At 63.1% G+C, this 181701-nt stretch carries 177 protein-coding genes, 3 pseudogenes and 1 riboswitch; of the genes and pseudogenes, 95 read left to right on the top strand and 85 right to left on the bottom strand.

From position 1 onward, the window contains the following. Positions 1 to 432 precede the first annotated feature (432 nt). Entirely contained in the window at positions 433 to 2142 is a 1710-nt protein-coding gene (locus NKH29_RS21195) for a trimethylamine N-oxide permease (RefSeq protein ID WP_352482684.1), read from the top strand. 258 nt (positions 2143 to 2400) lie between these two features. Here NKH29_RS21195 and NKH29_RS21200 read toward each other — a convergent pair whose 3' ends face one another. The 5 genes from NKH29_RS21200 to NKH29_RS21220 form a co-directional block, all read right to left on the bottom strand. Then, positions 2401 to 3888 (bottom strand): aldehyde dehydrogenase family protein, encoded by a 1488-nt coding sequence (locus NKH29_RS21200; protein ID WP_023716755.1) that lies wholly within the window; start codon positions 3886 to 3888, stop codon positions 2401 to 2403. A gap of 70 nt (positions 3889 to 3958) precedes the next feature. After that, complete coding sequence (locus NKH29_RS21205; RefSeq protein WP_353000524.1) at positions 3959 to 7093, bottom strand: efflux RND transporter permease subunit; 3135 nt, start codon at positions 7091 to 7093, stop codon at positions 3959 to 3961. A gap of 208 nt (positions 7094 to 7301) precedes the next feature. Further along, entirely contained in the window at positions 7302 to 8453 is a 1152-nt protein-coding gene (locus tag NKH29_RS21210) for an efflux RND transporter periplasmic adaptor subunit (RefSeq protein WP_023716753.1), read from the bottom strand. A gap of 62 nt (positions 8454 to 8515) precedes the next feature. After that, positions 8516 to 9124 carry a TetR/AcrR family transcriptional regulator gene (locus NKH29_RS21215; protein WP_023716752.1) on the bottom strand — a complete coding sequence of 203 codons (609 nt, stop codon included), beginning with the start codon at positions 9122 to 9124 and terminating at the stop codon, positions 8516 to 8518. Positions 9125 to 9374: 250 nt separating this feature from the next. Then, positions 9375 to 11015, bottom strand: coding sequence for an acyl-CoA synthetase (locus NKH29_RS21220; RefSeq protein ID WP_352493974.1), 1641 nt, complete (start codon positions 11013 to 11015; stop codon positions 9375 to 9377). Positions 11016 to 11203: 188 nt separating this feature from the next. Here NKH29_RS21220 and NKH29_RS21225 point away from each other — a divergent pair, with 188 nt between their 5' ends. Together NKH29_RS21225 and NKH29_RS21230 are read left to right on the top strand one after the other, a co-directional pair. Then, entirely contained in the window at positions 11204 to 12169 is a 966-nt protein-coding gene (locus NKH29_RS21225; RefSeq protein WP_352482687.1) for a sugar-binding transcriptional regulator, read from the top strand. A gap of 85 nt (positions 12170 to 12254) precedes the next feature. Further along, entirely contained in the window at positions 12255 to 14309 is a 2055-nt protein-coding gene (locus NKH29_RS21230) for a bifunctional aldolase/short-chain dehydrogenase (RefSeq protein WP_353000526.1), read from the top strand. 73 nt (positions 14310 to 14382) lie between these two features. Here NKH29_RS21230 and NKH29_RS21235 read toward each other — a convergent pair whose 3' ends face one another. From NKH29_RS21235 to NKH29_RS21250, 4 genes are all read right to left on the bottom strand, one after another. Continuing rightward, entirely contained in the window at positions 14383 to 15228 is an 846-nt protein-coding gene (locus NKH29_RS21235) for an acyl-CoA thioester hydrolase/BAAT C-terminal domain-containing protein (RefSeq protein WP_352790987.1), read from the bottom strand. Between the two features lie 147 nt (positions 15229 to 15375). Next, entirely contained in the window at positions 15376 to 16431 is a 1056-nt protein-coding gene (locus tag NKH29_RS21240; RefSeq protein ID WP_352482691.1) for a substrate-binding domain-containing protein, read from the bottom strand. Positions 16432 to 16477: 46 nt separating this feature from the next. Continuing rightward, on the bottom strand, positions 16478 to 17473 hold the full coding sequence (locus NKH29_RS21245) for an ABC transporter permease (RefSeq protein WP_352790988.1): 996 nt from the start codon (positions 17471 to 17473) through the stop codon (positions 16478 to 16480). Positions 17474 to 17556: 83 nt separating this feature from the next. Then, positions 17557 to 19068 carry a sugar ABC transporter ATP-binding protein gene (locus NKH29_RS21250; protein ID WP_353000529.1) on the bottom strand — a complete coding sequence of 504 codons (1512 nt, stop codon included), beginning with the start codon at positions 19066 to 19068 and terminating at the stop codon, positions 17557 to 17559. 137 nt (positions 19069 to 19205) lie between these two features. Between NKH29_RS21250 and mtnK the strand changes: the two genes are divergently transcribed. From mtnK to dhaL, 10 genes and pseudogenes are all read left to right on the top strand, one after another. Beyond that, positions 19206 to 20477 carry an S-methyl-5-thioribose kinase gene (gene mtnK, locus NKH29_RS21255; protein WP_352790991.1) on the top strand — a complete coding sequence of 424 codons (1272 nt, stop codon included), beginning with the start codon at positions 19206 to 19208 and terminating at the stop codon, positions 20475 to 20477. Further along, positions 20474 to 21568, top strand: coding sequence for an S-methyl-5-thioribose-1-phosphate isomerase (gene mtnA / locus NKH29_RS21260; RefSeq protein WP_023716743.1), 1095 nt, complete (start codon positions 20474 to 20476; stop codon positions 21566 to 21568). Before mtnK ends, mtnA begins: the two co-directional genes overlap by 4 nt. Before the next feature lie 183 nt (positions 21569 to 21751). Further along, positions 21752 to 22636 carry a helix-turn-helix domain-containing protein gene (locus NKH29_RS21265; protein WP_352791017.1) on the top strand — a complete coding sequence of 295 codons (885 nt, stop codon included), beginning with the start codon at positions 21752 to 21754 and terminating at the stop codon, positions 22634 to 22636. Between the two features lie 131 nt (positions 22637 to 22767). Continuing rightward, entirely contained in the window at positions 22768 to 23427 is a 660-nt protein-coding gene (locus NKH29_RS21270; protein WP_352493972.1) for a 2Fe-2S iron-sulfur cluster-binding protein, read from the top strand. A 3-nt stretch (positions 23428 to 23430) separates the two neighbouring features. Beyond that, complete coding sequence (locus NKH29_RS21275) at positions 23431 to 24417, top strand: FAD binding domain-containing protein (RefSeq protein ID WP_352590262.1); 987 nt, start codon at positions 23431 to 23433, stop codon at positions 24415 to 24417. Positions 24418 to 24488: 71 nt separating this feature from the next. Then, the gene (locus NKH29_RS21280) at positions 24489 to 24959 is read left to right on the top strand and encodes a nuclear transport factor 2 family protein (RefSeq protein ID WP_353000531.1); all 471 of its coding nucleotides are present in this window, start codon (positions 24489 to 24491) and stop codon (positions 24957 to 24959) included. 98 nt (positions 24960 to 25057) lie between these two features. Next, entirely contained in the window at positions 25058 to 27367 is a 2310-nt protein-coding gene (locus NKH29_RS21285; RefSeq protein WP_352790993.1) for a xanthine dehydrogenase family protein molybdopterin-binding subunit, read from the top strand. A 126-nt stretch (positions 27368 to 27493) separates the two neighbouring features. Then, positions 27494 to 27640: riboswitch (FMN riboswitch) on the top strand. A 76-nt stretch (positions 27641 to 27716) separates the two neighbouring features. Beyond that, positions 27717 to 28189 (top strand): annotated as a pseudogene (locus NKH29_RS21290) (6,7-dimethyl-8-ribityllumazine synthase). A gap of 69 nt (positions 28190 to 28258) precedes the next feature. Then, positions 28259 to 29266: a dihydroxyacetone kinase subunit DhaK gene (locus NKH29_RS21295; protein ID WP_352790995.1), complete on the top strand. Its 1008-nt coding sequence runs from the start codon at positions 28259 to 28261 to the stop codon at positions 29264 to 29266. Between the two features lie 9 nt (positions 29267 to 29275). Further along, a complete protein-coding gene (gene dhaL / locus NKH29_RS21300; RefSeq protein ID WP_352790997.1) occupies positions 29276 to 29914 on the top strand; it encodes a dihydroxyacetone kinase subunit DhaL in 639 nt (212 codons plus the stop codon). Here dhaL and derI read toward each other — a convergent pair. Genes derI through NKH29_RS21315 form a run of 3 tightly spaced genes read right to left on the bottom strand, consistent with a single transcriptional unit; the run spans position 29911 to position 31915 of the window. Continuing rightward, the gene (gene derI / locus NKH29_RS21305) at positions 29911 to 30354 is read right to left on the bottom strand and encodes a D-erythrulose-4-phosphate isomerase (RefSeq protein WP_352790999.1); all 444 of its coding nucleotides are present in this window, start codon (positions 30352 to 30354) and stop codon (positions 29911 to 29913) included. The two genes, dhaL and derI, sit on opposite strands and share 4 nt — an antisense overlap. A gap of 26 nt (positions 30355 to 30380) precedes the next feature. After that, positions 30381 to 31139, bottom strand: coding sequence for a triose-phosphate isomerase (locus tag NKH29_RS21310; RefSeq protein WP_352791001.1), 759 nt, complete (start codon positions 31137 to 31139; stop codon positions 30381 to 30383). 11 nt (positions 31140 to 31150) lie between these two features. Further along, positions 31151 to 31915 carry a DeoR/GlpR family DNA-binding transcription regulator gene (locus NKH29_RS21315; protein WP_352482709.1) on the bottom strand — a complete coding sequence of 255 codons (765 nt, stop codon included), beginning with the start codon at positions 31913 to 31915 and terminating at the stop codon, positions 31151 to 31153. A 262-nt stretch (positions 31916 to 32177) separates the two neighbouring features. On the opposite strand from NKH29_RS21315, the gene fba reads away from it, so the two are divergent. Then, on the top strand, positions 32178 to 33242 hold the full coding sequence (gene fba / locus NKH29_RS21320; RefSeq protein WP_352547511.1) for a class II fructose-bisphosphate aldolase: 1065 nt from the start codon (positions 32178 to 32180) through the stop codon (positions 33240 to 33242). Positions 33243 to 33288: 46 nt separating this feature from the next. Here fba and NKH29_RS21325 read toward each other — a convergent pair whose 3' ends face one another. The 10 genes from NKH29_RS21325 to NKH29_RS21370 all read right to left on the bottom strand — a co-directional run bounded on the left by NKH29_RS21325 (position 33289) and on the right by NKH29_RS21370 (position 45026). Then, positions 33289 to 34227, bottom strand: coding sequence for a sugar phosphate isomerase/epimerase family protein (locus NKH29_RS21325; protein ID WP_023716731.1), 939 nt, complete (start codon positions 34225 to 34227; stop codon positions 33289 to 33291). Then, positions 34227 to 35744: a glycerol-3-phosphate dehydrogenase gene (locus tag NKH29_RS21330; protein ID WP_023716730.1), complete on the bottom strand. Its 1518-nt coding sequence runs from the start codon at positions 35742 to 35744 to the stop codon at positions 34227 to 34229. Before NKH29_RS21330 ends, NKH29_RS21325 begins: the two co-directional genes overlap by 1 nt. Before the next feature lie 19 nt (positions 35745 to 35763). Continuing rightward, entirely contained in the window at positions 35764 to 36804 is a 1041-nt protein-coding gene (locus tag NKH29_RS21335; protein ID WP_352791003.1) for a 2-hydroxyacid dehydrogenase, read from the bottom strand. A 7-nt stretch (positions 36805 to 36811) separates the two neighbouring features. Then, positions 36812 to 38374, bottom strand: coding sequence for an FGGY-family carbohydrate kinase (locus tag NKH29_RS21340; RefSeq protein ID WP_023716728.1), 1563 nt, complete (start codon positions 38372 to 38374; stop codon positions 36812 to 36814). Then, positions 38374 to 39498 (bottom strand): ABC transporter ATP-binding protein, encoded by a 1125-nt coding sequence (locus NKH29_RS21345; protein WP_023716727.1) that lies wholly within the window; start codon positions 39496 to 39498, stop codon positions 38374 to 38376. Before NKH29_RS21345 ends, NKH29_RS21340 begins: the two co-directional genes overlap by 1 nt. Continuing rightward, complete coding sequence (locus tag NKH29_RS21350) at positions 39495 to 40613, bottom strand: ABC transporter ATP-binding protein (protein WP_023716726.1); 1119 nt, start codon at positions 40611 to 40613, stop codon at positions 39495 to 39497. Before NKH29_RS21350 ends, NKH29_RS21345 begins: the two co-directional genes overlap by 4 nt. 4 nt (positions 40614 to 40617) lie before the next feature. Further along, on the bottom strand, positions 40618 to 41475 hold the full coding sequence (locus NKH29_RS21355; protein WP_023676025.1) for a carbohydrate ABC transporter permease: 858 nt from the start codon (positions 41473 to 41475) through the stop codon (positions 40618 to 40620). Between the two features lie 9 nt (positions 41476 to 41484). Then, on the bottom strand, positions 41485 to 42408 hold the full coding sequence (locus NKH29_RS21360; RefSeq protein WP_023716724.1) for a carbohydrate ABC transporter permease: 924 nt from the start codon (positions 42406 to 42408) through the stop codon (positions 41485 to 41487). 153 nt (positions 42409 to 42561) lie between these two features. Continuing rightward, positions 42562 to 44007 (bottom strand): ABC transporter substrate-binding protein, encoded by a 1446-nt coding sequence (locus tag NKH29_RS21365; RefSeq protein WP_023716723.1) that lies wholly within the window; start codon positions 44005 to 44007, stop codon positions 42562 to 42564. 44 nt (positions 44008 to 44051) lie between these two features. Then, on the bottom strand, positions 44052 to 45026 hold the full coding sequence (locus NKH29_RS21370; RefSeq protein WP_023716722.1) for a sugar-binding transcriptional regulator: 975 nt from the start codon (positions 45024 to 45026) through the stop codon (positions 44052 to 44054). Between the two features lie 227 nt (positions 45027 to 45253). On the opposite strand from NKH29_RS21370, the gene NKH29_RS21375 reads away from it, so the two are divergent. The 7 genes from NKH29_RS21375 (at position 45254) to NKH29_RS21405 (ending at position 53241) form a co-directional block, all read left to right on the top strand. Next, positions 45254 to 46297: a LacI family DNA-binding transcriptional regulator gene (locus NKH29_RS21375; protein ID WP_023716721.1), complete on the top strand. Its 1044-nt coding sequence runs from the start codon at positions 45254 to 45256 to the stop codon at positions 46295 to 46297. A 38-nt stretch (positions 46298 to 46335) separates the two neighbouring features. Continuing rightward, the gene (locus NKH29_RS21380) at positions 46336 to 47604 is read left to right on the top strand and encodes an ABC transporter substrate-binding protein (protein ID WP_031193325.1); all 1269 of its coding nucleotides are present in this window, start codon (positions 46336 to 46338) and stop codon (positions 47602 to 47604) included. A gap of 76 nt (positions 47605 to 47680) precedes the next feature. Then, positions 47681 to 48526 carry a carbohydrate ABC transporter permease gene (locus NKH29_RS21385; RefSeq protein ID WP_023716719.1) on the top strand — a complete coding sequence of 282 codons (846 nt, stop codon included), beginning with the start codon at positions 47681 to 47683 and terminating at the stop codon, positions 48524 to 48526. Then, positions 48523 to 49362, top strand: coding sequence for a carbohydrate ABC transporter permease (locus tag NKH29_RS21390; protein ID WP_352493961.1), 840 nt, complete (start codon positions 48523 to 48525; stop codon positions 49360 to 49362). The genes NKH29_RS21385 and NKH29_RS21390 overlap by 4 nt, the downstream gene beginning before the upstream one ends. A gap of 21 nt (positions 49363 to 49383) precedes the next feature. Continuing rightward, on the top strand, positions 49384 to 50424 hold the full coding sequence (locus NKH29_RS21395; protein ID WP_352482714.1) for an ABC transporter ATP-binding protein: 1041 nt from the start codon (positions 49384 to 49386) through the stop codon (positions 50422 to 50424). Positions 50425 to 50461: 37 nt separating this feature from the next. Then, positions 50462 to 51742, top strand: a complete 1281-nt coding sequence (locus tag NKH29_RS21400; RefSeq protein ID WP_023716716.1) for an amylo-alpha-1,6-glucosidase — start codon at positions 50462 to 50464, stop codon at positions 51740 to 51742. 83 nt (positions 51743 to 51825) lie between these two features. Next, positions 51826 to 53241: an FAD-binding oxidoreductase gene (locus NKH29_RS21405; RefSeq protein WP_352791006.1), complete on the top strand. Its 1416-nt coding sequence runs from the start codon at positions 51826 to 51828 to the stop codon at positions 53239 to 53241. Positions 53242 to 53276: 35 nt separating this feature from the next. Here NKH29_RS21405 and NKH29_RS21410 read toward each other — a convergent pair whose 3' ends face one another. From NKH29_RS21410 to NKH29_RS21470, 13 genes are all read right to left on the bottom strand, one after another. After that, positions 53277 to 54206: a pseudouridine-5'-phosphate glycosidase gene (locus tag NKH29_RS21410; RefSeq protein ID WP_352791018.1), complete on the bottom strand. Its 930-nt coding sequence runs from the start codon at positions 54204 to 54206 to the stop codon at positions 53277 to 53279. Positions 54207 to 54216: 10 nt separating this feature from the next. Further along, on the bottom strand, positions 54217 to 55326 hold the full coding sequence (locus NKH29_RS21415) for a carbohydrate kinase (protein ID WP_352515636.1): 1110 nt from the start codon (positions 55324 to 55326) through the stop codon (positions 54217 to 54219). Positions 55327 to 55409: 83 nt separating this feature from the next. Then, on the bottom strand, positions 55410 to 56927 hold the full coding sequence (locus tag NKH29_RS21420) for a zinc-binding dehydrogenase (protein WP_352791008.1): 1518 nt from the start codon (positions 56925 to 56927) through the stop codon (positions 55410 to 55412). A 10-nt stretch (positions 56928 to 56937) separates the two neighbouring features. After that, a complete protein-coding gene (locus NKH29_RS21425; RefSeq protein WP_352639001.1) occupies positions 56938 to 57375 on the bottom strand; it encodes an SRPBCC family protein in 438 nt (145 codons plus the stop codon). Between the two features lie 81 nt (positions 57376 to 57456). Continuing rightward, positions 57457 to 59643 carry a flotillin family protein gene (locus tag NKH29_RS21430; protein WP_352493957.1) on the bottom strand — a complete coding sequence of 729 codons (2187 nt, stop codon included), beginning with the start codon at positions 59641 to 59643 and terminating at the stop codon, positions 57457 to 57459. A gap of 79 nt (positions 59644 to 59722) precedes the next feature. After that, on the bottom strand, positions 59723 to 61978 hold the full coding sequence (locus tag NKH29_RS21435; RefSeq protein WP_353000535.1) for an ABC transporter permease: 2256 nt from the start codon (positions 61976 to 61978) through the stop codon (positions 59723 to 59725). Next, positions 61971 to 62756, bottom strand: a complete 786-nt coding sequence (locus tag NKH29_RS21440; protein WP_023716708.1) for an ABC transporter ATP-binding protein — start codon at positions 62754 to 62756, stop codon at positions 61971 to 61973. Before NKH29_RS21440 ends, NKH29_RS21435 begins: the two co-directional genes overlap by 8 nt. 27 nt (positions 62757 to 62783) lie before the next feature. Then, the gene (locus tag NKH29_RS21445) at positions 62784 to 64031 is read right to left on the bottom strand and encodes an ABC transporter substrate-binding protein (RefSeq protein WP_352791014.1); all 1248 of its coding nucleotides are present in this window, start codon (positions 64029 to 64031) and stop codon (positions 62784 to 62786) included. A gap of 46 nt (positions 64032 to 64077) precedes the next feature. Continuing rightward, on the bottom strand, positions 64078 to 65103 hold the full coding sequence (locus tag NKH29_RS21450) for a branched-chain amino acid ABC transporter permease (protein WP_352638996.1): 1026 nt from the start codon (positions 65101 to 65103) through the stop codon (positions 64078 to 64080). Further along, positions 65100 to 66101: a branched-chain amino acid ABC transporter permease gene (locus tag NKH29_RS21455; RefSeq protein WP_023716705.1), complete on the bottom strand. Its 1002-nt coding sequence runs from the start codon at positions 66099 to 66101 to the stop codon at positions 65100 to 65102. Before NKH29_RS21455 ends, NKH29_RS21450 begins: the two co-directional genes overlap by 4 nt. A gap of 74 nt (positions 66102 to 66175) precedes the next feature. Then, positions 66176 to 67516 (bottom strand): metal-dependent hydrolase family protein, encoded by a 1341-nt coding sequence (locus NKH29_RS21460; protein ID WP_023716704.1) that lies wholly within the window; start codon positions 67514 to 67516, stop codon positions 66176 to 66178. Between the two features lie 54 nt (positions 67517 to 67570). Continuing rightward, positions 67571 to 68350 (bottom strand): alpha/beta fold hydrolase, encoded by a 780-nt coding sequence (locus NKH29_RS21465; RefSeq protein ID WP_023716703.1) that lies wholly within the window; start codon positions 68348 to 68350, stop codon positions 67571 to 67573. Next, positions 68347 to 69225 (bottom strand): fumarylacetoacetate hydrolase family protein, encoded by an 879-nt coding sequence (locus tag NKH29_RS21470; RefSeq protein WP_023716702.1) that lies wholly within the window; start codon positions 69223 to 69225, stop codon positions 68347 to 68349. Before NKH29_RS21470 ends, NKH29_RS21465 begins: the two co-directional genes overlap by 4 nt. A gap of 21 nt (positions 69226 to 69246) precedes the next feature. On the opposite strand from NKH29_RS21470, the gene NKH29_RS21475 reads away from it, so the two are divergent. Continuing rightward, positions 69247 to 70092 (top strand): FadR/GntR family transcriptional regulator, encoded by an 846-nt coding sequence (locus tag NKH29_RS21475; protein ID WP_245278491.1) that lies wholly within the window; start codon positions 69247 to 69249, stop codon positions 70090 to 70092. Between the two features lie 43 nt (positions 70093 to 70135). Here the strand turns inward: NKH29_RS21475 and NKH29_RS21480 are convergent, their stop codons facing one another. After that, the gene (locus NKH29_RS21480; RefSeq protein WP_352791015.1) at positions 70136 to 70984 is read right to left on the bottom strand and encodes a MurR/RpiR family transcriptional regulator; all 849 of its coding nucleotides are present in this window, start codon (positions 70982 to 70984) and stop codon (positions 70136 to 70138) included. 216 nt (positions 70985 to 71200) lie between these two features. Here NKH29_RS21480 and murA point away from each other — a divergent pair, with 216 nt between their 5' ends. The 9 genes from murA (at position 71201) to NKH29_RS21525 (ending at position 81835) form a co-directional block, all read left to right on the top strand. After that, positions 71201 to 72457, top strand: coding sequence for a UDP-N-acetylglucosamine 1-carboxyvinyltransferase (murA, locus tag NKH29_RS21485; protein WP_353000538.1), 1257 nt, complete (start codon positions 71201 to 71203; stop codon positions 72455 to 72457). After that, positions 72454 to 73344 (top strand): glucosamine kinase nucleotide-binding domain-containing protein, encoded by an 891-nt coding sequence (locus NKH29_RS21490; RefSeq protein ID WP_353000539.1) that lies wholly within the window; start codon positions 72454 to 72456, stop codon positions 73342 to 73344. Before murA ends, NKH29_RS21490 begins: the two co-directional genes overlap by 4 nt. A gap of 186 nt (positions 73345 to 73530) precedes the next feature. Next, complete coding sequence (murQ, locus tag NKH29_RS21495) at positions 73531 to 74436, top strand: N-acetylmuramic acid 6-phosphate etherase (protein WP_502907172.1); 906 nt, start codon at positions 73531 to 73533, stop codon at positions 74434 to 74436. Positions 74437 to 74534: 98 nt separating this feature from the next. Continuing rightward, a complete protein-coding gene (locus tag NKH29_RS21500) occupies positions 74535 to 76055 on the top strand; it encodes an ABC transporter substrate-binding protein (protein ID WP_352789788.1) in 1521 nt (506 codons plus the stop codon). Between the two features lie 34 nt (positions 76056 to 76089). Further along, entirely contained in the window at positions 76090 to 77049 is a 960-nt protein-coding gene (locus NKH29_RS21505; protein WP_352789786.1) for an ABC transporter permease, read from the top strand. After that, entirely contained in the window at positions 77049 to 77888 is an 840-nt protein-coding gene (locus tag NKH29_RS21510; RefSeq protein ID WP_352789783.1) for an ABC transporter permease, read from the top strand. The genes NKH29_RS21505 and NKH29_RS21510 overlap by 1 nt, the downstream gene beginning before the upstream one ends. Then, the gene (locus NKH29_RS21515) at positions 77885 to 79633 is read left to right on the top strand and encodes an ABC transporter ATP-binding protein (RefSeq protein ID WP_352789780.1); all 1749 of its coding nucleotides are present in this window, start codon (positions 77885 to 77887) and stop codon (positions 79631 to 79633) included. Before NKH29_RS21510 ends, NKH29_RS21515 begins: the two co-directional genes overlap by 4 nt. A 70-nt stretch (positions 79634 to 79703) precedes the next feature. Next, positions 79704 to 80705 (top strand): serine hydrolase domain-containing protein, encoded by a 1002-nt coding sequence (locus tag NKH29_RS21520; protein ID WP_352482740.1) that lies wholly within the window; start codon positions 79704 to 79706, stop codon positions 80703 to 80705. A 5-nt stretch (positions 80706 to 80710) separates the two neighbouring features. After that, positions 80711 to 81835, top strand: coding sequence for an anhydro-N-acetylmuramic acid kinase (locus tag NKH29_RS21525; protein ID WP_352789777.1), 1125 nt, complete (start codon positions 80711 to 80713; stop codon positions 81833 to 81835). Here NKH29_RS21525 and NKH29_RS21530 read toward each other — a convergent pair whose 3' ends face one another. After that, positions 81836 to 82264 (bottom strand): GNAT family N-acetyltransferase, encoded by a 429-nt coding sequence (locus NKH29_RS21530; protein ID WP_352482743.1) that lies wholly within the window; start codon positions 82262 to 82264, stop codon positions 81836 to 81838. Between the two features lie 49 nt (positions 82265 to 82313). Further along, positions 82314 to 83495: an MFS transporter gene (locus tag NKH29_RS21535; RefSeq protein WP_023716690.1), complete on the bottom strand. Its 1182-nt coding sequence runs from the start codon at positions 83493 to 83495 to the stop codon at positions 82314 to 82316. Positions 83496 to 83543: 48 nt separating this feature from the next. On the opposite strand from NKH29_RS21535, the gene NKH29_RS21540 reads away from it, so the two are divergent. The 3 genes from NKH29_RS21540 to NKH29_RS21550 all read left to right on the top strand — a co-directional run bounded on the left by NKH29_RS21540 (position 83544) and on the right by NKH29_RS21550 (position 85698). After that, complete coding sequence (locus tag NKH29_RS21540) at positions 83544 to 84083, top strand: Lrp/AsnC family transcriptional regulator (protein WP_353000542.1); 540 nt, start codon at positions 83544 to 83546, stop codon at positions 84081 to 84083. Between the two features lie 138 nt (positions 84084 to 84221). Further along, a complete protein-coding gene (locus NKH29_RS21545) occupies positions 84222 to 84761 on the top strand; it encodes a dihydrofolate reductase family protein (protein WP_352547478.1) in 540 nt (179 codons plus the stop codon). Between the two features lie 22 nt (positions 84762 to 84783). Continuing rightward, positions 84784 to 85698, top strand: coding sequence for a sigma-70 family RNA polymerase sigma factor (locus tag NKH29_RS21550; RefSeq protein ID WP_353000544.1), 915 nt, complete (start codon positions 84784 to 84786; stop codon positions 85696 to 85698). Between the two features lie 74 nt (positions 85699 to 85772). Here NKH29_RS21550 and NKH29_RS21555 read toward each other — a convergent pair whose 3' ends face one another. Genes NKH29_RS21555 through NKH29_RS21580 form a run of 6 tightly spaced genes read right to left on the bottom strand, consistent with a single transcriptional unit; the run spans position 85773 to position 90146 of the window. Further along, on the bottom strand, positions 85773 to 87032 hold the full coding sequence (locus NKH29_RS21555; RefSeq protein ID WP_352482748.1) for an ABC transporter substrate-binding protein: 1260 nt from the start codon (positions 87030 to 87032) through the stop codon (positions 85773 to 85775). A gap of 48 nt (positions 87033 to 87080) precedes the next feature. After that, on the bottom strand, positions 87081 to 87509 hold the full coding sequence (locus NKH29_RS21560) for a DUF4440 domain-containing protein (protein ID WP_023716686.1): 429 nt from the start codon (positions 87507 to 87509) through the stop codon (positions 87081 to 87083). An 8-nt stretch (positions 87510 to 87517) separates the two neighbouring features. Further along, entirely contained in the window at positions 87518 to 88573 is a 1056-nt protein-coding gene (locus tag NKH29_RS21565) for an aldo/keto reductase (protein ID WP_352789773.1), read from the bottom strand. Next, entirely contained in the window at positions 88570 to 88923 is a 354-nt protein-coding gene (locus NKH29_RS21570; protein WP_352482752.1) for a TIGR04076 family protein, read from the bottom strand. The genes NKH29_RS21565 and NKH29_RS21570 overlap by 4 nt, the downstream gene beginning before the upstream one ends. Next, positions 88924 to 89412: a DUF3830 family protein gene (locus NKH29_RS21575; RefSeq protein WP_352482754.1), complete on the bottom strand. Its 489-nt coding sequence runs from the start codon at positions 89410 to 89412 to the stop codon at positions 88924 to 88926. Next, complete coding sequence (locus NKH29_RS21580; RefSeq protein WP_084642406.1) at positions 89409 to 90146, bottom strand: GntR family transcriptional regulator; 738 nt, start codon at positions 90144 to 90146, stop codon at positions 89409 to 89411. Before NKH29_RS21580 ends, NKH29_RS21575 begins: the two co-directional genes overlap by 4 nt. Before the next feature lie 125 nt (positions 90147 to 90271). Between NKH29_RS21580 and NKH29_RS21585 the strand changes: the two genes are divergently transcribed. From NKH29_RS21585 to NKH29_RS21610, 6 genes are all read left to right on the top strand, one after another. Next, the gene (locus NKH29_RS21585) at positions 90272 to 91069 is read left to right on the top strand and encodes an ABC transporter ATP-binding protein (RefSeq protein WP_353000545.1); all 798 of its coding nucleotides are present in this window, start codon (positions 90272 to 90274) and stop codon (positions 91067 to 91069) included. Next, entirely contained in the window at positions 91066 to 91815 is a 750-nt protein-coding gene (locus NKH29_RS21590; RefSeq protein ID WP_352547475.1) for an ABC transporter ATP-binding protein, read from the top strand. Before NKH29_RS21585 ends, NKH29_RS21590 begins: the two co-directional genes overlap by 4 nt. After that, positions 91812 to 92720 (top strand): branched-chain amino acid ABC transporter permease, encoded by a 909-nt coding sequence (locus NKH29_RS21595; protein ID WP_352547474.1) that lies wholly within the window; start codon positions 91812 to 91814, stop codon positions 92718 to 92720. The genes NKH29_RS21590 and NKH29_RS21595 overlap by 4 nt, the downstream gene beginning before the upstream one ends. Then, a complete protein-coding gene (locus tag NKH29_RS21600; protein ID WP_352482888.1) occupies positions 92717 to 93700 on the top strand; it encodes a branched-chain amino acid ABC transporter permease in 984 nt (327 codons plus the stop codon). Before NKH29_RS21595 ends, NKH29_RS21600 begins: the two co-directional genes overlap by 4 nt. Continuing rightward, positions 93697 to 94989 (top strand): NAD(P)/FAD-dependent oxidoreductase, encoded by a 1293-nt coding sequence (locus NKH29_RS21605; protein WP_352789769.1) that lies wholly within the window; start codon positions 93697 to 93699, stop codon positions 94987 to 94989. Before NKH29_RS21600 ends, NKH29_RS21605 begins: the two co-directional genes overlap by 4 nt. Positions 94990 to 95065: 76 nt before the next feature. Further along, a complete protein-coding gene (locus tag NKH29_RS21610) occupies positions 95066 to 95212 on the top strand; it encodes a hypothetical protein (RefSeq protein ID WP_023716676.1) in 147 nt (48 codons plus the stop codon). Between the two features lie 51 nt (positions 95213 to 95263). Here NKH29_RS21610 and NKH29_RS21615 read toward each other — a convergent pair whose 3' ends face one another. The 6 genes from NKH29_RS21615 to NKH29_RS21640 form a co-directional block, all read right to left on the bottom strand. Then, positions 95264 to 96100, bottom strand: a complete 837-nt coding sequence (locus tag NKH29_RS21615; RefSeq protein ID WP_352547470.1) for a GNAT family N-acetyltransferase — start codon at positions 96098 to 96100, stop codon at positions 95264 to 95266. A 5-nt stretch (positions 96101 to 96105) separates the two neighbouring features. After that, a complete protein-coding gene (locus NKH29_RS21620; RefSeq protein WP_023716674.1) occupies positions 96106 to 96846 on the bottom strand; it encodes an aspartate/glutamate racemase family protein in 741 nt (246 codons plus the stop codon). Between the two features lie 2 nt (positions 96847 to 96848). Then, on the bottom strand, positions 96849 to 97667 hold the full coding sequence (locus tag NKH29_RS21625; RefSeq protein WP_352789766.1) for an ABC transporter permease: 819 nt from the start codon (positions 97665 to 97667) through the stop codon (positions 96849 to 96851). Between the two features lie 4 nt (positions 97668 to 97671). Beyond that, positions 97672 to 98583 carry an ABC transporter permease gene (locus NKH29_RS21630; protein ID WP_353000547.1) on the bottom strand — a complete coding sequence of 304 codons (912 nt, stop codon included), beginning with the start codon at positions 98581 to 98583 and terminating at the stop codon, positions 97672 to 97674. A gap of 197 nt (positions 98584 to 98780) precedes the next feature. Then, on the bottom strand, positions 98781 to 100070 hold the full coding sequence (locus NKH29_RS21635) for an ABC transporter substrate-binding protein (protein WP_352547464.1): 1290 nt from the start codon (positions 100068 to 100070) through the stop codon (positions 98781 to 98783). A 36-nt stretch (positions 100071 to 100106) separates the two neighbouring features. After that, positions 100107 to 101195: an ABC transporter ATP-binding protein gene (locus NKH29_RS21640; protein WP_352547462.1), complete on the bottom strand. Its 1089-nt coding sequence runs from the start codon at positions 101193 to 101195 to the stop codon at positions 100107 to 100109. A gap of 258 nt (positions 101196 to 101453) precedes the next feature. On the opposite strand from NKH29_RS21640, the gene NKH29_RS21645 reads away from it, so the two are divergent. Next, a complete protein-coding gene (locus NKH29_RS21645; RefSeq protein WP_023676076.1) occupies positions 101454 to 102167 on the top strand; it encodes a GntR family transcriptional regulator in 714 nt (237 codons plus the stop codon). A gap of 7 nt (positions 102168 to 102174) precedes the next feature. On the opposite strand, the gene NKH29_RS21650 is transcribed toward NKH29_RS21645, so the two are convergent. Further along, the gene (locus NKH29_RS21650) at positions 102175 to 103272 is read right to left on the bottom strand and encodes a lactonase family protein (protein WP_352789762.1); all 1098 of its coding nucleotides are present in this window, start codon (positions 103270 to 103272) and stop codon (positions 102175 to 102177) included. A 189-nt stretch (positions 103273 to 103461) separates the two neighbouring features. Between NKH29_RS21650 and NKH29_RS21655 the strand changes: the two genes are divergently transcribed. Genes NKH29_RS21655 through NKH29_RS21690 form a run of 8 tightly spaced genes read left to right on the top strand, consistent with a single transcriptional unit; the run spans position 103462 to position 110997 of the window. Next, positions 103462 to 104013, top strand: a complete 552-nt coding sequence (locus NKH29_RS21655) for a MaoC family dehydratase (protein ID WP_352590334.1) — start codon at positions 103462 to 103464, stop codon at positions 104011 to 104013. 3 nt (positions 104014 to 104016) lie between these two features. Continuing rightward, positions 104017 to 105177 carry a CaiB/BaiF CoA transferase family protein gene (locus NKH29_RS21660; RefSeq protein WP_352789759.1) on the top strand — a complete coding sequence of 387 codons (1161 nt, stop codon included), beginning with the start codon at positions 104017 to 104019 and terminating at the stop codon, positions 105175 to 105177. A 20-nt stretch (positions 105178 to 105197) separates the two neighbouring features. Further along, the gene (locus tag NKH29_RS21665) at positions 105198 to 106340 is read left to right on the top strand and encodes an extracellular solute-binding protein (protein WP_352494030.1); all 1143 of its coding nucleotides are present in this window, start codon (positions 105198 to 105200) and stop codon (positions 106338 to 106340) included. A gap of 22 nt (positions 106341 to 106362) precedes the next feature. Continuing rightward, a complete protein-coding gene (locus tag NKH29_RS21670; RefSeq protein WP_352547455.1) occupies positions 106363 to 107550 on the top strand; it encodes an ABC transporter substrate-binding protein in 1188 nt (395 codons plus the stop codon). A 55-nt stretch (positions 107551 to 107605) separates the two neighbouring features. Further along, positions 107606 to 108343: an ATP-binding cassette domain-containing protein gene (locus NKH29_RS21675; RefSeq protein WP_352547454.1), complete on the top strand. Its 738-nt coding sequence runs from the start codon at positions 107606 to 107608 to the stop codon at positions 108341 to 108343. After that, the gene (locus tag NKH29_RS21680; protein WP_352455286.1) at positions 108336 to 109079 is read left to right on the top strand and encodes an ATP-binding cassette domain-containing protein; all 744 of its coding nucleotides are present in this window, start codon (positions 108336 to 108338) and stop codon (positions 109077 to 109079) included. The genes NKH29_RS21675 and NKH29_RS21680 overlap by 8 nt, the downstream gene beginning before the upstream one ends. Beyond that, on the top strand, positions 109076 to 110026 hold the full coding sequence (locus NKH29_RS21685) for an ABC transporter permease (RefSeq protein WP_353000551.1): 951 nt from the start codon (positions 109076 to 109078) through the stop codon (positions 110024 to 110026). Before NKH29_RS21680 ends, NKH29_RS21685 begins: the two co-directional genes overlap by 4 nt. 5 nt (positions 110027 to 110031) lie before the next feature. Continuing rightward, on the top strand, positions 110032 to 110997 hold the full coding sequence (locus NKH29_RS21690; protein ID WP_352789755.1) for an ABC transporter permease: 966 nt from the start codon (positions 110032 to 110034) through the stop codon (positions 110995 to 110997). A gap of 6 nt (positions 110998 to 111003) precedes the next feature. Here the strand turns inward: NKH29_RS21690 and NKH29_RS21695 are convergent, their stop codons facing one another. Then, entirely contained in the window at positions 111004 to 111840 is an 837-nt protein-coding gene (locus tag NKH29_RS21695; protein ID WP_352789753.1) for an amidohydrolase family protein, read from the bottom strand. Between the two features lie 67 nt (positions 111841 to 111907). Continuing rightward, positions 111908 to 112696, bottom strand: a complete 789-nt coding sequence (locus NKH29_RS21700) for an IclR family transcriptional regulator (RefSeq protein ID WP_352502210.1) — start codon at positions 112694 to 112696, stop codon at positions 111908 to 111910. Between the two features lie 158 nt (positions 112697 to 112854). Here NKH29_RS21700 and NKH29_RS21705 point away from each other — a divergent pair, with 158 nt between their 5' ends. The 8 genes from NKH29_RS21705 to NKH29_RS21740 all read left to right on the top strand — a co-directional run bounded on the left by NKH29_RS21705 (position 112855) and on the right by NKH29_RS21740 (position 120187). Further along, on the top strand, positions 112855 to 114174 hold the full coding sequence (locus tag NKH29_RS21705) for a type 2 periplasmic-binding domain-containing protein (RefSeq protein WP_352715849.1): 1320 nt from the start codon (positions 112855 to 112857) through the stop codon (positions 114172 to 114174). Positions 114175 to 114316: 142 nt separating this feature from the next. Continuing rightward, positions 114317 to 115213, top strand: coding sequence for a carbohydrate ABC transporter permease (locus NKH29_RS21710; protein ID WP_352715852.1), 897 nt, complete (start codon positions 114317 to 114319; stop codon positions 115211 to 115213). Positions 115214 to 115215: 2 nt separating this feature from the next. After that, positions 115216 to 116082, top strand: coding sequence for a carbohydrate ABC transporter permease (locus tag NKH29_RS21715; RefSeq protein ID WP_352482777.1), 867 nt, complete (start codon positions 115216 to 115218; stop codon positions 116080 to 116082). 1 nt (position 116083) lies between these two features. Beyond that, positions 116084 to 117181: an ABC transporter ATP-binding protein gene (locus tag NKH29_RS21720; protein WP_352789749.1), complete on the top strand. Its 1098-nt coding sequence runs from the start codon at positions 116084 to 116086 to the stop codon at positions 117179 to 117181. Positions 117182 to 117185: 4 nt separating this feature from the next. Continuing rightward, positions 117186 to 118298 (top strand): mandelate racemase/muconate lactonizing enzyme family protein, encoded by a 1113-nt coding sequence (locus tag NKH29_RS21725; RefSeq protein WP_352789747.1) that lies wholly within the window; start codon positions 117186 to 117188, stop codon positions 118296 to 118298. 9 nt (positions 118299 to 118307) lie between these two features. After that, positions 118308 to 118637: an L-rhamnose mutarotase gene (locus NKH29_RS21730; RefSeq protein ID WP_352482780.1), complete on the top strand. Its 330-nt coding sequence runs from the start codon at positions 118308 to 118310 to the stop codon at positions 118635 to 118637. Further along, positions 118630 to 119706 carry a Gfo/Idh/MocA family protein gene (locus NKH29_RS21735; protein WP_352482782.1) on the top strand — a complete coding sequence of 359 codons (1077 nt, stop codon included), beginning with the start codon at positions 118630 to 118632 and terminating at the stop codon, positions 119704 to 119706. Before NKH29_RS21730 ends, NKH29_RS21735 begins: the two co-directional genes overlap by 8 nt. A gap of 49 nt (positions 119707 to 119755) precedes the next feature. After that, positions 119756 to 120187 (top strand): MaoC/PaaZ C-terminal domain-containing protein, encoded by a 432-nt coding sequence (locus NKH29_RS21740; RefSeq protein WP_352482890.1) that lies wholly within the window; start codon positions 119756 to 119758, stop codon positions 120185 to 120187. 239 nt (positions 120188 to 120426) lie between these two features. On the opposite strand, the gene NKH29_RS21745 is transcribed toward NKH29_RS21740, so the two are convergent. The 9 genes from NKH29_RS21745 to NKH29_RS21785 form a co-directional block, all read right to left on the bottom strand. Further along, positions 120427 to 121383: a C-terminal binding protein gene (locus NKH29_RS21745; RefSeq protein WP_352547444.1), complete on the bottom strand. Its 957-nt coding sequence runs from the start codon at positions 121381 to 121383 to the stop codon at positions 120427 to 120429. 12 nt (positions 121384 to 121395) lie between these two features. After that, a complete protein-coding gene (locus tag NKH29_RS21750) occupies positions 121396 to 122154 on the bottom strand; it encodes an HpcH/HpaI aldolase family protein (RefSeq protein WP_023716650.1) in 759 nt (252 codons plus the stop codon). Between the two features lie 43 nt (positions 122155 to 122197). Then, a complete protein-coding gene (locus NKH29_RS21755) occupies positions 122198 to 122911 on the bottom strand; it encodes a hypothetical protein (RefSeq protein ID WP_352789742.1) in 714 nt (237 codons plus the stop codon). A gap of 26 nt (positions 122912 to 122937) precedes the next feature. Then, positions 122938 to 124248 carry a TRAP transporter large permease gene (locus NKH29_RS21760; RefSeq protein WP_352789739.1) on the bottom strand — a complete coding sequence of 437 codons (1311 nt, stop codon included), beginning with the start codon at positions 124246 to 124248 and terminating at the stop codon, positions 122938 to 122940. A gap of 3 nt (positions 124249 to 124251) precedes the next feature. After that, entirely contained in the window at positions 124252 to 124764 is a 513-nt protein-coding gene (locus NKH29_RS21765) for a TRAP transporter small permease (RefSeq protein WP_352789737.1), read from the bottom strand. Continuing rightward, the gene (locus tag NKH29_RS21770; RefSeq protein ID WP_353000554.1) at positions 124731 to 125819 is read right to left on the bottom strand and encodes a type 2 periplasmic-binding domain-containing protein; all 1089 of its coding nucleotides are present in this window, start codon (positions 125817 to 125819) and stop codon (positions 124731 to 124733) included. The genes NKH29_RS21765 and NKH29_RS21770 overlap by 34 nt, the downstream gene beginning before the upstream one ends. 80 nt (positions 125820 to 125899) lie before the next feature. Then, a complete protein-coding gene (locus NKH29_RS21775) occupies positions 125900 to 126445 on the bottom strand; it encodes a flavin reductase family protein (RefSeq protein ID WP_352493919.1) in 546 nt (181 codons plus the stop codon). After that, the gene (locus NKH29_RS21780) at positions 126445 to 127539 is read right to left on the bottom strand and encodes an LLM class flavin-dependent oxidoreductase (RefSeq protein ID WP_023716644.1); all 1095 of its coding nucleotides are present in this window, start codon (positions 127537 to 127539) and stop codon (positions 126445 to 126447) included. Before NKH29_RS21780 ends, NKH29_RS21775 begins: the two co-directional genes overlap by 1 nt. After that, the gene (locus tag NKH29_RS21785) at positions 127539 to 128255 is read right to left on the bottom strand and encodes a GntR family transcriptional regulator (RefSeq protein WP_352482791.1); all 717 of its coding nucleotides are present in this window, start codon (positions 128253 to 128255) and stop codon (positions 127539 to 127541) included. Before NKH29_RS21785 ends, NKH29_RS21780 begins: the two co-directional genes overlap by 1 nt. A 483-nt stretch (positions 128256 to 128738) precedes the next feature. On the opposite strand from NKH29_RS21785, the gene NKH29_RS21790 reads away from it, so the two are divergent. Next, positions 128739 to 128969, top strand: coding sequence for a hypothetical protein (locus NKH29_RS21790; protein WP_352547441.1), 231 nt, complete (start codon positions 128739 to 128741; stop codon positions 128967 to 128969). A 43-nt stretch (positions 128970 to 129012) separates the two neighbouring features. On the opposite strand, the gene NKH29_RS21795 is transcribed toward NKH29_RS21790, so the two are convergent. The 5 genes from NKH29_RS21795 to NKH29_RS21815 form a co-directional block, all read right to left on the bottom strand. After that, positions 129013 to 129231, bottom strand: coding sequence for a hypothetical protein (locus tag NKH29_RS21795; RefSeq protein ID WP_352482793.1), 219 nt, complete (start codon positions 129229 to 129231; stop codon positions 129013 to 129015). A gap of 3 nt (positions 129232 to 129234) precedes the next feature. Beyond that, positions 129235 to 129414, bottom strand: coding sequence for a hypothetical protein (locus tag NKH29_RS21800; protein ID WP_031193315.1), 180 nt, complete (start codon positions 129412 to 129414; stop codon positions 129235 to 129237). Positions 129415 to 129552: 138 nt separating this feature from the next. Then, positions 129553 to 129840 (bottom strand): hypothetical protein, encoded by a 288-nt coding sequence (locus tag NKH29_RS21805; RefSeq protein WP_352482795.1) that lies wholly within the window; start codon positions 129838 to 129840, stop codon positions 129553 to 129555. Between the two features lie 19 nt (positions 129841 to 129859). After that, complete coding sequence (locus tag NKH29_RS21810; protein ID WP_352482796.1) at positions 129860 to 130297, bottom strand: GFA family protein; 438 nt, start codon at positions 130295 to 130297, stop codon at positions 129860 to 129862. 27 nt (positions 130298 to 130324) lie between these two features. Next, on the bottom strand, positions 130325 to 130543 hold the full coding sequence (locus tag NKH29_RS21815; protein WP_352547439.1) for a hypothetical protein: 219 nt from the start codon (positions 130541 to 130543) through the stop codon (positions 130325 to 130327). Positions 130544 to 130688: 145 nt separating this feature from the next. On the opposite strand from NKH29_RS21815, the gene NKH29_RS21820 reads away from it, so the two are divergent. Further along, the gene (locus NKH29_RS21820; RefSeq protein ID WP_352547437.1) at positions 130689 to 132989 is read left to right on the top strand and encodes an FdhF/YdeP family oxidoreductase; all 2301 of its coding nucleotides are present in this window, start codon (positions 130689 to 130691) and stop codon (positions 132987 to 132989) included. Positions 132990 to 133049: 60 nt separating this feature from the next. Here the strand turns inward: NKH29_RS21820 and NKH29_RS21825 are convergent, their stop codons facing one another. Further along, complete coding sequence (locus tag NKH29_RS21825) at positions 133050 to 133409, bottom strand: response regulator (protein ID WP_352493917.1); 360 nt, start codon at positions 133407 to 133409, stop codon at positions 133050 to 133052. Further along, positions 133406 to 136510, bottom strand: coding sequence for a CheR family methyltransferase (locus tag NKH29_RS21830; protein WP_353000557.1), 3105 nt, complete (start codon positions 136508 to 136510; stop codon positions 133406 to 133408). The genes NKH29_RS21825 and NKH29_RS21830 overlap by 4 nt, the downstream gene beginning before the upstream one ends. Before the next feature lie 148 nt (positions 136511 to 136658). On the opposite strand from NKH29_RS21830, the gene NKH29_RS21835 reads away from it, so the two are divergent. Together NKH29_RS21835 and NKH29_RS21840 are read left to right on the top strand one after the other, a co-directional pair. Further along, positions 136659 to 136856, top strand: coding sequence for a hypothetical protein (locus NKH29_RS21835; RefSeq protein WP_352493915.1), 198 nt, complete (start codon positions 136659 to 136661; stop codon positions 136854 to 136856). 49 nt (positions 136857 to 136905) lie between these two features. Then, complete coding sequence (locus NKH29_RS21840) at positions 136906 to 137454, top strand: response regulator (protein ID WP_352547433.1); 549 nt, start codon at positions 136906 to 136908, stop codon at positions 137452 to 137454. Between the two features lie 29 nt (positions 137455 to 137483). On the opposite strand, the gene NKH29_RS21845 is transcribed toward NKH29_RS21840, so the two are convergent. After that, entirely contained in the window at positions 137484 to 137756 is a 273-nt protein-coding gene (locus NKH29_RS21845) for a hypothetical protein (protein WP_352789731.1), read from the bottom strand. 274 nt (positions 137757 to 138030) lie between these two features. On the opposite strand from NKH29_RS21845, the gene NKH29_RS21850 reads away from it, so the two are divergent. From NKH29_RS21850 to NKH29_RS21885, 8 genes are read left to right on the top strand one after another with little or no spacing between them, the layout of a single operon-like run. After that, positions 138031 to 139137: an NAD-dependent epimerase/dehydratase family protein gene (locus NKH29_RS21850; RefSeq protein ID WP_353000559.1), complete on the top strand. Its 1107-nt coding sequence runs from the start codon at positions 138031 to 138033 to the stop codon at positions 139135 to 139137. After that, positions 139134 to 140213 (top strand): NAD-dependent epimerase/dehydratase family protein, encoded by a 1080-nt coding sequence (locus NKH29_RS21855; protein WP_352789726.1) that lies wholly within the window; start codon positions 139134 to 139136, stop codon positions 140211 to 140213. The genes NKH29_RS21850 and NKH29_RS21855 overlap by 4 nt, the downstream gene beginning before the upstream one ends. Beyond that, positions 140210 to 141502 (top strand): TIGR04295 family B12-binding domain-containing radical SAM protein, encoded by a 1293-nt coding sequence (locus NKH29_RS21860; RefSeq protein ID WP_352789724.1) that lies wholly within the window; start codon positions 140210 to 140212, stop codon positions 141500 to 141502. The genes NKH29_RS21855 and NKH29_RS21860 overlap by 4 nt, the downstream gene beginning before the upstream one ends. Continuing rightward, positions 141487 to 142587, top strand: coding sequence for a glycosyltransferase family 4 protein (locus NKH29_RS21865; RefSeq protein WP_352789721.1), 1101 nt, complete (start codon positions 141487 to 141489; stop codon positions 142585 to 142587). The genes NKH29_RS21860 and NKH29_RS21865 overlap by 16 nt, the downstream gene beginning before the upstream one ends. 2 nt (positions 142588 to 142589) lie before the next feature. After that, positions 142590 to 143720 carry a CgeB family protein gene (locus NKH29_RS21870; protein ID WP_352482805.1) on the top strand — a complete coding sequence of 377 codons (1131 nt, stop codon included), beginning with the start codon at positions 142590 to 142592 and terminating at the stop codon, positions 143718 to 143720. Further along, complete coding sequence (locus tag NKH29_RS21875; RefSeq protein ID WP_352482806.1) at positions 143717 to 144811, top strand: CgeB family protein; 1095 nt, start codon at positions 143717 to 143719, stop codon at positions 144809 to 144811. Before NKH29_RS21870 ends, NKH29_RS21875 begins: the two co-directional genes overlap by 4 nt. After that, positions 144808 to 145917 (top strand): CgeB family protein, encoded by a 1110-nt coding sequence (locus tag NKH29_RS21880; protein WP_352482807.1) that lies wholly within the window; start codon positions 144808 to 144810, stop codon positions 145915 to 145917. Before NKH29_RS21875 ends, NKH29_RS21880 begins: the two co-directional genes overlap by 4 nt. 23 nt (positions 145918 to 145940) lie before the next feature. Then, positions 145941 to 146987, top strand: coding sequence for a UDP-glucuronic acid decarboxylase family protein (locus NKH29_RS21885; protein ID WP_352493912.1), 1047 nt, complete (start codon positions 145941 to 145943; stop codon positions 146985 to 146987). A 251-nt stretch (positions 146988 to 147238) separates the two neighbouring features. Here the strand turns inward: NKH29_RS21885 and NKH29_RS21890 are convergent, their stop codons facing one another. Then, the gene (locus NKH29_RS21890; RefSeq protein ID WP_352590372.1) at positions 147239 to 148984 is read right to left on the bottom strand and encodes a hypothetical protein; all 1746 of its coding nucleotides are present in this window, start codon (positions 148982 to 148984) and stop codon (positions 147239 to 147241) included. A 246-nt stretch (positions 148985 to 149230) separates the two neighbouring features. Here NKH29_RS21890 and NKH29_RS21895 point away from each other — a divergent pair, with 246 nt between their 5' ends. From NKH29_RS21895 to NKH29_RS21940, 10 genes and pseudogenes are all read left to right on the top strand, one after another. Next, entirely contained in the window at positions 149231 to 150334 is a 1104-nt protein-coding gene (locus NKH29_RS21895) for an inositol-3-phosphate synthase (protein ID WP_352482811.1), read from the top strand. Beyond that, the gene (locus NKH29_RS21900) at positions 150331 to 150927 is read left to right on the top strand and encodes a histidine phosphatase family protein (RefSeq protein ID WP_352482812.1); all 597 of its coding nucleotides are present in this window, start codon (positions 150331 to 150333) and stop codon (positions 150925 to 150927) included. Before NKH29_RS21895 ends, NKH29_RS21900 begins: the two co-directional genes overlap by 4 nt. 14 nt (positions 150928 to 150941) lie before the next feature. Further along, entirely contained in the window at positions 150942 to 152045 is a 1104-nt protein-coding gene (locus NKH29_RS21905) for a CgeB family protein (RefSeq protein WP_352482813.1), read from the top strand. Further along, complete coding sequence (locus tag NKH29_RS21910; RefSeq protein WP_352590375.1) at positions 152045 to 152845, top strand: nucleotidyltransferase family protein; 801 nt, start codon at positions 152045 to 152047, stop codon at positions 152843 to 152845. The genes NKH29_RS21905 and NKH29_RS21910 overlap by 1 nt, the downstream gene beginning before the upstream one ends. Positions 152846 to 152847: 2 nt before the next feature. Continuing rightward, positions 152848 to 153609: a TIGR04290 family methyltransferase gene (locus NKH29_RS21915; protein WP_023716617.1), complete on the top strand. Its 762-nt coding sequence runs from the start codon at positions 152848 to 152850 to the stop codon at positions 153607 to 153609. Then, complete coding sequence (locus tag NKH29_RS21920) at positions 153602 to 154534, top strand: glycoside hydrolase 5 family protein (protein WP_023716616.1); 933 nt, start codon at positions 153602 to 153604, stop codon at positions 154532 to 154534. The genes NKH29_RS21915 and NKH29_RS21920 overlap by 8 nt, the downstream gene beginning before the upstream one ends. 20 nt (positions 154535 to 154554) lie before the next feature. Further along, positions 154555 to 155619, top strand: a complete 1065-nt coding sequence (locus NKH29_RS21925; RefSeq protein ID WP_352493909.1) for a glycosyltransferase — start codon at positions 154555 to 154557, stop codon at positions 155617 to 155619. Positions 155620 to 155626: 7 nt separating this feature from the next. Then, entirely contained in the window at positions 155627 to 156616 is a 990-nt protein-coding gene (locus tag NKH29_RS21930) for a GNAT family N-acetyltransferase (protein WP_352789716.1), read from the top strand. A gap of 158 nt (positions 156617 to 156774) precedes the next feature. Then, a pseudogene (locus NKH29_RS21935) lies at positions 156775 to 157380 on the top strand (class I SAM-dependent methyltransferase); the annotation flags it as partial. A 222-nt stretch (positions 157381 to 157602) separates the two neighbouring features. Further along, the gene (locus tag NKH29_RS21940) at positions 157603 to 157821 is read left to right on the top strand and encodes a hypothetical protein (protein WP_352590497.1); all 219 of its coding nucleotides are present in this window, start codon (positions 157603 to 157605) and stop codon (positions 157819 to 157821) included. A 367-nt stretch (positions 157822 to 158188) separates the two neighbouring features. On the opposite strand, the gene NKH29_RS21945 is transcribed toward NKH29_RS21940, so the two are convergent. Next, a complete protein-coding gene (locus NKH29_RS21945) occupies positions 158189 to 158773 on the bottom strand; it encodes a sigma-70 family RNA polymerase sigma factor (protein ID WP_036244131.1) in 585 nt (194 codons plus the stop codon). A 290-nt stretch (positions 158774 to 159063) separates the two neighbouring features. Between NKH29_RS21945 and NKH29_RS21950 the strand changes: the two genes are divergently transcribed. From NKH29_RS21950 to NKH29_RS21960, 3 genes are all read left to right on the top strand, one after another. Next, on the top strand, positions 159064 to 159267 hold the full coding sequence (locus NKH29_RS21950; RefSeq protein ID WP_023676144.1) for a hypothetical protein: 204 nt from the start codon (positions 159064 to 159066) through the stop codon (positions 159265 to 159267). Between the two features lie 127 nt (positions 159268 to 159394). Next, on the top strand, positions 159395 to 159688 hold the full coding sequence (locus NKH29_RS21955; protein WP_353000563.1) for a DUF982 domain-containing protein: 294 nt from the start codon (positions 159395 to 159397) through the stop codon (positions 159686 to 159688). A 70-nt stretch (positions 159689 to 159758) separates the two neighbouring features. Next, a complete protein-coding gene (locus tag NKH29_RS21960) occupies positions 159759 to 160058 on the top strand; it encodes a DUF982 domain-containing protein (protein WP_352482820.1) in 300 nt (99 codons plus the stop codon). Between the two features lie 29 nt (positions 160059 to 160087). Here the strand turns inward: NKH29_RS21960 and NKH29_RS21965 are convergent, their stop codons facing one another. From NKH29_RS21965 to NKH29_RS32685, 4 genes and pseudogenes are all read right to left on the bottom strand, one after another. Further along, entirely contained in the window at positions 160088 to 160585 is a 498-nt protein-coding gene (locus tag NKH29_RS21965) for a hypothetical protein (RefSeq protein ID WP_352789714.1), read from the bottom strand. Between the two features lie 86 nt (positions 160586 to 160671). Continuing rightward, a complete protein-coding gene (locus tag NKH29_RS21970; RefSeq protein WP_352494026.1) occupies positions 160672 to 161262 on the bottom strand; it encodes a LysE family translocator in 591 nt (196 codons plus the stop codon). Between the two features lie 49 nt (positions 161263 to 161311). Then, positions 161312 to 161497 (bottom strand): hypothetical protein, encoded by a 186-nt coding sequence (locus NKH29_RS21975; RefSeq protein ID WP_352789711.1) that lies wholly within the window; start codon positions 161495 to 161497, stop codon positions 161312 to 161314. A gap of 84 nt (positions 161498 to 161581) precedes the next feature. Then, a pseudogene (locus NKH29_RS32685) lies at positions 161582 to 162412 on the bottom strand (SIR2 family NAD-dependent protein deacylase). 323 nt (positions 162413 to 162735) lie between these two features. Here NKH29_RS32685 and NKH29_RS21990 point away from each other — a divergent pair. The 10 genes from NKH29_RS21990 (at position 162736) to NKH29_RS22035 (ending at position 171846) form a co-directional block, all read left to right on the top strand. Further along, positions 162736 to 163401: a heme-binding protein gene (locus NKH29_RS21990; protein ID WP_502897684.1), complete on the top strand. Its 666-nt coding sequence runs from the start codon at positions 162736 to 162738 to the stop codon at positions 163399 to 163401. A gap of 62 nt (positions 163402 to 163463) precedes the next feature. Next, positions 163464 to 165266: a methanol/ethanol family PQQ-dependent dehydrogenase gene (locus tag NKH29_RS21995; RefSeq protein ID WP_353000570.1), complete on the top strand. Its 1803-nt coding sequence runs from the start codon at positions 163464 to 163466 to the stop codon at positions 165264 to 165266. After that, a complete protein-coding gene (locus NKH29_RS22000; RefSeq protein ID WP_352482827.1) occupies positions 165247 to 166116 on the top strand; it encodes a substrate-binding domain-containing protein in 870 nt (289 codons plus the stop codon). The genes NKH29_RS21995 and NKH29_RS22000 overlap by 20 nt, the downstream gene beginning before the upstream one ends. Next, entirely contained in the window at positions 166113 to 166646 is a 534-nt protein-coding gene (locus NKH29_RS22005) for a c-type cytochrome (RefSeq protein ID WP_352638931.1), read from the top strand. The genes NKH29_RS22000 and NKH29_RS22005 overlap by 4 nt, the downstream gene beginning before the upstream one ends. Before the next feature lie 38 nt (positions 166647 to 166684). Next, the gene (gene coxB / locus NKH29_RS22010; RefSeq protein ID WP_352482828.1) at positions 166685 to 167659 is read left to right on the top strand and encodes a cytochrome c oxidase subunit II; all 975 of its coding nucleotides are present in this window, start codon (positions 166685 to 166687) and stop codon (positions 167657 to 167659) included. Then, positions 167656 to 169632 carry a cytochrome c oxidase subunit I gene (gene ctaD, locus NKH29_RS22015; RefSeq protein WP_352789708.1) on the top strand — a complete coding sequence of 659 codons (1977 nt, stop codon included), beginning with the start codon at positions 167656 to 167658 and terminating at the stop codon, positions 169630 to 169632. Before coxB ends, ctaD begins: the two co-directional genes overlap by 4 nt. Then, positions 169629 to 170234, top strand: coding sequence for a cytochrome c oxidase subunit 3 (locus NKH29_RS22020; protein WP_352482830.1), 606 nt, complete (start codon positions 169629 to 169631; stop codon positions 170232 to 170234). The genes ctaD and NKH29_RS22020 overlap by 4 nt, the downstream gene beginning before the upstream one ends. Position 170235: 1 nt before the next feature. Then, complete coding sequence (locus NKH29_RS22025; protein WP_023716597.1) at positions 170236 to 170577, top strand: hypothetical protein; 342 nt, start codon at positions 170236 to 170238, stop codon at positions 170575 to 170577. After that, complete coding sequence (locus NKH29_RS22030; RefSeq protein WP_352482832.1) at positions 170574 to 171452, top strand: cytochrome c oxidase assembly protein; 879 nt, start codon at positions 170574 to 170576, stop codon at positions 171450 to 171452. Before NKH29_RS22025 ends, NKH29_RS22030 begins: the two co-directional genes overlap by 4 nt. Beyond that, on the top strand, positions 171433 to 171846 hold the full coding sequence (locus tag NKH29_RS22035) for a c-type cytochrome (protein ID WP_352482833.1): 414 nt from the start codon (positions 171433 to 171435) through the stop codon (positions 171844 to 171846). Before NKH29_RS22030 ends, NKH29_RS22035 begins: the two co-directional genes overlap by 20 nt. A gap of 3 nt (positions 171847 to 171849) precedes the next feature. Here the strand turns inward: NKH29_RS22035 and NKH29_RS22040 are convergent, their stop codons facing one another. From NKH29_RS22040 to NKH29_RS22080, 9 genes are all read right to left on the bottom strand, one after another. Beyond that, on the bottom strand, positions 171850 to 172653 hold the full coding sequence (locus tag NKH29_RS22040; protein ID WP_023716594.1) for a lanthanide ABC transporter permease protein PedC: 804 nt from the start codon (positions 172651 to 172653) through the stop codon (positions 171850 to 171852). Further along, a complete protein-coding gene (locus NKH29_RS22045; RefSeq protein ID WP_023716593.1) occupies positions 172650 to 173375 on the bottom strand; it encodes a lanthanide ABC transporter ATP-binding protein PedB/LutE in 726 nt (241 codons plus the stop codon). The genes NKH29_RS22040 and NKH29_RS22045 overlap by 4 nt, the downstream gene beginning before the upstream one ends. Further along, positions 173372 to 174340, bottom strand: a complete 969-nt coding sequence (locus tag NKH29_RS22050; RefSeq protein WP_023716592.1) for a PQQ-dependent catabolism-associated beta-propeller protein — start codon at positions 174338 to 174340, stop codon at positions 173372 to 173374. The genes NKH29_RS22045 and NKH29_RS22050 overlap by 4 nt, the downstream gene beginning before the upstream one ends. Beyond that, complete coding sequence (locus NKH29_RS22055) at positions 174328 to 175506, bottom strand: lanthanide ABC transporter ABC transporter substrate-binding protein PedA1 (RefSeq protein WP_352789705.1); 1179 nt, start codon at positions 175504 to 175506, stop codon at positions 174328 to 174330. Before NKH29_RS22055 ends, NKH29_RS22050 begins: the two co-directional genes overlap by 13 nt. A gap of 192 nt (positions 175507 to 175698) precedes the next feature. Then, the gene (gene pqqE, locus NKH29_RS22060; protein ID WP_051409553.1) at positions 175699 to 176844 is read right to left on the bottom strand and encodes a pyrroloquinoline quinone biosynthesis protein PqqE; all 1146 of its coding nucleotides are present in this window, start codon (positions 176842 to 176844) and stop codon (positions 175699 to 175701) included. Further along, complete coding sequence (gene pqqD, locus NKH29_RS22065; protein ID WP_023716589.1) at positions 176814 to 177110, bottom strand: pyrroloquinoline quinone biosynthesis peptide chaperone PqqD; 297 nt, start codon at positions 177108 to 177110, stop codon at positions 176814 to 176816. The genes pqqE and pqqD overlap by 31 nt, the downstream gene beginning before the upstream one ends. Next, positions 177107 to 177847 (bottom strand): pyrroloquinoline-quinone synthase PqqC, encoded by a 741-nt coding sequence (pqqC, locus tag NKH29_RS22070; protein ID WP_352493902.1) that lies wholly within the window; start codon positions 177845 to 177847, stop codon positions 177107 to 177109. Before pqqC ends, pqqD begins: the two co-directional genes overlap by 4 nt. Before the next feature lie 14 nt (positions 177848 to 177861). Then, the gene (pqqB, locus tag NKH29_RS22075) at positions 177862 to 178794 is read right to left on the bottom strand and encodes a pyrroloquinoline quinone biosynthesis protein PqqB (RefSeq protein WP_352482839.1); all 933 of its coding nucleotides are present in this window, start codon (positions 178792 to 178794) and stop codon (positions 177862 to 177864) included. An 87-nt stretch (positions 178795 to 178881) separates the two neighbouring features. Then, positions 178882 to 178980, bottom strand: a complete 99-nt coding sequence (locus NKH29_RS22080) for a pyrroloquinoline quinone precursor peptide PqqA (protein ID WP_352482840.1) — start codon at positions 178978 to 178980, stop codon at positions 178882 to 178884. Between the two features lie 452 nt (positions 178981 to 179432). Here NKH29_RS22080 and NKH29_RS22085 point away from each other — a divergent pair, with 452 nt between their 5' ends. The 3 genes from NKH29_RS22085 (at position 179433) to NKH29_RS22095 (ending at position 181562) form a co-directional block, all read left to right on the top strand. Next, positions 179433 to 180518: a M20/M25/M40 family metallo-hydrolase gene (locus NKH29_RS22085; protein WP_352482841.1), complete on the top strand. Its 1086-nt coding sequence runs from the start codon at positions 179433 to 179435 to the stop codon at positions 180516 to 180518. A gap of 9 nt (positions 180519 to 180527) precedes the next feature. Further along, positions 180528 to 180959, top strand: coding sequence for a zinc-binding metallopeptidase family protein (locus NKH29_RS22090; RefSeq protein ID WP_352789702.1), 432 nt, complete (start codon positions 180528 to 180530; stop codon positions 180957 to 180959). An 81-nt stretch (positions 180960 to 181040) separates the two neighbouring features. After that, positions 181041 to 181562 (top strand): ferritin-like domain-containing protein, encoded by a 522-nt coding sequence (locus tag NKH29_RS22095; RefSeq protein WP_352482843.1) that lies wholly within the window; start codon positions 181041 to 181043, stop codon positions 181560 to 181562. Positions 181563 to 181701: the final 139 nt, after the last annotated feature.

Here is a 181701-nt window from a genome sequence, read left to right on the forward strand (position 1 = left end):
GCCATCGCGATTCCCTCAGACCGTCCACCTCAGAGAATCACAATCAGCGAATTACGCAACAGGCCCCTTGTGGGAGAAGGTGGATTGGCGCGCAGCGCCAAGACGGTTGAGGGGCGCTGGACGAAGTGCGGTTTTGCCAAGCTGGAACACCCCTCATCCGACCGAGCTACGCTCGGCCACCTTCTCCCACAAGGGGAGAAGGAAAGACCGCACCCGTTGGCAGCGCCAACGAAGCTCGACTGTTTCACAAGCGCAATGTGCACAGCGTCACAAACCGCTTGACGTGAAAGCGCGTTGGGTCAATCTTCACTGCCAAGAATAAAATACTACTGAGCGGAAAACGCCTGGGCAGTTCAACGTGAGCGTCGATGACGCCTCGCGAGATTGCGGCTGTTGCCGATAGGGAACATCAAAAATGGGGAATCCACGTAAATGAGCACGATAGTCACCACCTTGGTGCCGCCTGCCGAAGGGCAGCTGCACCGGAACATCGATTGGCGCGGCGCCTTTTGGGTGGCAAGCGGCGTTCCGGCCCTTGTCCTGTTTTCGATCGGCGGCATTGCCGGCACCACCGGAACGCTGGCCTTCATGATCTGGACCGCATCCATGATCATGGGCTTCCTGCAATCCTTCACCTATGCGGAAATCGCCGGCCTGTTCCCGAACAAGTCCGGCGGCGCCTCGATCTATGGCGCCACCGCGTGGCTGCGCTATTCGAAATTCATCGCGCCGCTTTCGGTGTGGTGCAACTGGTTCGCCTGGTCGCCGGTGCTGTCGCTCGGCTGCTCGATCGCCGCCGCCTATATCCTCAATGCGCTGGCGCCGGTGCCGCTGTTCACCGACACTTCGCCGGAAGTTGCCGCCTATATCGCGGCCCATGCCGGAACCAGCGCCGCCGACGCCATCACCGCGGTCACCACTGCGGCGACGCCGGCGATCCGCAACTGGACGCTTTACGGTCATACGCTTGGCCCGGTTTCCTTCACCTTCAATGCCACCTTCTTCATCGGCGCGGTGCTGATGCTGATCATCTTCTCCATCCAGCATCGCGGCATCCTTGGCACCGCCAACGTGCAGAAATATATCGGCCTGCTCGTCATCATCCCGATGCTGATCGTCGGCGTGGTGCCGATCGTCACCGGCCAGATCGACTGGGCAAACTTTTCGCCGCTGGTCCCGCTCGCGGCAGCCTACGCGCCGGAGCCCGGCGCGTGGAACATCGCAGGCTGGACGCTCGTTCTCGGCGGCATGTTCATCGCGGCATGGTCGACCTACGGTTTCGAGACCGCCGTCTGCTACACCTCCGAGTTCAAGAACCCGGGCACCGATACCTTCAAGGCGATCTTCTATTCCGGCCTTCTGTGCATGCTGCTGTTCATCCTGGTGCCGTTCACCTTCCAGGGCGTGCTCGGCTTGAACGGCATGCTGGCGACGCCGATCGTCGACGGCTCCGGCGTTGCCGATGCGCTGGCTGGCATGGTCGGCGGCGGACAGCTGATCCACAGCCTGCTGGTCATGCTGATGATCCTGGCGCTGGTGCTCTGCATCATGACGGCGATGGCCGGCTCTTCGCGCACGCTCTACCAGGGTTCGGTCGACGGCTGGCTGCCGCGCTACCTCAGCCACGTCAACGAGCACGGTGCGCCGACGCGGGCGATGTGGACCGACTTGATCTTCAACCTGATTGTGCTGGCCATCGCTTCGGCCGACGCGACGAGCTTCTTCTTCATCCTCGCCGTGTCGAATTGCGGCTACATCATCTTCAACTTCCTCAACCTCAATGCCGGCTGGATCCACCGCATCGACAATGGCCACATTGCGCGGCCATGGAAGGCGCCGAGCTGGCTGCTCGGCCTCGGCGCTATCTTTGCCTATGTCAACGCGGTCTTCATGGGCGCCGGCGCCAAGGTCTGGAACCCGATGGCATTGTGGGCCGGGCTGATCACGGCCGCCTTGATCATCCCGGTGTTCTGCTTCCGGCACTACATCCAGGACAAAGGCAAGTTCCCCGACCACATGCTGGCCGATCTCGGCATGAACTCGTCCGACCTCGCAGTGCGAAAGGCGGGCATGCTGCCCTACCTGACGCTGATCGCCGGCGTCGCGGTGATGCTGCTCGCCAACTGGCTGTTCGTCATCTGAGGCTTGCCTTGAGAGCAATTCCAGGAAAAGGTGTGAACGGTTTTCCGGCCGGAATTGCCTCAAAACAAAAAATAGAGCGGTTCGGCGTTTCCGTGAAACGATGAACCGTTCTACGGATTGGGCGCGCGATGCGCGCTCGATCGCTTGCATTTTGTTCTTGCTTTGTGCCGGCAGCTATGCTACTAATCCCGCCATGGTGCTGATTCGCCCCGAGACCCGCCGCTGAGGCGGGTTTTTCGTTTCTGGGCCTATTCTGGCTCAATCGATCTTGATGAACACGCCCTTGGTGTTGAGATATTCGTCAAGGTGTTCGGCGCCGCCCTCGCGGCCGTAGCCGCTCATCTTGTAGCCGCCGAAGGGCACGGCCGGATCGATGGCGTGATAGGTGTTGACCCAGACCGAGCCGGCGCGGATCTTTTGCGACAGCCGGTGGGCGGTGGCGAGATTTTGGGTGAAGACCCCTGCAGCCAGGCCGTAAGGCGTGTTGTTGGCCCGCTCGACCGCCTCGTCCAGCGTATCGAACGGCAAGGCTGAAATCACCGGCCCGAAGATCTCCTCGCGCGCGATCTTCATATCGTCCGAGACGCCGGCAAAGACAGTCGGCGCGACGAAATTGCCGGCGGCAAGCGCGCCTTCCACAAGCCGGGTGCCTCCGGTGACGAGTTTCGCCCCTTCTGCAGTACCGGCCTCGAGGTAACCGGTGACCCGTTGCAACTGCTTTTCGGAGACGAGCGGGCCGATCTCGGTCGCCGGGTCGATGCCGTCGCCGACCCTGAGACCCTTGGCGTATGCCGCGAGACGCTCGATGAACTCGTCATGGACCGCGCGTTCGACGAAAAGGCGCGAACCGGCGATGCAGATCTGGCCGGAATTGGCGAACACCGACATCGCGGCCACCGGCACCGCTTTGTCGAGATCGGCATCGGCGCAGACGATGACCGGCGACTTGCCGCCAAGCTCCAGCGAGACGCGCTTGAGGTTGCCGGCCGAGGCGCGCACGATCGACTGGCCGGTCGCCGTCGAGCCGGTGAAGACGATTTTGTCGACGCCCATGTGCTCGGCGAGTGCGGCGCCCGCCTCGGTGCCGGTGCCGGTGACGATGTTGACGACGCCTTCCGGGACGCCGGCCTCGTTCATGATGTCGGCGATCAGCAGTGGCGTCAGCGGCGCCTCTTCCGATGGTTTCAGCACGATGGTACAGCCGGTCGCCAGCGCCGGGCCGATTTTCCAGATCGACGCGGCGGTCGGCGCGTTCCAGGGAATGATGGCGCCGACGACGCCGACCGCCTCCTTGCGGGTGAAGGAGACGATTTCGCCGGGCAGCGAGTTCTCGATCGTCTCGCCGTGCAGCGCCGTCGCCATGCCGGCATAATAGCGCAGCATGCCGATGACGCGGTTGCGATTGGCGCGGGTGCGCACGATCGGCATACCCATGTCGGTGGTGTCGGAGAGGCTGATCTCTTCCCAGTTCTTTTCGAAGAGATCGGCGATCCTCAGCAGCAGTACCTGCCGCTCGTAAGGTTTGAGCCGGCTCCACGGTCCCTCGAACGCCTTGCGGGCGGCAGTCACCGCCAAGTCGATGTCGAGGCGGTCTCCGCGCGGCACCGTGGCGATGACCGCGCCGGTGGCAGGATTGCGGGTCTCCATGGTCCGGCCGGAGCGGGCATCGACCCAGCCACCGCCGATGAACATCTGGCGATGGCGTCCGTCGATCGGCAGCCGCAGCGGTGCCTGAGCTATGGTCATGACGGTCCTCCTCCGGCACCTACGCCTGGTGGGCGGATTAAACCGCCGGAGGTCACATTTGCCAACAGCTCTATTCGGCCGCCAGGGCCAGTTGCGGCCTTTCGTTCTTTTCTTCCGTCTCGGCCGGCTGCTCCACCACCTTCTTGGGCTCCCGGCCGAAGAACAGCGCGTAGGCTGCCGGCAGGACAAGGATGGTCAGCACCGTGGCGACCAGGATGCCGCCCATCATGGCATAGGCGAGCGGCCCCCAGAAGACGCCGCGCGAGATCGGGATCAGCGCCAGCACCGCCGTCAGCGCCGTCAGCACGATCGGCCGGAACCGGCGAACGGCCGAGCCGATGATGGCCTCGGAGCGCTCCACGCCGGCGGCGATGTCCTGGTCGATCTGATCGACCAGGATGATCGAGTTTCGCATGATGATGCCGAGCAGGGCGATAACACCGAGGATGGCGACGAAGCCGAACGGCGCACCGCTGATCAAAAGTGCCGCCGCCGCACCGATGATGCCGAGCGGACCGGTCGCCAGCACCAGCATCGCCTTCCCGAAATGCTGCAGCTGGATCATCAGCAGCACGACGATGACCGCCAGCATGACTGGAGCTTTCGCCGCAATCGAGGCCTGGCTTTCGGCCGCATCCTCGGCGCCGCCCTGGATCTCGATCTTGTAGCCGGGTGCGAGGCCGGCGCGCAGGCCCGACATCTCGCCATACATTTTCATGGCGACATCGTTCGGCTGCACGCCATCCGGCAGCGTGGCGCGTACGCTGATGGTCGGCAAGCGGTCGCGCCGCCATTCGACGCCTTGCTCCAGCACCGGGACAATCTTGGCGACCTGCGACAGCGGCACGGAGCCACCGAAATCCGTCGGGATATAGACGGAATCGACCGCCGACAGCAGGTGACGGCTTGCCTCCGGTTCGCGGGCGACGATCGAAACCGTCTCCTCGCCGTCGCGGAAGTCATCGAGCGGCGCTCCCGACATGGTCGCCTGCAGCATCTGGCGGATGCGCTGCGAGGTGACGCCGAGCGCACGGGCGCGATCCTGGTCGATCACCAGCTTCATCGCCGGCACCGGCTCCAGCCAGTCGTCGTGGATGGCGCCGAGCAGCGGATTTGCCTGGAACTTCGCCTTCACCTCGTCGGCGATGCGGCGCACCTCCTGGCGATCCGGACCCATGACGCGCATCTGCACCGGCCAGCCGGTCGGCGGACCAAGGAACAGGCGGTCGACCTTGGCGCGGATCGACGGGAAATCCTCGGCCAGGATGGTGCGCAGCTTGACAATCAGCCGCTCGCGGGCCGGTTCGTCATTGGCCATCACCAGAAGCTGGGCGAAATTCGGATTGCGAAGCTGCTGGTCGAGCGGCAGGAAGAAACGCGGCGCGCCTTCGCCGATATAGGTGGCGATGAAGCGCTTGTCCTTGTCGTCCATCATCCTGGCTTCGAGCGCCTTGGCCTGTGTCTCGACTTCCTTGATGCTGGTGCCTTCCGGCAGCCAGAGGTCGACAAGGATTTCCGGGCGCGACGATTGCGGGAAGAAATTCTGCGGGATGAACTGGAACGCCCACAGGCTGGTGGCAAAGGTCATCATCGTCATCACCAGCACGATGATGCGATGGCGCACGGCCCAGGTCACGGTCGAGCGAAGGCGACGGTAGAAGCCCGTGTCGAAGACATCGTGATGGCTGCCGGCGTGCTTGCGCTGCTTCAGGATCATGTGGCCGAGCCATGGCGTGAAATAGACCGCCGCGAACCAGGACACGACCAGCGCGATACCGACGACGTAGAACAGGGTGCGCACATATTCGCCAGCCGTCGAGGCGGCGAAACCGACGGGGATGAAGCCGGCCGTGGTGATCAGCGTGCCGGTCAGCATCGGGAAGGCGGTCGAGGAATAGGCGAAGCTCGCCGCCTCGACCTTGACCAAGCCTTCCTCGAGCTTTCGCTCCATCATTTCGACGACGATCATCGCGTCGTCGACCAAGAGGCCAAGGGCGATGATCAGCGCGCCGAGCGAGATGCGCTGCAGGTCGATGCCGAGCTCGTACATGATGGCGAAGGTGGCGGCCAGGACCAGCGGAATGACGATCGCGATCACCAGACCCGAACGCCAGCCGATCGACAGGAACGAGACGACAAGCACGATCAGCAGCGCTTCACCGAGCGCTTCCATGAACTCGGCCACCGCATCCTTGACGACTTCCGGCTGGTCGGAGACCTGGTCCACCGACACGCCATAGGGCAGCGCCTCCTCGAAGCGCTTGTAGGCCGCTTCGACGTCCTTGCCGACGTCGGTGACGTTGAAGCCCTTGGCCATGACGACGCCGAGCTGGACGCTGTCATGGCCGTTGAAGCGGTATTTGCGCTGATAAGGGTCCTCGAGGCCGGAGGTCACGGTGGCGATGTCGCCGAGGCGCGTCACCTGGTTGCCGGCCCGCAGCCGAAGCTCGCGAATGTCGGCCGCCCTGGCCACGTCGCCTTCGACCGAGATGCGCACCGAACGCTGGCCGGTGTCGACCGAACCTGCCGGGTCGACATTGTTCTGGCCCCTGATCGCATTCTGCAGGTCGGTCAGCGTCAGGCCGCGTTCGGCAAGCACCTTGGATGAAACGTCGATGTAGAGCTTTTCCGGCTGGTCGCCGATGATCACGGCTTTCTCGACGCCGGGCGTCGTCAGCAGCATGTCGCGTGCCTGGATGGCGAATTTCTTCAGCTCGGGATAGCCGTAGCCATCGCCGCTGATCGAATGCAGGGTGATGAATGTGTCGCCGAATTCGTCGTTGAAGTAGGGCCCGAGCAAGCCCTGCGGCAGTTCATTCGAGATATCGCCGACCTTCTTGCGCACCTGATAGAACGCATCCGCGACCTGCGCGGGACTGGTGTCGCCCTTGACCTGCAAGGTGATGATGGCGCTGCCGGCGCGGGTGTAGGAGCGGACGAAATCGAGATGCGGCGTTTCCTGCAGCTTGCGCTCGATCTTGTTGACGACCTGGTCCTCCATCTCCTTGATCGAGGAGCCCGGCCAGATCGCCTGGACGACCATGACGCGGAAGGTGAAATCGGGATCTTCCTTCTGGCCCATGCGCATCAGGCCGAGCGCACCGGCGACGATGATAAGCCCGAACAGGAAGCGGGCAATGCTCGGATGGCCGATTGCCCAGCGCGAAAGATTGAAAGACCGCTTTTCAGTGGTGTCGGTGGTCATCGGCGTCAGTCCGTTTCAATTTGATCAACAGAGCACGCGCTTTCGCATGCCCAAGGAACTTCCGATGTGGGCTTCCGAGCGGCGAGGCTTTCCGAGTTGAGAGATCTACATCGCGGTGGGACACGAGGATCGATGTGGGGGTTACATCGACCTGAGATCTCGAAAATCGGGGGCGCCTGCCGCCCGGAAACCGTGAATTGCCTGGCCGTCAGCGCAAGCGCCTTGCGGCGTCATCATCGGCCGAGGCCGACTGTTGTGCTGCATCACCGGTAAGCTTGACTTTCAGATTCTCGGTCATGAACTGCGTGCCGGCAGCGACGACCACATCGCCCGGCTTCAGCCCGTCGGCGACACTGACGCCGTCAGGCGTGAAGGCGGCGACCTTGACCGGATGCGCATGAACGGTACCGCCACTGCGGTCGACGGTCCAGACGATCGATTGGCTGTCCTTTTGTGCCAATGCGCTCAGCGGGATCGACACCAGCTGCTGCCGGTTGCCCGCCGCGGCTTCGATGGAGGCCGTCATGCCAAGCAGCACGTTCGGATCGTTGGGCAGGCTGACGCGAACGGCAAAGGTGCGCGACTGCGGATCGGCGCTGCCGGCGACTTCGCGGACCTTGCCTTCGAGCGTCAGCGCCTCATCGGACCAGAAACCCGCCTTGACGGTCTTGCCCGGCTTGAACTCGGCGATATCGGTTTCGGGAACAGCGATCAGGACTTCCTTCTCGCCGTCGATGGCAACGGTCACCACCGGCGTGCCTGAGCCGACCACCTGGCCGACATCGGCGGCAACGGCGGTGACGATGCCATTCTTGTCCGCCTTGAGATCGGTATAGCGGACCTGGTTCTGTGCCTGGGCAAGCTGCGAGCGGGCGGAGTCGCGCGTGGCGACCGCCTGATTGTAACTGAGCGTCGCCTGCTCGAGCTGCGACTTCGGTGCGAAATTCTTGGCGTAGAGCTGTTCGGCGCGCTTGCGCGTAAGCTCGACTGTCTCGACCTGACGGTCGGCGGCATCGAGGCTGGCCTGGGCGCTTCTCACCGAAAGCTCGTAGTCGGTGGGATCGATGCGGGCGAGAACGTCGCCGGGCTTGACGCGGTCACCGATGTCGACAAGGCGCTCGGTGATCTTGCCGTTGATGCGAAAGCCGAGATTCATCTCGGTGCGGGCGCGCACCGATCCGGAATAGGAGAGCTGACGGGTATCGCTCGCCTTGGCGATCTCGACCACCTTGACCGGGCGGATGATCTCCTTGACCTCGGCTTTCTCCTGCGAGCAGCCGGCGAGGCCGAGAGCGGCAACGACAATCAGTGCCAGGCCGGCGGCCGGTAGCCTGTAGGTGATGGACTTGGACAAAGACACTTTTCGTACTCCCGAACTGTGGGGATGAATTGCCGACATCACCGCCCGACGGGCGGCAACGGTCATTTCTTCAAGGCTCTGATGGCAAACTCGGTAAGCTCGTCCGGCGTCGCCCGGTTCTTCTTGGCGAGGCATTGGGCCATCATCTGCGGATGACAGAGGCTGATAATAGCAGCGCCGAAACACCTGGACGCGATCACCGGATCCTGATCGACGAACTCGCCGGTGGCGATGCCCTCGCGGATCACTTCCGCGACCAATTCGTGGATGCTGTCGATGTGCTTTTCGATGACATGCCAATCGCGTTCGATGGCGACGATGACCATCTCGTGCACTTTCTCCTGGTCGATCATGGTCTCGAGCGTCCACTGATAGTGCGTATGCACATAGCGGCGGAGCTTCTCGCTGGCGGTGCCGGGACCATGGCAGGCTTCGTAGGTCAACCGGTAGCAGGTGGCGAGCATACGGCCGCAAACCGCCTGGTGAATTTCCACCTTGGAGGCGAAGAAGCGATAGATGTTGGCGGTCGACATGCCAAGTTCGCGCGCTATGTCGGCGACGTTGGTCTTGCCGTAGCCGTAGTGGCGGAACAATCGCTCCGCGCAATCCAGGATGCGCGTGACATTTTCCTGGCGGGCGGAATCGGCGGTGGTGTCTAAGGTTTCAAGCATCTCGTTGGCCAAAATTTACGACTGACGAATTTAGAATTTCGTCACTCGTAAATTGAAAACCATCACCTGTCAAGACATGATTTCGGCCAGCTGACGCCGCTGATGACAGATGGTGACATCTCTGGACGGAGTTGGCCCATGAAGCGCATGTGGTTCCCGCCGGGCGCGCCTGCAACACCGCGCGTCTTTTTGAACGCACAGGATTTTGAAATGATGCCTCCCGAAATCGGTTCCGTTTTCGGGTCAGGCGCTAAGGCTGCTTCGCCATCTCCCGCAGCCGGAACTTCTGGATCTTGCCCGTCGAAGTCTTAGGGATTTCTGCAAAGATCACCGCTTTCGGCACCTTGAAGCGGGCGAGCAGCGCGCGGCAGTGCTCAATGATTTCGGCCTCGGTCGCCGCCTTGCCCGGCTTCAACTCGACATAGGCGACCGGCACCTCGCCCCATTTGTCGTCGGATCGGGCGACAACGCCGCAAGAAGCGACGGCAGGATGCTTGTAGAGTGCCTCCTCGACCTCGATCGAGGAGATGTTTTCGCCGCCGGAGATGATGATGTCCTTGGAACGGTCCTTGAGCTGGACGTAGCCATCCGGGTGCATGACGCCGAGGTCGCCCGAATGGAACCAGCCGCCGGCAAAGGCCTCATCGCTCGCCTTGCGGTTCCTGAGATAGCCCTTCATGACGATATTGCCGCGGAACATCACCTCGCCGATCGTCTCGCCGTCGGCCGGCGTCTCTTGCATCGTCTGCGGGTCCATCACCGTCAGGCCTTCGAGCGCGGCATAGCGTACGCCTTGCCTGGCCTTCTTTGCCACCCTCGCCCCTTTCTCCAGCCGGTCCCAATCGCCATGCCATTCGTTGACGACGGCCGGGCCATAGGTTTCGGTCAGGCCGTAGAGATGGGTGACGGCAAAGCCCGCATCGGCCATGCCCGACAGCACCGCCTCGGGCGGCGGCGCCGCGGCGGTGTTGAAGGTGACGGTCTGCGGGAACTGCCGCTTGTCCTCGTCCCTGGCGTTGATCAGCACCGACATGACTATGGGTGCACCGCAGAGATGGGTGACCCCGTGATCAGCGATGGCGTCGTAGATCGGCTTCGGCCGCACCCAGCGCAGGCAGACATGGGTGCCAGCCTGCACGGCAAGCGTCCAGGGAAAGCACCAGCCGTTGCAGTGGAACATCGGCAACGTCCAGAGGTAGACCGGGTGCTTGCCCATGCCGGCATGGATGGTGTTGGCATAGGCCATCAGTGCCGCGCCGCGGTGGTGGCAGACGACGCCCTTCGGATTGCCTGTCGTGCCGGAGGTGTAGTTGAGCGATATGGCGTCCCATTCGTCGTCCGGCATCGACCAGGCGAAATCCTCGTCGCCGCCGGCGACAAACGCCTCGTAGTCGAGCGTGCCGATCCGCAGGCCCTTGGCATAGGGCGCGTCGGCGGCGTAATCGGGATCGTCGTAGTCGATCACCAGCGGCTTGACCTTGGCCAGCGTCAGCGCTTGTCGAACCACGCCGGCGAATTCGCGGTCGACGATCAGCACCTTGGTTTCGGCATGCTCGAGCTGGAAGGCAATGACCGCGGCGTCGAGGCGGGTGTTGAGCGAATGCAGCACCGCCTTGGTCATCGGCACGCCGAAATGCGCTTCCAGCATCGGCGGCGTGTTGGACAGCATGACGGTAACGGTGTCGCCCCTGCCGATGCCGCGCTTCGCCAGCGCCGAGGCAAGCCTCAGCGAGCGCTTCCAGAAATCGCGATAGGTCGTGCGCTGGCGGCCATGGATGATGGCGGTCTGGTCGGGAAAGGTTTTTGCCGCCCGTTCAAAATAGGTCAGCGGCGTCAGCGGCTGGTGGTTGGCCGGGTTCCGGTCGAGGTCCTGTTCATAGGGATTGCCCATCCCGTCCTCCGCAATGTGTTCGTCGAGAACTTTAGCTACCGGCTTCCGGCCCGTCACCACCAACGATGCCATCATAGACCCCGCTTGGCACAAGAATGGTCTAGATTCGGCGAGCGCAAGGGCATCTATGCCTTCCTCCCAATTTGACTTTTGTCGAGAGCCGTGACTAATGTCAGCGAGGAGATGGTATGGCGATCCGACCGGCAGAACAGCTTATCCACAAGGCCGCCTGGCTTTACTATGCACACGGCCTGCGCCAGGACCAGGTGGCCAGCCAACTCAAGATTTCCCGTGCCTCGGTGGCCATGTATCTGCGCAAGGCGCGCGAGACCGGCATCGTCAACATCTCCACCTCGACCCAGCTTTTCACCGACGACGTGCTGGCACGCAAGCTGGAAGACGCGCTTAAGCTCGACGCGGTCTGGATCGCGCCGGAAAACGGCTATGTCGCCGATCCGTCGACCGACATCGCGGTGCTGGCGGCAAGCGTCTTTCTTGAGTTGGTCAGGAAGGGCGACCGTATCGGCGTCGCCTGGGGGCGGACCATCTACACGATCGCCGACATCATGTCCTATGCCGACCTGCAGGACGTGACGGTGGTGCAGCTCTGCGGCAATCTGGGAGCACCCTATTCGTACCGGCCGGACCAATGCACCATGGAAATCGCGCGCCGGCTCAATGCCAAGGGGCTGAATTTTTACGCGCCGCTGGTGCTGACGACGGAAGAACTGGCACGCGGCCTGCGCGCCGAACCGGTGATCCGCGAGCAGTTGTCGGGTATCGGTGACTGCGACCTGGCGCTATACTCGGTTGGCTCGGTGGATACCGACAGCCATCTGGTCAAATGCGGCGCGCTGACGCCAAGCGAAATGGCTGCATTGCGCAAGGCGGGTGCAGCCGGCGTCATTGCCGGGCAGATCATCGATACCGAAGGCCAGGCGCTCGACTGCAGCTACAACCGCCGGCTGATTTCGGCAGAGCTGTCATCGCTGCGCCAGATCGAAAAGCGCCTTGTGGTGGTGCAGGAAGAGAGCAAGTTCGAACCGCTCGTCGCGGCGATCGCCGGCGGGCTCTGCACCCATCTCGTCGTCGGCGCGCGCATGGCGCGACGGCTGCTCGACCATGCCGGAGCAGTAGCAGAAAAGGTCGCCTGATACCTAGTTTCAGTCGCCGACGCATTGTCATCAGGGCGTCGCGGCATTCCTGTTCACAACAAAAGAGAAATCGGACGAAGCTGACATGAAGAACCTGTGGAATGACGGCGACGCGGAGAAGCTGGTCGCCGACTATGCAAAGAAGGGTGTGGCCCGCGACCTGGCGCTGCGCGTCTATACGACCAGGCTGCTGGGCGGCGAGCCGCGGCTCGTCCTGCATGGCGGCGGCAACACCTCGTGCAAGACCAAGGCCACCGATCTTGTCGGCGACGAATGGGACGTGCTCTGCGTCAAGGGCAGCGGCTGGGACATGGGCGTCATCGAGCCGCAGGGCCTGCCGGCGGTCAAGCTCGGCGCGCTGTTGAAGGCGCGGTCGCTCAAGAAGCTCTCCGACGAGGACATGGTCGCGCTGCAGCGGGCGAACCTGATCGATCCGTCCTCGCCCAACCCTTCGGTCGAGACGCTGCTGCACGCCTTCCTGCCGCACAAATTCGTTGACCACACGCATTCGACCGCAATCCTGGCCATCGTCGACCAGGAGGACAGCGAGGCGCTGAGCAGAAAAGTGTTCGGCGAGAAAATGGGGTTCGTGCCTTACATCATGCCGGGCTTCGATCTGGCGAAGGCTGCCGCCGATGTTTTCGACGCCGACCCGACGGTCGAAGGCCTGATCCTCGACAAGCACGGCATTTTCACCTTCGGCGACGATGCCAGGCAGGCCTATGACCGGATGATCCATTATGTGAACGTCGCCGAGGATTTCATCGCCAGCCACGGCAAGCCGCGCACCGAAAAAGCGGCCTTGCCGGCCAGATTGGCCAAGCCCGCGGACATTGCGCCGATGCTGCGCGGCGCGGTGGCGGTGGCACGCGGCGAAGGCCGCTTCGACCGCATGGTCAGCGATTTCCGCACCTCGGATGCGATCGTCGATTTCATCAATTCGGCTAGAATTGCCGACTATGCCGGACGCGGCGTGTCGACGCCCGACCTGTCGATCCGCATCAAGACCGGACCGATGGCACTGCCGGCGCCCGACGCGGACAATGTCGGCGACTACAAATCCGTCATCCGCCAGCATGTCGAAAAATTCGCCAAGGACTATCGCGCCTATTTCGAAACCAACGATGCGCTCGACGACGTGAAGCGCACCATGCTCGACACGATGCCACGGGTGACGCTGGTGCCCGGCCTCGGCATGTTCGGCCACGGCCGCACGCTCAAGGACGCGAAGATCGCCTCCGACGTCGGCGAAATGTGGATCGAGGCGGTACGCGGCGCCGAAGCCGTCGGCGATTTCCGCCCGCTCTCCAAAGCCGATCTGTTCCCGCTCGAATACTGGTCGCTGGAACAGGCCAAACTCGCCGCCAACAAGCCGAAGCCGCTGACCGGCCAGGTGGTACTGGTCACCGGCGGCGCCGGCGCGATCGGTGCTGCCACGGCAAAGCTATTCGCCGACAACGGTGCCCATGCGGTGGTCGTCGATGTCGACGGGTCAAGAGCTGCCGAGGCCGCCAAAAAAGCCGGTAACGGTTCGATCGGCATTGGCGCCGACATCACCGATCCGGAGCAGATGCGCGCTGCGTTCGACAAAGCCGTCGCCGTCTTCGGCGGCCTCGACATTCTCGTCTCCAATGCGGGCGCAGCCTGGGAGGGCCGGATCGGCGAGCTCGACGACGCCACTTTGCGCAAAAGTTTCGAACTCAATTTCTTCGCCCACCAGTCGGCGGCGCAGAATGCCGTGCGCATCATGCTCGAACAGGGCACCGGCGGCGTGCTGTTGTTCAATACCTCCAAGCAGGCGATCAATCCGGGACCGAAGTTCGGCGCTTACGGCATCCCGAAGGCGGCAACGCTGTTCATGTCCAGGCAATATGCGCTCGACTACGGCGCGCAAGGCATCCGCTCCAATGCCGTCAACGCCGACCGCATCCGTTCGGGGCTGTTGACCGACGCCATGATCGCCAGCCGCTCGGGCGCGCGCGGCGTATCGGAGAAGGAGTACATGTCCGGCAACCTGCTCGGGCAGGAAGTGACGGCCGACGACGTCGCCCAGGCCTTTCTGCATCAAGCGCTGGCCGATCGGACCACAGCCGATGTGACGACGGTCGACGGCGGCAACATCGCGGCGGCGCTGCGGTAGGCGGAACCGGCCGAGACAGGCACGCAACTCGGAATTTTGCGACACGGCCATGGAAGGCATTCTCGAACTGCTACTACAGCAGGCCTCGGATGCCTTCCCAAGCCTTTCTGCCCAGCTTTGAATCGGCCTCGTCATTGCCTCCATGTGCGTGCAATGTCGAGCGTGGTGTGCTCTCGCCTGGCAACAGAATGCGGTGTCCCGCATCCGGCGACGAAATGAGATGAGTGACCTTACCTGCTTCGCCGCGCCGCCTAATAATATCTCGGGCGAACGATAGGGAAGGCCACAGCGCATCGTTGCCACCGGCGACAAGCAGAAGCTCGGCCGATATGGTCTCAACGGGGATGGTCGCCGCATTCGATTCGCTCTTGAAGGTTTTCAAACAGCATTCGAAAAGCCCCCTGTAAGATACCAGGCCATCCACATACTCTCGTGTCCAATCTGGATCTGCCGGCACAAACGGCAGCGCGATACCGTTGAGCGACCATGAGGATCGTTCAGGCCAACTGGGACCATCCCGGCCCGCACCGATATTCCCCCAAACTACCGATGACGGGCTGATCGCGACCACCGCGTTGATTCGCTGGTCATGGACCGCGGCAAGCAATGAGGCCTCGGCACCTTTGGATGTGCCGACATAAACGATGCGACGGCACCCTGTTTCAATGAGATAGTCTGTTGCTGCAAAGAACGTTTCCAGGGGAATTTCACATATTCCCGGAATCTGGCCCTCGCCGCCAAACCACTGCAACGCCAAGGCCGACGTACCGGCATCTGTAAAAAGCCGCGCGCGCCCGACATCAACACGACCACTCGATCCACCCAACACCACAACGCCCGTGGTGGCCTGCGAGCGTCGAAAAAATGTTCCAGCGACGGCGCCGGCAAGACTTTCCTCTACTACCGCCCGCACCTCCATGTACCCGCTGAATCCTGATTTCAATCGGCATGCAAAACCGGAGACTGCGACAATTGAAATTCGGCAGCCCGGCGCCAGACATCTTCGACAAAAAAGCCACCTGCAGCAAGCTGCTGCAGGCGGCTATTGTTTTGCTCGTGTCGAAAGTTACTTCGCGTTCGGGTTCGGCATCCAGGCCGGCATGGCGACATCGGCATGGGCGAATTGCGGCAGCTTGGCCGAGAGGTCCTCCATGTTCTTGATCTCCTTGTCGAGCAGGTCCTTCTGGGTGATCAGCGTCGGTGGCACAATGACGTTATGGCCGGGGTCTTCGCCGGCCAAGAGCTGCGCCAGCGCACGCACCGAGACCTGACCGACGACGGCCGGGTTGGTGGCGGCGGTTGCCGCCCAGGCGCTGTCGGGCTCGCGCATCGCGGCGATGTCGGAGGTCGATATGTCGGCCGAATAGATTTTGATGTCCTTGTTCAGCCCGGCCTCGTCGACGGCGATCTTTACACCCTTGGCGAATTCGTCATAGGGCGCGAACATCACCTTGATGTCGGGATGAGCCGACAACACCGAGCGAGCCTGGTTGGCAACCGAATTGGCGATCGGATTGTCGAGCGTGCCGAACATGGCGGCTTCGTTGATGCCCGAATATTTCTTCTTGAATTCGACCCAGGTCTCGTTGCGGCGATCGAGCGGGGCGATGCCGGCGACATAGACATAGCCGGCCTTCCAGCTCTCGCCATTGTCTTTGACCGCCTGTTCGAGCGCCAGGCGCGCGAGGTCGCGGTCGGACTGTTCGATCTGCGGGATCTTGGGGTTTTCGACATTGACGTCGAAGGCGACGACCTTGATGCCGGCATCGACGGCACGCTGGGCGGCGTCCTTCATCGATTCCGTCAATCCGTGCTGGATGATGATGCCCTGGACGCCGAGCGCGATGGCCTGGTCGACCATGTCCGCCTGAAGCGCCGCGTCCTGACGGCTGTCGAGCACGCGCAGGTCGACGCCGAGCGCCTTGGCCTGCGCCTCAACGCCGGAGAGATAGGCCTGGAAGAAGTCGCCGGTCGAGAGATAGCGGACCAGCGCGATCTTGACGGCACCCGGCTTGTCGAACGGCGCCGGCCTGTCCTGCGCAATTGCCGGCAACTGCATCAGCAATGTTGCGCCGGCAAGCCCGAGCGCTGCTTTCCCCAAAAGTCTTCTTGTGATGTTCACGTCGTTTCCTCCACTTGTTGAACCCAAAATGTGACCCGGTCGAACCCTATCTCCTGCCCCTGCCGGACAGGGCGAAGGTGAAGACAAGGGCGACCACGAGAACCACGCCCTTGACGAAATCCTGCGTGTAGTAAGGCGCGTTCATCATCGTCAGGCCCTGCAGCAGCACGCCGACAAACACCGCGCCGACGGCCGTGCCGAAGGCGTTCGGTTTGGCGGCGCCGAGAACCGCGTAACCGATGAGTGCCGCAGCCACCGCGTCGAGCAACAGATTATTACCCGAGGCGATGTCGCCGCGTCCAAGCCGGGCGGCAAGCAAAATGCCGCCGATCGAGGCAAAAACCCCAGAAATAACGTAGGCCCAGATTTTGTATGCCTTGACAGGCGCGCCGGCGAGTTCGGCAGCGCGCTCGTTGCTGCCGACGGCGTACATCATGCGGCCGAAACGGGTGTATTCGAGAAAGAACCAGATCAGCACCGCCAGCACGAGCAGGACGACGACCGACACCGGAATGAGGTTCGGGCTGAAGAAATCGAAGCGATGGCGGCCAAGCGCCAGGAACGCGGCGCCGAAGCTGCCGTTGGCGACCGAGCCGTCGGGCATGGTCATGCCGGTGGCGATCGAACGGCCCTCGGTAGGGATGCGCTGCAGGCCGACGAGCAGGAACATCATGCCGAGCGTCGCCAAAAGGTCCGGCACCCGCATATAGACGATCAGCCAGCCATTGATGAGGCCGACAACGGCGCCGATCACAAGACAGGCGACGACCGCCACGACGGCATTCTGCTCCAGCACCACCATGACGTAGGCAGCCGCCATCATGGCGCTGGTGGCGACCGAGCCGATCGACAAGTCGAAGCCGCCGACGACCAGCGTGGCGGTGACGCCGAGCGCCAGAACGCCGGTGATGGCGACCGACTGGAAGATGAAGACGGCGCTTTGCGGCGACACGAAGCCATCGGCGGCAATGGCGAAATAGGCGATCAGACCGAACAACAGGACGATGAAGCCATACCGGATGGCACGGTCGCGCAGGATCATTCAGCGCTCCCGCACGCTGGCACTGTCTTTACCCAACCTGAACTCATGCCCTCTCCATTCCAATTCTCATCGTCTTCCTGCCGTCAGGCTGCGCTGTGCAACGGCCCGCCCGCCACTTCGGCCAGCAGCCGCTCGAGATCGACATCGGTGTTGCGGTGCTCGCCGACGATCGTCTGCTCCGACATCACCAGAATGCGATCGGCCGTCTCCAGGGCTTCGTCCAGTTCGGTGACGAACAGCAGCGTCGCGCGGCCGCTGGCGCTGGCCCGCAGCTTGGCAGCGATATCGCGCCTAGCCGAAATGTCGACGCCCTGAAACGGCTCGTCGAGGATGAAAAGCCTTGCGGTCTGCGACATCCAGCGGGCGACCATCACCTTCTGCTGATTGCCGCCCGAAAGCGACGACATCTCGTCCTTCTCCGAGCGGCAGACGATGCCGAGTTCCTGGATCTGCCGGCGGGCAATGGCGCGTTCGATGCGGCGCTTGAGGACGCCGAGACGCGACATGCCCGTGTGGAACGGCAGGCTGATATTTTCCTGGATGTTGAAGCCGCCGACGATGCCGTTCTCGCCCCGGTCCTTGGCGACGAGAAACACGCCGGCGGCAATCGCTTCGCCGGTCGACGCCGGAGCATAGGGTTTCCCGTTCAGCACCATGGTCCCGGACAGCGGCTGGCGCAAACCGAACAGCGTCTCGGCCAGCGCGGTCTTGCCGACGCCGACGAGGCCGGTGATGGCGACGACCTCGCCGTCGCCGAGCGTCAGCGAAATCGGCCTGGCGCCTTCGGCAATCCGCAAACCGTCGGCAGTAAAAATTGCTTTGGCCGAATTCCTGGCGACGATCCGCTCGAGTTGGATCTTGCGGCCGAGCATGGCGTTGACCGCACCTTCAAAATCCAGCGGCTTCCTGTCGAAGATGCCTGAGATGACCCCATCGCGCATCGAAATGATGCGGTCGGCAAGCCGTCTGATGTCAGACATACGGTGCGAAATGTAGAGAATGGCTACGCCTTGCTGGCGAAGCCGGTCGAGCAATGCGAACAGCCGGTCGGCTTCGGCACTGGACAGCGAGGAGGTCGGCTCGTCGAGGATCAGCACTTTCGGCCGGTGCGCCATGGCGCGGGCGATCGCCACCATCTGACGATCGGCCAGCGAGAGATGGCTGATGCGGGCCTTGAGGTCGATGGCCAGCCCCATGCGGTTGGCAACCGCCTTGGCCTCACGGCGCACCCGGCCCGGCTTGAATAGCGTCGGCACGCCGCTGCCGCTCAGCCTGTCGAGGGTGAGGTTGGTTGCGACGTCGAGGTCGGCGACGACGCCGTCATTGATGTTCTGGTGGACGGTGACGACGCCGGCGCGGATCGCCTCGGCCGGCGTTCTCGGCACAAAGTCCTGACCGGCAAGCGACATCGAGCCGCCGCCATGGTCGTAGACGCCGCTGATGATCTTGACGAGGGTGGATTTGCCGGCGCCGTTGGCACCCATCAGCACGGTCACTTCGCCGGCATGCAATTCGAGCGAGACGCCGCCAAGCACCTCGATATGGCCAAAGGATTTCCTCAGGCCGTCGACGCGGAACACGGCATCATTGCCCATTCGTTCCTCCCTGACCGTGACGCTATGGGCTATATATCGGCAATTGTCAACACGATTGACAATTGCCAGCAGGCTTCCTAGCTTGGCCCGACCGCCATGACTCCGCTATCATCGGAGCACATAAGCGGGAGGTGAGGATGACTGGAAAATCGCCGTTCGAAGCACTGTCGGTCGAGACACTGGCGGGCCGTCTCGGTGCCAACGAGGCCCTTTGTTCGCAGATCGGCAAGGATACGAGCCACTGGAAGGTTCGTGAAGTCGGCGACGGCAATCTGAACCTGGTGTTCATTGTCGAGGGTGCTGAGGGTGCGGCCGTGGTCAAGCAGGCCCTGCCCTACGTCCGGCTGGTCGGCGACAGCTGGCCGCTGCCGTTGAAACGCTCCTTTTTCGAATATCATGCGCTGACGCGGCAACAGGCGCGGGCGCCGGGTTCCGTGCCTGATATCTATCACTTCGACGAAGGCCAGGCGCTGATCATCATGGAATATCTGTCGCCGCACATTATCCTGCGGCGGGCGCTGATCGAGGGCCGGCAACTGCCCAACATCGCGAAAGACATCGGCCTGTTCATGGCCCGCACGCTGTTTCGCGGCTCCGACCTGCATATGGCGACCAAGGACCGCAAGGCCGATCTGGCGCTGTTCGCCGACAATGTCGAACTCTGCGACATCACCGAGAACCTGGTTTTCTCGGACCCGTATTTCGATGCCAAGATGAACCGGCACACCAGCCCGCAGCTCGATGGCATTGTCGCCGAACTGCGCGCCGACCGCGACCTCAAGGTCGAGGCGCAGCGGATGAAGCACCTCTTCGCCGCCAATGCCGAGACGCTGCTGCATGGCGACCTGCATTCCGGCTCGATCATGGTCACCGACACCGAAACGCGGATGATCGACCCCGAATTCGCCTTCTACGGGCCGATCGCCTTCGATGTCGGCATGCTGCTCGCCAATTTCTGGATGGCGTTCTTCTCGCAGCGCGGCCATGAGCAGAATAGCAAGCGCGACGCCATGCGCGCCTATCTGCTCGACGTCACGGTCGATACATGGTCGGCATTCCGCGCCGAGTTCTCGCATCTGTGGCGAACCGAGCGCACCGGCATACTCTACCAGAAGAGCCTGTTCGAGGATCAGGGCGACAGGCTTGGCGCCGAGCAGGCGCTCGACCACATGCTGCATTCGATCTGGACCGATCTGCTCGGCTTTGCCGGCGTCGAGGTTCACCGGCGAATTCTCGGCCTTGCCCACAATGCCGATTTCGAGACCATTGCCGATCAGTATCTGCGCGCCAGATGTGAGGCAAAGGCGCTGAAATTCGGCCGTCACCTCGCCGTCAACCGGCGCCAGATCCACAGCATCGACGAGGTCAACCAGTTGGCCGCGCTGATCGAACGGGAGAGCAGGATTTGAACGTCGGTGACCGCCACTACCGCACGATCTGGCCGAGTGACGACGGGCGTTCGGTGGAGATCATCGACCAGCGCTGGCTGCCGCATGATTTCCGCATCGAAAAGATCGATACCGTCGCCGGCATCGCCACGGCAATCCGCGACATGTGGGTGCGCGGGGCGCCGCTGATCGGCGTCACCGCCGCCTATGGCGTCGCCATGCAGATGGCCGACGATCCGTCGGATGCGGCGCTCGACGCCGTCTGGGCAACCCTGCACGAAACGCGCCCGACGGCGATCAATTTGCGGTGGGCGCTGAATGAAATGCAGCGCTTCCTGCTGGCGCTTCCCCTGGCAGAACGTGCCGCAGCCGCCTATCGGCGTGCCGGCGAGATCGCCGACGAGGATGTCGGCCTCAACCGCGCCATCGGCGCCCATGGGCTCGAAATCATCAAGACGATCGCGGCGCGCAAGCAGCCGGGCGAACCGGTCAATATCCTGACCCACTGCAACGCCGGCTGGCTGGCCACCGTCGACTACGGCACCGCCACCGCGCCGATCTATCTGGCGACGGAAGCCGGCATTCCAGTCCACGTCTATGTCGACGAAACGCGACCGCGCAACCAGGGCGCCCAATTGACCGCCTGGGAGATGGCCGGCCACGGCGTGCCGCACACGCTGATCGTCGACAATGCCGGCGGCCATCTGATGCAGCGCGGCCAGGTCGACATGGTCGTCGTCGGCACCGACAGGACCACCGCCGACGGCGATGTCTGCAACAAGATCGGTACCTATCTCAAGGCACTGGCCGCCGCCGACAACGACGTGCCGTTCTATGTCGCGCTGCCGTCGCCGACGATCGACTGGACGGTGGGGGACGGGTTGGCCGAAATCCCGATCGAGCAGCGTTCGCCCGACGAGGTCTCGCTGGTCTGGGGCAAGACCGCTTCCGGCGAGATTGCCCAGGTCCGCGTGTCGCCGGAAGCCACGCCGGCGGCCAACCCTGCCTTCGACGTGACGCCGGCGCGGCTGGTCACCGGCTTGATCACCGAACGCGGCGTCGCCACGGCCTCGCGCGAAGGCCTGAAGGCGATGTTTCCCGAGCGCGGATGATCCGCTTTGGAGTGCCAGGAGGAGCCCTGGATTTTGCCTGATCTCACGATTTCTTGAACACGGCGCGGTTAAAAACGTCCGTTGCCTGTCCCAGATGGACGGTCGTATGCGTAGCGGCGGGGCGGCGCAACGCTCAAGCCGGGGCTGACCACGGCTCGGCGAGTGAACCAGCGGGATGCCGCGATGTCATTCAGACCGCTGCTTGGTGACGGACGGGTTCGGAGCCAGGAGGAAAAGTCGGAGCCCCTGCAAACCGCGTCATGGGTCAGCTCCTCGATCGTTTTCGACAACCGGCGGTGGGCGTGCCGGGAGGCGGAGCTCCGCTGGACAGCCCCTCATCATCTGATCGTGCTGACCGAAGAAGGCGGCACGTCCCATACGTCTATCCGGCACGAGGCAAAATCCCTCTACGACGGAATGGATCGTCCCGGAGCCCTCACCTTCGTCCCGGCAGGCGCGGAGCGACAGGGCTTCTATCGCGATGTAAACCTCTCATATTCAGCCCTGTGGATCGATCCCGATATCGGGCTTCCCGGATGCGAACGCCTGAGGAACCTGCCGATACTGGTAAACAAGAAGGACGCGGTCGTCGCCACGCTGCTGAGTTCGCTTCGCGACGAGATGGCCCTCGGTCACAAGCCGGACACTGCCTATGTCGAGCATCTGGTGGCCCTCGTCAGCCTCCGCGTGGCCAACCTGAGCCGGGAGCAACAGCCGCTCGTACGTCACGGCTGTCTCAGCCGCCGAGCACTTGGTCGAGTTCGGGATTATATCGATGCACGTATGAATTCCGACATTTCGCTAAGCGAGCTTGCAGCTGTCGCCGACTTGGCCGTCGACAGTTTTGCGCGGCGCTTCAAGGCGACGACCGGTCTTGCCCCCTATGCCTATGTAATCGAGGAACGGGTGCGGCGAGCGGAGGCACTGTTGCGCGAAACGGGTTTGTCGATCAGTACCATTGCCTTTCGGCTCGGCTTTTCAAGCCAGAGCCACTTCACCACGACGTTCCGGCGTCTCAGGGGCATGACGCCTCGTGCCTATCGGGTGAATTCTTCTCCAGAATCCTGATAGTGCCGCCGGTTTCTTGAAAGAAAGCCGCTGCGTGCGCCCCCACCTCCAGTGTCGATGACCGAACCCGAGGGTCCGCTGTCGGGGTCAAATTGCCGTCTGCGTCCTTCATTGCGACTGGGAGATCTTACATGGCCAAAACAGACAACAGGAGGGGGCCAACGCGTCGAACCGTGTTGGAGGGCGGGGTGGCGACCGGGGTGCTCCTGGCTACCGGGATACCGGTCGGCGCCGAGCCGGCCGACACCGTCACGGCGACGGCATCTGGCACGCCGGTACCGACGATGCCGATATCGTTGCGGATCAACGCGAAGGACCTTGCCGTCGAACTCGACCCGCGGACGACGCTGCTCGATGCCCTGCGCAACCATCTCGGCCTCACCGGCTCGAAGAAGGGCTGCGATCACGGCCAGTGCGGCGCATGCACGGTGCTTGTCGATGGACGCCGGATCAATTCCTGCCTGACGCTTGCCGCAATGCATGATGGCGACGAGATCACCACGGTCGAGGGCCTTGCCGAGGGTGACCGGCTGCATCCGGTGCAGGCCGCCTTCATCGCCCGCGACGGTTTCCAGTGCGGCTACTGTACGCCAGGCCAGATCTGCTCGGCGGTCGGTATGCTGGGCGAAGCCAAGGCCGGCTGGCCGAGCCATGCGAGCGCCGACGTGGCAGCGGCTTCCGTCGCTCTCAGCGATGCCGAGATCCGCGAGCGGATGAGCGGCAACATCTGCCGTTGTGCCGCTTATCCGAACATCGTCGCTGCAATCCGCGACGCGGCAGAGGAGGCATGAGCAATGCAGTCCTTCACTTATGAACGTGCAACGAGTGCCCAGCAGGCGGCCGCCGCGGTCGCGGCCCGGCCGGACGCCAAGTTCATCAGCGGCGGCACCAACCTGCTCGACCTGATGAAGCTCGATATCGAGCGCCCAGCGCATCTCGTCGACATCAGCCGGCTGCCGCTTGATCGGATCGAGGAGACGGCAGAAGGCGGGCTTCGGGTCGGCGCCCAGGTCCGCAACAGCGATCTTGCCGCCGACCCGCGGGTGAGGTCCCGCTATCCGATGCTCACACAAGCGCTGCTGGCGGGAGCGTCCGGCCAGATACGCAACAAGGCCTCGACCAGCGGCAATCTCCTGCAACGCACGCGCTGCCCCTACTTCTACGACCGCAACATGCCCTGCAACAAGCGCCAGCCGGGTTCGGGCTGCGCGGCGCTTCAAGGCTTCAACCGCATGCACGCTGTACTGGGCGCGAGCGAAGCCTGCATCGCGGTCCATCCTTCGGACATGGCGGTCGCCATGTCCGGGCTCGACGCCAGGATCGAGACCGTTTCGCCCGGCGGCGAGACCCGCACGATCCCGATCGGCGATTTCCATCGATTGCCCGAGACAATGCCCCATGTGGAGACCGTGCTCGGCCACGGCGAAATGGTCGTCGCGGTTACCCTGCCGCCGCCACCACCCGGCCGACAGCTTTACCGCAAAGTGCGCGACCGAGCTTCCTACGCCTTCGCGCTGGTGTCGGTGGCAGCAATCGTCGAAAAAAGCGGCGATCGTATCCGAAGCGCTCGGATCGCCATGGGCGGCGTGGCAGCGAAACCCTGGCGCGCGACGGAGGCGGAGCGCGGGCTGGCAGGCGCAGCGGCGTCCGACGATACCTTTACCGACGCTGCCGAAGCCGCGCTCGCCGGAGCCGTTGGGCATGGCGCCAATGACTTCAAGATCCCGCTGGCGAAACGAACGGTGCGGCACACACTCGCTGCTGCCGTCGAGAGTGCGTGAGGCGACACGATGACAGAGACGACGACCCCGAACAGCGGTTCCCAGATGCAGGCGACGAGCAGGAGATCGATATGAAACTCACGCGACGCGCCGTTGCCGCCGCGGGTGGCGGCCTTTTTGTTTCTGCCGCCGCAGCTTGGGGCGCCACATCCGACCCGGGAGCTCGTCACGTGCTCGAGGCCGCCGTCGACGCCTTCTTTGCCGGCTGGGCCTCCGGCGACTGGACGGCATTCCTTGATTGTTGCGATGAGACGTTGACCTTCCAATTCCCTGCCGGCGAGCAACGAGGCCGACACGGACCGCCAGAAGGCAAGCCGGCACTCGCAGCCTGGACCGCCGCGCATCAAGCGCAAGGAAACAGGATCACGAAATCGACCGTCGATCTCAAGCTCTTCGCCGCCGACTGGGTCATCGTCTGCGATCGCGGGAGCGGGACAATCAGCGGCGCGCCCTACCCTGGCCTGCATGCGATCTTCATGCGCGCCGGCCCGACAGGGAAGCTGGTCGAGTTTCGCGAGTATTTCGGCGAGATCGCCGCGTGAGCTCCGGCCGCTGCGCGACGAACATGAAGGTGCGAGGAAAGAGGCGTCGTCGCGGCCTCGATGCTTCCGAACTCCAAATGAAAATCTTTAGGTGACTTATGAACGAGACCATACCCGGACTGCCCGGCTCCGCCACCCATTCAAGAGTGAAACCGCGTCCCGGTGCTGGCATCATCGGGAGGCCGATCGACCGCATCGACGGTCCGCTCAAAGTGACGGGCGGCGCCACATACGCTTACGAGAATGAGCTGGATGGTACAGCCTATGGCTACATTCTCGGCGCCGCCGTCGCCAAGGGCCGCATCGCCGAGATCGACACGACCGAAGCCGAACGGGCGCCGGCAGTGCTGCTCGTCATGACGCACCGCAATGCGCCGGCCCAGCCGGATTTCGGCCCGGCGGTCACGCCGACGGTGCCGGAGGTCTTCACCCGCGCCCGGCCTGCGCTCAACAGCGATCGGGTGCGGTATTACGACGAGCCGGTCGCGCTGGTCGTTGCGGAGACATTCGAGGCGGCACGCGCTGCTGCGGGCCTCATCAGAGTACGCTACGACGAGGAGCCGGGCCTCTACGATCTACCGGGACATATCGCCGACTCCTACGCGCCAAAGCGGACCAATGCCGGCTTCGAGACCGACAGCGTGGTCGGCGACTTCGAGCGCGCCTTTGCGACGGCGCCGATCAAGATCGATGCCACTTACGGGACCCCCTTCGAACATCACAATCCGATGGAGCCGCATGCGACGCTCGCCGCCTGGTCAGGCAACGAGCTGACGATCCGTACATCGGCGCAGACCCTCGCGAACTTCCGGGCCGGGGTCGCCAGCACGCTTCGCATCCCGCTCGAGCGAGTGCGCATCGTGAGCCCTTTCACCGGCGGGGGCTTCGGCTCCAAGCTGATTGCCCATGCCGATACGATCCTGGCCGCACTTGCAGCGCAGGTCCTGCAGCGCCCCGTGAAGATCGCGCTGACGCGGCAACAGATGTTCGCCAATGCCGGTCATCGCGCAGAGATGGTCCAACAGGTACGTCTCGGCGCGGACACTGACGGGCGGCTCACCGGGATCGCGCACGATGTCTGGTCCGCAACGTCCAGCTTCGAGGAGTACTGCGAACAAACGGCAGTTTTTGCACGCTCGCTCTATGCGGCGCCGAACCGTCTCACCCGCCATCGCCTGGTTTCGCTGGACATCAACCGCGGCGAATGGATGCGCTCGCCCGGCGAAGCGCCCGGCATGCTGGCTTTCGAATGCGCCATGGATGAGCTCGCCGAGCGGGTCGGTCTGGACCCGATCGAACTCAGGATCCGCAACGAACCGGCACAGGATCCCGAACGCGGAGTGCCGTTCTCCACCCGCAATCTCGTCGCCTGCATTGAGGAAGGCGTCCGCCGTTTCGGTTGGAAGCGGAGAAACCCGACACCGGGCCGAACCGGGGAGGGCCGCAAGCTTATCGGCTACGGCATGGCGGCGGCGATCCGTCCGAACTACATCGGCGCGGCGACGGCGCGAGTTGCGATCGACCGGGACGGTCGGGTTACGGCGCGGCTCGACATGACCGATATTGGGACCGGCACCTATACGATCCTGACCCAGATTGCCGCCGAGAGCCTTGGCCTGCCGATCTCGTCTGTCAAGGTGGAGCTCGGCGACAGCCGTTTCCCGCGTACCGCCGGCTCCGGCGGGTCCTGGGGCGCAGCAAGCGCGGGTTCGGCCTTGTATAATGCGTGCAACGCCCTCAAGGAACGGATCTTGGAGGCGGCGCAGTCGAGCGAGGCCTCGCCGTTGCGCGGCGCGAACACCACCGAGGCAAGATTTGCCGACAGCGAAGTCAGGATCGGCCAGCGGTCGGCGAGCCTGGCCGATCTCATCCGAGGGATCGCTCCCGACGGGTTCGAGGCCGAAGGCTCCGTAGCCGCAGGCGCTACCACCCAGTCATACAAAACTTATTCGCAGCATTCGTACGGAGCGCATTTCGCCGAGGTCGCTGTCGATTGCGATACCGGTGAAATCCGCATGCGCCGGATGCTGGCAGTGATCGGCGCGGGCCGTATCCTCAACGCCAAGACCGCGCGTTCGCAAATCATCGGCGGCATGACCTGGGGGATTGGTGCAGCGCTGATGGAGCAGACGGTGCTCGACCCGCGCTACGGCCACTTCGTCAATCACGATCTTGCCGAGTATCATGTGCCGGTCAATGGCGACGTCCCCGCGATGGACGTGGTCTTCCTCGAGGAAGACGACGACAAGGCCAATCCGCTTGGCGCGAAGGGCCTCGGCGAGCTCGGCGTCTGCGGTGCGGGGGCTGCTGTCGCCAACGCCGTCTACAACGCGACCGGAGTGCGTGTGCGTGAATTTCCCATCACCTTGGACAAGGTGCTGCCTGCCTTGCCCGTGATCGCCATTTGATGCTGCAACTTATCAGCGCCTCCCTCGCCCTCAAGGGTGACCAAGTCGGACCGGATGGCTATTTCTGCGCCATCCGCGACGACGTCGGTGGTTGACAGCGTTATCCGGCCTTCCATACAACGCCGTCAATGTTCTCAGGGCGGGGTGAAAGTCCCCACCGGCGGTAAGGGTCTCGGCCCAAGCCCGCGAGCGCTTTCCGGTTAGCCGGAGGGGTCAGCAGATCCGGTGAGATTCCGGAGCCGACGGTCACAGTCCGGATGGAAGAGAACGAATGGAAGACGGTCCGCTTTCGCGGTTCGGACTCCGTATCGTGCGTCCTGATTCTGGTTCGAAACGGAAGGATGGACCCATGAATCAGCATTCCCAGAACGACTATGAAACGATCCGCGTTGCCGTCATTGGGCGCGCTGGCACGCCGATATCGTCGACCAATGCGTTGAAGCATTCGAGGCGGAACTGGCGGTTGCCGGGGAGAAACGCTTTGCCGTCGATGTCTTCGATGTGCCGGGCGCCTATGAGATTCCCCTGCATGCAAAAACGCTTGCCGAGACCGGCCGCTATGCCGCTATCCTCGGCGCCGCGTTCGTCGTCAATGGCGGCATCTACCGGCATGAGTTCGTGGCGAGCGCGGTCATCGACGGCATGATGAACGTGCAATTGTCAACTGGCGTGCCGGTGCTGTCGGCGGTGCTGACGCCGCACAACTACCATGACAGCGCTGACCATCACCGCTTCTTTTTCGAGCATTTCAGGGTCAAGGGCAAAGAGGCGGCCAGCGCCTGCGTGCAACTGCTGGCGGCACGCGAACGCATCGCGGCGTGAAATCTCCGTCGCCGGGTGGAAATCCCGGTAAGGCGCTGTAGTATCTCACGAAAACCAGGGAGGATGCCGGTGCAGACCAAGAAGATCATCAATGACGGCAACCGCTCCGTCGACGAGATGCTGGAGGGCATTCTGGCCGCGCATCCGCGCCATCTCAGACGTGCGGACGGCAGCCCCCGCTCCATCATCGCCCGCGACGGGCCACGCCCCGGCAAGGTCGGCCTCGTCATCGGTGGTGGCTCGGGCCACGAGCCGACCTTCCTCGGCTTCGTCGGCAAGGGGCTTGCCGACGCGGCCGCGATCGGCAACGTTTTTGCCTCGCCGCCGCCGGACCCGATTCTTGAATGCGCCAAGGCGGCCAGCGGCGGTGCTGGCGTGCTATTCATGTACGGCAACTATGCCGGCGACGTGATGAATTTCGACATGGCCGCCGAAATGGCGGCAATGGACAACATCGAAGTGCGCACCGTTCTGACCACCGACGATGTCGCCTCGGCGCCGCGCGACCAGAGACAGAAGCGGCGCGGCGTCGCCGGCAATTTCTTCATCTTCAAGGCTGTCGGTGCCGCATGCGACCGGATGCTGTCATTCGATGAATGCGAGCGTATCGCCAGGAAGGCCAACGATCAGACGTTCACTATGGGCGTGGCGCTTTCGCCCTGTTCGCTGCCGCAGACCCGCTGGCCGAATTTCGAGATCGGACCGGACGAGATGGAGATCGGCATGGGCATCCATGGCGAGCCGGGCACCGCGCGTGGAAAACTAAAGACGGCCGACGAGATCACCGACGAGATGCTGGACAAGATCCTAGACGAGATGGCGCCGACGCGCGGCGACAAGGTCGCCGTGCTGGTCAATTCGCTCGGTTCGACGCCGCTGATGGAGCTCTACATCATGAACCGGCGGGTCAAGCAGAGGCTCGACGACATCGGCGTTTCCGTCCACGCGACCTGGGTCGGCAATTATTGCACGTCGCTCGAAATGGCCGGCGCCTCAGTGACGCTGATGCATCTCGACGGCGAATTGCAGGAGATGCTCGACCACCCTTGCGACTGCGCCATGTTCCGCGCCGGCTGAGAGGGCATCATGACCTCGATCGACTCAGCCGGCTTGAAAAGAATGTTCGATGCGATCGCCGTGGCGATCGATGCCGACAAGGACCGGCTCTGCCGGCTCGACGGCGTCATCGGCGATGCCGACCATGGCATTGCGATGGCGCTCGGCTTTGGCGCTGTGCGCGACGCGCTGGCGCAACTCGACCTCGCGGCGACCGGACCGACGGCGCTGCTCAACACCGCAGCAAAGTCGTTCCTCAACGCCGTCGGCGCCTCGTCAGGCCCGCTCTATGCGACCGCCTTCATGCGCGCTGCCGCCGCTGTCAAAGGCAGGGCAATTCTGGAGGATGCTGACGTCATCGCCATGCTCCGGGCGATGGCGCAAGGCATCCAGGATCGCGGCAAGGCCGAGCTCGGCGAAAAGACCATGGTCGACGCATGGCTGCCGGCAGCGCAGGCAGCGGGCGCCGCGCAGGAAGCCGGCAAGACCCTGTTGGAGAGCTTGGAAACTGCACTCGCCGCGGCCGAACGGGGCGCCGAGGCGACCAAGGATATGATCGCCGCGAAGGGCCGCTCCTCGCGGCTCGGCGAACGATCGCTCGGGCATATGGATCCCGGCGCCGCGTCGGCCGTGACGATCATCAATGCGATACGGGACAGTCTGGCTTAACGGACCTTCGCTGCATCGAGCCTGTCGATCGCCTGGACATTGCCGGCCGACGGTCCCATCTCATCGAATTCCGAGGCAAGCCATGCATCGACGATCGACTTGGCCAATTCCGGGCCGATGACGCGCGCGCCCATGGTGATGATCTGGGCGTTGTTGGATTTTGCAGCGCGCTCGGCCGAATAGGTGTCGTGGGTGAGTGCGGCGCGAATGCCCGGAACCTTGTTGGCGGAAATGGATACGCCGATGCCGGTGCCGCAAAACAGGATGCCGCGATCGTTCTCGCCGTCCAGGATGGTCTGGGCGAGCTTCTGCGACAGGTCGGCGTAGTAGCCCGTCTGGCTGAGATCGCTGACCGTGAGGCCGGGCTTGGTGGCGAGGTGAGCGGCGATGACATCGAGCAGCGGTTTGCCGGCGCTGTCGGCTCCAATGGCTATTTTCATGTTCGGTTTCCTTCCTGTTCGATGGTTCAGATCGCCGCTGAGGCGCGTTTGAGGATGTCTATATAGCCGTCCGCCTGCCAGGCGGAACGGCCGATGAACAAGCCGTCTATATGAGACTGTCCGATCAGTTCGGCGGCATTTTGCGGATTGACGCTGCCGCCATAAAGCACCGGCGGCACGGCCAGCAGCAGGTCGCGCGCGATTTCCTTGATCAGCGCCTGCTGTCTGCCGGCATAGTCCGAGCTTGCCGGCACGCCCTTGTCGCCGATCGCCCAGACCGGCTCATAGGCAAACAGGATCGTCGCCGCCCTGGCCGCGCCTTCGAGAAACTGCAGCGCGCCGTGCACCTGCAAGGCCAGCACCGTATCCGCCTGCCCGCTGTCGCGTTGAGCCAAAGTCTCGCCGACGCAGATCAGTGGCACGAGACCGTGCTTCACCGCCGCTGCGGTCTTCAGCCCGACAGCCTTGTCGGTCTCGCCGAAATGCTCGCGCCGTTCGCTGTGGCCCAACTCTACCATATCAAGTTCGCAGTCTTTCAGCATTACCGGCGAGATCTCGCCGGTCCAGGCGCCGGCGTCAGCCCAATGCATGTTCTGCGCGCCGACCTTGATGCGCGTCGGCGACAGCGCTTTCTTGACCTCGCGGACCGCCGTGAAGGGTGGGATGACGAAGGGCTGGATGCGCTCGTCGAAACCGGGGACGAACTCGGCCAATGCCCTCGTGAAAGCCATCGCCTCGGCGAGCGTCTTGTTCATTTTCCAGCTGGTGCCGACCCAGTAAACCATGCGTGCTCCTCCTACTCTGCGACCACTGTCAGCGACACGCCGTCACCATCCAGCGCCGCACGCATCTGCGGCTGCGGCTCGCGGCCGGTGAAGACGGTATCGAAAGCCTTGAGATCGGTCAGGAAATGCAAGGCTGTGCGGCCGAACTTGCCGTGATCGACCAGCAGATATTTGCGCGCCGCAGCGGCCATCATCAGCCGTTTGGTCTGGACCACTTCCTGATCCTGGTGAAAGGCGGAAGCGCCGTGGATAGCCGATGACGACAGGAAGGCGACATCGGCGCGCAATGATTTCAGTGTATCTTCGGCGAGCAGGCCGAAGAAGCCGTGAAACTTCTTGCTGTACTGGCCGCCGAGCGCAATCAGGTTGATGCCGGCAACGCCCGCCAAATCCTGGATGACAGCCAGATTGTTCGAGATCACCGTCAGCGGACGCAGATCGACGAGATGCCGAGCAACGCCGCCCGCGGTCGAGCCGTCGTCGATGATCACCGTCTGACCCGGTTCGATCATCGTCACGGCAGCGGCGGCGATGCGCTTTTTCTCGTCGCCGGCCAGTCTCTGGCGGTAGCGGAAATCGCTCTCGAAAAGGCTGCTCGGCTGAATCGAGGCGCCGCCGCGTACCTTGCGCAGGAAGCCGCCCTCCTCGAGCTCGTCGAGGTCGCGGTGGACGGTCATCTTGGAGACGCCGAAGCGCGAGGCAAGATCGTCGACACTGGCGGTGCCGGTGTCCATCAGAAAATCCATGATGCCTTGCCGACGGCCGTCGCTCTTCATTTCCGCGGCTTCCTCGTGCAATCCGAACCACGTTCCGAGATATAACAGGAAACGTCGCATAGCCACCAGTATTTTTGTGATAATGTTATATCTGCCTGGGATATCATGACGTTTCTGACGGCGTGCCGTAACAAGAATTGCTGTCGGCCGGGCGTCCAGCGGTTGCGGTGCAGCGGAAATCCGGCCAGAAGCTTTAGCGGGCTCGACAATAGCCGAACAGCCCGCAAACACTGGCTCGAAACCGGATACGGGAGACTACTGAGTGGCTCGCATCACACTGAGACAATTGCTCGATCATGCCGCCGAATACGGTTATGGCGTGCCTGCCTTCAACATGAACAATATGGAACAGGGCCTCGCCATCATGGAGGCAGCCGAGGAGACCAAATCGCCGGTCATCCTGCAGGCGAGCCGCGGCGCGCGGGCCTACGCCAACGATGTCGTGCTGGCCAAGCTGATCGACGCGCTGGTCGAAATCCATCCTGATATCCCGGTCTGCATGCATCTCGACCATGGCAACAACGAAGCGACCTGCGTTACCGCAATCCAGTACGGCTTCACCTCGGTGATGATGGACGGATCGCTGAAGGAAGACGGCAAGACGCCGGCCGACTACGCCTATAATTCCGGTATCACCCGCCGCGTCGTCGATATGGCGCATTGGGGCGGCGTGTCGGTGGAGGGCGAGATCGGCGTTCTCGGATCGCTAGAGATGGGCGGCGGCGAACAGGAGGACGGCCATGGCGTCGAGGGCGTCATCAGCCACGATCAGCTGCTGACCGACCCGGTTCAGGCCGAACAGTTCGTGCGCGACACCCGTGTCGATGCGCTGGCCGTCGCCATGGGCACCAGCCACGGCGCCTACAAGTTCAGCCGCAAGCCGGACGGCGCGGTGCTTGCCATGAACGTCATCGAGGAAATCCACCGCCGCTTGCCGAACATGCACCTCGTCATGCACGGCTCGTCCTCGGTGCCGGAGGAGCTGCAGGAGATCATCAACAAATATGGCGGCCAGATGAAGCCGACATGGGGGGTGCCGGTCGAGGAAATCCAGCGCGGCATCAAGCATGGCGTGCGCAAGATCAATATCGATACCGACAACCGCATGGCGCTGACCGGCGCGATCCGCAAGGTGCTGACCGAGAACCCGAGCGAATTCGATCCGCGCAAATATCTGACGCCGGCGATGGCCGCCATGCGGAAGCTGTGCAAGGAGCGTTTCGAGCAGTTCGGCACTGCCGGCAACGCACCGAGGATCAAGCCGCTGCCGGTCTCGGAAATGGCCAAGCGCTACAAGTCGGGCAGTCTCGATCCGAAATTCGGCTGACATATTCCGGTTCTGAGCAGGAGCCGCGTCGGCACCTGCTCATCCATCATGCTTTCGGCAAAAGACCGGCCCTGCCGGCCTCGATGAAGGGCGCCCAATAGTCGACCGATTCGCGGATCATGGCGACGACCTGGTGGTCGACGGGCTCGCGTTCGCGGAACGACAATTCGAGGCAGATCTCATTGTCGACGCCGCCGCCACGGCGAACAGTGTCCAGCAGCTTTTCCGGCGTGATGCGGCCGTCCTTGTTGTAGGCGGCAATGAACGGCCAATGGCCACCCTTGTTCATTGAGGATTGCTTGACGTGGATGATCGGCGATTCCTTTGGAAAGGCTTCGGCCCAGGCATAGGGGTCGATGTCGTCCGGATTGCTCGACGTCACGTCGCCATGGTCGATATCGACCATCATCTTGAGCGGGATCGCCATGCCGGCCGCATCGATCTCGCTCTGCAGCGTCCGGCAGCTTTCGATCGTATGGCCGAACTCGCGGCCGACCGACATCGGCTCCCAGAACAGGTAGGTCAAGCCGGCCGCTTTGGCGTGCTCGGCGACCGCGCGCCAGCATTCCAGCGCGATCTCGAAAAGCCGCGCGCGACGCTCGGGATCGTCATAGTCACGATGAGTGAAGATCGCGAATTGCGTGCCCATGCCGCGGGCGCCGAGCTCGGCCGAAATTTCGGCAAAGGTCTTGAACCAGTCGACATAATAGCGCCGCACGTCGGCATCGGGATGGCCGAAATGATTGAGCCGGCCGTAGGGGCCGGTCATCGCGGAGGTCACACGCACGCCGGTGCGGTTGAGAGCGGAGCGGAACAGGCGGATGAATTTGGCGATCGTCGCCGCCGGCCAACCGGGATTGACGAATTCATGCGTGAGCTGCACGTCGCGGATGCCGATGTCGTAGGCGATCGCATCGATCAGATCGTCCGGTTCGGCGAAACGATTGACCAGCGGGTTGGTGTTGAGGGACAGCGTAAAGGCCATCAGCCTGCCTTCGCCAGCCGGCTCGAGCACCAGTCTTCGAAGGCGGTTCTTTCTGCGGCGGACAGATGCAGTCCGTGTTTGGTGCGCCGTTCGAGAATATCGGCGGCCGTCTCGGCCCATTCATGCTCGAACAGGTAATTGGCTTCGCGCTCGAACAAATCCTTGCCGAAGCGCCGCCCCAGTTCAGCGAGCGAACCGGCCGCGCCGACCAGATCACGCGTCCTTGTGCCGTAGAGCCGGCCATAATGCTTGACCAGCGAGGCCGGCATCCAGGGATATTCGTGGCCGAGGTCACCGAGGAACTGCTCGAAATCGGCATTGGCGATATCGCCGCCTGGCAGATGTCCTTTCGAGGTCCACGGCTTGCCCATCTTCGGGAAGAACGGGGCGATGCGGTCGAGCGCGTGCTCGGCCAGCTTGCGGAAGGTGGTGATCTTGCCACCGAAGACGGAAAGCAGCGGCGCCTGTCCCGCCGCCACGTCGAGCTCGAAAATATAGTCGCGGGTGACCGCGCTCGGATTGTCGGCATTGTCGTCATAAAGCGGCCTGACGCCGGAAAACGAGTAGACGACGTCGCTGCGCGCAAGCTGGCGCTTGAAGTAGCGGTTGACCACCTTAATCAGGTAGTCGACCTCGCTGGCGTCGGCGGTCACGTCTTCCGGCCGCCCGTCATAAGGAATGTCGGTGGTGCCGATCAGCGCCAGATCGTTCTGGTAGGGATTGATGAAGATCACGCGCTTGTCGCTGTTCTGGACGAGATAGGCTTGCCGGCCTTCCCAGAATTTCGGCACGACGATGTGGCTGCCCTTGACCAGGCGCACGTTGCGCCTGGAATTCTGGCCAGCGACGCGATTGATGATGTCATTGACCCAGGGGCCGGCGGCGTTGACCAGCGCCCGTGCCCGAACCGTGGTCCTGACGCCGGTTCGACCGTCGCGCATCTCCACCGACCACAGGCCGTTTTCGCGGCGGGCGGCGGTGCAGGCAGTGCGGGTGAATATCCTGGTCCCACGCTCCGCGGCGTCGAGCGCGTTGATGACGACCAGGCGGGCGTCGTCGACCCAGCAGTCGGAATATTCGAAGCCGCGTTTGAAGCTGTCCTTGATCGGCGCGCCCTCGGGTGCGGTGCGCAGGTCAAGCGTGCGAGTGGCCGGCAGCCGCTTGCGGCCGCCAAGATGGTCGTAGAGGAACAGGCCGAGCCGGACCAGCCAGGCCGGCCGATCATCCGGGCTGTGCGGCAGCACGAAGCGCATCGGCCAGATGATGTGCGGTGCGGATTCCAGCAGTACCTCGCGCTCGATCAGCGCCTCGCGCACCAGGCGGAACTCGTAATATTCGAGATAGCGCAAACCGCCATGGACGAGCTTTCCTGATCTAGAACTGGTGCCTTCGGCGAGATCGTCTTTTTCGCAAAGAATGACCGACAGCCCCCGGCCTGCTGCATCGCGCGCAATGCCGGCGCCATTGACGCCGCCGCCAATGACGAAGAGATCGACGATTTCGCTGTCACCGCTCATCTCGCTCTATGCCCTGTCGTCAGCATGGATTGGCCGGCGGCAGGCCGGCGATGAAGCGGCGCACTTCCTCGGCCGCCTGCTCGGCAGCATAAGTCACCGTGCGTACCGACGCGCCGGCGATATGCGGCGTCAGCGTCACATTCGGCAGCTGCAGCAGCGGCCAGTCGGCCGGCACCGGCTCGACGGCGAACGTCTCCAGCATGGCACTGCCGATCTGCCCCGAGACGAGCCCCTCGTAGAGCGCATCGTAGTCGACCAGCGGTCCGCGCGCGGTATTGACGAAGATCACGCCGGGCTTCATCCGGGCAATGGCGTCCTTGCCGATCAGGCCGCGCGTCTCCTCGGTGACCCGGGAATGCAGCGTGACCACATCGGAGCGCGACAGGAGATCGTCCAGCGCAACCAGCTCGACGCCGGCATTGCGGTCCTCGACGCTCAATTGCACATAGGGATCGGAGACCAGGATGCGGCAGCCGAATGCGCGCAGCAGCCGAACCAGCCTGGTGCCGATATTGCCATAGCCGATGACGCCAACGGTCATTTCGTTGAGCTCGCGGCCGGTGCGGTCGGCGCGGTAGAGATCGCCGCGCCACTCGCCCTTGCGCAAGGCTTCGTGGCCGACGCGGATCAGCCGCGTCTCGGCGAGAATGGCGCCGATGGTGAACTCGGCCACCGCGCTGGCGTTGCGGCCGGGCACATTGACCACGGTGATGCCATGGGCGTTGGCGGCAGCCATGTCGATGTTGATCGGCCCGCCGCGCGACACCGCAACCAGCCTGAGCGCCGGCAAGCGCTGCATCATGGTTTCGGAAAGCGGCGCAAGCTGGGTGACGAAGATTTCGGCATCGCCGATAAAATCGACCACCTCGTCCGGATCACCGAAATATTCCTTGACCTTGTCGAGGCCGAGCGCCGCATTGCCGAATTCCATCGGCTCGTCGGGCCATGCGGTCTCAATGGTGCGGATGTCGAGATTATCGCCGCAGGCCGCTTCGATTTTCTCGCGAAACACTTCCGGAAGCATGAAGCGGTCGCCGATGATCGCAATTTTGTTGGGCATGCTCTTCTCAATTCACGTCAGTTTGTCTGGATGCGGCCAGCGAACGCCAGACCGGCCGCAGCGCCTCATGCGCCAATGTGTAGGACGGAACAATCGCCTCGTAGGCAGCGGCAAGTTTTCGGTCGCTAGGTTCGGCCGCACGGAGCAAAGGCGTGACCCATTCACTGACGCAATCGTCCATTGATGCGTACTGGCCGACGCAGACCGCAGCAATCATCGCAGCGCCCGCAGCACCGGCCTCCTCGCGCTCGCTGGTGCGAATGTCGGCGCCGACCGCAGCACCCAGGATCTTGCGCAGAGCCGGGCTCCTGGCCGCTCCACCAGTCAGGCGGATTTCCTCGGGCAGCGGCCCCATGGCGGCGTAGCAATCGCGTGCCGCGAAAGCCAGCCCTTCGAACACCGCACGAACCATGTCGGCATAGCCGTGCCTGGACGAAATGCCGACGAAACCGGCCCTGGCATTGGCATCGACGAACGGGCCGCGCTCGCCCGCCTCGGAGACATAGGGCTGGTAGAGCAGCGAGCCTGGCTCGGACGACGATATCCACTGGTCGACCAGCGCGATCATCTCGCCATTGGTCCGCGTGATACCTTGCGAGGCGAGAATGCCGGAGGCGAGGCCGAGGACCCAGTCGATGTTGAGCGTTGCCGCCATGTTCGACTGCATCTGCGCAAAGACGCCCGGTGCCGGCATGGTCATCGTGTAGCCGGTTGCAGCTTCGTTGAGCAGAACCTCGTCCGGCGTCTCGGCAAGCCGCATATGCATTCCGGTGGAGCCGATTATCGAGCATCCCGGCTTGCGCTCGCGATCGAACAGGCCGGCGCCGAGCGCCGTGCAGGCGACATCGACATAGGCCAGAACGACCGGCGTGCCGGCAAGCAGGCCGGTCGCATCGGCTGCTGTCGCCGACAGTGCGGTGCTTTGCCTGGTGCCATCGACGATGGGCGGCAGCAGATGCCTGAGATCGGTGACGCCGAGCACCTCAAGAACATCGTCGCAATAGCTGCGCGTGCGGAAGTCGCCGAAGGTGAAGGTGCCTTCGGACGGGTCGGTGGCGCGTTGGCCGGTCAACTTGAAATAAAGCCAGTCCTTGCAGTGGAACGCCGTCGCTGCATTGGCAAGCATCGCGGGCATGTGGCGCTTCATGAAGACGAATTGCGACCCCTGCTGGCAGGCAGCGAGCCCGCTGCCGGTCTTTTCGAAGCGCAGCCGGTCTTCGGGCCGCGCGCGGATCTCCTCGACGACGGCGGCAGCGCGCGCGTCGAGCCACAGCCAGCCCTTGGCCACCGGCTCGCCATCCTTGTCGATCAGCCAGGTGCCGTCGCCCTGCCCGGTCACGGCGATGGCAATGGTCCGGCTGGCGAGATCCGGCACCTTGTCGGCCAGTTGGCGCAAGGTCGTCGCGGTATCGGCCCAGGTGCGGACTAGGTCCTGCTCGGCGCCGCCACCCGGCAGTGTCTCGTATCTGTTCGGCAGCGCGGCTGCCGCGATCTGCCTGCCCGCCGTGTCGAAGGCGACGGATTTGATAACAGACGTGCCGGCGTCGATGCCGATCAGCACATCCCGCATCAGGCAAGCTCCGTGCCGTGCGAAATGGCGTCGCCGCTCGCCTGATCGAAGACGTGCAGGTTTTTTGGATCGATGCTGACCTTGATAGGCGCCCCGAGTTCCAGGCGAGTCCGGTCATGTTCGACCAGAACCAGCGAGCCGCCGGCGAAGTCGGCGGCGATATGGGTCTGGTCGCCGAGCCATTGATTGGCCGAAACCGTGGCCGGCACACCGTCCTTGGAGCGGCGGACGGCATAGGGCCTGACACCGATGACGACGCGTTGCCGGTTGAGCAATTCATCGCGAACTGGGCCGCTGAACGCGTCCTTGTCGTAGTCGAGCGAAAGCCCGTCGGGCAGCTTGAGACTGATCTTGTCGGCAGCCGTGCCGACATAGGCCTCGAAGACATTCATCGGCGGCTCGCCGACGAAGGTGCCGGTGAACAGGTTTGCCGGCCGTTCCTTGAGCCTGTCAGGCGTATCGAACTGCTGCAGCACGCCGCCCTCCATGACGGCGATGCGATCGGCCAGCGCATTGGCCTCGGTCTGGTCGTGCGTGACCAGGATCGCGGTCAGGCCACGCTCCTTGATGAAATGCTTGATGCGGCCGCGCAGCACGGCGCGAAGCTGCGGCTCGAGCTGGCCCATCGGCTCGTCCAGCAGATGCAGGTCGGCCTCGCGGATCAGCGCCCGGCCGAGGCTGGCGCGCTGCTGCTGGCCACCGGAGATCGAGCTCGGATAGCGCTCGAGAATGTCCTCGATCTCGAGCAGCTTGGCGATGTTGGCAACCTTTGCATCGACCGCACTCTTCGCCAGCCTGGCCGCCTTGAGGGCGAAGGCCATGTTCTCGCGCACGGTCAGGGGCGGATAGAGCGAATAGCCCTCGAAGGCCATTGCGACGTTGCGCCTGACCGGCGGCAACGTGTGCACCTTGCGGCCGGCAACCGCGATGGTGCCACGCGAGACCTCTTCGAAGCCTGCGATCATACGCAATGTCGAGGTCTTGCCGCAACCGGACGAGCCGAGCAGCGCCACGATCTCGCCCTTGGCGATTTCCATCGTCAGGTTCTTGACCGCATGCACACCGCGGTCGATCGGACCGTAGAACTTGTCGACGCCTGAGAGGGTGATTGCGCTTGGGCTCATGCCGCTTCTCCACTGCGCAAATTGACGACGTTTTTCGAGCCAATGCGCTCGCCGCTCGCGCGATCGAACAGCAGGGCGCTTTTGCTGTCGACGGCTATATGCGCCCTGCCCTCGGATTGGCCAGGTGTCCCGGACGGACGCGAGACCAAGATTTCACGGCCGCGCACGGTTCGCGCCAGGGTGACGATCTTCTCGTTGAGCGGCGTCTCAGCCTCGACCGTCACCGGGATGGCGCCGGGCGTGCCTTCATCAACAAACGCCAGAGCCTCCGGCCGCAGGCCGATCACGCAATCACGGCCGACCGCCGCCTCATGCGCGCCGGCGAGATGGACCTGGACGTTGGACAGGCCGACATAGATGCCCTTGGCGTCCCGCGACGGCTTGACGTCCAGAAGGTTGATGGTCGGGTCGCCGAACAGCCGGGCAATCTCGACATTGGCCGGCTCGCGATAGATCTGCTCGGGCGTGCCGAGCTGTTTGACGACGCCTTGCGACATCACCGCGATGCGGTCGCCGAGCGCCATCGCTTCCTTGTAGTCTTGGGTGACGTAGATGACGGTCGCGCCACGATCGGCGAGCAGCCTTGGCAGCTCGAGGCGCATTTCGAAGCGCAATTTGGCATCGACGTTGCGCAAGGGATCATCGAGCAGCAGCAGCGGCGGCGAGCCGACCAACGCGCGGGCAAGCGCGGTGCGTTGCTTCTGGCCGTTGGACAGCGCCCGCGGCTTGTGGCTGAGCACATGGCCGATTTTCAACAGCTTAGCGACGCTCTCGACGCCGGTCTTTATCGTGCCCTGCGATGAGTGCTTCGCCTGCAGAGGCGTGGCTATGTTGTCGAACGCCGTCATATGCGGGAACAGCGCGAAGTTCTGGAATGCCATGCCGACGCCGCGGAACTCGGCGTCGAGATCGGTCATGTCCTCGCCGCCGATGAGGATCTTTCCCTCGTCGGGGTCGATGACCCCGGCCACCAGCCGCAACAGCACCGTCTTGCCGGCGCCGGACGGTCCGAACAGGACCAGCGTTTCGCCGTCGGCGACGGTCAGCGACAGATTGTCGAGAACGGTCTGGCTTTTATAGCGCTTGACGATGTTTCGCAGTTCGAGGCTTGCCATCGGACTATCCTTTCACCGCGCCAAGCGACAGGCCTTCGACCAGATAGCGTTGCGCATAGAGAGCGAGCGCCAGGGTCGGCGTGATCGACAGCACGATCGCCGCCGAAATCTGGCCATACTGGATGCCGGAGGACGTGATGAAGGCGAGCGCGCCGACCGTCACCGGCTGCTTGTCGGCCGAGGCGAGCACCAGCGCAAAAACGAAATTGTTCCAGGCAAAGATAAAGGCGAGCAGGCCGGCAGCGGCAATGCCTGGGCCGGCGAGCGGCAGCGCGATCTTGCGGAAGGTAGCAAACCAGGAATGTCCGGCAATGCGGTAGGCGTATTCGATGTCGGCCGGTATATCCTCGAAATAGCCGCGCACGATCCACAGGATCAGCGGCAGGCAGATCAGCTGGTAGACCCAGATCAGCCCGATATAGGTATTGGCCAGCCCGAGCTTCTGGAAATAGAGGGTGAGCGGCAAAAGCACCAGCAGCGCCGGCGCGAAACGGAACGACAGCAGCGTGAAGGCAATGTCCTCCGAGCCGCGAAACTTATGCCGCGCAAACGCATAGGCGGCCGGCACGCCGAGCAGCAACGCGACGGCAACCGAGGTGACCGACAGGAAGACGGAATTCCAGAGATTACGCATGAAGGCGATGTCGAGCGTGCCGGCCGCCGTCATCAGCTTGCCGGTGATCAAGGCGGTGTAGTTGGCGAGCGTCGGCTCGAAGACAAGCTGTGGCGGAATCCGCAGGATTGTCTCGTTGGTCTGGAATGACATCATCAGGATCCAGACGATCGGGAACATGAAGAAGATCACGACCAGCGCCAGGGCTATGCCGCGCAGGATGCGTTCGAGAAGGGAGGTATGTTCCATGCCAGCCTCCTATGCCTGGCCGCGGGCGCGTTCGCGCAGCCGCAGCCAGTTCTTGATGAAGATGTTCGAGAGGAAATAGGTGATCGCCCACAGGATGATCATCAGCGCCGCCGAGCGGCCGACATTGGTCGACTGGAAGAAGTTGAGATAGGCCTCGACCTGGAACACGGTCAGCGTGTCGCCCGGACCACCCTGGGTCATGGCGTAGATGATGTCGAACTGCTGGATGGAATCGAGCAGGCGGAACAATGTCGCCGTCAGGATATAGGGGGTTAGCATCGGCAGGGTGATGCGGAAGAACACGAAGCTGCGCGGCACGCCGTCAAGTGCTGCCGCCTCGAAGGGCTGCGTCGGCAGGCTGCGCAGACCGGCAAGCAGCAGGATCATGATGAAGGGCGTGTAGACCCAGATGTCGACAAGCACGACGGTGAGCAGTGCCGTCGAGGGCGACGAGGCCCAGCGGAAATCCTGCAGCCCGATCAGGCTGGCGAGATAGCTGAGCACGCCAAAGCCGGGATTGGTCATCAGCTTCCACATCAGCGCGGCGAGCGCTGGCGCCGTCATCAGCGGCATCAACAGCATGATCGAGATGAAGTTGTTCAGCGTCGAGCGCTTTTGCAGCAGCATGGCGATGCCGAGACCGAGAAGCAACTCGAGCACGACGGTGATGCCGGCGTAGAGCAGCGACACCTGCAGCGTGTTCCAGAACTTCGGGTCGGTGAAGAACGAGATATAGTTGTCGCCCCAGTTGAATTGCCGCGCCCAAGGCTGGCTCAATCGGTAGCGCTGGAAAGAATAGACCACCGATGTGAAGAACGGGATCAGGATGCCGATGCAGACCAGCAAGGCCGGCAAGCTAAGGAGATAGGGCAGCACCCGCTTGCTGATCCTGAAGCCCGACGGCCTGTTTCTTTGTATTGTCGCCGCAGTCATCTGCTGCTCCGTCATTCTGTTGCTTCGCCGTCCCGGCCGCCCAAGGGAGCAAGGCGGCCGGTCGGGCGAGCAGGCGGTACCGCTCGGCACCGCGTCGCAAACGTATCACATCTCAAAGGCTGACCCGCGGACGGGCCAGCCTTGGCCGCGGCTTTAGCCGAGCCCGGCTTCCTTGAGCTGGCTGTTGATGCTCTCGGCCAACTTGTCGAGGCCTTCGTCGACCGGCACTTCCTTGGCCACCATCTTCTGCAGCGTCGCCGCCCATTCGGTGGTGAGATCGAAGAACAGCGGCTGCGGTGTGAACTTGATGCTGGCGCCCGGCGCCGAGACGTCGAACATCTCGACGTAGCCCGGATAGCTCTTGTTCAGCTTCTCGCGGAACATCTCGTCGTTCCAGACCGACTGACGAACCGGATTGACGAAGTCCATCTTGGTCGCACCGAACAATGCATGCTCGGGTCCGGATGCCCATTGCATGAAGTACCAAGTGGCGTCCTTGTCCTTCGAGAAGTTGGACATCGACAGCGACCAGATCCAGATATTGGGCGTCGGCGCCTTGGCGGCCGGGTTGGCCTTGAACGCCGAAAAGGCGAGCTTGCCGGCCATCTTGTTGTCGCCGCCATTCATGAAATAGCCGAGGATATCGGCGTCGAAAATCATCGCCGACGCACCTGCACCGAGATCGGTGCCGACCTGATACCAGGTGTAGGTCGACCAGTCCTTGGGGCCGCTCTCCTGGATCATCTGCACCCACTGCTTGTGGAAAGCCTTGGATTCGGCGGTGCTCATCGCGGCCGACAGCTTGCCGTCAGCCGAGACGTTCAGGTCCTTCTGGTCGAAATTAGCGTAAGCCGACAGGAAGCCCGGGTGGATCGTTGCCCAGGAGCGCGAGCCGCGCACGCCGATGCCGTAGACGCCGCCACCAACATCCTTGGTAAGCTTCGCCGCCGTAGCGACCATTTCATCCATATTGCCGGGAACGCTGACGCCGACCTTGTCGAACATGCCCTTGTTGTAGGTGATGTTGTTCTGCTCGAAGCCCCACGGAATGCACCATTGCTTGGCGTCTTCCGAACCGAGCGCGCCGCCCGGCTGGCCGTTCCAGGCGCAAGAATTCTTGACGCCGGGCAGGAAGTCGTCCCAGGCATATTTCGGGTTGGTCTTGGCCGGATCCTTGATCCATTCGTTGAGATCGGTGATCCAGCCGGCCGGGCCGTAGGTCCAGGTCATGTAGGCGCCGGTCATGAAGGCATCGTATTCGGGCGAGCTGGCCGACAGCGCGGCGGTAACCTTGTCGAAATAGACGTCTTCGGGGAACACGTCATAGACGACTTCCATGCCGGTCAGCTTCTTGAAGTTGTCGAGGTTGGCAATCATCGCATCGGCGTACGGATGCTTGTTGAGCAGCAGCTTGATGGTCTTGCCCTTATGCGCCTGCCAGTCGAAATCAGCTGCCAGGGCGCGGGTCTGCCCGAAATTGAGCAGTGTACCGGCGGTGCTGGCGGCAAGGCCCATTGCACCGAGGCCCTTGATCAGCCCACGGCGGCCGACTTGTCCACGCAGGAACGCGTCGATGAGGTCTTTCTCTTTCTCATGCATTTCTCTTCTCCTCCACAGGGTAGTTTCAACGAAATGGTTGCCGGCTACCCGACCGGCGTCTGTTCCACGAGCGATCGCGCCGTCCGCTCGTCGGTTATCAGGCCTTTGAGATAGCGGCCCTCCAGCACTGACTTGATGGCGCGAACCTTCACCTTGCCGCCGGCGACGGCGACAATCCTGCGGTTGCTGATGTCTTCGCGCGCCAGTGCCAGCGCCCGGTCGGAAAGCGTCGTCGCGACGGCCTTTCCGGCATCGTCGAAGAAATGGCCGAGCAGTTCGCCGACGCCGCCGTTGCGGCGGATCTCCTCCATCTCGCCCTTTTCGATCATGCCGGTGGCGACAAGCGAGGCCTCACGCTCGGCGGTGCCAATGCCGGCAATGAGCAAGTCGGCGGTCTTGGCGAGGTCGAAGACATCGCTGACGCCCTTCTGCCCGAGCAGCACCGTTCGATCCTCGACCGTGTTGGCGAACATCGGCACCGGCATCACATAGGCCTCCGCGCCGGTCCGTTCGGCGACGCGGTGGATGACGTCATGCGGATTGGCGGAGAACTTGCGCGTCAGGCCGCCAAGCAGCGAAACGAAACGGATCCTGCCGGCCGATATGCGCGGCAGATATTCGACGCAGGCGGCAAGCGTGCGGCCGTGGCCGACGCCTATCAGCGCCTCCTCGCCGCGTTCGATCTCGCGCTTGAGAAACTGCGCGCCGGCAATGCCGAGCGCCTTGAGCGGCAGGTCTTCGGCATCGAAGTCCGGGACCACCTCGCAATAGTCGAGGCCGTAACGGCCGGATAACTCGTCCTCGAGTTCCACGCATTCTGAGACTTCGCCATCGATATAGACTTTGACCAGGCCCTCCTGATTGGCCTTGGTGATGAGGCGGTGCGCCTTGAGGCTGGTCAGGCCGAGCCGCTTGGCGACTTCCGACTGGGTCAGGCCGCCGGCATAGTGAAGCCAGGCAGCGCGGGCTGCCATCCCGGTCTCATCGTCGCGCAGCAGGCCGTTGCCAAAACCAACCATTTCCGCCCTTTGATATTTTTATCAGTTGCTGTAAAATTTTTCACAAGGCGCCGTCCGAGTCAAGCAACCGCTGCGTTTAAATCTCCGTCCGGAAGCTTGCCGGCCCGGGGCCGAACAGGGCCGCGCGAACCAACGGGCAAGAAGCAACACCGATCGCGCGCATTTAAAACGTTTGCAATTTCGCTTGGACTGATTACAAACGTTTCAAACTTCGTTCGAGAGGAACGATGCCGGGCCGCGTTACCACCCTCAAGGAACTAGCCGCACAGCTCGGCCTGTCGATCACCACCGTTTCGCGCGCCCTTGCCGGCCACGAGCAGATCGCATTGAAAACGCGCCAACGTGTCACCGAGGCCGCGCGCCAGGCCGGCTATGTGCCGAACACGGCAGCCCGCACGCTAGTCTCCGGCCGCAGCGGTTTTGTCGGCATGGTGCTGCCGATCCGTGGCCCCAATCTGGTCGATTCCTTCCTCGGCGAATTCGTCACCGGGCTCGGCGAAGGGTTGGTTTCGCACGGCTCCGACCTGATCCTGGCCGCAGCGGCGCAGGGCCAGTCGGAACTTTCCGTGCTTCGCCATGTTGTCGAATCCGGACGCGCCGATGGGGTCGTCGTCACCCGCATCGCCGAGGTCGACGAGCGGCTTGCCTACCTGCGTCAACGCAATTTTCCGTTCGTCGCGCATGGCCGGCTGCTCGACGGTGACTTTGCCTATCATTGGCTCGATACCGATGGCGCGCACGCATTCGGCGAGGCCTTCGACATGCTCTACGATCTCGGACACCGCCATTTCGGCCTGGTGACGATTTCCGAGCCGATGACGTTTCGCCATCTCAGGCAGGATGGGCTCGCTGCCGCGATCGCCCGCCGAGGCGATCCGTCGGTCAGGCTCGATGTGGCGACGGCACCGCGGTTCGATCGCGGTGCCCGCATCCAGGCAATCAACCGGCTGCTGCACGCCACCGAGCGGCCGACGGCCATTGTCGCGCTGTTCGACGAGCTGGCGCTGACGGTGATGGAAGAGGCTGCCCGAGCCGGCCTTGCCATTCCTCGCGACCTTTCGGTGATCGGCTTCGACAACATAGCCGCCTCAGCCTATGCGCCGCCGGGGCTAACCACTTTCGACGCCTCGATCCGCCAGTGCGCGCGCGAGATCGGCGAGATGCTGCTGACCGTCATCGGCAACAGGCCGGACGCGCCACTGACGCGGCTGGTCCGGCCGACACTTGTCTCGCGGGCAAGCCATGGCCCGGCACCCACAAGACAGAACTGACGCCCGCTTCGCGGCGCAACCCAGGGAGGAAGATGACGATGAATGCTTTGCGGATATTGGCCGGCGCCGTGCTGGCGCTGTCGCTCGCTGCCGGTGCAGCGCAAGCCCAGCAGGTGTTGTTCTGGTCGACACAGGCGCGACCTGTGGAAGAGACGCAAAAAATGCGCGGCGAGGTGCTGAAGGGGTTTGATGGCCAGGTCGACTATCAGGTCGCCGAGGACGGGCCTTGGCTCACCCGCCTTCAGGCCGAACTGCAGGCCGGCTCCGGCACCATAGGCGTGCTCGGCGGCCTGCACGGAGACTTCTCCACCGTCGGCGCGGACCTTGTCGATCTCTCTGGCGTCGATCTCGGTGGCGTCAAGGTCAACGAGACCTACAAGAAGCTCGGCATGCTCGGCACCGGCGAGCAGAAGTACCTGCCATGGATGCAGGCCACCTTTCTGATGGCGGCCAGCAAGCAGGCGCTGCAATATCTGCCGGCCGGCACCGATCTCAACACCATCACTTATGACCAACTGATCGAGTGGGCGAAAAACATCGCTGAAAAGACCGGTTCGCCCAAATTCGGTTTTCCGGCCGGCCCGAAAGGGCTGAAGCACCGTTTCTTCGAGGGTTTTCTCCTTCCATCGTATACCGGCTCGATGGTGACCAAGTTCCGCTCGGCGGAGGCCGAGACGGCGTGGAACAAGTTCAAGGAATTGTGGCAATACACCAACCCGAATTCGACCAACTATGCCTTCATGCAGGAGCCGCTGTTGACCGGCGAAGTCTGGGTGGCATTCGATCACGTGGCGCGCCTCGCCGACGCCTTCAACCAGAAACCCGATGACTTCGTCGCCTTCCCGGCGCCGGCCGGCCCGGCAGGCCGCGGCTACATGCCGGTGGTCGCCGGCGTCGCTATCCCGAAGACCTCGCCCGACATGGACAAGGCCAAGGCACTGGTCGCCTATATGCTGAAACCGGAAACCCAGATCGCGACGCTCAAGGCGACAAACTTCTTCCCCATCGTCGACGTCAAGCTGCCCGACGACATGCCGGCCTCGGTGAAGGCCTTCAGCCCAGTGATCGCCACCATGACCGGAGCCCCGGATGCGCTGCCGGCGCTGCTGCCGATGGGACTTGGCGGCCTCGGCGGCAAGTTCAATCAGATCTACACCGACAGCTTCGAGCGCATCGTGCTCGGCGGCGAGGATGTGCACGGCGTGCTCGACGAACAGGCGACGGCGCTGAAGGCGATCATCGACCAGGCGAAAGCGCCGTGCTGGGCGCCCGACAAACCATCGCAAGGCGCCTGTCCCGTCGATTAAGAATCCTCCCCGGGCGTCCGGATTTCCAGCGCGCCGGGCGCCCACCCCTTTTGAAGCTTCGAATAGAGAGAGCTCCATGCACGGCAAGGCCCTGCCCTATCTGCTGCTGACGCCGGCGACGCTGTTCCTTTGCGTCTTCTTCCTCTATCCGTTTGCGCTGGTCGCCTTCGAGGCGTTCACCCGCGACGGCGGCTTTACGCTCGACAATTTCCGCACCATGACCAGCAGCTGGAAATTTCCGGTCACGGTTCGCAACACGCTGCTTCTCAGCGCCGTCGTCGTGCCCATCCAGCTGGTCATGGCGCTGCTGATGGCAACGATGGTGTCGCGACTTGCGGCCGGGCGCAGCGCCGCGCTTTATATCTTCGCTATTCCGCTCGGCATCTCCGATCTCGCCGCTGGGCTGATCTGGCTCGCCATCTTCGACCAGTCCGGCTTCCTCAACACCTTGCTCTCCAATCTCGGCGTCATCGACAGGCCGGTCATGTTCCTCGGCTACCAGAGCAAGCTGACGATCTTCATCGCCGTGGCGCTGGCCGAGATCTGGCGTGCGACCGCCATCATGATGGTCATTCTGGTCGCCGGCATGGGGCTCATCCCCCGGGAATATTACGAGGCGGCGGAGGTTTTTGGCGCTAGTCCGTGGAAGCGCTTCATCAAGATCACGCTGCCTCTGCTGCGCCCCAGCCTGCAGACGGCGATCATCCTGCGCGTCATCCTTGCCTTTGAGGTCTTTGCGGTGGTTGCAGCACTCGGCGGCACCAATCTGCCGGTGCTGATGGGCGAGACCTACAATTGGCAGTTCACGCTGCAGGACCGCAATGTCGCCGCCGCCATGGCGCTGTTCATCCTCGCCATATCGATCGGTTTCACGCTGTTCTTCCTGCGGGTGCTGCGTGTGCCGAAGGAGGCGCGGATATGAGCACGGTGGAGCTGTCGATCGCCGCGCCTGAGGCCCGCAAAGCCGGCAACTGGTTGCTGGTCGCCACCGTCATCCTGCTTTGCATCTGGGTGCTGCTGCCGATCTATCTGTTGATCGTCAACGCGCTGTCGTCGCCGGAAGAGGTGACCGCCTTTCCCAAGCGCTTCTTCCCGTCATTCGATTTCGGCAGCCTTTCTTTCTTCATCAATTTCGCCGGCGTCGCCAGGGCGCTGTGGAACTCCGTTCTCGTCGCCACGCTGACGATGCTCCTCTCGATCGGCTTCGGCGCACCCGCGGGCTACGCGCTGTCGCGCTTCGAATTCCCGGGCAAGGAAACGTTCCGTTTCCTCGTGCTGATGACCCGCGCCTTCCCACTGCCGCTGCTGGCGCTACCGCTGGCGGTGATGTTCATCCGCACCGGCCTCGACGACACCGCGATCGGGCTGGCGCTGGTCCACACCACGCTGGCGCTGCCATTCGCGGTGCTGATCACGTTCTCGCTCTTCTCCGGCATTCCAGTCGAGCTGGAGGAAGCGGCCTGGACGCTCGGCTGCACGAGATTGCAGGCATTCCGAAAAATCATTCTACCGCTGGCGCTGCCGGGCATCGCGGCGTCGGCGGTATTTGCCTTCACCATCTCCTGGAACGAAGTGTTTGCCGCCGCCGTGCTCACCATCGAGAACCGGACGCTGACCGCCTTCCTGCTGCAGAGCCTCGGCGAATCGCCGCTCTACCTCAAATTCGCCGGTGGCGCGGCACTGGTCATCCCGGCGCTGATCTTCATCTTCGCCGTTCGCAAATATCTGTTCGCCATGTGGGGGATCGCCAACCGATGACGCGCACAAAAGAGAACGCCGATGGCTGAGATCGCCATCAAGCAGGTCGCAAAACGTTTCGGTGGCTTCACCGCGCTGCATTCGATCGACCTGACCATCGCCGACCAGGAATTCATGGTGCTGCTTGGCGCCTCGGGTTGCGGCAAGACCACGCTGCTGAGGATGGTCGCCGGGCTGGAAACGCCAAGCCAGGGCGAGGTCTGGATCGGCGGCCGTCGCGTCGACCATCTGCCGCCGCGCGAACGCGGCATCGCCATGGTGTTCCAGAATTACGCCGTGTTTCCGCACCTGACCGTGTTCGAGAACATCGCCTTCGGCCTGCGCATGAAGAAGCTGCCGCAGCAGGAGGTCGAGGGGCGCGTCAACCGCACCGCGGAGCTCATGCACATCGAGCAGCTTTTGAAGCGCTATTCGGGCCAGCTTTCCGGCGGCCAGCGCCAGCGCGTGGCAGTCGCTCGGGCACTTGCGATGGAGCCGGACGTGATCCTGATGGACGAGCCGCTGTCGAACCTCGATGCGCTGCTGCGGCTCGAAATGCGCGCCGAGCTCAAGGGCGTGCTCGCCGCGTCCAAGACCACCACCATCTATGTCACTCACGATCAGGTCGAGGCGATGAGCCTCGCCGACCGCATCGCCGTCATGCATCAGGGCCATATCGTCCAGGCCGCCTCGCCGGTAGAGGTCTATCGCAATCCGGCCGCACGCTTCGTCGGCTCCTTCATCGGCAACCCGCCGATGAATTTCATCCTGGCGACGAAGGCGGCAGACGGCAGCTGGACCGTCGCCGGGCTGACGCTGCCCGGCCCCAAATCGGACAAGCAGACGATAGAATTCGCCATTCGCCCCGAGGATGTCGACACCGGCACCGAAGGGCTGCACGCCACCGTGCGCGTTGTCGAGCCGCTCGGACCGCACACGCTGGTCACCTGCGATGTCGAGGGCGGCCTGTTCCGCGCCATCCTCGAATCGAATGCCACGGTCGCCGTCGGCGATCACCTGCGGCTCTTGCCCAAACCCGACCGCATCCGCTGGTTCGACCCCGAAACCACCAACGCGCTTTGATCCAAACGCCCTTCGATCCTGAAAGTACGACCGCCCCATGATATCTCTTGCTGTCGACGAAACCATCGCCCGCGCCGTAGAGGTGCTCAGGGAAAACGACCAAGGCACCTACACCATACCGACCAAGGGCCTCTACCCGTTCCAGTGGAACTGGGATTCCTGCCTGACCGCGCTCGGTCTTGCCCACTACGATGAGGCTCGAGCCTGGACCGAGATCGACACGCTGTTCGCCCACCAGTGGCCGGACGGCATGGTACCGCACATCGTCTTCCATGTCTGGAGCGACGGCTATTTCCCGGGACCGGAGGTCTGGCGGACGGACCGCCCGACCGCCACCTCGGGCATCACCCAGCCGGCGGTCGCCGGCTTTGCCGTGCGCCGCTTGTTTGACCAGGCCAAGGACAAGACGCTGGCGGCCGAGCGTGCCCGGGTGTTGCTGCCGAAAATCGATGCCTGGCACCGCTGGTTCTACGAAAACCGCGACCCGAACGGCGAAGGGCTGGTCGCCATAATCCACCCATGGGAGTCCGGTCGCGACAACTCGATCGACTGGGACGAGGCGTTTGAGCACGTGCCGACCGAAGGCGTCGAGCCCTACACCCGCCGCGACATCCTGCACGCCGATCCGGCGCATCGTCCAACCAAGGCACAGTATGACCGCTATATCTGGCTGCTGCAGCATTTCCGCGGGCTTGGCTGGGATAATGCCAGGCTGCACGATGCCTCGCCGTTCCAGGTCGTCGATCCCGGCTTCAATGCCATTCTGATCCGTTCCGCCGCCGATCTTGCCGATCTCGCCGAGGCACTTGGCGAAACCGAAATCGCAAAAGCCAACCGCGCCCGTGCCGAAAACGGGCTTTCGACGATGGAACGGCTGTGGAGCGACACACATAGCCAGTACATTTGTTTCGACCGAGTGGCCGGAAAGCACGTTGACAGCGCGTCGGTCGGCGGCATTCTGCCGGTGTTTTCGGCTATTCCGGAAAGCCGGGCAGCGGCCATCGCCGCAACGATCGAGCGCATCGCCGGCAAAGCGCGTTACATCGTCCCCTCGCACGATCCTGGCGATGCGCGCTTCGACGCCAAGCGCTACTGGCGCGGCCCGGTCTGGCTGGTGGTCAACTACATGATCGCTAATGGCCTTGCCGCCGCCGGCCACAGCCAAATCGCACAACGGATCACCCAGTCCAGTCTCGACCTGATCGCCGAGAGCGGCTTTGCCGAATATTACGATCCCCTCAGCGGCGAGCCGCTCGGCGGTAACCGTTTCACCTGGACCGCGGCAATGGTGATCGAGTTTTTGAAGGGTCGAGGCTGAAGGCCGGCCACGACTGGCAGTCCCGCGTGGGTTTGACAAACAGCAGTCCGTGTCTATCGTCCTGCCTGTTACAGGAGCGGCGCATGACGACACCATCCGTGAGCGCTCTGTCCCCACTGACCGGCGAACTCCTGTCGCGGCTGAAGAAGCGGCTGGACCGGTCGGCGATCGTTTCGGCCGATGAGGCCGGGCCGCGTTACAGGGAAGACCCCGACGGCAAAGCCGGCGTATCGCCGGAGTTCGTGCTGCGTCCACGTACGGCCGGCGAGGTGTCGGACATACTTCGCCTGTGCAACGAGGCCGGACAGAGGCTTGTCATCCAGGGTGGCCGGACCGGGCTCGCCGGCGGCGCTCGCGTCCAACCCGGCGAAGCGGTGCTGTCGCTGGAGTGTATGACTTCCGTTGAAGCCCTCGACCGTGAAGCGGCAACCATCATCGCCGAGGCCGGCGCGCCGCTGCAAACGGTGCAGGAAGCCGCCGATGCGGCCGGCTTACTGTTCGGCGTCGACATCGGAGCGCGCGGCGCGGCGACCGTCGGCGGTAATGTCGCCACCAATGCCGGCGGCATCCGCGTGCTGCGCTACGGCATGTACCGGGCGCAGGTGCTTGGCCTGGAAGCGGTGCTTGCCGACGGCGGCATCCTGACCTCGCTCAAGGGTTTGGCGAAGGACAATTCCGGCTATGACCTCAGCCAATTGTTCATCGGCAGTGAGGGCACGCTCGGCGTGGTCACCCGCGCATGCCTGCGGCTGCACCCGAAGCCGGCCACCGAGATCAACGCCTTCTGCGCGCTTGCTTCGCTCGACGCTGCAATCGCGCTGCTGGCGCTGCTCAGGCAGAAACTCGGGCCCTCGCTCTCGGCCTATGAGGTGAATTTCGCCCCGCTCTATGGCGCCATGATCGCCGGCATGGACGCGCCGGCGCCGCTGCCCGCGGGCTCGCCCGTCTATGTGCTTGCCGAGATACAGGGCAGCGAGCCCGACCGCGACGGCGAACGCTTTGCCGCGACGCTGATGCAGGCGGTCGAGGAGGGCGTGATCGACGACGTGGTCGTCTCGCAATCGCCGCGCGAATTCCGGGCGCTCTGGGCGGTGCGGGAGGAGGCCAACCGTTTCCTGTTTTCGATGGCAGGCCTGATTGGCGTCGATATCAGCATCCCACTGGCGAGAATGGCGACTTTCCTGGACGAAACAGAAGCAGCCATCAAGGCCGTCGACCCCGGCGCCGACATCTACGTCTTCGGCCATCTCGGCGATGGCAATCTGCATTACCAGATCCGCACGGTGGATCCGGCAGCCGCATACGGCACCGTCTACCGCGGTGTGGCCGCCGCCGGCGGCGGCGTTTCGGCCGAACATGGCATTGGCCTTGACAAGAAGGAGTGGCTGCATCTGGTGCGCAGCGATGCAGAGATTGCGGCCATGCGGCGCCTGAAAGCAGCCTTCGACCCGAACAACATCCTCAATGCCGGGCGCATCTTCGACCTTGCGACGGGCTGAAATCGAAGGCCGGTAGCGCTGGCCGGGTGCTGCCTCTATCTGGTCACGCCCTTCAATTTCGCATGCACCACCGCGATGCGGGCGGCGAGCGCGGCGTTGTTGCGGACCAGCGCGATGTTGGCCTTCAGGCTGCGGCCTTGCGAAAGCTCGTTGATGCGGGCGAGCAGAAACGGCGTCAGTTCCTTGCGCCCGATGCCGCGCTGCTCCGCTTCGGCTACCGCCGCTGCGATCGTGCCGTCGATGAATGCCGGATCGAGCGCGTCCGCTTCGGGGATAGGGTTGGCGACGAGAATGCCGGTGCCGGATTCCATCTCGTCATGCAGCAGCATGGCTCGCGCGATCTCGTCGGGGGTATCGAGGCGATGATCGGCCTTGAGCCCGCTGGAGCGGGTGTAGAAAGCCGGAAAATCATCACTCCCATAGGCGATCACCGGCACACGCTGGGTTTCCAGATATTCCAGCGTCTTCGCAATATCGAGGATCGACTTGACTCCGGCGCAGACGACAGTCGTGCCGGTTTGGCCGAGTTCGGCCAGGTCGGCCGAGATGTCGAAAGTCGCTTCGGCGCCGCGATGCACGCCGCCGACGCCGCCGGTCGCAAAAATGCCGATGCCGGCGAGTGCCGCGATCCGCATCGTCGCCGAGACGGTGGTTCCGGCCGAGCCGCCGTGCACCATGATGGCGGCGAGATCGCGCCCGGAAGCCTTGACCACGCCCTTTGCCGCTGCCAACTCTTCCAGTTCACGGTCGTCGAGGCCAACCTTGATCTTGCCGGCGACCACTGCGATCGTGGCGGGCACGGCGCCGTTCTCGCGTACCACGGTTTCGACGTCGCGGGCCGTCTCCAGATTGGCCGGATAGGGCATGCCGTGGGTGATGATCGTCGATTCCAGTGCCACCACCGCGCGGCCTTCATCAAGCGCGGTAGCGACTTCATCGTTCAGGTGGACAAGGGAAGGTTTCATCATCTCGCTTTCAGGCAGGAATGCGGTACATGCCGGCGGCAAGGAAGCGCGGCGATAGATCGGGGTGGACGCTGGATTCGCTCTCCGTGGTCAGCGTGGCGAGCAGTGCGCCGGTGCGGACGGCATGAGCTACCGGATCATCCGAAAGCACCTTGTACAAAGTGCCAGCGATCATCGCGTCACCGGCGCCGGTGATGTCGACGGCCTGCGCCGGGACGGAGCGCATCGTCGTAACACCGCTCTCGGTCGCAACGGCAAATCCATGCGCGCCTGCGGTTACGATCACCGTGCTGGCGCCGGCCGCGCGCAGCGCTGCTGCTGCTTCCTTCGGCGTTAGCCGCTTGTCGGCATCCGTCATGCCGAGCATCGTATTGGCCTCGTCATGGTTGGTGAACAGAAGGTCGATGCCGGTCAGGTCCTTAGGCAGGCGCGCTGATTTCGGCGACGAGACTGTGTCGACGGCGAGCTTGAAGCGCGCGCCCTGCTTGCGCGAGATCAGTGCTGCGATGGTCGAAGCCGGCAGATTGCAGTCGATGAACACCCATGTCGCCGAAGCCAGATGCGGCCAGAAGCGGTCGAGATAGGACGACGAAAACAGATCGAAGATCTCCATGTCGGCAATGCCGAGCACCAGATCATTGTTGCGGTCGAGGATGGCGGCATATTCCGCCGTCGGCCGTTCCGTGGTGGTGATGACCTGGCTGACATCGGCGCCAAGATCGCGCAGGTGCCGCACCAGCGAGCGGCCGGTTTCATCGTCGCCGACGATCGAGACGAAGCTTATGTCGACGCCGAGGCGGGCAAGGTTTTCGGCGACGTTGCGGGCGACCCCTCCGAAGCTGCGATAACCGTCGACCGGGTTCGACGTCTCGAAAATCAGATCCTTCTTGGCGTGGTATTTGCGGTCGAGCACCGCGCCGCCGACGCAGACCATGCGCTTGGACGTCGGCAAGACGTAACCACGGCCGAGAATATAGCCCTTGTTGACGAGTTGCACGATGTGGGCCGCGACCGTCGAGCGGGCGATGCCGAGCGCCGTTGCTATGTCCTGCTGGCCGGCGAATGGGTTCGCCGCAATGAGGTCGAGAACCGCTTGTTCCTGTGCTCCAAGGTCGTCCATTGTCCCACCCGGCCGTCAAATTCGAGGCTGAACGCTTCGCAACAACAGATGACATTGTCAACATCTGTTTCGACGAGTGTCGGCTATGGCACCAGCACCAATGCGCCTATTGTCCGCCTGGCCTCAAGGTCGCGGTGAGCATCGCCGGCGTCGGATAGGTTATAGCGCTTGGGCGGTTCGATCCTGACGACGCGCTGTCGCAGCGCGGCAAAGAAACGCTCGACGTGCGGGGCTAGTTTTTCCGGCGTGTCGGTGTAATGCGCATAGTTGGGACGCGATACGGTGATCGACTTCGATGCAAAGCGGCCGATGTCCCAATTGCCGATCGGCCCTGACGCCTGACCGAAACTGACGAGGTGACCGCGAATGCGGAGCGCCGCCAGCGAGCCGCCGAACGTATCCTGGCCGACCGCATCGTAGACCACATCGGCGCCGACGCCTCCCGTCAGCCGCATGACGGCCTCAGTGAAATTCTCACGCGAGTAGACGATGACATGATGGGCACCGAGGCGTTCGACGATGCGCGCCTTGTCGTCGCTCGATACCGTTGCAATGACCGTTGCGCCGAGATGGCGTGCCCATTGCACCAGAAGCTGGCCGATGCCGCCGGCGCCGGCATGGACGAGAACGACGGAGCCCGGCTGCACCGCATGGATATCATGCAGCAAAAAACTCGCACTGATGCCCTTGAGCAGCCCCGCGGCCGCAATCTCGTCGGGAATATCGTCGGACAGGCGAACCAGCAGATCGGGCACCATGTTGCGCCGCTCGGTATAAGCGCCGACCGGCGGGCAGGCATAGGCGATGCGGTCGCCGACCGAGAAACCGGCAATCTCCGAACCGACCGCTTCGACGACGCCGGCCGCCTCCATGCCAGGCACGCCCGGTGGTTGCAAAAGGTCGAAATAGCCGGTGCGGCAATAGACGTCGATGAAGTTGACGCCGATCACAGTATGGCGGATCCGCACCTCGTTCGGCGCCGGCGGCGGCAAGCCGATCTCCTTCAGTTGCAGCACCTCCGGACCGCCATAGCGCTCGACCACAATAGCCCTGGTTGTTGCTGACTGGCCGAACGATGTTGTTGCGGAAGAGACCGGCGAAGGGATCAGCGGCGGGGCTGACGGAGGTGCCGGCGTTGGCGCTCTTGCCTGGGCAGGCTGAACCCTTCCTCGCAAAAGGCTGCGAATAGCCGCGAAGCCGGCCTGATAGATGCCTTCGGAGACGAGCTTGACCAGTTCCTCGCGGCGGTGCGTAGGTGGATGGAATTCGGAACGCCATTCCCAGAAGGTCGCGTTGCCGTCGGTCACCGGCTTCAGCTGGATCGATGCGACATAACCCATCAGCGGCAGCGGCGCTTCGAGCAGGCAATAGGCGAGCCGAAAGTCCTTGTCGGACAGCGCCAGCAGCTGTTCGCGCAACTCGCCGCCATCGGCCAGGCGGAAATGACGAACCGAACCGACCGCGTCGACCGGGTCGCCACCTTCGATTTCGCTGAACGAGATCGCCGGGTGCCAGCGTTCATGGCCGTTGAAATCGCGCAGAATCGACCAGACATCATCGATAGGCGCATCGATGATGGTGCTCTGGCGGACTTGAACCATCGCGGGAATGTCAGCGCCCGAAGCGCTGCTTGAGTGCGCTCAACGCCGCCTGGAAGACGCCGGTGCCGATCTGATGCATAAGTGCTGCTTCGCGCTCAGGCGCACAGTCGAACTCCGCCTGCCATTCGGCCAGAGTGAGATTGCCGTCGGTGATCGGCGTCAGCGACAGTGTGGCGATATAATTCTCCACCGCCATCGGGCTTTCCAGGATAGCGTAACTGCAGGACAGATCGTAGTCGGACAGTGCCAGCAATCTTTCGCGAATCCGCCCGCCATCCCTGAGCACAAAGTTGCGGATGCAGCCGATCTGGTCGGCCGGTGCGTTCTGTTCGACGCGGCTCTCCGCAACGAATGGCGCCCAGGCGGGAAGGCCGTTGAAGTTGCGCACGATCTTCCAGACTTCCGCAGCCGGCGCAGGGATGACCGAGGACACATAGACCTTGGTCATGCCCCACCGCCGGTATCCAACGAGCGGCCGGTGCCGAGGCATCGCCACTCATTCGCACAGCACACCGCCCACCGGACCTGGTCAGCGGTCGCGGTCGTCATCGTCGTCCTTGCTGACCTTGCCTTTGCCTTTCTTGTCGCGGGTCAGGCTCGATATGTCCTTGGCATCGCGCAGTACGTCGGTCATGCGGCCGAGCGAGCCGCCCTCAATGCCGATCTCCTTCATCAGATTATCGATCATCGGCGCCTGGACCCGGTAGCGCAGCGCCGAATCGATCACCTCGTCGGTGACGTTGCGGTTGCCGCCCTGCCCGCCATTGATGCCGTCGACGTGCAGGATCTTGATGCCGTCGATTTTCTCCATCGGCTTGACGCTTTCGCGGATGATGCCTTCCATGTGGTCGAGCAACTTGCCGCGCAGGCGACCGGCACGAGCCTCGTTGGAGAGCAGATTGTCGGCCTCGTTGAGCTGACGATGGCCGGCGGCATCAACCTCGTAGCGCTGGGCCGCGGCAAGGGCGTGGATCTTCTCCGCCTCGGCCGCGGCAACAGCGGCGATCTTCTGCGCTTCGGCCAGGCTCTTGGCCGCCTTCATCTCGGCATCTGCGGCCGCGGTTATGCGCAAGGCCTCGCGCTCGGCCTCACGAGCCGCACCGATCAAGTCGGTCAGCTTGCGGCGCTCGGCGATCTCGCGCTCGCGCGCTGTGAAGGCCTGCTCCTCAGCCTGGATGGCCTTGGCGCGCACCGCCTCGGATGCCGCGATAGCGGAGGAACGCTCCTGCGTCTTTTTGGCGATGTCGATGGCCTTCTGGATTTCGGCGATCTCGATCTTCTGGTCGCGCTCGACGCCGAGCTGGCGGATGTCGCGGTCCTTGATCAGCCGCGCCTCCTCGATGCCGCGCTCGGTGGTGATGCGGGCGCGCTCGACCTCTTCGCCGGCCGATATTTCGGCTTCCTCGAAAGCCTGGCGCTTGGCGACTTGCAGCGCCTCGAGGTGACGCTCGCGTGCAATCCTGACCTCGTCGATGGCACGCTCCTGCCCGATCCGCGCTGTTTCGGTCGCCTGGTTCTCGACAATTTCGGCGCGGCGCTTTTCTGCCTCGGCCCTGGTAACCTCCAATGCCTTTTCCGCCAGCGCGATCTGGCGTTCGAGCTCGGCGATTTCGAGGGCTTTCCTGCGCTCGATCTCGAGCTCGCTCTGCGTGCCTTCGCGTTCGATCCTGGCCTTTTCCAGGGCGAGCTCTAGCGCGATCTGCTCGCGCTCGGTCAGTTCGCGCATTTTCATTTCCGTCTCATCGAGGGCACGGCGGCGCGCAATCTCGCGGCGCTGCGTGTCTTCCTCGCTCTTGATGCGCTCCTCGGTAATGTTGCGCTCTTGGTTGAGGCGCGATTTCTCGACGGCCTCGCGCGCCGACAGTTGCGCCTGCTCGGCCTCCTGGTCGCGGATCGCCCGCTCCCTGGCGAGTTCGGAGCGCTGCGAGGCGCGACGTATCTCGACCTCGCGCTCCTGCTCGAGGCGGGCGTATTCGGTGTCGCGGTCGATCTCCAACACCTTGCGCTGGGTGTCGAGGTTCTGGTTGCGGATGTCGACCAGCGTGCGCTGCTCGATCTCGTTGCGCATCCTGCGGCGCGTCTCGATCGATTCCGTCAGTTGGGTGAGGCCTTCGGCGTCGAAGGCATTGGACGGATCGAAATATTCGAGGCTGGTCTGGTCGAGGTCGACGATGGCGACGCTTTCCAGCTCCAGCCCGTTGGCGGCGAGCGATTCCGAGGCAAGCTGCCGGACCCTGGCCGCATAGTCGCCGCGCAGCTCGTGCATCTCTTCCAGCGTCATCTGGGCGGCAACGGTGCGCATGGCACCGGCGAACTTGCCCTCCAGCAATTCGCGCAGGCTGTCGGGCTGCAGCGTGCGGCGCCCGAGCGTCTGGGCTGCGGCGGCGACCAGATCGCGGCCGGCGCCGACACGGACGAAGAACTCTGCGACCAGATCAACGCGCATGCGGTTCTTGGTGATCAGCGCAAAGGCATCCTCGCGGCGCACTTCGATGCGCAGGACGTTCATGTTGACCGGCGTGATCTCGTGCAGCACCGGAATGACGAAAGCGCCGCCGTTCACCACCACCTTCTCGCCCATGAAGCCGGTGCGCACGAATGCCGTCTCCTTGGTCGACCGGCGATAAAGCCATCGCAGTATGTAGACGGCGATCACCACGACGATCGCGGCAATGATTAGCCACAAAAGGAAAGCGCCCAAGGTCTGCGCGGCCATCTTTTCTACCCTCCCAAATAGAATGCGGTCAGCCACAGGCTACCGGCACCGATTTTACAATTGCGCGTGCTCGAAGCCATTATGCTCGCCTCTGCAGTTTCGGCGTGATCGCGCGGAACGCATTGACCGCCGCATCGACGAAGAGCGCGTCATTGATGTTCGCACCCACACGCTCGAGATGGCGCTGCGGCGTCTGGCGAACGGTCTTCTCGATCGCCTCGAACAGGGCGTGGTCGGCCTCCGGATCGTGAAACGGCTGGCCTGGTGCATCGAGCGTCGAGACACCGCCCTCCGGCAACAGGAACCGCACCGGGCCATTCATGGCATTGAGCCGCGCACCGATCCATTCGCCAAAGGCGCGGTTCTCGTCGCGGGTTGTCCGCATCAGCGTGACGTTCGGATTATGGATGACGAATTTGCGGCTTCGAAATTTCTCCGGCACGCTGTCGCGCGGGCCGAAATTGACCATGTCAAGCGCGCCGGTCGAGCCGACATAGGGCAAGCCGGTGCGGATTGCGGCGCCAAAGCGGTCTTCAGTCGCCGGAAAAACACCGCCGACGATCATGTCGGCCACTTCCGTCGTGGTCAGGTCGAGGAAGGCCGAGAGCAGCCGCGAATCGCCGAGCTTCTCCATTGCCCGCCCGCCGATGCCGGTGGCGTGGAAAACGAGACAGTCGTAGTCGGCCTCGAGCAGTCTGGTCACCGCCTGCACTGCTGGCGTTGTTACGCCGAACATGGTGATGCCGACTGCGGGGCGCGCCAGCTTGCGCCTGGCCTCCCAGGCTTCGGCATTGGGCAGCTGCGCGACCATGCCCGCCATCGCATGCGCGGCGTTCGACAGCACCTGTTCGGTGATCGAATTCAACCCCTGAACGTCGGCGACCGAATGGAACATCATGATATCGGCACCGCCGACATATTTGGCGACGTCGCCGGCTGCCACGGTCGACACCATCAGTTTAGGGATGCCGACGGGCAGCACGCGCATGCCTGCTGTTGCCAGCGTGGTGCCGCCGGAGCCGCCGGCCGAGATGACGCCGCCAGTGCGCGGCTCGCGCTCGATCCAGCGCGCGAAGGCTTCCGCCATAGCGCTCACCGAGCCGCCGCGATCATTGGTGAAAACGGCCGCCGATCCCCGCATATGCATTCCGGCTACCTGCATGGCAGGAACGTCGGCGCTCGACGGTTTTCCGGAGGTGGAGAGGTCGACGGTGCGAACCGGAATGCCGAGGGACTTCAGCCGGTCGGCGACGAACCGCAATTCCTTGCCCTTGGTATCGAAAGTGCCGGCGACGAGCACTGTTCTTCCAATGCGTTCGGCGAAAGGAATTGCAAAGACCTTCTTCAAATCGTCCTGTGGCGCGGCCCTCTCGATAGCCGCTTGCCGCATGGCCGTGACCGGCACGTTCCAGCGGTTGGGCAGTTCGGTGACCGGAAGGTAGGTTCCAGTCTGGGTCATCGGTTCGGAACCGGTAGCCGTCCGGTCGATGCGGTAGACTTCAGCCAACTGGTCCTTCGCCTGTGCCGCGGCTGCCGGCGTGACGGACGTCTCGTCGGCATGGCGTCCGACACCAAGCAGCCGTTGCTGCAATTCCCGGTCTGCCGCGAGCGCTGCCGCGTCCATCAGCCGATTGATGCGGCCGTTGACCATGATGGCGACCTGGTTGGAAACCGCGGTCGCCACGCCGATATTCTGCTCGATGACGAGGATCGCCATCTCACCTTCCTCGGCCAAGGTGACCAGCATCCGCTCAACCTGGTCGACAATGATCGGCGCAAGGCCTTCGGTCGGCTCGTCCATGACCAGCAGCTTCGGGTCGCTGAGCAGGGCACGCGAGATCGCCAGCATCTGCTGTTCGCCGCCGGAGAGCTGCGAGCCGCCATTGGTGCGGCGCTCGGCGAGGCGCGGAAATGTCTGGTAGATGCGTTCGACGGTCCAACTCGCATCGCGCCGATTGCCGGCAGCGAGACGGAGATGCTCATCAACGCTCAGGCTTGGCCAGACGCGCCGCCCTTGCGGCACATAACCGACGCCGAGGCGATGGATCTCGTGCGGTTCGAGCGCAGTGATCTCGCGGCCGTCGACGCGGATCGAGCCGGAGCGCGCGCGCTTCAGGCCGACGATGGTGTTGCAGAGCGTCGACTTGCCCATGCCGTTGCGGCCGACCACCGACAGCACGCCGCTTTCCAGCGCCAGCGAGACGCCCTGAAGGGCATGGCTTTCGCCGTAATAGACCTGCAGATCCTCTATTTTGAGGATCGCCTTGCCTATTTTGCCGGAAGAGGCTGGGCCAGAAGGGAGCGTTCGGCCGAGGGGAACGGGGCGCTCAGCCATGCTTGCCCCCGAGATAGATCTCCTGGACCTCCGGGTCGGCCTCGATCTCTTGCGGCGTGCCTTCCTTGAACAGACGGCCGTTGTGCATCATCGACACATATTCCGAAACGCGCAGCGCGACATCCAGATCGTGCTCGATGATAATATAGCCGATATGTTTGGGCAGCGCATTGAGGATCGCCACCAAGTCGCGGCGCTCGGTCGGCGACAGGCCGGCCGCCGGCTCGTCGAACAGGATGAAGCGTGGCGCGCCGGCCAGCGCCAGCGCGATCTCCAACTGCCGCTGCTGGCCATGGCTGAGTGTCGCCACCAGCAGGTCGCGATAGGCCTCGAGATGCACGGCATTGAGGATCGATTCCGCCTGCACCATGTTGACGTCGGTGGCCTTTGGGCGGAGCAGCGAGAACCGTCGGCGTGAGACGCCGCGGCAAGCGAGAAAGATCGAGTCGAGAACCGACAAGCCTTTGAACAGCTGCGAGATCTGGTAGGTCCGCCGCAAGCCCCGCCGGATGCGTTCATGCGGCGGCAAGTCGGTGATGTCCTCACCGAAGAAGCGGATGCGGCCAGCCGTCGGCAGGAAATCGCCGGTCACTGCATTGAACAGCGTGGTCTTGCCGGCGCCGTTAGAGCCGAGAACCGCGCGCCGCTCGCCAGCCGCGATCCTCATATCAATGCCGGAGAGCGCCACCAAAGCGCCGAAATGCCGCGCAACGCCATCGAGTTCCAGCGCAAAGGCGCCGGAGCCTTGGAGACGGTTCGCGGCAAGAGTTTCGGTCACGGGCGGATATACTCGCAAGCCACGCGGTTACGGGCAGCTCGGATTGTCGCGGCTGACAGCCCCAAGCTTGGTGAACTCGTCTTCGGGAATGCCCAGCGTCTGGTTGACCTGCGACACGACTTTGACGAGCTTGTTCAAAAGATTGCCGTCCGGCCCCTCGGTCACCTCGGTCAGGTAGATGTCGGCAATCGCGTTGCGGTTCTTGTCCAGTGACACCTTGCCGGTCGGCGTGTCGAAAGACAGTTTCGAGAGTGCGTCACGCAGTTTGGCGCCGCCATCGGAGACATCGCCGCCGACCTGTTCGAGACCGAGCAATGTCGCCTTCATGTTGACGTAATAGCCGTGGGCGAAGAGCGACGGCGAGGGAAAGGCACCTGGCTGCTTCTTGTAGGCTTCGACGAAAGTTTTCCAACTAGGCGCGTCGTTGGTGTCGGCGGTTGGTCCGGCGGAAGGCGTGCCGACCAGCACGTCGCGCAGCTTGCCCTTCGAGGTCAGCACCGTCTGGTCGACGGTGATCGAGCCACCAATCAAGGGGGCCGCGCCGCCGCCCTGCTGATACTGGGTCAGGAAGTTCACGGCGTCGGCGCCGCCAAGCGCGACGTAGATTGCATCGACGTCATCGGGAATGGCCGCGATAACCGACGAAAAATCCTTGTTGCCGATCGGCACCCAGGATTTGGACGGCACCTTGCCGCCTGCCTTGCAGAACTCGGCCATGAAGCCGAAGACCTGCGTATACGGGAAAGAATAGTCCTCGGCGACCGTAGCGACCCGCTTGTAGCCTTTGTCGTTGAAGGCATAAGTGCCGAGACCGGCCATCCACTGCGCGCCGTCGGTCGAGAAGCGGAAGAAATTTTCCGCCGGGTTGCGCAGCGTCGTGTCCTGCGCCGCCGAGGTGCCATTGATGAAGGTCACGGTCGGCTGGGTCTTGGCATAGTCCTTGACGGCGAGGCCCTCATCGCCCGAAAGCGGGCCGACCAACACCTTGACACCATCCTGCTCGACCAGCTTGCGCGCAGCGCGCACGGCGCTATCAGGTGAAGCGTCGGACGAGCCTTTGACGATTTCGATCTTCTTGCCGGCAACCATGCCGCTGACCTCGTCGAGCGCCGTCTTCGCGCCACGCTCGCCGTCTTCGCCGAGCACCGTGAACGGTCCCTCGAAAGTGGCGAGCAGGCCGATCTTGATCGTGTCGTCGGCGGCTAGCGCCAGAGACGGAGCTGTCAGCCCGGTGGCAAGCGCCAGCGCAAGCAGTGTGCGTCGATATATTCTCATTTTTTCCTCCCTTTGATTGATTGATGCAGTTCATTCCGCTCCGGCGTCACGGACCGGAACGCAAGGACTCCTGAGCTAGCTGCGGTCTGATCCTCCCCCACAACCCAAGAATTCCATCCGGCGAGATGAAGACGATCACCAGGAACACCAGCCCGATCAGCGTGTTGAAACGCTCGGCTCCGACAAGGTCGATGGCAAAGGTCTGCATCAGGACAACGACGAGCGCGCCGAGAAAAGGCCCGATCGGGTGGCGCAAACCGCCGATGACGGCGATGATCAGCACGTCGATGGCTGCATCGACGCCGATCGTGCCGGGTGAAACGCGCCCATTGAACCAGACCAAAAGCACGCCTGCGACACCGGCAATGATTCCAGCCAGGAACCATGCGAAGACCTTGTGTGCGGTGACGTGATAGCCGAGCGCGCGCATGCGACGCGGATTGTCGCGGATTGCCTGCACGGTCATGCCGAAGGTCGAGCGGGCGCCGTAGAGTATCCCCGCGTAGGACAGCACCGCCGAACCCAGGCAGAGATAATAGAAGGCCTTCGGGTCGCGCCAGTTGACGCCCCAGAACACCGGCGCGCGAATGCCGGCATAGCCGGAATGGCCGTTGAAGATCGCGTAGTTTTGCTGGGCGAAATAGAAGGTCGCGGTGGCGATCGCCAACGTGATCATGATGGTATAGATGCCTTCGGTGCGCACCGAGATCCAGCCGATCAGCGCCGATGCCACCGCAGCTGCCAGAATGGCGAAGGGTGCTGCGATCCACCACGGCCAGCCGAGGCCGAGCACGTTCGAATTGTTCTCGCCGAGGATGGCGATGGCATAGGCGGCGATGCCGGCGACAGTGATCTGGGCAAGGCTGACCATGCCGCCATAGCCGGCCAGCATCATCAGCGACAGTGCGAGCATGCCGAAGATCAGCGAATAACCGCCGATCTGCGTCAGGAAGAAATCGGATGCCACCAGCGGGTAGAGAACCAATGCTACGGCAAGGATGATGTGACCGGCGCCGAGCTTCTCCAGCCAGTTCTGTCGAGGCGCGGCGCCTACGGCGACGGTCAGGCTCATCGCGCTTTCCCCATGATGCCTTGCGGCCGCACCGACAGCACTACCACCATGATGACGAAGGTGAGCACGATGCCGTAGGTCGGGAAATAGACGAGGCCGATCTGTTCGGCGAGGCCGATCAGCAGCGCGCCGATTGCAGCACCGGTAATCGAACCCATGCCGCCGACGATGACGACGACGAGCGAGGCCAGGAGATAGCGGACGTCCTCGCCGGGCGCAACCGACAATGCCGAGCCGCCGACGACGCCGGCAAAGCCGGCAAGCCCGGCGCCGACGGCAAAGACGATAGCAAAGACCGCGTGTACGTTGACGCCCGAGGCCGACAGCATGGCGCGGTCGTCGACGCCGGCGCGGACCATCATGCCGACGCGCGTCTTGTGCAGCATCAGCCAAAGGCCGATGCCGATAACGATCGCAGCCGCCAGCACGACGACGCGATAAAGCGGGTAGGTGAGAAACACCGAGACGCCGTTAGACCGCACGGCCGTGACCACCGGTAAGGTCAGTGCACCGTCGAGCCATTCCGGCACCGGGATCTGATAGGTGCCGCCGGCCCAGACCGCCAGCATCAGGTCGGCGGCGACGATCGAGATACCGATGCTGACCAGGGTCTGGCGAAGGTCGTCGCCTTCCAGTCGCCGGAAGACGAAGATCTGCATGACGACGCCGACAAGGGCCAGAACGATGAAGCCCGCGGCGACACCCAGCAGCCAGTAGCCGGTGCGGTTCGCCACCTCATAGCCGATATAGGCGCCAAGCAGATAGAGCGAGCCATGCGCCAGGTTGACGTTGCGCATCAGGCCGAAGATCAGGGTAAAGCCGCTGGCGACCAGGAAATAAAGGCCAGCCAGGGTGATGCCGTTGAGGATGGCGCTGACGAATGCCTTCTTGGAAATCAGGATGGCGTTCAACCAGTCCGGCCAGACGGCAAAGACCAGCCATGCAATGACGGCAGCTGCGAGGAGCCAGAAAAGACCCCACGCCTGTCTGCGCGTCATGCCGCCGCCAGAAATCTCGAGCCCCGAAGTCTTAGGCCGCGAAATGTCGGGCGAAGATGGCCGGTCCAGAATGCTCATGCGGTCAGCCGGCGGCGCTGCTCATTCAAGCGCGGCGCCTTGTGGAACTTGCCGTCCTTCATGATGGCGAGGATGCGGTTCTTGTCCTGCAGGATGCGCACGTCCGATATCGGGTCGCCGTCGATCAACAGCAGATCGGCGAGATAACCTTCCTTGATCATGCCGAGCTCGTCGGCCATCCCCATGATCTGTCCGCCATATTTGGTCCCGGCCTGGATTGCCTCCATCGGCGAGAAGCCAAGCATCTCAACGAAGGTCTGGATGTCCTTGGCGTTGGTGCCTTGCGGCGTCCAGGCAAAGCCGTAGTCGCCGCCGATGCAGACGCGGATGCCGCGTCGATGCATCTTTTTCATCGTCTCGATGCACATTTCGAGCTCGCGCTCATATTCGAGCGAGAGCGGCGAGCCGGGCTTGATGCCCCATTGCTCGGCATGGCGCGCGGTGTTGATCAGCCAGGCGATGCCGGGGGCCACGAAATGCTTGTCCTTGGCCGCCTCGAGCATGTCGAGCGCTTCCTCGTCGGCAAACGAAGCGTGGTAGATGTTCTGGATGCCGTGGCGGACACATTGCTTGACCGAGCCGGATGAGCGCGCATGCGCCGACAGCACCTTGTTGCGGCAGCGCGCCTCGGAGGCGGCCATGGCGACCTCTTCCTCCGACATCGGCGTTTCTTCGGCGCCCATGCCGGTGATGCTTTCGCCGGACAGATTGAGCTTGATGGAATCGACACCGTATTTGATCAGCTGGCGCACCGTGCGGCGGATTTCCTCGGGACCGGAGACAACGATGCCGAGATTGAGGCCTTCATGCGGAATGTGCGAAGGCGCGGAATCGCCGAGGCCGCCGACCGTCGTGATCTCGGGACCGGCGGCGAGGTAACGCGGCCCGGGAAAACGCCCCTGATTGATGAATTTCTTGCACACCACGTCGAGCCGCGGCTTGGCGGCTGCGGCGCCGCGGCCGGCAGTGAAGCCGGCGTCGAGTACCAGCTTGGCCATCTCCATGGTGACCAGCATGTGCTCTTCCACCTCCATCATCTGGATCGGGTCGATGCCGGGCGCGTTGTTCCAGGAGAGATGCAGATGCGCGTCGATCATGCCCGGCATCAGCGTCGCGCCCATGCCGTCGATCGTTGTGACACCGCCTGACAAGCCGCTGTAGGAGGACGACACAGCCGGCGAGCCGAAACGCGACGAGCCCTTGGTGATCTGCTTGATACGGTTGCCCTGAACCAGCACTTCGCCGGTGTAGGGGTATTCGCCGGTCGCATCGAGCACGCGCACATTGGTAAAGAGCGTGCTGCCCGAACCGTTTCCGTTCCAGCCGTCGTCTGCCATCAGAAAACCTCCCAAACTGTCGGGCGCACTGTTTTTACGCCCGAATTCCGATCCTCACCTATCAACGCGTCTCAAAAAATCGGCGAGCCTTTGGCTGCTTTCGCGGGGGCACTCCACCGTGGCCCAATGTCCGCACCGATCGAGGGACAAGAATATCGCTCCCTTTATCCTGTCGGCAAGCGCCTGGCCGACGCTCATCGGATTGATCGTATCGGCGTCGCCGGTAACCAAAAGGGTCGGCGCTGAAATCCGGCGCGTATCCACAGCCGTGGCCTTGGCCAGGGCTTCGCAGGTGCGGGCATAGGCTTCCGGGTCCTGCCTGGTGATGGATTCGCGCACGAAGGCGACGGCGGCCGGCGAGGTCTCCCTGGTATGGGCCGACAGTGCATTGGCAACGATCTGGTCGGCGATGTCGGCGATACCGCCCGATCGCGCCAATCGCGCCCGGTTGGCAAGGCCTTGCCGCGTCGCCTCGGCTGGCTCGGCGAGAGCACCGAACAAAACCAGCGACCTGACCAGCGACGGCTGCATCGCTGCGACCAACTGACAGACGATCGTGCCCATGGAGTGGCCGACGAAATGCGCCCGGGTGACGCCCATGCCCGCCATGGCGCGGATGACGGCGTCGCTCATGACCTCGATCGTCAATGGATCGAGCGGCCGCGGCGAGCGGCCGGATCCAGGCAGGTCGAGGCGGATGACACGGTAGGCCGAGAGCGCCTCCAGCTGCGGCTGGAACATGTTCGAGGTTCCGCCGAGACCGTGGATCATCACCACCGGCTCGCCCTCGCCGGCGACTTCCGCGACAATCGGACCGACGGTGACAGTCGTCATTGCACCCGCTCCACGATCCGGTTCTCCAGCGTCCCGATGCCGTCGATCTCGACCCGCACAATGTCGCCGGCTTTGAGATATTTCGGCGGATCAAAGCCGATGCCGACACCGACCGGCGTGCCGGTGGCGATGATGTCGCCCGGCTTCAAGGTGATGCCTTGCGAAAGCGTCGATATGATCGTCGGAATATCGAAGATGAGCAGCGATATTTTGGAATTCTGGCGGAGGTCGTCATTGACGAAACAACGTACCGAAGCGTTTTCCAGGTCGAGCTCATCCTTGGTGATCGCCCATGGCCCCATCGGGCAAAACGTATCCTGCGACTTACCGATTAGCCATTGGCTATATTTTCCCTGCAGGTCGCGGGCAGTGACGTCGTTGACAATCGTATAACCCCAGACGTGATCGTAAGCCTCGGCTTTCGAAATGCCGCGTCCGCCCTTGCCGATAATGACCGCCAGTTCCGCCTCATAATCGATCGCAATCGATATGGAAGGGTCGATCAGCACGTTCGAATGTGTTGCAACGACCGATTCGGGGACCTTCGAGAAAATGATCGGATGTTGCGGAATGGCGCCGGCACCGGCGCTCGAATCGAAGCCGCTGCGGGCAAACTCGTGGGCGTGTTCATAATAATTCTTGCCGACGCAAAAGATGTTGCGGGCAGGCAAAGGTATCGGCGCCTCGAGCTCGACCTGCGCCAGCGGAACCGGCGACAGCGTGCGCGGCATCCCGGCGCCGTTGCGCCGCAACAGCGCCAGCACGCCAGACAGCGCCTGGTCAACAGGGATATCGAAGGGGGCGACCGACTGATTGTCGACATCGACAACGCCGACGCGACGTTCGCCTGCAATCGAAAACGTCGCGACCTTCATTCGTTCCTCCCTGAACCTTTTATGAGCCAATATAAGCTCTTTCGTTACACGCTATCGCCGATTGGTTTAGGCTGCAAGAGGGTTTTCGTCACTTGTCGCGGTAAATCGGGCCTTGACCTCATCAGGTACTGGACCGGCAGGGCGCCGGCTGATAGTATTGGTTCAACATTGGATCAGATTAAAAGCTCTCAACAAATGCCCAAGCTCGTCGCCAACGACATCGCCACTGTGCTGAAAAAACGGATTTCGGCCGGCGAGTGGCTTCAGGACGGGCGGATGCCGCCCGAGCGCGACCTTGCGGCCGAGTTCGGCGTGGCGCGCAATACGGTGCGTCGTGCCGTCGGCTTCCTGGAGGAGGACGGAACGGTTGTCCGGCATGTCGGGCGCGGCACTTTTCTGACTGCGACCAATCCCGATTCCATCGCGGCGACGGTCACGCGGATGGAAGGCACCAGCCCCGCCGACATGATGGAGATCAGGCAGTTGCTGGAGCCAGCGGCGGCGGCCTTCGCCGCCACAAATGCCAGCATGGCGGAACTAAACGCGGTTCGCGAAGCGCATCAGACCGCATGCGCTGCCGAGGACATGCCGGACTTCGAGCATTGGGACGCCGAGTTCCATCACTGCGTCTTCGCCTGCTGCCGCAATGACTTCCTGAAAGAGATTCACAATCTCATGCGCACGATTCGCAACCAATCGCCGTGGTTCGAAATGAAAAAGCGCTCATTCTCGGAGGAGCGCAGGCGCGTTTATTGCGACGAGCATCAGACAATATTGGACGCATTGCTGCGCCGCGACCCGGAAAGCGCCAACCAGGCGATGCTCGCCCATCTCAAGACAGTCGAGCGCAACCTTCTGGGCCGCTAATAGACGCGCGGCTCAAGGAGAGCGGGTGAGATGCGTCCAACGACTAAGCCTTCAGTACCGAGACGGCCAGTTCGCTGTTGTGGACGTATTCGTTGGCGTCAGGCTGCTTCTGCACGAGCAGGATGAACAGCAGGTCGGTGAGCGTCAGTTGTGCGTCGCGCGCGGTTATCGACGAAGAGCGCGCGCGCTCTTCATCGGCGATCGTGTGGAGGCGAATGTCGGCAACGCGGCTCAGCGGATTGTCGCGAAGTCCAGTGACGGCGATCACGGTGGTGCCACGTTTGCGAGCCAGTTCGGCTATCCGCAGGGTTTCGATGCTCGCCCCGGAATAGGAGAGCGCGAACAGCACGTCGCCTCGTCCAAGCGTCGAGACATTGGCCATTTGCACATGGCTGTCGCTGTCGTGCAGCACGTTGCGGCCGAGCTTCATCAGCTTGTAGGAGAAATCGCGCGCCACGAGCGAGGATGCGCCGACGCCGGCCAGATGAATGCGGCGCGCCCCGTTCAACGCTTCGAGGGCTTTGCCGATTTCCTGCTCGGTGTTGGCTGCGACGGTCTGTTGCATCGACAAGAGCTTGCTGCCGATCAGCTTGCGCAAGATGACCAGATAGCTGTCGCCGACCTCGATCGAACCGTGGATCATGCCGGCCGGCACGTGCCATTCCTGCGACTTGGCCTCGCTGACGGCGAGCTTGAGCTCCTGATAGCTTGCATAGCCGAGCTTCTGGCTGAACTTGACGACGCTCGACTGACTGCGGCGGATTTCGGCGGCGAGCGCCGCCGTCGACAGGCGCAGCATCTGGTCGGGATTGTCGACGATGTACCGCCCGATCTCGCGATCGCCGGGCGCCATGATCTCGAGCTTGGCCTCGATCTTCTTCAGGACGGACATGCGTTCCCCTGTTGCCAGTCATCGACAATGCCAAGCCAAGGAATAAATTATTCCGTTCCTGATTGACAGCCAAGAATGATCTATCAAATCTCGATCCGTGCGGTTTCGGCCTAGCCTTTCGCCCACACCAACGATTCGGACATGCACGGGAATTCGGACAGGAAAGATCGCCTGCAAGCGCGTAGACTCGCCGACACCTTGGATTAGGGCAGAGCCATGGATAGATTGCGGATCGTCGGCGGGCACAGGCTTGAGGGCGCGGTGACGATCTCCGGCGCCAAGAACGCGGCCTTGCCGCAAATAGCGGCAGCTTTGCTCAGCCCCCACCCGCTGCAGCTGACCAACCTGCCTGAGGTGACCGATGTCGACAACATGCTTGGCGTCGTCGGGCTTCATGGGGCTGAAGTCACCAGATCGGCGCATGCCGCCACAATCGATGCCAGTGCTGCCGTCTCTAGGGAGACAAGCTACGACACAGTCAGGCGCATGCGCGCGACGGTGCTGGTTCTCGGTCCGCTGCTTGCCCGCTTCGGCCATGCCCGGGTCTCGCTGCCTGGCGGATGCGCGATCGGCGCACGGCCGGTCGACATGCATGTCGCCGCGCTTGCGGCACTTGGCGCCGACATTGCCATCGAAAACGGGCTGATCGTCGCGTCTGCGCCGGGCGGACTGAAAGGCGCGCCCATCGTTTTGAGCTCGCCGTCGGTCGGCGCGACCGAAACTGCGATGATGGCGGCGACGACTGCACACGGCGAGACCGAGATCCTCAACGCGGCCCGCGAGCCGGAGGTGGCCGATCTTGCCGCCTGCCTGAACGCCATGGGCGCGCGGATCGAGGGCGCCGGCACGCACCGCATCCTGATCGCGGGCAGCACAGACTGGCGCGCCGCCACGCACGACATCATCCCGGACCGGATAGAGGCCGGCACCTATGCCGTCGCAGCGGCTATCACCGGCGGTCAGCTCGAGCTGACCCACGCGCGGCTCGAGCACATGGCATCCGTCGTCCAGCTGCTCGAAGCAGCCGGTGTGAAAATATGGCCGGGCGACCGCGGGCTGATCGTGTCGAGAGACGGGCCACTCGAGGCGGTCGACGTGACGACGGAGCCCTATCCGGGCTTTCCGACCGATCTTCAGGCGCAGTTCATGGCGTTAATGTGCTGTGCCGAGGGCGCTTCGCTGTTGCGCGAGACGATCTTCGAGAACCGTTTCATGCATGTGCCCGAACTGATGCGGCTCGGCGCCAATATCAAGCTGCAAGGCACCATGGCGCTGGTGCGCGGAGGCGAGAAGCTGAAGGGCGCGCAAGTGATGGCGACCGACCTGCGCGCCTCCGTCTCGCTGGTGCTGGCGGCCCTGGTGTCCGAAGGCGAGACAACGATCAACCGGGTGTACCACCTCGACCGTGGCTATGAGCAGCTGGACCGCAAGCTCCGCCTGTGTGGCGCCCAGATCGAGCGGATAAGTGGATGAGTGCCGGCGCGGTGTCTCCGGATTATTTCCTGGGCGTCGATGGCGGCGGAACCGGCTGCCGGGCGCGTATCGAAGACGAGGCAGGAACTGTGCTCGGGCAAGGCCTGTCGGGCCCGGCGACAACGCGGCTCGGTATAGAGGCGGCCTGGGCCTCGATTGCCAAAGCCTTTGGCGCGGCGATCGAAGAGGCAGGGTTCGCGGCGGTGGAAATCGCCAGGATCCGCGCCGGCATCGGTCTTGCCGGCATCGGCCGCAAGGGTGCGCTCGAGGCGTTTCGTGGCATCGAACATCGCTTTGCGAGCATCGACTTCGTCAGCGACGGAGTCGCGGCTTGCCTTGGCGCTCATTCGGGTCAAGACGGCGCCATCGTCATAGCCGGGACCGGTTCGATCGGGCTCGGCTTTGTCGAAGGGCGCGACCTGCGCGTCGGCGGCTACGGTTTTCCGATTTCCGACGAGGGCAGCGGCGCCGATCTCGGACTAAAGGCAGTGCAGCTTACCTTGCGTGCCCATGACGGCCGGCATGAGCGGACGGCGCTGCTGACCGAGGTGATGCAGCGCTTCAGGGACGATCCGTTCGAGGCGGTGGCCTGGATGGACCGCGCCAGCGCGACCGACTATGCCGCCTTGGCGCCGATGGTGATCCGCCACGCCGACCAGGGCGATCCGGCCGGACGGCGCATCGTGCAAGGTGCTGCCGAGCAGGTCGACACGTTCGTGCGGGTGCTGTTCGAAAAGGGCGCGCCGCGGGTTACGCTGCTCGGCGGTCTGTCCAGCCCGCTAGAGCCATGGCTCGCTCCCGACGTCCGCCGACGTCTGAAGCCGGCCGATGGCGATGCGGTTTCGGGAGCCATAATCCTGGCTAGGAAATCCCTGTGTCAGCGATAGTGCTCCTGCCTGAAGGAATATTATATTCCTAGAATCCGTTGACACGAGGAATATCGAATTCTAAAAAGTTAACCAAGCAGAAGCAAGTTGCCGGTCGCCGGCTGCGGGCACTGGACGTCGGCTGGCACCGCATCACATTCCTGCTCACAGCAGATTGAAAGCAAGCAAGTGGTCGAACACGGGTTGATGTCGGAGCTGGAGCGATTGGTTTCCGAGGACCGGAATCCGAAGACGATAGACATCGATCTGTTGCCGACCCTCGAGGTGCTGCGCAAGATCAATGACGAGGACAAAGGCGTTGCGGCAGCCGTCGAGAAGGTCATTCCCGACATTGCTGCGGCCGTGGACCGGATCGTGAGCGCGTTCCAGAAAGGTGCACGCCTTGTCTATATGGGCGCGGGCACGAGCGGCCGGCTTGGCGTCCTCGACGCCTCGGAATGTCCGCCGACCTTCGGCGTGCCCGAGGACATGGTGATGGGCCTGATCGCCGGCGGCGTCGACGCGCTGGTGCACTCCGCGGAAGGCGCGGAGGACGATCCGAAGCAGGGAATAAAGGCGCTGCAGGACATCAAGCTGACCGCCGGCGACGTGGTGGTCGGCATCGCTGTCAGCGGACGCACACCCTATGTCATCAGCGGCTTGACCTATGCCAAGCAGGTGGGAGCCACCACCGTGGCGCTGTCCTGCAATCCGCGATCGACCATTGCCGGAATTGCCGATATTGCCATCTCTCCGGTGGTTGGACCGGAGGTCCTCACCGGCTCGACCCGACTGAAATCGGGAACCGCGCAAAAGCTGGTGCTCAACATGCTGTCGACCGCCAGCATGATCCGCATCGGCAAGAGCTATCAGAACCTGATGGTTGACCTCAATCCAAGCAACAAGAAGCTGATCGCCAGGGCGGTCAGGATCGTGATGCAGACGACCGGCTGCGCGGCGCAGCAGGCACGACAGGCACTCGACCAGACCGGCAATGACGTAAAACTGGCAATCCTGGTGACGATCACCGGCATGGGCGTCGAAGAAGCACGTAAGGCGCTTGCCAATGCGGGAGGTTTCCTGCGCAAGGCGATAGGCGAAAAGACGGTGTAAGACCGCATGGATGCTGGGCCGATGTTCCGGGGCGTGTGTCCCTTTGAAGCGGTCCGGGGAACTGCAGGCATCAGGTTTAACAATAATGGGAGACGACAATGGTACGGCACATTGGCAAGAAACTGCTTTCCGGGATGACGCTTGCGGCAATGCTGGCCATTGCCGCGGCACCGGTGCAGGCGAGTGCGGCGACGCTGCACATGGCCTGGTCGCAGGACGCCACCGGTCTTGATCCGCACAAGCAGACGGCATTCTCCTCGCTGCGGTTGCTGGAGCTGATCTATGAACCGCTGGTACGGCTCGACGCCAATCTGCAGATCACGCCCGCGATTGCCGACTCCTGGCAGTTCTCGGCGGACGGCAAGGAGCTGAGCTTCAGGCTCAATCCGAAAGCAAAATTCCAGAACGGCGCCGCCGTGACCTCGGCCGACGTCAAGGCATCCTTCGAGCGCATACTCGACGAGAAGACCGGTGCGGCCGCCCGCGCCAACTTTCTTTCGATCGCCAGCATCGACACACCCGATCCAGCCACCGTTGTGTTCCATCTCTCGCAGCCGGATGTGCCGATCCTGACGGCGATGAGCGACGTCAATGCCGCGATCGTCCCGGCAAGCGAAATCAAGGCCGGCTCGATCGGCACGACGACGGTCGGCTCGGGTCCGTTCAAGCTCGAAAAGTGGGATCCGAATTCCAAGGAAGTGCTTGTCGCCAACAAGGATTGGGCGGGCGGCGCGACCGGTGTCGACGGCATCGAGATCAGCGTGCTGCCGGACGAGACGGCGATCCTGGCGGCGATGCGCACCAAGCAGATCGATTTTGCCCTGCTCAACGATCCGCTTGTCGCCACGCTGGTGCCCAAGGAGGCCAGCCTGCAGTTGAACCGCGTGCCGGTGCTTGCCTATCACGTGCTGCAGCTCAATCCGTCCCGCAAGCCGATGACCGAACTCAAGGTGCGTCAGGCGATCTCCTGCGCCATCGACCGGCAGGAAGTGCTGGACACCGCCTCGCTCGGCGAAGGCAAGGTCACCGGCCCGCTGACCATCCCGGCGCTGGCGACCGATCCGAACCAGTTGTTCTGCTATAAGCGCGACATTGACAAGGCCAAGCAGTTGATGGCCGAGGCCGGCTATGCCGACGGCTTTTCGGCGACCGTGATCGGCGCCACCGGCGAGCCGCCGACAGCAGCGGCGGAAGCCCAGGTGATCCAGTCGCAACTCGCCGAAATCGGCGTCAAGCTCGATATCAAGATGATGGAGCTCAACGTCTATGTCGATGCCTGGCTGAAGGGCGATTTCGACATGGCCGTCGCGCTGAACGGCGGCAGGGCCGATCCCTACACTATGTACAACCGCTACTGGACCAAGACCGGCAATCTGCAGAAGGTGGCGAACTATATCGACGATACGCTGGACAGCCTTATGCAGAAGGGCCGCACCGAGACCGACCCGGCGGCGCGCAAAGCGATCTTCGCCGACTTCGAGAAGCACATCACTGAGATGTCGCCCTGGATCTGGCTCTACACGTCCTACAGCTACACGGCCCAGCAGAAGAATATCGCAGGATTCGAACCGGTGCCGACAGGTTCGCTGTTCAGCCTCGCCAAGGTGACGATCCAGTAGCTGCTTCGATGCCGGACGAGAGGATATTATTCGCGTGAACTATCTGATGCGGCGACTGGCGACCTTCCCTCTCGTCCTGCTTGGCGTGTCCATCGTGGTGTTCCTGGCGATCCGGATGGTTCCGGGCGATTCGATCACGGCAATGCTGGGAACCGAAGCCGGCCTGCTGACGCCTCCTCAGCGCGACGCGCTTGCGGCCTATTTCGGCATCGACCAGCCCTGGTTCATCCAGTACTGGCGCTGGCTGCTTGGTCTTTTCCAAGGCAATCTCGGCATTTCGTCCACCTATGGCAGGCCGGTGCTCGGCGTCATCCTCGAACGCTTCCCGCTGACGCTGGAGCTTGCGCTGCTGTCGATGATCATCGCCCTTGTCGTCGGCATGCCGGCCGGGATCTTTGCCGCCACCCACAATGAGAAGCTTTCCGATCTCGGCGTGCGCGTTGTCGCAATGATCGGACAATCGACGCCGAACTTCGTCCTTGCACTGCTGATCATCTACACGCTGTCGGCGGGGTTTGGCGTTTTGCCGGCGATGGGCGAGTTTTCGCCGCTGTGGCGGGATCCGCTGCGCAATCTCAGCCAGCTGTTGCTGCCGGCCGTCACGCTCGGTTTCGCCTTCGCGGCGTCGGTCACCCGTATATCGCGTTCGGCGATGCTCGACGTGCTGAGCGACGATTACGTCAGGACCGCGCGCAGCAAGGGCGTCTCGGCGCGCGGCGTCATCTGGCGGCATGCTTTGCCCAATGCGCTCATCCCGGTCGTGACGCTGAGCGGCATAGAGTTCGGCTATCTCCTGGGCGGGGCAGTCATCGTCGAGCAGATCTATGCGCTGCCCGGTCTCGGCCGCATGGTGCTGGACGCCATCCTGCAGCGCGACTATGCGCTGGTGCAGGGAAGCGTGCTGTTCATCGCCTTCAACTTCATGATCGTCAATCTCCTCGTCGACCTCGCCTATGTCGCGCTCGACCCGCGTATTCGGCTAAGCGAGCACTGATGGCGACATGGCGGGCCATACTTGCGCACACCAGCGGCCGCATCGGCGGTGCCATCGTTGCGCTTTATCTGCTGCTTGCCGTACTTGGCATGCTGGGGCTGACGCCGGACAATCCGCTGACGCAGCACCGGGTCGAGCGGCTGCATGCGCCTGACAGCACTTACTGGATGGGCACGGACCTGTTCGGCCGCGATGTCGCAAGCCGGCTGATGACCGGGATCGGCCAGTCCTTCCTCGTGGCCTTCTTTTCGGTCGCCTTCGCGACACTGGCCGGCACCGTGCTCGGGCTGGCGGCAGCCTGGTTCGGGCGCCGCTGGGACGGCCTGGTGATGCGCATCATGGATGTGCTGCTGGCATTCCCGGCGATCCTGCTGGCGCTGCTGATCGTCGCGGTTGCGGGACCGGGAACCTGGACCAGTGTCGTCGCCATTGCCATCGTCTACACGCCGATCTTCACGCGCGTGGTGCGCGGCCCGGCTCTGTCGCTCAAGGCGCGTGAGTTCGTCGACGCGGCCCGCACGTTCGGCAGCAGCTCGAGCTACATCGTGACACGGCATCTGCTGCTCAATCTGGTCGCGCCGTTGACCGTTCAGGTGACGCTGGCGCTGGCCTGGGCACTGCTCACCGAAGCCGGCTTGAGCTTCCTCGGGCTCGGCACGCAGCCGCCCGCCGCGTCGCTCGGCCTGATGCTGAGCGACAGCCGCAACCTGATGGAGACAGCTCCCTGGTTGATGATCTTCCCGGGGGTGGCGATCATGATCAGCATCCTCGGTTTCAACCTGCTCGGCGATGCGTTGCGCGATGTGCTCGACCCGAAGACGCGGAGATCGATCGCATGATCCCGCTGCTGTCCGTCAGCGGTTTGCGCGTCGGCTTCGGCCGAAAGCCGTCAGCCAATGAGGTCGTGCGCGGCGTCAGCTTCGATCTCGCTGACGGCGAAACGCTGGCCATCGTCGGCGAAAGCGGCTCGGGCAAATCGGTGACGGCGCTCTCGATCAATCGCCTTGTCGATTATGGCGGCGGCCGCATCACCGCGGGCTCGATCAAGCTGAAGCGGGCCGACGGCAGCATGTTCGACCTGACCGCCGCGGCCGAGCCGCAGCTGACGAAGATCCGCGGCGGCGAAATCGGCATGATCTTCCAGGAGCCGATGACCTCGCTCAATCCGGTGCTGACCATCGGCAGGCAGATCGAGGAGTCGTTTCGCCTGCATCGCGGCCTGACCGGCCGGCAAGCGACGGCGGCGGCCAAGGACGCGCTCGACCGTGTGCGCATTCCCGACGCAGCACGGCGGCTGAAATACACGCCCAACCAGCTTTCGGGCGGCATGCTGCAGCGGGTGATGATCGCCATGGCGCTCGCCTGCAACCCGCGCCTGCTCATTGCCGACGAGCCAACGACGGCGCTGGATGTTACGGTGCAGGCGCAGATCATGGCGTTGCTCGCCGAGTTGAAGCAGGAAACCGGGATGTCGATGATCTTCATCACCCACGATATCGGCTTGGTTGCAGGTATCGCCGACAAGGTGATGGTGATGCAAAGCGGAGAAGCTGTCGAGCAAGGCGCGCTGAACCAGATATTGGACGATCCGCAGCATCCCTATACGCGGCATCTGCTTCATGCGGTGCCGCATTTCGCCGGCGGCAGTGCGACACGCAAAGACATGCAACGCGAAAAGCAAAAAGCTACCGAGCCGGCGCTGAAGGTCGATGGCCTCGTGGTGCGATTTCCCGTCAAGGGTGGCTTTTTCAGCCGCGCCAGCGGTGCCGTGCATGCGGTGGACGGTGTGGATTTCGACTTGATGCCGGGCGAAACATTGGCCGTCGTCGGCGAGAGCGGTTCCGGAAAATCCACCGCCGCCCGTGCGATTCTGGGGCTGGTGCGCTCGACGCGCGGCACAATCTTGGCCAGCACGCGCAAGGCCGCCGCCGGGCAGAGCGCCCTTCCCGTGCAGATGGTGTTCCAGAATCCCTATGGCTCGCTTAATCCCAGGCTCGCCATCGAAAGCATTCTTGCGGAACCGGTGATCGCCACGGGCGGGCGGATAACTGCTGAGACGCGAGCGAAAATGGCCGCGCTGCTGAACCGCGTCGGCCTGCCGGAAAACAGCCTGCAGCGTTATCCGCACGAATTCTCCGGCGGCCAACGCCAACGGCTGTGCATTGCCCGTGCGCTGATGCTCAATCCCTCCGTTGTCGTCCTCGACGAAGCGGTTTCGGCGCTCGACGTATCGGTGCAGGCCAGAGTGCTGGAGCTTTTGATCGAGCTGCAGAGTGAATTCGGGCTGGCCTATCTGTTCATCTCGCATGACATGGCTGTGGTCAAGCGGATCGCCCATCGCATCGCGGTCATCTATGCCGGCCAGATCGTCGAGATCGGCGATGCCAGATTGGTGCTCTCGGAGCCGAAGCACTCCTATACCAAACAGCTTATCGCGGCCGTTCCCACCATAGACCGGCGGCATGAACGTTTCGAGTTGGACACGCGCCAGGTTCCCTCGCTCGTGCGTCCGCTGGGATTTGAGCCGGGCCCGGCAAAATGGCAGCAGTTCGGGCCGGATCATAGAGTACGGGTGGAAGTGTGATGATTGTCGCCCGAAAGCATGCAGAGGCAGACGGACAGCTCCCTCGCTGCCTTTCAGACGGACGCCGCAATTGATCGATCCCGATCTCTTCTCCCGCGCATTCGCCCCTCTCGAAGCGGCAGTGGCTGCGGCGCGCATTCCGGGCGGCGTGCTCGGCATGGTCGACCGGGACGGCGAACGCATCGTCCGGGCAATCGGCTCAGCCCAAGTCGTGCCGAAGATAAGGCCGATGCATGTCGGGACATGGTTCGATCTGGCATCCCTGACAAAAATCATCTTCACCACACCGCGCATTTTGGCGCTGGCGGAAGAGGGGGTCATCGACCTCGACGCGCCGCTGATTTCGGTCCTGACCGATCTTCGCCAATATGACGAAAAGGCCTGGGAGCGGACGGTGACGTTTCGCCAGTGCCTCGGCCATCAGACACCGTTTCCCGCCGTCGCGCCGATCTACACCTATGGGCGTGACCCCGAGCTGTTGCGCGCCTTTGTCTTGCAGCGCGAGTGGCAGGTCGGGGAGCCGGTCTATTCCGATATCAACTTCATTCTGCTCGGCTTCGTCCTGGAGCGCCTGTCCGGCAAGACCATTCGCGACATGGATCCCGGTCCGGGCTTCGCGTTCTCCGCCGAACCGGGTCAAGCGGCGGCCACAGAAGATTGCACATGGCGCCATCGCGTGCTGTCAGGCGAGGTCCACGACGACAATTGCTCGGCATTGCAAGGGGCCGGTCACGCCGGGCTGTTCGGAACGGCAGCTTCGGTCCTCGACTTTGCGCGAGGGCTGCTGGACGGGACCGGCGCGTCGCAGCGCTCGATAGCGCTGATGCGCACGCCCTTGTCGGCAACCCGCACCCATGGCTGGGAGCGACCCTACGAAGGCTGGTCCGGCGGCCGGCTGTGCAGCCCCGAAACCATCGGGCATACCGGCTTCACCGGCACCGGGCTTTGGGTCGACTTCGACAAAAGCAGAGCGTGGACCTTGCTCACCAACCGGATCCATCCGACACGTCATTTCAACAGCGGGATCGCAGCGCTTCGCCAAGCGGTCGGCGATCTCGTCAACGGAGCCTGACAATCATGAAAAATGGCGAACCAATGTGGGCCGTCGGCTTGATGACCGGCACCGTGCTGGACGGCAATATCGACGTCGCGCTGATCAAGACCGACGGCGAGCGGATCGCGGATTTCGGCACCTACACGCTGGCCCCCTACCCGCAGTCGATCCGGACCTTGCTGGAAGAGACGCTTAGGCAGGCAAGGAACTGGAATTTCACCGGGCCGGAACCGGCAATCTTCCACGAGGCAGAGGAGGCGCTGACGCGCGCCCAGTCTGCGGCGGTCAAGGATCTTGTCGAAAGCCACGGCCTGACCATGGCCGACATCGGCGTCGTCGGCTTTCATGGCCAGACCGTGCTGCACCGTGCCCCGCAAGTAGGCCGACTGGGCCAGAGTCGCCAGCTCGGCGATGGCGAGCTGATGCATGCCATCCTGGGCACCAAGGTCGCCTATGACTTCCGCTCGGCCGACATGCGCGCCGGCGGCCAGGGCGCGCCGCTGTCGGCGGCCTATCACGCCGCGCTGCTGCGCGAAGCCGACGCCAGCGGCGACACGGCGGTGCTCAATCTCGGCGGCGTCGCCAACATCACCTGGTGGGACGGCAAGGACAATGTCATCGCTTTCGATACCGGACCCGCCAACGCGCCGCTGAACGACTTCATCAAGTCGAAGGGGCTTGGCGAAATGGACCGCGACGGCGCGCTGGCTCGCGTCGGGACGGTCGATGAGGCACGGTTGGCCAAGCTCCTGCAGCACCCGTACTTGACCATGCCATACCCGAAATCGCTGGACCGTTTCGATTTCGGCGCCTCGATGGCGGACGGGATGAATGCCGAGGATGGCGCTGCCCTGCTGACGGCCTTCACCGCGGCCGCGGTCGGCAAGGCGCTCGATCTTCTGCCGCGCCGGCCGAAGCGGCTGGTGGTCAGCGGTGGCGGTCGCCACAACCCAACGATCATGGCCATGCTTGCCAGCCGCGCCGGCGTCGAAGCCGTGCCGGCGGAGGCGCTTGGCTGGAAGGGCGACGCGGTGGAGGCGGAGTGTTTTGCCTTCCTGGCTGTGCGCGTGCTTAGGGGCTTGCCGATCAGCTTCCCCAGCACGACCGGCGTGCCACAGCCGATGTGCGGCGGACGCCTTGCCGGCTAGTTAAGCCACCAATTTCTTCTGCAGGAAGATACGGCTTCGGCCAATGGGAAAGTCGGCGAGCGCACCGAACGGTCGATAACCTTGGCGCTCATAGGCCTTGGCGGCCTTGGGATTGAACGTGTCGATCCAGGCGCCGTGACAGCCGCGCGCCATCGCCTCCCTCTCGGCTGCCTCGAGCATCCGGCCGGCCATGCGCTGGCCGCGCAGCTTTTCATCGACCCAGAGCCATTGCACATAGAGCCAGCCCCAGGCGGTGTATCCCGAGATGCCGGCGACAATCGCGCCGTGCTCATCGCGCACGAACACGGCCAATGTCTTCCTGCCGGAGGCGCCGACATCGCTGTCGTTGAACGCCGCAAGCCGCTCTCCAAGAAAAGCCAGCTCGTGCGGCAAGGGATTGGCGGTTGTCTCAAGCGTTGTATTGTCCATCCAACGAGCATCTATCGAAGGACCGGGCCGAGACGCAAGCCTTGCTGCGCTATAGCTTCGGCGAACGCCACGCCGCTGCCGCAGCAGCGATCAGCATGAGCAAGGCTGCAACCACCGCCGATGCCGCAAACCCGAACGTGGAATAAAGCGGCCCGAACGCCGTGGTGCCGACGAACACCGCGAGATAGGTCACCGCGCTGTTCAAACCCATGATCGTGCCGCGGCGCGCAGGGTCGAGCGCCGATAGGCGCATCACCAGGACGTTCAGCCCGAAATGATTGGCAAGGCCCCAGACGGCTATCATCGCTATGGTCAGGCCGAAGCTGCCACTTGCCGCAGCAATCGCGACATAGACGAGCGCGACGAGCAGATAGGCAAACGGCATGACCCGCCGCGCGCCCAGACGATCGATGACGCCGTCAAGAAGTGCCGCCGTGCCAAAGCCGGCGCCATAGGCGAGCGCGGCCAGCCCGTTGGCACTGACCGGCCGTCCCAGGCCGTTGTGAAGGTGATCGCCGAGATAGCCATAGACGCCATAAAACGCCGTCATGAAGGCGGCGCAGGCGACCAGAAGCGGCACTATGCCGGGAACACCCAAGGCGCCCAGCGGCGTCGGTGCCGGACCGCTCTTCCTGACGTCGCTGAGCAACGTCAACGTGAGGCTGGCCAATGCGAGTGTTGCGAGCACCGCGACCGCCGCGAACACGGCGCGCCAATGCACCAGGTCGGCAAGTACGGCCGACAGCGAAACGCCGGCGACCATGCTCAGCGTCCAGCCGGTCAGCACGACGCCGATGGTCCCGCTTTCACGACCGGGCGGCGCAATCGCGGCGGAGCTGGCATAGATTGCCGGCATGGCGACACCCGCAGCAATGCCGGCGAGAAGCTGGGCCGCGACCAGCGCCGTCACCGTCGGCGCCGCAGCGCTGGCGACGAGCGCTATTGCCAGCAGCAGCAACGCTCCCTGCAGCATGCGGCGGGCGCCGAGCCGGTCGATGTAGCGCGCTAGGAACAAGGCGCTTGCCGACGTACCGAGCCCGAACGCGGCGGACGCGATCATGACCGCCGGCACGCTTGTGCCGAACGACGCGGCCACCGCCGGTGCAATCGGACCGAGCACAAGCGAGTTCGAGCCGATCACGGCAATGCACCCGGTCAGCAGGTAAGCGAGTGCCGGGATTGGCGGCTTGGGGGCCGCTGCGAATGTGGCGACTTGATCACTGTTCGACATATGGCAATAATGGCCGTATTAAATTCTGCATCAATCGGGAATTTTAATATGGATGAAGAAACAGATGGCATTCCGCAGAACAGGCCTGCCGCCCGCGATATCGATGCAATCGACCGAAAAATATTAGGCGTCCTGGTCGACGACGCGACGATCAGATATGCCGAGCTCGGCGACCGCGTCGGCCTTTCGCCGCCGGCAGTCCATGAACGCGTCAAGCGCCTGCGGCGGAGTGGCGCCATCCGCAACACCGCGGCCATCATCGATCCCAAGGCGGTACACAAGCCGCTGCTCGCCTTCGTCCATATCGATACCAAGGGGTGGGGAAAGACGCCGGAGCTGATGGCGATTTCCGAACATCCCGAAGTCGAGGAGATCCATTCGGTGGCCGGCGACACATGCATGCTGATCAAGGTCCGCACCGAGGACACGCGGGCGCTCGAAGGCCTGCTGTCGCGCCTCTACGAAACACCCGGCGTCACCTCGACGCGAAGTTACGTGGTGCTATCGACCTATCTGGAGCGGCCAGTGCAGCCGGGGATTACGACGGAGTGGCCGACGCCCCGGCACATGGCCAAGCCGCTCTATTAACTCAAACGATCCTCACGCGTATCCAAAGTCGAACCGGGAACGTCCTAGAGACTGCATCCTGTGGTTATCCATCGGGCCGTTTCGTTTTCGCCGGTTCTTGGGTCTCACGGGACGCCTGTGCGCAACCGGAGATATGCGATGAGAAAATTGATCGTGGGCAGCTTCATTTCGCTGGACGGCGTCATCGAAGCGCCAATGGAATGGGCCTCGCCCTTCTTCGACGAGGAGATGAAGGAGCACTCCTATGAAAAGGCCGGCGAGGCCGATTTTTTCCTGCTCGGCCGCATCACCTATGAAATGTTTTCGGCGCGCTGGCCGCAGGTCAAAGGCAGCAAGTACATGGACCGCATGAACGGACTGAAGAAGCTCGTTGCGTCGCGCGGCCTCAAGGAGGTGAGCTGGAACGCATCGCTGATCGAAGGCGACGTCGCTGCCGAAATTGCCAGGATCAAGCAACAGGCCGGCGGCAACATACTGAAGTATGGAGTGAGCAATCTCGACCAGACGCTGCTCGCCAACAGGCTTGTCGACGAGTATCAACTCTCGATCGTGCCGACCCGCGTCGGGCATGGCAAACGCGCTTTCCAGGATGTCGACCCATCCCTGGTCAAGCTGGAGCTTATAGATACGCACCGTTTCAAGAACGGCGTCATTACGCTGACCTATGTCCCGCTGTGATCCGCCGCCGAATTGAATGCCCATGAAGATGCAGCCAAGACTTGACCCGACCGGGCTTTTCGACGTCCGCTACGCCGGCTTCCTGGAGACAGTCGCGCATTTGCGTGGGCGGCTGCACCGCTACTGTGCACGCATGACCGGTTCGACGCTCGACGCCGAAGACGTGATGCAAGAGGCGCTGTTCGAGGCCTATCGGAAGATCGAGAAGCTGGACGATGCGAGTGCTCTTCGCCCCTGGCTGTTTCGCATTGCACATAATCGCTGCATCGATTTCCTGCGAAGCCGGCAGGTGCGTCAGCATGCGGAGGCCAATTTCGTCGAAGACGAGATCATCCTGCCGGTCGAGCCGGTGGGCAACGGCGCGGATCGCGCGATCGAACGGCTGGTTATCCACCTGCCGCCCAAGGAACGCGCCTGCGTCCTGCTCAAGGATGTCTTCGACTATTCGCTGGAAGAGATCGCCGATCTCGTCGGCTCGACCGTGGGTGGCGTCAAGGCCGCGTTGAGCCGTGGCCGCTCCAAATTGGCCGCCTTGTCAGGCGAGCCAATCGTCCGTTCGGAGCCCCAGCGCGATCCGGAACTTCTGGAATTGCTCAGCCGCTATGTCGAACTGTTCAATCGCCGCGACTGGGACGGGGTACGGGCGCTGACCAGCGCGGATGCCCAATTGCAAGTCGCGGATTGCTTCAAGGGAAGGCTATCGGAATCACCTTACTTCGTTGAATACGAAAGAGCCTCGACGACCTGGAAAATGGCGATTGGCATAATCGATAGCGAGGCGGTGCTGCTCGTGCTTCACCATGGCGAAGACGGTTGGAAGCCGGCCCATCCGGTTCGGATCGAAGCCGCTGGGATCATAAATCGCGTCACCGATTACTATGCCTGCCCCTGGATCATGCCGGCCGCTGGTGCGGTGGTCGTTTCCGGGCCGGCCTAACCGGCAGCAGGACCTGCAAGTGTCCGGCATCGACCTCAATGAAATGGGATCGATGCCGGACGGGGCATAGGCGCTTACTGAAGTTTCGCCTGCAAGGCGTTGACGTCATCCGTCGTCATTTCGCCGTCGGTCGTCACCTTGCCGTCGATGATCTTCCAGAGCCGGAACGGGCCGGTGATGTCGCCATACTTATCGAAGGCGACCGGACCGATGACGCCTTCGTAGCGGATCGGCTTGCCCTCCTTGATCAGGCCGAGCGCCTTGGCGAACTCGTCCTTGCCGGCATAGATCGGCGTGCCGGCCGGGTCGACCGCCTTGTACATCGCGTCCTTGATCTTGGCCGGATCCTCAGAGCCGGCAATGGCGATGGCCAAGCCGACGATGGCGCCGGCATCATAGGATCGATCGGCCGCCGGGTTCGAGGGTTCGATGCCCGAAAATTCCTTGTAGTTTTTGGTGAAATACTCGGTCGATGCGGTCGGGCTGGTGCCGGAGGAAGTGCCGTACGCATCCTTCAGGTAATCCGCGCCAACGGATTCGATGAAGTCCGGGCTGTTCATGCCGTCATTGAGCAGGAACTTCTGGACACCGCCCTGCGAAATCCAGGTGCGGGCGATGGTCGCGCCGTCGACAGGCGTGCTGACGAGATAAAGCCCGTCCGGTTCGCCGGCCATCGCCGCGGTCACTTCCGAGGCATAGCTCGACTGCTTTTCATTGTAGGGCGTGTCGGAGACGATGGTGCCGCCGAGCGCCTTATAGGCGCGTGAGAATTCCGCCACCATGTTAACGCCGAAGTCGTTGTTGACGTGGATGACCGACAGCTTCTTGAAACCCTTGTCGATGGCGTATTTGGCGGCAGCGACACCCTGCAGCGCATCAGATGTGATGGTGCGGAAGAAGATGCCGTTGGTCTTGCCGTCGCGCCCAAGCGCCGTCAGCGTCGGCGACGAGGAAGCAGGCGACACCTGGACGATCTTGGCCGGAGCGGTGACCGAGGTCAGGATCGGGATCGACACCGAGGAAATGATGCCGCCGATGATCACCGGCACCTTCTTGACCTGCACGAGTTGTGTCGCGGCATCGACCGCGATGTTGCCTTGGCTCTGGCTGTCGCGGGTGTCGGTTGCTAGGTCGCAGCCGCGCACGCCGCCCGCCTCGTTGATATCGCGGAAGGCCATTTCGACCGATTTTGCGCCGGCCTGGCCGTATTCGCCGGCGGGACCGGTCAGTTCCATGACGAGGCCGACCGTGATCTTGCAATCCGCGGCCTGCGCTGCACCGGCCGCTGTCACCAGAGCCAGCGCAGTGGTGATCTGAAGTATGGTCTTTTTCATTGTTGTTCCCCTTTCGTTACACGACTCTCATTGACGCCTTGAGCCTGTTCAGTCTTCCGGCATCTGCAGCCAGGTTTCATGCAGATGTCGCCATTCGACGCCGTTGGGCGCCGATGAGCTGGTGGTGAAGACCGCACTCGAGCGGCGGCGGCTGTGCTTGCCCCCGCGCTGCTGTGCTTCGATGTAACAGACGACGATCGTGTCGTCTGACTGCCAGCCGGCCCGGATATCCTCGATCGAGATACTGAAATCGCCATCAGAGGTGGCGCGGCTTGCCCTGACATGGTCGAGCACCGCGTCACGATCGAGGACCTGACCGTCCGGCGCAACCATGCAGAAGCCTTCGCCCATGACGCGTTCGAAGCGGCTGAAATCTGCATTGTCCGCACTCGCCGCATTGAACCAGTCGACGAAGAAGCGGTGGAGATCGACCACTTCGGCACTGGCGCGGGAAAGCAAGGAGGGCTTCTCGTCCATGGCCGCGCTCATTTCCTGCCTGCATTCAAATTGTAATGCATGATCGAGCCGTGGCGGCCGTGACGGTCGCGTTCCAATGTGTAGACGTCGCCCAGCGGCCCACGGCTTTGCGCGATCACGGCAGCGATCCTCGCCCGGTCGTCGGCATCGAGCGCGACGTCCATGATTCTGGCATTGGCAAGGGCGTGCGCCTGGTTGCGGGCGCCGACGATGACGGCCGCCACTTGCGGCTGCTCCAGCACCCAGGCGCTGGCGATGGTGGCGATGTCGACGCCGTGGTGGTCGGCGACGGCCTTCAGTGTGCGAAGCAACTCCTGGAAAAGCTCCCAACCGCCAAAGTCGTCGATGATCAGCTTGTATTTGACCAGCGACCGGTTTTCGAGTGGCGTTTGAGGCTCGGCAACGCCTAGCCATTTTTCGCTGAGGAAGCCGCCCGCCACCGAACCGTAGCAGAGGAAACTGACGCCGTGCTGGCTGGCGAGCGCCGCAAGGCTGTTGGCCGGCCGCTGGTCGAGTACCGAGTATTGCAGCTGTTGGCTGACCAGCGGCACGCCGGCGGCCAGGATCTCGGCCAGCCGCGGCGTGTCGAAATTGGTGGTGCCGATGTTGCGCACCTTGCCTCGGAGACGCAGGTCGTTGAGCCAGCCCATCGCATCGACGTAGCCCGGCAGCGCATAGTCCCACCAATGGAACTGAACGAGATCGAGCCGCTCGGTCTTCAGCCGCCGCAGCGACTGGTCGACGATGCTGCTGATGTAGTCGCGGCTGATGCTGGAAAGCCTTTCGAGGTCAGGCACCAGCTTGGTGTGCACCTTCATCTTGGCGGCGGCGTCGAGGCCGCGCTCATTGGCAAGCCGCAGGCGCGCGGCACCGATCAGTTCCTCGACGCCGGTATAGATGTCGGCACAGTCATAGGTCCCGATGCCGGCGTCGAACGTGGCGATCAGGTCGGTTACCGCCTGTTGGCGGTCGATCGCGCCGTGCCCGCCGGCAAGCTGCCAGCCGCCACGAATGACGCGCGAGATCGTGTAGCCGGGGCTGAGCTCGAACGCCTTGGCGGTCATCTCTGGTCAGTCTCCTTGGGCAGCGGCACAGCCGTGGTTTCTGAATGACTGAACCACCGCTTGCCGGTCCTGACGATCCTGAGCCGGCTGGCGCAATTGGGATCTGGACAGGCGATCTCGGCATCCGAAGTCATCCAGTCGTTCCTGTGGGTCGGGCGTTGCTTTGCGGCCAGAAGCGGCAACACTGCCGCAATGGAATAGATCGAGAAGCCCTGCCCCGTCGGCATCGACAGCATCTCGCCCTTCAACTCGAAATAGTCGCCGGCCTTGGCACCGCAATAGATCGGCTTGCCCTCGGGGACGACCGCCTCGACGCGAAGGTCGAAGAGTTCGAAACTGTCGTCGGCCATTCAGATCTCCACCCGGGTGAAGGTGATGTCACAGGCGCCGTTGCGGCGGATCGCGCCACAGGCGGCAGCGAATTGATCGCGCTCTTCGGGACGCACCTGCGCGACGACGCTTCCGGCAAGCCAGCCGATCGGGAACAGCAAGCGCGCGCCCGGTCCATAAAACAAGCCGATGTCGAAGATGGCATTCGGGTTGCCGCCCCACATGCGCGGCGGCACGTAGGACAACACGATGTCACCCGGCTGCGGCGTTAGCGTTGCGTTCTCCGCCGGCAAGGGCCTGGCATAGGTTTGGCCCTCAAGTTCGGCTGATGGAACCGGGCAGGAGATTTCCGGCCCGGTCCACATCGCATGGATGCCGGCAACGACGCGCGGCTGCTCGAGATAGGCCAGCAGGAAGGCGGCGTTGTCGGGCGCCTTTTCAGGCAACAGCAGCGCGGTCACGGAAAGCTTCGAGCGTGGCTCGGTGATCCTGATGCCAGGCGTCGTCATGCCCTCAATCCTTCTTTGCTTGCGGATTGGAGCTTGTCGCGCAGGAAGGCGAAGGGCCGGCTGATGTCCGCCACCAGCGCCTCGCGCGCTGCCTGGGCATCCTGCCTGGAAAGCGCTGCGACGATACTACGATGGTAGTGGGCGGTATCGACTTCACCGGCATCGGAAAATGCGTAAATGGCCACGCGAATGCACGGCCCGGATTGCAGCCACAGGCTCTCGATCATCGGGATCAGCACGGCGGAGCCACAGCATCGGTAGATCTCGAAGTGGAAGCTCTGGTTGAGCGTCGCCTCGCGGTCGATATCCTTCTTGTGCTTCAGCGCCCGCATCTCGTCCCATTGGCCCAGCATGGCTTCGACCGTGGCTATCTGGCGCGAATTCATGCGTGTAGCGGCAAGTGCTATCGCTTCGCCCTCTATGAGGGAGCGGGCGCGCAAGAGGTCGTCGATACGCTCCAGCGTGATAGGCGGCACGCGCACCGAGCGGTTGGGAAGCGCCTCCAGCGCCTTCTCGGTGATCAACCGCCCGAGCGCCTCACGCACCGGCATGGTACTGGTGATCAGCGCGTCGGCGAGGCCACGGATGGTCAGCACCTGACTCGGCTCAAAAAGGCCGCCGATCAAGGCACGGCGCAGCTCCGAATAGACGCGATCCTGCACGGTTTCGCGGCCGACCGGCGTAAGCTGGGCTGCGATCGTTTCGTTATTCCGTTCGATGGCGGCCTTCTGCATGGCGTTCCCGGTGGCCATTCGGCCCGTTTTCGGCTTGCGGAAGAAATTAAAGCCGAATAGCGTGATCAAAGCAAGTGTGATCACAAATCATAGGCGGCGAAGATCGCTTTAGGCCAGAGGGATTGATGGGCGACACGACAGAACGGCAGGAGGAGATCCGCACGCCGGTTCTGACGGCCAGGAACGTCGTCAGACGCTTCGGCGGCCTTGTCGCGGTCAACAATGTCTCGTTCGACGTCCCGCCAGGCGAAATACTTGGCCTTATCGGTCCGAACGGCGCCGGCAAGACCACGATGTTCGACCTGCTGGCCGGCAGCATCCTGCCGACCAGCGGCGAAATCCTTCTCAACGGCGTATCGGTGTCGGGGGAAGCTGCCCATCGCCGCATCGGCCGCGGCCTTGGCCGCACGTTCCAGATCCCCCGGCCCTTGCCCAATCTGACACTGATCGAAAACGTCATGCTGGCCGCGCAGGGGCAGGCCGGAGAAAGACTGCTCGCCAATTTCCTGACGCCGCGGCGGGTCGCCACCGAAGAGCGGGCGGCCGAGACGAGAGCCATCGAATTGCTTGAGCTCGTCACGCTCGCCCGCCTGGCGCACGAGCCGGCGCGCGTGCTTTCGGGGGGCCAGCGCAAGCTGCTCGAGCTGGCCCGCGTCATGATGGCCGATCCGGCAATCATCCTGCTCGACGAACCTGCGGCCGGCGTCAATGCGACGCTTCTTGAAGTCATCATCGACCGCATCCGCGATATCAACAGAAGCGGCATCACCTTCCTGCTGATCGAGCACAATATCGACATGGTGACGCGGCTCTGCCACCGGGTGCTGGTCATGGCAAGCGGCCAGCTGCTGTGCGAGGGCACTCCGGACGAGGTTGCGCGCGACCCGCGCGTCATCGAGGCCTATCTCGGAGGCGCTGCATGAGCCAAACGGTACTCGACGTCCGCGGTCTCGAAGCCGGCTATGAGCCCGGCGTGCCGATCGTGCGCGGCGCTTCGATCACCGTCGACCAGGGCGAGATCGTCGTCGTCCTCGGTCCCAACGGCGCCGGCAAGTCGAGCCTTATCAAGGCCATCGCCGGCCTTGTCCCGATCACCGGCGGCACCGTGCTGCTGGACGGCAAGGACATCACGGCGGCGCCCGCCCACACCATGGTCCGCCTTGGCCTTGCGTTCGTGCCGCAGACCGAAAACATCTTCCCGCTGATGTCGGTCGAGGACAATTTGAAGGTCGCCTGCGGCATCCTGAGGCCGCGCGAGATCCCTGCCCGCATCGAGGAAATGTATGCGGCCTTTCCCGATCTCGCCCGTCAGCGCAGAACGGCCGCGGGCAATCTCTCGGGCGGACAGCGGCAGATGCTGGCCGTCGCCCGGGCGTTGATCGTCCATCCCACGGTGCTGGTGCTCGACGAACCGTCGGCCGGCCTGTCACCGAAATTCGTGGCGATGGTGTTCGAGATGCTGGCCGGTATCCGCAAATCCGGCGTCACCATTCTGCTGGTCGAACAGAACGCCAAGGCAGCGCTTGCGATCGGCGATCGCGCCTACGTGCTGGTCGAGGGCAAGGACCGGCACCAGGGCATCGCCTCCGAGCTCTGGAACGATCCTGTCGTCGCCGAGCTCTATCTTGGCCAGCGCCGCCCCCACCTTGGAAAAGGAGGCGCGGCATGAACCTGCAATTCGTCGCCGACGGGCTGCTGGCAGGCTCGATGATCGGCCTCGGCGCCATCGGCGTGACGCTCACCTATTCAATCCTGCGCTTCTCGAACTTCGCCCATGGCGACTTCATGGCCTGGGGCGCCTATGCGACGCTCGCCGTGGTTGGCGCTATCGGCGCGATGTTCGGCAAGATCGCGCCGATCGCACCCCTCTCCTTCGGCTGGTCGCTGATCGTCGCGCTCATCATCGGCATGGCGGCCACCGGCCTGCTGGCGCTGGCGCTCGACATGGTGCTGTTCGCGCGGCTGCGCGCCAAGGGCCAGGCGATCATCGTGGTGATGGCGAGCTTCGGCGCCTCGATGGCGCTGAGAAGCCTGCTCGAATTCATCTTCACCTCGCGTCCGACCTATTTCAGCCGGGCGATCCAGATCGCCATGCCGATAGGCTTCGGCATTCGCATCACCCCGGACCAAATCGCGCTGCTGCTGCTGACCGCCGTTCTGGTGCTCGGCGTACATCTTTTGATGACGCGTACCCAGACCGGCCGCTCGATGCAGGCGTTGAGCCAGAACGCGGCACTTGCCCGCATTGTCGGTATCGACGTCGCCAAAGTCGTGCGCGTCACCTGGATCATCGGCGGGGGGCTGGCCTGTGTCGCCGGCGTCATGATCGGCATTCTCATTCAGATCCGCCCGTTCATGGGTTTCGAGATGCTGCTGCCGATGTTCGCGGCCGCCATCCTCGGCGGCATCGGCAGTGTGCCCGGCGCCGTTCTCGGCGGCTTGATCATCGGTTTGGCCGAAGCCGGCGCGGTGCAATTGATCGGCGCCGAATGGCGGGCGGCCATCTCCTTCATCATCCTGATGGCGGTGCTGTTCGTGCGGCCCATCGGCCTTTTCGGAGTGGGGGAACGCTGATGGATCTGCTCGGCTACGGCGCTTTCTTCCTGACCACCGCGCTGATTTTTTCGCTCGTCACGCTCGGGCTCAATTTGCAATGGGGGCTGACCGGGCTTTTCAATGTCGGGGTCGCCGGCTTCGTTGCCATCGGCGCCTACACCTCGGCACTGCTGACCACGCCCGACGATGCCGCGCGACTCGGCGGCTTCGATCTGCCGATCCTTGTCGGCTGGCTCGGCGCCATGCTGGTGGGCGGTGTCGCCGCCGCCATCACCGGCATCGCCACGCTGCGCCTGAGATCGGACTATCTGGCGATCACCACCTTTGGCGTCGCCGTCGTCGTGCAATTGGTGGCTCTCAATGCCCAGACGCTGACCGGCGGCCCGTTCGGCATCGGCTTCATTCCGCGTCCGTTCGGCGGTCTTGCCGAAACCCCATTACTGTTCAACCTGTCGAATCTTGCCGTCGTCTCGGTGGTGACGCTGATCGTCTATCTCGCGCTGGAGCATCTGTCGCGCAGCCCGTGGGGGCGCGTGTTGAAGGCGCTGCGCGAGGATGAGCGGGCCGCGATATCGCTGGGAAAAAGCGCGCGGTTCTACCGGGTCCAGGCCTTTGCCGTCGGCGGCGCCATCATGGGGCTGGCCGGTGCGCTGCAGGCGCATTTCACCGGCTTCATCGCCCCGGACAATTATTTGCCGGCGCTGACTTTCCAGGTCTGGGTGATGCTGATCGTCGGCGGCTCGGGCAGCAATATCGGCGCCGTCATCGGCAGTATCCTGGTCTGGGCGATCTGGGCCGGATCAGGAGCCTTGACGAGTGTGTTGTTCTCGCCCGAACAGCAGGCCCGCGCCGCCTCACTGCAGATCGTCGCCATCGGCGTGATGCTGTGCGTCATCCTTCTGGTCAGGCCGAACGGCCTGTTCGGCGACAGGCCGCGACGCGCAAGGTTCGGCAAGGGCGCGAAAGCGGCTCCGGACGAGAGCGCTGCACGGTCATGAGCAACGTTGCCGTGCCACGCGGCCTTTCGCTATGGCACGCCGTCGGCCGCAACCGCCGCGACCGGCCGGCGCTCGAAGGTGCACTCGATGTCGATCTGGCGATAGTCGGCGGCGGATTTTCGGGCCTTTCAACCGCGCTGCACACCGCCGAAAGAGGCATCTCGGTGGCCGTCCTCGAGGCGGAAATCATCGCCTGGGGGGCAACCGGCAGGAACGCCGGCTTCGTCGTGCCGAATTTCGCGAAAAGAGACCCCGACGATATCATTGCCCAGCTTGGGCCCGAACGCGGCGAACGCCTTGTCGATTTCGCCGCCGGCAGCGCCGACCTCGTCTTTGCCCTGATCAAGCGGCATGCCATCGAATGCGATGCCGTCCAGAGCGGCTGGATACAACCAGCCCATTCACCGGCCGCTTTGCAAAAGACCAGATCGCGCGCCGAACAATGGGCACAACGCGGAAGACAGACTGTCGCGCTGGATAGACAGGCGGTCGAAGAGCTGACCGGGGTTCGCGGTTATCTCGGTGGCTGGATCGACAGATCGGGTGGCGTCCTCAATCCGGTCGAATATGCGCGCGGGCTCGCCGACGCGGCGGAAAAGGCCGGTGCGCGCATCTTCGAACATACGCGGGTTAAATCGATCGAGCGGACAGGGGGTGGCTGGACTCTGAAGACGGCCTCCGGTTCGGTCCGTGCCGAAAAAGTGCTGGTCGCCACCAACGCCTATGGCGGACAGCTCGAGCGTACGCTCCAGCGAACCTACTTCCCACTGAAGATCTTCCAGATCGCGACGGCGCCGCTGCCGCGCGAATACCGCACCCGGTTGCTTCCGGGCGGGCAAGGCGTCGGCGACACCAGGCGCAATCTTTTCACCTTCCGCTTCGATGGCGAAAACAGGCTGATAACCGGCGGCATGCATGTTTTTGGCCCCGGTGCCGACACGCGGGTGCCGCGGGCGATCTGGCGACGGCTTGCCAGGCATCTCGATCTCCCGGGAATGCCGCCGATCGACTACAGCTGGTCGGGGATGGCTGCGGTCGAGCCCGACTTCCTGCCGCACCTCGTCGATCTCGGCCCCGGCCTGGTTGCGGGCTTTGCCTGCAATGGGCGCGGCATCGCCATGACGACTGCCATGGGCGAGGTGCTTGCCGACTGGGCTGATGGAACAAAGCCTCAGGATTTGCCGCTGCCGTTTGCGCCGCCGTCGCCGATCCCGTTCCATAGCCTGGTGCGGCATGCACCAAACATGGTGCTCCCCTGGAGCATGCTGCGCGACCGGCTGGATGGCTGATCGACGTGCGTCTCCGGCCGCCGTCCTGATACCCGAACTGCTAGACTCGCCCACATCATGTTGTTAACGACAGCGGATGAAGCAGAACTATCTTTATCTCATCATCGGCGCTTTGGTCGTCGCCGTCATTGCCTTGGGCATTTACGTTTATCGCGAGGAGACTAAGCCGAAAGGCGTGGAACTTCGTATCGACGATTCCGGCATTTCGGTTCAGGAAAAATAGACCAGGTATTCGTGTTGCCCGACTTTACGCTAGACGTCGGCTTGCACCGTTTCAGCCAAGCTCCAACGTCGTTATTGCAAAAACCCCGGACTGCATGAGCTGCGGCGCCCTTCCCTTGTACATCCGAGCTGTCTCGAAGCCGGGTTGAAGGCCGGCGGACGACAGCAAATCTGCAAATTGCCCGCTGGTCTCGGGCACGTCGAGATGGACGTTTCCGGGACCGGACATGTGCGCGAGTGCGGCGAAGAGACGGCTCGCTGCATCCAGGCTGTCGGCAAAGAGCGGGCCGATCTTGCAGCCGTCCCGGCATTGGCGCGCGACGCCATATCCTGCAATGGCGCCGTGCTTGACGATCGCATGGGCCATATGCGGCGGGCGCAGCCATTGCTCCAGGAAGGATCGCCTCGGGCCGGGAAAGAAGCGGCGGTCATAGTCCAGTATGTCCGGCACGAGTTCCGGCCCTACGGCGCGAATGTCGCTGCCGGCGGCTGCCGGGGCATTCGACGACCCCATGAGCCGTATCGTCCGGTAGGCCGGCGCAAAACCCATGCTGCGGTAGTTGGCCTGTTGTTCGACGACGCCGTCGAGGCCGATCGTGCGGTTGTCGAGCCGCGCCATGCCGGCATCCCAAACGGCCTTACCATGGCCTTGGCCACGCCTGTCCGGCCGGCAGATATACAGGCCGATGAAGCCGAATTCCTCGCCATAGGCAACGGCTGAAATGCCGGCCGCCATCTCGCCGTCGACAAAGGCGCCGATGAAGCCCTGCGGGTCGGCTGCCTGGAACAGCGCGGCGTCGCTGAGGCCGGGGTTCCAGCCTTCCGCCGCCGCCCAATCGACAAGGGTTTGCACTTCTTCACGTGCGAGCGTTCGGATCGTTCGGGGCATTGCGATCACTCGGCGGCATCAGGCGCGAAGGACTTCAACGCACCATGATAGGGCTTTGCCAATGGGCTTGCATAGGCGCCGCGCTTAGATGTCGTCAGGCCAAGCGTTATCAAGGCCTCGGCCTGCTTGACTGCGGCGCCGACGCCGTCGATGACCGGAAGCCCGAATTCCCGCTGCAGCGCGGCCGCCAAGTCGGCCATGCCGGCACAGCCGAGCACGATCGCTTCGGCGCGATCCTCGTCGATGGCGCGCGCAATCTCGTTGCGCAGCTTCAGGAGCGCATCGGATGCCGGATCTTCGAGGGCAAGAACCGGGATATCGGCAGCGCGCACGCGCGCGCGCCCCGCCATGCCATAGCGCTGCACCAACCCTTCGACCGGCACGTGCGAGCGTCCGGTGGTGGTGACGACGGTGAAGCGCTGGGCGATGAACGAGGCCGTGCTGAGCGCTGCCTCGCAAATGCCGATGACCGGAATGTTGGCCATGGCGCGTGCGGCGTCGAGGCCGGTGTCGTCGAAACAGGCGATGATCGCAGCCTGCGCGCCTGAGCGCTCGCCGGCAGCGATCTCGACCAGCAGGCCGGGTACGGCAAGCGCTTCATCGTAATAGCCTTCGATCGAAACCGGGCCCATCGTCGAGGTGACGGCAACGATCTTCGTCGATTGACCAGCGACCGATCGGGCCGCCGCCGCAATAGTCTCGGTCATGCTGGCGGTGGTGTTTGGATTGACGACGAGGATCTGCACTGTCAGGCACGCTCCCGGCGGCGGCCGACATAGACGATTGCGCCGAGCGTCAGCAGGATCACCAGAAAGGAAAACACGGTCGTCACTGTACCGAGCGCATAGAGCACCGGCGTCGTCACATTCGTCGTCATGCCGTAGATTTCGAGCGGCAGCGTGTTGAAGGTCCCCGAGGTCATCAGCGTGCGGGCGAACTCGTCATATGACAGAGTGAAGCCGAACAGGCCGACACCGATCAGGCTGGGCGCGATCATCGGCAGAACGACATGGGCGAAGGTCTGCCACGACGATGCTCCGAGATCCCGCGCGGCTTCCTCATAGGCCGGCGAGAACCGGTTGAAGACCGCGAACATGATCAGCACGCCGAAAGGCAAAGTCCAGGTCAGATGGGCGCCGAAAGCAGACGTGTACCAGGCGGGGCGGAAGCCGGTCTGCTGGAAGACGACGCCGATGCCGAGACTGATAATGATCGACGGGACGACCAGGCTGGCGACGGCCAGATAGAACAGTGCGGTTGCGCCGCGAAATTTCTGCCGGAAGGCAAGGCCGGCAAGCAGCGACACGACGACCGTGACGATCATCACCATCAGGCCAAGGACGAGCGAGCGTTTGAAACTGCCGCCGAAATCGCCGACCGCCTGGCGCTCGAACAGATTGGCGAACCAGTGCAGCGAAACGCCGTTCAACGGAAACGTCAGACCGCCATTCTCGCCCTGGAAGGACAGGATAAGGATCGCCGAAAGCGGGCCGTATAGGAACAGCACGAAAAGCGCGAAGAAGGCCGCCAGCACGTAGAATTCGAAGGTGCGCTTGTCGGGGCTCATCGCCTCACAGCTCCTTGCGAATATCGACGATGCGCAGGATGCCCGCGACCATCAACAGCACCAGCACCAGCAGCACGACCGCGTTGGCGGCGGCTGCCGGATATTGCAGCAGCGACATCTGGTTTTTCATCATCAGCGCGACAGAGGCGCTCTGGCCGCCGGACATCACCTGCACCGTCGAAAAGTCGGCCATCACCAGGGTGACGACGAAGATGGTGCCGATCGCCATGCCGGGCTTGGCAAGCGGGATGACGACGTTCCACAGAACCTGCCAGCCGGAAGCGCCGGCGTCGCGCGCGGCCTCGACCAACGACTTGTCGATGCGCATCAGCGTGTTGAAGATCGGCGTCACCATGAACAGCGTATAGAGATGCACCATGGCCAGCACCACGGCGAATTCGGAATAGAGCAACCATTCGATCGGCTTCGGGATCAGCCCCATCTGCACCAGCGTCGAGTTGACCAGGCCATTGCGGCCAAGCACTGGAATCCACGAGATCATGCGGATGATGTTGGAGGTCAGGAACGGCACGGTGCAGACGAGGAACAGCGCCATCTGCATGGCTGTGGTTCTGATGTGGAAGGCGAGGAAATAGGCGACCCAGAAACCGATGAACAGCGTCAGCGCCCAAACGATGGCGGCGTATTTCAGCGTGTTCAGATAGGTTTTCCAGGTGACCCAGGAGCCGAGCGTGTCGGCATAGTTGGTGGTCAGGAAATCCGGATACATCGCCGCGAAATCGTAGTCCCAGAATGAGACCACGGCGATCATCAGGATCGGCAACAGGAGGAACGCGCCGAGGATCAGCGCCAGCGGTGCCGCCTGGAGATAGGGTGCGACGCCGGCAAAGGAGCGCCTAGTTCTGGCCGGCTTCGCAGACGTAACGTGCGTGGATTGTTCGAGCGCTACTGCCATCTATCTCTCGGTCCAAGTCGGCGATGCGACTGAGGGGTGTTCCCTTCTCCCCCTGTGGGAGAAGGTGGCTGAGCGAAGCTCGGTCGGATGAGGGGTGTTCCAGCTTGGCACCAACAGTGCTCCGTCCAGCACCCCTCAACCGTCTTGGCGCTGCGCGCCAATCCACCTTCTCCCACAAGGGGAGAAGGCAGAGGGCATCAAGCAGCGATGAACTCGTTCCAGCGCTTTACCATATAGCGGTCCTCGTCCATGACCGAGTTCCAGCAGGCGACCTTGCCCATGCGCTCTTCGAACGAGCCGCCGTCACGCACGGCGCCTGCCTTTTCCATGACCTTGCCGTCCGGTGACAGGATATCGCCCTTTGCCGGCTTACCTTCGATCCAGTAGCCCCATTCGTCCTCGGACATGAACTTCTTGGCCGACACCATGTTGGCCGAGTAGTAGCCCTGGCGATTGAGGTAGCCGCCCACCCAACCGGACGTGTACCAGTTGATGTATTCATAGGCGGCATCGAGTTCGGCACCGGAGAGATGGGCTGCCAGGCCAAGCCCGCCACCCCAGGACCGGTAGCCTTCCTTGAGCGGCTGGAACCGGCACGCGATGCCCTTGGAGCGGACCGCGGCCACGGCCGGCGACCACATCGACTGGATCACCACTTCGCCTGAAGCCATCAGGTTGACGCTTTCGTCGAAGGACTTCCAGAAGGCACGGAACTGGCCGTCCTGCTTGGCCTTGATGAGGAAATCGATCGTCTTGTCGATCTCCTCCTTGGTCATGTTGCCCTTGTCGGCATATTTGATATTGCCAGTGGCTTCCATGATCATCGCCGCATCCATGATGCCGATCGACGGGATGTTGAGGATGGCTGTCTTGCCCTTGAAGGCCGGATCCATGATGTCGGCCCAGGTGGTGATGTCACGGCCGACGAGGTCGGGGCGGATGCCGAGCGTATCGGCATTGTAGATCGTCGGCACCATGGTGAACCAATTGGTCGGCGCCTTGGCGAATACCTTGCTGTCCTGCGCCTCGACGTAGCCGACCGTGTGCGGCGCGGTGCCCTGGGCAATGACGCTGTCCGGCGTCAGCTTGCCGGTTTTGAACAGCGGCACGAGTTCGTCGTAGTATTTCAGCTTGGTGACATCCATCGGCTGCAGGACGCCTGTCGGAAACACCTTCTTGCAGATCCAGTATTCGATATCGGCGATGTCGTAGCTGTCGGGCTGCGTTACCGCGCGCTGGGCAGCGGCATCGGAATCGGTTGCCGTCATCTCCAGCGTGATGCCGAGATCCGCCTTGCACTTGTCGGCGATGGCATTGAGGTTGGACACGCCGGTGCCGAACTGGCGCAACGTGATGTTCGATTGCGCCCAGATGGTCGGAAAGCCTGATATGGCGCCGGAACCGGCGGCAAAACTGACGGCGGCGGCGCCTGTCTTGAGCAGCGAGCGACGCGATATTCCAGTCTTCTTGTCTGTGGTGTTGGTCATGTTCAGTTCCCCTGTTTTGGTTGGTTATGCTGGATTTCAGGAATCGAGACGGCCAAGGACGATCGCGTCCTCGGCGTCCCAGGCGATCGGCACTGCGTCGCCGACGGCAACCGGGCTGGCGAAGAAGCTGGTGTCGTCGACGATCACCGTGAAATCCTCGATGCCCGCGCCATTGACCGAGAGCTTCACGGTCGAACCGCGGTACTCGACGTTTGAAACGATGCCGGTGAAGCCGAGCCCCGCCGCCGGCGGCTCGCCGATCCGCACGTGGTCGGTGCGAATGGCGATGTCGATGGGCTCCCCGGTCGCCCTGCCCTGCCCGCTGGCGGCGAGCGTGACACCGCCGGGCACATCGAAAACAACCATGCCGTCACGACTACCGGTGACGCGGCCGGAGATGACATTGTGGTCGCCCATGAAACGAGCGACGAAGGCCGTGGCCGGCCGCTCGAACACCGTGCGAGGGTGCGCCGCCTGCTCGATACGGCCGTCGTTCATGACCACGATCAGGTCGGCCAGCGCCATCGCCTCTTCCTGGCTGTGGGTGACGTGGACGAACGTGATGCCGAGCGACGTCTGCAGCTTCTTCAGTTCGGCCCGCATGCGGATCTTCAGGAACGGATCGAGCGCCGAAAGCGGTTCGTCGAGCAACAGCGCCTCGGGATCGGTGATCAGTGCGCGCGCAAGAGCAACGCGCTGCTGCTGGCCGCCCGAAAGCTGCGCCGGACGGCGGCTGGCATATGCCTCCATCTGCATCAGCTTCAGCATGTCGAGTGCCTTGGCGCGGCGCTCCTCCTTGCCGACGCCTTTCATCTTCAGGCTGAACGCGACATTGTCGATCAGGTCGAGATGCGGAAACAGCGCGTAGGATTGGAACATCATGGCAGTGCCGCGCCTGGCCGGCGGCAGGTCGGTGACCACTGTGTTGCCGAGCCGCACATCGCCGCTCGATATGCTCTCGTGCCCGGCGATCATGCGCAGCGTCGAGGTCTTGCCACAGCCGGACGGACCGAGCAGGCAGCAATAGGTTCCCGCAGGGATTTTCAGGCTGATGCCTTCGACGGCAGTCGTCGCGCCATAGACTTTCGAAACGGACACAATGTCGATTTCGGCGGCTTTGGACATCCAGCTTCCCCTTTGGTCGGATTAGCCAAAGCATCATGCGTGCCAGTTGCGCGCCGCCGCACCAACCGACTGAATCCTCGAAGAAATCAGGGCTGCATCGACATGGCTGCCGATATGGCATCCTTGTGCAATGCACAAATTATAGGCGATTGCCGCCGATCCTCGCAAAAATCGCATGCAATCTTTTTCATCCCTGTATTCACTTTGTCTCTCGTCCAAGCGATGCGATTCAGGGTAGAAGTACGCAGGATCACCGCCATGAACATTGCCGACCAGACTTTCCCTGCTATCGAGGCCGCCAACGAGGATCGCGCGCAGGCGATCCGCGACCAGTTGCGCGACGCGATCGTCGATCGCCGGCTGGCGCCCGGAACCAAGCTTTCCGAAGGCGAAGTCGGCACGCTGTTCGATGTCAGCCGCACCGTGGCGCGCGCCGCACTGCAGATGCTTTCCTTCGAGGGATTGGTGCGCACCGAGCGCAATCGCGGCGCCTTCGTCGCCAATCCGTCGCCGGAGGAAGCGCGGCAGGTCTTTGCTTCGCGCCGGCTGATCGAACCCGGCATCGCGATTGCCGCCGCCGGGCGGATGACGCCGGCGCATGTCGCCGCGTTCAAGGCCCAGCTCGACGAAGAAGGCCGTTTCATCGCCGAACGCGGACCGAACGCAAGGCGATCGGAGATCAAGGCGTCGGGGGATTTTCACCTGCTGCTGGCGTCGGTCGCGGGAAACGTCATCCTGCAGCGCTTCATGGAGGAATTGGTCGCTCGTTCATCTCTGGTGATCGCGCTCTATGGCCGCTCGGGTATCTCGAGCTGCGGCCACAACGAGCACACGCAGATCCTCGAGGCGCTGGAAAATGGCAATGCCGAACGCGCCAGCGCGCTGATGCTGCACCACATCGACCATATCGAGGCCGACCTCGATTTGCGCGTCAGGAGCGGCCCGGCACTCAGGCAGGCGCTCGAGTTCTGAGATCGCGTCAACGCACGATCCTCACGCACATCGGCGTGCCAATGCCGATGGATCGGCCGGTGTCGGTCAGCCGGCCGGTTGCGGCATCACGGGCGAAAATCGAGATGCGGTCGGCATTCTGGTTGGCCGAGAACAGATGGCCGCCCGAGGGCGTCAGTGCCAGATTGCGCGGCGTGGCACCGCCGCAAGGCGTATAGTCGACAAGGGCAAGCCTGCCGGTTTGCTGGTCGATCGAAAACACGGCGATGCTGTCATGGCCGCGATTGGAGCCGTAGAGAAAGCGGCCGTCGGGCGAGATCTGGATGTCGGCACAGTGATTGCCGTCGCGTGCCTCGGCCGGCACGGCCGGCTTGCTGTCGACCACTGTAAGCTTGCCTGATGCTTCGTCCAGCGCCAGCGAGACGACCGTCGAATCCAGTTCGTTCATGACGAACACGAAGCGGCCGCCGGGATGCAGCGCGAGATGGCGCGGACCTGTGCCCGGCGCAAGCGCCGACTCGGCCAGTTTGGTCAGGCTGTCGTCTGAGCCGATGCGGTAGGACACCAGCCGGTCGATGCCGAGGTCGGCGACGATCGCAACACCGCCGGCAACCGTCTCGGTTACGCTATGGGCATGCGGCCGCTCCTGGCGTGCGAGGTCTGGTCCGGTCCCGCTATGGGCGACGCTCGACAATGGCGCGGTCAGGCCGCCATCGTCGCGCAGCCCGAAGACCACGACCGAGCGATCGGGGCCACCCTCGCCCATGCCGTAATTGGCGACCAATAGCTTCGTCCGGTCGCGCGTGATGGTGTTGTGCGCCGTTATGCTGCCCAGCGTCGGCTGCTTATTGATGTAGGACAGCGTGGCGGCCTGCCTGTCGAAACGGTAGGCCGAGACCACGCCTTCGCGCCAGGTGAACACTTCGGAATTGGCGTAGATGTAGGAGCCATCCGGCGTCACCGACAGGAAGGTCGGATTGTCGATGCCTCCCGTCTCGGCCAGTTTCTTCGTCTCCAGCGTCCCCTCGTCGAAATTATAGACGCCCAGCCCGACACCGCGCGCGCCCTGAAAATATGGGGCGTCGCGGTTGAGGCTGCCGACGAAAACCAGACAGGCATTCTGCATCATTTCCTCCTGTTCCGCCGGCGTTGGCCGCCGCGGATCGCAGCAAAATTTCGCCGAGACTCGCTTGCAACACAACCCCATATGTGAAAATACTATTCACAAAAGAAGATTGACGGGAGGATCGATCATGCATTTCGCTGGTCTGCGGCGCGCCCTGATGGACGATTCCCGCTCCCAGAGGAAGTCGTCATGAGCGGCTTCGCGCCAACCGTTGGCGTGGCATCGACACACCCCGCCAACATGCCGAAGGAACACGCCGACCTTCCCGTCTGGAACGCGGAGAACTGGTTCTACGAAGACTGGCCGGTCGGCCAGAAGATCCGTTCGCTGCGCCGGACCATTGCCGAGGGCGACAGCCATCTCTTCAATACGCTGGTGCTCGACATCCATCCATACGTGCAGGACCAGATGTTCGCTGAAACGGAAGGCATCTTCGGCAAGCGGCTGGTCGCCGGCGCCTTCGTGTTCTCGGCCGGGCTCGGGCTCGTCGCCACCAATTGCATCAACGCCTTTTCGTATGGCTACGACAAATTGCGCTTCATCAAGCCGGTGTTCATCGGCGACACGATTTATTCGATCCGCTCCAACCTCGACAAGAAGCCGAAATACAAGGAAATGGGGCTGATCCGCGCCAGCTATGAAGTCTTCAAGGGCGAAGGCGAGCTCGTGCTTTATTGCGAGCACCTGCAGACGGTGAAGTACCGCAATCCGGCCGATTTCGCCGGCAAGACGGAGAGATAGGCAATGGCTGCCATTGCCGAACTGCCGCTGACCGGGCTCATCGTCGTCGATATGAGCCAATTCCTGTCCGGGCCTTACTGTTCGCTCAGACTGCTCGACCTCGGCGCCCGCGTCATCAAGATAGAACGGCCGGATGGCGGCGACCTGTCGCGCCGGCTTTATCTCAGCGACACCGAGATCGGCGGCGATTCCACTATTTTCCACGCGATCAACCGCGCCAAGGAAAGCCTTGCCATCGACTTGAAGGACGAGGCCGATCTTGCGGCGCTGCGCGGCCTGCTGGCCAAGGCCGACGTGCTGATCCAGAATTTCAGGCCCGGCGTCATCGAACGACTGGGCTTCGATTATGAGGCGGTGCGCAAGATCAATCCGCGCCTGGTCTATGCCTCGATCAGCGGCTACGGCGAGGAAGGCCCATGGGTCAAGCGGCCCGGGCAGGATCTGCTGGCGCAGGCCCGCTCCGGCGTCATGTGGCTGAACGGCGACGAGGACCAGGGGCCGGTGCCCTTCGGGCTGGCGATCGCCGACATGCTGGCCGGCTCCGCCGCCGCGCAAGGCATCCTTGCCGCACTGGTGCGGCGCGGCGTGACCGGCAAGGGCAGCCATGTCGAGACCAGCCTGCTCGAAGCACTGGTCGACTTTCAGTTCGAGGTGCTGACGACGCATCTCAATGACGGACGCCGGCTGCCGCGGCGGTCATCTTTCCGCAGCGCCCATGCCTATCTGTCGGCGCCCTACGGCGTCTATCCAGCCAAGGACGGTTATCTGGCGATCGCCATGACGCCGATATCGAAGCTGGCCGATCTTCTGGGCCTCGAAGAGCTTGCGCCCTATCGCGATCAGCCGTCGACCTGGTTCACTGCCCGCGACGAGATCAAGGCGATCATCGCGCAAAAAATCGCGACGAAAACGGTCGACGAGTGGCTTGCCATCCTCGAGCCTGCCGACATCTGGTGCGCCAAGGTTTTGACCTGGCCGGAAATGATGGCCAGCGAAGGCTTCCAGGTTCTCGACATGCTGCAGACGGTGACGCGCGAGGATGACGTTTCGATCCTCACCACGCGCTCGCCGCTCAGGGTCGACGGCATCCGCGCCAAGGTCGAGCGGGCCGCGCCACGCATCGGCGAGCACAGCGCAAAAATCCGCGAGGAGTTCGGGCTGTGAGCGACGTGACGCTCAAAGGCATGACCTGGAGCCATCCGCGCGGCTATGATCCGATGGTCGCCTGTTCGGCGCTGTGGACGGAACGCACCGGCGTTGCCATCGAATGGGACAAGCGCTCGCTGCAGGATTTCGAATCCTTCCCGGTCGAGGAATTGGCCCGTGCCTATGATCTGATCGTCATCGACCATCCGCATGTCGGCCAGATCACCGCCGAGAATTGTTTGACGCCGCTCGATGCGGCCGGCCGGGACGCCGAACGTGCAGCACTTGCGACGGGCAGCGTCGGCCGGTCCTATCCGAGCTACAACTGGCAAGGCAGGCAGTGGGCGTTTCCGATCGACGCGGCCAGCCAGGTGGAGGCCTGGCGGCCGGACATGCTTTCGGCTGCACCGGCGAACTGGGCCGATGCGCTCGATCTGGCCCGGCAAGGCCACGTGCTGTTGCCGCTCAGGCCGCCGCATGCGCTGATGGTGTTCTACACGCTTGCCGGCAATCTCGGCCGGCCCGCCGGCGAAGGCCCCGGCGACCATGTGGATCCGGCAACGGGCAAGCAGGTTTTCGAGATGATGCGCGAGATCGCGGCCCTCGTCGATCCGGCATGCCTTGGCATGGATCCGATCGCGGTTCTGGAGCAAATGGCCGGATCGGGATCACGGATCGCCTGTGCACCGCTGATCTATGGCTATGTCTCCTATGCCATCGCCGGGTTTCGACCCAACCGCCTGGCTTTCGCGGATATCCCGGCCGCGGGCAATGCCGGCCCCAAAGGCTCGGCGCTCGGCGGGACCGGCATTGCGGTGTCAGCTTTTTCGAAGGCCAGGCAGGCGGCCATCGACTTCGCCTACTGGATCGCCAGCGGTGACGTGCAGCGCGGCCCTTACGCCTCGGCCGGCGGCCAGCCCGGCCATGCGGCAGCCTGGGAGGATGCCGCCGTCAACGCTGCCACCGGCAATTTCTACAAGGACACCCGAGCCACGCTCGAAGGTGCCTGGGTCAGGCCGCGGCACGACGGCTACATGTCCTTCCAGCAGGCGGCGTCAGATCGCATCAATCTCGGCCTGAGCGAAAGGCACAATGCCGCTCGCGTCGTTGCCGATCTCAATCGCCTGTTTCGGGAAAGCCTTTCGACGCAGGTGTCCGGCGTTGCCGGCGGAGGAGCCTGAAAACAACCGAACGGAGGAGAACATGAACAGCCTGATCCGCGGCCTTATGGCCGCAACCGCACTTGCATCGGTCACGACCATAGCCTGCGCTCAAGACGTTTCGGGCGTGATTGCGGGATTGCCGACCGAACTGAAGACGCAATATGACGGCGCGCCTCAGAAGGTGCTGCCGTCGGCCTGGGATAATTTCACGCCGCCGCCAAAGCCGTGGAAATGGTGCCACTCCGAGTCCTATCAGGGCAATCCGTGGCGCGTCACAGTCACCAAGGAGTTGAAGCGGCTGGTCGACGGGCTGATCGCCGACGGGACGGTGGCGAGTTTCGAAGTGTCGGATTCCAACAATGACGCCAGTCAGCAGATCAACCAGATCCGCGCCTTCATCGACAAGAAATGCTCGATCATCACCTCGATCCCCGGCTCGGCGACGGCGTTGGACGATGCCATCGATGCGGCAGCCAAAGCCGGCATCCCGTTCATCACGGCGGCTGGGTCGGTGACCAGCCCGAATGCCATCAATGTCGATTCCAACTATGCCCGCTGGGGCTACGACATGATGACCGCGATCGGCAAGGCAATGCCGGACGGCGGCAGCGTGCTTCTGGTCGAAGGCATCGCCGGCCATCCGATCGTCGTGCAGGAGCGCCAGGGCGGCGACAAGGCGCTGGCCGAAAATTCAAAGCTCAAGGTCTCGCGCAGCGTCAACGGCAACTGGACGGCCAATGTCACCAAGACGGCGGTGCTTCAGGCGATCGCCACCAATCCGGCGCCGATCGATGCGGTGTGGACGACCGGCAGCGAAAGCCGAGTCGTCGCCGAGGCCTTTGCCGAGGCCGGCCGCCCTGCCCCGCTGATCACCGGCTCGATCACCGGCGATGCGCTCGGCTACTGGAAGGCCAATCCCGACAAATACCGCTTCGAAGGCCATGCGGTTCTGCCGCACTGGACGGCCGAGACGCTGTTTCGTGTCGGCGTGCGCATGCTCGACGGACAGAAGCCGAAGCTCAACACGCTGCTGATCCCGATTCCGCCGGTGCACAATGCCGACCTCGGCGCCTGGTACAAGGACTGCATGACGCCGGACGCCGTCTCGATCTTCCCGGTCCCGCCGAAGGATCCGATGCCGGAGGAATGGCTCGATGCCTACTTCGCCAATCCGACACCCACCAAGGGCTGGGATTATTCGAAGGTGCCGGACGCCTGCGCCAAGTAGGATACGAAGGCCGGCTCCGCACCAGCGGTGCCGGCTTTCTCCATCAGGATTGCTCATGCTGGAAGTCCAGGCCATCTCGAAACGCTACGGCGAAACGGTTGCGCTGGCCAATGCCTCCATCGTATTCCGGGCCGGCACGATCCACACCATCCTGGGCGAGAATGGTTCGGGCAAGAGCACGCTGGTCAAGCTGCTGTCGGGAATCGTCCAGCCGGACAGCGGCGCGATCCTGCTCGATGGAGCGCCCTTTACCGGCCCCTCGCCGGCGGTGTTCCAGGGCGCCGGGTTCGCGACCGTGTTCCAGGAAGTGCTGATCGCGCCTGACCGTTCGGTGACGGACAATATCCTGCTCGGCCTCGACGGCTTGCTGGCGCGCACCGTGCCGCGTGCCGAGCGGCGGCAACGCGCGCACGCGGTGCTGAAGCGCTTCGCGGTGACCGAGATCCCGCTCGACCAGTTGGCCGGGCAATTGCCGCTTGCCGTTCAGCAATTGGTAGTGCTCGCCCGCGCCGTGGTCCGCAGCCCGCGCATTCTCATCCTTGACGAGGTTACGGCGGCGCTCGACTTTGCCGATCGCGAGGCGGTCTTTGCCATGATGCGCAAGCTTGCCTCGGAAGGCTGCCTGATCCTGTTCATCACCCATCGCATGGACGAGGTGATGTCGCTTTCGGACCGGATTTCCGTCCTGCGCGGCGGCAGCGTGGTGACGACTGACGAACGCGGCACGTCCACCGCATCCGAACTTCTCAGAGCGATGGCGCCACGCACGGCGGCGGAGCTGGCGCATGGCTGATCGCGCCAGCCTTTCGGTGCGCGGCCTGGTGATCGCGCCGGGCGCAAGCCCCATGACGCAAACCATTGCGCCTGGCGAGATCGTCGGCCTTGCCGGCCTCGACGGCCACGGACAGGAGCGGTTCCTGAAAGTGCTGGCCGGCCTGGAACGCCCGGCCGGCGGCGAGGTGACCGTCGAGGCGCCAACCGGAGCGCGTGCGATCACCAATTTCCGCAAGGCGGTCGCCGGCGGCATCGCCTATTTGCCGCGCGACCGGCGCACCACCGGCATTTTTCCGACCCAATCGGTGCTCGACAATTTTGCCGTCTCGACGCTGTCGCGCGATATGCGTTTCGGCCTGCTCAGCTTCGCCGCGCGGCGGCAGCGCTATGAACGCTACCGGGACAGACTGTCGATCATCGCGCCACGGCCGGACGCGCCGATCACCACGCTTTCCGGCGGCAATCAGCAGAAGGTGCTGCTGGCCCGCGCATTGGCGCTGGAACCGGCAATCCTGCTCCTCAACGATCCGACGCGCGGTGTCGACGTGGCGACGCGCCATGTCCTTTACGATGTGTTTCGTGGACTGGCGGCGGACGGCATGGCTCTGGTCATCCTGTCGAGCGAGATCGAGGAGATCCTCCTGCTTTGCCATCGCGTGCTGGTATTTCGCGAACAGCAGGTCGCGGCCGAAATCACTGGAGACGAAATGAAAAGCGATACGGTGATCGCCGCCATGTTCGGGCGCGCGGCATGAGCGGGTTGCAGCGCATGGCGGCGCGATGGCGCGGCGCTGGCTTTGCGGCAGTGCTGCTGGTGATCCTGATCGCGGTCAATCTTCTGCTCAATCCGGCGCGCTTCCATCCCGCCGCCTGGGGCGCGCTGATCGGGCTCGCCGCACCGCTGATCGGCGCAGCGCTCGCCTCGGCTCCAGTGATCCTCGCCGGGCGCGGCGGCATCGACATTTCCGTCGGGCCATTGATGGGCTTCGTCAATGCGATGGTGATCCAGGTGCTGTTCCTCAGGCTTGGCATGTCTTCGCCGCTGGTCATCGTGCCGGCGGCGCTTTTCATCGGCGCGATCGTCGGCGCCGCCAACGGCTTTCTGGCGACCATCGTCCGCATCCAGCCGATCGTTGCAACGCTCGGCACCTACCTGATCCTCACCGGCGTGACATTGACCATCCTGCCGGCGCCGATCGGCCCGGCGCCGGGCTGGCTGAAGGCAATGGCCGGACCCTGGTCGGCGCTGCCGTTGGCGCTGATCTTCCTGTTCTGGTGGCTCGTGCGGCAGACGCCTTACTACGACCAGCTGATGGCGGTGGGCAGCGACGACCGCGCCGCCTACACGGCCGGCGTTCAAGTCACCAAAGTCCGTTTCATCGCCTATGTCATGACCGGCATTCTCGCCGCGTGCGCGGGCCTGATGCTGACCGCGCTGATCGGTTCGGCCGACCCCAATATCGGGCCAACCTACACGCTGATCGCCATTGCCGCGGTAGCGCTCGGCGGCGTCAGCCTTGCCGGCGGACGCGGCGGGCTCGCCGGGGCTGCGATCGGCGCCATCGACATCTTCCTGCTGCAGAGCGTGCTGACCGCCTTCAACGTCTCCACCTATGTGCTGCAGATCGCCTATGGCGCGATCCTTGTCGTGGCCGTCATCATGACGGCACTGCAGGAGCGGCTCTCGGGGCGGAAAGGCTGAGAAGCATGAGCCGGAACTGGTTCCAATCCACCAATGCCCGCGTCGCCGGTGCTTTTGCTGTCGCTGTCGCCTTGCATCTTCTTGGCACTTTGCTCATTCCGGGCTACTCCCAGCCGTTCGCCATCCGGGCGCTGCTGGTGATTGCCTCGCTGCTGGCGGTGGCATCGATCGGCCAGACGCTCGTCGTCATTCTCGGCGGCATCGATCTGTCGATCCCCTTCATCATCGGCTTTGCCAATGTCGTTGCCGCACAGCTCTACGGCGGCGGCTGGAATTTTGCTCTTGTCTGCGCGGTCGTCGGCGCGCTCGCCTTGCTGATCGGGGCGCTGAACGGCCTGATCTCGCGTGGGCTCGATATCCACCCGCTGATCGTCACGCTCGGCGTCGGCATGATCGTGCAAGGTGCCGTCCTGTTGTGGACCGGCGGCTTTCCATCCGGATCGGCGCCGCAAGTGGTTTCCGCCTTCGTTTCGATCGGCGGTTCGGTCGGACCGCTGCCGGTGCCGGGGCTGGTGCCATGCGTCGCGGTGCTGACCTTGCTGGTGGCGCTGGTGCTGGCGCGCACGCCATACGGGCGCCGTCTCTACGCGCAGGGCAGCAATCCAGGTGCTGCGCCGCTGGCGCTGATCGATCCAGTCCGAATGTGGACCGTCACCTATGCCGCGAGCGCCTTCTTCGCCGCCGCGGCCGGCGTGCTGCTGCTCGGCTTCACCGGCTCTGCCTATGGCGATGTCGGCCAGCCCTATCTGTTCCAGACGATCGCGGCAGTGGTGGTCGGCGGCGCCGCCCTTGTCGGCGGCCGCGGCAGCTATTTCGGCACCATTGCCGGCGTGCTGGTGCTGACGGAGATCAACACGCTGCTGATCGGGCTCGGCTTCCGGCCTTCGACCGTGCAGGCGGCACTTGGCCTGGTCATCGTGCTCCTGGTTTCGCTCTACGGCCGCGAGCGGCACGTGTCGGCGACGATCTGAAGCTGCTTACAAACTCCACAGCCGCTTGGCGTTGCCGGAGAGCAGCTTTTGCCGTTCATCGATGCTGGTGCCGGCAAGCAGCGCGTGCGTTGCCGCAATCCAGGTCGCAAGCCCGCCGCCAAGCGTGCAGACCGGCCAGTCGCTGCCCCAGACGACGCGTTCCCAGCCGAAGCATGCGATGGTGTGCTCGACATAGGAACGCAGCGTATCGACCGTCCAGGATCCGGCATCCGCATAGGCGACCACACCGGAAATTTTGCCGACGACGTTCGGGCGCCGCGCGATCTCCGCCATGTGCTCGCGCCAGGGGTGCTCGGCACCGCCCTTGATGTCGGGCACGCCGCAATGGTCGAGCACGAACTGCACATCCGGCGCGAGATCGGCGAGTGCGATCGCCTTGGGGATCTGGTGCGGCAGAAGGACCAGGTCGAAGGTCAGGCCGCTGCCGGCTAGCCGCTTGATGTTTTCGCGGAACAGCGCGCCTTCCGACAGTTCATCCGGCACGACGTGCAGCACGCGGCGAAAGCCTTTGACGAAAGCATCTGCGCGCTGCGTTTCCAGATAAGCGGCAAAGCCGGGCTCTTCCGGACGGCAGGAGGCAATCGCTCCCCTCAACAAACTGCCCTTTTGCTGCGAGAGCGCTTTGACATGGCCGGTTTCGGCCTCGATGTCGGCTGGATCGACATCGACTTCCATGTGCAGCGCCGCCCCGATGCCGGCGCGACGGGCCTGGACTGCATATTCGTCGTAGGGGAAATCGCGGTTGAGCGCCGGCACGCCGGCCAGCCATGGATAGCGCAGGGCGGACTGGTCGATCAGGTGCAGATGGGTGTCGAAGATCATGGCGGCGCGCTCCTCCTTGGCGACTTCGAGATCATCTCACGGAGAAATTCTTCATTCAAATAAGAATTCATCGCGATTGCTTGACAGTCGATCCCGCCAGTTGCGACAGCTTTTCGGTCGCTGCCAGCAGCAGCTCTATCGTCCTGGTGATGTCGGGCGCCTTGGGTGCGTTGACCAGGGTTATGTAGGGGATCGACAGTGCGGCGATTGCCTTGCCGTCCGAGCCGAGAACGGGTGTCGACAGGTTGAACACGCCGGCCGTCTGCATCGACGCCATCATCTCGTAGCCGCGTTCCCGGATCTGATCGAGGCGAGCGAAAAACTCTGGCGATTGCGGTGGCTTGTCGGTGCTGCGCAGATGTTCGGAAATCATCATCTGCCGCTCTTCCGGCGGGCGGAACGCCAGCAGCACATGGCCGGACCCGGTGTCGAACAGGCTGATATGCGAGCCGACGCGGATGGAGATGCCCCAGTAATCCGGCGCTTCCTGCTGGGCAATGACCACGGCGGAGCCGCGATCGAAGACGACGAGCTGGTTTGCCTGCTGTGTGGTTTCGGCCAGTTCGCGCATCAGCGGCGTCGCATAGGAAACCAGCCGGCGCACCGGCGCGTGCAGCTGCGCCAGGCCAAACAGCTTGAGCGTCAGCGAATAACGGTCGCCATCCGGCCGCGTGACGTAGCCGCGACGCACCAGCCGATCCAGCATGCGGTAGAACTCATTCGGGCTGCGGTCGAGTTTCTTGGCGATTTCCGCCTGCGTCAGGCCGCCGTCGACGCCGGCCAGCAGCTCGAGGATGTCGAGCCCCTTGTCCAGCGCCGGGGCTCGATACCGGTCGTCTTCCTCGTCCTCTGCCATTGCGCCTCTCGAGTGAATTTCACTTTTCATATACGCAACAGCCTTGCTTCCGAAAGAACTTTCGGCTTGACGATCCTATAAATGTTTTGTTTGTATATGAATGAAGCTGCCGATCGACCTCGCTACGCGATCGATGCAGGCTCTTTGGGAGGATACCAATGACGAAACTGTTTTGCGGCCTGTCGGCCGGCGTAACGCTACTCGCGTTTGGTGCTAGTGCTGCCCTTGCTGCCGAACTGCCCGGCAAATTCGACGGCGTCACCATCGACGCCAAGCTGATCGGCGGCCAGCAATATGAAGGGCTCTACGCGCGGATCGGCGAATGGGAAAAACTGACCGGCGCCAAGGTCAACGTGATCTCGAAGAAGAACCACTTCGAGCTCGACAAGGAGATCAAGTCGGACATCGCCTCCGGCAGCATCAACTGGTGCGTCGGCTCGAACCACTCGTCCTTCGCGCCGCAATATCCTGATATCTACACCGACCTGAACAAGCTGCTGCCGAAGGAGGAGATCGACGCCTTCGTGCCGTCGACGATCAAGGCCTCGACGCTCGACGGCAAGCTGGTAATGCTGCCGCGCGCGCAGTTCGATGTCTCGGCGCTCTATTACCAGAAGAGCCTCTATCAGGATGAAGCCAAGAAGGCCGCCTACAAGGCCAAGTACGGCAAGGAACTGACACCGCCCGACACCTGGGACGAGGTCGCCCAGCAGGCGGAATTCTTCGCCAGCCCGCCCGATTTCTATGGCACCCAGTTCGCCGGCAAGGAAGAGGCGATCAACGGCCGTTTTTACGAGATGCTCATCGCCGACGGCGGCGAGTACCTCGACAAGGACGGCAGGCCCGCTTTCAACTCGGAGGCCGGCGTGCACGCGCTCGACTGGTTCGTCAATCTCTACAAGGCCAAGGCGGTGCCGGCCGGCACCACCAACTATCTGTGGGACGATCTCGGCCAGGGTTTTGCCTCGGGCACGGTCGCCATCAACCTCGATTGGCCTGGCTGGGCAGGCTTCTTCAACGATCCGAAGTCGTCGAAGGTCGCCGGCAATGTCGGCGTGAAGGTGGCGCCGAAGGGATCGGCCGGCATTCGCACCGGCTGGTCGGGGCACCACGGGTTTTCGGTCACCGAAAACTGCGCCAGCAAGGAAGCGGCCGCTTCGCTGGTCTGGTTCCTGACCAATGAGGACAGCCAGAAGCTCGAGGCGGCAAGCGGACCTCTGCCGACCCGCACGGCGGTGTGGGACTGGGACATCCAGCAGGCGGCAAACGATCCTTACAAGAAGGAAGTGCTGGCGGCTTTCCAGGAAGAGGCAAAGCACGCTTTCGCCGTGCCGCAGACACCTGAATGGATCGAAATCTCCAACGCCGTCTATCCCGAATTGCAGGCCGCCATCCTTGGCGACAAGACCTCCAAGCAGGCGCTGGACGACGCTGCCGCCAAGGCCACCCAGATCCTCGAGGACGCCGGCAAGCTTTGACCATTCTCCCAAGGGGGCGCCGCGCTCATTGAAGAGCGGCGCCCCCGAACTTTTTTCGAACCATGCGCAACCCGCTTTGTCTTGATCCCAGCTCGCCGATGGCGGGCTTCGGTGTCCGGGCACCAACCAGAACCGGATCGCCATGAAAGGCTGGAGACCCTCGCCACCATTGCTGCTCCTGCTGCCGGCGGTGATCGTGCTGGCGGCCGTGGTGGTGGTGCCGTTGCTGCTGTCGCTCTACTCCAGCTTCACGCCGTTCCGGCTGACCAGGCCTGAGACGTTCTGGGTCTTCATCGGCGCCCGCAACTACGTCACCATCCTGACCAGCCGCGATTTCTGGATCGCCTTTGCCCGTACTGTGGTGCTGCTGACGGTGGCGCTCAACCTGGAAATGCTGATCGGTCTCGGGCTGGCCCTGCTGGTGGAAAAAGCCTCGCGCGGCCAGCGGGTCCTGCGCACCATCATGATGTTTCCGATGATGTTTTCGCCGATCCTCGTCGGCTTCCAGTTCAAATTCATGTTCAACGACAATATCGGCCTGGTGAACAACGCCCTGCAGGCGCTCGGCCTGACCGATCGCGCCATCCCGTGGCTGATCGACGGCAATCTCGCCTTCATCGCCATCCTGACCGCCGAGATCTGGTCGTCGACTTCGGTGTTCGCGATCCTCATCCTAGCCGGGCTGCTGGCGATGCCGCGCGAACCGGTCGAGGCGGCCCGCGTCGACGGCTGCACGCCATGGCAGACATTCCGCTATGTCACCTGGCCCTTCATCATGCCGTTTGCCTTCATCGCCATGACCATCCGCTCGCTCGACGTCGCGCGCGCCTACGACATCGTCAAGATCATGACCGACGGCGGCCCTGCCGGCCGCACCGAGCTGGTCTGGACGCTGGTCGCCCGCACCGCCTATGGCGATGCCAAAATGGGCATGGCCAATGCCATGGCCTATTTCTCGATCCTGCTGTCGATCCTGTTCACCGTCTATTTCTACCGCAAGCTCGCCGCGGCGCGCACGCAGATCGCGGCGGAGTGGTGAGGATGGACCAGAACAGCCTGCATCGCGCCGGCAACAAAGCGCTTCGGATCGTCCATGGCATCGGGCTGTTCCTGGCCATGCTGGTCATCTGCCTGCCCGGCATCTGGATCGTGCTGTCGTCGCTGCGGCCGACTGTCGAGATCATGGCCAAGCCGCCGGTGTGGATTCCGCAGCAACTCTCGCTCGATGCCTACGTCGCCATGTTCAGCGGCGTCGGCAAGGGCGGCATTCCGGTGCTCGACTATTTCCGCAATTCGCTGATCATCTCGGTGACCTCGACGCTGATCGCCATCGCCATCGGCATGGCGGGCGGCTATGCCTTTGCGCGCTATCGCTTCCAAGCCAAGTCGGCGATGTTTCTCGGCCTGATGCTGACGCGCACGGTGCCCGGCATCGCACTGTCCCTGCCGCTGTTCTTCGTCTTTGCGCGGCTCGGCATCATCGACACGCATTTCGGGCTGATCCTGGTCTATGTCGCGCTCAATGTGCCCTTCACCATCTGGCTGATCGACGGCTTTTTCCGCCAGGTACCGAAAGACCTTGCCGAGGCGGCGCAGATCGACGGCTGCACGCGCTGGCAGGCCTTCTGGCAGGTCGAGTTTCCGCTCGCCGGGCCCGGCATCGCCTCGGCCGGAATCTTTGCCTTCCTCACCTCGTGGAACGAGTTCGCGCTGGCCTCGCAGCTGACACGCTCGATTAACTCCAAGACCCTGCCGGTTGGCCTGCTCGACTATACGGCCGAATTCACCATCGACTGGCGCGGCATGTGCGCGCTCGCCGTGGTCATGGTCATACCGGCGCTCACGCTTACCTTCATCGTCCAGAAACACCTCGTCGGCGGCCTCACTTCCGGCGCGGTGAAAGGCTGACATGGCAACCGTATCGCTCAAGAATCTCACCAAAAGCTACGGCCCGGTGGCGGTGGTGCACGGCATCGATCTCGAGGTCGCCGACCGCGAGTTCATCGCGCTGGTCGGGCCGTCCGGTTGCGGCAAGTCGACAACCCTGCGCATGATCGCCGGCCTCGAGGCGATCAGCGACGGCGTCATCGAGATCGGCGGCCGCATGGTCAACGACCTGCCGCCGCGCTCGCGCAACATCTCGATGGTGTTCCAGTCCTACGCGCTCTATCCGCATATGACGGTGCGCGAAAACCTCGGCTTCTCGCTCAAGATCGCCGGCGCCGCGAAAGAAGAAATGGACCGTCGCGTCGCCGAAGCGTCCGGCATTCTCGGCCTCGACCAGTTGCTCGACCGCCGGCCGTCGCAGCTGTCCGGCGGACAGCGCCAGCGCGTGGCCATGGGCCGCGCCATCGTGCGCGATCCCGATGTCTTCCTGTTCGACGAGCCACTTTCCAATCTCGACGCCAAGCTTCGGACGCAGATGCGCACCGAGATCAAGAAGCTGCACGCCAAGGTCAAGTCGACGGTGATCTACGTCACCCATGACCAGGTCGAAGCGATGACATTGGCGGACCGCATCGTCATCATGCGTGACGGTTCTATCGAGCAGGTCGGCACACCCGACGAGGTCTTCCGCCGGCCGCAGACACGCTTCGTCGCGGGCTTCATCGGCTCGCCACCGATGAACCTGCATGAGGCGGTTGTCGACGACGGACAGCTGCTGTTCGCCAGCGGCGAGAAGCTGCCTCTGCCCAGCCAGTTCAAAGCCAATGTCGAAACCGGCGACAAGGTCGTGTTCGGCCTCAGGCCCGACGACATTTATCCGACCGGGCATGGCATCAGCTCCGGCGAAGACGTCGACGTCCACCAGCTGGAGTTGCCGGTGACCGTCACCGAGCCGCTCGGCAACGAGACGCTGGTGTTTGCCGAATTCAACGGCAGCGACTGGGTATCGCGGATGCTCAATCCAAAGCCGCTGAAAGCCGGCGACCGGGTCAAGATGAGCCTGGACCTGTCGCAGGCCCATCTGTTTTCCGCCGAAACAGGCAGGACATTGCGAGGTTAAAATCATGGCAAAGATCGAGAAAATCGAACTGCGGATGGTCGACCTGGTGCCGAAGGTCAAGCGCACCGATGCCATCCAGAGTTTTGTCAGCCAGGAAACACCGATCGTCACCATCACCGACGCCGACGGCGCGGTCGGCACCGGCTACAGCTATACGATCGGCACGGGCGGCTCCTCGGTGATGCGGCTGCTGGCCGACCACCTTGCGCCGCGGCTGATCGGCCGCGACGCCGACATGATCGAGGCGATCTGGCACGAGCTGGAGTTCGCCACCCATGCCACGACGATCGGCGCGATCACGGCAATCGCGCTGGCGGCCATCGACACTGCCCTTTGGGACCTGCGGGCCAAGAAACAGAGGCTGCCGCTGTGGAAGCTTGCCGGCGGCGCCAAGGACCGCTGCCCGCTCTACACGACCGAAGGCGGCTGGCTGCATATCGAAACCGAGGCGCTGGTCGCGGATGCGCTGGCCGCCAAGGCCAAGGGGTTTCGCGGCTCGAAGGTCAAGATCGGCAAGCCGCACGGCTCCGAGGATCTTGCCCGGCTGACGGCGGTGCGCCGGGCGGTTGGAGACTCCTACGAGATCATGACCGACTGCAACCAGGGCTTTTCTGTCGACGAGGCGATCCGCCGGGCCGAACGCCTGCGTGAACTCGACCTCGCCTGGATCGAGGAGCCGTTGCCGGCCGACGACATTGACGGCCATGTACGGCTGTCGAGGGCCACATCGACGCCGATCGCCATCGGCGAGTCGCTCTATTCGATCCGGCATTTCCGCGAATATATGCAAAAGGGCGCGTGTTCGATCGTGCAGGTCGATGTCGGCCGCATCGGCGGCATCACGCCGTGGCTGAAGGTGGCGCATGCAGCCGAGGCGTTCGACATACCGGTCTGCCCGCATTTCCTGATGGAATTGCATGTCAGCCTGACATGCGCCGTTCAGAACGGCAGATATGTCGAGTATATTCCCCAGCTCGACGAGCTGACCGGCAAGAAAATGCGTATCGAGGACGGGCACGCGCTGGCACCGGACGAACCCGGCATCGGCATCGACTGGGACTGGGATGCGATCAAGGCGAAGAGCATCGCGGAATTCACCACGACGATAGCGAAATAGGAGGCGGACATGCAGCGAATCGGAATGGTGCTCGGCCTCAAGCCGGAGAAAGTCGCCGAATATGTGCGGCTTCACGCTGCTGTGTGGCCGGACGTCCTCAAGATGATTTCCGCCTGCAACATCAAGAATTATTCGATCTATCTGAGGGAGCCGGAGCACCTTTTGTTCAGCACCTTCGAGTACCATGGCACCGATTTCGCCGCCGACATGGCCAAGATGGCCGCCGATCCCACGACGCAGGAATGGTGGGCGCTGTGCATGCCGTGCCAGGAGCCGCTGCCGACCCGCAAGGAGGGCGAGTGGTGGGCGTCGATGGACGAAGTTTTCCATTATGACTGATGACATTTTCGATCCTGCCTCGCTTTCCCAGGCCTGGGCACAACCGTCAAAGCCCAGGCCGATCGTGATTTTCGGCGCCGGCTCGATCGTCGGCGATGCGCATTTCCCGGCCTATGGGAAAGCCGGTTTCCCGGTTGCCGGGCTGTTCGACCCCGACCTGGCCAAGGCCGAAAAACTGGCGCAGAAATGGGGCGTCACCGCTTACCGGTCGGTCGAAGAAGCTGCGTCAATAAAGGACGCCGTCTTCGATCTGGCGACACCGCCGGCCTATCATGCCGGCGTGCTCAGGGCGCTGCCCGATGGTGCGGTGGCGCTGATCCAGAAGCCTATGGGGAGCAATCTCACCGAGGCGACTGACATCCTCGAAATCTGCCGCTCCAAAGACCTCAAGGCCGCGGTGAATTTCCAGCTGCGGTTCGCGCCGATGATGCTGGCGCTCAAGGATGCGATCGCCAAGGGCTGGTTGGGCGACGTGGTCGATTTCGACGCATGGCTGGCGCTTGCGACACCCTGGCAGCTCTGGGAATTCCTGTTGCAGGCGCCGCGCGTCGAGATCGCCATGCATTCGATCCATTATCTCGACCTGATCCGGCAATTGCTCGGCGACCCCAAGGGGGTTCACGCCAAGACGCTCGGCCATCCCGGCCATAAGGTTGCGCAAACGCGCACCAGCGCGATCCTCGACTATGGCGACACCGTGCGCTGTGCACTGTCGATCAACCACGATCACAAATTCGGTCGAAAACACCAGGCCTGCGAATTCCGCATCTGCGGCACCGAAGGCGCCGCCTACCTCAAATTGGGCGTCAACCTCGACTATCCGCGCGGCGAGCCGGACATCCTCGAAATCTACCCCAAAGGCGGCAAGGACTGGATTGCGGTTCCACTCGTCGGCGCATGGTTTCCGGACGCCTTTGCCGGCCGCATGGCCAATGTCCAGCGCTACGCGTCGGGCGAGGACGCCGAGCTTGTCAGTTCCGTCGAGGACGGCTGGAACACCATGGCGCTGGTCGAAGCCGCCTACCAATCGAGCGCGGCGCCGGCAACACCGATCGCGGCGAGGCCCTGACTTGGAGCAGACTGTCTATTTCGAGGACTACCAGATCGGCTCGTCGCGCATGACCAGCGGGCGCACCATCACCGAGACCGATTTCGTCGTCCATGCCGGCCATACCGGTGATTTCTTTCCCCATCACATGGACGCCGAGTTCATGAAGACGACGCCGTTCGGCCAGCGCATCGCGCACGGCACGCTGGTCTTTTCGGTCGGCGTCGGGCTGACAGCAAGCGTCGTCAACCCGGTCGCCTTCTCCTATGGCTACGACCGGCTGCGCTTCATCAAGCCGGTGTTCATCGGCGATACGATCAGGACCCGCACCACCATCTCGGCCAAGGAAGACGACCCGAAGCGACCCGATTCAGGCCGGGTCGTGGAACGCTGCGAGGTGATCAACCAGCATGGCAACGTGGTGCTGGTCGCCGACCACATCTACATCGTCGAGCGCCGCAACAAGCCGAGCAGGGCCTCGACGGACGGCGCTGAAACCTGAAACAAAAAAAACCGCCTTGCGGCGGGTCCTCGGTGCGAATCAGCACCATACGTAAATTAGTAGCATAGCTGCCGGCACAAAGCAAGAACAAAATGTGGCGCTGTCGGCAAAAAATGCGAATTCACTTCACCCGTTCCCGTCTTTATCCGCTTGCCGAGGTCGCGCTCAAGGCTGCCTGCCCCGGAACGTTAAGGTGGAACTGTCGGCAGGCAGCGGATGGTGCCGGCATCGGGAATTGGTCACACCCGGTTGACCGGATATACCGCCTTGCCGCCGCGCAGGACCGCTGCGACGTCGGCAAACACCTTGTTGCGAACCTCCGCGTAAGACTGCGTCGAGTAGTGCGCCGCGTGTGGACTGACCAGGACGGTGTCCAGCGCCAGCAGCGGATTGTCGGGCGAAGGCGGCTCCTGCTCGAACGTGTCGATGCCCGCGCCTGCCAGATGGCGACGCCGGATCAGATCCGCCAACGCGACCTCGTCGACGAGGCCGCCGCGGGACACGTTAATGAATATCGCTCCTTCCTTCATCCGCGACAGGGCATCCGCCGACATGATGTTTCTGGTCTCCGGTGTCGCTGGAACGTGCAGCGAGACGATGTCGGCCCTGGCTAGCAGCTCGTCGAAGCCGACCGGTTCGGCACCGCCGGCCGTGATGCGCTCTGCCGGCATATGCGGGTCGTAGGCGATGATATGATAGCCGAAGACCCGCGCCCGCTCGGCAGTCAGGCGCCCGATCTGGCCGAAGCCGATCAGCCCGAGAATCTGCCTGTCCGGCCGCGTGATGCCGGCACCGTCGGTCATCGCCGCCCAGCGGCCGGCGCGCACCGCGCTGTCGAACTGCTTCAGCCTGCGCGCCAAGGCCAGGATCAGGGCCATGGCGTGGGTGCTGACTTCCACCAGATTGGCGTCCGGCACGTAGGTTACCTGAACACCGGCACGGCTAGCGGCCTCGACGTCGATCGAGTCGAGCCCTACGCCGAACCGCCCGATGACCTTGAGGTTCTTCAGTTCCGCCAAAACGCGAGCCGTGATCGGCTCCCGCAATACCATCAATGCGTCGGCGTCGCGGCAGTGTTCGATCAGGGCATCTTCTGTGAGCAGCGTCTTTTCGACAAACTCGGCGCTCAAGCCGTCGAGGTAGCGCAGCTGCTCCTCCTCGACTGACAGCACACCGTCGGTCTTGATGATCTTCATGGCAAACTCTTGCTATGAGGCGCTGCGCGCCGAGGCGACGCCGGCGGCAAGGCCGGCGCCGAGAAACATCGTGTCGCTGGCCAGCATGTAGAAGCTGATGCCGTGCCGCGACCATTTGCCGACATCATCCGCCGAAGGGCGAAAGATGCCGACGGCCTTGCCGGCCGCGCGCGCTACGGCCGCAATCCTGGTAATCGCGGCATTGAGCTTGTCCTGGCCGGCCGGCCCCATGGCGTCGATCGAGACCGACAGGTCGCCGGGGCCAATGAAGACCACGTCGACGCCGTCGACCTGGACGATGTCGTCGATGTTGGCCAGGCCCTCGGCCGTCTCGACCTGGATGGCGACCGTCAGGACCTCGTTGGCCGATTTGAGGTAGTCCGGAATCCTGTAGCCATAACCGGCGGCGCGGCCTGGACCGACACCACGTGCGCCGACCGGCGGGTAACGGCAGGCCATGACCACCATGCGGGCTTGCTCGGCCGTCGAGACGCGGGGTACCAGGACGCCCGACGCGCCGGCGTCGAGCGCGGCCGCCATCCATTCCGGCGTGTGGCCGGGAACGCGCACCATCGCGGGAACCTTGTGGACATCGGCGGCGCGAACCAGATCCTCGAGCCGTTCGCGGCCGATCTGCGAATGCTCCCAGTCGATGCACAGGAAATCGACCCCGCTGGCGGCCGCCACTTCGACCGCCACCGGGTGCGGGATGGCGCAGAACGTGCCGATGAGGCGATCGAGAGAGACACATTTCTTGCGAAAGTCGTACATGAAATCTCCAGAGATTTTTCGGCGTCGGCAAAACCTGTTTGCGCTATGTGGCCCGCGGCAAAGGATGCACGGCTTCCGTCGACATCGGGAAATGCCGGCTGCCGCCTGAAAACGGCGGGAAAGTCTTGTAGTCGGCGCGCATCTCCAGCCGCGCCGGCGACTGCAGGGCGTGCGTCAATGCCGCGGGGCTGTCGAACATGACCCGGTTGCGCTGCATATGGTCGATGCGCGGCCAGGGCAGCGAACCGCACCAATCCAGTCGCGACAGAACCTCGATGTGGCGAATGCCGGGGAAGCCCCGCATCAATTGCGGATGATGCGTCACATAGTGGTAGAGCCAGACATTCATGTCTTCGGCCGGCCCGGGATAGTGGACAAGATAGCTGCAGGGGAGCCCCGACGTCTTGACGCCAGCGTCGTCGACGGGAAACGGACGCACGCACATAGCCTGTTGCGTCGGCCTCGAACCAGCGACGCTCGACAGCATACGCGGTGCTGCAAGCGCCTGCAGATGGCCGGACGGCGCCAGCGCCGCCTCCATGTCCGCCAATTCGTCGAAATAGAGCTGGAAGCCAAAGACCGGCGGTGGGCCATCCTTGTTGAACATGTCCGTCGCCACTTCGGGCAGATAGATGTTTGCAAGCGCAAGGCCCGGCGTCGATGCAATCACCCGCCGCACGGCATCAACGTCTTCACCGGTGATGGCCAAATTTGCCTCGCGGTCATAATGGAAGAAAGCAAGATAGGCAAAGCGCATTTGGACACCTGCTGGATCGAGTTCGACTAGATCAAATTCGGAAGAAAGAGAGCGATCTGCGGAAAGAGGACAATCAGCAGGATCAGCAAAAGCGTCAGCGCGATGTAGGGTGCCGCTGACATGGCAACCGTCTTGAGCGATGTGCCTTTCGGCGCAACACCGATCATGATGAACAGCAGCAGACCAAACGGCGGCGTGGTGAAGCCGACCTCGTAGGCGAGCAGCAGGATCAGCCCGAACCATACCGGCTCGTAGCCGAATTGGTGGGCGATCGGCAGGAAGATCGGCAGCGTGATCAGCATCATCGAGACCTGATCCATGAACATGCCGAGCAGCAGGATGACGAGCACCATCATGAGCAGCATGGGATACGGTCCAAGATCATAGCCGACGATGAACTGGATAAAGCCGTTGGAGGCGCCGGAGAAGGCGAATATCTGCGAAAACGTCGTCGAAGCCGAGATGATCAGGAAGGTCATGCCGGTGACCTTCATCGCATCGTCCAGCGACTTCCAGACAACCGACCAGCTGAACCGCCGGTAGACAAACAACAAGGCGAACACGGCGGCACAGCCGAGCCCCGCCGATTCCGTCGGCGTCGCTATTCCAAGGATGATCGTGCCAACCACCATGAACACGATGACGCTCATCGGAATGATGTTGACGGCAACCGCCCTCACCTTCTCGGCCGCAGGAACGGCGGGCACCGGATAGTGCGGAGAGGCGTCCGGATCGATCTTCGTCTGTGCGAAGATCAGCGCCGCGTACATGACAACGAGGAGCAGCCCGGGCAAAGCCCCCGCTATGAGCAGCGCGCCTACGTCGATCTGGGCCAGCGAGCCGAGCAAGACGGCCAGCGAGGATGGCGGGATGATGACGGCAAGGCTTCCGGCGCCAAGCACCGGGCCGTAGGCCATATGCGGCTTGTAGCCCCGCTTCAGCATCTCCGGCACCATCAGCGAACCCATCATGCCGGTATTGGCGAGGCTCGAGCCCGACAGCGCGGAAAAGATGGTGCCGGCGGCGAGAACGACATAAGCGAGGCGTCCGCGCAGATTGCCGATGCACAGGTCGAGCGCGTAGATGACCTTCTCGCCGAGGCCGGAGCGGAAGAACAGGCTGCCCATGACAAGAAACATCGGCAGCGGAGCGAGCGCATAGGTCGAGACGGCGTCGGAGAAGTTGGCGACCATCTGCGTCACGCCGATCGAACCGCCGAAGAACAGGTACAGCCCGATCACATTGGTGACGAAGAAAGCGAAGGCGACCGGCAGCCCAAGCCCCATCAACACGAGGATGGTGCCAACGAGCACGGCGAATGGAAACAGCCAGGCCACCGTTCAGAGCCCTTCCATTTCCAGAGGATCGAGCGTGTACAGCGTGTCACGGCCGAGCAGATATCTGAGCCATTCCAGCGCGGAGAGGTAGAAGGCGAGCATGATGGGCAGAAAGACCAGCCATTTCGGCATATCGAAACTGCGCGTTTCGTATTCGCCGCCCGCCACGGCGCTTGTCAGGGACGACAGAGCGACGCTGCCAAGATAGAGGCTGACGCCGATGCAGGCGAGATAGACCAGTTTTTCAAGCACCGCCCGAGCCCGCATCGGCAGCGCCTTGCGCAGGAACTCGACGAAGACATGGCCCTTGCTGTGGACCAGCCAGGGCATCGGCAGAAATGCCGCGTAAAGCAGGCCGTATTCCGTCGCCGATACTGCCCAGGCAAGCGGCCTCAGGCCCAGATTGCGGACGCATACATCAGCAACCACCGCGACGATGATGAGGCCAAGCACCACTTTTGCCGTCGCCGCCAACGCAAGGCTCAGCTTCGCAATCGCTGCAAACAATCTGTCCATGTCCGACGACCCTCATGTCCACCGTTGCCCCGCTTTTGCCCAGCTTTGATGGAGGGCTTACAAGGCAGCCTCCGCTCGGCTACTGGAAGAATTTCTTCAACTGATCGATGTTGGTGGGATCGCGTTTGGCCATTCTCGCCCAGCTCGCCTGCGTGGCAGCCGCCAGGAATTTGTCGCGGCCGGCACCGGTCAAGCTGATCACCTTCTGCCCGCCGTCGATCATCGCCTGTGCCTGCTTTTCCGACGGCAAGATTGGCGTCATAGCTCGCGCGCTCGTATTCGACGGCCGTGTCGGCAAGCAGCTTCTGCGCCTCGGGCGACAGCGTGTCCCATTTGGCCTTGTTGATCGAGATCAGCACGTCGGTTTTGAAGAATTGCGGGTCGACACGGTATTTGGTGAACTTGTCCCAGCCGAACGACGCATAGCCAAACACGGTATAGGCGTTGGCATTGACGACGCCGCGCTCGAGCGAGGTGTAGACGTCCCCTGGCGCTTGCACGATCACCGTTGCGCCCAGGGATTCAAGGAAATCGCGATAGAGCGGCGACGAGCGGATCTTCAGGCTGCTCCAGTCGATGCTGCCTTCGCTGTTGAGCTTGGGTTCGTCGATGGTGAAGACGTTGAAGCCCGAGCCCGCGTCGACATGCGCCAGCAGATGGGCATTGGCCTTCTTCTCGAAAATTCCGCTGATGAAGTCCCAGCCGCCATTCTCGCGAACCTCCCACGGCGTCTTTGTCGATGCGGAGAACACCTCGCCTTCGGGCACGAGTTCGAGGAACTGCCCTGCCGGCGTGTCGATCACGTCGATCAGGCCGCTCCTGAGCGCCGCGCCCTGCTGGATCGGCGGAATGACCTCCGGCCCGCCACGCACGTTGATCTGGACCACGCCCTTTCCCTTTTCGTTCACCTTCTGAACGAACTTCAGGAAGCTCTGGGCGTAGCCGTTCTGCGTCGGCGTGAAATGCACGGCGTTGAGGACGACCTCCTCGGCCGCGGCGATACCCACCACACCCGACAGGAGTGCAGCCAGAACAAGGGATTTCCAAATGCGCATTGCCGTGTTCCCTTTGATAGTTCGCCCATGATCGGGCCGATCTGAAAATTACAATCGCTGCGCCGCCACGCGAACGGCGGTTAACTGGCATCATCTCCTACTGTCAGGAACCGTCCATGTGCGTAGAAGACCGGCGATCGGTCAGCGCGGTCCAGCGCGACGCCTGAGACGATGCCGATGACGATCATGTGCGACGCCCGCACAATGATTTCGGCCACCCGGCATTCGAACATTGCCCGCGCGCCGACAAGCAAGGGCGCGCCGGTTTCGCCACGCACCCATGATCCGGACGAGAACCGCGCGGCCCCCTTGGCTTTGGTCATGCCGCCAAAGGCACGCACAACGTTCTCCTGGTCGCCGGCTGGCAGATTGACCGAAAAGGGCAAGCCTTCGCGAATGGCCGAGGCAAAGGTGCTGCTGCGGTTGACGCAGGCCAGCAGCGAAGGCGGCTCGGCACTGAACGAGCAGAGTGCTGTCGCCGTGATGCCGCAAAAGCCGATCTCGTCATGTTCCGACGCGAGGATGGCGACCGAGCCCGCCACGGCCCGCATTGCCTGCTTGAAGGCGCGCGGATTGATGGCGTCGTGTCCATCCACCCACGGCGTCGGAATGGCGGCCGCCGGCATCAATTTACTCGAAGCCCGGCCTGGCGCATCAGCGGCAGCACGCGGTCGCAGAAGAAGGGCAATTCGTAGGTATAGTTGACGAATGTGAGGGCGGCGCCGGAATAACCCTGGTCCATGATCGCAGTGAGGTCGTCGACGATCTTTTCCGGCGTGCCGATGAGCGGGAAAGTTCCAGCACCGCCGGCGAACCTTTGCCGATATTCGGTGAAGGCCTTCGCATCATGCGAGTTCGCGAATTCCTTCTTCTTGCGCATATGCTCGTCGACGGCGCCCTCGTCCGCGCATTCCAGCGCGTAATGCCGGTAATAATCCTCGGCTTCCTGCTGGGTTTCCCGGCAGACGACGTGACAAACCGTATAGACGCCGACTTCGCGTCCGACTTCGGCCGCTCGGTTGGTGATGTCGACCACATGCGCACGGCCGTCGGCAATTTCGGAAAAAGTCGAAAACAGGTAGTCGCAGTGGCGCGCCGCATAGTTGCGCCCCGGCGCGCCGAAGGCGGCGTTCATGGTCACCGGTCGCGGCGCCTGCAGGCTTGGCGGGCGGCTGACGACCCCCTTCAGATCGTAGAACTCGCCGCTGAAGTCGAACGGCTCCCTCGATTGATAGGCACGCACGATGATGTTGATCCATTCCTCGGCCTGATCGTAGGTCCGCTCGCCGACCGTCTGCCCGAACATGGCGAACTCGTCCGGGTTCCAGCCGCAGACGATGTTCAAGCCGGCACGCCCGTTGGAGATGTGGTCGACCGTCGCCAGCGCTTTTGCAGCCTGCAGCGGATGAACCAGCGGCACATGCACCGTCATGAACAGGCCGATGTTTTCGGTGGCGACAGCAAGACCCGCCGCCCAGGTGAACGTCTCGAACGACCATTCCCGCACATGCGTCAAACCGCCGAAGCCGCGCCAGCGGGCGATCGGCAGCAGAAACTCGAGGCCGGCGCGATCGGCGATGCAGGCGGAGTTGAGGTTGTCTTCCCAGCGGGCACGCCAGCGCTCGGGGACGGTGGTCATTGCCAGGCCGCCATCGGCGTTCATGGAAAAGACGCCGAGCTTGAACCTGTTCGGCCCTTTCAGCGGGTGCTGCTTCCTGATCATGATTTCCCCCGCCGTGACATGCTCTTGCCCTCGCCGTCGGAGTTTTGAAACGGTGGGCTCAGCTTCATGAAACGCTCCTCGGCGTTCTGAATGAAGTGCGTCATGCAGTCGTAAGCGGCGACGGCGTCGCGCTTGACGAATGCCTCGTAGATGGCGCGCATGCCGGCCACGATCACGGCCTGCGTCGGCTGGTGCGACAGCGTCCTTAAACGGACGACGAGTACATGGTCGGCGAAGCGGGCAATCGTTTGTGAAAGACGCTCGTTCGCGACCGCGCCAAGCCAACAATTCCTGAATGCCGAATTGGCCTGGAAAAAGCGGTCGGCATCGCCATCTGCGGCCGCAGCCTCTGCCTCCCGGAGCGCGGCTGCCAGGGTCTTGAGGCCAGCGGCGTCAAGTGTCCGTGCGGCGTGCGCGGCGGCCCGCGGCTCGAGCAACCGGCGGACCTCGAAGATGTCGGCGACATCCGTTGCGGTAAGCGTGGGCAGCGTGAAGCCGCGTGTGGTGCCGACGAGATAGCCCTCATGCACCAACTGCATCAAGGCGTCGCGGACAGGCATTCTGGAAATGCCGAGCCGGGCGGCAATATCGACATCGACCAGCTTCTGGCCAGGCGCCAATTCGCCATGCTGTATCGTCAGCCGGACTTGTTGATAGACCTGGGCACGCAGATTGCCATCGCCAACCCGTTTGAGCTCTATCGTTTCCGTCATCCACGCCTTCCCATGCGAAGATTTCGTATATCGTTTGAGGCTGTGATCTCGCAGTCGTGCCGTTGAAATGCAGCCATATATCGGCAGAAATCGACCTGTCAGCCATGTTCCCGGCTCAAGTGGAGCACAGGCTGGATCACCTGGCAAGATATTTCAAGTCTATAATGTATACTGTTTGAGCTCGCTGTCCGGAGGGCAGAGGATCGCGCCGTCTGTGCTGCCGCGCCGCGCGACGGCGGGGACAGCTAACGATCCGCGCGGTTCGGTAAAAAACGTACAGACGTTTTTCCGTGACACATCGAAGTTGGCGGATTTAACTAAAATTACTTGCGATCTGCGCGCGCCGGCACGCCCACCCCCGATCCCCTCGCCGGTGCGCATTACTGGATCGCCCGCCGTATCGAAAGGTGCGGCGGGCTTTTCGTTTCGTTTGGCGGGGAGGCGCTTATGCGAGACTTGCCCAGGAATATCGACGCCGACGTCGTGATCGAAATCAGCAAGTTGCTCGACGACCGGGCGAAGTCCGTGCCGGTGCCGGTGCACAAGCTGGCGGCGATGATCCGGCTGGGCGTCGAAACCCTTCTGACCGATCACTCCATCGAGGAGCTGATCGTGGAAATGGCCGCGACGCGGGGGCTTCCGATGCTGTTCGATTTGCCGGTGATCAATGTCGACAACGTCGTGCCGATTGCCTTGGCGCGCCGTCCCCGCTGACATTTCGCTCGAGCCCCATCGGTAGTCGCGTCGCCGCCCGACTTCACTTGTCCTGATGCGCCGGCCGAGTGTCGCCTTTCTTTTCGGGGTCATGGGTATGGTGGCTGTCGCGTTCGCCGCCGCCGCCGGAGACCTTGCTGTGGCTGCGCAGGTCTGAATCGGCCGGCGGCTTTTCGACGCTCAGCGGCTTCTTGGCGTTTTCGTGCGCGGCGCCGGGACCGCCCTGGCGGATGCTGGCAGGAGTTTTCTTCGACGTGGACATGGCCTAGCGATCCTGGACGTTGCCTTGATGAGTGGTGTTGACCTTCGTATTGCCTTGCTGACCCTGCTTGTCGGGATCGGGGACGGTGGATTGCGGTGCCTGGTCGGCTGCTACCGATTTTTTGTCACCGGCGCCCTTTGGGCTCAGATTCTTCGGCGGCACAGGGGGAGGTTTCGTGCTCATGGCGTTTCTCCTTCCGCCACCCAAACAAGCGGCTCGGGAGAAAGGTTCCCGAGGGTCCGATACGAACGGCGATTGCCGCAACGAGCCGGGTCCACAGGCCGTGGCTTGGGGCCGGCGGGGTGCCCGCACAATCCAGGATTATTTCTTGATGATGTTTCCGTTGTTCAGATCGAAGGCCTGGGCACCGAACGCCTGCCTGAAGAAGTCCTCCTGCAGATCGCCCCATTCGCCGAGATAGGCGCCGCAATTGCTGCAATAGATCGGTGTGGAATCCTTCGGGTTGTCGGGAATCTCCATCAGGATCGTCCCGCACGCCTTGCAATCGAGCTTGTCATCCAAACGGCGGCCCATTGACACATGATCGCGCGTTTTCAGCCGCGCGCCAATTGTTGTTTTCGTACGAAGCCCGAATGGCGCGTTTTCCAACCAGCAAGGGGATCGAAAGCTAGCGTTCCGCCGGATTTCCGAAGGCCGGATCTCGCCGCCTCGAATACATCCCCACCCGCGGCAGCTCGTCTGGAAAGTCGACCCAGGGTAACCTCATGTCCCAGTATGCGTGGGCCTGTGGCGGAAACCGTTCGGGGTGATCGAGAAAGCCGATCGCCAGATAGAGTTCGTCGGGCAGGCCCTGGTCGACATAGCCGATCGATGTTCCGCAATCCGCGCAGAAGGACCGGAGCACACCGGGGGTTTTCGAAAAGGTCTTCGGTATGCCGGTGAGCAAGGTGAATTCAGAAGGCCGATAACCGACCCACACCGTTAGCGGGCTTCCTATCGCCTTGCGACAGTCGTCGTCGTGATCGGAGCAAACCCAGAACGGCTCGCCGCGCATTTGCGCCGTTATGGCGCCGCAAAAACAGGAACCCGTTTCAGTTCGTGGCATTGGCTAACTTCATGGCTGGACTCGCCTTCACTGCTGGCCCGGCATTTCGGTATTTTCCTTGGGGTTCTTCTTGATGCCGGCGGCAGGCGAGGTATCGGCCGGAGCATTGCCACCCTGGTTCTGTTCAGCGGCTCTTTTGAGCGGCGAAGTCTGCCAGCCCATATCGCCGTACAAAAAGCCTATGAGGAAGCCGACGATGATGATGGCCGAAATCACAATTGCAATTAACGCGTTACGTCGCTCCATTTCGCACGGCTCCTTTCTTTGAGCCGAACAAACGATGGCGGAAATGGTTCCGGTTAGACGGACTGCGTGACGGGACGGAGCCGGCCGGGAACATTCAGCCTCACGGCGGGTTCGTATGAGTGCTCTTCTACAGGGAGTGGCTTGCATGAAACCCGCGGTAACCGATCGCATTGAAACCAAGAAATACGACCACCCGACAGGCGGCTGGGGATCGCTCAAATCGCTGGTCCGCAAGGCGCGTGGCGAAGGCCTGCTATTGTCCGGGATATGGAGCACGCTGCTCAAGCAGAACAAGGCCGACGGCTATATGTGCGTGTCTTGCTCATGGGCGAAGCCAGCTCAGCCGAGGCCTTTCGAATTCTGTGAAAACGGCGCCAAGGCGACGATGTGGGACCAGACCAAGCTGCGCTGCGAACCCGCTTTCTTCGCCGAGCATTCGGTGGCGGAATTGCTCGATTGGCCGGACGACGATCTGGAGAAACAGGGCAGGCTTACGGAGCCCATGCGCTACAATGCCGCCGTCGACCGTTACGAACCGGTTTCCTGGGACGATGCATTCCGCGACATAGCTGCCGAATTGCGACGGCTCGATCCCAAATCGGTGGTATTTTACACGTCCGGCCGCGCCTCGCTCGAGGCCTCGTTCATGTATCAGCTTTTTGCGCGGATCTACGGGTCTTCGAACCTGCCCGATTCGTCCAACATGTGTCATGAATCGACCTCGGTCGGCTTGCCGGAATCGATCGGCTCGCCGGTCGGGACCGTGCAGCTCGAAGACTTTGCGAAATGCGACATGATGTTCTTCTTCGGGCACAACACCGGGGTGACGGCGCCGCGCCTGTTGCATCCGCTGCAAGAGGCACGTCAACGCAACGTGCCCGTCTTCACTTTCAATCCCTTGCCCGAGCGGGGACTGAAGCGCTTCAAGAATCCGCAAAACCCCATCGACATGCTATCGCCCGGACCGGGCACCAAAATGTCCAGCGACTTCTTCCAGGTCCGTTCGGGCGGCGACATCGCCACGATAACGGGTATCGCCAAAGCGTTGCTGGCGCTCGACGATGCCGCCCGCGAAAGCGGCAGGACGCGTGCCCTCGATACGGCTTTCATCGCCGAGCACACGCATGGCTTCGCCGAGTTCGAAGCCTTCCTGCGCAACACCCAGTGGAGCGATATCGTCGCCCGATCGGGCATTGCGCAGGCCGATCTGGAGCATGTCGCCGAGGTCTACAGCCATGCCAACGCGGTGATCGGCAATTACGGCATGGGCCTGACCCAGCATCGGCACGGCACCGAGAACGTCCAGATGCTGTGCAACCTTTTGATGATGCGCGGCAATATCGGAAAACCCGGCGCCGGTATTTCGCCGCTGCGCGGCCATTCCAATGTCCAGGGACAGCGCACCGTCGGCATATCGGAAAAACCCGAGCTCGTCCCGCTCGACAAGTTCGCCGAATTCTACGCCTTTGAACCGAAGCGTGAGAAAGGTCTCGATACGGTCGAGACCTGCGAAGGCGTCATGGACGGATCGGTCAAGGGCTTCGTCGGGCTCGGCGGCAATTTCGTGCGGGCCGTGCCGGAAACCGGCCTGGTCGAGAAAGCCTGGCGTGGGCTCGACCTGCATGTCGAGATCGCGACCAAGCTCAACCGCAGCCACCTCATCGCCGGCCGGACAACCTATCTGCTGCCTTGCCTGTCACGGCTGGAAAGAGATCATCAGGCGAGTGGCGATCAAAGGGTGTCGATAGAGGATTCCACTGCCTGTATCCATGGTTCGTTCGGATCGCGACCTCCGGCTTCGCCGCATCTGCTTTCCGAGCCCAGGATCGTCGCCGAACTTGCCAAGGCGACGGTGCCGGGCAGGAGTTCGATCCCTTGGGATGAATGGGTTGGCGACTACTCCCGCATCCGTGACGAGATCGAGCGCTGCTACCCCCAGCATTTCCGCGACTTCAACAAGCGCTTCCTGACGCCCGGCGGCTTCCATCGCGACATCAAGGCGAGCAAGCGGGTGTGGGAGACGCCGAACAAGAAGGCCAATTTCAAGCTGCCAACTGGCCTTGAAACCGATCCTGACATCGATGTCGTCGGCCGCGATGTGCTGACACTGATCACGGTCCGCTCCAACGATCAGTTCAACACGACCGTCTACGGCTACAACGACCGGCTGCGCGGCATCAGCGGCACACGCATGGTGCTGTTGATGAACGAGAAGGATATCCAGCGCCTCGGCTTGAGCGCGGGACAGGAGGTCGATCTCGAAGCCAATGCGCAGGATGGCGTGGAGCGCCGCGTGCGCGGGCTGCGCATCACGCCTTTCTCAGTGCCGGAGGGAAATTGCGCCGGTTATTATCCCGAGCTCAACCCGCTGATTCCTCTCTGGCACAGAGCCGAGAAGGCTCATGTCCCGGCCGCCAAATCGGTACCGGTGCGGATTGTTGCCTAGGCGTTCGTTGTTCGCGGCAGGCACGCACTATGCGGATGTGGCTTGGTTCAAATCATGACCTCAGCCGGCTCGCGCGAGTTCGTCCACGGCATTCAGGATCGCACTCTGGCTCGCCGGCTTCTGCACGATCCTGCAAGCGCGGAACCCGGCCGGAATCTCGCGTTCGCCATACCCGGAGAGGAAAGCGAACGGCACGCCTCGCCCCCGCAATGCCTCCGCGACCGGATAACTGGTTTCATCGTTCAACTGGATATCCAATAGCGCCGCGTCGATCCCGCCTTCGCCAACGAGCCGGAGGGCCGCCGTCACCGACGAAACCGGCCCAACCACCTGATGGCCGGCCTTGCGCAGGTAAGCCGCCGCGTCGTCGGCGATCAGCCATTCATCCTCGACGATCAGCACACGCACCTTTCCGGTCACGACGAGCCCTCGCGGGTCAGAGGGAATGCAATTTCCACCTCCAAACCATTTGAGCGGAAACTTGTTTCAACTTTTCCGCCCAGCCTGTAACCGATTTCTCCACGCAGAAGGGTAAGGCCGAAGCCGCTGTCGGTTGGCTCCTTGATGCGGGGGCCGCCCTTCTCGCGCCAGACGAGCTTGAAGGTGCCATCCGCCACCGACCATTTGACAACTATCCGCCCGGCAGGTTTCGACAGTGCGCCATATTTGGCGGCATTCGTCGCCAGCTCATGAATTGCCATGCCGAAGGAGAGCCCTTGCACAGGCTTGAGGCTTACCCGCTTGCCATCGAGCTCGAACCGTTCGGCCCCAAAGGGATCGAGTTCATGGCGCAGCAGTTCCTCGACGGAGGCTTCCGTCCAGCTTTCTCGCGAGAGCAGACTGTAGGCTCGTGACATCGCCTGCAGCCGGCCGATCAAGGCTTCGGCGAACTCGTCTTTCGAGGCCGAGTTTTCACGCGTCCGGTTGGTGATGCTGGCGACGACCGCCAGCATGTTCTTGACACGATGGTTCAGCTCCGAGATGAGCACCTGCTGACGCTCTTCAGCCTGCGCCAGCGTCGTCACGTCGATCAGGGTCACGACCACGCCCTGGATGCTGCCGCCTTTGTCCCGGTAAGGGTTGATGCGAACCAAGTAGAACCGGCCCTTGTCGTCGCGCGCAAGGTGATGGTTCAGGGTCTCTCCCGTCTCGAACACCGCCTGGATGTGCCGCTTCAACTCGGGGTAGTCGAGCTGGCTCGAAAGATCGGTCAGCGGTCGGCCGACATCGGACGGACGCAAGTTGAAGAACGACGACGCGGCGGGAGTGAAGGTCCGCACCACAAGATTGCGGTCGAGGAAGATGGTGGCGATTTCCGTGCTTTCGAACAGGTTTCTGAGATCGCTGTTGGCGCGGTCGAGTTCCTCTATCTTGCCAGTCAGCTCTGCGTTGATGGTGTTGAGCTCTTCGTTGAGCGACTGCATCTCCTCCTTCGAGGCCTCAAGCTCCTCATTGGTCGACTGCGCCTCTTCATTGACGGAGACGAGTTCCTCGTTCGAAGACTTTACTTCCTCCAGCGCGGTCTCGTATTCCTCGATGGTCGACTGCAGCCGCTCGCGCGTGTCGCGCAACTCCCGTTCGAGATCGGTCGTATCTTCGGCGCCGCGGCTTTCGCGTGCCGGATCGGAGCGGATCTGGGCCTGTCCCACCGGATTGAACAGGACGAGGTAGAGGGGCTCGCCATTGCCGCGTTCCGTGTACGGCTCGACCATCAGTGTAATGAACTGAAGCTGTCCGTCGTCTTCTTCGACCGCTATGTTCTCCCGAACGACCGTGCGGCGCGTCGTGGCTGCCTCCCGCAACGCGGCGCGCAGCTCAAGTCTCAGCCCGCGGCGGGCCAGTGTCAGCAACTGCCGGCTCGGGGCGCCTTGCGGTGCTTCCAGATATTTGCCCGTCCTCGCCGAATAGTAGACGATGTCGCCATCGCCATTGACCAGAACGTGAGGCGGGGCGAACCGCTCCAGCACCTGAGCCTCGATCGCCTGGCGTAGTGAATGGCTGGCGGCATCCTTCGTCGAGCCGCCGCGTCCGACCGGAAGGGCACGCGTGGGGCCATTGCCGATCAGAACCAGCGGCCGCGGCGTGGAATGTTCCCGCGCCTGGAAAATCCGATGCTTCTTGTCGACCGTGGCAAAAAGGTCGCCGTGCTGACCGACGCTTTCCGAGGTGCCGAGGAACAGATAGCCGCCCGGCCTCAGCGCGTAATGGAAGATTGGAATCACCCGGTTCTGGATCTGCGGGCCGAAATAGATCAGCAGGTTGCGGCAGGAAATCATATCCATGCGCGAGAAGGGAGGATCGCGGATAATGCTGCGCGGCGAAAAGATGCACAGTTCGCGCACCTCGTTGCCAAGCACGTAGCTCGCGCCGTCGCTGTTGAAAAAGCGTTGCCTACGTTGTGGCGAAAGCCCGTGCAGCAGCGCTTCGGGATAACGCGCCGCACGCGCCACCGCGAGCGCCGGCTCGTCGATGTCGGTCGCGAATATCTGGACGCGCGGCGGCGCGGAAAGCTTCTCCATACGTTCGCGCATCAGCATGCCGATCGAGAACACTTCCTCGCCGGTGGCGCAGCCGGGTACCCAGACACGCACCGCATCGGAGGCGTTCTTGCCTTCGAAAATCTGCGGTAGGATCTTGTCCTCCAGCAATTTGAACGCTTCGGCGTCGCGGAAAAAGCTGGTGACGTTGATGAGCAGGTCGCGAAACAGCTTCGCCACCTCGTCGGGATCCCTCTTCAGCCGTTCTATGTAGGTGGTGATCGACTGCAGCTGCGTGATCTGCATGCGCCGCTTTACGCGACGCAGGAACGTCTTGGTCTTGTAGCCGGAAAAGTCGTGACCGGAATGGCTGCGCAAAATGGCGTAGATTTCATCGCGGGCCCGATCCATCCCGGCCTTGTGTTCGTCGTCCGCCTCGGTCAGTCCGTGCAGCACATCGAAGCCGCGGGCAAACGCCTGAAGCTTTGCACCGATCTGCTCGGCGGGCGCCGCTATGTCGATCAGGCCGCTCGAAATCGCGCTCTGCGGCATGTCCGGATTGCGTGGGGCGGAACCGTTGGACGCCTGGGCAATGGTCAGCCCGCCATGCTCCTTGATTGCCCTGGCGCCGAGCGTGCCGTCCGAATCACCACCCGACAAGATAATGCCGACGGCATACTCGCCCTGGTCCTCGGCCAATGCGCTGAAGAAGATGTCGATCGGCTTGCGCTCGCGGTTGAGCGTGTTCGGCCTGCGCAGCGAAAGCGCGCCTTTGCGGATGGTGAGGACGACGTTTTGCGGCATCACATAGACCTGGTCGGGTTGGACCGCTGCGCCCTCCTCGGCCACGACGACCGGCATTTCGGTATAACGTCGGATGACCTCGTGCAGCAGGCTTTCCCGCTCCGGGCTGAGATGGGTGACGACGACGAACGCCATGCCGGTGCCGCCGGTCAGTCCTTTGAACAGGCCCTCCATCGCGGGAATGCCGCCGGCCGATGCGCCGACACCGACAATGGGAAATCTTCCATTCTGGGATGCCACGCCACGCCCCTTACAACCGCCGCGAACACAAAGCCGCCAAATCGGGCCTTAGACTAAGACCGCGCCGAGCCTCCGGCCAGCGAATAGTCTACCAACGGAACAAAGCACCGTCGGTGGGCATTAACATTTGACTTTGGAGGCGGTTCCAATGGCAAAACGACCACCTGAAATAAAGCCGGCCAAGCGCATCCTGTTGCCCTCGCCGGACCTGACCAAGTTCCCGGTGTCTGAGAACATTCCGCCTCGCCTGCTCGCGCTCGCGGAACGGTTGCAAGAGGTTCTGGCCCGTCACTTTGAACAAGTCTGCGCCGACAGCCGTAAAACCCGCAGGAAGAAGGATCAATGAGGTGCGCGACCTGCAAGGCTTGCATATCCTGATCGTCGAGGACGAATGGATGCTGGCGGGCGATCTTGCACGTTATTTCAGCAAGATGGGCGCCGTCGTACTTGGCCCCGTGGCGACGGTCGAACAGGCGTCGAAACACACGGAGGAGGCGGAAGCTGCGATCCTGGACGTCAATCTCAACGGAAGACGGGTATTCCCGATAGCGGACGAACTGATGCGCCGTGGCGTGCCGTTCGTGTTTTTCAGCGGCGATGAAGACATCGTTATTCCTGAGCGCCTTCGATATGCCAGCAGTCTCAGAAAGTCCTCGGACGGCCAGGCTGTTTTCGACGCTCTTTTTCCGGCCGAGACGTCGGCATCGAAAGGAGGCCGAGCGTCCGAGCCCTCAGACGACGTATTTTCGCTTCTGCCTAAGCTCCGGCTCGCGGCACGTCTGCTGCTGGGAGACATGGATGCTTCCGACCGGCTGGTCGAGCGAACGCTCGAGCAGGCCATCGGCGAAATCGACAACAGACGATCTGGTTCCTCGACAGAGGATTGGCTCAACGGCATCATGCGAAACATCGTCAAGGCACGTGGAGCAAACCTGCTGCACTAACCACGGCCGCCGCCGGCAACTAGACGATGTTAGCTTTTCCGGCTGCGCTCGACGAATTTGTTGAAGCGGCTGGTCTTTCCGCCGCTGGTCTCATCCTGGTAGAGGAAGGCCAGTTCGTTCTCATCGAAGATCCTGAAGAACTCGTCCCATTCAACGGGCTCAAACGTCTCTTCAGGCTCGCCGAAGTCGATGCGCAATATGCCGCCCTCGCCCTTGGTGCGCACCACCGCCGGTCGCCCGTCGCGCTCCTCGGCCCAACGGCGGATTTCGTCGTGATCGGTGGTCGTCTTCGATTCAGACATCGCAATCTCCCTTCGATTCCACCGCAGACCGCGCGACCTCCGCGTTGCCGGTCTGCCTCCACACACCAGAAAATGCATCGCTGCCCGGCATGTGCGCGCGGTTAGTCGAATATGGCTCCTAACACCAACCGCGCTTCGATGTTCCCGTCCCGAGCCCAAGCCGGCCCGGACACTTTCACGATCACACGGCGTTCCGGGAACTTTGTTGAAGCAAGGGAACAAACCTTTCGCCCGGAAGTTTGGGGCGGCAAAGCCATTCGTATGAGGAGTTGTCGTGAAACGTATACTGGTCACGGGAGGCTGCGGTTTCATCGGCCGCCACGTCGCCCAGGAACTCGTTGAACATGGCTATGGGGTTACAATTCTCGATGCGCTGCTGGATCAGGTGCATGGCGGCGAGGCAATCAGCCTGCCGCCAGGCGCCAAGCTGATCAAAGGCGACGTTCGCGATCGCGACGCCATCGCCGAAGCCGTCGAGGATGTCGACGCGATCATTCACTTGGCGGCTGAAGTGGGCGTCGGCCAGTCCATGTACGAGATCGCCCGCTATGTCGGGGCCAACGACCTCGGCACTGCCACGCTGCTGGAGGCGCTGATCAAACGCCCGATCGAACGGATCGTCGTTGCGTCATCGATGAGTGTCTATGGCGAGGGTCTCTATGCCACGCCGGACGGCCGGCGCATCGACAATGCAAAACGGCAGCCGGACGACATCCGCAGCGGCCAATGGAATCCCCTGTCGCCGGAAGGTGAAGTCCTGTCGCCGTTGCCCACCGACGAGCAAAAACCGGTCGACCTCGCGTCGATCTACGCGCTGACAAAATATGCTCAGGAACGTGCCGTGCTGATCTTCGGCGAAGCCTATGGTGTCGACGCGGTGGCGCTGCGCCTGTTCAATGTCTTCGGCGCCGGGCAAGCGCTCTCGAACCCATATACCGGCGTGTTGGCGAACTTCGCCTCCCGCATCGCCAATGGGCAGCGGCCGCTGATTTTCGAAGACGGCGAACAGCAGCGCGATTTCGTTCATGTACGCGATGTTGCCCTCGCCTTCCGGCTGGCGCTGGAACAGCCCCAGGCGTGCGGCCACGTCATCAATATCGGCAGCGGGCGCGCCTACGCGGTCAGCGAGGTCGCCCGGCTGCTTGCCGAGGCGATGGGCGTGCCCGGCCGCCAGCCGGAAATCCTCGGCAAGGCACGCTCCGGCGATATCCGCAACTGCTTTGCCGATATCTCGAAGGCGCGCGAACTGCTCGGCTTCCAGCCGCAGTACCGGCTGGAGCATTCGCTCGGGGATTTCGTCGCGTGGGTGCGTAACACGGTCGCCATCGATCGCAGCGCCGAGATGAAGCGGGAACTCGAAGTGCGAGGGCTGGTATCATGAGATCGGATTCACGCAATTTTCGCGAAGCGCCCATCGCCATTATCGGCGGCAGCGGCTTTATCGGCTCGAACCTCGCCGACAGCCTGTTGTCGGACGGCGAGCCGGTGCTGGTCATCGACAATCTGAGCCGTCCCGGCGTCGAGCAGAACCTCGAATGGCTGACGCGAAAGCACGGCAACCGCCTCGCCGTCGAAATCGCCGATATCCGTGACGCAAAGGCGCTCACGCCGCTGGTCGCAGGTTCGAAGGCGGTTTTCCACTTTGCCGCGCAGACCGCCGTCACCACCAGCCTGGTTCGGCCGGACGAGGATTTCGACATCAACCTGCGCGGCACGTTCAACGTCCTGGAAGCCGCTCGCCGCAGCGGCAAGCGCATACCCGTCGTTTTCGCCAGCACCAACAAGGTCTATGGCCGCCTCGCCGATCTCGCCATGCGCGAAGAGGACGGCAACTACGCGCCTTGCGATGCGGGCATCCGTGCGCACGGCGTCGACGAGACGCGCGGCCTCGATTTTTGCACGCCCTATGGATGCTCCAAGGGCGCGGCGGACCAGTATGTCCTCGACTACGCCAAGTCATACGATCTGCCGACGGCGGTGCTGCGCATGAGCTGCATCTATGGACCGCGCCAGTTCGGGACGGAGGATCAGGGCTGGGTCGCCCATTTCCTGCTTAGCGCGTTCTCCGACCGGCCCATCACCATCTATGGTGATGGCAAGCAGGTGCGCGACATCCTCCATGTTGCCGACGCGGTCGCGGCTTACCGCGCGGTGCTGGACCGGATCGAGGCGGTCAAGGGCCAAGCATTCAATCTCGGCGGCGGACCGGAAAACGCTGTCAGCCTGCGCATGCTGCTGAAGGAGATTCGCGACGTAACGAAACGGGACGTTCCGATCCGTTACGACCGCGAACGCACCGGTGACCAACCGTTCTTCGTCGCCGACACGCGCGCGATCGAGGCGGCGCTGGGGTGGAAAGCGCACGTCTCATGGCAAAACGGCATCCGCGACCTCGCCGACTGGCTGCAGCGTCATCGCCTCGACCCGCATCCCGAACCGGCGAGGTACGTGGCATGAAGGTCGCCCTGGTCAATCCGTCCTGGACCTACCAGGACAGCATCTATTTCGGCTGCCGCCAGCCGCATCTGCCGCTCGAACTCGGCTATTCGAAAGCCTTGCTCGAAGCCGCCGGCCACGAGGTGCTGATGCTGGACGGGCAGATCCAGAAGCTCGACAACGCCGCGCTCGCCGATCGCGTCGGCTCCTTCGAGCCCGATATGACCGTCGTCAGCACCGCGCCGACCTACCTGTTCTGGCGGTGCGCACCGCCCGAGTTGCGCGTGCCGGCCGATTTCCTCAATCATCTTGCCGGGCGCGGCGGTCGCACCGTCGCCGTCGGGCCGCATGGCTCGGCGACGCCGACGCCGACTTTGCGCAAGCTTGGCGTCAACATTGTCGTGCGCGGCGAATGCGAGGAAGTGGTCGCGGAACTTGCCCGGCGCGACGACTGGACCGCGGTGCCGTCCACCGCCCATTTCGAGGATGGAGAACTGGTCTCGAACGGCGGCGTGCATGCGAGCTCGTTCATCGATCACCCGCCGCTCGAATGGCCATCGGACTGGATTGCCGCGCATTCGCACCACCATCACCGCTTCGACGACAACCAGGTCGGTTTTGGCGCGGAGGTCGAGGCGTCGCGCGGCTGCCCGTATAATTGCAGTTTCTGCGCCAAGATCGATTTCCGCGATGCCTATCGCCGCCGGAACCACGAAGCAGTGATCGCCGAGATCGACCGGCTGATCGCACAGGGTGTCGGCTACATCTACTTCATCGACGAGATCTTCCTGCCGCAAAAGGCATTGCTGGAGGCGCTGGTCGATCGCGATGTGAAGTTCGGCGTGCAGACCCGTATCGACCTCTGGAAGCCGGAATTGCTGAAGCTGCTCGGTGCCGCCGGCTGCGTCTCGATCGAGGCGGGCCTCGAAAGCCTGACTGTGGAAGGCCGCGCCATGCTGGCAAAACGCTGCCGGCTGGGCACCGAGGAGCTGGCCGCGCTGCTGGTCGACGCAAGGCGCCACGTGCCGTTCGTGCAGGCCAATCTGATCGGCGTGGTCGAGGACGATCCCGCGCTCGTCGATTATTGGCGAAAGCACCTGATCGACAACGGCGTTTGGGCCAACGAACCGGTGCCGCTCTATCCTTATCCGAGTTCGCCGAGCTACCGCGAACTTTGGGGCGAGCCCGACGACCTCGCCTGGGAGCGCGCGCATGAACATTACCTCGCATCCTTCCGAACGTTCAGCGACATCCAGGAGAAGCGGCCGCGTCCGCTGGCCGAATTGGAGGCCACATGTTGCGGACACTGAGCCCGCCGCGTCGCATACTGATGACCGTCGATGCCGTCGGTGGCGTCTGGCGCTATACGCTCGATCTGGCCGGGCAACTGGTCGCCGGCGGCGACAGCGTCGTGCTTGCCGGGCTTGGTCCGGAACCGTCCAGGCAGCAGGCCGAGGAGGCCCAGTCTTTCGCGGCGCTGACATGGCTCAACACGCCGCCGGACTGGATGACCCGCAGCGAGCACGTTCTCGACACATTGCAGCAGGAGCTGCGCCCACTCATACGTGACTACGCTGTCGACGTCGTCCATCTCAATGCGCCGACGCAGGCGGCGGCGCTCGACGTGCCCTGCCCCATCGTTGCGGTATCGCATTCCTGCGTCGTGACATGGTTCCACGCCGTCAAGGGACAGGCGGCGGACGGCGAGTGGGCCTGGCAAAAGGACCGTAACCGGCGCGGTTTCAACAAAGCAGGCATGGTCGTTGCACCGAGCCGCAGCCATGCCGACATGCTCGAAACCTGCTACGGGCCGATCGCGCGGCTGAGCGTCGTCGGCAACGGCGCACGGCCGGGCGCGAAGGGCGAAAGGCGGGAATCGGTGGTTTTCGCCGCCGCGCGCTGGTGGGATGAAGGAAAGAACGCGGCGGTGCTTGACCAGGCCGCCTCCCTAACGCAATGGCCGGTCTTCGTCGCCGGTTCGCTGCAAGGGCCGGACGGCCAGCATGTTGGCTTCAGCCACGCCGTTCCCGTCGGGCCGGTACCACACGAGGAAGTGCGCTCGCTGATGGCGCGGGCCGGCATTTTCGTATCGCCGTCGCTCTACGAACCGTTCGGCCTGGCCACGCTGGAAGCCGCAATGTCGGCGACGCCTTTGGTGCTTGCCGATATTTCGACCTACCGCGAATTGTGGGACGGGGCGGCCATGTTCTACGACGCGCGCGATCCGGGCGATCTCGCCAGATGCATCAATGGTCTTTGCAGCGACACGCAGCGCCGGCGAGAACTCGGTGAGGCAGCCGCCCGCCGAAGCCGCAGATTTTCATTGGCAAGACAGGCGACCGCCATGCGCGGCGTCTACGACAAGGCGGCCCTGGCCACCATGGCGGATAGTTGATTATGCGGTTTTTATTCTACACCCATTCGATCGTTTCCGACTGGAACCACGGCAACGCACATTTCCTGCGCGGCATCATGCGCGAGCTGGTCGCGCGTGGGCACCAGGCGATTGCGCTGGAGCCCGCCGACGGCTGGAGCCGGTCGAACCTGCTGGCCGAGAAAGGGTCCTTCGCGATCGAGCGATTCCGGAAAGATTTTCCGGAGTTGATGACGGTCACCTATGACGCCGCCTTCGACCACGAAGCCTGGATCTCCGATGCCGATGTGGTGATCGTGCACGAGTGGACCGCGCCGGACCTTGTCGCGCGGCTGGGCAGGGCGAAAGCAATTGGCGGCCGTTTCACGCTGCTGTTTCACGACACGCACCATCGCGCCATCTCGGCCACGCAAGCGATTTCCGCCTTGCAGCTTGAACATTACGATGGCGTGCTCGCCTTCGGCGAAGCGCTGCGGGAAAGCTATCTTCGCGCCGGATGGGGCAAGCGGGTCTTCACCTGGCACGAGGCAGCCGATGACCACCTGTTCCAGCCGCATCCTGAAATCGAGCGTAGCGCCGACCTGATCTGGATCGGCAATTGGGGCGACGACGAGCGCAGCACCGAAATCAGGGAGTTCCTGGTCGACCCGGTGCATGAACTTGGCCTGAGCGGCACTGTCCACGGCGTCCGCTATCCACGCGAGGCGCTCGCCGACCTCGCCACCGCCGGCCTGCGCTACGAAGGCTGGATCGCCAATGCCGACGTGCCGAAGGCATTCGCGGCGAACCGCATCACGGTTCACATCCCGCGGCGTCCATATCGCGAAAGCCTGCCCGGCATCCCGACCATCCGCATGTTCGAGGCGCTCGCCTGCGGCATCCCACTCGTTTCGGCGCCGTGGTCCGATGTCGAACGTCTGTTCAGGCCGGGCACCGATTTCCTGTTTGCAAACACCGGCTTCGAGATGCGGCATCATCTTCGCGCCGTGCTGCGTGACGCGGATCTCGCCGCTTCTCTGGCGACATCGGGCCTCGAGACTATTCGCTCACGGCACACGTGCCGGCATCGGGCGGATGAATTGTTCGGCGTGCTCGCCGAATGCGGGCACCGCCAAGCCGCCGATACGATCCTTGCAAAGGAGGCCGCCGAATGAAGATCGCATTTTACGGGTCGAGCCTGCTGTCGTCCTATTGGAATGGCGCGGCGACTTATTACCGCGGACTGCTCAAGGCTCTGGCCAGGCTCGGCTACGACATCATCTTCTATGAGCCGGACGTCTACGATCGCCAGAAGAACCGCGACATCGAGGCGCCGGACTGGTGTGCCGTCGTCGTCTACGAGGCCACCCCGAATGCGCTCATGCAGGTGGCGGCGCGGGCGGCCGACGCGGACATCGTCGTCAAGGCGAGTGGCGTCGGTTTCGCCGACGACGCGCTGCTGCGGGCGGTGCTCGATCACGCCCGTGCCGATGCGCTGACCGTGTTCTGGGATGTCGATGCGCCGGCGACACTTGGCCAGTTACGCGACGAGCCCGACCACCCGCTGCATCGCGCGCTGCAGGAAATCGACCTGGTGCTGACCTATGGCGGCGGCGATCCCGTGGTCTGGGCCTATCGGGCCATGGGGGCCGCCGAATGTGTGCCGATCTACAATGCGCTCGATCCGGAAACGCATCATCCTGTCGGCAAGGATATGCGCTTTGCCTGCGATCTCGCCTTTCTCGGTAACCGGCTGCCGGACCGCGAGGCGCGCGTCGAGGCCTTCTTCCTCGACCCGGCCAGCCGCCTGGCCGATCAGCGCTTCCTGCTCGGCGGATCGGGCTGGGGCGACAAGCAGATGCCCGCCAATGTCCGATGGCTCGGCCATGTCGGCACGCGTGACCACAATGCACTGAACGTCACGGCCAAGGCGGTGCTGAACATCAGCCGCGACAGCATGGCGGCCAACGGCTTTTCGCCTGCGACGCGGGTTTTCGAGGCCGCGGGCGCCGGCGCATGCCTCATCACCGACGCCTGGCTCGGTGTGGACCTGTTCCTGAAACCTGGCGAGGAAATCCTGGTCGCGCGCGACGGCAGGGATGTCGCCGAGATGATGCAAAGCCTTACCGCCGAACGAGCCAAGGCGATCGGGGCATCTGCGCTTCGGCGGGTGCTTGGCGAACATACCTATACGACACGGGCCGTTTTGGCCGATGCCATTTTCAGGCGCCATTTCGAGCGCCCGACCGTGGAGGCCGCCGAATGACGAAGCCACTCGACATCGTCTTTCTTGGCCTGTCGCTCTCCTCATCGTGGGGAAACGGCCACGCCACGACTTTTCGGGGGCTGCTTAGAGGTCTCCACGAGCTCGGCCACCGCGTCACCTTTCTCGAACGCGACGTGCCGTGGTACGCAAGTCACCGGGATCTGCGCGATCCCGATTTCTGCGCCTTGCGCTACTATGAAACGACCGATGATCTTCGCCGCAATTTTGCGCGCTGCCTGCGCGAGGCCGATATCGTGGTCGTCGGCTCCTTCGTTCCGGAAGGCCCTGAAATCATCGACATCGTGGCGTCCCTGTGCACGGGTCAGTTCTGCTTCTATGATATCGACACGCCGGTTACGCTGGCGAAACTTTCAACCGATGATTGCGAGTACATTGCCAGGCGGCAGGTCCCGTATTTCGACGTCTATTTCTCGTTCACCGGCGGACCGACGCTTGCCCGTCTGACGGCGGAATTCGGCGCGAGGCGGGCCGAGCCGCTCTACTGTTCCGTCGACCCGGAACGGCATCACGGAACCGGTGATCCAATCCGCTGGGATCTCGGCTATCTCGGCACCTACAGCCCCGACCGCCAGGCGACGCTGGAGGCGCTGCTGTTCGAACCGGCGCGTCGCATGCCGGAGCGCCGCTTCGTCGTGGCCGGCTCGCAATATCCGCGCGAAATTGCCTGGCCGGACAATGTCGATCGCATCGAACACCTGCCACCGGCAGATCACGCAGTCTTCTATAGCCGCCAACGCTACACGTTGAACGTCACGCGCAGTTCCATGATCGCGGCCGGATGGTCGCCCAGCGTGCGCCTCTTCGAGGCAGCCGCCTGCGGCACCGCGATCATCAGCGACTGCTGGACCGGATTGGACAGCCTGTTTCCGGAGCGGACAATCCACACGGCGCGCAGGACCGAGGACGTGATCGGCATCCTGTCTGGGGAATCCGACGGTGCCCGGCTTGCCATGGCCAGGCACGCGCGCGCGCTCGTCCTGGCAGCCCACACAAGCACCGCGAGAGCCCGCGAATTCGTTTCGCTGCTGGCGCGGGCCAAATCGCCACGTTCTGCTCTCGATCTGGATGTCGAGAGTGCAGCATGACCCGCAGACGGGAGAAAATAGAGATGCAGCTATCAAGGAAGGCGGAACGGACCAGGACCGTGCTTGTCGCCGGCGGCGCAGGCTTCCTCGGTTCGCATCTTTGCGAGACATTGCTCCAGGCCGGCTGGCGCGTGATCTGCGTCGACAATTTCCTTACCGGCCGCATGGAGAACATTGCATCGATCGCCGATCGTCCGGATTTTCGGCTGATCAAGCAAGACATTTGCCGGCCCTTGGAGCTTGGCGAACCTGTGGACCGCATTTTCAACATGGCGTGCGCGGCCTCGCCACCACGCTATCAGGCCGACCCGGTCCACACGACGCGGACTTGCGTCATCGGGACGCTCAATCTGCTGGAGCTCGCCGCCCGCAACGGCGCCCGTTTCCTGCAGGCGTCCACCAGCGAAGTGTATGGCGATCCAGAACAGCATCCGCAAAAGGAGGACTATGTCGGCCACGTGAACTGCATCGGCCCCCGCGCCTGCTATGACGAAGGCAAGCGCACCGCCGAAACATTGTGCTTCGATTATTTGAGAATGGGAAAAGCCGATATCCGTGTCGCGCGCATCTTCAACACCTATGGTCCCAGGATGGACCCTGCGGACGGACGGATTGTTTCCAATTTGATCGTGCAGGCACTCGAGAGACGGCCGCTGACGATATTCGGCGACGGGCTGCAGACCAGGTCGTTCTGCTACGTTTCCGATCTGGTCGACGGCTTGATCCGGTTGATGGAGGTCAATCCCAGCCCGCGCCAGCCGGTCAATCTCGGCAATCCGGGGGAGTTCACCATCCTGCAATTGGCGGGCCTGGTGAGGCGCATGACCAGAACCGGATCGGCCTTGAAATTCCTGCCGCTGCCGCAAGACGATCCTCGTCGTCGGCAACCCGACATTTCCCGTGCAAAGAAGCTTCTCGGCTGGTCGCCAAAAGTGCCGCTCAGGCAAGGTTTGATGCATACAGTCAGCTATTTTACCGAGCTTGAGACGACGCAGACGGTCGACAGAACACGGCGAATTGCCACCAGCGTGCATTCTGCATCAGGCCGGCTGCAAAATCTGCCGGCCTGACGGCAGTATTTGCCACGTTCCCCTCGGAGATCACGGTCGTTTCGCGCCGATCGTCGGTCACTTTTTCTCGTCGCGGGAACAACCCGTCCAGCTTCCGGTTCGGCCAGGGTACCGGCACGGAGACGATTTGTGCATCCGAAGCGATCCGCCAAAGACATTGAGCAAATGGCCGCAAGAGAGACGGCTGCCTTCCTGCGGCGCGCCTCCATCACCTATCTGGAATGTTGCGTGAGCCTGATGCTGACGCATCTTCAGCGGGAAGAGGTAGCCGCCATCCTCGAAAAGGAAGCGGATATGCTTCGCCGGCTGGACTGATCCTGCTCGAAGGGCCGCAGGTGCCCTTGGGTATCCAGGAACCGAAGCAACATCGCCGTATAACGTCTTGCCGCGGCCGCCAGCCGGATCTGTTCCCGATCATCGCCAGATCGTAAAGCCATGCTCCACAAGCCAAGCTGGAAGGCGAGATAGCAGGGCTCGTAGTAGTGGACCAGATTGGCATCGACGGGACGGGAAGCTCTCGCTTCCACAGCCTTGCAAAGCGCCGCAGTCGCCGCGTCCGAGAGGCTATATTCGACGCGGGCGCCGGCAATGTCCCAGGCGATGTCCTGACAGCCGACCAGATCGTGCGACCGGCAATGGTCGAGGGCGTCCGTCTTGATCAGCGTTCCGCCGCGCGAAAGGATGAACTCCCACGGATGAAGCCGCCCGTCGATCTCGACCCGCTGCATATTCTTGGGTGGAGCCTGTGTCGAAAACCAGTTCTGCAGTTCCGCCGCGCGGCTTTCGCCCAGCGCCTCACTTGTATTCCGCACGGCCATGTCGGCAAGCGCCTCCAGCGAGGCGCCCGGCTCAGAGGCGGGCAGATTGGCTGCGCGCCAGGCCAGATAGCGCGCGAGATGAGCGACCACTCTTTCTTTCGAAAGCCTTGCCCGGCCCAGCGTTGTACCGTCGATCCAGCGTTCGACGAGAAAGCCATGGCACAGCCCGGCGACTTCCGGACCAAAGCCTGCATCGTGCAGCGTCCTGGCGGTCTCGGCCTTGTGCATTCCGATTTCGCCGAGGCCAACGAACTTGACCGACCATTTTTCCCGGCCCGCAGAAGCGAGGAACTTTCGCCGCTCGAAGCCGCGGTGAACGGGTGGCCAATGATCCTCCGTCCTGTCTCGAAAGCGACGCCACTCTCCGCCGGATATTTCGGTCAGGCTGACCGCTGTGCTGCCGATCGTCCGGGCTACCCAGTCCCGCAGCGTCGGGACAGCGGATCCAGCTGGGAAAGTGCGTTCGAAATCCACGGTTTGTTTTTGGCAAACCGTCCATGCCTCGCGACTGTCCGCCGAAGCCTCGGGACCCGGGCCACCCAAATGGCTTGGGAACAGATGGATGCGCCCGGCATCGATGCCTAGCCCTTGCAGCCATGCGACCACGGCGTGGAACGAACTGCCGGACAGGCCCGGGCCTTCGTCGACGATGGCAAAGCGGGCCGACGGTTTCGTCATCCAGCCACCGATCAGCTCCGGATCGGCGGCAAGCCGCCTGCGAAACGGGTGGCCGGTCGGACGGACGCTGACGGGTGCTGGTGCGCCGATGGCTGCAGCCACCATCGCTGCAAGCCCCAGGCCGATGCTGCGGATGCCGATTACGCATGTGTTCGCATCGAGACCCGACTGCCGCGCGGCGACGAAATAGCTCTCCGGATAAAGCGCGTAATGGGCGTAGCCCTCAGCCGAGCCGGTCAGGATGTCGCCATCGCATTCGAGTTCGGCCAACATTCGCGGCACGTCTGCCTCGACCGGGCCATCGATCGTGAACCCGGCCTCCCACGATCTACCCACGTGCCGGGCCAAGCCGACCAGGAGATTTGCGCCCGCGATCCGCTGTGGGGAATTCCGGTCCGTGCCGTTGGCCTCGAATTCAGCATCGGCAAGGCCCTGGACCAGTTCCGAGGCCCTGATGAACAGGCCGACCAGGGCTGCGTGGCGCTCGATCCCACTTGGCATGTCCGCAATGTGCTCGGCCGCTTTGCACGCTGAGCCGCGAACAAGTTGCGCGCTCTGCATTTGCTTGTGGTCGCCATAGACGATCATTGTCCCGTCCTGGTTGGCCTCACCCCTCGCTGCACAACTCGGCGGGCGCTACTTTGATCCACTATCGGTTGCACGATTTTTGCAGCCGGCAAGGAACAATCCGGGAGGAAGGCGGTTTGGCACGAAGAACTTACCTTCAACAGCATAGGCAGCGGTTTCGTGGGATCGAAGAAAGTTCGAATCGGTATAGTCGGCGTCGGCAACTGCGCTTCCTCCCTTGTTCAGGGCATTACCTATTACCGCGACGCAAGGAGCAATGAGCCCATACCCGGGCTGATGCACGCCGATCTTGGCGGCTACCATGTCAAGGACATTGAAGTGGTCTGCGCATTCGACGTCGCCAAGGGCAAGGTCGGACGCGATGTGGCAGACGCGATCTACAGCGCGCCGAACAATACTTTCCGCTTTGCCAATGTGGCGCCTACCGGCGCTCGCGTCGAACGCGGACCGACGCTGGACGGCATCGGCAAATATCTGCGCGACGAGATCGAGGAGGCCGACGAGCCGGTCGCCAATGTCGGCAAGATCCTCGCCGACAGCGGCGCCGAAATCCTGGTGTCCTATCTGCCAGTCGGCTCGGAGGAGGCAACGCGCTTTTATGCCGAGTGCGCGCTCGATGCGGGCTGCGCCTTCGTCAACTGCATACCAGTCTTCATCGCCTCGCGGCCGGAGTGGCGCCGCCGCTTCGAGCAACACGGCCTGCCGCTGATCGGCGACGACATCAAGAGCCAGGTCGGTGCGACGATCGTACATCGTCTGCTTGCCAACCTGTTTCGTGAGCGCGGCGTGCGTATCGATCGCACCTACCAGCTCAATTTCGGCGGCAACACCGATTTCCTCAACATGCTGGAGCGCGAGCGGCTGGAATCGAAGAAGATCTCAAAGACGCAATCCGTCACCAGCCAGATCGACGTTCCCTTGGCGCCCGGCAACATTCATGTCGGGCCGAGCGACCATGTGCCTTGGCTGACCGATCGCAAGTGGGCCTATATCCGGGTCGAAGGCACGACCTTCGGCGGTGTGCCGCTGAATGCCGAGCTCAAGCTGGAAGTGTGGGATTCGCCCAACTCGGCCGGGGTCGTGATCGATGCGGTGCGTTGCGCCAAGCTGGCGCTCGACCGCGGCATCGCAGGCGCGCTGACCGGTCCCTGCAGCTATTTCATGAAATCGCCGCCCGAGCAGTTCACCGACGCGGAAGCCCGCCAGCGCACGCTCTCTTTCATCGCCGGTAAGGACGAGCCGATGCTCGATGCCGCGGAATGACGACGACGTTCTTTCTGGTCCGCCACGCCGCGCATGACAATGTCGGCTGTTATCTTGCCGGACGGATGGCGGGCGTTTGCCTCGGCGAAGCCGGCAGGGCACAGGCCTCGCATCTGGCTGACCGTATGGCACGCGAGGCGATAGCGGCAATCTTTTGTAGCCCGCGCGAACGCACGCAGGAGACGGCCAATCCGATTGCACTCGCCTGCAATGCCGGTGAAATCGTGATCCGCGAGGAACTCGATGAGATCGACTTCGGCACCTGGTCGGGAAAGACCTTCGAGGAACTGAACCAGGATGCCGACTGGCGGGTGTGGAACGACCAGCGCCAGCAGGCGAGAACACCGAGCGGCGAGACCATGCTGGACGTGCAGCAACGTGTCGTCTCGCTGATCGAGCAGGTCCGCGGAACATACCAGAACCAGTGCGTTGCACTGGTCAGCCATGCCGACGTCATCAAGGCCGCCGTGTGCAAAGTGCTCGGCCTGTCGCTGGGGAACTGCTTTCGTTTCGATATCGACCCAGCATCGATCACCACAGTTGTTTGGGGAGACTGGGGGTCGAAGCTGGTCAGACTCAACGAAGCTGCCTGACGAGGAATTGCCGGATGCGCATGGTCATTTTCGGTCTTACCGTGACATCGTCTTGGGGCAACGGGCACGCCACGCTGTGGCGCGGATTGATCCGGGCGATGGCCGGGCTGGGCTGGTCCATCACCTTCTTCGAACGCAACACTCCCTATTATGCCGGGACGCGCGACCTCGACCAGTTGGATGGCGGCAGCATTGTCCTTTATCCGGACTGGCAGGACATCCAGAGCGTTGCCGAGCAGGCGATGAATGAGGCCGATGTCGTCATCGTCACCTCCTATTGCCCCGATGCGGTGAGCGCATCGCGCCTTGCCCACCAGGCCTGTCGGGGGCTGAAGGTCTTCTACGACCTGGACACGCCGGTGACGCTGGCGCGAATCGAACAAGGTGAGCCTCCGGCCTATTTCGGGCCGGAAGGGCTTCGGGATTTCGACCTCGTGCTGAGCTACACGGGAGGAACCGCGATCGATGCGCTGAAGACGATGCTGGGCGCGCGCCGCGTCATGCCACTCTACGGCCATGTCGATCCAGAGCGACACCGGCCGGCCCCGCCCAAGCCGGAGTTTGCCGGCGACCTTTCCTATCTCGGGACGTATGCGGCAGACCGCCAGACCGGGGTCGAAAGGCTGCTGGTCAGTCCGGCTGCGCGCCTGCCGGATCGCCGTTTCATCATTGGCGGCGCACAATATCCGCAAGAATTCCCGTGGAGCGACAATATTTTCTTCGTCCGTCACCTGCCGCCCGCCGAACACCCCGCCTTCTTTTCATCATCACGGCTGACCCTGAACGTGACCCGCGAGGCGATGGCCGAAAGGGGCTGGTGTCCTTCCGGCCGGCTATTCGAAGCCGCCGCGTGCGGTGCTGCGATGGTGAGCGACACGTGGCCGGGACTGGAGGCCTTCTTCCGGCCCGGCGAAGAGATCGTCGTGGCCAACAGCACCGACGACGTGGTCGCCGCGCTCGACCTGCCCGACGCCGAGCTTGACGCGATCCGCCGCCGGGCGCGCGAGCGGGTGCTGGACGAACACACCTCGGCGCGGCGGGCGAAGGAATTCGACCGCATCCTGTCCGATGCACTGCACGGCTCCACGCGTGGCGAGCCGTTGAAGGAGGCAGTTTGATGTTGGGCATTGTGCCCGCCGCCGGGCGGGGAAGCCGCATCCAGCCGCTCGGCTTTTCGAAGGAACTGCTGCCGGTCGGCAGCCGCATCGACGGCAACACCGAGCGGCCTTGCGCGGTGAGCGAATACCTGGTGCGCCGCATGGTGCGCGCGGGGGCCGACAAGATCTGCTTTGTCATCGGTTCGGGTAAGTCGGATATCCTCGAATATTATTCTGCCGGCTATGCCGATGCGGCGGCGCTGTTCGTGGTGCAGCCCTCTCCAGTCGGCCTTTGCGACGCCATCTTCCGCGCCGCACCGCTCGTCGGAGCCGACGAGACCGTTCTGGTCGGGCTTCCCGATACAATCTGGTTTCCCGAAGACGGCTTCCTGGCTCTCCCGGACGACGGCCTGTCCTTCCTGCTGTTTCCGGTGGACCAGCCGGAATTCTTCGATGCCGTCGTTGTCGACCAGGACGACCGGGTGAAGCAAATCCAGGTCAAGCAGCAGAATGCCGCGTCGAACTGGATCTGGGGTGCGTTTAAGATGCCCGGCCACACCCTTCACCGGCTTGCCGCGCTGTGGCGGGAGCGGGACCGGTGCGACGAATATATCGGCACGCTGGTCAATGCCTATCTGGCCGCCGGGGGTGAAGCGCATGGCATCAAGGCTGGCACCGCCTATGTCGACGTCGGTACCTTCAACGGCTATCGTACGGCACTTCGGCTGCTCGAAAGCGCCGCCGGTACCAAGGACGACCAAGCCGCCATGACGCTGCCCGGCCACCAGCACGTCCCTATCCTCGCAGGCGAAGGAGGCTAGCCATGCTGCATTCCGATGCCGAAATCCGCCGCCGCATCGATGCGCTCGGCCCATGGTTCCACAATATGGAGCTGGCCGGCGTGGAAACGGCTCCCGATCATTTCCTCGGCAATTACCCGCTGATCAAATGGCGCAAATTCGCCGACGCCATTCCCGCCGATCTTTCCGGCAAGGCGGTGCTCGACATAGGCTGCAATGCAGGTTTCTACTCTATCGAGATGAAACGCCGCGGCGCCGGTCGCGTGCTCGGCATCGACTTCGACGAGGCATACCTTGCGCAGGCGCGCTTTGCCGCTGAGGTTGCGGACTGCGACATCGAATTCCAGCAGCTCTCGGTCTACGACGTTGGCGCGCTGCGTGAGCGGTTCGACATCGTGCTGTTCATGGGAGTGCTCTACCATTTGCGCCATCCCTTGCTCGCTCTCGATCTGATCCGGGAGCACGTTGCCGACGACCTGATGATTTTCCAGTCGATGCAGCGCGGCAGCACCGACGTGCCGGCACTCGAGCAGAATTATCATTTCTGGACGCACGACCTGTTCGACCGGCCGGAGTTCCCAAAGCTGCATTTCATCGAGCATCGTTATGCCGACGACCCGACCAACTGGTGGATTCCCAATCGCGCCTGCACCGAAGCCATGCTGCGCAGCGCCGGCTTCGAGATCGTGCTGCAACCCGAGCAGGAGGTCTATTTCTGCCGCACCGCCGACGTACCGGCCGGCGGCGGCGCCATCTACCCGTCGAAAGGACAGATAAATGATTGAAGCCGCGATGATCTGGAACGAGCCAAACAACAAATCCCACTGGGATCCAGAGCTCGATCCCGACTGGAGCCGCTTCGCCAACATGGCAATCCTGGCCGCCGACGCGATAGCGTCGGAGAATCCGGCCTTGACCAAGGTCCTTGGCGGCATCTCGCCGATCGACGCCGCCTTCATAACACGGATGCAGGAATTCGGCGTGCTCGATCATGTCGACGCGGTCGCCGTGCACGGCTTTCCGCTCGACTGGAACCTCTGGCAGATCCACGAATGGCCGCAGAAGATTGGCGAAATTTCGGCTGTCACCGATCTTCCGGTATGGGTCAGCGAGGTCGGCGTGTCGACCTTCGGTGCCGAGGAGGTACAGGCCTGGGGCCTGCGCCGGACAGCGGAACTGCTGATCGGCAACGCACCGCGCATCCAATGGTATAGCCTCTACGACCTGCCGCGCGAATGGGAAGCGACGACGCGCCATCGCGAGGCGGAAGGCTCTTCCTACTACCGCCATTTCTACATGGGCCTGCTGCGCCAGGACGGCACGCCAAAGCCCGCGCTCGAGGAATTCCTGCACCACGCGCCGGCAATGGGACTGGTGCAGTGGTTCCATTTCGAAGATCACCGGCTGGATGACGCCGTCGCCTGGATGAAACGGCTCGGCGTCACCAATCTGCGCACCGGGCTTTCCTGGGCCGACAGTTTCAGGCCGAACGCACTTGACTGGTTCGACCGGCAAATGGAGGCGTTGGCCGACTTCGACGTGACGGTCACCTTCTGCTTCACGCCGGAACACCGCGGAATGATGCCGCACCACGCCAGCCCGCCGCTGGTGCCGGCGGAATTCGCCGAATTCTGCGCGGCAATGACGCGCCGCTATGCCGGCAGCATCGCTGCCCCTTCCGCCGGCAGGCAGCGCGCCTCCGCAGCGTGAGGAGCTTCGGCTCGCCAGCCATGACGCTCACCGTCCTCAACGTCGCCTATCCCCTCGCCCCGGTCGGGCCGGATGCGGTCGGCGGCGCCGAGCAGGTGCTGTCGATGCTCGATCAGGCGCTCGTACAGGCCGGACACCGTTCGATCGTGATCGGCTGCCAGGGCTCGCGCGCTGCGGGTGTCCTCATCGAGACGCCGGCCGAACCGGGCGTGCTCGATGAAGCGGCGAAGCGCCGGGCCCAGCGTGCTCATCGCGCAGCAATAGCTACCGCACGCGCACGCTGGCCAATCGACGCGGTTCATTTGCATGGCATCGATTTCGATGCCTATCTGCCGGGCGATGGGCCGACATTGGTGACCTTGCACCTGCCGCTCGACTGGTATCCGGCCGATGCTCTCAGTCCGGCGCGAGAGGATCTGTGGCTGCATGCGGTATCGGCGGCTCAGCAACGAACCGCGCCACCGGGCGCCAGGCTGATCGGGCCGATCCCCAACGGAGTGGACATCGACGCGCTGAGCGAGCCACAGGTCAAGCGTGAGTTTGCGCTCGTGCTCAGCCGAATCTGCCCGGAAAAGGGCATTCATCTGGCGCTTGACGCAGCCAAGAAGGCCAACGTACCGCTGGTCATCGGCGGCAAAGTCTATCCCTACGAAACCCACACAGCGTATTTTCGCGACGAGGTCGAGCCGCGGCTGGACAGTCGGCGCCGCTTCCTCGGTCCGCTCGGCTTTGTCGCCAAGCGGCGCCTGCTCAACACAGCCCGCTGCCTGGTCGTCCCGAGCCTTGCCGCGGAAACCAGTTCTCTCGTCGCCATGGAGGCACTCGCCTGCGGCACCCCCGTGGTGGCCTTCCCGAATGGCGCACTGCCGGATGTGGTCGAGCATGGCAAGACGGGGTATCTCGTCAGAGATGTCGACGAAATGGCGGAAGCCATCGTTGCCGCACCCGGCCTGGACCCTGAGACCTGCCGGGCCGAGGCGCGGCGCCGCTTTTCACTCGACCGCATGGTCTCCTCCTACATGGACGCCTATCGGGCGCTGGCACGGCTCGGCACAGACAGCGGACAGCTCGCGGCGGCGAAGTGAGCGGGACATGCTCCGCAGCGAGATCATCGACGATGCGGCGGGCCTCGAAGCCCTCGGGCCACACTGGTGGGAACTCTGGTCGCGCAGTCCCTCGGCGACGCCGTTCCAGTCTCCCGCATGGCTGGTGCCGTGGTGGCGGACATTCGCTCCTGGTGAGCTTGCGACGGTCGCCGTCTGGAGTGGCGATGACCTGGTCGGCTTGGCGCCACTCTATCTGGAACACCGGGAAGCCGGCGCGCGATTGCTTCCGCTCGGGATTTCGTTGAGCGACTATCTGGACCTCCTTTGTCTTCCCGAGATCGCCGAACCGGTCGGCGCCGTCATCGCCGGCTCGGTTCTTTCCATCGGCTGGTCACAGTGGATCTTGCCGGATCTGCCGGCCGGCGGTGCCGGCCTCGCCATCTGCCATGCCGCGCTCGAAACAAGCCAGGCTGTCAGCCACGCTGCTTGCCCGGTGCTTTCCCTCACGGGCGATGAGACGCTTCTCAGCTGTGTTCCGGCGCGGCGACGGCGCCAATTGCGCCGCGCCCATAGAGCTGCTTCGAGACGTGGCCGGGTCTCCATCGAACCCGTTTTGTCCGATCCGCAGACATTCCTCGATCATTTGATCCGCCTCCACCGCGCGCGCTGGGCCGGAAACGGCGACGGCGTCCTGTCCGATACCCGCGTGGAAGAATTCCACCGTCAGGCGCTGCCGCTGTTGGCTGCTCAGGCACTTGCCCGATGCTGGCTTGTCGCCATCGGTGGCGCGATCGTGGGCGCCTATTACGGGTTTCATCATCGGGGCCGCGCTTACGCTTACCTCGGTGGCTTCGATCCGGCCTATGCGGAGGAAAGTCCCGGCGCGCTGCTCATCGGCCAGGCGATAAGGCAGGCGATCTGCGAAGGCGCGGAAGAGTTCGATTTTCTGCGCGGACAAGAGGCCTACAAATACAGCTGGGGCGCCGTCGACCGGTGGACGATGCGCAAGATCTGGACGCGGAGCAAAGGGCGATGAGCGCGACCCAACCGGGATCTCGGTGGTCGACATCAGCAAGGCGGGTGCTGGAGGAATGCATGGCAGATGGTGCCGGCGTCGAAGCCGTCATCGCCAGGCTGGCTCTCCGTTTCGAGACAGGAATCGAAGCCGCAGAACTGGCGAAGATTGCGCAAGACATGCACTCGGCCGAACCGCGAAAGACGGCAAAACTACAGCGGATTGCCGACCTGCTTCAGCGCAGGCCCGAGATCTTCGCCACGCTGCGCAAAACGGGTGCTGCCGTTCGGCACGAACGCGGTGAGGGAGAGACCGGCGATGCGGTCGTCAAGCGGCTGGCAGCCGGGTTTGACGCGGCGGCGGCGATCTCCCCGGCGGCGAGCGTCCAGCTGTCGTCGCTGGGCAACGAGGAAAAGCTCTCGGCCGCTACGGCTGAGATCGTTGCATGGCTGGAGAGGCGAGGTTTTAGCGGCGCAAATAACGACATCCTGGATATTGGCTGTGGTATCGGTCGCTTCGAACAGGCGCTCTCCGCTCTATCGCACCGGATCGTCGGCATCGACATATCCGCGGCGATGATCTCGATCGCTCGCCGGCGATGCGCCGGGCTCGGCAATGTGGAATTTCGCCGTACCCAAGGTTTCGATCTTGCCGATTTCGGCAATGCGAGCTTCGACCGCGTGCTGGCCGTCGACAGCTTTCCCTATTTGGTGCTGGCCGGCCTCGCCGAACGGCATTTCGTGGAAATCGGGCGCGTGCTGAAGAGGCCGGGCATGGCCGTGCTTTTGAATTATTCATATCGCGGATCGCCGGCGCTGGATCGCGCCGACGTTCATAACTTCGCCAATGCAAATGGCATGCAAATCCTCGTCGACGGCGAAAAGCCGTTCCGGCACTGGGACGGCGATGCCTTCCTGCTTACGATTTCCAGCGGAACATTGTGGCCCAACGCTGGTTCGGATGCCGAACAGGAAAAGCCGCTATTCGACAGTATGAAGGAGGATAAGATGGCGTCCGGCAGCAAGAAGCACATCGGTCGCGGCAGTCATGGCAAAGGCGCTGGCGCTGGCGCAATGACCGATCTTCCCAAGGACAAGATCGGAGAGAACGCTGTTCTGTCCAACAGAGACAAGAAGCAGCACAGCAAGGAGCGTGGGCTCGACGGCAATCGGGTCAAGTCCGAGCAGTACCAGGATCATTCAGGGGATCGACGGCCTGAAGACTGATCGTTGCGGCGGCATGTGGCTTGCAGCCGGTGAGCAATTGAAAACGCAGCGAGAGCCAACCGCTGACGAAGCTGTGCAAGGACCGAAGCCGGTCGCATGGATAGCTTGCAAATTCTTGCAAACTCGCACTGTTGCCACCAGAGTGAGGTGAAGGGACTAACATTTGCCAAGAGAACGCGATGTCTCGCTCAAGGGAAGATTCCGTCAGCACGCGTGCCGATCTGAGGATAGACCGGGAAATCGCTTCCTTGCTTGCGGCCATCGAACAGGAAAGGGTTCCTGACCGGCTGACCAAACTTGCGATTGAATTGCAGAACGCGCTTGTGGAAAGACGATTGCGCGAAACCAGCAATTAGCGTGACATGTATTAGCGGCGCCTCTCGGCTTCGAAGTCCAATTGTCCTTCGGATAGATAGCTGCGCCTTTCCATCAGCGTTTGCGAGGAACTTTCGCCAAGGTATTCCAGCACGCCGGCGCGTGCGCGGTTGAGCCGGCTTTTCACGGTTCCCACCGCGCAACCGCATATTTCGGCAGTCTCCTCATAGCTGACGCCCAGCACGCCTATCAGCATCAGAACCTCGCGCTGGTGCTCGGGAAGGCTCTGGATGGCCTGGTGGACTTCCTTGCCCTGTACGGACCATTCCTGCGTCGCTTCCGAGATCGGCCGCAGCGAAGCGCAGTCGAGCAGGCCAGGCGCTTCCCTCACTGCGGCTCTGACACGCGTGTAGTAGGTGTTGCGCATGATGGTGAAGAGCCATGACTTCATGCGCGTTCCAGCCTCGAACTTGTCGATGTTGGCCAGTCCCTTGGTCAGCGTCTCCTGGACCAGGTCGTCTGCATCATCGGGGGTGCGGCAGAAAGTACGCGCGAAAGCCCTTAAGGCGGGTATGAGGTGGACGATGGAAACTTCTTCGGTTTCGCGGGTCGCGAAGGCGTAGGCTGTGGGTGGCAATGGTCCAGCTCCCGTCCAGAATGAGTTCGTGAGCGCAGACCAGTTAAATGCATTGGGCGAAAGATCGTTCCGGCTGGCGAAAATCACCCGGCTCCAGAAACCGGAGAGGCTTGGCTGGGCACTCCAGCCGGCGGCGATATTTTTGACGGAACAACCACCGGTATCGCGGAGTTCGAATCGAGGTCGTCCGAAAATCCGGGGGACCGCCATTGGCGCGTCGAAACGCGATTCGCAGCGAGCCTTGGCCGCCACCTCAAGGACAGTCCGCCACCTCAAAACAGGAGGAATCCATGACAGGAAACAAGCACGCCAAAGGCAAAACGCCGGCCGATAGCGACCTTGCCAACGATCCCGGCATCGGCAGTTCCAAGGGCACGATCAAGGAGGGCGACCGGCTCGATCAGGGCGACAACACGTTCGAAGGCGATGTCGAGAACGACACCACGCCTCAAGGCGGTATCAATCCCCGGCAAAAGATGCGGACCAACAAGTGACGCCAGCATCGGCCGGCGCACGATCGAACAAATCCGCTGCAACCCGTGCACCAATCCCGCGTTAACGGGCATCGGCCTCGTGTCCGCATCGAGCGTTGATGCGACAGGCACTTTCGCGGAGACACAGATGACAAAAAGCTCGTTTGGCCGCCCCGTTCCAATTCTTGTCGGCCTTGGTTTCCCTCGCCATGTCGAAAATGTGTGGCAGGCCTATGACGTCTTAAACGAATGGCCGAGCCGCGGCCCGGCGCACATGGCGGCGTTCAACGCCTGTCGCGCCGGGCTGGCTGACGAGGTCGATGCCGAGACGGTGCGCGCGGCGTTCGAAGCATTCGCCCAAAAAGCGGGCATTCTGGCGCACGATGTCGCCGCCGAAATACCAGCAGGCACCAATCCCACTGAGGTTCGCGATGTCGGCTAAAATGCCCAGCAGGCCATGTGACCCGCTGAGGCTAATTTATATCAAGGGTGGTTAAATCGGGAGGACCGCCATGCTGGAGATAAAGTTCGATGCTCCGGTTTGCATCTACTTCGGCAAGCCGGGCCGATCGCGAATGGTCAGCTCCGTTTTCGAGGCTTCTTACTGCCTCAAAAGCGAGAAATGGCCTGCCCGCAATGCCCCGTTGTCGCTGATGGCGGCAGATGCATTGGATGGCGCCCAGATCGGCCAGATTACGGCAGCGGAAGCCCGCGAAGCATTTATCGACGCGGCTTTGGAAGCGAAGATTCTTGTCGAAGGCGAGCCGCATGACACGCATGCCCCGACAGCCTTCATGCCGGACGGCGGGTGAGCTGGCAGGCTGCTTCCCCGCAGTGCCGTTTATCGCGAATGGCTGGCTTCCTCGGCCTTTTTCTCGCGCTGCTGCCTGAGGACCTCGTCGGTTCCGACGAGCTTCTTCGATCCGCCGGGGATCGCGGTGGAAACGACCGCCGGCGGGTCGCTCGCCGGGAAAGAATCCTCCAGACCAGCCTGCAACTGGTCTTCCAGCGTCTGCGGCTCTTCAGAGCGGCCGGGAGTCCTTCGAGTATCTACGTTCTCCAGCGGCTGTGTCATATCCGGTGACGACTTGACGTCTCGAATCCAGCCATAGAGCTGTTCGATGGCAAATTCCTTCATCGTGTCGAAATCGGCTTTCTCGTCACGCGATGCCTCGATTTGGTCGACCATGGTCTTCTCGAAACGTTCGAGGCTATCGCTTCCGCAGGCCCGGCAGAGACGCACCAGCGCCTCGCGCAGTATGAGGGGCGCAAAGTGCGCCGTTGCCTCAAGCCTGAGCTGCTGCAAACGCTCTGGGGTGGCGGCTTGGAACTTCGACATGTTCGACCTCTCGCCTTGTGGAGCATGTCAACGAAAATTGTCGATGGATGTTCCATAGGGGCGGCCGCCGGTGCATCGCTCGATCCTCAGCGGTGTGCGCCACCACCGAGTGCCATGCGGATACCGAGACCGACGACGAAGCAGCCTGCCACGCGCTGCTGCCAGAGCCTTACCTTCGGTCGCCTCATGATCCAGGCCCCGAGCGTGCCGGATGCGAGCGCATATGTGCCCAGCACCAGCACACCGGTCATCTTCTGGGTGCCTCCGAGCAGCAGCAATTGCAGTGTAACCGATCCGCGAGCCGGATCGACGAACTGTGGAAGGAAAGCCACCATGAAGGTTATCGGCCAGGGATTTACCAGATTGGCGATCATCCCTTCGCGCGCAGCCGCGAGCGGCCCGACGGCCGCAGGCTTCTCGACTTCGACCCCGTCCGACGGCAACAATACCAAACGTGATCCAAGCCAAACGAGATAGGCCGCGCCCATCCAGCGAAGCATGGCAAAGGCAAGGGGCGACGCCTGGAGCAGCGACGATATGCCGAGGGCAAGGAGCGGCAACTGGACCATGCCGGCGCCGAGGGTCATGCCCAGAACGGTTAACAGGGCAACCTCCCGGCCCTGCCCGATGCCACGCGCCATCACCAGCAGACTGTCAGGCCCCGGCGGCATCTGCATCAAGATGACCGTCCCGAGAAAGGCCGCCCAAGAGGCGTGATCCATGCCGCTACTTCGCCCAGGTTTGGTAAGATGCCTTCGCGCTATCCTTCAACCGACCGGCATCTCGCATCATCTTGAGCGCTTCATCCCTGGTCAGGCCGCATTTGCGGGCAAAGAAATTGATCTCATAGACCTGCTCGGCCGACAGGCCATGTTTGATATGCACTCTTCGCTTGTGTTTGCGTTCCTTCATACAGGCTTGATCCCGTGAGACTTAGCCTCCCCAACTCACATCGGGCCGGCCGGTTCCCCACAGCTTCGTCACGGCGCAGGCTTTTCAGGCGCCGTCTGGCCGGCCGACCCTGTCCTTGAGTTCGTTCAGGAATGCGAGCAGCGCGTCCTCCGGATCGTCGGCCTCTTCGGTCAGCATATCGATGCCCCAGCGGCCGAGAACAGCCTCCTGGACGATGCTCGGCTGCGACATGAAGATGAAGGATTTCGGACGGCTCTTCTCGTAGCCCGACCGCTGCCAGGTCTGCCAAAGCCTATGCAGCAGCAGACGGATGTTCATGTCGGACATGCTGTAGCCGATGAACAGGATGGTGCGCCCCAGCGCGTCGGCCCGAAATTTCACATCGAGCGGCGAATCGAACGACAGCCGTTCAAAATAATCGGTCTCCGCCAGAACCAGCGATTTGTCGTCGTCGAAATCGCCGTGGAATTTGATGATCTGGGTGACCTCGCCTGTTGTCTTGGGCAAGTCCTTTGCATTGGCCACTTTCACAAAGGGCCGGCCATGGATCTCGAAGGCAACCTCCAGGTTGCGATCATAATTGGTGGTGTAGATGATCGGAAAATCGAGCGACACGATAAGCTTGTGGATCGCCGAGCCCCGCACTTTTTCCCGCGATACGCTCTATTCGCGATCCATCCAGCTGCGCAAAGGGCCGAGGCTCCCCTGCTTCAGCCGGTAATATTCGGCAAGGGCCTGATAGTTGGCCTCCGGTGCGCCGATCATGTCCTCGTCGAGGCCGAGCTCGTTTTGCATGTGCTCGATGAGCTTTTGCCAGGACGGTAAGCCGACGCTCATCGATACTCCGGCGCCAACGAACAAGACCGCTCGCCGCTCTTTCACCGATTGAGCCAGTTGCTCGACTGCAGACAGCATCCGACACAACTGCGAACAGCGCCCTCCGTTCCGGCCGAGCCCGGACCACCGCGGGAATAACTCCAATTTGCGGTTGAATGAGAACGCCCGGATCAACTATCCCGAGCGCCGGCCGCCGAGTTTGGCCGACGGAATCCGACATTTATTTCATTCCATTTGGCACTTCTGCGCCTCTCGCGCGTTGGGAGTGTTCAACAAAGACGGCGCAGCTAATGGATCGCCATCGGATTGTCTCAGTAGCATTATGTCTGTTCCTGCTTACAATCGGCGCCGTCCAGCAAAAGGCTTGGGCTCAAGCACCTTGCCCGGCCGACCATGACAAATTGCTGGCCGCCCTCAAGGCCAACGTCAAAGCCAGCGGCGGCCCCGGCAATGGCGGCTTCGATACCAATGAATGGGCGGCAATCGTGGCTCGCGACGGAACTGTCTGCGCCGTCGCCTTCAGCGGGCCTACCGCCGACGCCCAGTGGCCCGGCAGCCGACTGATCGCCGCCGAAAAAGCCAATACGGCCAACGGGCTCAGCCTCGCGCAGATGGCTTTGTCCACCGCGAACCTCTACGCGCCGGTGCAGCCCGGCGGTCCTCTATTCGGCCTCCTGGCCACCAATCCGGTCAATCAGGCGGCAGCCTATGCGGGCGATCCTTCTACGTATGGAAGCTCCAGCGATCCATTGCTGGGAAAGCCCATCGGCGGTGTCGTCGTGTTTGGCGGTGGCCTGGCTCTCTACGACGGCAAGGGGATCGTCGGGGCCCTCGGGATAAGCGGCGATTCCTCTTGTGCCGACCACAATGTCGCCTGGCGGGTGCGGGCCGCACTCGGGCTGGACAAGGTACCGGCCGGCGTCAACCCAAACCGCAAGGACGCTATCATTTTCGACCTCGATCCCGGCGGCAAGAGCGCTTCCGGCTGGGGCCATCCATTGTGTGCCGGAACCGAGGCGGACGTAGCCGCAGAGCTTGGCGCCGGTGTCGGCGGGTCGATACGCTAATGAGGCAAGTGCGACAGGTGGCAGCGAAAACCAGTGTGTCAGCCAAAAGGGGAGAAAGGCCAATGGCTGCGATGCTGGGATGGACGCTGCTGGCAGGCTTCGCGCTAGTTACCACGGCGGTTGCTCAGTCAACGTCAAGCTTTGCGATAAATCCGCCGTCCGCAGCTGCTCCGCCCGACGACGGCCAGTGGGCGATGCCGGCAAAGAACTACGCCTCGACCCGCTACAGCGAACTTGCGGAAATCACCGAGGACAACGTCAAGAACCTGCAGGTGGCCTTCACATTCTCCACTGGCGTCAACAAGGGCCAGGAGGCTGCGCCCCTGGTCGTTGGCAACACGATGTACATCGTGACGCCGTTTCCCAACATCCTCTACGCGCTTGACCTTACCAAGCCCGGCGCGCCGATGGAGTGGAAATTCGAGCCCAATCCCGAGCCTGCGGCGCAGGGCGTTGCCTGTTGCGACGTGGTCAACCGCGGTGCGGTCTTCTTCGACGGGCGCATCTATTTCAACACCCTCGACGGCCATACCATCGCCGTTGATGCAGCCACCGGCAAACCGGTCTGGAACACCCATATCGGCAACATCAATATCGGCGAGACCATCACCATGGCGCCGCTGGTGGTCAAGGGCAAGGTGCTGGTCGGCAATTCCGGCGGCGAAATGGGCGTGCGCGGCTGGATCAAGGCGCTCGACGCCGGCGACGGGCACGTCGTCTGGACGGCCTACAACACCGGCCCGGACGCCGAGGTGCTGATCGGCCCCGATTTCAAGCCGCATTACGACATGGACAAGGGCAAGGATCTCGGCGTGACGTCATGGCCGCCCGATGCGTGGAAGATCGGCGGCGGCAATGTGTGGGGCTGGATCTCCTATGATCCGGATCTGAACCTTATCTTCCACGGCACCGGAAATCCCGGCCCGTGGAATCCGGATCTGAGGCCCGGCGACAACAAATGGACCGCCGGCATCTTTGCCCGCGATCCCGACACCGGCGCAGCCAAATGGTTCTATCAATGGACCCCGCACGACCTCCATGATTACGACGGCATCAACGAGCAGGTGCTGCTCGACATGACTTGGCAGGGCAAGCTCCGCAAGGTCCTGGTCCGACCGGAACGCAACGGCTATGTCTATTTGCTGGACCGCACGACGGGGGAGGTATTGTCGGCGGTGCCGTTCGGGCCTGTCAATTCCAGCAAGGGCGTCGACCTAAAGACCGGCCGGCTGATTGTAAATCCCGACAAAAAAACCGGCACCGGTAAGGTCGTGCGCGACATCTGCCCCACCGCATCCGGGCTAAAGGACTGGCAGCCTTCGGCGTTCTCGCCAAAGACCGGCCTGCTCTACATTCCGCACAATAACATGTGCATGGACGAAGAAGGCGTCGAGGTGAATTACATCGCCGGGACGCCCTATGTCGGCATGAACGTGCGCATGATTCCGGGGCCGGGCGGCAATCGCGGCGCTTTCACCGCCTGGGATGTCGCCGCCGCCAAGCCGGCGTGGAGCCTGAAGGAGAACTTTCCGGTGTGGAGCGGCGCCGTCGCCACCGCCGGCAATGTCGTGTTCTATGGCACGATGGAAGGCTGGTTCAAGGCGGTCAGCGCCAGGACCGGCGCGCTGCTTTGGCAGTTCAAGACGTCGTCCGGCATCATCGGCCAGCCGATCACCTATCGCGGCCCAGACGGGCACCAATATGTCGCGGTCCTTTCGGGCGTCGGCGGCTGGGCTGGGGCGATCGTATCCGGCGATCTCGACCCGCGCGACGCCACCGCCGCGCTGGGCTTCGTCAACGTCATGAAGGATCTGAAGGATGTAACCACGCCGGGAGGTACGCTGTATGTGTTCCGGCTGCCTTGAGACGATCGGCCGAGTTGCGCGGCCACGGAGAACGCGACCGCGGCGGCTTGCCGCCGCGGTCGGTGCACTGGCGCTCTCGCTTGTTGCCCCCCTTGCCGATGCGCGCGAATTGAGAATCTGCGCCGATCCCAACAACATGCCGTTCTCCAATGCCGCCAGGGAGGGCTTTGAAAACAAGATTGCCGAACTCGTCGCCGAGGAGCTTGGTGCGACTGTTTCCTACACATGGTGGGCACAGCGGCGCGGCTTTGTGCGCAACACGCTGAAAGCCGGCCTGTGCGATCTGGTGCCCGGCACACCCGCCAATCTCGAAATGCTGCGCACCACCGCGCCCTACTACCGGTCTTCCTACGTCTTCGTGACACGAAAGGATGCGCCGGAAATCACGTCCTTCAACGATCCTCGCCTGCGCGATCTGCACATCGGCGTCCAGCTGATCGGCGACGACGGCGCCAACTCGCCACCCGTCCAGGCGCTCGGGCGCCGCGGCATCGTCGGCCATCTCATCGGCTTCCCGGTCTATGGCGACTATTCCGCGCCGAACCCGCCAGCGCGCATCATCGAGGCGGTGGCGAATGGCGACATCGATGTTGCCGTCGTCTGGGGACCGTTGGCCGGCTACTTCGCCGCCAGGCAAAAAGCTCCGTTACGAATTACGCCGGTTGCGCCGCGTATCGACGGTCCGCTGCTGCCGATGATCTACGACATCTCGATGGCCGTGCGCCGCGACGACGATGCACTGCGCGGTGAGGTAGACGCAGCTATTGCCAAACACCGCGCCGAGATCGATACGATCCTGGCGGAATATGGCGTGCCTCGCCTCGACGGCGCCGGGGCGGCAGTGCGATGAACCGCGGCCTTCCATGCTTGCTGTCGGCGATGCTCGTCCTTGCCGCTTGCCAGCGCGAGGAACGCGACACGCGTCCACAGTCGGTGCTCGGCTCGGGCAACCAACCGGCGGCTGTGACGGCCCTCGAGCCGGGCGGCCAACGGCCGGCCTCGTCCGACAACAAGGCCGGCGTGTTCGAGGCCAACGCCTTCCACCTCAGCGAGGGCAAGCGTCTGTTCAACTGGTTCAACTGTTCCGGCTGCCATGCCAATGGCGGCGGCGGCATGGGCCCGGCCCTCATGGACCAGAAGTGGCTCTATGGCAGCTCGATCGAAAGCATCCACGCCACGATCAGGGACGGCCGGCCGAACGGCATGCCGAGCTTCCGCGACAAGATCCCTGACGACCAGATCTGGGAGCTTGCCGCCTTCGTCCGCGCGCTGAGCGGCAACGCGCCAAAGTCCGCTGCGCCGAGCCGCGACGACGACATGATGCCCCATCCATCCGAAAATCGCCTGCCGGACGCCGCGACGCTGGGGAAGTCGCCGTGAACCGCCTTCTTTGCAGGGTGTGCTGCAGCACAGCCTGCATGCTGCTCCTTGCAGGATGCAGCGGCTGGCAATCCGCGCTCGACCCGAAAGGCCCGGCCGCGGGCGAGCTTGCATGGCTGATCTGGTTCTTCACCGCGCTGTGCACGGCGGTCTGGCTTCTGGTGATGGCCGTGCTGATTACGCCATTGGCCCGGCGCCCGGCGCCGCTCGGCGATCCGCTTGTCCTCGACGCTGCCGCCGAGCGCAGCAAGATGCGAATTGTCGTCGCCGCACTCGCCGCTACCGCCCTGATCCTGGTCGGCCTGACGCTGCTGAGCTACTTCGCTAACCGGACGCTCGCCGCCATCGGCTCGGATGCGGCGCTGACGATCCGGGTGACCGGGCATCAATGGTGGTGGGAGGTGCGCTACGAAAACGATCAGCCGAACCGCATCCTGACGACCGCCAATGAAATCCATATCCCGGCGGGGGAGCCGGTGCGGCTTGTCGTGACCTCGACCGACGTCATCCATTCCTTCTGGGTGCCGAACCTCTCGGGCAAGCTGGACCTCATTCCAGGCCACGAGAACGTTCTCGATCTGAAGGCGGACAAGCCCGGCGTCTATCGCGGCCAGTGCGCCGAGTTCTGCGGCGCGCAGCACGCCAATATGAGCACCTTCATCGTCGCCGAACCCCGGCCCGTCTTCGACGCGTGGCTGAACGATCAGCTGCGGCCGGCGGTCGCTCCTGCCTCTGGCGAGGCAAAAGCCGGCCATGACCTATTCCTCAAACGGCCTTGCGTGATGTGCCACAAGATCGGCGGCACCATCGCCGGCGGTACGGTCGCTCCCGACCTTACACATATCGCAAGCCGGCAGACGCTCGCTGCCGGAACGCTGGCGATGAGCCGCGGCAATCTCGCAGCCTGGATAGCCGATCCGCAAGGGATCAAGCCAGGTGCCCACATGCCCGTAGTGGGACTAAACGGGGACGAGCTGAATGCGATCGTAGCCTATCTCGAGGGCCTGAAATGAGCAGCGCCGACCTAGCCCATGAGCGTGACCTCGCCCAGCAACGCGCCGCAGCACAAAAGGGTGACCTAGCTCCCGAGCACGACGGTCCTCGCGATACCGGCCTCGACGACGCCAGCCTTGACCGCTGGCTGGCGCGGACATGGCAGACGGCACCGGGCATCATCGGTGCGCTCTCGAGCGTCGACCACAAAATTGTCGCGCGGCGCTACCTGATCACCGCCTTCTTCTTCCTGTGCCTCGGTGGCCTCAGCGCCGTTGCCATGCGCATCCAACTGTCGGGGCCGGAGCGCGGGCTGATCGGGCCCGACCGCTACAACCAGCTGTTCACCATGCATGGCGTAACCATGATGTTCTTGTTTGCAGTGCCGATCGTTCAGGCGACTGGCATCTACCTCGTGCCGCTGATGGTCGGCACCCGCAACATCGCCTTTCCGCGCCTCAATGCATTCAGCTTCTGGATTTATCTCTCCGGTGGCCTCTTCGCCTGGGTGTCGTTTGCACTCGACATGGCGCCCGACGTCGGCTGGTTCTCCTATGTGCCGCTGTCCGGCCCTGAATTCGGGCCAGGCAAGCGTTCCGACGTGTGGGCGCAGATGATCACCTATACCGAAGTGTCATCGTTGGCGGTCGCGGTTGCCACCATCGTCACCGTGCTGAAGCAACGCGCGCCGGGCATGTCGCTGGACAAGATTCCGCTCTACGTCTGGGCGATGCTGGTCACCTCCTTCGTGATCGTGTTCGCCATGCCGGCGGTCATGATCACGTCGACGTTCCTGATCCTCGACCGGCTGGTCGGCACCCATATCTTCAATCCCGCCGAGGGTGGCGACGTACTGCTCTTCCAGCACCTGTTCTGGTTCTTCGGCCACCCCGAAGTCTACATCATTTTCCTGCCGGCCACCGGCATGGTGTCCTCGATCATCGCCGCTTTCGCCCGGCGTCCGGTATTCGGCTATCTGTGCATGGTTCTGTCGCTGATTTCGGTCGGCTTTCTGTCGTTCGGCCTGTGGGTCCACCACATGTTCGCAACCGGCTTGCCGAAGCTCGGCGCGAGCTTCTTCACCGCGTCGAGCATGCTGATCGCCATCCCGAACGGGCTGCAGATCTTCTGCTGGCTGGCGACATTGTGGGACGGAAAGCCGATAGTCAGGACGCCGCTGCTGTTCGTGTTCGGCTTCTTCTTCACCTTCGTCGCAGGCGGCCTGACCGGCGTGATGCTGGCCTCGGTCCCATTGGACCTGCAAGTGCACGACACCTATTTCGTGGTCGCGCATTTCCATTACGTGCTGATCGGCGGGTCGGTGTTCCCGCTGCTCGGCGCGACCTATTTCTGGTTCCCCAAGATCACCGGCCGGATAATGAACGAGCGTCTCGGACGCTGGCACTTCTGGCTTGCCTTCATAGGCTTCAATGCGGCGTTCTTTCCGATGCACATTGTCGGGCTGTGGGGCATGCCGCGCCGGGTCTACACCTATCCGGCGGAGCTCGGCTGGGGCAACATCAACCTGTTCATCACAGCCGGCGCGGTCGTCCTGTTCCTGAGCTTCGTGCTGTTTACCATAAACCTGGTTCACAGCGCCTTGAGGGGCGCGCCGGCCGGGGACAATCCCTGGAATGCGGGCACTCTGGAATGGGCGACAATGTCTCCGCCGCCTAACTACAATTTCGCCCATATTCCGGTGGTTACACATGCCGAGCCGCTGTGGGCCGAACGCGATACGCTGCCGGTGGCGACTGGGCTTCGTGTCGACGTGCGCGAACTTGTTATTTCGACCGTGGCAGAGGCGCATCCCGATGTGCGCGAGAAGTCGGCGACGCCATCGATCTGGCCGTTATTCGCCGCCCTCGCCGTGGGCGCCACCTTTCTCTATTCGATCTTCAGCCCGTGGGCGGTGGTCTGGGGAGCCGGGCCGATCGCCATCACCTTGATCGGCTGGTTCTGGCCGAAAGGCGATCCGGAGGACGAGGAATGAAACAGCGCCCGGCCGCGGATCTTTCCGAACTCCCGACCTTCGGGCTCGGACCGCGCAGCCCGACCTGGTGGGGCACCCTCGCCTTCATGGCGCTTGAGGGCACTGGTTTCGCGCTCGCCGCAGGCGCCTATCTCTACCTTGCCTACCTGTCCCCCGAATGGCCGCTCGGCGTGCCGCCGCCCAACCATTGGCCGGGCACCATCGTCATGCTGTTGCTGCTCGCCAGCGTGGTGCCCAACCACATACTGAACCGCTACGCCGAAGCCTGTGCCATGGTGCCGGTGCGCATCGGCCTGCTGGTGATGTCGCTGCTCGGCATCGCACCGCTTGTCGTGCGCTGGTTCGAATTTCCGGCCCTCAACATTTATTGGGATACCAATGCGTATGGCTCGATGCTGTGGGTGCTGCTCGGCCTCCACACCACACATCTGATCACCGATGTCGGCGACACGCTGGTGCTGACGGTTCTGATGTTCACGCGCCATGGCTATAGCGGCCGGCGTTTCGGGGATGTGGGCGACAACGTCTTCTACTGGGATTTCGTGGTCGCGACCTGGATCCCGATCTATCTGTTTATTTACTGGACGCCGAGGCTGGGTTGAGATGCGTGCGGTTCGGTACGGAACTTCCTGGGGTGGGCTGTTGTCGGGGCCATTGGCCTGGGCGGTATCGACGCAACTGAACTACGCGGTTGTCGAGTGGCAGTGCGCTCACAGGATTGCGATCATCCCCGTCATTGCGTTGGTGTTGGCGGTGCTGGCCTTGCTCGGCGGCGCGCTTTCGTGGCGGGCGCGACAGCAAGGCGGCGCCGCCTTCAAACCGGAGCGTACGCGCGGCACCGAAGATTTCGTCGCCAATGTCAGTATTCTAAGCGCGGTGCTGTTTACGCTGGTAATCGTCATGCAGGGCGCTGCCTCGCTCATTCTTGACGGCTGCATACGATGAGCTTCGAGGCGCTCTTCTCGACCTCCATCTGCTACGGTGCCGGCGCCCCTCAGGCCGGTTGGACGCTGGCGCTGCCAATTACGCTGCCGTTGGCAGCGATCGCACTGCTTTACACCGCTGGAGCCGCTCGGTTGTGGCGGCGGAGTGCTCGCAGCCGCCCGTTGCGGCTGTGGCAAGCCCTGCTGTTCGCGGCCGGCTGGGTCATTCTGGCAGCAGCGCTGGTCAATCCGCTCCATGCATTGGGTGAGCGCGTTTTCACCGCCCATATGATCGAACATGAGCTGCTGATGGCGGTGGCGGCGCCCTTGCTGGTCGCCTCCTGTCCGGCCGCGGCGATGATGTGGGCATTGCCGATCAAGCTGCGGCAGGCGCTGGGCACAGCCGGGCACGCCAAGATGCTGCGAGCGGTTTGGGTCGCCATCAGCCGCCCTGCAGCCGCCACCGTCCTGCACGGCGTCGCGATATGGGCGTGGCACGTTCCGGCCCTGTTCGAGGCAGCGCTTGGACAGGGTGCCCTGCACTATGCGCAACATGCCAGCTTCCTCGGTAGCGGCCTGCTGTTCTGGTGGGTGCTGCTGCCGCGCCCCGGCCGCGAACAAGCCTATGGCAGCGCGGTCATGCACCTTTTCTTCACCTCGCTGCACACCGGCCTGCTCGGAGTGCTGCTGCTGGTCTCGCCAAGGCTGTGGTACCCGGAAAACGCCGCCGGCGCAGAATTGTGGAGCCTTAGTCCGCTCGAGGACCAGCAACTCGCCGGTTTGGTGATGTGGGTTCCGGCCGGCCTGATCTATGGCGGCGCGGCGTTGCTGCTGGCCGGCCTGTGGATCCGCTCGAGCAGCCGAAAGGAGGCGCCGCATGCGCTTCACGCTGTCTAAAGCCATAATCGGCGCTGCGGTAATTGTCGTGCTCGTTGCAGCCCTGGCCGGGATTGCGTTGTACTTCGAGCAAAGCCGTCGGGTCGAGCAGAAGGCCGACGATGCGACCGGCGGTGTCGGCGCCCGCGCCATACCGATCATGATGGCCAATGGCTGCGCCGGTTGCCACACCATCACCGGCGTTCCCGGAGCGCAAGGGCTGGTCGGCCCGCGCCTCGACGCCAGCTTGGCCAACCGGGTTTACGTCGGCGGCGTCTTGTACAACAAGCCGGAAAACTTGATCCGCTGGATCCGTGCGGCAAGGGAGATCAGCCCGCATACGGCAATGCCTTCGACCAGAATTTCCGAGCAGGAGGCGCGGGACGTGGCTGCCTACCTCTATTCGCTCAAATGAAAGTCATTGCTCGCCGCGTCGCGACCACAGGCCACGACCGGGATCATAAGCGGCCGCCGCGGCGAGGAAGAACACGACGAGGCAGGCCAGAACTACTTGGCATGAGACCGGCTCGAAGCGCAGATAGAGCGCGAAGCGGATCAGCTCGACTGCATGGCTGAACGGGTTCAGCGCTGCGACCGTCGCAAGCACCGGACCAGCCTCGGCAAGTCGCCACAGTGGATAGAGCGCGGTCGAGGCGAAGAACATCGGAAAGATGACGAAGTTCATCACCCCGGCGAAATTCTCCATCTGGGCCGATACTGACGAGACGAGCAGGCCGAAGGCGCCAAGCATCAGCCCGGACAGCACCAGCGCCGGCAGAACCGCGAGATAGCCGAGCATCGGTGGCCGCACGTCCCAGTAGCGCGCGATCAGCAAGAACAGGTACACGAGCGGCAGGCCGACGACCACACTGGCGAGCAGGCGAGCGCCGAGCAGATACCAGCGCGGCAGCGGCGCGGTCAGCAACAGACGCATGCTGCCCATTTCGCGGTCATAGACCATTGCCAGCGAACTGGCCATGGCGTGGAACAGCAGCATCATCGCGGCCAGCCCGGGCACCACATAGACTTCATACAGCACATAAGTCTGGTAAGGCGGCGTGATCGACAGGCCGAGCACGGAGCGGAAGCCGGCGGCGAAGATGGCCAGCCATACCAATGGCCGGGCAATCGCCGAGATCAGGCGGCCGCGCTGGCGCAGCGTGCGAAGCAGTTCTCGCTGCAAGATGCCGATGAGCGCCCGCAGCGCATGACGGGTTATCATGCCGACTCCGTCAAGCGAGCGAACGCGTCTGCCATGCTGCCGACGCCGAGTTCGGCGGTAATGCGATCGGCGCGGCCTGCCCATCGCACACGGCCGCCGTGAAGCACGACAACATCATCTTCGGCAGTCACCTCCTCAAGGAAATGCGTCGCCCACAATACCGCAATGCCGCGTTCGCGGCATAAGCCGCGAACATGCTGCGCCAGTGCCCGGCGCCCGGGCACGTCCAGTCCGGTGGTCGGCTCGTCGAGCAGGAGAAGGCGCGGCTGGTGCATGAGCGCACGGGCGATCTCGACACGCCGCCGCTGGCCGCCCGACAATGAGCGGATGGGATCGCCGAGCCTGTCGAGGACTTCGAGGCGGCCGAGTTCCTCGCGTGTTCGGACCTTGGTAACGTCGGCGGCAAGACCATGCAGGGCGGCGTGATAGCGTAGGTTCTCGCCCGCCGTGAGATCGAGATCGAGCGTCTGCTGCTGGAAGACGACGCCCATCTGGGCGAGCGCGGTCGCAGGGTCGGTGCGCATGGCGTGTCCGAACACTTGCACCGAGCCAGAACGAGCGTGATAGAGACCGGTAATCAGCGAGAACAAGGTGGTCTTGCCGGCGCCGTTGCGACCAAGCAGGATGCACATCCTGCCCTGCTCGACCGAGAAGGAGATAGCGTCGAGCACCCGCCGGTCCTTGAAACTGTGCCCCAGATTGTCGAGCGACAGCGCTTTCATGGCCCAACTACGACGCCCCACGGACCGCGCCCGACCGGCAGCGATTTGACCACCTCTTCATTCTCAAGGTCGATGACCGAGATATCGCCGGAATTGCCGTTGGCGCTGAATAGGCGTCTCTGATCGTCTGCCAGCGCGACGTGCCATGGCCGCTGGCCGACAAGATAAAGGCGGCGCACCGCCAGCGTGGCCGTGTCAATCTCGGCGATCCGGTTTGCGGGACCCAGCGCGACATACGCAGTGCCGCCGTCACGCGACATCTCGATGCCGACGGCCTGGACGCCTTCGCGGCGAATACCCGGCACCTCAAACTGGACCTTGCCGGTTTCAGCCCGTGTTAAGGTGTCGAAGACCGTCACCGTGCCGCGGATCTCGGAAGAGACCCAAAGCCGCTTTGCGTCCGGGGAGAACGCCGCGGCGCGCGGTCGCGTGTCGACCAGCAAATTATCCACGAGATCGAGCGTGCCGGCGTCGATGAGATGCAGCATGCTCGTCGTCTCCGAGGTGCAGGCGACGTAACGGCCGTCCGCGCTGACCGCCATTCCCTCGGGCTCGACACCGACATCGACGTTGCCGATGACCTTGGCCGAGGCGATTTCCACTACCGAGACCAGATTGTCGTTCTCATTGGCCACAAACAGCCGCTTGCCGTCGGGATGCACGACGAAGAATTCCGGATCGGCTCCCGAAGGCAGTTGGCCGACCACTCGTCTCTTGGCAAGGTCGACGACATCGATGCGATTGTCGTCGCCGACAGCGACAAAGAGGGTCTTCTTGTCAATGGAAAGCGCCAGTCCGCGCGGCCGCCGTCCGACGTCGATCGTTGCCGAGAGGCTCATACTTGCCCCGTCGACGACGGCAACCGCATTGTCCTGTTCGTTCGACACGTAGACGGTTTCGGCAGCAACAGGACCGACCGAGATAAGCACGGACACCACCAGGAGGATTGCGGTCAAAAGCGGCATGCGCTCTCCTCGAGATCGATGCCAAGCGTGTCGAGCGGCGTCCGCTGATGCAGGAAGCCGGGCTGCGGCGAGGCGGAGACCAGCAGGCGAGGCCCAGCAATCAGGATCGGCTGCCGCAGTTGCCCGTCCCATGGACGAAAACTGAGCCCTTGGCCTTTGAAACCGGGGAGAAGAAAATCGTCGCCGCGCATGTAGCCGGCGATGGCTGACGGATCGACGCTGCGCAGCCGCGTCGCGGCCTCGCCGACGCTGCGCACGGCGAGCCAGGCGGCATAGTCGCTCGGCGTCATCCATCGCCCCGCCTGCTTCCGGAAGCGGTCTTGCAACTGCGTCGCTCCCCATTCCTCGGTGACGGCGCTCCAACCGGCCGCAACCAGCCCTTGCGTGCCGGCGACCGGTCGCGGCAGTGCCGTGCGGTCATCGAGATAGGCGCCGAATTCGTCAGCCTCGTCGGCGACGACCAATACATCATAATCGGCGACCTGCGTGGCGGCCGGTATTTCTGACTGCAGCGTGACATGGCCGGTATCAGCGCGTCCGTTCGCCGGACGGAACGTCCATGGCTGGTCGACGGTGATTTCGGCCCCGAAACGTTGCGCCGCGCGGCGAAAAGCGGCGGCCATCGCCTGGTCGGCAGAATGCGTGCCGACAAGCAGGAACCAGCGCTGCCAGCGCTTCCACACCAGGTACTGCGCCAGGCCGTCGGCGAGCATGGCGCGGCTTGGAATGGTGTGTAGCAGGTTCTTCCTGCAGTCCTGCTGGCGCAGCGCATCGTCGGTAGCGCGGCTGTTGAACAGCAGCATCTTCTCGGCGCCAAGCGCCGCAAGCGCCTGCGTGAGCGGCACAGCGTCAAGATCGGCGACGACAAACGCAAGGCCGGCGCCAGCGAACTGGCCTATCGCGTCCGATGCCGCCTCGGCGGGCTTCAGCACTCGCTCCTCCAGCCGGAAATGCTGGCCGAGAAAGCGCCCGGTCGTATTGTCGTCGGCGATGCCAAGACGTGCGCCTTGCAGCCCGTCATCTGTCGCGAACTGGTCCAGCGGACCCAACTGTAAGGGCGGCTTGCGCGACTGGCCGAGATAGCCGATTACCACCGTCTGAGGCTCGGCAAGACCGGGAGCAGCGACGAAAAGCAACAGGGCAAGAACAGCAAGCGCCAGCCTCATTCCGCTGCAGCTCCCTCTCCCGCAGTGACTGACCGAGGCGGAGTTGGATTAATTCCCCGCCATTGAAAAGGTTCCACTCTGGATATTCACGGCCTTGTGGTGACGGCTGGTCAGATCTGGATCGGCCTCACCTCGACTGTTCCTTCCAGCCGCCGAGTGAGAACGAGGGTGGCCCCGGACTCTTGATCGAGATCATGTGCGGCCGATACGGCGAAAGGCAAAGGGCGGGATGAGGTCTCCGCCGGTCCTCGCATCGGACGGCGGAAGCGTCTCCTCGAGCAGCATCGCCATCCGGGCATGGAGGGGCGACCTGACGCATACGGGATCGGCCGCCGCAGCATCGCCGGCCAGCGCCAGCGCCTGGCAACGGCAGCCGCCCCAGTCGACATCACGGCGCTCGCAGCTGCGGCAGGGTTCCAGCATCCAGTCCGTCCCACGGAAGGCGTTGAATGCCGGCGAGTCCCGCCAAATGTCGGCCAGCGGCCGAGAGCCGAAGCGCTCGAATCGCAGCGATGGAATGGTCATCGCAGCATGACAGGGCAGCACCAAGCCGTCCGGTGCGATGACGAAAGCATCGCGCCCCCAGCCGCCCATGCAGGGCTTGGGATAGGTCGCAAAATGATCCGCCACCACGAAATCGATCTCCAGCACGCCGACAAGACGTGCCCGTGCGGCCTCCACGGTCGCGACCTGATGCTCTATCGAGGCGCCGTCGGGCAGCAGATAGCGACGATTGAGCAACGCCCAGCCGGCATATTGCACGTTGGCAATCTCCAGCCGCTCGGCGCCGAGCGAGAGCGCCAGGTCGATGTAATCGGGAATTTCCGCGATGTTGTGCCGATGGATCGGCGCATTGATCGTCAGCGCCAGTCCGAGGGCCCGCGCATGTCTGGCGGCAGCGAGCTTTTGCGCGTGGGCGCCGGAATGGCGTCCGATCCGCGCGGTGGTTTCGGCATTGGCACCCTGGAAGCTCACCTGAACATGGTCTAGCCCCGCGCTGGCAAGTGCTTCCAGACGGATGCCGGCAAGGCCGACGCCGGCCGTGATGAGGTTGGTGTAGACACCGGTTTGCGACAGCGTTGACACGAACTGTTCGAGGTCCCGGCGCAGCGTCGGCTCGCCGCCCGAAAGATGCACTTGAAGAACGCCCATAGCCGCCACTTGCTCGAACACGTCGAGCCAGCGTTCCGTCTCCATTTCACGGTCGGCTTTCAGCAAATCAATGGGATTGGAGCAGTAGGGGCACTGCAGAGGGCAGCGATGCGTCAGCTCAGCCAGCATCGCGATCGGAGGGAACGGCGCCTGCGTCACAGCCGCACCAACAGCCGGTCTGCCCATTCCTGCAGGAAGGCGCCGACGTCGGCGTCGATTTCCTGGCCCTGACCGTCATATTCGCAAGCAAGCTCCCTCACGATGGCACTGATTGACGTCTTGCCGTCACAGCGCCGGAGGATGTCCAGTCCGATTGCATCGGGCCACAGAACGCGCTCGGGTGCCAGCACCGCCCAGGCATTCCGGACGGGATCGAAACGCAGGCGTACATAGGGCGCGAGGCGCGGGCGAGATTGCGCCGATACAATCCCTCTCCGGCGGTCCGCTGTCATCCGTTGGTCTCCGGCCGGAAGCAGCCAGGGGGTATGACGCCGTCACGCCCATATGCGTAGTCGAGCGCGTCGAGCATCGCCCAGAGCACATCGCACTTGAAGACCAAGGCGTCGACAACCTTCTGCTGACGTTCCGGCGTATCGGCGTAGCGAAGCACGTAGCCCAGCGCGAAATCGGAATCGCGTGCGGCCTGATCGGGCCGCCGATCGAAATAGGCGAGCGTGTCGGCCCTGACGAAGTCGTATCGCGCCAGCATCGCTGGCACGCGTTCTGCGATAATATCGGGCGAGAAGAGTTCGGTGAGGGAGGAAGCAACTGCTTCGAGCAGCGTATGGGACGCGCAGAAATTGACATACGCCTGCACCGCGAAGCGTGTTGCCGGCAGCGCCAGCCTTTGGCTTTTCACCTCTTCCGACTCAAGGCCGAGCGACGTCGCGAGATGCAGCCAGCGCGCAATTCCGCCACTCCGGCCGTCCTCGCCGTCATGGTCCTCGATGCGCTTGCGCCATGCGGCCCTGAATGCCGGATCCTCGGCGTAGGACAGGATGGTGGCGTCCTTGCGCGGGATGGCCGCCTGATAGCAGTAGCGGTTGAGCGCCCAGGCCTGCAGCTCGGTCTTCGACATCGCTCCCTCCACCATTCTGCGATGGTAGGGGTGTCGGTTGTGATAACGCTCGCGGCCGACCTGCAGAAGGACTGTGCGCAAATCTTGTTCATTGAGGCCGCGGCCGACCACGTCGGAAAAATCGTTCACAGCATGAGCTCCATCCGGTCTTGCGCAATCTCCCATCCAGCTGCGCGCACCGCCGCGTGTTCGGGCGATTCCTCGTCCAGAACCGGATTTGTGTTGTTGATATGGATGAAAATCCGGCGGTCGACCGGCAGGTGGTTCAGACATGCGATCGCACCGTTCGGTCCGGACATGGCGATGTGTCCCATGCGCGCGCCGGTCTTCACGCCCACGCCGGCCGTGATCAGCTCGTCGTCCGTGAACACTGTGCCGTCGAGGAGAACCATGTCGGCGCCGGCAATCCGTTGCCGCAGCGATTCATCGACGGCTGTACAAGCGGGAATGAAGAGCAGCGAGCGGCTCCCCTCCATCAGACGAACCCCGATCGTGCCGCCATCGGCGGAACGGAGCTCCGGATCCTGTCGGCCGCCATCTTCAAGAAAGAGCGCCACCTTGCCAGGAACGGAAAACACCTCGATGCGGATGCCGATTTCCGCGCCCTCGGCATCGCAAAGATCGATGAAGCCTTCAGGAGGAAGGCAGCGGCGCGAAACAATCTGAGCATCGAGGACATCGAAGATCGAATTGGAGGCGATAACCGCCAGAACCTGCTCCGTTGCATAAAGAGCGAAGGGTTGCCGCTCACGCAAGCTGAGGAGCCCCGAAATCTGGTCGATCTCGGCGCCGGTCAGGACGACGGCTGCCAGCGGTGTGGCGCGTGCCGACATCTCCGGATGCGGTTGGAGTTCAGGGTTTTCAGCAATCTGCTGGCGGATATCGGGAGAGGCATTGAAAAGCACCCAGTGTCGCCCGTCTGGAGATGCCGCAACACTCGTCTGAAGACGCGGGCGGACCCCAGGATTACCCGCCCGCGCGGCCCTGTTCAGCCTGTCGTTGGCGTTCCACTGAGGAAAACCGCCACCCGCGGCGGACCCGATGATCCTAATCCACACGCCGTGACAAACTCCGCGTTTCTCTATTCCAGCAATGTCGCGAACCGGTCGAGCACAGCCGATGCCGTACCCGCCGGTTGCGTAATGTCATTTCTTTGTGGTGATTTCGGCAGGCAAATAGCGCGATATCTCCATTCCCGCCGCGACTTCGCACATGACGGGCTTCTTCCAAGTCTTCTTCTTCATGTCTTTCTCCGATCTGGCTGCCTTGGAAATACCGCAGCCAATCCCATAAGCACGCAGCCCAAGCTTTGTTCCCGACAGGGTATGCGAGGGGTGCTCTTTCGGATTGGGCGTCGGACGCTCGCGTCAAAGAAAAGACAGATCAACCGAAAGCGGAACCGGGGTGGCGGATGTTCGCGCGAAGCTTACAGCATCGGCCGGCCACCTGTGACCAGAAGCAAGCCCCGGTGAAACAACCGGCTTCTGACGAAGCCAGGAGGATGTAAGCCGGCGCAACGCAACTCTTGAGGAAATCGCCCTGCTGGCGCTAAGCTCGTTCTCCTGCATCTTGTATCGGGCACAATGATGAACGGTGAGGCGAAAAGCAGCCTGTCCGGGCGCGCCATGCGCTGGGCCATCGCATTGACCGAGCAGAAGAGCGTCACCGGGACCGGCGGCGAAGCCTCGTTCGGCCCGTGGCTGGCAGACGAGTTACGCCGCGAAGCCGCGTTTCGCCACGCGGAACCTGGACCATAGAGGTCGAGCCGGAAGATGGCCGCCATTGCGTGGCGATGCTGGTCCGCGGTACTGGCCGCGCCACCATCGTGCTGACCGGTCACTACGACACCGTCACGACGCGCGACTATGGCGATCTGGAGGATCTGGCCACCCAGCCGCAACAACTCACCCAAGCGCTAAGAAAAACTTTGGCCATGGCCGAGGCGCCTGCCGTGAGGCGGGCGCGGGACGACTTCGCCTCGGGGGAGTTTCTCGCCGGCCGCGGGCTGCTCGACATGAAGGCCGGTTTGGCCGCCGGGCTGGCGGTTTGCGCCGCATTCGCCGAAAGCACCAACGCGGCGGGAAACTTTCTGTTTATCGCGGTTCCCGACGAAGAGAACAATTCTGCCGGTGCGCGCAAAGCGGCACAGGTTCTCACCGAGATAGCCGGCGAGCACGAGTTGGACATTTTCGCGGCGATCAATCTCGATGCGATCGCCGACGACGGGGACGGCAGCAAGGGTCGCGTCATCGCGCTTGGAACGGTCGGCAAGCTGCTTCCGACGGCCCATGTCGTCGGCGTTCCCGCGCATAGCGGCTTTCCGTTGAGTGGCCTGAATGCGGCGACCATTGCCGCGGCCATAGCCGCCCGGGTGGAATGGGCATCGGAGCTGACCGACGACTCCCGGTCGCTTCCGGGTACACCGCCGAGTCTGCTCAGCATTCGCGACGGCAAGTCCGGCTATGACGTGACCACGCCGGCTGCGGCGTTCGCCACCTTCAACGTGCTGAGCTATCGCCGGACGCCGGATGAGGTGCTCGAACGCTTCGACCGGCTTTGCGCCGATGCTGCTTCGGCCTGCCTGGCGGAGTTGAAGCGGCGGCGGCACTTCCAGCACGGCAGCGCCGCGATCGATCTCCTCGAAACAATCCCCCTGCATCGTTACGAGGCAGTGCTGGACCGTCTCGACGCGGAGGCAAGATCGAGGCTTGGCGCCGTTGGGGCTTCGCTTGCCGCCCGCGATCTTCCACTGCCGGAGCAATGCCGGCTGGTCACCGACTAGGCATGGCGATTGAGCCGCTTGCCGGGACCGGCAATCGTCACCGGCTTCGGCTCGATACCTTACTTGCCGACGAACCTTTCGGACCGGCCGGCAGCGGCGCGGCTGCGGGCGATCGCTTCGGACGTCGCGGCCGACGCAAGCGCCCGCTATGGCTCGGCAATCGGCTGTGCGGATTATTTCGCCGGCATCTCGGATATGAGCTTCTTTGGCGAGGCGGCCGAGTCCGGTCTCAAGGTCGTCGCCCGCAACACGCCGATGTGGCGGGACGGCATTCGCTGGCCGAAGTCAGGTGGGCTAGCCAACATTCCCACCATCAATATCGGTCCGTGGGGACGAGACTACCACACGCCGCCTGAGCGGCTTCACATCGGCTATGCTTTCGACGTCCTGCCGCAGGTCGTGAGCGATGTTTGTGCAGCGCTGCTTAAAGACCAAGAATAGGTACGAGTCCATCAAATCTCGCCAGGAACAAATCGGCGAAGCCGAGGTTTGGTTCTACAAATCAAATCGCGAGGAAATCCTATGGACACTGACGTCAACTCCGAAACCCGTTCGATCTTCATTGTTGGGCTGCGCAACGCCCACGCCATGGAGAACCAGGCACTTTCGATCATGAAGCCTCAGGTCAAGCGGATCGAGAACTATCCGCAGGTCGCCGATCGCCTGCAGCAGCATATCACGGAGACCGAAGGGCAGATCGCCCGGCTGGAATCCATTCTGGATGGCCTCGGCGAGGACCATTCCACATTGAAAGACACGGCCATGTCGATGGTCGGCAGCATGGCGGCGATGGGACATTCCGTAGCCGGCGACGAAATCCTCAAGAACAGCTTCGCCAACTTTGCATTCGAAAATTACGAGATCGCCGCCTACAACTCATTGCTCGTACTCGCCGAAGCCGGAGGGTTTAGTCAGGCAACCAACTCTCTTCAGCAGAATCTCAGCGAAGAAGAAAAAATGGCCGACTGGTTGAAGCAGAACCTTCGCGCCGTCACCTTGCAATACGCCAGGCTGCGTGAGGCGGGAGAGACCGCCAAGAGTTAGGCCGCCCCGCTGGGGAAGGGGAATTCCTGACAACCACCCCAGCCGAATTGACGGGGTTGTCTAATCGCCGCTGGGACGTCAAGCATGTAATTGCGTCGAGACGGACGCTGCCGGGTGCATGGTTGTCTTCGCGGTCGAC

Origin of the sequence: Mesorhizobium sp. M1295, assembly GCF_040318135.1 — a bacterium.
Lineage (GTDB): Bacteria > Pseudomonadota > Alphaproteobacteria > Rhizobiales > Rhizobiaceae > Mesorhizobium.

Coding starts and splice junctions, on each gene's coding strand:
- dhaL (WP_352790997.1), top strand. CDS start 29,276: ATGACCTCGATCGACTCAGCCGGCTTGAAAAGAATGTTCGATGCGATC.
- NKH29_RS21220 (WP_352493974.1), bottom strand. CDS start 11,015: ATGGGCAATCCCTATGAACAGGACCTCGACCGGAACCCGGCCAACCAC.
- NKH29_RS21795 (WP_352482793.1), bottom strand. CDS start 129,231: ATGTCCACGTCGAAGAAAACTCCTGCCAGCATCCGCCAGGGCGGTCCC.
- NKH29_RS21735 (WP_352482782.1), top strand. CDS start 118,630: ATGACTGATGACATTTTCGATCCTGCCTCGCTTTCCCAGGCCTGGGCA.
- NKH29_RS21390 (WP_352493961.1), top strand. CDS start 48,523: ATGAGCACGGTGGAGCTGTCGATCGCCGCGCCTGAGGCCCGCAAAGCC.
- NKH29_RS21690 (WP_352789755.1), top strand. CDS start 110,032: ATGAGCCGGAACTGGTTCCAATCCACCAATGCCCGCGTCGCCGGTGCT.
- NKH29_RS21610 (WP_023716676.1), top strand. CDS start 95,066: ATGAAGCAGAACTATCTTTATCTCATCATCGGCGCTTTGGTCGTCGCC.
- NKH29_RS21455 (WP_023716705.1), bottom strand. CDS start 66,101: ATGACGCGCAGACAGGCGTGGGGTCTTTTCTGGCTCCTCGCAGCTGCC.
- NKH29_RS22000 (WP_352482827.1), top strand. CDS start 165,247: ATGTGTTCCGGCTGCCTTGAGACGATCGGCCGAGTTGCGCGGCCACGG.
- NKH29_RS21490 (WP_353000539.1), top strand. CDS start 72,454: ATGAGTGCCGGCGCGGTGTCTCCGGATTATTTCCTGGGCGTCGATGGC.
- NKH29_RS21950 (WP_023676144.1), top strand. CDS start 159,064: ATGACAGGAAACAAGCACGCCAAAGGCAAAACGCCGGCCGATAGCGAC.
- NKH29_RS21225 (WP_352482687.1), top strand. CDS start 11,204: ATGGCGATCCGACCGGCAGAACAGCTTATCCACAAGGCCGCCTGGCTT.
- NKH29_RS22035 (WP_352482833.1), top strand. CDS start 171,433: ATGCGCTTCACGCTGTCTAAAGCCATAATCGGCGCTGCGGTAATTGTC.
- NKH29_RS21350 (WP_023716726.1), bottom strand. CDS start 40,613: ATGGCAAGCCTCGAACTGCGAAACATCGTCAAGCGCTATAAAAGCCAG.
- NKH29_RS21640 (WP_352547462.1), bottom strand. CDS start 101,195: ATGTCCAAAGCCGCCGAAATCGACATTGTGTCCGTTTCGAAAGTCTAT.
- NKH29_RS21680 (WP_352455286.1), top strand. CDS start 108,336: ATGGCTGATCGCGCCAGCCTTTCGGTGCGCGGCCTGGTGATCGCGCCG.
- NKH29_RS21370 (WP_023716722.1), bottom strand. CDS start 45,026: ATGGTTGGTTTTGGCAACGGCCTGCTGCGCGACGATGAGACCGGGATG.
- NKH29_RS21900 (WP_352482812.1), top strand. CDS start 150,331: ATGACGACGACGTTCTTTCTGGTCCGCCACGCCGCGCATGACAATGTC.
- murQ (WP_502907172.1), top strand. CDS start 73,531: ATGTCGGAGCTGGAGCGATTGGTTTCCGAGGACCGGAATCCGAAGACG.
- NKH29_RS21855 (WP_352789726.1), top strand. CDS start 139,134: ATGAGATCGGATTCACGCAATTTTCGCGAAGCGCCCATCGCCATTATC.
- NKH29_RS21970 (WP_352494026.1), bottom strand. CDS start 161,262: ATGCAGATGCCGCCGGGGCCTGACAGTCTGCTGGTGATGGCGCGTGGC.
- NKH29_RS21345 (WP_023716727.1), bottom strand. CDS start 39,498: ATGAGCCCAAGCGCAATCACCCTCTCAGGCGTCGACAAGTTCTACGGT.
- NKH29_RS21425 (WP_352639001.1), bottom strand. CDS start 57,375: ATGACCAAGGTCTATGTGTCCTCGGTCATCCCTGCGCCGGCTGCGGAA.
- NKH29_RS21500 (WP_352789788.1), top strand. CDS start 74,535: ATGGTACGGCACATTGGCAAGAAACTGCTTTCCGGGATGACGCTTGCG.
- NKH29_RS21765 (WP_352789737.1), bottom strand. CDS start 124,764: ATGGACAGATTGTTTGCAGCGATTGCGAAGCTGAGCCTTGCGTTGGCG.
- NKH29_RS21925 (WP_352493909.1), top strand. CDS start 154,555: ATGACGCTCACCGTCCTCAACGTCGCCTATCCCCTCGCCCCGGTCGGG.
- NKH29_RS21205 (WP_353000524.1), bottom strand. CDS start 7,093: ATGACCACCGACACCACTGAAAAGCGGTCTTTCAATCTTTCGCGCTGG.
- NKH29_RS21910 (WP_352590375.1), top strand. CDS start 152,045: ATGTTGGGCATTGTGCCCGCCGCCGGGCGGGGAAGCCGCATCCAGCCG.
- NKH29_RS21380 (WP_031193325.1), top strand. CDS start 46,336: ATGAATGCTTTGCGGATATTGGCCGGCGCCGTGCTGGCGCTGTCGCTC.
- NKH29_RS21445 (WP_352791014.1), bottom strand. CDS start 64,031: ATGAGAATATATCGACGCACACTGCTTGCGCTGGCGCTTGCCACCGGG.
- NKH29_RS21550 (WP_353000544.1), top strand. CDS start 84,784: ATGAAGATGCAGCCAAGACTTGACCCGACCGGGCTTTTCGACGTCCGC.
- NKH29_RS21685 (WP_353000551.1), top strand. CDS start 109,076: ATGAGCGGGTTGCAGCGCATGGCGGCGCGATGGCGCGGCGCTGGCTTT.
- NKH29_RS21200 (WP_023716755.1), bottom strand. CDS start 3,888: ATGACCATAGCTCAGGCACCGCTGCGGCTGCCGATCGACGGACGCCAT.
- NKH29_RS21615 (WP_352547470.1), bottom strand. CDS start 96,100: ATGCCCCGAACGATCCGAACGCTCGCACGTGAAGAAGTGCAAACCCTT.
- ctaD (WP_352789708.1), top strand. CDS start 167,656: ATGAGCAGCGCCGACCTAGCCCATGAGCGTGACCTCGCCCAGCAACGC.
- NKH29_RS21725 (WP_352789747.1), top strand. CDS start 117,186: ATGGCAAAGATCGAGAAAATCGAACTGCGGATGGTCGACCTGGTGCCG.
- NKH29_RS21960 (WP_352482820.1), top strand. CDS start 159,759: ATGCTGGAGATAAAGTTCGATGCTCCGGTTTGCATCTACTTCGGCAAG.
- NKH29_RS22050 (WP_023716592.1), bottom strand. CDS start 174,340: ATGCCGCTTTTGACCGCAATCCTCCTGGTGGTGTCCGTGCTTATCTCG.
- NKH29_RS21580 (WP_084642406.1), bottom strand. CDS start 90,146: ATGCAGAAGGCCGCCATCGAACGGAATAACGAAACGATCGCAGCCCAG.
- NKH29_RS21545 (WP_352547478.1), top strand. CDS start 84,222: ATGAGAAAATTGATCGTGGGCAGCTTCATTTCGCTGGACGGCGTCATC.
- NKH29_RS21330 (WP_023716730.1), bottom strand. CDS start 35,744: ATGAGCGGTGACAGCGAAATCGTCGATCTCTTCGTCATTGGCGGCGGC.
- NKH29_RS21940 (WP_352590497.1), top strand. CDS start 157,603: ATGGCGTCCGGCAGCAAGAAGCACATCGGTCGCGGCAGTCATGGCAAA.
- NKH29_RS21865 (WP_352789721.1), top strand. CDS start 141,487: ATGTTGCGGACACTGAGCCCGCCGCGTCGCATACTGATGACCGTCGAT.
- derI (WP_352790999.1), bottom strand. CDS start 30,354: ATGAAAATAGCCATTGGAGCCGACAGCGCCGGCAAACCGCTGCTCGAT.
- pqqD (WP_023716589.1), bottom strand. CDS start 177,110: ATGACAGCGGACCGCCGGAGAGGGATTGTATCGGCGCAATCTCGCCCG.
- NKH29_RS21745 (WP_352547444.1), bottom strand. CDS start 121,383: ATGAAGATCATCAAGACCGACGGTGTGCTGTCAGTCGAGGAGGAGCAG.
- NKH29_RS21840 (WP_352547433.1), top strand. CDS start 136,906: ATGCTGGCGGGCGATCTTGCACGTTATTTCAGCAAGATGGGCGCCGTC.
- NKH29_RS21675 (WP_352547454.1), top strand. CDS start 107,606: ATGCTGGAAGTCCAGGCCATCTCGAAACGCTACGGCGAAACGGTTGCG.
- mtnK (WP_352790991.1), top strand. CDS start 19,206: ATGACTGGAAAATCGCCGTTCGAAGCACTGTCGGTCGAGACACTGGCG.
- NKH29_RS21715 (WP_352482777.1), top strand. CDS start 115,216: ATGGACCAGAACAGCCTGCATCGCGCCGGCAACAAAGCGCTTCGGATC.
- NKH29_RS21755 (WP_352789742.1), bottom strand. CDS start 122,911: ATGCGCTTTGCCTATCTTGCTTTCTTCCATTATGACCGCGAGGCAAAT.
- NKH29_RS21430 (WP_352493957.1), bottom strand. CDS start 59,643: ATGGCCGCGCAGACCTTGGGCGCTTTCCTTTTGTGGCTAATCATTGCC.
- NKH29_RS21655 (WP_352590334.1), top strand. CDS start 103,462: ATGAGCGGCTTCGCGCCAACCGTTGGCGTGGCATCGACACACCCCGCC.
- NKH29_RS21405 (WP_352791006.1), top strand. CDS start 51,826: ATGACGACACCATCCGTGAGCGCTCTGTCCCCACTGACCGGCGAACTC.
- NKH29_RS21540 (WP_353000542.1), top strand. CDS start 83,544: ATGGATGAAGAAACAGATGGCATTCCGCAGAACAGGCCTGCCGCCCGC.
- NKH29_RS21315 (WP_352482709.1), bottom strand. CDS start 31,915: ATGAAGAGCGACGGCCGTCGGCAAGGCATCATGGATTTTCTGATGGAC.
- NKH29_RS21470 (WP_023716702.1), bottom strand. CDS start 69,225: ATGAAGGTCGCGACGTTTTCGATTGCAGGCGAACGTCGCGTCGGCGTT.
- NKH29_RS21195 (WP_352482684.1), top strand. CDS start 433: ATGAGCACGATAGTCACCACCTTGGTGCCGCCTGCCGAAGGGCAGCTG.
- NKH29_RS21420 (WP_352791008.1), bottom strand. CDS start 56,927: ATGGTTCAAGTCCGCCAGAGCACCATCATCGATGCGCCTATCGATGAT.
- NKH29_RS21270 (WP_352493972.1), top strand. CDS start 22,768: ATGGCCAAAACAGACAACAGGAGGGGGCCAACGCGTCGAACCGTGTTG.
- NKH29_RS21515 (WP_352789780.1), top strand. CDS start 77,885: ATGATCCCGCTGCTGTCCGTCAGCGGTTTGCGCGTCGGCTTCGGCCGA.
- NKH29_RS21310 (WP_352791001.1), bottom strand. CDS start 31,139: ATGGTTTACTGGGTCGGCACCAGCTGGAAAATGAACAAGACGCTCGCC.
- pqqE (WP_051409553.1), bottom strand. CDS start 176,844: ATGGGCAGACCGGCTGTTGGTGCGGCTGTGACGCAGGCGCCGTTCCCT.
- NKH29_RS21335 (WP_352791003.1), bottom strand. CDS start 36,804: ATGCCCAACAAAATTGCGATCATCGGCGACCGCTTCATGCTTCCGGAA.
- NKH29_RS22030 (WP_352482832.1), top strand. CDS start 170,574: ATGAGCTTCGAGGCGCTCTTCTCGACCTCCATCTGCTACGGTGCCGGC.
- coxB (WP_352482828.1), top strand. CDS start 166,685: ATGCTGCTCCTTGCAGGATGCAGCGGCTGGCAATCCGCGCTCGACCCG.
- NKH29_RS21360 (WP_023716724.1), bottom strand. CDS start 42,408: ATGACTGCGGCGACAATACAAAGAAACAGGCCGTCGGGCTTCAGGATC.
- NKH29_RS21385 (WP_023716719.1), top strand. CDS start 47,681: ATGCACGGCAAGGCCCTGCCCTATCTGCTGCTGACGCCGGCGACGCTG.
- NKH29_RS22080 (WP_352482840.1), bottom strand. CDS start 178,980: ATGAAGAAGAAGACTTGGAAGAAGCCCGTCATGTGCGAAGTCGCGGCG.
- NKH29_RS21560 (WP_023716686.1), bottom strand. CDS start 87,509: ATGGACGAGAAGCCCTCCTTGCTTTCCCGCGCCAGTGCCGAAGTGGTC.
- NKH29_RS21785 (WP_352482791.1), bottom strand. CDS start 128,255: ATGACGGAAACGATAGAGCTCAAACGGGTTGGCGATGGCAATCTGCGT.
- NKH29_RS21480 (WP_352791015.1), bottom strand. CDS start 70,984: ATGTCCGTCCTGAAGAAGATCGAGGCCAAGCTCGAGATCATGGCGCCC.
- NKH29_RS21595 (WP_352547474.1), top strand. CDS start 91,812: ATGAACCTGCAATTCGTCGCCGACGGGCTGCTGGCAGGCTCGATGATC.
- NKH29_RS21885 (WP_352493912.1), top strand. CDS start 145,941: ATGCAGCTATCAAGGAAGGCGGAACGGACCAGGACCGTGCTTGTCGCC.
- NKH29_RS21915 (WP_023716617.1), top strand. CDS start 152,848: ATGCTGCATTCCGATGCCGAAATCCGCCGCCGCATCGATGCGCTCGGC.
- NKH29_RS21700 (WP_352502210.1), bottom strand. CDS start 112,696: ATGGCAGAGGACGAGGAAGACGACCGGTATCGAGCCCCGGCGCTGGAC.
- NKH29_RS21230 (WP_353000526.1), top strand. CDS start 12,255: ATGAAGAACCTGTGGAATGACGGCGACGCGGAGAAGCTGGTCGCCGAC.
- NKH29_RS21705 (WP_352715849.1), top strand. CDS start 112,855: ATGACGAAACTGTTTTGCGGCCTGTCGGCCGGCGTAACGCTACTCGCG.
- NKH29_RS21265 (WP_352791017.1), top strand. CDS start 21,752: ATGTCATTCAGACCGCTGCTTGGTGACGGACGGGTTCGGAGCCAGGAG.
- NKH29_RS21325 (WP_023716731.1), bottom strand. CDS start 34,227: ATGGCCTTTACGCTGTCCCTCAACACCAACCCGCTGGTCAATCGTTTC.
- NKH29_RS21235 (WP_352790987.1), bottom strand. CDS start 15,228: ATGGAGGTGCGGGCGGTAGTAGAGGAAAGTCTTGCCGGCGCCGTCGCT.
- NKH29_RS21880 (WP_352482807.1), top strand. CDS start 144,808: ATGACGAAGCCACTCGACATCGTCTTTCTTGGCCTGTCGCTCTCCTCA.
- NKH29_RS21605 (WP_352789769.1), top strand. CDS start 93,697: ATGAGCAACGTTGCCGTGCCACGCGGCCTTTCGCTATGGCACGCCGTC.
- NKH29_RS21770 (WP_353000554.1), bottom strand. CDS start 125,819: ATGCGCATTTGGAAATCCCTTGTTCTGGCTGCACTCCTGTCGGGTGTG.
- NKH29_RS21710 (WP_352715852.1), top strand. CDS start 114,317: ATGAAAGGCTGGAGACCCTCGCCACCATTGCTGCTCCTGCTGCCGGCG.
- NKH29_RS21955 (WP_353000563.1), top strand. CDS start 159,395: ATGACAAAAAGCTCGTTTGGCCGCCCCGTTCCAATTCTTGTCGGCCTT.
- NKH29_RS21585 (WP_353000545.1), top strand. CDS start 90,272: ATGGGCGACACGACAGAACGGCAGGAGGAGATCCGCACGCCGGTTCTG.
- NKH29_RS21285 (WP_352790993.1), top strand. CDS start 25,058: ATGAACGAGACCATACCCGGACTGCCCGGCTCCGCCACCCATTCAAGA.
- NKH29_RS21815 (WP_352547439.1), bottom strand. CDS start 130,543: ATGGAGCGACGTAACGCGTTAATTGCAATTGTGATTTCGGCCATCATC.
- NKH29_RS21800 (WP_031193315.1), bottom strand. CDS start 129,414: ATGAGCACGAAACCTCCCCCTGTGCCGCCGAAGAATCTGAGCCCAAAG.
- NKH29_RS21820 (WP_352547437.1), top strand. CDS start 130,689: ATGAAACCCGCGGTAACCGATCGCATTGAAACCAAGAAATACGACCAC.
- NKH29_RS21870 (WP_352482805.1), top strand. CDS start 142,590: ATGCGGTTTTTATTCTACACCCATTCGATCGTTTCCGACTGGAACCAC.
- NKH29_RS21450 (WP_352638996.1), bottom strand. CDS start 65,103: ATGAGCCTGACCGTCGCCGTAGGCGCCGCGCCTCGACAGAACTGGCTG.
- NKH29_RS21340 (WP_023716728.1), bottom strand. CDS start 38,374: ATGCGGGATGTGCTGATCGGCATCGACGCCGGCACGTCTGTTATCAAA.
- NKH29_RS21775 (WP_352493919.1), bottom strand. CDS start 126,445: ATGCCGGCGGCCGCCATTCCGACGCCGTGGGTGGATGGACACGACGCC.
- NKH29_RS22025 (WP_023716597.1), top strand. CDS start 170,236: ATGCGTGCGGTTCGGTACGGAACTTCCTGGGGTGGGCTGTTGTCGGGG.
- NKH29_RS21590 (WP_352547475.1), top strand. CDS start 91,066: ATGAGCCAAACGGTACTCGACGTCCGCGGTCTCGAAGCCGGCTATGAG.
- NKH29_RS21975 (WP_352789711.1), bottom strand. CDS start 161,497: ATGAAGGAACGCAAACACAAGCGAAGAGTGCATATCAAACATGGCCTG.
- NKH29_RS22045 (WP_023716593.1), bottom strand. CDS start 173,375: ATGAAAGCGCTGTCGCTCGACAATCTGGGGCACAGTTTCAAGGACCGG.
- NKH29_RS21530 (WP_352482743.1), bottom strand. CDS start 82,264: ATGGACAATACAACGCTTGAGACAACCGCCAATCCCTTGCCGCACGAG.
- NKH29_RS21750 (WP_023716650.1), bottom strand. CDS start 122,154: ATGTACGACTTTCGCAAGAAATGTGTCTCTCTCGATCGCCTCATCGGC.
- NKH29_RS21670 (WP_352547455.1), top strand. CDS start 106,363: ATGAACAGCCTGATCCGCGGCCTTATGGCCGCAACCGCACTTGCATCG.
- NKH29_RS21740 (WP_352482890.1), top strand. CDS start 119,756: ATGACCAGCGGGCGCACCATCACCGAGACCGATTTCGTCGTCCATGCC.
- NKH29_RS21835 (WP_352493915.1), top strand. CDS start 136,659: ATGGCAAAACGACCACCTGAAATAAAGCCGGCCAAGCGCATCCTGTTG.
- NKH29_RS21355 (WP_023676025.1), bottom strand. CDS start 41,475: ATGGAACATACCTCCCTTCTCGAACGCATCCTGCGCGGCATAGCCCTG.
- NKH29_RS21965 (WP_352789714.1), bottom strand. CDS start 160,585: ATGTCGAAGTTCCAAGCCGCCACCCCAGAGCGTTTGCAGCAGCTCAGG.
- NKH29_RS21890 (WP_352590372.1), bottom strand. CDS start 148,984: ATGCCAAGTGGGATCGAGCGCCACGCAGCCCTGGTCGGCCTGTTCATC.
- murA (WP_353000538.1), top strand. CDS start 71,201: ATGGATAGATTGCGGATCGTCGGCGGGCACAGGCTTGAGGGCGCGGTG.
- NKH29_RS21465 (WP_023716703.1), bottom strand. CDS start 68,350: ATGACGACTGTCACCGTCGGTCCGATTGTCGCGGAAGTCGCCGGCGAG.
- NKH29_RS21625 (WP_352789766.1), bottom strand. CDS start 97,667: ATGAGCCCCGACAAGCGCACCTTCGAATTCTACGTGCTGGCGGCCTTC.
- NKH29_RS21375 (WP_023716721.1), top strand. CDS start 45,254: ATGCCGGGCCGCGTTACCACCCTCAAGGAACTAGCCGCACAGCTCGGC.
- NKH29_RS21930 (WP_352789716.1), top strand. CDS start 155,627: ATGCTCCGCAGCGAGATCATCGACGATGCGGCGGGCCTCGAAGCCCTC.
- NKH29_RS21565 (WP_352789773.1), bottom strand. CDS start 88,573: ATGACCGCCAAGGCGTTCGAGCTCAGCCCCGGCTACACGATCTCGCGC.
- NKH29_RS21695 (WP_352789753.1), bottom strand. CDS start 111,840: ATGATCTTCGACACCCATCTGCACCTGATCGACCAGTCCGCCCTGCGC.
- NKH29_RS21905 (WP_352482813.1), top strand. CDS start 150,942: ATGCGCATGGTCATTTTCGGTCTTACCGTGACATCGTCTTGGGGCAAC.
- NKH29_RS21650 (WP_352789762.1), bottom strand. CDS start 103,272: ATGCAGAATGCCTGTCTGGTTTTCGTCGGCAGCCTCAACCGCGACGCC.
- NKH29_RS21395 (WP_352482714.1), top strand. CDS start 49,384: ATGGCTGAGATCGCCATCAAGCAGGTCGCAAAACGTTTCGGTGGCTTC.
- NKH29_RS21280 (WP_353000531.1), top strand. CDS start 24,489: ATGAAACTCACGCGACGCGCCGTTGCCGCCGCGGGTGGCGGCCTTTTT.
- NKH29_RS21810 (WP_352482796.1), bottom strand. CDS start 130,297: ATGCCACGAACTGAAACGGGTTCCTGTTTTTGCGGCGCCATAACGGCG.
- NKH29_RS21410 (WP_352791018.1), bottom strand. CDS start 54,206: ATGAAACCTTCCCTTGTCCACCTGAACGATGAAGTCGCTACCGCGCTT.
- NKH29_RS21275 (WP_352590262.1), top strand. CDS start 23,431: ATGCAGTCCTTCACTTATGAACGTGCAACGAGTGCCCAGCAGGCGGCC.
- NKH29_RS21635 (WP_352547464.1), bottom strand. CDS start 100,070: ATGACCAACACCACAGACAAGAAGACTGGAATATCGCGTCGCTCGCTG.
- NKH29_RS21995 (WP_353000570.1), top strand. CDS start 163,464: ATGGCTGCGATGCTGGGATGGACGCTGCTGGCAGGCTTCGCGCTAGTT.
- NKH29_RS21400 (WP_023716716.1), top strand. CDS start 50,462: ATGATATCTCTTGCTGTCGACGAAACCATCGCCCGCGCCGTAGAGGTG.
- NKH29_RS21555 (WP_352482748.1), bottom strand. CDS start 87,032: ATGAAAAAGACCATACTTCAGATCACCACTGCGCTGGCTCTGGTGACA.
- NKH29_RS21245 (WP_352790988.1), bottom strand. CDS start 17,473: ATGATCCTGCGCGACCGTGCCATCCGGTATGGCTTCATCGTCCTGTTG.
- NKH29_RS21920 (WP_023716616.1), top strand. CDS start 153,602: ATGATTGAAGCCGCGATGATCTGGAACGAGCCAAACAACAAATCCCAC.
- NKH29_RS22040 (WP_023716594.1), bottom strand. CDS start 172,653: ATGATAACCCGTCATGCGCTGCGGGCGCTCATCGGCATCTTGCAGCGA.
- NKH29_RS21645 (WP_023676076.1), top strand. CDS start 101,454: ATGAACATTGCCGACCAGACTTTCCCTGCTATCGAGGCCGCCAACGAG.
- NKH29_RS21875 (WP_352482806.1), top strand. CDS start 143,717: ATGAAGATCGCATTTTACGGGTCGAGCCTGCTGTCGTCCTATTGGAAT.
- NKH29_RS21630 (WP_353000547.1), bottom strand. CDS start 98,583: ATGGCAGTAGCGCTCGAACAATCCACGCACGTTACGTCTGCGAAGCCG.
- NKH29_RS21250 (WP_353000529.1), bottom strand. CDS start 19,068: ATGGGCAATGATGCCGTGTTCCGCGTCGACGGCCTGAGGAAATCCTTT.
- NKH29_RS21575 (WP_352482754.1), bottom strand. CDS start 89,412: ATGACGACGCCTGGCATCAGGATCACCGAGCCACGCTCGAAGCTTTCC.
- NKH29_RS21460 (WP_023716704.1), bottom strand. CDS start 67,516: ATGGCAGACGACGGCTGGAACGGAAACGGTTCGGGCAGCACGCTCTTT.
- NKH29_RS21570 (WP_352482752.1), bottom strand. CDS start 88,923: ATGGCCGACGACAGTTTCGAACTCTTCGACCTTCGCGTCGAGGCGGTC.
- NKH29_RS21720 (WP_352789749.1), top strand. CDS start 116,084: ATGGCAACCGTATCGCTCAAGAATCTCACCAAAAGCTACGGCCCGGTG.
- NKH29_RS21510 (WP_352789783.1), top strand. CDS start 77,049: ATGGCGACATGGCGGGCCATACTTGCGCACACCAGCGGCCGCATCGGC.
- NKH29_RS21860 (WP_352789724.1), top strand. CDS start 140,210: ATGAAGGTCGCCCTGGTCAATCCGTCCTGGACCTACCAGGACAGCATC.
- NKH29_RS21525 (WP_352789777.1), top strand. CDS start 80,711: ATGAAAAATGGCGAACCAATGTGGGCCGTCGGCTTGATGACCGGCACC.
- NKH29_RS21415 (WP_352515636.1), bottom strand. CDS start 55,326: ATGGACGACCTTGGAGCACAGGAACAAGCGGTTCTCGACCTCATTGCG.
- NKH29_RS22055 (WP_352789705.1), bottom strand. CDS start 175,506: ATGAGGCTGGCGCTTGCTGTTCTTGCCCTGTTGCTTTTCGTCGCTGCT.
- NKH29_RS21475 (WP_245278491.1), top strand. CDS start 69,247: ATGAGCCAATATAAGCTCTTTCGTTACACGCTATCGCCGATTGGTTTA.
- NKH29_RS22020 (WP_352482830.1), top strand. CDS start 169,629: ATGAAACAGCGCCCGGCCGCGGATCTTTCCGAACTCCCGACCTTCGGG.
- NKH29_RS21730 (WP_352482780.1), top strand. CDS start 118,308: ATGCAGCGAATCGGAATGGTGCTCGGCCTCAAGCCGGAGAAAGTCGCC.
- NKH29_RS21365 (WP_023716723.1), bottom strand. CDS start 44,007: ATGCATGAGAAAGAGAAAGACCTCATCGACGCGTTCCTGCGTGGACAA.
- NKH29_RS21845 (WP_352789731.1), bottom strand. CDS start 137,756: ATGTCTGAATCGAAGACGACCACCGATCACGACGAAATCCGCCGTTGG.
- NKH29_RS21215 (WP_023716752.1), bottom strand. CDS start 9,124: ATGCTTGAAACCTTAGACACCACCGCCGATTCCGCCCGCCAGGAAAAT.
- NKH29_RS22095 (WP_352482843.1), top strand. CDS start 181,041: ATGGACACTGACGTCAACTCCGAAACCCGTTCGATCTTCATTGTTGGG.
- NKH29_RS21435 (WP_353000535.1), bottom strand. CDS start 61,978: ATGGCTGAGCGCCCCGTTCCCCTCGGCCGAACGCTCCCTTCTGGCCCA.
- NKH29_RS21665 (WP_352494030.1), top strand. CDS start 105,198: ATGACCTGGAGCCATCCGCGCGGCTATGATCCGATGGTCGCCTGTTCG.
- NKH29_RS21660 (WP_352789759.1), top strand. CDS start 104,017: ATGGCTGCCATTGCCGAACTGCCGCTGACCGGGCTCATCGTCGTCGAT.
- NKH29_RS22005 (WP_352638931.1), top strand. CDS start 166,113: ATGAACCGCGGCCTTCCATGCTTGCTGTCGGCGATGCTCGTCCTTGCC.
- NKH29_RS21535 (WP_023716690.1), bottom strand. CDS start 83,495: ATGTCGAACAGTGATCAAGTCGCCACATTCGCAGCGGCCCCCAAGCCG.